This is a genomic window from Nocardia sp. NPDC004860, from assembly GCF_040609015.1.
Classification (GTDB): domain Bacteria; phylum Actinomycetota; class Actinomycetes; order Mycobacteriales; family Mycobacteriaceae; genus Nocardia.
Window position 1 is genome coordinate 339,083 of sequence record NZ_JBEXJI010000003.1, and the last position, 230,686, is coordinate 569,768.

Annotated in this window: 199 protein-coding genes, 3 pseudogenes and 1 riboswitch (2 of these 203 cut by a window edge); of the genes and pseudogenes, 105 read left to right on the forward strand and 97 right to left on the reverse strand. The window is 68.7% G+C overall.

What is annotated here, in order from left to right:
• A protein-coding gene (locus tag ABZV44_RS09245) for a hypothetical protein (RefSeq protein ID WP_354833703.1) crosses the window boundary here: on the reverse strand, positions 1 to 494 show its 5' portion. It extends 349 nt beyond the left edge of the window; the window shows 494 of its 843 coding nt (coding positions 1–494); its start codon is at positions 492 to 494; the stop codon falls past the left edge of the window.
• A gap of 297 nt (positions 495 to 791) precedes the next feature.
• Between ABZV44_RS09245 and ABZV44_RS09250 the strand changes: the two genes are divergently transcribed.
• Positions 792 to 1,250, forward strand: coding sequence for a PaaI family thioesterase (locus ABZV44_RS09250; protein ID WP_354833704.1), 459 nt, complete (start codon positions 792 to 794; stop codon positions 1,248 to 1,250).
• A 306-nt stretch (positions 1,251 to 1,556) separates the two neighbouring features.
• Here ABZV44_RS09250 and mraY read toward each other — a convergent pair whose 3' ends face one another.
• On the reverse strand, positions 1,557 to 2,633 hold the full coding sequence (mraY, locus tag ABZV44_RS09255) for a phospho-N-acetylmuramoyl-pentapeptide-transferase (protein ID WP_354833706.1): 1,077 nt from the start codon (positions 2,631 to 2,633) through the stop codon (positions 1,557 to 1,559).
• A 337-nt stretch (positions 2,634 to 2,970) separates the two neighbouring features.
• Here mraY and ABZV44_RS09260 point away from each other — a divergent pair, with 337 nt between their 5' ends.
• The gene (locus tag ABZV44_RS09260; protein ID WP_354833708.1) at positions 2,971 to 3,588 is read left to right on the forward strand and encodes a hypothetical protein; all 618 of its coding nucleotides are present in this window, start codon (positions 2,971 to 2,973) and stop codon (positions 3,586 to 3,588) included.
• Positions 3,589 to 3,663: 75 nt separating this feature from the next.
• Here the strand turns inward: ABZV44_RS09260 and ABZV44_RS09265 are convergent, their stop codons facing one another.
• From ABZV44_RS09265 to ABZV44_RS09295, 7 genes are all read right to left on the reverse strand, one after another.
• Entirely contained in the window at positions 3,664 to 5,109 is a 1,446-nt protein-coding gene (locus ABZV44_RS09265) for an amino acid permease (RefSeq protein ID WP_354833710.1), read from the reverse strand.
• 64 nt (positions 5,110 to 5,173) lie between these two features.
• On the reverse strand, positions 5,174 to 6,175 hold the full coding sequence (locus ABZV44_RS09270; protein WP_354833712.1) for a proline racemase family protein: 1,002 nt from the start codon (positions 6,173 to 6,175) through the stop codon (positions 5,174 to 5,176).
• Complete coding sequence (locus ABZV44_RS09275; protein ID WP_354833714.1) at positions 6,175 to 7,647, reverse strand: FAD-dependent oxidoreductase; 1,473 nt, start codon at positions 7,645 to 7,647, stop codon at positions 6,175 to 6,177. Before ABZV44_RS09275 ends, ABZV44_RS09270 begins: the two co-directional genes overlap by 1 nt.
• A complete protein-coding gene (locus ABZV44_RS09280; RefSeq protein WP_354833716.1) occupies positions 7,644 to 7,958 on the reverse strand; it encodes a (2Fe-2S)-binding protein in 315 nt (104 codons plus the stop codon). The genes ABZV44_RS09275 and ABZV44_RS09280 overlap by 4 nt, the downstream gene beginning before the upstream one ends.
• Entirely contained in the window at positions 7,955 to 9,145 is a 1,191-nt protein-coding gene (locus ABZV44_RS09285; protein WP_354833718.1) for an FAD-binding oxidoreductase, read from the reverse strand. Before ABZV44_RS09285 ends, ABZV44_RS09280 begins: the two co-directional genes overlap by 4 nt.
• A gap of 26 nt (positions 9,146 to 9,171) precedes the next feature.
• Positions 9,172 to 10,635 (reverse strand): aldehyde dehydrogenase family protein, encoded by a 1,464-nt coding sequence (locus ABZV44_RS09290; RefSeq protein ID WP_354833720.1) that lies wholly within the window; start codon positions 10,633 to 10,635, stop codon positions 9,172 to 9,174.
• A 42-nt stretch (positions 10,636 to 10,677) separates the two neighbouring features.
• On the reverse strand, positions 10,678 to 11,589 hold the full coding sequence (locus ABZV44_RS09295) for a dihydrodipicolinate synthase family protein (RefSeq protein WP_354833722.1): 912 nt from the start codon (positions 11,587 to 11,589) through the stop codon (positions 10,678 to 10,680).
• A 171-nt stretch (positions 11,590 to 11,760) separates the two neighbouring features.
• On the opposite strand from ABZV44_RS09295, the gene ABZV44_RS09300 reads away from it, so the two are divergent.
• Together ABZV44_RS09300 and ABZV44_RS09305 are read left to right on the forward strand one after the other, a co-directional pair.
• Entirely contained in the window at positions 11,761 to 13,176 is a 1,416-nt protein-coding gene (locus ABZV44_RS09300) for an MFS transporter (RefSeq protein ID WP_354833724.1), read from the forward strand.
• Between the two features lie 51 nt (positions 13,177 to 13,227).
• Positions 13,228 to 13,890, forward strand: coding sequence for a GntR family transcriptional regulator (locus ABZV44_RS09305; protein WP_354833726.1), 663 nt, complete (start codon positions 13,228 to 13,230; stop codon positions 13,888 to 13,890).
• Positions 13,891 to 13,920: 30 nt separating this feature from the next.
• On the opposite strand, the gene rox is transcribed toward ABZV44_RS09305, so the two are convergent.
• Positions 13,921 to 15,348, reverse strand: coding sequence for a rifampin monooxygenase (gene rox / locus ABZV44_RS09310; RefSeq protein WP_354833728.1), 1,428 nt, complete (start codon positions 15,346 to 15,348; stop codon positions 13,921 to 13,923).
• 143 nt (positions 15,349 to 15,491) lie between these two features.
• Complete coding sequence (locus ABZV44_RS09315; RefSeq protein WP_354833730.1) at positions 15,492 to 16,529, reverse strand: alpha/beta hydrolase; 1,038 nt, start codon at positions 16,527 to 16,529, stop codon at positions 15,492 to 15,494.
• Positions 16,530 to 16,617: 88 nt separating this feature from the next.
• Between ABZV44_RS09315 and ABZV44_RS09320 the strand changes: the two genes are divergently transcribed.
• A complete protein-coding gene (locus ABZV44_RS09320) occupies positions 16,618 to 17,205 on the forward strand; it encodes an XRE family transcriptional regulator (RefSeq protein ID WP_354833732.1) in 588 nt (195 codons plus the stop codon).
• Between the two features lie 319 nt (positions 17,206 to 17,524).
• Complete coding sequence (locus ABZV44_RS09325) at positions 17,525 to 19,921, forward strand: LuxR C-terminal-related transcriptional regulator (protein WP_354833734.1); 2,397 nt, start codon at positions 17,525 to 17,527, stop codon at positions 19,919 to 19,921.
• A gap of 853 nt (positions 19,922 to 20,774) precedes the next feature.
• On the opposite strand, the gene ABZV44_RS09330 is transcribed toward ABZV44_RS09325, so the two are convergent.
• Positions 20,775 to 21,578, reverse strand: a complete 804-nt coding sequence (locus ABZV44_RS09330) for a DUF5984 family protein (RefSeq protein ID WP_354833736.1) — start codon at positions 21,576 to 21,578, stop codon at positions 20,775 to 20,777.
• Between the two features lie 368 nt (positions 21,579 to 21,946).
• On the opposite strand from ABZV44_RS09330, the gene ABZV44_RS09335 reads away from it, so the two are divergent.
• Positions 21,947 to 22,129, forward strand: coding sequence for a TipAS antibiotic-recognition domain-containing protein (locus ABZV44_RS09335; protein WP_354834099.1), 183 nt, complete (start codon positions 21,947 to 21,949; stop codon positions 22,127 to 22,129).
• 704 nt (positions 22,130 to 22,833) lie between these two features.
• On the opposite strand, the gene ABZV44_RS09340 is transcribed toward ABZV44_RS09335, so the two are convergent.
• Positions 22,834 to 23,808, reverse strand: coding sequence for a hypothetical protein (locus ABZV44_RS09340; RefSeq protein ID WP_354833738.1), 975 nt, complete (start codon positions 23,806 to 23,808; stop codon positions 22,834 to 22,836).
• Positions 23,809 to 24,391: 583 nt separating this feature from the next.
• Here ABZV44_RS09340 and ABZV44_RS09345 point away from each other — a divergent pair.
• The gene (locus ABZV44_RS09345) at positions 24,392 to 26,641 is read left to right on the forward strand and encodes a serine/threonine-protein kinase (protein ID WP_354833740.1); all 2,250 of its coding nucleotides are present in this window, start codon (positions 24,392 to 24,394) and stop codon (positions 26,639 to 26,641) included.
• Positions 26,642 to 26,801: 160 nt separating this feature from the next.
• On the opposite strand, the gene ABZV44_RS09350 is transcribed toward ABZV44_RS09345, so the two are convergent.
• Both ABZV44_RS09350 and ABZV44_RS09355 read right to left on the reverse strand, forming a co-directional pair.
• Entirely contained in the window at positions 26,802 to 27,938 is a 1,137-nt protein-coding gene (locus ABZV44_RS09350; RefSeq protein WP_354833742.1) for an FAD-dependent oxidoreductase, read from the reverse strand.
• Between the two features lie 482 nt (positions 27,939 to 28,420).
• A complete protein-coding gene (locus tag ABZV44_RS09355) occupies positions 28,421 to 28,897 on the reverse strand; it encodes a hypothetical protein (protein WP_354833744.1) in 477 nt (158 codons plus the stop codon).
• A 376-nt stretch (positions 28,898 to 29,273) separates the two neighbouring features.
• Here ABZV44_RS09355 and ABZV44_RS09360 point away from each other — a divergent pair, with 376 nt between their 5' ends.
• Positions 29,274 to 30,152: a helix-turn-helix transcriptional regulator gene (locus ABZV44_RS09360; protein WP_354833746.1), complete on the forward strand. Its 879-nt coding sequence runs from the start codon at positions 29,274 to 29,276 to the stop codon at positions 30,150 to 30,152.
• Positions 30,149 to 30,361 carry a DUF397 domain-containing protein gene (locus ABZV44_RS09365; protein WP_354833748.1) on the forward strand — a complete coding sequence of 71 codons (213 nt, stop codon included), beginning with the start codon at positions 30,149 to 30,151 and terminating at the stop codon, positions 30,359 to 30,361. The genes ABZV44_RS09360 and ABZV44_RS09365 overlap by 4 nt, the downstream gene beginning before the upstream one ends.
• A 70-nt stretch (positions 30,362 to 30,431) precedes the next feature.
• Here the strand turns inward: ABZV44_RS09365 and ABZV44_RS09370 are convergent, their stop codons facing one another.
• The 8 genes from ABZV44_RS09370 to ABZV44_RS09405 all read right to left on the reverse strand — a co-directional run bounded on the left by ABZV44_RS09370 (position 30,432) and on the right by ABZV44_RS09405 (position 36,858).
• A complete protein-coding gene (locus tag ABZV44_RS09370; protein ID WP_354833750.1) occupies positions 30,432 to 30,764 on the reverse strand; it encodes a hemophore-related protein in 333 nt (110 codons plus the stop codon).
• A gap of 128 nt (positions 30,765 to 30,892) precedes the next feature.
• On the reverse strand, positions 30,893 to 32,254 hold the full coding sequence (locus tag ABZV44_RS09375; protein ID WP_354833752.1) for a HAMP domain-containing sensor histidine kinase: 1,362 nt from the start codon (positions 32,252 to 32,254) through the stop codon (positions 30,893 to 30,895).
• Positions 32,251 to 32,922: a response regulator transcription factor gene (locus ABZV44_RS09380; RefSeq protein WP_354833754.1), complete on the reverse strand. Its 672-nt coding sequence runs from the start codon at positions 32,920 to 32,922 to the stop codon at positions 32,251 to 32,253. The genes ABZV44_RS09375 and ABZV44_RS09380 overlap by 4 nt, the downstream gene beginning before the upstream one ends.
• 60 nt (positions 32,923 to 32,982) lie before the next feature.
• Entirely contained in the window at positions 32,983 to 33,405 is a 423-nt protein-coding gene (locus ABZV44_RS09385; RefSeq protein WP_354833756.1) for a CBS domain-containing protein, read from the reverse strand.
• A 50-nt stretch (positions 33,406 to 33,455) separates the two neighbouring features.
• Positions 33,456 to 34,166, reverse strand: coding sequence for an ABC transporter permease (locus ABZV44_RS09390; RefSeq protein ID WP_354833758.1), 711 nt, complete (start codon positions 34,164 to 34,166; stop codon positions 33,456 to 33,458).
• Positions 34,163 to 34,804, reverse strand: a complete 642-nt coding sequence (locus tag ABZV44_RS09395) for an ABC transporter permease (protein WP_354833760.1) — start codon at positions 34,802 to 34,804, stop codon at positions 34,163 to 34,165. Before ABZV44_RS09395 ends, ABZV44_RS09390 begins: the two co-directional genes overlap by 4 nt.
• The gene (locus ABZV44_RS09400) at positions 34,801 to 35,946 is read right to left on the reverse strand and encodes an ATP-binding cassette domain-containing protein (RefSeq protein WP_354833761.1); all 1,146 of its coding nucleotides are present in this window, start codon (positions 35,944 to 35,946) and stop codon (positions 34,801 to 34,803) included. Before ABZV44_RS09400 ends, ABZV44_RS09395 begins: the two co-directional genes overlap by 4 nt.
• 15 nt (positions 35,947 to 35,961) lie before the next feature.
• A complete protein-coding gene (locus tag ABZV44_RS09405; RefSeq protein WP_354834102.1) occupies positions 35,962 to 36,858 on the reverse strand; it encodes an ABC transporter substrate-binding protein in 897 nt (298 codons plus the stop codon).
• A 357-nt stretch (positions 36,859 to 37,215) separates the two neighbouring features.
• On the opposite strand from ABZV44_RS09405, the gene ABZV44_RS09410 reads away from it, so the two are divergent.
• The 3 genes from ABZV44_RS09410 (at position 37,216) to ABZV44_RS09420 (ending at position 39,314) form a co-directional block, all read left to right on the forward strand.
• Complete coding sequence (locus ABZV44_RS09410; RefSeq protein WP_354833763.1) at positions 37,216 to 38,190, forward strand: glycine betaine ABC transporter substrate-binding protein; 975 nt, start codon at positions 37,216 to 37,218, stop codon at positions 38,188 to 38,190.
• Positions 38,191 to 38,366: 176 nt separating this feature from the next.
• Positions 38,367 to 39,029 carry a Crp/Fnr family transcriptional regulator gene (locus tag ABZV44_RS09415; RefSeq protein WP_354833765.1) on the forward strand — a complete coding sequence of 221 codons (663 nt, stop codon included), beginning with the start codon at positions 38,367 to 38,369 and terminating at the stop codon, positions 39,027 to 39,029.
• A gap of 117 nt (positions 39,030 to 39,146) precedes the next feature.
• Positions 39,147 to 39,314, forward strand: coding sequence for a hypothetical protein (locus tag ABZV44_RS09420; protein ID WP_354833767.1), 168 nt, complete (start codon positions 39,147 to 39,149; stop codon positions 39,312 to 39,314).
• A gap of 9 nt (positions 39,315 to 39,323) precedes the next feature.
• On the opposite strand, the gene ABZV44_RS09425 is transcribed toward ABZV44_RS09420, so the two are convergent.
• Entirely contained in the window at positions 39,324 to 39,950 is a 627-nt protein-coding gene (locus tag ABZV44_RS09425; RefSeq protein WP_354833769.1) for a TetR/AcrR family transcriptional regulator, read from the reverse strand.
• Between the two features lie 114 nt (positions 39,951 to 40,064).
• On the opposite strand from ABZV44_RS09425, the gene ABZV44_RS09430 reads away from it, so the two are divergent.
• The 5 genes from ABZV44_RS09430 (at position 40,065) to ABZV44_RS09450 (ending at position 47,068) form a co-directional block, all read left to right on the forward strand.
• Positions 40,065 to 41,585, forward strand: a complete 1,521-nt coding sequence (locus ABZV44_RS09430; protein ID WP_354833771.1) for an NAD(P)/FAD-dependent oxidoreductase — start codon at positions 40,065 to 40,067, stop codon at positions 41,583 to 41,585.
• Positions 41,586 to 41,617: 32 nt separating this feature from the next.
• Positions 41,618 to 42,448, forward strand: coding sequence for an SDR family NAD(P)-dependent oxidoreductase (locus ABZV44_RS09435; protein ID WP_354833773.1), 831 nt, complete (start codon positions 41,618 to 41,620; stop codon positions 42,446 to 42,448).
• Between the two features lie 28 nt (positions 42,449 to 42,476).
• The gene (locus ABZV44_RS09440; protein ID WP_354833775.1) at positions 42,477 to 43,391 is read left to right on the forward strand and encodes an alpha/beta hydrolase; all 915 of its coding nucleotides are present in this window, start codon (positions 42,477 to 42,479) and stop codon (positions 43,389 to 43,391) included.
• A 112-nt stretch (positions 43,392 to 43,503) separates the two neighbouring features.
• Positions 43,504 to 45,300 (forward strand): long-chain fatty acid--CoA ligase, encoded by a 1,797-nt coding sequence (locus ABZV44_RS09445; protein ID WP_354833777.1) that lies wholly within the window; start codon positions 43,504 to 43,506, stop codon positions 45,298 to 45,300.
• A gap of 301 nt (positions 45,301 to 45,601) precedes the next feature.
• Positions 45,602 to 47,068 (forward strand): MFS transporter, encoded by a 1,467-nt coding sequence (locus ABZV44_RS09450; RefSeq protein ID WP_354833779.1) that lies wholly within the window; start codon positions 45,602 to 45,604, stop codon positions 47,066 to 47,068.
• A gap of 75 nt (positions 47,069 to 47,143) precedes the next feature.
• On the opposite strand, the gene ABZV44_RS09455 is transcribed toward ABZV44_RS09450, so the two are convergent.
• Complete coding sequence (locus ABZV44_RS09455; RefSeq protein WP_354833781.1) at positions 47,144 to 48,043, reverse strand: alpha/beta hydrolase; 900 nt, start codon at positions 48,041 to 48,043, stop codon at positions 47,144 to 47,146.
• 88 nt (positions 48,044 to 48,131) lie between these two features.
• On the opposite strand from ABZV44_RS09455, the gene ABZV44_RS09460 reads away from it, so the two are divergent.
• From ABZV44_RS09460 to ABZV44_RS09470, 3 genes are all read left to right on the forward strand, one after another.
• Entirely contained in the window at positions 48,132 to 48,692 is a 561-nt protein-coding gene (locus ABZV44_RS09460) for a CGNR zinc finger domain-containing protein (protein WP_354833783.1), read from the forward strand.
• A 124-nt stretch (positions 48,693 to 48,816) separates the two neighbouring features.
• A complete protein-coding gene (locus ABZV44_RS09465) occupies positions 48,817 to 49,245 on the forward strand; it encodes a VOC family protein (RefSeq protein ID WP_354833785.1) in 429 nt (142 codons plus the stop codon).
• Between the two features lie 183 nt (positions 49,246 to 49,428).
• On the forward strand, positions 49,429 to 51,003 hold the full coding sequence (locus ABZV44_RS09470) for a molybdopterin-dependent oxidoreductase (RefSeq protein WP_354833787.1): 1,575 nt from the start codon (positions 49,429 to 49,431) through the stop codon (positions 51,001 to 51,003).
• Between the two features lie 99 nt (positions 51,004 to 51,102).
• Here the strand turns inward: ABZV44_RS09470 and ABZV44_RS09475 are convergent, their stop codons facing one another.
• The gene (locus tag ABZV44_RS09475) at positions 51,103 to 52,599 is read right to left on the reverse strand and encodes a DHA2 family efflux MFS transporter permease subunit (RefSeq protein WP_354833789.1); all 1,497 of its coding nucleotides are present in this window, start codon (positions 52,597 to 52,599) and stop codon (positions 51,103 to 51,105) included.
• Positions 52,600 to 52,613: 14 nt separating this feature from the next.
• Positions 52,614 to 53,342, reverse strand: a complete 729-nt coding sequence (locus tag ABZV44_RS09480) for a PadR family transcriptional regulator (protein WP_354833791.1) — start codon at positions 53,340 to 53,342, stop codon at positions 52,614 to 52,616.
• 209 nt (positions 53,343 to 53,551) lie between these two features.
• Here ABZV44_RS09480 and ABZV44_RS09485 point away from each other — a divergent pair, with 209 nt between their 5' ends.
• Positions 53,552 to 53,677, forward strand: coding sequence for a hypothetical protein (locus tag ABZV44_RS09485; protein ID WP_354833793.1), 126 nt, complete (start codon positions 53,552 to 53,554; stop codon positions 53,675 to 53,677).
• A gap of 176 nt (positions 53,678 to 53,853) precedes the next feature.
• Here the strand turns inward: ABZV44_RS09485 and ABZV44_RS09490 are convergent, their stop codons facing one another.
• Both ABZV44_RS09490 and ABZV44_RS09495 read right to left on the reverse strand, forming a co-directional pair.
• Complete coding sequence (locus ABZV44_RS09490; RefSeq protein WP_354833795.1) at positions 53,854 to 57,660, reverse strand: multifunctional oxoglutarate decarboxylase/oxoglutarate dehydrogenase thiamine pyrophosphate-binding subunit/dihydrolipoyllysine-residue succinyltransferase subunit; 3,807 nt, start codon at positions 57,658 to 57,660, stop codon at positions 53,854 to 53,856.
• Positions 57,661 to 57,772: 112 nt separating this feature from the next.
• The gene (locus ABZV44_RS09495) at positions 57,773 to 61,519 is read right to left on the reverse strand and encodes an ABC transporter ATP-binding protein (RefSeq protein ID WP_354833797.1); all 3,747 of its coding nucleotides are present in this window, start codon (positions 61,517 to 61,519) and stop codon (positions 57,773 to 57,775) included.
• Between the two features lie 142 nt (positions 61,520 to 61,661).
• Here ABZV44_RS09495 and ABZV44_RS09500 point away from each other — a divergent pair, with 142 nt between their 5' ends.
• On the forward strand, positions 61,662 to 62,195 hold the full coding sequence (locus ABZV44_RS09500; protein ID WP_354833799.1) for a VOC family protein: 534 nt from the start codon (positions 61,662 to 61,664) through the stop codon (positions 62,193 to 62,195).
• Here the strand turns inward: ABZV44_RS09500 and ABZV44_RS09505 are convergent, their stop codons facing one another.
• The 3 genes from ABZV44_RS09505 to ABZV44_RS09515 all read right to left on the reverse strand — a co-directional run bounded on the left by ABZV44_RS09505 (position 62,196) and on the right by ABZV44_RS09515 (position 64,868).
• On the reverse strand, positions 62,196 to 62,984 hold the full coding sequence (locus ABZV44_RS09505) for a hypothetical protein (protein WP_354833801.1): 789 nt from the start codon (positions 62,982 to 62,984) through the stop codon (positions 62,196 to 62,198).
• 223 nt (positions 62,985 to 63,207) lie between these two features.
• A complete protein-coding gene (locus ABZV44_RS09510) occupies positions 63,208 to 64,155 on the reverse strand; it encodes an ABC transporter ATP-binding protein (RefSeq protein WP_354833803.1) in 948 nt (315 codons plus the stop codon).
• A complete protein-coding gene (locus ABZV44_RS09515) occupies positions 64,152 to 64,868 on the reverse strand; it encodes a hypothetical protein (RefSeq protein WP_354833804.1) in 717 nt (238 codons plus the stop codon). The genes ABZV44_RS09510 and ABZV44_RS09515 overlap by 4 nt, the downstream gene beginning before the upstream one ends.
• Before the next feature lie 128 nt (positions 64,869 to 64,996).
• On the opposite strand from ABZV44_RS09515, the gene ABZV44_RS09520 reads away from it, so the two are divergent.
• Together ABZV44_RS09520 and ABZV44_RS09525 are read left to right on the forward strand one after the other, a co-directional pair.
• Positions 64,997 to 65,836: a helix-turn-helix transcriptional regulator gene (locus ABZV44_RS09520; RefSeq protein WP_354833806.1), complete on the forward strand. Its 840-nt coding sequence runs from the start codon at positions 64,997 to 64,999 to the stop codon at positions 65,834 to 65,836.
• A 4-nt stretch (positions 65,837 to 65,840) separates the two neighbouring features.
• Positions 65,841 to 66,260 carry a VOC family protein gene (locus tag ABZV44_RS09525; RefSeq protein ID WP_354833808.1) on the forward strand — a complete coding sequence of 140 codons (420 nt, stop codon included), beginning with the start codon at positions 65,841 to 65,843 and terminating at the stop codon, positions 66,258 to 66,260.
• 5 nt (positions 66,261 to 66,265) lie between these two features.
• On the opposite strand, the gene ABZV44_RS09530 is transcribed toward ABZV44_RS09525, so the two are convergent.
• Positions 66,266 to 67,297 carry a glutathione S-transferase C-terminal domain-containing protein gene (locus ABZV44_RS09530; RefSeq protein ID WP_354833810.1) on the reverse strand — a complete coding sequence of 344 codons (1,032 nt, stop codon included), beginning with the start codon at positions 67,295 to 67,297 and terminating at the stop codon, positions 66,266 to 66,268.
• Between the two features lie 205 nt (positions 67,298 to 67,502).
• Between ABZV44_RS09530 and ABZV44_RS09535 the strand changes: the two genes are divergently transcribed.
• Both ABZV44_RS09535 and ABZV44_RS09540 read left to right on the forward strand, forming a co-directional pair.
• Positions 67,503 to 68,297, forward strand: coding sequence for an enoyl-CoA hydratase/isomerase family protein (locus ABZV44_RS09535; RefSeq protein ID WP_354833811.1), 795 nt, complete (start codon positions 67,503 to 67,505; stop codon positions 68,295 to 68,297).
• A gap of 332 nt (positions 68,298 to 68,629) precedes the next feature.
• Positions 68,630 to 69,868, forward strand: coding sequence for an AMP-binding protein (locus ABZV44_RS09540; RefSeq protein ID WP_354833813.1), 1,239 nt, complete (start codon positions 68,630 to 68,632; stop codon positions 69,866 to 69,868).
• Between the two features lie 32 nt (positions 69,869 to 69,900).
• Here the strand turns inward: ABZV44_RS09540 and ABZV44_RS09545 are convergent, their stop codons facing one another.
• Complete coding sequence (locus ABZV44_RS09545) at positions 69,901 to 70,635, reverse strand: tyrosine-protein phosphatase (RefSeq protein WP_354833814.1); 735 nt, start codon at positions 70,633 to 70,635, stop codon at positions 69,901 to 69,903.
• Between the two features lie 376 nt (positions 70,636 to 71,011).
• Here ABZV44_RS09545 and ABZV44_RS09550 point away from each other — a divergent pair, with 376 nt between their 5' ends.
• Positions 71,012 to 71,494 (forward strand): TetR family transcriptional regulator, encoded by a 483-nt coding sequence (locus ABZV44_RS09550; RefSeq protein WP_354833816.1) that lies wholly within the window; start codon positions 71,012 to 71,014, stop codon positions 71,492 to 71,494.
• 64 nt (positions 71,495 to 71,558) lie between these two features.
• Positions 71,559 to 72,737, forward strand: coding sequence for an amino acid deaminase/aldolase (locus tag ABZV44_RS09555; RefSeq protein WP_354833818.1), 1,179 nt, complete (start codon positions 71,559 to 71,561; stop codon positions 72,735 to 72,737).
• A gap of 20 nt (positions 72,738 to 72,757) precedes the next feature.
• Here the strand turns inward: ABZV44_RS09555 and ABZV44_RS09560 are convergent, their stop codons facing one another.
• A complete protein-coding gene (locus ABZV44_RS09560) occupies positions 72,758 to 76,342 on the reverse strand; it encodes an AAA domain-containing protein (RefSeq protein ID WP_354833819.1) in 3,585 nt (1,194 codons plus the stop codon).
• A gap of 391 nt (positions 76,343 to 76,733) precedes the next feature.
• On the opposite strand from ABZV44_RS09560, the gene ABZV44_RS09565 reads away from it, so the two are divergent.
• Together ABZV44_RS09565 and ABZV44_RS09570 are read left to right on the forward strand one after the other, a co-directional pair.
• Entirely contained in the window at positions 76,734 to 77,456 is a 723-nt protein-coding gene (locus tag ABZV44_RS09565) for an alpha/beta fold hydrolase (protein WP_354833821.1), read from the forward strand.
• Between the two features lie 17 nt (positions 77,457 to 77,473).
• On the forward strand, positions 77,474 to 78,001 hold the full coding sequence (locus ABZV44_RS09570; RefSeq protein WP_354833823.1) for a gamma carbonic anhydrase family protein: 528 nt from the start codon (positions 77,474 to 77,476) through the stop codon (positions 77,999 to 78,001).
• Here ABZV44_RS09570 and ABZV44_RS09575 read toward each other — a convergent pair.
• Both ABZV44_RS09575 and ABZV44_RS09580 read right to left on the reverse strand, forming a co-directional pair.
• Positions 77,995 to 78,642 carry a phosphoribosyltransferase family protein gene (locus ABZV44_RS09575; RefSeq protein WP_354834105.1) on the reverse strand — a complete coding sequence of 216 codons (648 nt, stop codon included), beginning with the start codon at positions 78,640 to 78,642 and terminating at the stop codon, positions 77,995 to 77,997. The two genes, ABZV44_RS09570 and ABZV44_RS09575, sit on opposite strands and share 7 nt — an antisense overlap.
• Before the next feature lie 54 nt (positions 78,643 to 78,696).
• Positions 78,697 to 79,521: a carbon-nitrogen hydrolase family protein gene (locus ABZV44_RS09580; protein ID WP_354834108.1), complete on the reverse strand. Its 825-nt coding sequence runs from the start codon at positions 79,519 to 79,521 to the stop codon at positions 78,697 to 78,699.
• A 251-nt stretch (positions 79,522 to 79,772) separates the two neighbouring features.
• On the opposite strand from ABZV44_RS09580, the gene ABZV44_RS09585 reads away from it, so the two are divergent.
• A complete protein-coding gene (locus ABZV44_RS09585) occupies positions 79,773 to 81,569 on the forward strand; it encodes a DEAD/DEAH box helicase (protein WP_354833824.1) in 1,797 nt (598 codons plus the stop codon).
• An 81-nt stretch (positions 81,570 to 81,650) separates the two neighbouring features.
• Here the strand turns inward: ABZV44_RS09585 and ABZV44_RS09590 are convergent, their stop codons facing one another.
• Positions 81,651 to 82,403 (reverse strand): hypothetical protein, encoded by a 753-nt coding sequence (locus ABZV44_RS09590; protein WP_354833825.1) that lies wholly within the window; start codon positions 82,401 to 82,403, stop codon positions 81,651 to 81,653.
• A gap of 230 nt (positions 82,404 to 82,633) precedes the next feature.
• Here ABZV44_RS09590 and ABZV44_RS09595 point away from each other — a divergent pair, with 230 nt between their 5' ends.
• On the forward strand, positions 82,634 to 83,803 hold the full coding sequence (locus ABZV44_RS09595; protein WP_354833826.1) for an acyl-CoA dehydrogenase family protein: 1,170 nt from the start codon (positions 82,634 to 82,636) through the stop codon (positions 83,801 to 83,803).
• Positions 83,804 to 83,812: 9 nt separating this feature from the next.
• Complete coding sequence (locus tag ABZV44_RS09600) at positions 83,813 to 84,940, forward strand: acyl-CoA dehydrogenase family protein (protein ID WP_354833828.1); 1,128 nt, start codon at positions 83,813 to 83,815, stop codon at positions 84,938 to 84,940.
• Between the two features lie 197 nt (positions 84,941 to 85,137).
• On the opposite strand, the gene ABZV44_RS09605 is transcribed toward ABZV44_RS09600, so the two are convergent.
• Complete coding sequence (locus tag ABZV44_RS09605; RefSeq protein ID WP_354833830.1) at positions 85,138 to 85,635, reverse strand: hypothetical protein; 498 nt, start codon at positions 85,633 to 85,635, stop codon at positions 85,138 to 85,140.
• Between the two features lie 303 nt (positions 85,636 to 85,938).
• On the opposite strand from ABZV44_RS09605, the gene ABZV44_RS09610 reads away from it, so the two are divergent.
• A complete protein-coding gene (locus ABZV44_RS09610; protein ID WP_354833831.1) occupies positions 85,939 to 86,184 on the forward strand; it encodes a hypothetical protein in 246 nt (81 codons plus the stop codon).
• Between the two features lie 11 nt (positions 86,185 to 86,195).
• Here ABZV44_RS09610 and ABZV44_RS09615 read toward each other — a convergent pair whose 3' ends face one another.
• The 4 genes from ABZV44_RS09615 to ABZV44_RS09630 all read right to left on the reverse strand — a co-directional run bounded on the left by ABZV44_RS09615 (position 86,196) and on the right by ABZV44_RS09630 (position 90,469).
• Entirely contained in the window at positions 86,196 to 87,122 is a 927-nt protein-coding gene (locus tag ABZV44_RS09615; protein ID WP_354833833.1) for a hydroxymethylglutaryl-CoA lyase, read from the reverse strand.
• Positions 87,119 to 88,330: a CaiB/BaiF CoA-transferase family protein gene (locus ABZV44_RS09620; protein WP_354833835.1), complete on the reverse strand. Its 1,212-nt coding sequence runs from the start codon at positions 88,328 to 88,330 to the stop codon at positions 87,119 to 87,121. Before ABZV44_RS09620 ends, ABZV44_RS09615 begins: the two co-directional genes overlap by 4 nt.
• A 270-nt stretch (positions 88,331 to 88,600) precedes the next feature.
• Positions 88,601 to 89,551: a TauD/TfdA family dioxygenase gene (locus ABZV44_RS09625; RefSeq protein WP_354833837.1), complete on the reverse strand. Its 951-nt coding sequence runs from the start codon at positions 89,549 to 89,551 to the stop codon at positions 88,601 to 88,603.
• Positions 89,552 to 89,698: 147 nt separating this feature from the next.
• Positions 89,699 to 90,469: a deoxyribonuclease IV gene (locus ABZV44_RS09630; RefSeq protein WP_354833838.1), complete on the reverse strand. Its 771-nt coding sequence runs from the start codon at positions 90,467 to 90,469 to the stop codon at positions 89,699 to 89,701.
• A gap of 224 nt (positions 90,470 to 90,693) precedes the next feature.
• Here ABZV44_RS09630 and ABZV44_RS09635 point away from each other — a divergent pair, with 224 nt between their 5' ends.
• The 8 genes from ABZV44_RS09635 (at position 90,694) to ABZV44_RS09670 (ending at position 102,822) form a co-directional block, all read left to right on the forward strand.
• Complete coding sequence (locus tag ABZV44_RS09635; protein WP_354833840.1) at positions 90,694 to 92,589, forward strand: protein kinase; 1,896 nt, start codon at positions 90,694 to 90,696, stop codon at positions 92,587 to 92,589.
• A gap of 224 nt (positions 92,590 to 92,813) precedes the next feature.
• On the forward strand, positions 92,814 to 94,535 hold the full coding sequence (locus tag ABZV44_RS09640) for a serine/threonine-protein kinase (RefSeq protein ID WP_354833842.1): 1,722 nt from the start codon (positions 92,814 to 92,816) through the stop codon (positions 94,533 to 94,535).
• Between the two features lie 100 nt (positions 94,536 to 94,635).
• On the forward strand, positions 94,636 to 95,427 hold the full coding sequence (locus ABZV44_RS09645) for an ABC transporter ATP-binding protein (protein WP_354833844.1): 792 nt from the start codon (positions 94,636 to 94,638) through the stop codon (positions 95,425 to 95,427).
• A complete protein-coding gene (locus ABZV44_RS09650; protein ID WP_354833846.1) occupies positions 95,427 to 97,955 on the forward strand; it encodes an FtsX-like permease family protein in 2,529 nt (842 codons plus the stop codon). Before ABZV44_RS09645 ends, ABZV44_RS09650 begins: the two co-directional genes overlap by 1 nt.
• Before the next feature lie 158 nt (positions 97,956 to 98,113).
• Positions 98,114 to 99,124 carry an ABC transporter ATP-binding protein gene (locus tag ABZV44_RS09655; RefSeq protein WP_354833848.1) on the forward strand — a complete coding sequence of 337 codons (1,011 nt, stop codon included), beginning with the start codon at positions 98,114 to 98,116 and terminating at the stop codon, positions 99,122 to 99,124.
• A gap of 40 nt (positions 99,125 to 99,164) precedes the next feature.
• Entirely contained in the window at positions 99,165 to 100,217 is a 1,053-nt protein-coding gene (locus tag ABZV44_RS09660) for an extracellular solute-binding protein (protein ID WP_354833850.1), read from the forward strand.
• Positions 100,214 to 101,929 carry an ABC transporter permease subunit gene (locus ABZV44_RS09665; protein ID WP_354833852.1) on the forward strand — a complete coding sequence of 572 codons (1,716 nt, stop codon included), beginning with the start codon at positions 100,214 to 100,216 and terminating at the stop codon, positions 101,927 to 101,929. Before ABZV44_RS09660 ends, ABZV44_RS09665 begins: the two co-directional genes overlap by 4 nt.
• A complete protein-coding gene (locus ABZV44_RS09670; RefSeq protein WP_354833854.1) occupies positions 101,926 to 102,822 on the forward strand; it encodes a DNA repair exonuclease in 897 nt (298 codons plus the stop codon). Before ABZV44_RS09665 ends, ABZV44_RS09670 begins: the two co-directional genes overlap by 4 nt.
• Before the next feature lie 29 nt (positions 102,823 to 102,851).
• Here the strand turns inward: ABZV44_RS09670 and ABZV44_RS09675 are convergent, their stop codons facing one another.
• From ABZV44_RS09675 to ABZV44_RS09685, 3 genes are all read right to left on the reverse strand, one after another.
• The gene (locus tag ABZV44_RS09675; protein ID WP_354833856.1) at positions 102,852 to 103,724 is read right to left on the reverse strand and encodes an NAD(P)H-binding protein; all 873 of its coding nucleotides are present in this window, start codon (positions 103,722 to 103,724) and stop codon (positions 102,852 to 102,854) included.
• A 168-nt stretch (positions 103,725 to 103,892) separates the two neighbouring features.
• Positions 103,893 to 104,858, reverse strand: coding sequence for an EamA family transporter (locus tag ABZV44_RS09680; protein ID WP_354833858.1), 966 nt, complete (start codon positions 104,856 to 104,858; stop codon positions 103,893 to 103,895).
• 172 nt (positions 104,859 to 105,030) lie between these two features.
• The gene (locus ABZV44_RS09685) at positions 105,031 to 106,488 is read right to left on the reverse strand and encodes a protein kinase (RefSeq protein ID WP_354833860.1); all 1,458 of its coding nucleotides are present in this window, start codon (positions 106,486 to 106,488) and stop codon (positions 105,031 to 105,033) included.
• A gap of 367 nt (positions 106,489 to 106,855) precedes the next feature.
• Here ABZV44_RS09685 and ABZV44_RS09690 point away from each other — a divergent pair, with 367 nt between their 5' ends.
• The 10 genes and pseudogenes from ABZV44_RS09690 to ABZV44_RS09735 all read left to right on the forward strand — a co-directional run bounded on the left by ABZV44_RS09690 (position 106,856) and on the right by ABZV44_RS09735 (position 115,151).
• Complete coding sequence (locus ABZV44_RS09690) at positions 106,856 to 107,458, forward strand: TetR family transcriptional regulator (protein ID WP_354833862.1); 603 nt, start codon at positions 106,856 to 106,858, stop codon at positions 107,456 to 107,458.
• A gap of 125 nt (positions 107,459 to 107,583) precedes the next feature.
• A complete protein-coding gene (locus ABZV44_RS09695; RefSeq protein WP_354833864.1) occupies positions 107,584 to 108,465 on the forward strand; it encodes an LLM class F420-dependent oxidoreductase in 882 nt (293 codons plus the stop codon).
• On the forward strand, positions 108,462 to 108,938 hold the full coding sequence (locus tag ABZV44_RS09700; protein ID WP_354833866.1) for a nuclear transport factor 2 family protein: 477 nt from the start codon (positions 108,462 to 108,464) through the stop codon (positions 108,936 to 108,938). Before ABZV44_RS09695 ends, ABZV44_RS09700 begins: the two co-directional genes overlap by 4 nt.
• Before the next feature lie 120 nt (positions 108,939 to 109,058).
• Positions 109,059 to 109,880: an SDR family oxidoreductase gene (locus ABZV44_RS09705; RefSeq protein WP_354833868.1), complete on the forward strand. Its 822-nt coding sequence runs from the start codon at positions 109,059 to 109,061 to the stop codon at positions 109,878 to 109,880.
• 207 nt (positions 109,881 to 110,087) lie between these two features.
• A complete protein-coding gene (locus ABZV44_RS09710; protein WP_354833870.1) occupies positions 110,088 to 111,248 on the forward strand; it encodes an acyl-CoA dehydrogenase family protein in 1,161 nt (386 codons plus the stop codon).
• A gap of 35 nt (positions 111,249 to 111,283) precedes the next feature.
• Positions 111,284 to 111,694: pseudogene (locus ABZV44_RS09715) on the forward strand (OB-fold domain-containing protein); the annotation flags it as partial.
• Positions 111,694 to 112,746, forward strand: coding sequence for an acyl-CoA dehydrogenase family protein (locus ABZV44_RS09720; protein ID WP_354833872.1), 1,053 nt, complete (start codon positions 111,694 to 111,696; stop codon positions 112,744 to 112,746). The pseudogene ABZV44_RS09715 and the gene ABZV44_RS09720, both read left to right, overlap by 1 nt.
• Positions 112,743 to 113,924 carry a lipid-transfer protein gene (locus tag ABZV44_RS09725; protein WP_354833874.1) on the forward strand — a complete coding sequence of 394 codons (1,182 nt, stop codon included), beginning with the start codon at positions 112,743 to 112,745 and terminating at the stop codon, positions 113,922 to 113,924. The genes ABZV44_RS09720 and ABZV44_RS09725 overlap by 4 nt, the downstream gene beginning before the upstream one ends.
• Before the next feature lie 54 nt (positions 113,925 to 113,978).
• Complete coding sequence (locus ABZV44_RS09730) at positions 113,979 to 114,719, forward strand: SDR family oxidoreductase (RefSeq protein ID WP_354833876.1); 741 nt, start codon at positions 113,979 to 113,981, stop codon at positions 114,717 to 114,719.
• 162 nt (positions 114,720 to 114,881) lie between these two features.
• A complete protein-coding gene (locus tag ABZV44_RS09735; RefSeq protein WP_354833878.1) occupies positions 114,882 to 115,151 on the forward strand; it encodes a hypothetical protein in 270 nt (89 codons plus the stop codon).
• Between the two features lie 898 nt (positions 115,152 to 116,049).
• Here ABZV44_RS09735 and ABZV44_RS09740 read toward each other — a convergent pair.
• Positions 116,050 to 116,760 carry an IclR family transcriptional regulator gene (locus tag ABZV44_RS09740; RefSeq protein ID WP_354833880.1) on the reverse strand — a complete coding sequence of 237 codons (711 nt, stop codon included), beginning with the start codon at positions 116,758 to 116,760 and terminating at the stop codon, positions 116,050 to 116,052.
• A gap of 357 nt (positions 116,761 to 117,117) precedes the next feature.
• Here ABZV44_RS09740 and ABZV44_RS09745 point away from each other — a divergent pair, with 357 nt between their 5' ends.
• On the forward strand, positions 117,118 to 117,732 hold the full coding sequence (locus ABZV44_RS09745; protein ID WP_354833882.1) for a hypothetical protein: 615 nt from the start codon (positions 117,118 to 117,120) through the stop codon (positions 117,730 to 117,732).
• Positions 117,733 to 117,976: 244 nt separating this feature from the next.
• Here the strand turns inward: ABZV44_RS09745 and ABZV44_RS09750 are convergent, their stop codons facing one another.
• From ABZV44_RS09750 to ABZV44_RS09765, 4 genes are read right to left on the reverse strand one after another with little or no spacing between them, the layout of a single operon-like run.
• Positions 117,977 to 119,137, reverse strand: a complete 1,161-nt coding sequence (locus ABZV44_RS09750) for a VWA domain-containing protein (RefSeq protein WP_354833884.1) — start codon at positions 119,135 to 119,137, stop codon at positions 117,977 to 117,979.
• Positions 119,138 to 119,183: 46 nt separating this feature from the next.
• On the reverse strand, positions 119,184 to 121,526 hold the full coding sequence (locus ABZV44_RS09755) for a DUF5682 family protein (RefSeq protein ID WP_354833886.1): 2,343 nt from the start codon (positions 121,524 to 121,526) through the stop codon (positions 119,184 to 119,186).
• The gene (locus ABZV44_RS09760) at positions 121,523 to 122,617 is read right to left on the reverse strand and encodes an AAA family ATPase (RefSeq protein ID WP_354834111.1); all 1,095 of its coding nucleotides are present in this window, start codon (positions 122,615 to 122,617) and stop codon (positions 121,523 to 121,525) included. Before ABZV44_RS09760 ends, ABZV44_RS09755 begins: the two co-directional genes overlap by 4 nt.
• 2 nt (positions 122,618 to 122,619) lie before the next feature.
• A complete protein-coding gene (locus ABZV44_RS09765) occupies positions 122,620 to 125,508 on the reverse strand; it encodes an SWIM zinc finger family protein (RefSeq protein WP_354833888.1) in 2,889 nt (962 codons plus the stop codon).
• A gap of 137 nt (positions 125,509 to 125,645) precedes the next feature.
• Between ABZV44_RS09765 and ABZV44_RS09770 the strand changes: the two genes are divergently transcribed.
• Entirely contained in the window at positions 125,646 to 125,936 is a 291-nt protein-coding gene (locus ABZV44_RS09770) for a SelT/SelW/SelH family protein (RefSeq protein WP_354833890.1), read from the forward strand.
• Here ABZV44_RS09770 and ABZV44_RS09775 read toward each other — a convergent pair.
• From ABZV44_RS09775 to ABZV44_RS09785, 3 genes are all read right to left on the reverse strand, one after another.
• The gene (locus ABZV44_RS09775) at positions 125,933 to 127,147 is read right to left on the reverse strand and encodes an FAD-dependent monooxygenase (RefSeq protein WP_354833891.1); all 1,215 of its coding nucleotides are present in this window, start codon (positions 127,145 to 127,147) and stop codon (positions 125,933 to 125,935) included. The genes ABZV44_RS09770 and ABZV44_RS09775 overlap by 4 nt on opposite strands.
• 105 nt (positions 127,148 to 127,252) lie before the next feature.
• Positions 127,253 to 127,636: a hypothetical protein gene (locus ABZV44_RS09780; protein WP_354833893.1), complete on the reverse strand. Its 384-nt coding sequence runs from the start codon at positions 127,634 to 127,636 to the stop codon at positions 127,253 to 127,255.
• A 117-nt stretch (positions 127,637 to 127,753) separates the two neighbouring features.
• Positions 127,754 to 127,975, reverse strand: a complete 222-nt coding sequence (locus tag ABZV44_RS09785; protein ID WP_354833894.1) for a zinc ribbon domain-containing protein — start codon at positions 127,973 to 127,975, stop codon at positions 127,754 to 127,756.
• 135 nt (positions 127,976 to 128,110) lie between these two features.
• Here ABZV44_RS09785 and ABZV44_RS09790 point away from each other — a divergent pair, with 135 nt between their 5' ends.
• A complete protein-coding gene (locus tag ABZV44_RS09790; RefSeq protein ID WP_354834114.1) occupies positions 128,111 to 129,646 on the forward strand; it encodes a carboxylesterase/lipase family protein in 1,536 nt (511 codons plus the stop codon).
• Between the two features lie 32 nt (positions 129,647 to 129,678).
• On the opposite strand, the gene ABZV44_RS09795 is transcribed toward ABZV44_RS09790, so the two are convergent.
• The 3 genes from ABZV44_RS09795 to ABZV44_RS09805 form a co-directional block, all read right to left on the reverse strand.
• Positions 129,679 to 130,974, reverse strand: coding sequence for a cytochrome P450 (locus tag ABZV44_RS09795; protein WP_354834117.1), 1,296 nt, complete (start codon positions 130,972 to 130,974; stop codon positions 129,679 to 129,681).
• A 125-nt stretch (positions 130,975 to 131,099) separates the two neighbouring features.
• Positions 131,100 to 131,816, reverse strand: a complete 717-nt coding sequence (locus ABZV44_RS09800; protein WP_354833896.1) for a TIGR03089 family protein — start codon at positions 131,814 to 131,816, stop codon at positions 131,100 to 131,102.
• Positions 131,804 to 133,225, reverse strand: a complete 1,422-nt coding sequence (locus ABZV44_RS09805) for an LCP family protein (protein ID WP_354834120.1) — start codon at positions 133,223 to 133,225, stop codon at positions 131,804 to 131,806. Before ABZV44_RS09805 ends, ABZV44_RS09800 begins: the two co-directional genes overlap by 13 nt.
• A gap of 242 nt (positions 133,226 to 133,467) precedes the next feature.
• On the opposite strand from ABZV44_RS09805, the gene rfbD reads away from it, so the two are divergent.
• The 3 genes from rfbD to ABZV44_RS09820 are packed head-to-tail and all read left to right on the forward strand — an operon-like array spanning position 133,468 to position 136,429.
• Positions 133,468 to 134,376 (forward strand): dTDP-4-dehydrorhamnose reductase, encoded by a 909-nt coding sequence (gene rfbD / locus ABZV44_RS09810; protein WP_354833898.1) that lies wholly within the window; start codon positions 133,468 to 133,470, stop codon positions 134,374 to 134,376.
• Entirely contained in the window at positions 134,373 to 135,293 is a 921-nt protein-coding gene (locus ABZV44_RS09815; RefSeq protein ID WP_354833900.1) for a glycosyltransferase family 2 protein, read from the forward strand. The genes rfbD and ABZV44_RS09815 overlap by 4 nt, the downstream gene beginning before the upstream one ends.
• 44 nt (positions 135,294 to 135,337) lie before the next feature.
• Positions 135,338 to 136,429, forward strand: coding sequence for an NDP-sugar synthase (locus ABZV44_RS09820; RefSeq protein ID WP_354833902.1), 1,092 nt, complete (start codon positions 135,338 to 135,340; stop codon positions 136,427 to 136,429).
• Positions 136,430 to 136,566: 137 nt separating this feature from the next.
• On the opposite strand, the gene ABZV44_RS09825 is transcribed toward ABZV44_RS09820, so the two are convergent.
• Positions 136,567 to 137,547 (reverse strand): winged helix-turn-helix domain-containing protein, encoded by a 981-nt coding sequence (locus ABZV44_RS09825; RefSeq protein WP_354833904.1) that lies wholly within the window; start codon positions 137,545 to 137,547, stop codon positions 136,567 to 136,569.
• Positions 137,548 to 137,605: 58 nt separating this feature from the next.
• On the opposite strand from ABZV44_RS09825, the gene ABZV44_RS09830 reads away from it, so the two are divergent.
• Entirely contained in the window at positions 137,606 to 138,808 is a 1,203-nt protein-coding gene (locus tag ABZV44_RS09830; RefSeq protein ID WP_354833906.1) for an MFS transporter, read from the forward strand.
• Positions 138,809 to 138,814: 6 nt separating this feature from the next.
• Here ABZV44_RS09830 and ABZV44_RS09835 read toward each other — a convergent pair whose 3' ends face one another.
• Positions 138,815 to 139,033 carry a DUF4287 domain-containing protein gene (locus tag ABZV44_RS09835; protein WP_354833907.1) on the reverse strand — a complete coding sequence of 73 codons (219 nt, stop codon included), beginning with the start codon at positions 139,031 to 139,033 and terminating at the stop codon, positions 138,815 to 138,817.
• 75 nt (positions 139,034 to 139,108) lie between these two features.
• On the reverse strand, positions 139,109 to 139,531 hold the full coding sequence (locus tag ABZV44_RS09840) for a DUF4267 domain-containing protein (protein WP_354833909.1): 423 nt from the start codon (positions 139,529 to 139,531) through the stop codon (positions 139,109 to 139,111).
• A 90-nt stretch (positions 139,532 to 139,621) separates the two neighbouring features.
• Between ABZV44_RS09840 and ABZV44_RS09845 the strand changes: the two genes are divergently transcribed.
• From ABZV44_RS09845 to ABZV44_RS09855, 3 genes are read left to right on the forward strand one after another with little or no spacing between them, the layout of a single operon-like run.
• On the forward strand, positions 139,622 to 140,200 hold the full coding sequence (locus ABZV44_RS09845; protein ID WP_354833911.1) for a TetR/AcrR family transcriptional regulator: 579 nt from the start codon (positions 139,622 to 139,624) through the stop codon (positions 140,198 to 140,200).
• 47 nt (positions 140,201 to 140,247) lie between these two features.
• Positions 140,248 to 141,729, forward strand: a complete 1,482-nt coding sequence (locus ABZV44_RS09850) for an NAD(P)/FAD-dependent oxidoreductase (protein ID WP_354833913.1) — start codon at positions 140,248 to 140,250, stop codon at positions 141,727 to 141,729.
• A 17-nt stretch (positions 141,730 to 141,746) separates the two neighbouring features.
• Positions 141,747 to 142,148: a DUF3052 domain-containing protein gene (locus ABZV44_RS09855; protein ID WP_354833914.1), complete on the forward strand. Its 402-nt coding sequence runs from the start codon at positions 141,747 to 141,749 to the stop codon at positions 142,146 to 142,148.
• Between the two features lie 112 nt (positions 142,149 to 142,260).
• Here ABZV44_RS09855 and ABZV44_RS09860 read toward each other — a convergent pair whose 3' ends face one another.
• From ABZV44_RS09860 to ABZV44_RS09880, 5 genes are all read right to left on the reverse strand, one after another.
• A complete protein-coding gene (locus ABZV44_RS09860) occupies positions 142,261 to 143,196 on the reverse strand; it encodes a cation diffusion facilitator family transporter (protein WP_354833915.1) in 936 nt (311 codons plus the stop codon).
• A gap of 77 nt (positions 143,197 to 143,273) precedes the next feature.
• Positions 143,274 to 144,533 (reverse strand): mannose-6-phosphate isomerase, class I, encoded by a 1,260-nt coding sequence (gene manA, locus ABZV44_RS09865; protein WP_354833917.1) that lies wholly within the window; start codon positions 144,531 to 144,533, stop codon positions 143,274 to 143,276.
• Complete coding sequence (locus tag ABZV44_RS09870) at positions 144,533 to 145,720, reverse strand: tobH protein (RefSeq protein ID WP_354833919.1); 1,188 nt, start codon at positions 145,718 to 145,720, stop codon at positions 144,533 to 144,535. Before ABZV44_RS09870 ends, manA begins: the two co-directional genes overlap by 1 nt.
• A gap of 70 nt (positions 145,721 to 145,790) precedes the next feature.
• Positions 145,791 to 147,167 (reverse strand): phosphomannomutase/phosphoglucomutase, encoded by a 1,377-nt coding sequence (locus tag ABZV44_RS09875; protein WP_354833921.1) that lies wholly within the window; start codon positions 147,165 to 147,167, stop codon positions 145,791 to 145,793.
• 173 nt (positions 147,168 to 147,340) lie between these two features.
• Positions 147,341 to 147,754, reverse strand: coding sequence for a DUF3499 domain-containing protein (locus ABZV44_RS09880; RefSeq protein ID WP_354833923.1), 414 nt, complete (start codon positions 147,752 to 147,754; stop codon positions 147,341 to 147,343).
• Between the two features lie 242 nt (positions 147,755 to 147,996).
• Between ABZV44_RS09880 and ABZV44_RS09885 the strand changes: the two genes are divergently transcribed.
• Positions 147,997 to 148,476, forward strand: a complete 480-nt coding sequence (locus tag ABZV44_RS09885; RefSeq protein WP_354833925.1) for a metallopeptidase family protein — start codon at positions 147,997 to 147,999, stop codon at positions 148,474 to 148,476.
• Positions 148,477 to 148,653: 177 nt separating this feature from the next.
• On the opposite strand, the gene ABZV44_RS09890 is transcribed toward ABZV44_RS09885, so the two are convergent.
• Positions 148,654 to 148,914 (reverse strand): WhiB family transcriptional regulator, encoded by a 261-nt coding sequence (locus tag ABZV44_RS09890; protein ID WP_354834123.1) that lies wholly within the window; start codon positions 148,912 to 148,914, stop codon positions 148,654 to 148,656.
• Positions 148,915 to 149,513: 599 nt separating this feature from the next.
• On the opposite strand from ABZV44_RS09890, the gene cofD reads away from it, so the two are divergent.
• The 4 genes from cofD (at position 149,514) to ABZV44_RS09910 (ending at position 153,119) form a co-directional block, all read left to right on the forward strand.
• Positions 149,514 to 150,473 carry a 2-phospho-L-lactate transferase gene (gene cofD, locus ABZV44_RS09895; RefSeq protein ID WP_354834126.1) on the forward strand — a complete coding sequence of 320 codons (960 nt, stop codon included), beginning with the start codon at positions 149,514 to 149,516 and terminating at the stop codon, positions 150,471 to 150,473.
• Complete coding sequence (locus tag ABZV44_RS09900) at positions 150,470 to 151,834, forward strand: coenzyme F420-0:L-glutamate ligase (protein ID WP_354833927.1); 1,365 nt, start codon at positions 150,470 to 150,472, stop codon at positions 151,832 to 151,834. Before cofD ends, ABZV44_RS09900 begins: the two co-directional genes overlap by 4 nt.
• Positions 151,831 to 152,349 (forward strand): NUDIX domain-containing protein, encoded by a 519-nt coding sequence (locus ABZV44_RS09905; RefSeq protein ID WP_354833929.1) that lies wholly within the window; start codon positions 151,831 to 151,833, stop codon positions 152,347 to 152,349. The genes ABZV44_RS09900 and ABZV44_RS09905 overlap by 4 nt, the downstream gene beginning before the upstream one ends.
• A 76-nt stretch (positions 152,350 to 152,425) precedes the next feature.
• Positions 152,426 to 152,596, forward strand: a riboswitch (FMN riboswitch).
• Between the two features lie 76 nt (positions 152,597 to 152,672).
• The gene (locus ABZV44_RS09910) at positions 152,673 to 153,119 is read left to right on the forward strand and encodes a 6,7-dimethyl-8-ribityllumazine synthase (protein WP_354833930.1); all 447 of its coding nucleotides are present in this window, start codon (positions 152,673 to 152,675) and stop codon (positions 153,117 to 153,119) included.
• Positions 153,120 to 153,264: 145 nt separating this feature from the next.
• On the opposite strand, the gene ABZV44_RS09915 is transcribed toward ABZV44_RS09910, so the two are convergent.
• Positions 153,265 to 154,629 (reverse strand): cation:dicarboxylase symporter family transporter, encoded by a 1,365-nt coding sequence (locus tag ABZV44_RS09915; RefSeq protein ID WP_354833932.1) that lies wholly within the window; start codon positions 154,627 to 154,629, stop codon positions 153,265 to 153,267.
• Between the two features lie 130 nt (positions 154,630 to 154,759).
• On the opposite strand from ABZV44_RS09915, the gene ABZV44_RS09920 reads away from it, so the two are divergent.
• The 4 genes from ABZV44_RS09920 to ahcY all read left to right on the forward strand — a co-directional run bounded on the left by ABZV44_RS09920 (position 154,760) and on the right by ahcY (position 159,885).
• Positions 154,760 to 156,316 carry an ATP-binding protein gene (locus ABZV44_RS09920; RefSeq protein ID WP_354833934.1) on the forward strand — a complete coding sequence of 519 codons (1,557 nt, stop codon included), beginning with the start codon at positions 154,760 to 154,762 and terminating at the stop codon, positions 156,314 to 156,316.
• Positions 156,313 to 157,026 (forward strand): response regulator, encoded by a 714-nt coding sequence (locus tag ABZV44_RS09925; protein WP_354833936.1) that lies wholly within the window; start codon positions 156,313 to 156,315, stop codon positions 157,024 to 157,026. The genes ABZV44_RS09920 and ABZV44_RS09925 overlap by 4 nt, the downstream gene beginning before the upstream one ends.
• Before the next feature lie 192 nt (positions 157,027 to 157,218).
• The gene (locus tag ABZV44_RS09930; RefSeq protein ID WP_354833938.1) at positions 157,219 to 158,376 is read left to right on the forward strand and encodes an alkane 1-monooxygenase; all 1,158 of its coding nucleotides are present in this window, start codon (positions 157,219 to 157,221) and stop codon (positions 158,374 to 158,376) included.
• A 33-nt stretch (positions 158,377 to 158,409) separates the two neighbouring features.
• A complete protein-coding gene (gene ahcY, locus ABZV44_RS09935) occupies positions 158,410 to 159,885 on the forward strand; it encodes an adenosylhomocysteinase (protein ID WP_354833940.1) in 1,476 nt (491 codons plus the stop codon).
• Between the two features lie 80 nt (positions 159,886 to 159,965).
• On the opposite strand, the gene ABZV44_RS09940 is transcribed toward ahcY, so the two are convergent.
• Both ABZV44_RS09940 and ABZV44_RS09945 read right to left on the reverse strand, forming a co-directional pair.
• Positions 159,966 to 160,262, reverse strand: a complete 297-nt coding sequence (locus ABZV44_RS09940; protein WP_354833941.1) for a hypothetical protein — start codon at positions 160,260 to 160,262, stop codon at positions 159,966 to 159,968.
• A gap of 80 nt (positions 160,263 to 160,342) precedes the next feature.
• Positions 160,343 to 161,431, reverse strand: coding sequence for a glycerophosphodiester phosphodiesterase (locus ABZV44_RS09945; protein ID WP_354833942.1), 1,089 nt, complete (start codon positions 161,429 to 161,431; stop codon positions 160,343 to 160,345).
• Between the two features lie 99 nt (positions 161,432 to 161,530).
• Here ABZV44_RS09945 and ABZV44_RS09950 point away from each other — a divergent pair, with 99 nt between their 5' ends.
• The 9 genes and pseudogenes from ABZV44_RS09950 (at position 161,531) to ABZV44_RS09990 (ending at position 171,762) form a co-directional block, all read left to right on the forward strand.
• On the forward strand, positions 161,531 to 162,178 hold the full coding sequence (locus ABZV44_RS09950) for a dTMP kinase (RefSeq protein ID WP_354833944.1): 648 nt from the start codon (positions 161,531 to 161,533) through the stop codon (positions 162,176 to 162,178).
• Between the two features lie 78 nt (positions 162,179 to 162,256).
• Positions 162,257 to 162,934, forward strand: coding sequence for an MtrAB system response regulator MtrA (mtrA, locus tag ABZV44_RS09955; protein ID WP_033090495.1), 678 nt, complete (start codon positions 162,257 to 162,259; stop codon positions 162,932 to 162,934).
• Positions 162,935 to 162,978: 44 nt separating this feature from the next.
• Positions 162,979 to 164,523, forward strand: a pseudogene (gene mtrB, locus ABZV44_RS09960) (MtrAB system histidine kinase MtrB); the annotation flags it as partial.
• Between the two features lie 518 nt (positions 164,524 to 165,041).
• Positions 165,042 to 166,838 (forward strand): MtrAB system accessory lipoprotein LpqB, encoded by a 1,797-nt coding sequence (lpqB, locus tag ABZV44_RS09965; protein ID WP_354833947.1) that lies wholly within the window; start codon positions 165,042 to 165,044, stop codon positions 166,836 to 166,838.
• 25 nt (positions 166,839 to 166,863) lie between these two features.
• Positions 166,864 to 167,499 (forward strand): ComF family protein, encoded by a 636-nt coding sequence (locus tag ABZV44_RS09970; RefSeq protein WP_354834129.1) that lies wholly within the window; start codon positions 166,864 to 166,866, stop codon positions 167,497 to 167,499.
• A 228-nt stretch (positions 167,500 to 167,727) separates the two neighbouring features.
• Positions 167,728 to 168,399, forward strand: a complete 672-nt coding sequence (raiA, locus tag ABZV44_RS09975) for a ribosome-associated translation inhibitor RaiA (protein WP_354834132.1) — start codon at positions 167,728 to 167,730, stop codon at positions 168,397 to 168,399.
• 112 nt (positions 168,400 to 168,511) lie between these two features.
• The gene (locus ABZV44_RS09980) at positions 168,512 to 169,804 is read left to right on the forward strand and encodes an acetyl-CoA C-acyltransferase (RefSeq protein WP_354833949.1); all 1,293 of its coding nucleotides are present in this window, start codon (positions 168,512 to 168,514) and stop codon (positions 169,802 to 169,804) included.
• A 510-nt stretch (positions 169,805 to 170,314) separates the two neighbouring features.
• Positions 170,315 to 170,767, forward strand: coding sequence for a hypothetical protein (locus ABZV44_RS09985; RefSeq protein WP_354833951.1), 453 nt, complete (start codon positions 170,315 to 170,317; stop codon positions 170,765 to 170,767).
• A 293-nt stretch (positions 170,768 to 171,060) separates the two neighbouring features.
• The gene (locus ABZV44_RS09990) at positions 171,061 to 171,762 is read left to right on the forward strand and encodes a hypothetical protein (protein ID WP_354833953.1); all 702 of its coding nucleotides are present in this window, start codon (positions 171,061 to 171,063) and stop codon (positions 171,760 to 171,762) included.
• Positions 171,763 to 171,846: 84 nt separating this feature from the next.
• Here the strand turns inward: ABZV44_RS09990 and ABZV44_RS09995 are convergent, their stop codons facing one another.
• The 7 genes from ABZV44_RS09995 to ABZV44_RS10025 form a co-directional block, all read right to left on the reverse strand.
• Entirely contained in the window at positions 171,847 to 172,383 is a 537-nt protein-coding gene (locus ABZV44_RS09995) for a YceI family protein (RefSeq protein WP_354833955.1), read from the reverse strand.
• 69 nt (positions 172,384 to 172,452) lie between these two features.
• Complete coding sequence (gene bluB / locus ABZV44_RS10000; protein ID WP_354833957.1) at positions 172,453 to 173,121, reverse strand: 5,6-dimethylbenzimidazole synthase; 669 nt, start codon at positions 173,119 to 173,121, stop codon at positions 172,453 to 172,455.
• Between the two features lie 107 nt (positions 173,122 to 173,228).
• On the reverse strand, positions 173,229 to 174,479 hold the full coding sequence (locus tag ABZV44_RS10005) for an acyl-CoA desaturase (protein WP_354833959.1): 1,251 nt from the start codon (positions 174,477 to 174,479) through the stop codon (positions 173,229 to 173,231).
• Between the two features lie 95 nt (positions 174,480 to 174,574).
• Positions 174,575 to 176,029 (reverse strand): fatty acid desaturase, encoded by a 1,455-nt coding sequence (locus tag ABZV44_RS10010; RefSeq protein WP_354833961.1) that lies wholly within the window; start codon positions 176,027 to 176,029, stop codon positions 174,575 to 174,577.
• Between the two features lie 131 nt (positions 176,030 to 176,160).
• On the reverse strand, positions 176,161 to 177,324 hold the full coding sequence (locus ABZV44_RS10015; protein ID WP_354833963.1) for a ferredoxin reductase: 1,164 nt from the start codon (positions 177,322 to 177,324) through the stop codon (positions 176,161 to 176,163).
• A gap of 283 nt (positions 177,325 to 177,607) precedes the next feature.
• A complete protein-coding gene (locus ABZV44_RS10020; protein ID WP_354834135.1) occupies positions 177,608 to 178,144 on the reverse strand; it encodes a hypothetical protein in 537 nt (178 codons plus the stop codon).
• A gap of 46 nt (positions 178,145 to 178,190) precedes the next feature.
• Positions 178,191 to 179,612 (reverse strand): wax ester/triacylglycerol synthase family O-acyltransferase, encoded by a 1,422-nt coding sequence (locus tag ABZV44_RS10025; RefSeq protein ID WP_354833965.1) that lies wholly within the window; start codon positions 179,610 to 179,612, stop codon positions 178,191 to 178,193.
• A gap of 483 nt (positions 179,613 to 180,095) precedes the next feature.
• Between ABZV44_RS10025 and secA the strand changes: the two genes are divergently transcribed.
• From secA to ABZV44_RS10040, 3 genes are all read left to right on the forward strand, one after another.
• The gene (gene secA, locus ABZV44_RS10030) at positions 180,096 to 182,930 is read left to right on the forward strand and encodes a preprotein translocase subunit SecA (RefSeq protein ID WP_354833967.1); all 2,835 of its coding nucleotides are present in this window, start codon (positions 180,096 to 180,098) and stop codon (positions 182,928 to 182,930) included.
• 164 nt (positions 182,931 to 183,094) lie between these two features.
• The gene (locus ABZV44_RS10035; RefSeq protein WP_354833969.1) at positions 183,095 to 183,334 is read left to right on the forward strand and encodes a hypothetical protein; all 240 of its coding nucleotides are present in this window, start codon (positions 183,095 to 183,097) and stop codon (positions 183,332 to 183,334) included.
• Between the two features lie 421 nt (positions 183,335 to 183,755).
• Entirely contained in the window at positions 183,756 to 186,377 is a 2,622-nt protein-coding gene (locus tag ABZV44_RS10040) for an AAA family ATPase (RefSeq protein ID WP_354833971.1), read from the forward strand.
• Positions 186,378 to 186,408: 31 nt separating this feature from the next.
• On the opposite strand, the gene ABZV44_RS10045 is transcribed toward ABZV44_RS10040, so the two are convergent.
• Both ABZV44_RS10045 and ABZV44_RS10050 read right to left on the reverse strand, forming a co-directional pair.
• On the reverse strand, positions 186,409 to 186,726 hold the full coding sequence (locus tag ABZV44_RS10045) for a hypothetical protein (RefSeq protein ID WP_354833973.1): 318 nt from the start codon (positions 186,724 to 186,726) through the stop codon (positions 186,409 to 186,411).
• Positions 186,727 to 186,825: 99 nt separating this feature from the next.
• Positions 186,826 to 187,029 (reverse strand): chaplin, encoded by a 204-nt coding sequence (locus tag ABZV44_RS10050; RefSeq protein ID WP_354833975.1) that lies wholly within the window; start codon positions 187,027 to 187,029, stop codon positions 186,826 to 186,828.
• A gap of 308 nt (positions 187,030 to 187,337) precedes the next feature.
• On the opposite strand from ABZV44_RS10050, the gene ABZV44_RS10055 reads away from it, so the two are divergent.
• Positions 187,338 to 190,010: an AAA family ATPase gene (locus ABZV44_RS10055; RefSeq protein ID WP_354833976.1), complete on the forward strand. Its 2,673-nt coding sequence runs from the start codon at positions 187,338 to 187,340 to the stop codon at positions 190,008 to 190,010.
• A 57-nt stretch (positions 190,011 to 190,067) separates the two neighbouring features.
• Here ABZV44_RS10055 and ABZV44_RS10060 read toward each other — a convergent pair whose 3' ends face one another.
• The 4 genes from ABZV44_RS10060 to aroA form a co-directional block, all read right to left on the reverse strand.
• The gene (locus ABZV44_RS10060) at positions 190,068 to 190,592 is read right to left on the reverse strand and encodes a nitroreductase family deazaflavin-dependent oxidoreductase (protein ID WP_354833978.1); all 525 of its coding nucleotides are present in this window, start codon (positions 190,590 to 190,592) and stop codon (positions 190,068 to 190,070) included.
• Between the two features lie 15 nt (positions 190,593 to 190,607).
• Positions 190,608 to 190,826, reverse strand: a complete 219-nt coding sequence (locus ABZV44_RS10065; protein ID WP_354833980.1) for a hypothetical protein — start codon at positions 190,824 to 190,826, stop codon at positions 190,608 to 190,610.
• A 72-nt stretch (positions 190,827 to 190,898) separates the two neighbouring features.
• Positions 190,899 to 191,942 (reverse strand): ribosome small subunit-dependent GTPase A, encoded by a 1,044-nt coding sequence (gene rsgA / locus ABZV44_RS10070; RefSeq protein WP_354834138.1) that lies wholly within the window; start codon positions 191,940 to 191,942, stop codon positions 190,899 to 190,901.
• Entirely contained in the window at positions 191,903 to 193,186 is a 1,284-nt protein-coding gene (gene aroA, locus ABZV44_RS10075; protein WP_354833982.1) for a 3-phosphoshikimate 1-carboxyvinyltransferase, read from the reverse strand. The genes rsgA and aroA overlap by 40 nt, the downstream gene beginning before the upstream one ends.
• A gap of 202 nt (positions 193,187 to 193,388) precedes the next feature.
• Here aroA and ABZV44_RS10080 point away from each other — a divergent pair, with 202 nt between their 5' ends.
• A complete protein-coding gene (locus ABZV44_RS10080) occupies positions 193,389 to 193,682 on the forward strand; it encodes a hypothetical protein (protein ID WP_354833984.1) in 294 nt (97 codons plus the stop codon).
• A gap of 78 nt (positions 193,683 to 193,760) precedes the next feature.
• On the opposite strand, the gene ABZV44_RS10085 is transcribed toward ABZV44_RS10080, so the two are convergent.
• Entirely contained in the window at positions 193,761 to 195,269 is a 1,509-nt protein-coding gene (locus tag ABZV44_RS10085) for an aldehyde dehydrogenase family protein (protein WP_354833986.1), read from the reverse strand.
• Between the two features lie 131 nt (positions 195,270 to 195,400).
• On the opposite strand from ABZV44_RS10085, the gene ABZV44_RS10090 reads away from it, so the two are divergent.
• On the forward strand, positions 195,401 to 196,168 hold the full coding sequence (locus ABZV44_RS10090) for an SOS response-associated peptidase (RefSeq protein WP_354834141.1): 768 nt from the start codon (positions 195,401 to 195,403) through the stop codon (positions 196,166 to 196,168).
• A gap of 74 nt (positions 196,169 to 196,242) precedes the next feature.
• On the opposite strand, the gene ABZV44_RS10095 is transcribed toward ABZV44_RS10090, so the two are convergent.
• The 4 genes from ABZV44_RS10095 to ybaK form a co-directional block, all read right to left on the reverse strand.
• Positions 196,243 to 196,539, reverse strand: a complete 297-nt coding sequence (locus ABZV44_RS10095) for a hypothetical protein (RefSeq protein ID WP_354833988.1) — start codon at positions 196,537 to 196,539, stop codon at positions 196,243 to 196,245.
• 172 nt (positions 196,540 to 196,711) lie between these two features.
• On the reverse strand, positions 196,712 to 198,409 hold the full coding sequence (locus tag ABZV44_RS10100; protein ID WP_354833990.1) for an MDR family MFS transporter: 1,698 nt from the start codon (positions 198,407 to 198,409) through the stop codon (positions 196,712 to 196,714).
• Positions 198,406 to 198,954 carry a MarR family winged helix-turn-helix transcriptional regulator gene (locus ABZV44_RS10105; protein ID WP_354833992.1) on the reverse strand — a complete coding sequence of 183 codons (549 nt, stop codon included), beginning with the start codon at positions 198,952 to 198,954 and terminating at the stop codon, positions 198,406 to 198,408. The genes ABZV44_RS10100 and ABZV44_RS10105 overlap by 4 nt, the downstream gene beginning before the upstream one ends.
• 154 nt (positions 198,955 to 199,108) lie before the next feature.
• Positions 199,109 to 199,603 (reverse strand): Cys-tRNA(Pro) deacylase, encoded by a 495-nt coding sequence (ybaK, locus tag ABZV44_RS10110; protein ID WP_354833994.1) that lies wholly within the window; start codon positions 199,601 to 199,603, stop codon positions 199,109 to 199,111.
• Between the two features lie 290 nt (positions 199,604 to 199,893).
• Here ybaK and ABZV44_RS10115 point away from each other — a divergent pair, with 290 nt between their 5' ends.
• From ABZV44_RS10115 to ABZV44_RS10130, 4 genes are all read left to right on the forward strand, one after another.
• A complete protein-coding gene (locus ABZV44_RS10115; RefSeq protein ID WP_354834144.1) occupies positions 199,894 to 200,625 on the forward strand; it encodes a sigma-70 family RNA polymerase sigma factor in 732 nt (243 codons plus the stop codon).
• 8 nt (positions 200,626 to 200,633) lie between these two features.
• Positions 200,634 to 200,909: a mycothiol system anti-sigma-R factor gene (rsrA, locus tag ABZV44_RS10120; RefSeq protein ID WP_354834147.1), complete on the forward strand. Its 276-nt coding sequence runs from the start codon at positions 200,634 to 200,636 to the stop codon at positions 200,907 to 200,909.
• A gap of 352 nt (positions 200,910 to 201,261) precedes the next feature.
• The gene (locus ABZV44_RS10125; protein ID WP_354833996.1) at positions 201,262 to 201,477 is read left to right on the forward strand and encodes a biotin/lipoyl-binding carrier protein; all 216 of its coding nucleotides are present in this window, start codon (positions 201,262 to 201,264) and stop codon (positions 201,475 to 201,477) included.
• An 88-nt stretch (positions 201,478 to 201,565) separates the two neighbouring features.
• Positions 201,566 to 203,080 carry a histidine kinase N-terminal domain-containing protein gene (locus ABZV44_RS10130; protein WP_354833998.1) on the forward strand — a complete coding sequence of 505 codons (1,515 nt, stop codon included), beginning with the start codon at positions 201,566 to 201,568 and terminating at the stop codon, positions 203,078 to 203,080.
• A gap of 215 nt (positions 203,081 to 203,295) precedes the next feature.
• Here ABZV44_RS10130 and ABZV44_RS10135 read toward each other — a convergent pair whose 3' ends face one another.
• Both ABZV44_RS10135 and ABZV44_RS10140 read right to left on the reverse strand, forming a co-directional pair.
• The gene (locus ABZV44_RS10135; protein ID WP_011211115.1) at positions 203,296 to 203,550 is read right to left on the reverse strand and encodes a WhiB family transcriptional regulator; all 255 of its coding nucleotides are present in this window, start codon (positions 203,548 to 203,550) and stop codon (positions 203,296 to 203,298) included.
• A gap of 255 nt (positions 203,551 to 203,805) precedes the next feature.
• Positions 203,806 to 204,744, reverse strand: coding sequence for a diacylglycerol kinase family protein (locus ABZV44_RS10140; RefSeq protein WP_354834002.1), 939 nt, complete (start codon positions 204,742 to 204,744; stop codon positions 203,806 to 203,808).
• Between the two features lie 198 nt (positions 204,745 to 204,942).
• Between ABZV44_RS10140 and ABZV44_RS10145 the strand changes: the two genes are divergently transcribed.
• On the forward strand, positions 204,943 to 205,380 hold the full coding sequence (locus ABZV44_RS10145; RefSeq protein WP_354834004.1) for a hypothetical protein: 438 nt from the start codon (positions 204,943 to 204,945) through the stop codon (positions 205,378 to 205,380).
• Positions 205,381 to 205,517: 137 nt separating this feature from the next.
• Here the strand turns inward: ABZV44_RS10145 and ABZV44_RS10150 are convergent, their stop codons facing one another.
• From ABZV44_RS10150 to ABZV44_RS10165, 4 genes and pseudogenes are all read right to left on the reverse strand, one after another.
• A complete protein-coding gene (locus ABZV44_RS10150) occupies positions 205,518 to 205,997 on the reverse strand; it encodes a GNAT family N-acetyltransferase (RefSeq protein ID WP_354834006.1) in 480 nt (159 codons plus the stop codon).
• 14 nt (positions 205,998 to 206,011) lie between these two features.
• Complete coding sequence (locus ABZV44_RS10155) at positions 206,012 to 206,623, reverse strand: acid phosphatase (protein ID WP_354834008.1); 612 nt, start codon at positions 206,621 to 206,623, stop codon at positions 206,012 to 206,014.
• A 72-nt stretch (positions 206,624 to 206,695) separates the two neighbouring features.
• Positions 206,696 to 207,919: a hypothetical protein gene (locus ABZV44_RS10160; RefSeq protein ID WP_354834010.1), complete on the reverse strand. Its 1,224-nt coding sequence runs from the start codon at positions 207,917 to 207,919 to the stop codon at positions 206,696 to 206,698.
• Positions 207,920 to 209,131: 1,212 nt separating this feature from the next.
• A pseudogene (locus ABZV44_RS10165) lies at positions 209,132 to 210,493 on the reverse strand (DEAD/DEAH box helicase); the annotation flags it as partial.
• Positions 210,494 to 210,976: 483 nt separating this feature from the next.
• Here ABZV44_RS10165 and ABZV44_RS10170 point away from each other — a divergent pair.
• The 3 genes from ABZV44_RS10170 (at position 210,977) to ABZV44_RS10180 (ending at position 213,243) form a co-directional block, all read left to right on the forward strand.
• Complete coding sequence (locus ABZV44_RS10170; RefSeq protein WP_354834012.1) at positions 210,977 to 212,011, forward strand: alpha/beta fold hydrolase; 1,035 nt, start codon at positions 210,977 to 210,979, stop codon at positions 212,009 to 212,011.
• A gap of 161 nt (positions 212,012 to 212,172) precedes the next feature.
• Positions 212,173 to 212,841: a ferritin-like fold-containing protein gene (locus tag ABZV44_RS10175; protein ID WP_354834013.1), complete on the forward strand. Its 669-nt coding sequence runs from the start codon at positions 212,173 to 212,175 to the stop codon at positions 212,839 to 212,841.
• Between the two features lie 174 nt (positions 212,842 to 213,015).
• Positions 213,016 to 213,243, forward strand: coding sequence for a DUF3107 domain-containing protein (locus ABZV44_RS10180; RefSeq protein WP_354834015.1), 228 nt, complete (start codon positions 213,016 to 213,018; stop codon positions 213,241 to 213,243).
• A 102-nt stretch (positions 213,244 to 213,345) separates the two neighbouring features.
• Here ABZV44_RS10180 and ABZV44_RS10185 read toward each other — a convergent pair whose 3' ends face one another.
• Positions 213,346 to 214,011, reverse strand: a complete 666-nt coding sequence (locus ABZV44_RS10185) for a TetR/AcrR family transcriptional regulator (RefSeq protein WP_354834016.1) — start codon at positions 214,009 to 214,011, stop codon at positions 213,346 to 213,348.
• 531 nt (positions 214,012 to 214,542) lie between these two features.
• Here ABZV44_RS10185 and ABZV44_RS10190 point away from each other — a divergent pair.
• Positions 214,543 to 215,502, forward strand: a complete 960-nt coding sequence (locus ABZV44_RS10190) for a DUF3152 domain-containing protein (RefSeq protein WP_354834150.1) — start codon at positions 214,543 to 214,545, stop codon at positions 215,500 to 215,502.
• Here ABZV44_RS10190 and ABZV44_RS10195 read toward each other — a convergent pair.
• Positions 215,487 to 216,905 (reverse strand): DHA2 family efflux MFS transporter permease subunit, encoded by a 1,419-nt coding sequence (locus tag ABZV44_RS10195; RefSeq protein ID WP_354834018.1) that lies wholly within the window; start codon positions 216,903 to 216,905, stop codon positions 215,487 to 215,489. The two genes, ABZV44_RS10190 and ABZV44_RS10195, sit on opposite strands and share 16 nt — an antisense overlap.
• Before the next feature lie 127 nt (positions 216,906 to 217,032).
• On the opposite strand from ABZV44_RS10195, the gene ABZV44_RS10200 reads away from it, so the two are divergent.
• The 3 genes from ABZV44_RS10200 to ABZV44_RS10210 all read left to right on the forward strand — a co-directional run bounded on the left by ABZV44_RS10200 (position 217,033) and on the right by ABZV44_RS10210 (position 220,324).
• Positions 217,033 to 217,983, forward strand: coding sequence for a sigma-70 family RNA polymerase sigma factor (locus tag ABZV44_RS10200; protein WP_354834020.1), 951 nt, complete (start codon positions 217,033 to 217,035; stop codon positions 217,981 to 217,983).
• A gap of 96 nt (positions 217,984 to 218,079) precedes the next feature.
• Positions 218,080 to 219,264, forward strand: coding sequence for an adenylyltransferase/sulfurtransferase MoeZ (gene moeZ, locus ABZV44_RS10205; RefSeq protein WP_354834022.1), 1,185 nt, complete (start codon positions 218,080 to 218,082; stop codon positions 219,262 to 219,264).
• 208 nt (positions 219,265 to 219,472) lie between these two features.
• On the forward strand, positions 219,473 to 220,324 hold the full coding sequence (locus ABZV44_RS10210; protein WP_354834152.1) for a TIGR02569 family protein: 852 nt from the start codon (positions 219,473 to 219,475) through the stop codon (positions 220,322 to 220,324).
• Positions 220,325 to 220,448: 124 nt separating this feature from the next.
• On the opposite strand, the gene ABZV44_RS10215 is transcribed toward ABZV44_RS10210, so the two are convergent.
• Both ABZV44_RS10215 and ABZV44_RS10220 read right to left on the reverse strand, forming a co-directional pair.
• Complete coding sequence (locus tag ABZV44_RS10215) at positions 220,449 to 221,909, reverse strand: nitrate/nitrite transporter (RefSeq protein ID WP_354834024.1); 1,461 nt, start codon at positions 221,907 to 221,909, stop codon at positions 220,449 to 220,451.
• A 173-nt stretch (positions 221,910 to 222,082) separates the two neighbouring features.
• A complete protein-coding gene (locus ABZV44_RS10220; RefSeq protein WP_354834026.1) occupies positions 222,083 to 222,766 on the reverse strand; it encodes a FadR/GntR family transcriptional regulator in 684 nt (227 codons plus the stop codon).
• A gap of 149 nt (positions 222,767 to 222,915) precedes the next feature.
• Between ABZV44_RS10220 and ABZV44_RS10225 the strand changes: the two genes are divergently transcribed.
• The 6 genes from ABZV44_RS10225 to ABZV44_RS10250 form a co-directional block, all read left to right on the forward strand.
• Complete coding sequence (locus ABZV44_RS10225; RefSeq protein ID WP_354834155.1) at positions 222,916 to 224,139, forward strand: MFS transporter; 1,224 nt, start codon at positions 222,916 to 222,918, stop codon at positions 224,137 to 224,139.
• 272 nt (positions 224,140 to 224,411) lie between these two features.
• Positions 224,412 to 225,899 (forward strand): nitrate/nitrite transporter, encoded by a 1,488-nt coding sequence (locus ABZV44_RS10230; RefSeq protein WP_354834158.1) that lies wholly within the window; start codon positions 224,412 to 224,414, stop codon positions 225,897 to 225,899.
• A 24-nt stretch (positions 225,900 to 225,923) separates the two neighbouring features.
• On the forward strand, positions 225,924 to 228,488 hold the full coding sequence (gene nirB, locus ABZV44_RS10235; protein ID WP_354834028.1) for a nitrite reductase large subunit NirB: 2,565 nt from the start codon (positions 225,924 to 225,926) through the stop codon (positions 228,486 to 228,488).
• 64 nt (positions 228,489 to 228,552) lie between these two features.
• Complete coding sequence (nirD, locus tag ABZV44_RS10240; RefSeq protein WP_354834030.1) at positions 228,553 to 228,948, forward strand: nitrite reductase small subunit NirD; 396 nt, start codon at positions 228,553 to 228,555, stop codon at positions 228,946 to 228,948.
• Positions 228,945 to 230,351 (forward strand): uroporphyrinogen-III synthase, encoded by a 1,407-nt coding sequence (locus ABZV44_RS10245; RefSeq protein WP_354834032.1) that lies wholly within the window; start codon positions 228,945 to 228,947, stop codon positions 230,349 to 230,351. The genes nirD and ABZV44_RS10245 overlap by 4 nt, the downstream gene beginning before the upstream one ends.
• Positions 230,348 to 230,686, forward strand: the start of a protein-coding gene (locus ABZV44_RS10250; protein WP_354834034.1) for a CbiX/SirB N-terminal domain-containing protein. 474 nt of this gene lie beyond the right edge of the window; the window shows 339 of its 813 coding nt (coding positions 1–339); its start codon is at positions 230,348 to 230,350; its stop codon lies beyond the right edge, outside the window. Before ABZV44_RS10245 ends, ABZV44_RS10250 begins: the two co-directional genes overlap by 4 nt.

Here is a 230,686-nt window from a genome sequence, read left to right on the forward strand (position 1 = left end):
GCGTCCTGCGCGGCCAAGTCCTTCCCCAGTGCCACACACTCGCGCGGGGACGCGTCAAACGAAACCGATTGATAGGCTAATCGTTTGATGAACATCCCGTGCGGACCGTGGGCGGTAGCGAGCCATAGTCCGACCGACAAGGACAGCGGTAGCGGCAGCGCGCCCTGCTCGCCCCGGCACCATGCGATATCCCAGTCCCAGTCGATGCCGTAACGCCGAAGGCTGCCAAATGTGTTGTCAGACTCGTATGCAGTTGTCGTGTCGTCGCATCCAACGATCACCAACAGGTCGGGCAAAGTCGGATCGGAAAGGAACTCCTCGGACCTGCCGATGGCCCATCCGTCAGTCTCGTCGCCGAACTTGGGTATCCGCAGCCGACGGATCGATTCGATACACGCTGCACGTAAGCCATCCAGTTCAGCGGCCGCAGCACCTGCCACCGCAGGTATCAACGCAGGCGGGTGCGGGCAGACAGCGGCTGAGATCAGCGGCACCGGTCCTCCTGAAGATCCTGGTCGCAATCACTTTGGCACAATGGCCGACATGAAGCTCGCGTCCTTACGCGCCTTGGCCAAACCGTACCGTGCAATCCAGTGCGACAAGCCATCCGGAACTCGACAGTAGCGGACGTTCCGTCGGCGTCGGATTAGTGCGTTCGGTTGACTCCCACGAGTGGGAAGCGATTGACGGTGATATGCTCAACGAATCGATGACTTCCGTTGGGCAGCGCGGGATTCCGGCTAGGGTTGAGGCTCGGGGCGAGCGTCTCGAAGATCAATCTCGGGGGATCCATGATCAGTGATAAGAGCATTCAGGAACGTCATTTCCCGACCACCACGTGTTTCGGATGCGGACCGGCCAACCCCTCCGGTATGCATGTTCGCAGCTATCGGGCAGACGACGACACTGTGGTGGGATCGTTCACCCCGGGACCGGACCATGGCAACGGACTCGGCTTGGTCCACGGCGGCGTCATCTCCACTGTCCTGGACTGCCATTCGGGTGCGGTCGTGTTCCAAGCCGCCATCGATCGCGGGTGGTTCAGCGAACACAGCATGGTGGCCCCGTTCGTTACCGCCGGGTTCGACGTCAGCTTCCTGCGCCCCACTCCGCTGGGCCCCAGCCTCGATCTGTGGGCGCACATCGAACAGCTGACCGAGCAGCAAGTCATCACCAATGCTGAACTGCGTTTCGACGGTAAGACGAGAGTCTCGATGCGCTCCATCTGGAAACGGCTCAACCTTCGCTGAGAATCATCCGCGCGTTCTTTCACTACATCGATCACCCACCATCACCGCGCCGGACAGTCCGAGTGCAATGCTCCTGCTCCACCGGCGGGTCGGCAGGTTGTCAAAGGTGATGTTTCGGGATCCGACCAGGGCGGAGGATCGTCCTCTACAGGCATGGGCACGTGCGAGGACACGGCACACTGCATTCGTCAATTCAGTGCGTTCGGTCGGTGCGCGGTCGCCCGAGATGATCTCCGCCGGTGGATTTCAGGTGTGCCGGGTGGGCGGTCCGAACTGCGCGCAGTGCGGCGGTCGTGGATATTTTCACTATCGGGTTGCGGCGAGGTGTTCTCCGTAGAACAGCATCAGGCCGGTGGCTGCGGAAATTGCTGTGAGCAACCAGAATCGGATGGATACCGTGGTCTCGGGCCAGCTGCTGAGTTCGAAGTGGTGGTGCATCGGGGCTATGCGGAACAGGCGGCGGCGAGTTGTTTGGAAGACGACGATCTGCAACAGAACCGAGAGGATCTCGGCGCAGAACAATGCACCGATCACGACCATGAGCAGTTCGGTGCGGGTCGTGATGGACAGCCCGGCCAGCAGCCCACCCAACGCCAGCGATCCGGTATCGCCCATGAAGATCTTCGCCGGTGCCGCGTTCCACCAGAGGAACCCGACGCAGGCCCCGCCCGCCGCAGCGCTGACCAGGGCCAGATCGAGCGGGTCGCGAACCGTGTAGCACCCCACCCCGGGACGGGTCGTGCACGCGTTGGTGAACTGCCAGAACGTGATCAGCACATAGGCACCCAGAGTCAGGCCCATCGATCCCGCGGCCAGACCGTCGAGCCCGTCGGTGATGTTCACCGCGTTCGACCACGCGACCACCATGATGCACACCGCCAGCAGGAACAACGCCGGGACGAACGACAGCCAGCCGACATCGCGCAGGATCGACAAATGCCTGCTGGCCGGGGTCAGGCCGGTGCTATCGGGGAAACGCAGTGCCAGCACGCCGAAAATGATCGCGGCGCCGAATTGGCCGACGTACTTGCCGCGGGCGGTCAGCCCGAGATTGCGCCGCTTGTAGAGTTTGATGAAATCGTCGAGAAATCCGACCACACCCAGCGCGGTGGCCAGACCCAGAACCAGCAGTCCGGAGGCTGTGACTCCGGATGCGTTATAGCGCAAGCCGATCAGATGCGAGCCCAGGTAGCCCGCCCACATGCCGGTCACGATCGCGATCCCGCCCATGGTGGGCGTTCCGCGTTTGGCTTGGTGGCTGCTGGGTCCTTCGGCGCGGATCTCCTGACCGAGCTTCTTCCGGGTGAACAACCGGATCAACAGCGGCGTCAACGTGATCGACACTGCCAGCGCGATCATCGCCGCGAACAAGATCTGCCTCATCTGCCCCCCTGCGAGCCTTCCTACCGCGGCCTGCCGCATCGACACAACTCGAGTGGTCAGATGTTAGCCAAGCACACGACCGAGAGCGACCGCTGTCTGCGTGGCGCACGGCATTCGGCCGAAAGAGGATGTCGTGGGGCGCATGTGGTCTCGCTGTCGGTCGCGCCCGCTCTGTCCGATTCGGACCGCGCGGAATGCGGCTTTTCGGTCAGTCGCGTGAGAAACGGGAGTGCAGCGACTTCGAACTGCGTGTGGCGTACCACACACTATTGAATTCGACGTCTAAGGTTCTGACTCGGTCCGCCCATCAGGGGTAGCTGAGTGGAGGGTTCGACGAATGACGTTCGGGAAAATCACCGCTGCCGTTTTCATGGCAATCTCGGCCGTGGGTATCAGTGCGGCAACCGCCCATGCAGAACCGGTCGTGATGGAGCAGCCGACTGCGGTGACTGCGGAGGGCACGACTTCCGGTGTGGATCATGGAATCAATTACCAGATCACCGTTTCGCCGGTCGACAGGGCAGTTGTCGCCACCGTCGAGAATGGCAAGTTCGAGGTCGCGCAGAACGGTGCGGTGGTGCTCGAGTCCGGCGATGGAGCGGCGGTGACCGAAATCCCGCAATGGCTCGCCATCGACGGGCGTTCAATCGCGCTTGCACAGCGCATCGGTGCGGACGGCCGCACCCTGACGCTGACGCCGACTCCGACGGCAGAAGATATCGCGCAACTGAAGGACATCAACTCCTACGACCGGCTCAAGGAGCAGGTCGACAAGAACCTGCCCGGCATCGTCATCGGCGCCATCGCGGGCGGCATCCTCGGGGCGATGATTCCCCTGGTATGGGGTCTCAGCATTCCGGTGGGTGCGCTGATCGGTGCAACCGTCGGCGGATACGTCTCGGGCGGTCCGGACTTCATCAACGCCGTACAGGGGTGGGTCACCAACCAGCCGTGATCACGGGGGAATGGGCGGATCCACGAGTCGCCCACGGGCAGTTGTCCCGTGGGCGACGCTGTGCTGTGGCGGGGCTCAGTCCTCGATCGGCACAGAGGCGGTGTCGATCCCGGTCCGGTTCAGCGTCGAGTTGCGATAACCGAAGGTGGCGTAGAGGGCGAGACCGAGGAGCAGCCAGACGACGAAGCGGATCCAGGTGACGATGTCGAGGTGGCTGATGAGCCAGATCGAGAAGCCGATGCCGATGAGGGGGACGACCGGCACCCAGGGGGTGCGGAAGGTGCGGTCGGCGTCGGGGCGGGTGTGGCGCAGGCGCATGACGCCGATCGCCACCACGATGAAGGCCATGAGGATGCCGACGTTGGTGAGTTCGGCGGCCTCGCGGATCGGGAGGAAGCCGGCGATGAGCGCGGAGACGATGCCGACCGGCCAGATGACGCGGGTGGGCACCTTGCGTTCGCCGGTCTTGCCGAAGTAGTCGGGCAGCAGTCCGTCTCGGCTCATGGTGAAGCCGACGCGGGTAACGGCGAGCATATTGGCGAATGCGGAAGTGGTGACTCCGACGACCGCGCCGACCGCGATGACCAGGCCCAGGATGCCCATGCCCACGGTGTCGAAGGCGCTGGAGAACGGCGCGGCCACATCGATATCGGTGTAGTTGACCATACCGACGATGACCAGGCACACGAGCAGGTAGACGACCGAGGCGATGCCGAGACTGATCAGGATGGCCTTGGGCAGCAGCTTCTTGCCGTCCTTGGATTCCTCGGCGGCCGCGCTCATGGCGTCGTAACCGTAGACCGCGAAGAACGCCAGCGCCGCACCGGAAACCGCGCCGCCGACCCCGAACGGGAAGAACGGCGTGTAGTTGCCCGCCTTGATGTGGAATGCTCCGGCGACGACGACAATGGCCACGATCAACACCTTCACCGCGACCAATCCCGTTTGCACACGGGCAGATTCCCGGGTGCCACGCGAGAGCAGATAGGCCAGCAGCAGGCAGAGAACGACCGCGAACAGGTCGATCTTGCGGCCCTCGCCGGTGCCGGGCGCGCCGAGCGCCCAGGTCGGCAGATCGAATCCGATGTAATGGGTGATGTAGTTCAGGTAGCCCGAGACCGCGATCGCCACCACCGACACGATGGCGGTGTATTCGAGCAGCAGATCCCAGCCGATCATGAATCCGATGATCTCGCCCAGCGCCACATACGAATACGTATAGGCCGAACCGGCTTTCGGCACCATGCCAGCGAATTCGGCGTAGCAGAGTCCCGCCGCGCCGGAGGCCACGACCGCGATGGCGAAGGAGATCAGCACGGCCGGACCCGCCACCTGGTTGGCCACGACACCGGCCAGAGAGAACACTCCCGCGCCGACCAGGCCGCCCAGACTCAGCGCGACCAGTTGCCACAGGCCCATGCTCTTGGTGAAATCGCCGGAATCGGCATCGGTGACGGGCATTCGCCGCATGACTCCGGCGAGGGTGATGGGCGGGCGTGGGCGGCGGGTGACGACAGACATTGTCGCGCCTTTCAGGTGGTGATTCTTCAACTAGGGGTGGTGGACGGCGGGGGAGTCGAGAGCCTCAGAAGACGAAACCCTCGGGGAACGGATCGGCCGGGTCGAGCAGGTAATTGGCCGTGCCGGTCAACCACGCGCGACCGGTGATCTCCGGCACCACGGCGGGATGTCCGGCGACGCTGACGGTCTCGACCGCGCGGGCGTGGAAGGTGGTGCCGATGAACGAGTCATTGCGCAGCACCTGTCCATAGGAGAGCAGACCGCGGGCGTGCTGGCGGGCCAGCAGCGCGGAGGTGCCGGTGCCGCAGGGCGAGCGGTCGAACCAGCCCGGGTGGATGGCCATGGCGTTGCGGGTGTGCGCGGGTTCGGAGGCCGGATCCAGGAACAGGACGTGCTTGCATCCGCCGATCCGCTCGTCCTCCAGATGCACCGGACGCCGGAATTCATTGATGGCGGCCATTATTCGCAGGCCGGCGTCGAGGATCCGATCCTGTTGGACGCGGTCGAACGGTATCCCGAGCTTGCCGAGATCGACGATGGCGTAGAAGTTTCCACCGTAGGCCATGTCGTAGCGGACGGTGCCGATCCCGGGCACCTCCACCTCGTTGTCGAGGCTGTCGCAGTAGGCCGGGACATTGCGCAGCGCGACCGAATCGGCATGGCCCGCAGTGATGTTCACGGTCGCTACGACGCGCCCGGCGGGAGTGTCCAGGCGGATCTCGGTGACCGGTTCGGTCACCGGCACCATGCCCGCCTCCACCAGCGCGGTAGCCACGCCGATGGTCCCGTGCCCGCACATCGGCAGCAGCCCGCTCACCTCGATGAACAGCACCCCGTAGTGCCCGTCGGCGGTGGTGGCCGGTTGCAGGATGGCCCCGCTCATCGACGCGTGCCCGCGCGGCTCGTTGACCAGGAATTTCCGCAGGCCGTCCAGATTCTCGAGGAAGTAGTCGCGCCGATCGGCCATGGTGTCACCCGGAATCGGACCGATCCCGCCGGTGACCACCCGGGTGGGCATCCCCTCGGTGTGAGTGTCGATGGCGGAGATGATTCTGCTGCTGTGCATCAGGATTGCCCTTCGGTGTCGAGTTCGGCGAGTTCGCGCAATCGCACGACGGCGGCCAGCGGACGCCGGGCGGGAGTGGCGGCGGCCAGGCCGGTGGGTGCGAGATCCGCTGTGCCGTAGTGGCATTGGCTGTCAGAGGCCGCATCCCCGGTACCGGCGGACTGTGCGGCGCGCAGGGCGGCGACGGCGGTCCCGCAGATGCGGCCCTGGCACGGCCCGAGCCCGGCGCGGGTGGCCAGTTTGGTGGCCCGGTAGCTCTCGCCCGCAGCGCCCGCCCAGGCCGTGGTCAGCTCCTCCCGGGTGGTGTTCTCGCACCGGCAGATCACGGTTTCGGGGCGGGACCAGGCCACCACCTCGGTGCCGATCGGGTGCGCTGCGGCGAGCCGGGCGATGAACCGCCGGGCGGTGCGGTGGCGGGTGCGCAGGCCGCGCTCGGCGCTCGGATCGCCACCCGCGGCCGCGATCCCGGCGACGACGCCCTCGACCGCCGCGACCTGCGCCCCACCGATTCCGGTGAGTTCACCTGCCGCCCAGACCATGTCGGCGCTCGTCCGCTGATCCCGGTCGACGCTGACGAACCCGTCGGCGGTCAGGCGCGCGCCCGCGGCCACCGCCAGCTCGTGCTGCGGGGTGAAGCCGTGCGAGACCGCGACCGCGTCCACCGGGATGGTCGTATGGCTACTCGGCACCGGTGCCCAGTGTTCGTCGAGCCGGGCGAGGGTCGCCTCTTCGACCCGGCCGTCGCCCGCGACCGCGACCACCGCGGTCGAGGTGCGCACCGGAATGCGATGGCGCAGACCGGAACCCGCGTACTGGATCAGTTCGGCCGCCTTGCCGGCACTGTGCCGCAGCTCCCACGGCCGGGCGACCCAGTGCCGCAGGATCGCCCGGGCCGGATTGGCCTCGAGCACCGCCCGGACCCGCGCGCCGCCATCGGCCAGGGAGTGGGCGACCGGGAGCAGGAACGGCCCGGTGCCCGACACCAGCACGGACCGCCCGATGAGCAGCCGCTGGGTTTTCGCGAGGGTCTGCGCGGCCCCGCCGGTGTAGACGCCGGGCAGATCCCAGCCGGGGAACGGGCACACGCGGTCGTAGGCTCCGGTCGCGATGATCAGCGCGTCCCCGCGCACCGCTCGATGCGTACGGCGATCACCCTCGAGGCCGATGAGCAATCGCACTGTGGGACAACCGCCCTCGGGGTGGGGTTCGAGGTGGTACACCGCCGCCCGGGGCAGATACTCGCAGCGCGGATGCCCGGCCAGGAGCCGGGCCCGGCGCGCGGCGGCCGCGTACCCGTGCCCCATGGCCAGTGGCCGGCGGACTCCGTAGGCCGCCGGTATGCGGCGGTTGTACTGGCCGCCGAGCGCCTCGTTGGAGTCGATCAGTGTCACCGACGCGCCATGCCGCAGCGCCGCTTCCGCGGCCGCCGTGCCCGCCGGACCACCACCGATGACCACCACATGCCGGTTCATCGCTCGCTCCCGCCCGCTCGGCTCTGACCGGTGACGGTGTCGCCGTCGCGCGCCGGGCGGCGACACAGGCGCACGTCCGGCACGCCGTTGACGGTCGCCACGCAGTCGAAGCACACGCCGATACCGCAGAACACGCCGCGGCCACCGCCGTCGCGCGCGGTGCGCCAGTGCGTGTGCCCGGCGGCGAGCAGCACCGTGGCCAGGGTCTGACCGTGCACACCCGCCACCTCGACGCCGTCGGCGCGGATGGTCAGCGGCCGGTCCGCACGGCCCAGGCGGTCGCGGTCCGGGGGAATCAGATTGGGGCTCATGGTGAGACGTACTCCGTGCTCCAGGTGATGACCGCCGGTCGGTCGACGGTGAAGGCCGCGATGTCGATCTCGTCGGGCCGGCTGGTCAGGGCGGAGGCGACCAGCTGCGCGGTGCCGAGGGCGAGCCCGATGCCCGCGCCCTCGTGGCCGGTCGCGTGCCACAGTCCGGGCAGGCGCGGATCCGGGCCGATCACCGGGAGGTGGTCGTCGACGTAGGGGCGGAAACCGCCGTAGGCGCGCATGATCGCGACGTCCGCGAGCATCGGGAACAGGCGCAGCGCCTTGCGCGCGATCGCGGCGAGGCTGTCGGGGCGGATCCGGTCGTCGAATCCGGCCTGCCGCCGCGAGGATCCGATCAGCAGCGGGCCACCCCGGGTGGACTCCACCACGGCCGAGGATTGCAGCGCGGTATCCGAACTGCCCACCGCGCCGACGTAATCCGCGTCGTAGACCTTGTGGAAGACGGTCGGCGGCAGCGGAGCGGTGATCAGCACATCGCCGCGGCGTGGTTTGACCGCGATCGGCGCGCCCAGCACCGCCGACACCGGACCCGACCACGGCCCGGCGGCATTGATCACCACATCGGCGAACCGGTCGCCGCGCGTGGTCCGCACGCCCAGCAGCCGATCGCCGCTGACGATCGAACCGGTGACAGTGCACCGGGTTTCGACGATCGCCCCGCCCGCGGTCGCGGCGGCGAGCAGTGCCGAGGCCGCGCCGACCGGCTGGACCTGCGCGTCGTCGGGGTAGTGGACCGCGCCGCTCACCTCGGTGGTGAGCGCCGGCTCGGCCGCCGCGAGTGCGGCCGCGTCGAGATCGGCGCAGTGCACACCGACCGCGCGCTGGTCGTCGGCGAAGGCGGCGAGTGCGGACGCACCCGCGTCGGTGGTCGCTACGACGATGCCACCCTTGGGTTCCCACTCGACGGCCGCGACCGCCCGGGGCAGCCGTTCGGCGATGCGCGCGAGCGTCTCGGGCCACAGCCGCCGCGACAGTCGCGCCAGCTCCAGCTCCGGACCGGGGGCCTTGTCCGAGACCAGCACGTTGCCCTCGCCGTGCGCCGTGGTCCCGGACGCCACCTCACCCGCCTCACAGATCCGCACCGACAGGCCCGCCACGGCGAGCCGGTCGGCGAGCGCGCAGCCGATCATGCCGCCGCCGATGATCAGCACATCGGTCCCCCTCACGGACGATGTGCCTGACGTGCCGAATGTCATTGCGCCCGTGCCCCGTTCACCGATCGAGGCACACCCAGCGGATTGTCGTCGCGCAATTCCGGCGGCAACAGCTCCGGCGGCACGGACTGGAACACCACCGGACGCAGGAACCGGGCGATCGACGCGGTGCCCACCGAGGTCGACGCGGGCGCGGTGGTCGCCGGATACGGACCGCCATGCTGCTGCGCGTAGGTCACCGACAAACCGGTGGGCCAGCTGTTCCACAACACCCGGCCCGCCGCGCCCGCCGCCTCGGTGAGCAGGGCGTGAGCGGTACCGTCGGTCGGGTCGCCGAAGACCGAGACCGTCAGCTGCCCGCTCACAGCACGGGCCAGCTCGAGCAGTTCGGCGGTCTCCCGATAGGTCACCACCAGTGCTGCGGGGCCGAACATCTCGTGTGTCAGCGTTTCCGGATCTGCGAGCACGTCCTGGGCGGTGGTGGTCAGCAGCAGGGTGCGCCCCGCCACGCCGCCGCTCAGGATCCGCACCCGCGGGTGCGCGCGCAATTGCTCGACGGCCCCGACGAATCCGGCCTCGATCGCGGCATTGAGCATGTCACCGGTCGGCTCGGGTGCCGACCGGGCCAGTTCGGCGAGCAGCGGCGACCCGTCCGGGACCGCGATGATCCCCGGCTTGGTGCACAGCTGCCCGGCACTGGCCGACAGCGTGCCGAGCAACCCGGCGGCGATCTCGGCGGCCCGTGATCTCGCGGCCGCGGAGGTGACGAAAACCGGGTTGACGGAACCCAATTCACCGTAGAAGGGAATCGGCACCGGTCGCGCGGCGGCGATGTCGAACAGTGCGCGCCCGCCCCGGGTGGAGCCGGTGAACGCGGCCGCGGTGATGGCGGGATGGGTCAGCACCCGCACGCCCGCGCCGACACCGAACACCAGGCCGAAAGTTCCGCTCGGAGCCTGGTTTTCGGTCAGCGCCTCGGCGACGATCGCGCCGACCGCCCGGGACAGCAATGGATGGCCGGGGTTGGCCTTGACGATGACCGGGCACCCGGCGGCCAGCGCGGCGGCCGTATCGCCACCGGCGACGGAGAAGGCGAAGGGGAAATTGCTCGCCGCGAAATTGACGACCGGGCCGAGCGGAATGTTCATCCGGCGCAGATCCGGGCGCGGCGCGCCCATCGGCCACTCGGCGTCGGCGGTGTCGATGCGCACGTCGAGATAGCCGCCGTCGCGGACGGTCTCGGCGAACAGGCGCAGCTGAAACGTGGTGCGCCGCAGCTCGCCGGTCAGCCGTGCCTCGGTCAACCGGGTTTCATTCCGCGCCATGGCGATCAGCTCCGCGGCGCGAGCGTCGAGCCGGTCGGCGAGGTCGGTCAGCGCCCGAGCGCGACCGGCCGCACCCAGCGCCGCCCATGCCGGGGCGGCCCCGGCCGCGGCGGCGACCGTGGCGTCGACCTCGGCCGCCGTGGTGTCGGCGATCGATCCGGCTGTGGTGTCGATCATCGTGTTGTCCTCGTTTCCCGTATTCGCCTGCTCGCCTGTGGATTACCGGTAACCCTTGGCCAGCACCGCCGTGGTGTCGGCGGTGATCTGGGCGGTCAGCCCGGGGGCGAGCGGAATCCGCGGCGGCCGGCACGCGCCGCCGGGCCGCCCGGCCAGGTCCATCGACAGCTTGATGGCGTGGACGAATTCGGTTTTGGAGTCCCAGCGCAGCAACGGATGCAGTTCCCGGTACAGCGGCAGGGCCTTGTCCAGGTCGCGGTTGACCGCCGCGTTGTACAGCTCCACGGTCACCTGCGGAATGGCGTTGGGGTAGCCCGCCACCCAGCCGACCGCGCCCGCGATGCCCAGTTCCAGCACCACGTCGTCGGAACCGATCAGCACGTCGAGTTCCGGTGCCAGTTCCTTGATTTCGTAGAATCGCCGGACATCGCCGGTGAACTCCTTGACGCCGACGATCAGCCCCTCGGCGTGCAGTTCGGCCAGCAGGTCCGGGGTGAGGTCGATGCGGGTGTCGATCGGATTGTTGTAGGCGACGATCGGCAGACCGACCGCGGCCACCGTCCGATAGTGATCGAGGACGACCTCGCGATTGCCCCGATAGATGTTGGGCGGCAACAGCATGACGCACTGGGCGCCGGCCTCGGCGGCCTGCTCGGCCCATTTACGCGCTTGCAGCGCGCCGTAGGCGGCGATGCCGGGCATGACCGTGAAGCCTGGCGGCGCGGCCTCGATGGCGGTGGTCACCACCCGGGCGCGTTCGGTGTCATCGAGGGTCTGGTACTCCCCGAGCGAGCCGTTGGGGCTCACGCCGTGGCAGCCGTTGGCCGCCAGCCACCGTACGTGCTCGGCGTAGGCGTCGTAGTCGACCGAGAGATCCTCGGTGAACGGCAGGGTGGTCGCGACGATCACCCCGTGCCAGGGCTTGTTCGCCGGCGACGTGGTGGTTTCGGACATGTGAGCCTCCATCGGGTGAGAGTCCGGGGAGAGCGTCCCGGCCGCCTGTCACCATGTGACGTGTGACATTGCACTGACGGTAAGTGATGGAGTCATGCCCGGTCAACCACTTGCGTGATCCGGGTCACCACCCTATGGTGCAATGTCACACATCACAGATGAGGGTGGCGCATGACTGCAGTTGACGACTCCGCGACAGCACGGCAATCCGATCCGAGCCCGACAACCCCGCCGACCGGACTGCGCCGGATCGTGGCCGCGGCCATGGTCGGCGCGGTCGCCGAGTGGTACGAATTCTTCCTCTACGGCACGGCATCCGCGCTGGTCTTCGGGGAGGTGTTCTTCCGCTCCAACGGCAATGCCGTCGACGGGATCATCGCCGCCTTCGCGCTCTACGCCGTCGGGTTCCTGGCCCGGCCCTTCGGTGGAATCCTGTTCGGGCACTTCGGAGATCGCGTCGGACGCAAGGCGCTGTTGCAGCTGAGCCTGGTCGTGGTGGGCATCACCACGTTCCTGATGGGCTGCCTGCCCACCTTCGCCACGGTCGGCTACTGGGCCCCGGTGCTGCTGGTGACGCTGCGCCTGATCCAGGGCTTCGCGTTCGGCGGCGAATGGGGCGGGGCGGTGCTATTGGTCAGCGAGCACAGCCCCGACCACCGGCGTGGGTTCTGGGCGAGCTGGCCGCAGTCGGGCGTGCCGCTGGGCAATGTCCTGGCGACCGTGGTCATGCTGGTGCTGTCGGCGAATCTGTCCGACGCGCAGTTTCTTTCGTGGGGCTGGCGGATCGGCTTCTGGCTGTCGGCCGTCGTCGTGCTGATCGGCTACTGGGTGCGCTCCAGCGTCGATGACGCACCGATCTTCCGCGAGGCGCAGCAGCGGTTGGACGCCGACCGGCGCCACGCGCTCGGCATCGTCGAAGTACTGCGCCATCACTGGCGACAGGTGCTGATCGGCATCGGCGCGCGCTTCGCCGAGAACATCCTCTACTACCTGGTGGTGACCTTCTCGATCACCTATCTCAAACTCGCCGTGCACGTGGACACCGCGCCGATCCTGGCGCTCATGCTGGTGGCGCACCTGTTGCATTTCTTCATGATTCCGGCGGCGGGCCTGCTGTCGGATGTGATCGGGCGCCGGCCGGTCTATCTCACCGGCGCCGTGCTCACCGCCGGCTGGGGCTTCCTGGCCTTCCCGATGATCGACACCGGGAACTACGCCGTCATCATCGTGGCCATCACCCTCGGTCTGGCCGTCGAATCCCTCACCTACGCACCGTATTCCGCGCTCATGACCGAGATGTTCCCGACGCATGTGCGATATACGGCCCTGTCGTTCTGCTATCAGGTCGCGCCGATTCTGGCCGGATCGCTGGCCCCGCTGATCGCCATCAGTCTGTTCGACCGCTTCCACAGCTCGGTGCCGATCTCGCTGTATCTGATTGTGGCCGCGGCGATCTCGGTGCTGGCGGTCGGGCGGGCCAAGGAGACCGCGGGCAAGTCGCTGCGGACGGTCGATGCCGAGGCCGCATGTGCCGACTCCGGGCCGGCTGTCGAGGGGGCGACGGCTATGCCACGTGACATGGCATAGAATGTCGTGAACCGATCGAATCCATCGATCACGGGCAGGGGAGCCGACCACGTGAGTATCGACCAGTTCACCCAGGTGGAGAAGGTCAGCCTGCGCGAGAAGGTCTCGCGGGCACTGCGCGCGGCCATCATCGCCGGTGAAATGGAGCCCGGCGTGGTGTATTCCGCACCCACGCTCGGCGCGCGGTTCGGAGTGTCGGCCACCCCGGTCCGTGAGGCGATGCAGGATCTGGCCCGGGAGAACCTCATCTCGATTGTGCCCAACAAGGGATTCCGGGTCACCGAGGTGGCCGAGAAGGACCTCGACGACATCACCCGCATCCGGCTGCTGCTGGAACCGCCGGTAGTCCGCGAGGTCACCCCGCTGATTCCCGAATCGGATATACCGCACCTGCGCGCCCTCGCTGAGAAGATCGTCGAAGGTGCCGAAAGCGGAGACCTGGTGGAATACACGGCGGCCGACCAGATCTTCCATCTGACCCTGCTCGGCTACGCCGACAACCCGCGGCTCAACGCCCTGGTCTCCGACCTGCGCGACCACACCCGCCTGTTCGGCCTCGCCTCACTGGCCCAGAAAGGCGAACTGGTCGACGTCGCCCGCGAGCATCTCACCATCGTCGACCTGCTCGAATCCCGCGATCAGGACGCCGTCGAACACTTCCTGCGCGACCACATCCAGCAGGCCCGCGGCCGCTGGGCCAAGCCCCAGGAGTAGCCGGCCGGGCTTTCGGCTGCTCGGTCGAAATCAGTTGGCGGGCTTGCCGAACCAGCGGGCGAGGTGGTTGTTCAGGTCCTGCTGGTTCTCGCCGATCCAGGCGACGTGGCCGTCGGGGCGGAGCAGGATGGCCGGAACATCCAGTGCCGCAGTGGGATCCGCGATGAGGTCGACTCGGTCCGGCCAGCCCTCGACGGTCAGGCGTTCGGTGCGGTCGAGTACCAGGCCGCGGCCCCGATGTAGTCGGTCGTAGAGGCGGCCCTGTTTCAGGTCGATATCGCGCAGCCGGCGGCCGAGCAGGTCGGTGCCCTCGCCGAAGTCGTAGCGGATGTCGATCGCGGTGATCTTCTCGGTCAGATGGCGGTTCACCTCGTCGAAGTCCATCAGTTCGGTGAGCAGCCTGCGCACGGCCTGCGGGCCCGGTTCGGTGGACAGCAGTTCCATCTGGGCGCGGGTGTTGTCCAGTACGTCTTCGGCGACCGGATGACGTTCGGTCTGGTAGGTGTCCAGCAGTGCTTCCGGCGCCCAGCCGCGGATCTCTGCGGCCAGTTTCCAGCCGAGGTTGAACGCGTCCTGAACGCCCAGATTGAGGCCCTGACCGCCGGTGGGCGGATGGATGTGCGCCGCATCGCCGGCCAGCAGCACCCGCCCGACCCGATAGCGCTCGGCCAGCCGGGTGGCATCCCCGAAGCGGGACAACCAGCGCGGGGAGTGCACGCCGAAATCGGTTCCGGCGATGTCACGCAACCCTTGTTTGAAATCCTCGAGGGTGGGTGGTTCCGCGCGATCCTCGCTGACTCCCTTGGTCGGGACGACGACGCGATAGACCCCTTCGCCGAAGGTCCCGAGGCTGAATACCTTATTGGTCTCGCGGATCTCGGCGACCGTGGCGGCGATTTCCTCTTGCGGCACACCCACTTCCATCTCGCCCATCAGCGTCTCGGTCCGTGCGGGCTCGCCGGGGAAGCCGACGCCGAGCAGTTTGCGCACCGTGCTGCGCGCGCCGTCACAGCCGACGAGGTAACGCGAGCGCAGCCGCTCCCCGCCGGCCAGCTCGACGGTCACACCCTCGTCGTCCTGCTCGAAATCGGCCACCGCACAACCGCTCCGGACCTGCGCACCCAGTGCGATCGCATGTTCTTCGAGTAGATGATTGACGACCGGCTGCGGGATGCCCAGCAGATAGGCGTGCGCGGAATCCAGTCCCTCGGGAGCGGGTTTGGGGATGGCGGCGAAGATACCGCCGACCGGGCGCGGTCTGCCACGTTCGAGAATGCGATCCAGCAGTCCGCGCATCGCCATCAGCTCGATACTGCGAATATGCAGACCGACCAGGCGCACGAACGATACGGGCTCGAGTTCCTTCTCCAGCACGAGTACCCGCACATCGTGCAGTCGCAGTTCGGCGGCCAGCATCGCACCGGTCGGCCCGCACCCGGCAATGATCACATCGAACATGAACCACCCATTCGCCCGGTTTTCTCCCGCCCAGTCGCCGCGGATTCAGCATTCCCGCAGGTCCTGGCATCGGCCGCCAATTGTGCGGCACCCCCGGATCTTGCCGCAAGGGATATATGCCGAAAGGGGGCGGGGTGGGGTTGTCAGGAGAGGAAGCGCCGTAGTTCCGCCGCGACGAACTGGGGGTTCTCCTCGACGAGCCAGTGCCCTGCGTGGGGCACGTCGACCGCGCGCACGATGTTGGTCATGCGCGGTGCGACGGTCGCTCGGATCGCGTCGAGTTGGCCCTGAGCGGTCATGAGGAGGGCCGGGACGGGAGTTGGTGTTGCCGCCACGGTGTCGCTGACGTCTTCGTCCAGGGCGCGGTAGAGGTCGAAGCCGCCTGCCAGTTTCTCGGGCCGGCTGTATGTTCTCGCGTACTCGTCGATTTCGGCGTCGGTGAAGGGTGATCGGTCCGAGGTGCCGCCGAATGCCGTGCCGCCGAAGGAGACCTGCGGGTAGAACAGGGCCAGGTACTCGCGGACGTGGTCGCCGACGACCGTTTCGGGGACTCGCCGCTGGGAGTGAAAGGCGATGTGCCAGCTCAATGTGCGGTAGGTCGGCGCGTCGATCGACGGCCCGGGTAGCGGTAGGTCGAGGTAGCCGAGGCGCGCGGTGTCGGCGGGGTACTGGGCGGCGTACTCGAAGGCCACCGCGGCGCCGAAGTCGTGCCCGACAACGCGGGCATCCCGCACTCCGAGCCGATCGGCGATGAGGGCGTGCACATACCGGGCCAGGGTGGCCTTGTCGTAGCCGGTCGGTGAGCCGGTGCTGTCGCCCAGTCCCGGGAGGTCGACGGCGTAGACGGTGTGGCCCTCGGCGAGTGCAGGCATGATCGGCCACCAGCCGTACCAGGTCTGCGGCCAACCGTGGATCAGCACCACCGGCGAGCCGCTGCCACCGGTCACATAGTGCATACGGACACCATCGACGTCGGCGAACTCGTGCCGGAAGGTGCTCTCGAACGCGGGGTCGCCCTGGGTGGCGGCAGCGTAGGGGGCGACAGCGGGTGCGGCCGGAGAGCAGGCCGCCGCGCACATCGCGATCAGCAGGGCGAGCGCGGCGACCGCCACCGCGCGGGCCGATCGGAGGAAGCCGTGCGTCGGCGTCCGGCTCGTGGTGATCATGTTTCTGGCGTTCATCGGGGACTCCTTCGGTGGGGAGGCGCCCAGTCTCGCTACGGCCACCCGGATCTGGCACGCAATCTTGCGGTTCCGGCAAGATGGCCTCGTGGACCGCGAAATCGACGATGTGCTCGACGCAGTGGGACCGAGACTGCGTGCGCTGCGCCGCGCCCGCGGGATCACCCTCGCCGATCTCGCGACGCGGACCGGGGTGTCGGAGAGCACGCTGTCCCGGCTGGAGAGCGGGCAGCGCCGCGCCACCCTGGAATTGCTGTTGCCGCTGGCCCGCACCTACGACGTTCCGCTGGACGACCTCGTCGGCGCCCCGCGCACCGGTGATCCGCGGATCCACCTCAAGCCGATCCGGCGGTCCGGGATGACCTTCGTGCCGTTGTCCCGGCGACCGGGTGGCATACAGGCGTTCAAAATGGTCATCCCCGCCCAGCCCGAACCGCTCGACCCGACACCGCAGACGCACGACGGCTTCGAATGGCTGTACGTGCTCAACGGTCGCCTCCGGCTGGTGGTCGGCGAACGCGACCTGACACTGCCGCCCGGCGAAGCCGCGGAGTTCGACACCTCGCTGCCGCACTGGCTGGGCAGCGCCGACGGCGGAACGGTCGAACTGCTCATCCTGTTCGGCCTCCAGGGAATGCGCGCGCATGTGCGTCCCGACCAGCACGAGAACCGTTGACCGCCAACGGATCTTCTCGGGTCAATAGCGGACGTTCAGGGCCGTTGTGCGGAACACGGCCATGCCGGCGTCGGTGGCCACCGCGCCGTCTGCCGGTCGTGGTCGCGATGTACCGCGGCGTGGTGCGGACTCGGATATCGACGCCATGGGATTGCGTCCCGGTGTTCGCGGTCGGCGCGGAGGCACCCGTGGATAGCCGTGCCGCAACCGTCGAATAGCTGGATGTCCGCTCGTCACGGGCGATAGGCTGGGCACCGTCGAAAGGTGAGTTGATCATGTCCGGTGCTCACAGCGATAACGCGAGGATTGCGCGCGGCTGATGATCGACGACGCCGCGAACCGTACCCGCCGTGACGTGAGCATGTCGGTAGCGGAGGAGTTGCCTGCGGTCGGAACCTCGTCGCGAACCATAGGACGCAGCGGCAACGTGCTGCCCGAGTTGACCAGCTTCGTCAACAGGCGCGCCGAGCTGACCGAGCTCAAGCACCTGCTGACCGTGTCGAGGCTGGTGACGCTGGCCGGGATGGGCGGCGTGGGTAAGACGCGGCTGGCGCTGCAGGCGGCCGCGGCTGTTCAATGCGATTTCGCCGATGGGGTGTGGGCGATCGATCTGGCCGACGTGCGTGATCCGTCGCTGGTGGCTCCCATCGCCGCTGCCACGCTGGGCGTGCGGGTCGATTCGGCCCGGCCGGTCCACGACACCCTGGTCGAGTTTCTGCGATCCCGTGAAATCCTGCTCCTCGTCGACAATTGCGAGCAGGTTGCCGAGTCGATGGCAAGCCTGGCCCAGACGTTGTTGTCGGAGTGTCGGGGATTGCGGATCCTGGTCACCAGCCGCGAGCCGCTGGATATCGGAGGAGAAGCGGTGCGGCGGCTGTCGCCGCTGAGCGTTCCTGCCGCCGGCCGCGAGCCGACGCTGCGAGAGCTGCGCAAATACGATGCGGTGATGCTGTTCGGCGATCGCGCCGCGGCGGTCGTGCCCGGATTCGCGCTGACCGAGGAGAACAAGGCCGCGGTGGTCGGGATCTGTTCGCGGCTGGACGGGTTGCCACTGGCGATCGAACTCGCGGCGGCTCGGATGCGCACCATGTCGCCGGACCAGATTCTGCAGCGGCTCACCGACCGGTTCGCGCTGCTCACCCGGGGCCACCGCACCGCGCCGACACGGCAGCAGACCCTGCGGTGGTGCATCGACTGGAGCTATCAACTGTGCACCCCGGCCGAGCAGCGGTTGTGGGCCCGGTTGTCGGTGTTCGCCGGTGGTTTCGAACTCGACGCCGTCGAGGCGGTGTGTGGTGCCGATACCGAGACGGCAGAGCTGCTCGATGTGCTGTCCTGGCTGGTGGACAAATCGGTTGTGATCAGGGAAGAACCCGTGGGTGCGGTCCGCTTCCGGATGCTCGACACCGTACGGGCCTACGGGCAGGACAAGCTGCGGGAGGCCGGCGCGGACGAGGATCTGCGGCGTCGGCACCGGGACTGGTACCGCCAGCTGGTGCTCGATGCCGAGGCCAACCTGATCAGCGACCGGCAACTCGACTGGATGGCCCGGCTCGACCGCGACCAGGGGAACATCCGTGCGGTGCTCGAATTCTGCATGTCCGACCAGACCGAGCAGTCAGCCGAAGCGGGGCTGCGCATCACCGCCGCCTCGTTCGTGTTCTGGAGTTTCCGTGGCTTGTTCGGTGAAGGCCGCCGCTGGCTCGACCGCGCCCTGGCCCATCCTTGCGCGGATTCGACAACCGACCAGGTCCGGGCGCTGCACGCCAGCGTCTTCATGGCCACGCGGCAATGGGACCTCCAGACGGCAACCACCCTGCTCGAGCAGGGGCGCGTGCTCGCCGAGCGCGATCCCACGCCCATGAATCAGGCGCTGATCGCCTCTGCAGAGGGTGATCTGGCTCTCTATCGCAATGAGCCCGCGCGCGCGGTGTCGTGTATCGATCGAGCCATCGAGGTGCTGAGCTCCGACCCGCGAGGGTGTCTGCACATTACCGCCCTGCTGTTGCTCGGTGTGGCGTACGCGCAGCAGGGCGACTCCGCACGGGCGGCCGAGTGCCATCAGCGGATCCTGTCCATCACCGAGGCGTGCGGCGAGTCGTTGTTCCGGTCGACCGCGCTGGGGATGACCGGGATCGCGGCGTGGCAGCAGGGTGAGAACTCCCGCGCACAGGATTTGCTGCGGGAATCGCTGCGGCTCAACCAGTGCATGCGCAGCCTTCTCGTCGCGGCGCTCGATCTCGAAGTGCTGGCGTGGCTCGCGGCCGGCACCGACGACCAGCGATCCGCCGCGCTGATGGGCGCTGCGGCAAACATGATGCAGACCGCCCCCGGCGCGGCGATCTACTTCCCGCAGATGGTCGAGGCCCACCTCGACTGCGAGCGTGTCGTGCGCCGCGCGCTCGGTGAAGCGCGCTTCGATGCCGCGTGGCGACGCGGCCAGGCCATGAGAATCAACGCCGTGGTCGCCTACGCGCTGAACGAAGAACAACCGGCCGTCACCCCGTCCGCCGGCGGGACGACATTGACCAAACGTGAACGCCAAGTGGCGGACCTGGTCGCCGAAGGACTCACCAACAAGCAGATAGCATCCCGGCTGGTGATCTCCCAGCGCACCGCGGATGCCCACGTCGAGCACATCCTGACCAAACTCGGGTTCACCTCTCGCGCCCAGATCGCGGCGTGGTCCGTGGACGCGGCCCGACACGAGGGCTGATCGCGTCCCACTGCTGAGGCGCGCTTGGTCCAACAGATCATCGAGACGCGCCGGCAGTCGACATTCCCGTGCACTGCCCAGGCCGCCCGCTACCCGAGATGATCTCTGCCCCTTGGTCTTCGAGATCATCGCGTGGCCGATTAGCCCCGCGCGCCACGCGGCAAGAGCGGACGTTCCGCATCCCGCTCAGGCGGGACCACGTTGGTTCCGCAATATCGATCACCGTCGTGCGACGAACAGTGCTCACTCGCGGGTAAGCCACCGAAATCGGTGTATGGCGGCCGTGTTCGAGCCGACACAGAATGATACTCGAGGTGCGCGGGGGCGGATGGCAACAATCGCTTGTCTCAGCACAAGATTCCGTCGTAGAGGAACGACCCATGTTCAGGAAATCCGGTATCAAGACCGATCCATCGGTCGAACTGACTGCCGCCCAGATGCGCTCAGCGCTCGCAGCAGCCCGCCGAGCCGCGCGCGAATCCCGCCGATCACTGCGAACAGCAGGCGGCCAATACCGGCGCTACCGAAGGAACGCGGGTGCAGCCTACCTGGATTGGCCTCGCTGGCACGCGGAGTACCTGCGCGAGTACCGCCGGGGATCGGATTGGGTCAGGCCCGACAACCCCGGCGGCATGGGAAACGCGGGCTCCCTCAGCGGAGCGCTATAGCTCTGGTTTTGGTGTGTCATGAATCTCAGCGCATCCATCGTTCGCGACCGATCGTGTTCAGAACGGGCGCATGGCATTCGGCAGTAGCGGAGGTTCAGCCGGCCTCGGATCGGCGCGGCCAGTTGATCTTCCGATGCCCGGCGCCGGCCGATTCGATCAGCGCGGTATGCGGCATTTTCGCGTGTTCACGCCAGATGTGGAGCCAGGATCGCCGCACCCGCACGTACGGCGGCCCAGTCGGTATCGTCGTGTCGCGCCAACGCCCGCGGCAACCAAGTCCGGCGCTGCGCCTGTTCCCGAATCAGCCCGGGGATATCGAGCTCGATCCCCGGGGCGCCGCCGGCCGCGGCCAGGTGGTCCACCCGCTCCTGCATGGCTTGCAGCAGTCGGTAGTCGAAATCGGTTACAGCAGCGACGAATTCCTGGGTGCTGACTGTCCGGCGGCCCGACAGCGGCGCGGAGAATGTGATCTCACCGTCGGGATCGGGTGTGAACCGCCACGCCACGGTGACCGTGTCCTCAGGGGAGAGAGTGCGCCACCACCGAAACCCGGGCCCGAATCGAAGGTACGAGGTGTCGGTCCACCGCAGGTTGTAAGCCTCCGAGGCGGCGGCGACCGCGGAATCGTCGAGGATGTCCGGATCACTGGCATCGACGACCCATCCTTCGGCTTCAGCGGCAAAGAACTTCGCCAAATCATCCGGTACCGGGTCGAGAGCCGAAGGCAAGACATCGAGCAGGTCTTCCCATAGCCGGACCACGTAATAGTCCACCCAGGGCGGCTCCGCCGCGGGGTTCTCGCGTGTCCAGGCCAGGGTCTGCTCGGTATACCGGAGCAGCTCGACACCACCGACTTCCAAGCCGTACCAGCCCTGAGTGAGTCCGAACCAGTGCAGCGCCGAACGCTCCCCCCATGGGACGACCTCGTCCAGGGACACCAGCTCGAATGGGATCCGCATCATGCCCTGATTCAACTGCTCGATCCACATCCCGTCGACCCTATTCGGATCCCGGTCAGGCCCCGGAGAGGAGCGGCCACTGCCACCTCATCGGCATGAGCGTGCACTGCCGGCGGTCGTACGGCGCTCTGCCCGTTGATCTTCCGATGCCCGCGCTGGCCGGTTCGGTCAGCGCGGCATGCGGCAGAATAGTGCGTTCGACAGATCAGGCTTCGGATCGCCGCGGGCCTGGATGTGTCCCTGGCTATTCGGTGGAAGACCACTGGCGCGACATCCCGCCATCAGCCCACAGGTGCACTTCTTTCCCAGCGCGATCAGGATCTACCAGACGGTGAGTCCGGCTCGCCCGCCGCCTTCCGTGCCTGTTGTGCGAGTGCGGTGAGGGCGTTCAAGTGTTCGTGGTAGGCCGTGCGGCCGCGGTCGGTCAATGCGAGCCACCGGACGCGCAGATGTTCGAGCAACTTGCCCAGACCTACCTCGACGACCCCACCGCCACCGCCAGTTTCGATCAGATCGCTCCGGGACTGGCCACCTGCTACCGCGACGCGATGGTGGCCTTCGCTGATACCAGGCTCACGTAACCGACAGCCGCCCATGCCATCCGGATTGCCCTGCGCTGGCCGGTTCGGTCCGTCAGCGCGGTATGCGGCAGATGCGGACGTTCAGATGCGGGACCTAGTGGCTCGGCCAGGGACGTTGGAGTGGGAATTCGGGCTCGATACCCCCGCGTGTCCGGATTGGGACCCGGTGTCTGTGAGGGCTACTGAAGGGCGAGTGTTCGTGCGGGTGTCGTGAATTGGTGAAAGCTGTTGACGAAGTCCTTCAAAGCGTGGCGATCTTCGTCAGTGGGCGGGCGATGACCGCGTTCGGCGGTAGCTACGACGAGGTCACCGACTCGTATCTGTAGGACCTCCCAGCACACCGGCAGCACCAGAGCCTGGACCGTACGTCCATGGCAGCTGATCGTGAGATAGGAGCTGTATCGGCTCGCGACGGCTGCGAGGTCCTCGGCGATGTCCTCGGTGAGCGCTCCGAACGCCCGGAACTCCTCAAAGTGCATGTCGCTTCCCCCGTGCCCTCCTGCTCGTGTAACTCCCTCTCCAGCCTATGCACCGGTAGGTACTCAACGCACCAAACTCGGCATTACCGTGCACTGCCGAAGGCCGAGCGGCGTTCAGCCCGTTCATCTTTCGGGGGTACCGGGCTGGCCGGTTCGGTCAGCGCGCCATGCGGCATGTGCGGACATCCAGATCAGCGACGGCTATCAAACTCCCTTGCCGGCGCGTTAGTTGCTACGAGATACCGTGCCCTGAATCCGAGACGTGTTCATTCGGCCGTAATCCGTATAGTGATAGGTCGCCGAAACCACCTGGCTACTCCCGGCCTCACACTTCGGAGCGCGCAGCTGAGTAAACGCGAACCCGTTGCCTGTATCAGGCTGATACAGCAGCACTTCGGTTCCCGGCGGACCCGACCGAAATGGCAGCTCGTCTCGGAACGAGATCGCGGTCGGCGGGGTGGTTTCGACCCTGGCTGTGCTGTTGCGCAGTGTGACCACGACGCGGAAACCGTTGTCGGGCGCATCCTTCGGCGGATATGACTGTGTCGCGCCGCCGGTGTAGACGGTCGCCTGTCCCTCATCGGTCCAGTCCGACAAGTTCCTGCCGCAATGGGGATCGGTGACGAGCCCGGCCAGGACACCGGACGGGGTTCCGCTGCCCGCGATCAGCGGCGGAATCGTAACCACCGCACCGACGATAATGGCAACCACCAGCACTGCTCCGCCTCGCATCGAGGCGGAGCGCGTCCGACCGGATCGGTTGCTGTACAAGTGCAAGAAGGCTGCCACAAACGCTGCGGCAAGTGCGAAGCACGCCGCGACGACGCTGGTGTCGAGGTGTCCGGGTAACTCCGGCTTGTAGTCGGACAAGTACAGCTCGGTTCCCACCCACTGGGCGAACAAACTGGCAACTATCCCACCCACGATGGTGCCGCCAGGCGCGAACCGGTATGGCATCAGCCCGAAAAGGGCAGTGACGGCCAACAGCGGGCTGATCACAAGCAGGAACGGCCAATAGACCGTCAGGTTGGCCGCGAAATGGCCGCCCGCTTCGAGCTCGAACCGTGGATCCGCTCCCGACTCCGAGTACAGTCCGAACGCGATCGCCGCCCACGCCACAGCCAACGCGCCGACGGCAACGAACTGCACTATGTACGCGAGGCGGTTCAAGCGATTCCACGGTGTATCACGAGCAAACACGTGGTCACTGTACCGACCAGTTGTGTCCGATCCGGTTGCCAAGTGTGGAGAAATCGTGCGGGTCCGGTAGAGACTCCGAAGTCGCGGCCGCGAGCGCAGCAGGATCGGCGGCCTTCAGGGCCGACCGCCTCGTCAATGGTGTTCGCCTCATGTCATGGGCGGCACAGCGAATGCAGGTTGTTCGAGTCGTAGCGCTCGCACCCGTGCCCCTAGCTCATCGAACATCCTCAACTCGGCAATGGCGGACGTTCTGCACCGCAACAGGTTCCGGGTGCCGGCGCCTCGCGCTGGCCGGTTCTGTCGACGCGAAATGTGCCAATGTAGGACGTTGGGTGCCGAGTGGTCGGCCGCCGGGCGACTGATTCCCGTGCGCTGATGGACGCGCACCATTCGGCGGTCCGCCGCCCTACTGTCGGTGCTGGTGCCGCCTCAGGTGTTGGTGTGTGCTCGATGGTTGCGCGATAGGCTTTGGAGGTGCCGGTCAGGGCGGATGGCACCGAAGCTGTGTCGAATATTCAGGTGTGGTTGTCGAACATCGCGTGGGGCCACACCTCGGGGATCCGCGTCTCGGGGTATCGATGTGGTGCATGAGTCCCTCGAGGATCTGATCGTCGATCCGGCCGAACGGAGCCGTACGGCGCTCGCCGGGGCGGTGGCCCGGTTCGAGCAGGCGTGGGCGGCGTCGGGGTGTCCTCCCGACCTGTCGGCGTATCTGCCCGACGCCGATGCCGAGCGGCGTGCGGTGCTGGTGGAGCTGATCAAGGTCGACCTCGAGAACCGCTGGGTGCGGCATCACTTTCCCAAGCGCCTGGCCGAGTATTGCGAGCAGTACGCCGAACTGCGCAGCGGCCCACTGCCTGCGGACCTGGTCTACGAGGAATACCATGCCCTGCGTCGCGGCTCGCAGCCGGTCGCGGGGGAAGAGCCGACGGAGCCCGGGGCCACGGAGATCGGTCGGCCTCCGGTCCAGTTGGACACCACCGCTTATCGCAGCACGATGGTTGCTCGCCCGAGTGCGCAGGTTGCCCTGGGGGCCATCAATCCGGGGGACCGGGTGGGGGATTTCGATCTGCTGACGATGATCGGGGAGGGCACGTTCGCGCGCGTGTATCTGGCGCGGCAGCGCTCGATGCAGCGGCTGGTCGCGGTCAAGATCTCGCACAACCACGGGACCGAGCCGGAGACCCTCGCCCAGCTCGACCACGAGTACATCGTGCGGATCTTCGACCAGCGACTGATCGCCGACGGTGAACTCAAGCTGCTCTACATGCAGTACCTGCCGGGCGGCACGCTGCTCGACGTGCTGAATCGGCTGCGGTCGACCCCGGTGCGGGCCCGCAGTGGGCAGGTGCTGCTCGATGCCGTCGACGGGGTACTCGAGGTCAAGGGCGAGGTTCGTGCCACCGATTCGGCGGTACGGGCCCGGATCGCCGCGATGACGTGGCCGGAAACGGTTGCCTGGCTGGGCCGTCGGCTTGCCGATGCGCTGGGGCATGCCGCCGGACGCGGGGTGCTGCATCGCGATATCAAACCGGCGAACGTGCTGCTGAGTGCCGACGGTATACCCAAGCTCGCCGACTTCAATGTCAGCTTCAGTCGACAGATCCGGGGCACCAGCCCGCTGGCGTACTTCGGTGGATCGCTGGCCTACATGTCGCCCGAACAGCTCGAGGCGTGTCATCCGGAGCTGCCGGGGACCGCCGGTGACCTCGACACGCGCAGCGACATCTACGCGCTGGCCGTGATGCTGTGGGCGCTGCTCACCGGACGGATCCCGTTCGCGGACGAGGAATTCGCCGGTATGTCGGAGACGTCGCTGGGTCGCATGCTCGAGCTGCGCCGTCGGCCCATCGATCCGCGGTATCTGTCCGAGGTTCCCGCCGATTGCCCCGCGGCGCTGCGGCAGGTGCTGCTGACCTGCCTGTCACCGGACCGCGAGCACCGGTACGGCAGTGGATCGGAATTGGCTCTGCAGTTCGATCTGTGCCTCGACGCGCGGGCCCGAGACCTCGTCTACCCACCGGAGAACAGTTGGCGCGCACGGCTTTCGCGCCATCCCGTCCCGATCCTGTGGCTCATCGCATTGGTCGGCGTCGGACCGGCGTTGCTCTACCTGTACGGGCAGAGCTTGCAGTTCGGCAGAGGGCGCCCGTCAGGGGCCGTCCACTCGGAGCTCATCCAGGCCTCGAACACTTTTCATCTGATCGCCTGGCCGCTGGCCATCGTGAGCTGGGTCTACCTGTGCCGACATCTGATCGCGGTGCCCCGCGGCCTGCGCAAGGGCAGACGCTACGACGAGGCGACGCTGGCCCGCGTCCGATCACGCACCCTGTTCTGGGCCGACTTCGACGTGATGTTCACCCTGGTGTTCTGGATGATCGGCGCGGGGGTATGGGTGGCCCTGCTCGGCGCGATAGCCGCTCGTCCGCCGCGGCTGTTGGCCCATGCGGCGATGCTGGTGCTGGTGTGCGGCGCGATCGCGGTCTCCTACATGTTCTTCCTGCAGGCGTTCTACATCGTCCGCTGCGTCTACCCGATCTACCTGCGCCATGGGCACACGACCGTTCGCGATGCCGCCCGCCTCCGGGCATTGCACCGACGAAGCACGGTCTACCTCGGCATCGCCGCATCGGTGCCCCTGGTCGCCGTGCTGACCGGATTCCTCTACCTCGAGCCTGACGAGCGCGTCCGCATCATGAATTCGGTGCTGTGGTTGTGCGGGATCACCGGGCTCGCGTTCGTGGCCACCTATTGGCTGTTCCGGAAACTGGACGCGGACCTGCGAGCCCTCGAATGGGTCGTCGAGAAGCGATCGGGTGTCGAGATCGCATGAGCACTCCCAGCCGATGCCAGGAGGCCAGTCGTTGTGATTCGTTTGCCGCATGTCGGATTCTGTTGCGCGGCATGATGTCCGGCCCTGGTCGATGAGTTGTGGCGCCGGCAGAGCTGCTGATGGCGACAGGCTGGTGGGACGGCAGGACCGGCCGTTCGTCTCAGGACCCGAACCAGCGCCGGCGACGGTCTGCTGCGAACTCCGCTTTCTCCCTGGCGAATTCGGCGGACGGTCCGAGGAACGGAGCCACCGGGGCCGGGCCGGACAGGAAGTCCGCTTCCACCTTCCCGACGAGGCCGCCGCCGAACTCGATGTGGCACGTGCCCTGTCCCAGGTATCTGCCCTCGTGCGGGTTGTCGTGCAGGCCGGCGATGATGTCCGCCGCGACGGTCCGTGCCGCCGTCTCGGCGAAGACGCCCGCCCGGGGCACGGGGGCGTCCGCACAGTCGCCCAGCGCGTACACCCCCGGGTACGGGGTCGCAAGGGTGGCCGCGTCGACATGGATCCAGCCGTCCACCCCGCCCTCCGTCAGGCCGGAGGACTGCACGACATCCGGAACCCGGTGGCGGGGGACCCCGACGAACAGGTCATAGGCGAGGTCGCCGCCGCGCGTCGACGCGGTGTGCGTGGCCGGGTCCAGGGCGCGCACCCGCGTTCCGGTCGTGTACTCGATGTCGCGGTCCGCGAGTGCGCCGACGATCGCGGTGTTGGAGCTGGGGGACACCGGGATGGGGGAGTCCATCGGGGTGAGCATTCGCATGCGGGTCGCACCGCGCAGGTTGCGTCGCACGAGTTCCTCGTGGAGCAGCAGCGCACCTTCGTACGGTGCCGGTGGGCACTTGAACGGGACGCTGAGGATCGACAGCAGGACGGTGCCGCCGGTGAAGGCGTCGAGGCGTTCACGCAGCCGGTGGACTCCCTCGAGCGAGTAGTACTCGTGACCGTCCTCGACGAATCCGGGGGTGGCACCGCAGTCGTACTCCGCACCCAGCGCGACGACGAGCGTGTCCGGCGCGTACCCGCCACGGTCGGTGGTGACCTTGCGGTTGGTGGGGTCGATCGCGGTGACCGTTTCGCGCCGGAACTCCACGGCAGGAAGGTCGAGAGTGTCGTACGGAATCCGGACGTCGTCGACAGTGCGGTCCCGGAACAGCACGTCCAACTTGGAGAAACCGAATACGAATCCGTCGGCGCGGTCGAGGAGTGTCACCCGGACCTCGTCCGGTACGGACCGGGACAGGCTGGCGGCGAGTTCGAGCCCACCGAATCCCGCACCCAGGATCAGAACGGTGTGCATCGTTCGAGTATGCGCCTGAGGGTGCACGATGGACAGGACCTGCCGAGGGGACATCGATCGGTGAGCGCGGCGTATTGTGCCGGCTCGGGTGAAGCCTGCCCGCCTGCGCTGGGCTTCCGCCATCCAGGACCTGATGGTCACGGCCCGGCCGATGCTCGAGCCGCCCATCTAGGACGTCGTCATTCGTGCACCAGGCTCGCTTGTGCCAGTAGCCGACGGCACCGTGGTAGTCGAGTGCCTGTCGGGCTGGGTTGTCATGTTGTGGTCGCGAGCTGGGTCGCCAAGCGGGCGGCCTCGCGTCTCGAGGCTGCGGCCACGCGCTTTTCGCCTTCGATGCGGGCTCGGATTGCGGCGACGGAGCGGTGGTCGGGGATGCGTGGGCTGGGGAGGTATCGTCGGCCGGTCTGCGCGAGATGCCACGAGAGGAACATGAAAGTACTTGCGGTGGTGAGGATTTCGGTGAGCATGATGTCCTCTCGTGGCTAGCCGGGGTAGGTGCGGGGGATGTCGCGGAGGACAATGCGGATCGCGCGTAGGACCGCGGTGAGGGGCTGGAGGCTCTCCGACTGCGGGTATCTGAACCAGTGGGGCTCGGGTCCGCTGGGCGGGAGCGTGGAGGGGAGGATGATTTGCCTTCCCGGCGGCAGGAACTCGCACTGCGCGCGACGGCGGAGATCGGCGGCGCAGCCGGTCATGTCGAGTGGGCTCGGGGCGGCCAGGAGGATCAGGTCGCCGCTCCCGGTGCCCTCGTCCAGGATCGGCGTGACCTTCTTGCTCCAGAACAGCTCATCGTCGATCAGCGCCGCCAGGCCGCTCGGCGCATTGATCGCGCTGATATCGCTGGTGGACAGCGTGATTCGGGTGCCCGATACCCGACAGGGCAGACCGTAGAGCTCCCGGTACAGCCACACCCGCCGTTCGATCGGAGTTTCACCGGTCATGCCTGCGCATGTGGGCATCGGCTCGCACCTTCCTCGAGATACTTGCGGGCACTCTCCGAGCGCGGGCACGGCGGTTCGCAGGTGGCGTGGATTGCCAGAATCCCTTCGGCGCGTTGGCGACTGACCGGCCAGATGCGCCTGTTGTGACAACCATCGGCGACCCATCCTTCGACCGTTCGCGGGTAGGTGACCATCTGAAGTCCTCTCGGCGGCGTCGTGGTCTGCCTCGAAGCTCACTCCTGGTCCGGTGGCATGAAAACTGAAAACTGGAAATCCAGATCGAGTTTCCTGTTTCCCCAGCGCGTGTCCCGAAGTCGGTGGGACGATTTTCTCGATCCTGAAATCAAGGCCCGCGAAATCTGGGAACTGCGACGGCATCAGAACGGGAAAACCCATGCCCGAGAACACGAGTACCCTCACGCGCCGCCAGTTGGGGCGGTACCTGCGCGAAGCGCGGGAGGCAGCGAAGTTGACTCTGAGTCAGGCGGCGAAGGTCATGGAGTGGGGCACAAGCACTCTCCAGCGGATCGAGGTCGGCGAGACGGCCAAGATTCGCATACACGACCTGGACAAGCTGATCAGTCTGTACGAGGTCGACGACCACTGGGCGGTCACCCTGCGTGCCATGGCACAGCAGGCGGCGGTCAAGAGTTGGTATCACGAGTTCGGTTCGGTTATCCCCGAAGACTTCCGGCTGTATGTCGACATGGAATACAACGCCCGGATAGTGACGTCGTTCCAGCCGGATCTGGTACCTGGCCTGCTCCAGACTCGCCCCTATGCGCGGGTCCTGACCAGCGACGCCTATCCCGATGACGACGAAGCCAAGCTCGGCGGCAGACTCGAGTTGAAGGCCCGGCGACAACGCGCCATCACCCGTGATGTCAACCCGATCCAGTTCAACGTCATCCTCGGAGAAACTGTGTTGCGCAGAGTCATCGGAGGGCCGAAGGTAATGGCAAACCAGCTCGAGTACCTCGCCACAGCCAGCACCCGGCCCAACGTCTCCCTCCGGGTCCTTCCGTTCTCCGCGGGAATGCCAACGGGTCGTCAGACCGGTCCGTTCGTGATCCTCGAATCGAAGCTCGACAGCCGAGGCGATCCGGCCGAGCCGCCGACTGTGTACGGAGAGGGATTCTCGACGGACATGTACACGGAGAAGTCGGACATCGTCGAAAGCTACGCATCCGCCTTCAGGATTCTCCAGCGAGCAACGTTGGACGAGATGCGCAGCAGGCAACTGGTGCGTGATGCAGTAAGGGAGTATCTGTGAACGACGAACTACGCGAAGCGCTTTGGTTCAAGAGCAGTAAGAGCGGCGGCGGCAAGGAGTGCGTCGAGGCCGCGTTCCTGGTCGGGGGCCGGGTCGGTGTCCGTGACTCCAAGCATCCCGCCGGGCCGGCGCATGTCTTCACCGCCGGTCAGTGGGATGCGTTCGTGGGCGCGGTCATGGCGGGGAAGTTCGACCTGTCCCGCGTTTGATCGATCGAAAAGGCGGCGAAATGCGCACGGGGCCCGGTCATTTCGACCGGGCCCCGTACGTGGTGACCGCTTACCTGTGGCGTCCGCAGGCCTTGTGGTAGTCGATCACGGCCTGGCGGGCGGCCTTCAGGTCCTGTGCCTCCTGCGGGTTGGCCTGCCGCCACGCCTGCCGTTCGGCGCGGCGCTGGTCCTTGGGCAGGCTCTTCACCTTGGCGATCTCGGCGGCCACATCCGGGTGCTGCGCCAGGTAGGCGGCGACCTTGGGGGCGGCGTCCGCGCGGGCCGCGGCGGCGGCCTGCGGGCTGCACTGCGGCGTGTCCGCGGAGGCGGTGCCCGGCACGGCCAGGGCGATGGCGGCCGCTCCGGCGGCGCCGACCAGGGCCGCGGCAAGGGTGCGTTTCATTCTCACTCCAGGTTCGTGGGTTGTGGTCCCCACCGAATCTGCCCGCGAAAGCTGAAGGCGGCCTGAATCGGCCGGCCATCTTCAGGTGATCTTCAGCCACACCTCGGCAACACCGGCAAGCCCGGTGATCACGGGCGAGCCGACGGTGCGCTGCGGGGCAGGCGGAGGACGAAGACGGCTCCGGTCGTGCCTGGGGCGGGGTCGGCGCAGGTCAGGTCGCCGCCGTGTGCGCGGGCCAGGCCGCGCGCGATGGCCAGGCCCAGACCCGAACCGTCCGGGCGATGGTGGCGGGCATGGTCGAGACGCACCAGGCGGTCGAAGATACGCTCGCGATCCCCGGCCGGAATGCCGGGGCCGCTGTCGGAGACGACGACGTCGACGGCATCGGCATACGCGCGCAGCTCGACGGTGACGCTGCCGTCGTCCTTCATGGCCTGGCAGGCATTGCTGCACAGGTTGGTGAGGATCTGGGTGATGCGTTCGGGATCGGCGGGCACGGTGGCCGCCTCGCCGGTGAGCCGGAATTCGGTGTGCGGGTGCAGCATTCGCATGCGGTCGAGGTGCGTGGCGGTCAGCTCGTACAGGTCCACCGGTTCGAGCCGGAGCTGCAGGCCGGCGTCGATGCGGGCCAGGTCCAGCAGGTCGTCGACCAGGCGGCCCGCGCGCTGGGTCTCGCGGACCAGGAGCAGCAGCATGCGCTGGCGGTCCTCGGGATCGGTGTCCGCGGGCTGCTGGAACACCGCTTCGGCCAGCGAGCGCACGCCGGTGATGGGGGTGCGCAGTTCGTGGGCGGCGTCGCCGACGAACACCCGGATGCGCTGTTCGGAGGCGCGGGCGCGGGCCTCGGCGGCGGCGGTGTCGCGCAGCGCGCCCTCCAGGGCATCGAGCATCTCGTCGAAAGCGGCTGCGGTGCGGCCCAATTCGGTATCGGTGCGGGATGGTTCGAGGCGGCGGCCGAGGTGGCCGTGCGCGATATCGCGGGCCAGCCGGGTCATGGTGTCGAGGGGCGCGAGCGCACGGCGTACCCCGAGCCAGAGTCCGAGCGAGATCACCGCGATGGCCCCGGTGGTGGCCAGGGCCAGCAGCAGTCCCAGCCGCGACTGCACCCGGGCGATCAGCGGCGTGTCCACCTGCAGGGTGAGCCGGCTGTCGTTCAGCGTTCCGGGCCCGGTGAGTTTGATGAGGCGGGTCTTGGTGGTGCTGTCCTCGGCCAGCCGGTGGTCGAGGCTGCCGAAGGTGCGTCCGTCGGGCAGCACCAGCCGGACCCGCACCGAATGCGTGTCCACCCGGGTGATCAGGTTCTCCGGCGAAACCCCTTCCTGCGCGAGCTGTCTGGCCAGCTGGGCGCGGTCGGTGAGCACGGTGTTCTCGCTGCGGGTCACCACCACCCCGAACAGCGCGTGCACGCTCAGCGCGACCAGCACCAGGACGATGCCGGAAACCAGTGCGGCCGTGAGGGTTACGCGACCGCGCAGCGAGACGGTCCTCACCGCGGCACCCGCAGCGTGTAGCCGAGGCCGCGCACGGTGTGCACCACCCGCTCACCGTGTTCCTCGAGCTTGCGGCGCAGTGCGCTCACGTGCACCTCGACCAGGTTGGGGTCGTAGTCCTCGTATCCCCAGACGGCCGTGAGGATCTGGGTCTTGGTGAGCACCCGGTCCCGCTGCGCGGCCAGGTAGGCCAGCAGCTTGAATTCGGTGGCGGTCAGGGTGAGCTCGTGTCCGGCCCGCCGTGCGCCGCCGGCGTCCACGTCCACCTCGAGGTCGCCGATCACGATGCGGCTCTGGAGTTTTCCCATCCGCCGCAGCAGCGCGTCCACCCGCGCCACCAGCTCGACGAGGTCGAAGGGTTTCACCACGTAGTCGTCGGACCCGGCGCGCAGTCCGCGCACCCGGTCCTCGACGCCGTCGCGGGCGGTGAGCATGACCACGCCGGCCGCCGAGCGGGCCCGCACCGATTCCAGCAGGGCGAAGCCGTCGCGGCCGGGCAGCATCACATCGAGGACCACGACATCGGGCCGGAACTGGGCCAGGTCCTGTTCCAGCAGGCCGCCGTCCGCACGCGCGAGCACCTCGTGCCCGGCGGCGGACAGTCCGGCTCCTACCGCGGCCCGAATGGCCTCGGCGTCTTCGATGACAAGAATGCGTCCCGGTTGCACCCGGCAATTCTCAGGCCTGTGCCTGTGAATCCGCTGCGAACCGGGACGCCTCGCGGGCTTTTAGTGCGGGACCGCGACGGCGGTAATGAATTCCGCCAGCTTCCTGTCGTCGATGTTCTTGGCAAGGTCGGATTCACAGATCATGCCGGCCAGTTGGTTGCCCTTACGCATATCGAGAACTGGCATGCGCTTGATCTGGTTCCGTTCCATGACGTCGAGGACGGTACTCATATCCGTGTCGACATCGACCGACCACACGCGGCCCTGGGCCAGATCGCCGGCTCGGACCCGGCTGGGGTCGTGTCCCATGGCGACGCAGTGCACGACGATGTCACGGTCGGTGAGCATGCCGATCAGCGTGTCGCCCTCACAGATGGGGAGCGCGCCGACGTCCATGTTGCGCATCAGCTGAGCGGCGCGATCCAGGGTTTCATCAGCGGGGATGCATTCCGCACTCCGGTGCATGATGTCGCGAGCCTTCACTGCAACCTCCTGTCTCGGGATGGGTGTGCCAGGAGACATCGTGACCCCGATCACACCGGAAGGTCAATGCGCATGTTTCGGAAGCGACCCGTGACCCGGCGCAACCGGCCGGTTCCCGGCACGCTCAGCCACACCACGAACGCCAGCAGACCGTCCAGGATCAGCGCCAGCGCGGCCACCAGGATCGCGCCCACGAGCACCTTGTCGTAGCGGTAGAGGCTGATGCCGTCGAAGATGTAGCGGCCCAGCCCACCCAGGTTCACGTAGGCGGCGATGGTCGCGGTCGCCACCACCTGCAGGGTGGCCGCGCGCAGGCCGCTGAGCAGCACCGGCATGGCATTGGGCAGCTCGACCCGCAGCAGCACCCGGGGTTCGCTCATGCCCACGGCCCGCGAGGCGTCGACCACGATCGGGTCCACATTCGCGATGCCCGCGTACGCGCCCGCCAGCAGAGGCGGAATGCCGACGGTGAGCAGGGCCAGCAGCGGCGGGGTCAGGCCCAGACCCATGAGCAGCACCACGAAGGTCAGCACGCCCAGGGTCGGCAGCGCGCGCATGGAGTTGGCGAAGCCGACGATGAGGGCCGACCCGCGGCGGGTGTGCCCGATCAGCAGGCCGATCGGCACCGCGATCACCGCTGACAGGCCCACGGCCAGCAGGCTGTACCAGAGGTGCTCGAGAATGCGGCGCCCGATGCCGGCCGGGCCGGACCAGTTCGCGCCGTCGGTCAGGAAGTGCCAGGCATCCAGGAAGAGGTTCATGCCGCACGCCCCTTCAGCCACGGCGTCGCCACCCGGCCGAGCAAGTACAGCAGGCGGTCCACGATCAGGGCCAGCACCAGCACCACGATGATGCCCGCGACGATCTCGTCCGGGTAGTCGCGCTGATAGCCCTGGGTGAACAGCTTGCCGAGCCCGCCGACGCCGATCAGCGCGCCGACGGTCACCATCGAGATATTGGTGACGGCCACGACCCGCAGGTTGGCCATGAAAACCGGTAGGGCGAGCGGGAAGTCGACGGTGAGCACCCGTCGCCAGCGCGGGTAGCCGATGGCGTCGGCGGCGTCGAGGGTGTCGGCGGGCACCGAATCCAGGGCGGTGGGAACCGCCGTGATGAGCAGCGCCACCGAGTAGATGGTCAGCGCGATAACCACATTCAGCGGATCGATGACGCCGAGGCCCAGCAGCGGCGGCAGAATGACGAACAGCGCCAGCGACGGAATCGTGTACGCGACACTGGCCGCCGTGGTGGTGACCCGCCGCAGCCAGCGCGCCCGATGCGCCAGCGCGCCCGCCGGGATCGCGATCACCAGGCCCAGTAGCAGCGGCAGCAGGGCCAGATACAGATGGGTGCGGGCGTATCCGGCGATCTCGTCGAAATTGTCGAGAAGGTACCTCACCGGGGCTCCTCGAAGAAGACCCGATTGCGTTCGGCCTCCTCGGCGGTGCGCTGCCGGTGCAGCTGCTCCAGCACGTCGCGCGCGTAGATCGCACCCACCGCCGCCCCGGAATCATCCACCGCCACACCGATTTCCGACGGCGAGGAGATGGCGGAGTCGAGCGCCTGGCGCAGATCGCCGTCCTGCGGGAAGAGCGAGCCGCCCGCGGCCATGCTGTCGGTCAGCGCGTGCCCGGCGCGGACGCCCTCCACGCCGGTGGTGTCGATCCAGCCCATGGGCCGCTTGGCCCGGTCGATGACCAGCCGCCATTCGCCCAGCGCCAGCCGGACGCCGGGCACCTCCTCCGGCGTGACCGTCGAGAGTTCGTGCAGCGGAACGGTATCGGCGGTGCGGAAGGACAGCTCCCGGTAGCCGCGGTCGCGGCCCACGAAGCCGGCCACGAAATCGGTGGCGGGCTGGGCGAGTACGGTCCGCGGCACATCGTGCTGCTGGAGGTAGCCGCCGGGGCCGAAGACGGCGATGTGGTCGCCGAGCTTGATGGCCTCGTCGATGTCGTGGGTGACGAAGACGATGGTCTTGTGCAGTTCGGACTGCAGCCGCAGCATCTCGTTCTGAAGTTCGGTGCGCACCACCGGGTCGACGGCGCTGAACGGTTCGTCCATCAGCAGGATCGGCGGGTCCGCGGCCAGCGCCCGGGCCACGCCCACGCGCTGCTGCTGGCCACCCGACAGCTGCGCCGGATAGCGTTGCGCCAGGCCGCGATCCAGCCCGACCCGGTCCATCACCTCGAGCGCCGCCCGGCGGGCCGCACGACGGGACTGCCCGCGCAGCACCGGCACGGTGGCCACATTGTCGACCACGGTGCGGTGCGGCAGCAGGCCCGCGTTCTGGATCACGTAGCCGATGCCGAGCCGCAGCTCGACCGGATTGCTGCGCGAGATATCCTGTCCGCCAACGGTGATGGTGCCCGTGGTAGGGCTGATCATGCGGTTGATCATGCGCATGGAGGTGGTCTTGCCGCAGCCGGACGGCCCGACGAACACGGTGAACGACCCGGATTCGATGCGCAGGTCGAGGTCGTGGACGGCGGTGGTGCCGTCCGGATACGTCTTGCTGACGCCGGTGAATTCGATGGCGGACACCGTGTTCGGCCCTCCCTAGGCGATCGGCTTGTCGAGCCCCTGCGCGGCCACCCACTGCTTGGCGGCGGCGGCCGGTTCGGTCTTGCTGCTGCCGGAGACGGCGGTATTGAGCGAGATGAGTTCGGCGGTGGTCAGTTTCGCCGAGACCGCGTCGAGCACCTTCGTCAGCTTGTCGCTCTTCTTGGCGGTGTTGTAGAGCGGCGCCACGTTCTGCGGCGGGAAGTTGTGCTTCGGGTCGGTCAGCACCACCAGGTTGTTGGCGGCGATGGCGGGGGAGGTGGTGAAGATGTCGGCCGCGGTGACCTGACCCTCGGTCAGGGCCTTCACGGTGGCGGGGCCGCCGCCGTCGGCGATCGGCACGAAGTTCGCCGCCGCGATGTCCAGGCCGTAGTTCTTCTTCAGGCCGGGCAGCCCGCCGGGCCGCTCGGAGAACTCCGCGGGCGCGGCCAGTTTCACCTCGGCCGAGTGCGCGGCCAGATCGGCGATGCTCGTCAGGTTCCACTTGTCGGCGGTGGCCTTGGTGACCACGACGGCGTCGGAGTCCTCACCGGGCGCGGGGGTGCCGATGGCGAGCTGATCGCCGAGCGCCTTGGTCAGTGCCGCGTTCACCTCGTCCGGGGTGGTGGCGGTGCTCGACTTGTCCAGGTACTGAAGCAGATTGCCGGTGTAGTCCGGGATGAGGGTGATGGCGCACTGCTTCAGCGCGGGGACGTAGGCTTCGCGGCTGCCGATATTGAGCTTGGTATCGATACTGAAACCGTTGGTGCGCAAGGCTTCCGCGTAGATATCGGCCACCGTCTCGGATTCCGGGAAATTGGCCGAGCCGACAGTCACCCGGTTGGCGTCGCTGCCGCAGTCGCCGCCACCGCCGAGCGGATTGGACTTGGAGCCGCCACAGGCGGACAGCGCCATGGCCGCGGCCAGCGCCACCGACGCGGCCAGAATTCGGAGTACGGTCCGGGCGGTGCGCCTGCCGTCGGCGCGGGTGGTGATGAGCGAGTGCACTGTCGTCCTTCCGAGCGGGGTGCCTGCGCGGGCGGGGCGGATTCCACCCCTGAAACAGACTCAACTGTCCATATTGCCCGGCTGTTCCTGCGAACGTTGCCTACCTGTGGTCGGTTTCGTGCATTTGGCGGATACGGTCGAGCCATCCTGCCGGGGCGTTTCCAGCGGGAGAACCTCTCGGCTCGAGCTGCGCGGAACTCCGCGGTGCGCTCATGCGCGGGTCGGTTTCGCACGGGGGAGGGGTGGGGCGGCAGACTGTTGCGCGTGTCCGGCACAGACTCCTCCGCACCGCGCGCCCTCGGCCGTCGCGCCCGCTCGCTCCGCCGCGCACGGCGGCCCCGCCTCGGGTCGGCGCTGCTGGTCGTCGCGGTCGCCGCGGCCGCGGTGGCCTGCGGCAGCTCGGGCACCGGACCGGTATTGACGGTGGGAGCGGGCAATTCGGCGGAATCGATGATGATCGCCGAGATCTACGCGGGCGCGCTGGCCCGCGCCGGACTGCGCACCCGGGTCGAGGATCGGATCGGACAGCGCACGGATCTGCTCGCGGCCCTCGACACCGATCGGATCGCGCTGTTCGGCGATGTCAGCGGAGATCTGCTGACCGCCCTGGACTCCACCGCGAACGCCACCAAACCGGACGAGGTGAATGCGGCTCTGTCCAAGGCGCTTCCGGAGGGCGTCGTCGACTCCGATGCCGCCGACGGCACCGACCTTCGCCCCACCGTGGTCGCCGCCGCCGCCCGCCCCGACGGCCTGCCGTCCTCGCTGAAGGACCTGGGCACGCGCTGCGCCGAGATCACCATCGGCATCGACACCGGCGCGCCGCTGGACGCCCTGCGCGCCCCGCTCGACCCGCAACGCGACGTCCTGGACCCGCTGCGCACCGTCTACCACTGTGCGATCAGCCACCCGGTCACCTTCGACACCGACATCGACCTGCGAAAAGCCCTCTCCGACGGGGAAATCCAGCTGGCCGTCCTGCCCGGCCCGCCCGCCTTCCTCCCCGACGGCGGCGCCGACCTCGCCCCACTCGCCGACCCCGACTACGCCTTCCGCGCCGCCATGGTCCTCCCGGTCATCCGCAAATCCGCGTTGACCGACCAGCAACTCCGCAAACTCAACTCTGTCGCCGGCGAACTCACCACCACCGACCTGGCCGACATGATCCACCAGGTCCGCGACCAGGGCGCCGTCCCCGCCGCCGTCGCCCGGGTCTGGCTCGACGCGCACGCCCTGTGACCCCGGTCCGGTCGTGAATCCGTAACACCTCGGCGTCCCCTGCGTCGCAACCGGTTTCGCTCGCCTACCGTGGATGGATCGGGGCAGCTTCTCACGGCGGTACGGAACCGGATACGACTGTGAACCCATCAGGCGGCGGGCATCTGGGCGATTGGCCCTGGCCTACGGGGACTTTCATGGAACGGCTGTGCGCCCGCAGCCGCCAGGACCTGCTCCAGCTCGGCGTGCAGACCTACTGCCCGCCGGGCACCGTGCTCATGCGCCAGGGCGAACCCGGCACCACGGTGTACCTGCTGCGCTCGCGGGATCGCACGCTGTCGGCGTGCGTGAAGATCACCGCGGCCGACGGCAAGCTCTTCGCCATCCGGGTCAGTGGTGACGTGATCGGCGAACTGGGTGCGCTGGTACCGGATTCGCCACGATCCAATACCGCGACGGTGTGCACCGCCACCATCGCGCACCGCATTCCGGGATCGGTGTTCATGGCGTTCCTGGAATCCCATCCGGACGGTTCGCTGGTGCTGTGCCGCTCGCTGGCGGACCGGCTGGCCTGGTCCGATCAGCGGCGCCTGGACTTCGGCGGCTGCCACGTGCAGATCCGGCTGGCCCGCCTGCTGGTCGAATTCGTCGAATCCTGCGGGCGGCGTGCGGAAGCGGGGTGGGAGATCACCGTGCGACTGTCCTACGAGGAGCTCGGCAATCTCGTCGGCGCGGGTGTGGACGCGGTGGGGCTGGCCATGCGCGAGATGCGGGAGGCCGACCTGGTGGGCCTGTACAACCGGCACGTCCACGTCCGGGACCTCGAAAAACTGCGTCGGTTCGCGGAATTGGATGAGTGATTTCCGAAATCCTGCTGAGGGACCTGATTTTTCAGGCGTTCGTACACCCGCACCGTGTCACCCTCGAGGAGTCTCCCCATCATGGATCTGGGGCAAAACCCTCGGGAGGTGTGACCGATGCCGGCACCCGAAATACCGTCCGGATGTACAGCGGTCGACGAGCTCTATCGCGCACTGACAATTGTCCACAGCTCGCTGGCGGCCGCGCTCATCGTCGCCGCCGTGACGGGGCGGTGGCCGGACCGGGACGAGCCGGCCATCGCGTTCGCGGTCAGAGTTCGGTAGTTCCCCGCGTCACTGCCGCAGGGCCGCAGCGAGATCCGCGTTGAGGGCCAGCGCCGGAAGGGAGGCGACGAGCATGTCGACCAGGGACTCCCGGGTGATGGGTTCCTCGCGGAGCCAGGTCAGGGTGGTTTCCTCGACGAAGGCGATCCAGCCGCGGACGGCCAGGCCCAGGCGTGGGCGGTCGGGGTCGTCGGCGGGGATGGGGGCCTCGGCGATGATGCGGTCCACCAGGGCCATGCGGGTGGCGTCGACCAGGGCGACCAGTTCGGGGCTGGCGCTGGCCGGGCCGCGGAGCAGGGCCAGGTAGGACGTGCGGTTCTCGGTGACGTAGTCGATGTAGCGCTCGACCGAGTCACGGAGCATGTCGAACAGCGCCAGCGTCGGGTCGGGCGAGGTGCGTTCCAGCAGTTCGGCATTGGCGTGCTGGATGATCGCCAGGTGGAAGTCCTGCTTGGTGGGGAAGTAGTGGAACAGCAGGCCGCGCGAGATGCCGGCCTGCTCGGCGATCTCGCCGATGGAGATGTCGTCCAGGGCACGCTCACCCAGCATGCGGGCGCCGAGTGTGATCAACTGCTCGCGACGTTCGGCGGGGCTCAGGCGCACGCGTTTGCCCCGGCTGTCCGGTCTGCTGCTCACGGCGCGCTCCTTGGTCATCGGTCCAACGTCAGGCCATCTTGTCATGTCCCAGGTCTTACTGAACGTGAGTCAATACTGTTGACTCCCGCTCAATAAGACCTTACGCTCGGATACATGAGTCGCAAGGTTACAGACAAAGCTGTCGGCAACCGGCCGGTCCGGCACTCCCGCGTGATCATCGTCGGCAGCGGGTTCTCGGGCCTGGGCCTGGCCATCCGGCTGAGCCAGCAGGGGCGCACCGATTACCTCGTGCTGGAGCGTGGCAGCGATGTCGGCGGCACCTGGCGCGACAACACCTACCCGGGCGCGGCCTGCGACGTGCCCTCCCAGCTGTACTCCTACTCGTTCGCGCTCAACCCGGAGTGGTCGCGCTCGTTCTCCAAGCAGCCCGAGATCCAGCGCTACATCCAGGGCGTCGCCGACAAGTACGGCGTGCGCGACCGGCACATCTTCGACTGCGAGATGACCGGCGCCCGGTGGAACGCCCAGGACGCCCGCTGGGAGCTCCAGACCAGCCAGGGCCCCTTCACCGCCGACATCCTGGTCTCCGCCGTGGGCGCGCTCTGCGAGCCCAACCTGCCGGATATCAAGGGCATCAACGACTTCCAGGGCGAGATCTTCCACTCCGCCCGCTGGAACCACGACTCCGATCTGACCGGCAAGCGCGTCGCCGTCATCGGCACGGGCGCCTCCGCCATCCAGATCGTCCCCAGCATCGCCGGCCAGGTCGCGCACCTGGACGTGTACCAGCGCACCGCGCCCTGGCTGCTGCCCCGGGTGGACCGCGAGTACCTGGCCCCGGAGAAGTTCGCGCTCAAGCGCATTCCCGCGCTGCGCAGCCTCTACCGCGCCGGGATCTACGCCGCCCGCGAGACCCAGGTGGTCGGGCTGGCCAAGTTCCCGCCCGCCATGCTCGGCCTCGAGGCCATCGCCCGCGCCAAGCTGTTCGCCGAGGTGCGCGATCCGGAACTGCGCCGCAAGGTCACCCCGAACTTCCGCATCGGCTGCAAGCGCATGCTGATCTCCAACGAGTACTACCCGGCGCTGAGCCGCGACAATGTCGACGTGGTGACCGACGGGATCAAGGAGATCCGTCCGGGCTCCATCGTCACCAAGGACGGCGCCGAGCGCGAGGTCGACGCCATCGTCGTGGCCACCGGCTTCCACGTCACCGACTCGCCGGTCTACGACACCGTCACCGGCCGCGACGGCCGCACGCTCTCCGAGGTCTTCGACGCCATCGGGCAACAGGGCTACAAGGGCTCGGCCATCAACAACTACCCCAACATGTTCTTCATGCTGGGCCCGAACGTGGGCCTGGGGCACACCTCGATGGTGTTCATGCTGGAGTCGCAGATCAACTACATCTCCGACGCCATCGCGCAGTTCGACAAGCTGGGCCTGCGTACCGTCGAGGTCCGCAAGGACGTGCAGGACGACTACAACGCCGGCCTGCAGCGCAAACTGGAAGGTGCGGTGTGGAGCACCGGCGGCTGCGCCTCCTGGTATCTCGACAAGCACGGCAACAACACCACACTGTGGCCGGATTTCACCTTCCGGTTCCGCACTCTGCTCGAGCACTTCGATGTCTCGGCGTACGACACGACCACCGAGCCTGTCACACAGGCCGACTAGTCACCCAACCCAGACAACCGAAGGCGGTAACCGTGAGCAATGACGCTTACTTCAAGGACAAGGTCTGCGTGATCACCGGTGCGGGTTCCGGCATCGGCCGCGCCCTGGCGGAGAACCTGGCCCGGCGCGGCGCGCACCTGGCGCTGTCCGACATCGACGCCGAGGGCCTCGCCGAAACCGTGCGACGCTGCGAGAAATATGGCGTCAAGGTCAAATCCGACCGGCTCAATGTGGCCGAGCGCGAGGCCGTGCTGCTCTACGCCGATGACGTGCAGAAGTACTTCGGCAAGGTCAACCAGATCTACAACAATGCCGGTATCGCCCACCACGGCGATGTGCTCGACACCGCCTTCAAGGACATCGAGCGCATCATGGACGTCGACTTCTGGGGCGTCGTCAACGGCACCAAGGCGTTCCTGCCGTACCTCATCGAATCCGGCGACGGCCACGTGGTGAACGTGTCCAGCCTCTTCGGCCTGATCGCGGTCCCCGGCCAGAGTGCCTACAACTCGGCCAAATTCGCGGTCCGCGGCTTCACCGAGGCGCTGCGCCAGGAAATGCTCATGAGCGGCACCCCGGTCAAGGTGACCTGCGTGCACCCCGGCGGCATCCAGACCGCCGTCGCCCGCAATGCCACCGTCTCCGAGGGCCTCAACCAGAAGAACCTGGCCGCCCTCTTCGACAGCAAGCTGGCCCTGCACACCCCGGAAATGGCCGCGCAGACCATTACCGAGGCCGTCCGCAAGGGGCACGGCCGGGTGCTCATCGGCTGGGAGGCCAAGGCCCTCGACCTGTTCGTGCGCACCACCGCTTCGTACTACCAGCGCATCTCCGCCGTGGTACAGAAGCGCTTCCTGCCGTAAGCCAGAGACGAATAGAGGACGCTCGGTCATGCCCGATGTGACACTGCCGTTGCCCATCGTCCGCGCCGCGTTGAATCCGCTCTTCCGGATCGTGCTCAACCACCGGCTGCCGTTCAGTGTCCAACGGGCGCTGATGGATTGGGGCTCGGTGGCGCAGCGCGCTCCGCGGGGCACCCACGTGGAGCACGTCGAACTCGGTGGCCGCCCGGCCGAACGCGTGACGGTCGGGCCGGTCTCGGACGACGCCACCGTGCTGTACCTGCACGGCGGCGGCTACACCGTCTGCTCGCCGGCCACGCACCGGTCGCTGGCCGCCTATCTGGCGCGGGAAACCGGTTGCGCCGTCCAGGTTCTGGACTACCGGTTGGCTCCCGAGCACCCGTTCCCGGCGGCGCTCGACGATGCCGAGGCGGCCTTCCTGGACCTCGTGGCCGCCGGCTACCGGCCGGAACGCATTGCGGTGGCCGGTGATTCGGCCGGCGGCGGGCTCTCGCTGGCACTGGCGCTGCGGCTGCGCGACCGGCACCGGCTGGTGCCGGCCGCACTCGGCCTGATCGCGCCCTGGGCCGACCCGAACGAGCTACCGATCCGGAACCGCGATCTGGTCATCAACAAGCCGTGGTCGCGGGCCTGTGCCGCCGCCTATCTGGGTGCGGGCGACCGCACCGACACCGGGTACGCGCCGCTGCTCGCCGACCTGTCCGGGCTGCCGCCCACCTATGTCCAGGCCGACGTGGACGAACTGCTGCACGCCCAGTGCACGCGGCTGGTCGCCCAGCTGCGGGCGGCCGGGGTGCCGGCCGAGTTCACCGAGACCCGCGGACTGTGGCACGTCGCCCAGTTGCAGGCGAGTCTGGTGGCCCCCGCCGCGACCGTGACCGCCGAGCTCGGACAGTTCCTCCGGCATGCCCTTCGACCAGCGCAGAGCCGGTCAATAGGATAGGGAAAAGACATAACGCGGGACCGTCCGACAACAGGTTCGGGCGGTCCGCCGGGAGTTACCCCTGAGCGTGGCGTAGATTACCCGCCAGTAAACCCACTGTGGAAGGGCAGCGATGCGAGAGTTCGAAGTCCCGGCTACCTACACCATTCCGGAGAACGCCAACATGTCGGACGGCGCGTTCCGGCATGCGGAGAAGACCCCCAACCTGGTCGTCTTCAACACCCCGGATGGCAAGGGCGGCTGGAACGACGTCACGGCGGCGACGTTCGCGAAGACCGTGACCGAGGTGGCCAAGGGCCTGGTGGCCTCCGGCGTCGAGCTCGGTGACCGCGTCGCCATCATGGCCCAGACCAGCTACGAGTGGGTCGTGCTCGACTTCGCCATCTGGGCGGCCGGCGGCTGCACCGTCGCCATCTACGACTCCTCCTCCGCCGAGCAGGCGCGCTGGATCCTCGAGGACTCGGCCACCAAGCTCACCGTCGTCCAGAACGACAAGCACCGCGCCACCATCGCGGAAATCGAAGGCGGACTGGGCAATCTGAAGGAAGTCCTGCAGATCGACAAGGGCGCCATCGCCGACCTCGTCGCCCGCGGCGCCGACCTCGACGACGCCGTCGTGCACGAGCGCCGCGCCCAGGTGAAGGCCGCCTCCCCGGCGACCCTCATCTACACCTCCGGCACCACCGGCCGGCCCAAGGGTGTCATGCTCTCGCACGCCAACCTGTACGCCGAGTCGGCCGCCGACCGCTCCGCCATGAGCGAGTTCCTGCTGCCGGGCCGCAAGTCGCTGCTGTTCCTGCCGCTGGCCCACGTCTTCGCCCGCGCGGTCGCGCTGGCCGCCTTCGACGCCGGTGTCACCGTGGCCCACACCGCCGACTGGTCCACCCTGGTCGAGCAGTTCGGGCAGTACAAGCCGAACTTCATTCTCTCGGTGCCGCGCGTCTTCGAGAAGGTGTTCAACGGCGCCAAGCAGAAGGCGCACGACGGCGGCAAGGGCAAGATCTTCGACTACGCCACCGAGATCGCCATCCAGTACAGCCAGTCGCTGGAGAACGGCGGCCCGAACATCGTGCTCAAGCTGCAGCACATGGTGTTGGACAAGCTGGTGTTCTCCAAGTTGCGCGAGGCCATGGGCGGTCAGTGCGAGTCCGCCGTCTCCGGCGGCGGACCGCTGGGCGCGCGCCTGGGCCATTACTTCCGCGGTGCCGGCGTCACCATCTATGAGGGCTACGGCCTCACCGAGTCCACCGCCGCCGTCAGCGTGAACACCCCCAAGTTCATCAAGGTCGGTTCGGTCGGCCGCCCGCTGCCCGGCCACGGCGCCAAAGTCGCCGAGGACGGCGAGCTGCTCATCCGCGGTCCGGTCGTGTTCGGCGGCTACTGGAACAACCCCGAGGCCAGCGCCGACGCCTTCGACGCCGACGGCTGGTTCAAGACCGGCGACCTCGGCGCCATCGACGAGCAGGGCTTCGTCGCGATCACCGGGCGCAAGAAGGAAATCCTGGTCACCGCCGGCGGCAAGAACGTCTCCCCGGCCATGCTCGAGGACTCACTGCGCCAGAACGCGCTGATCAGCCAGGTCATGGTGGTCGGCGACGGTCAGCCCTTCATCGGCGCGCTCGTCACCCTCGACCCGGAGGCCCTGCCGGCGTGGAAGGCGCGCAACGGGATTCCCGCCGACACCCCGATCGAGCACGTCATCGAGAACCCGGCCCTGGTCGGCGAGATCAATGACGCGGTCGCGGCCACCAACAAGCTGGTGTCGCACGCCGAGGCGATCAAGAAGGTCCGCATCCTGTCGGTCGACTGGACCCAGGAGGGCGGCGAGCTCACTCCCAAGCTCTCGCTCAAGCGTGCCGTCGTCATGAAGCAGTACGCGGCCGACGTGGACGCGATCTACAACTCCTGATCGGCTCCGGAGACATCCGGAAAGGCAAGGGGCCCGCGGACTTCCGCGGGCCCCTTCGCGTTCCCGGGTAATGGCCCCGGGTGCACCGATGAATAACGAATCCTCGTGATGTAGAAGCCCGGTGTTTACCGGAAGCATTGATGCCATGAGCGACAACGGGATAGGCCACACCGCCTCGTGATCCCGGCTCGCGGGTCCGGCGTCCTCCTGCCGGTCCCGGGCGCGCTTCGGTATATTCTCAAAACTAGTTGCTTAGAAACTAGTGTTGTGGATACTATTGCTCCATCGGAAGGAGCCCGCAATGTCCACCGCCACCGCCCTCACACCGCCCGTCGCGGCCGTATCCACACCAGTCGCCGCGCCCGCCCGCCGGTGGCTGGGGCTGTCCGCGATCATCGGCGCGACGCTGATGAACATGCTCGACACCAATGTCGTGAACGTCGCGCTGCCGATGATCCGGCGCGATCTGGGCGGCAGCTACGCCACGATGCAGTGGACCGCCGCGGCCTACACGCTGGTGCTGGCGGTCGGGCTGCTGACCGGTGGACGGCTCGGCGACCTGTTCGGGCGCCGGCGGATGTTCCTCGGCGGCACAGTCGGATTCGTGCTCGCCTCGGTGGCCTGCTCGCTGGCCGCGTCGCCGGAGGCGCTGATCGGTGGGCGGGTCGCGCAGGCCGCGGCGGCCGCGGTGATGGTGCCGCAGTGTCTGGGGATGATCCGGGATCTGTTCCCGGACACCGCGGATCAGCCCCGGGCGTGGGCGGCCTTCGGCGCCACCCTCGGCATCGCGAGCATTCTCGGGCCGATCGTCGCCGGGCTGCTCATCACGGTGGATCTGCTCGGCACCGGCTGGCGGTCGATCTTCTGGATCAATGTGCCGCTCGGGCTCTTCGCTCTGATCGGGGGTATCGCGGCGCTGCCCCGGCGCGGCGGGGACCGCACCGGTGGGCTCGATCTGCTCAGTGTCGTCCTGGCCGGTGCGGGTGTCGGGCTGCTGATCTATCCGCTCATGCAGGGGCGAGAGCACGGCTGGCCGGCCTGGAGCCTGATCATGCCGGTGATCGGTATCGCGGTGCTCGGGATCTTCGTTGCGCAGCAGCGGCTCCGGACCGCGGCCGGCCGGACCCCGCTGGTGCGGCTGGGCGTGTTCGGGCGCCGGTCCTACAGTGCCGGAGTGCTTTTCGAGACGGTGTTCTTCATCGGCATCATCGGCTTCTCGCTCGGCCTCGGTCTGATGCTGCAGCTCGGGTTCGGCTACAGCCCGATCGGCGCGAGCATCGCCATGGCGGCCTGGGCCCTCGGCTCCTTCTTTGGTTCCGCTCTCGGAGCGGAGGCACCGAAGCTGGGCCGCAAGGTGCTGCACCTGGGCGTCGGCATCATGACCGCCGGACTGTCCGGCCTCTACGCGGTGCTGCACCTGGCCGGCACCGGCCTGAACGCCTGGGAGCTGGCCGGTCCGCTGCTGGTCGTCGGATTCGGTATGGGCATGGTGTTCGTCCCGATGTTCAGCATCATCATCGGCGAGATCGAGGACGACGAGGTCGGCTCGGCCTCGGGCCTGCTGGAATCGGTACAGCAGCTGGCCGGCGCGCTCGGCGTCGCGGTGCTGGGCACCGTGTTCTTCAACCGTTTCACCCACCTCGGCGGCACCCTGCGCGGCAATGCTCTGATCGGCATGGAGCACGTCACGCTCGTCGGCATCGGGCTCGGCATCACGGCCTTCTGCCTGGCCTTCCTGCTCCCGCACGCGCCCCGCGAGGCCCACTGATCCACGCCGCCAACATCATTCGACAGGCCCCGCCCGCGCGGGGCCTGTCGTCGTGGCGGGGCGAGATTCCTCGCCTCACCGTGCCGGTGTGGGTAGGCGGTCGAGGAAATCGGCGATGAGCCCGGCGATTTCGGAGACATGGGTTTCCAGGGCGAAGTGCCCCGTATCGAACAGGTGGAGTTCGGCATCGGGGAGGTCGGCCAGGTAGGCGTGCGCGCCCGGGGCGGGGAAGAAGGGGTCGTTCGCGCCCCACGTGATGAGGGTGGGGGGCGTGTAGGTGCGGAGCCAGGACTGCCACTCGGGGTAGCGGGCCACGTTCGACTTGTAGTCGAAGGCCAGGGCCACCTGGGCTTCCTTGCGGCCGGGGAGATCGAGATAGTGCTGGTCCAGGGTCCAGGCATCGGGGTCGAGCAGGGCCGGGTCGGGGACGCCGGTTTCGTATTGGCCGCGGGTGCCCTCGAGGGTGAGCAGGCCACGGATGACCTCCTCGTCGCCCGCATGGTCGGGATGCAGGGCCACGAAACCCTGTGCGGCCTCGGACAAACCGGCTTCGTAGGCATTGCCGTTCTGGACGATGAGGCCGGTGATCCACTCCGGATGCCGGGTGGCCAGGCGCAGGCCGATGGGCGCCCCGAAGTCGAAGATGTACATGGCGAAGCTGGTCAGGCCCAGCCGCTGGACGAAACCCTCGGTGATGTCGGCCAGGTGGTCGAAGCTGTAGTCGAAATCCGCGGGGGCGATGGTGTTTCCGAAACCGGGATAGTCGGGAGCGATGAGGCGGTAGCGGTCGCCCAGGGCGTCGATGAGGCGGCGGAACTGGTGGGACGCGGTGGGAAAACCGTGCAGTAGCAACAGGACCGGGGCGTCCGCGCGGGCGGGCGCCGATTCCCGGTAGAAGACCTCGACGCCATCGACCTCGAGGCGGCCGTGCCGGACGGTGGAGAGCGGGTGCAGGACCTGGGTGGGTGCGTTCACGGCTTCACATGCTTTCTGTCGGCGATGTTGCATTAGTTCTACGCCGATTCCGGCTAATGTGTCAACGGCTCGAGGTAGCATTAGCGACGTGGCTGATCTCGAACCGTTGATCGGTGAACCCCTCGCACTGGACCTGGTGAACACCCGGCCCACCGGTGCCGACCTGCTGGAAACCCCCGAGCAGCTGGCGGATTGGCTGCGCCTGGAGGCCGATCGCCTACCCGAGCCGCCGCCGCAGCGCCTCACCGGGGCCGACCTGGCCGCCGTCCACGCGGTGCGCGACCACACCGCCGCAGCGCTGGACGCGATGCTGCACGGCCGCCGCCCGCCGTCCGCCGCACTGCGCGGCCTCGCCGAGGCGCAATCGGCCGCGCCCGCCATTCGCCGCCTGGACTGGAACGGCGATGCCGTCACCGAAACCGTCGCGCGCCTAGGCGATCCGGGCGCCCGGCTGGCCGCGCACCTGGCCGATGCCGCCGCGACCCTGCTCACCGATCCGGCCATCGATCGGCTGCGGCAGTGCGGTGCGGAGGACTGCGTCATGCTCTTCCTGCCCGCGCATCCGCGCCGCCAGTGGTGCTCGCCCGAGCGGTGCGGCAACCGCGTCCGGGTCGCCCGCTACTACCAGCGCCACCGGGCCACCGACTGATCCACCGAATTCCTCGCCGGTTCACCCGAATTTCCCGGGCGAGGGCCGATGATTTCCGCGTGGCCCCCGAGTCCTACCTTCCGGGTGCCGCCGCACCTGCCCGAAAACCATCGAGGAGGAACCCATGCCCGCGCTGAACCCGTACCTGCTCTTCAATGGCAATGCCGAAGAGGCAATCACCTTTTACCAGTCCGTCTTCGGCGGCGAGGCGACCATCGTCCGTTTCCGCGACATGGGTGAGACCCCGCCGGAGATGCCCGAGGACGTGCTGAACCGGGTCGCCAATGCCCAGCTGCCGCTGAGCGAGACCAATATCCTCATGGTCTCCGACTGCCCGCCCGGCAGCGAGATCGACAACTCCAAGCCGGGTTTCACCGTGCAGGTCGAGGTCGAGTCGGCCGCCGAGGCCGAGCGGCTGTTCAACGAGCTCGCGCCGGGCGGATCCGTGTCCATGCCGCTGGGCCAGGTGGAGTGGGCCGAGGCGTTCGCCATGGTCACCGACAAGTTCTCGGTGCCGTGGATGATCAACTACACCGGCAGCGCGCAGATGTGATTCACCCCGGCCCGCCGGGCCGGCACTCAGCGTGACCGGCCCGCACCACGCCGTCGCGGTGGCGGGTGGCAGTCTGCTGGTCATGGCCGTGATCGCCGCCGTGGCGCTGCGGACCACGGGCGTCACGCTTCCGTAATCCTTCGAGCCGTTCCACGAGCCGACCCGCGCAGTAGGGTCGGTTTCGTGGCGGATCGCGGATTACGGACGGCCGGCGGAATTGTTGCCGGCGGCGTCACCCTGGGTGTGGCGGAGCTGGTGTCCGTGCTGGTCAGCCCCGACAGCACGCCCCTGCAGGCGGTCGGAGCGTGGATCGTCGACCACACACCGGACGGGTTCCGGGAGTGGATCATCGGCCTGGTCGGCACCAATGACAAAGTGCTGCTGTTCGTGTGCATGGGTGTGGTCGCGGTGGTGCTGGCCGCGGTCGCCGGGATCGTGGAGCGGGAGCGGCGGCCGCTCGGATCGATCCTGTTCGCGATCTTCGGGCTGCTGTCCACCATCGCCGCGCTCGGTCGCCCCAATGCGACCTGGACCTGGGCCTTCCCTTCGATTCTCGGCATGGTCGCCGGAATCCTGGTGCTGCGCAGCCTGATCGGCCGGATCACCCGGTTCGGCGAATTCGCCGCGACCGCCGCGGACGCGGAAACGGCCGAGCCGCAGCGCCTTTCGCCCGCCGAGCTGGCGGTGGAGCGGCGGCTGGTGGTGCGCGGGATCGTGATCGCGGGCGCGGCCGCGGCGGTCGGCGGAATCGCGGGACGGATCATCGGGCTGCGGTCGCGGGATGTGTCGGCCGAGCGCGCGGACGTGCAGCTGCCGACGCCCACCGGCGCGGAGCCGTCGATCGAGCCCGGCGCGGATCTGCGGATTCCGGGCCTGACGCCGTATCTCACCTCGAACGCCGACTTCTATCGCATCGACACCGCACTCACTGTGCCGCAGGTCAGCAAGGACGACTGGTCACTGCGCATCCACGGCATGGTCGATCGCGAGATCCGTTTGAGCTACGCCGATCTCGCCGCAAAGACCCCCATCGAACGGCTGGTCACGCTGGCCTGCGTGTCCAATCCGGTCGGCGGCGATCTGATCGGCAATGCCCGCTGGCTCGGCTATCGGCTCGACGAGCTGATCACCGCTGCCGGACCGCACCCCGACGCCGACATGGTGCTGTCGCACAGCATCGACGGCTTCACCGCGGGCAGCCCGCTCGCCGTGCTGATGGACGGTCGCGACGCCATGCTGGCCGTCGGCATGAACGGCGAACCGCTGCCCACCGCGCACGGCTATCCCGCGCGGCTGGTGGTGCCCGGGCTGTACGGCTACGTGTCGGCCACCAAATGGGTGACCGAGCTGGAGATCACCAGATTCGATCGCGCCGAGGCGTTCTGGACCAAGCGCGGCTGGTCGGCCAAGGGCCCGATCAAGACCGAATGCCGTATCGACACCCCCCGCGGCCGCGGCACCATCGCCCCGGGCAAGGTCACCATCGCGGGTGTGGCATGGGCGCAGCATCGCGGCATTCGCGGCGTGGAAGTCCGCATCGATCAAGGGGATTGGCGGCCCGCCCGGCTGGCGGTGGCGCCGTCCATCGACACCTGGGTGCAGTGGGCCTACGACTGGGACGCCACCGGCAGCACCGGCGTGCACACGGTCTGGGCGCGAGCGACCGACGGCACCGGGGAGACCCAGACCGACCGGGAACAGGACGTCGTGCCCGACGGCGCGACCGGATATCCCTCGCTCACCGTGCGAATCGGCTGAGGGCACAGCGGACTCCAGCGAGCCTGCCGCTCCGACCGCACGGACAGCGCTGCCCGCCGGGAAAGCCCCGGCGGGCAGCGCTTTTCGAATATCAGCGGATCAGTGCACCCCGATATCGGCCTTCGCCATATCGTCGCGCTGATCGCCCTCCGCCTTGCCGTGCCCGATGAACAGCGCCGAGGCGGCGACGCCGATCAACAGGATCAGGGCGGGCAGGTAGATGGACTGGCTCAGCGCGGTGCTGAGCTTCTCCAGGATGGGACCTCGGACCTCGGCCGGCAGGCTGCTCAGGCTCTTGCCGCCGCCGCCCTCGCCGATCGGGCCGCTGGGCAGGCCCTGCGCCGAGATGCGAGCCGAGAGCAGTGCGCTGATCGTGGCCGAACCGAGTACCGAACCGATCTGACGGGTGGTGTTGTAGACGCCCGCGCCCGCACCGGCCTGCTGCACCGGCAGGTTGTGGGTGGCGGTGGTGGCCAGCGGCGCCCAGATGCAGGCATTGGCGATACCGGAGATGCCGCCGACGATCATGAACAGCGGGATCGAGCCGTCCGGCTTCATCAGGACGCCGAACCCGAACAGGGTCGCCGCGAAGAGCGCGAAACCGATGGTCGGAATGACGCGCGGCGCGACCTTGTCCGAGATCTTGCCGATGATCGGCGCGAACACACCGGTCAGAATCGCCATGGGCGCGAACACCAGTGCCGAGCGCGTCGGCGTCATGTCGTGTACCTGCTGTAGATAGAAGTAGGCGGGCACGAATACGCTGGTCACCGCCGCGCCCATGGCCGCGATGGCCAGGTTGGACAGCGCGAAGTTGCGATCCTTGAACAGGCTCAGCGGCACCAGCGGCTCACCGGTGTTGCGAGCCTGGTTGACGATGAACAGCGCCAGCACCGCCACGCCGGCGATGATCATGGCCCAGATCCAGGCGTCCCAGTGGTGGCTGTTGCCCTCCTGGATGCCGAACACCAGCAGGAACATGCCGACGCCCGAGAGCACCACGCCGACCAGGTCGAACTTGTGCTCGTTGGTGGGCAGCGACGGCACCAGCCAGACGGCCAGGGCGAAGGCGATGATGCCGATCGGCACGTTCACGTAGAAGATCCACTGCCAGCCCTGCCAGTCCACCAGCACGCCGCCCAGGATCGGGCCGACCAGGGTGGCCAGACCGGCCACGCCGCCCCACAGGCCCATGGCCGCGCCGCGCTTGTCCGGCGGGAAGGTGCGGGTGATGACCGCCATGGTCTGCGGCGTCATGAGCGCCGCGCCCAGGCCCTGCACGGCGCGGGCCGCGATCAGCATGTTGATGCTCGTCGACTCGGCACACCACAGCGAGGCCAGGGTGAACACGGCCAGGCCGCCGAGATAGATGTTCTTGGGGCCGAAGCGATCTCCGAGCCGGCCGGTGACCAGCAGCGGCACCGCGTAGGCCAGCAGGTAGGCGGAGGTGACCCAGATGACCTGGGAGACATCGGCCTGCAGGTCCTTCATGATCGCCGGATTGGCCACCGCGACGATGGTCATGTCCAACAGGATCATGAAGAACCCGACGACCAGCGCGTACAGCGCCAGCCACGGATTGCGTTGAGTGGACATGGAATTCGGGTTTCCTATCTCGGGTGGTGGGTGCGGACGGCGGCCAGGTCCTCGGCGGTGAGGCCCGCGCCCCAGTCATGGCCCTTGTTTTCCTCGGGGATGGCGCAGCGTTCGCCTTCGGCATCGAAGGGCTCCCACTCCAGTGCGCCGCTGTCCAGGTCGTCGATGAAGCCGCGCAGCCAGCGGGCCTCGGTCACGGACAGGTCGTGGACGTAGTCGATGGCCACCCAGTAACGCCGGGGGACCTGGCGGTTGCTCGCCCACTCGCGCAGCGCCTCGAGTTCGGTGATCCGGCTCTCGATCCAGGCGATCCGTTCGCGTAGCACGGCGGCGACTTCGCCCGCGGGCAAATTGTGTGCCTCGGCCAGCGCGACCGGAAAGATCGGATACTCCTTCACCGGCTGCCGCAGTAATTCCGAGATGCGGGCCCGCAGTGCCGCGCGGCCGGCCGTGCGGATCCGGTAGGTGGTGCGTTCGGGCCGGTTGCCGGCGCGATCGGTGCCCTCGGCCAGGACCAGTTCCTGCTCGGCCAGCCGGGCCACGGTGTGGTAGAGCGAGCCGGGCTTGATCTTCACCAGCTCGTCCTCATGGCGGCTGATCAGGAGCTGATACATCTCGTACGGGTGCATGGGCCGTTCTTCGAGCAGCGCGAGCACCGCGATCGCCAAGGGCGTCAACGCTGGTATCGCCTGCCGTTTCGTCACCGGTCCTCCGTTCTCGTCACCGACGCTAGCGTCGGTCACCGACATCCTCCGTATCAAATATTCCACGTGGAATATACGACGCGGAACATGCTGAGAGCAACCCCGCCCCCACCACCCGCCCCTCTCTGTGATGACCATCACGGCTTCGGTGAAATGCCTTGTCGCAGACCATTTCCCGACAGGCCGCAAGTAATTCCGGCCGGTAGCATCAACTTTCGTTACGGAAGTAGCAGAAAGAGGTACACGCAATGTCCGATCAGGAATCGACCCAGGACACCGCCGCCACCGAGGGCATCGCAGCCATGATGGCGGTCTGGGACCTCAAGGGCGCCAACGATTCCGCCAAGGATGAAGCGGACGCGCAGGACAAGTAAGCGCTCTGGCAACGGAAAGCAGCGAGCCCCGGCGCTGAAAGCGCCGGGGCTCGTGTTTATTCATACGTAACAACTGATTTCGGGAGGCGAGGGTAACTCCCCGGGCACCCCTGAAATCGGCTGGGCACGTGACCGCCGGCACGCATGCACGGCGGTCAACGGCTCCTAGCCGGGCGCTAAAGTCCCGGGGAGGCGGTAAAAGCCTCGTCGAGGATCTCCTGCTGCTCGACCGCGTGCACCTTGGACGAACCCGAGGACGGGGCCGACATGGCGCGGCGCGAGATACGGCGCAGCTTGCCGAAGCGGGCGGGCAGGATCTCCGGCAGGTTCAGGCCGAAGAACGGCCACGCACCCTGGTTGGCCGGCTCCTCCTGGACCCACGCCAGATCGGCGGCGTTGGGGTACTGCTCCAGCGCCTCGTTCAGGCGGAACTTCGGAATCGGGTACAGCTGCTCGACGCGCACGATGGCCACGTCGTCGCGGTTGTTCTTCTTCTTCTCGGCCACCAGCTCGTAGTAGATCTTGCCGGAGGTGAGCAGCACGCGCTTGACCTTGGCGCGGTCGCCGTCGCCCGACTCGTAGGTGGGCTCCTCGAGCACGGTGCGGAACTTGTTGTCCGTGAAGTCCTCGACCTCGGAGATCACGGCCTTGTTGCGCAGCATGGACTTCGGGGTGAAGACCACCAGCGGGCGGCGGATGCCGTCCAGGGCATGGCGGCGCAGCAGGTGGAAGTAATTCGACGGGGTGGACGGGACCGCCACCGTCATCGAACCCTCGGCACACAGCTGCAGGAAGCGCTCGATACGACCCGAGGTGTGGTCCGGGCCCTGGCCCTCGTGACCGTGCGGCAGCAGCAGCACGACCTCGGAGAGCTGACCCCACTTGGCCTCACCGGAGGAGATGAACTCGTCGATGATCGACTGCGCGCCGTTGACGAAGTCACCGAACTGCGCCTCCCACAGGACGAGTGCGTCCGGGTTGCCCAGCGAGTAGCCGTACTCGAAACCGACAGCGGCGTACTCGGACAGCGCCGAGTCGTGCACCGCGAACCAGCCCGGGTTCTTCGACCCGATGTTGTGCAGCGGGGTGTACTCGTCACCGCTCTTGCGGTCGATGATCACCGAGTGCCGCTGCGAGAAGGTGCCGCGGCGGGAGTCCTGACCGGTCAGGCGGACGGCCTTGCCCTCGTCGATGAGCGTGCCGAAGGCCAGCAGCTCGGCCATGGCCCAGTCGACCTTGCCCTCGTAGGCCATCTCGCGGCGCTTCTCCATCACCGGCTTGACGCGCGGGTGCACGCTGAAACCCTCGGGCACGTTCACGAACGCGTCGCCGATGCGCTGCAGCACCGTCTTGTCCACGGAGGTCACCAGGTTCGGCGGCAGCTGCTGCTCGTCTTCGACCGACTCCGACGGCCCCGGCGGGAACTTCTCCAGCTCACGCACCTCGTTGAAGATCCGCTCCAGCTGACCCTGGTAGTCACGCAGGGCGTCTTCGGCTTCCTTCATGGAGATGTCGCCACGGCCGATCAGGCTCTCGGTGTACGCCTTGCGGACCGAGCGCTTGGTGTCGATCACGTCGTACATGCCCGGCTGGGTCATCGACGGGTCGTCGCCCTCGTTGTGGCCGCGACGGCGGTAGCAGATCATGTCGATCACCACGTCGCGGTTGAACTTCTGCCGGTAGTCGACGGCCAGCTTGGCCACCCACACACAGGCTTCCGGGTCGTCGCCGTTCACGTGGAAGATCGGGGCGCCGATGAACTTCGCGATGTCGGTGGAGTATTCGGTGGAACGCGAGTACTCGGGCGCGGTGGTGAAGCCGATCTGGTTGTTCACCACGATGTGCACGGTGCCACCGGTGCGGTAGCCGCGCAGACCCGACAGGTTCAGGGTCTCGGCCACCACGCCCTGGCCGGCGAAGGCCGCGTCACCGTGCAGCATCAGCGGCACGACCGAGAACGACCGCGCCTCTTCACCCTTGGTGACGATGTCTTCCTTGGTGAGCAGGTCCTGCTTGGCGCGGACCAGACCCTCCAGCACCGGGTCGACGGCCTCGAGGTGCGAGGGGTTGGCGGTCAGCGAGACCTCGATCTCGTTGTCGCCGAACATCTGCAGGTAGGTGCCGCGCGCGCCGAGGTGGTACTTCACGTCGCCGGAGCCGTGGGTGGCGGCCGGGTTCATGTTGCCCTCGAACTCGGTGAAGATCTTCGAGTAGGGCTTGCCGACGATATTGGCCAGCACGTTCAGGCGGCCGCGGTGCGGCATACCGATGATGACCTCGTCGAGGGCGTACTCGGCGCACTGGTCGATCACGGCGTCCATCATCGGGATGACCGACTCGGCGCCTTCCAGCGAGAAGCGCTTCTGGCCCACGTACTTGGTCTGCAGGAAGGTCTCGAACGCCTCGGCCGCATTGAGCCGGGACATGATGTACTTCTGCTCGGCCACAGTGGGTTTCGCGTGCTTCTGCTCCACGCGTTCCTGAATCCACTTGAGCTGCTCGGGATCCAGGATGTGGGTGTACTCCACACCCACGTGGCGGGCGTAGGCGTCGCGCAGGATGGACAGCACGTCGCGCAGCTTCATGCGCTCCTGGCCGTGGAAGCCCGCGACATTGAATTCGCGGTCCAGGTCCCACAGGGTCAGCCCGTGCTGGGTGACATCCAGGTCGGGGTGCGAGCGGAACTTGTCCTTCACCAGCCGCAGCGGGTCGGTGTCGGCCATCAGGTGGCCGCGGCTGCGGTAGGCGTTGATCATCTCCTGCACGCGGGTCGACTTGTCGATGCCGCGTTCCTGAATGTCCTTGCGCCAGCGCACCGGCTCGTAGGGGACACCCATGCCGTGGAAGATCTCGTCGTAGAACTCGTCGGAGATCAGCAGGTTGTGGACCGTCCGCAGGAAGTCGCCGGACTCCGCGCCCTGGATGATGCGGTGGTCGTAGGTGGAGGTAAGGGTCATCAGCTTGCCGATACCCATCTCCGCGAGCTGCTGGTCGCTCATGCCCTGGAACTCGGCCGGGTACTCCATGGCGCCCGCGCCGATGATCGCGCCCTGGCCCAGCATGAGGCGCGGTACCGAGTGGTTGGTGCCGATGGTGCCGGGGTTGGTCAGCGAGATGGTGACACCGGTCATGTCGTCGTTGGTCAGCTTGCCGTCACGGGCGCGGCGCACGACGTCCTCGTACGCGCTGTGGAACTGCGCGAAGGTCATGCCCTCGGCGTTCTTGATGGCCGCGACCGCCAGCGCACGGCTGCCGTCCTTGCCCGGAAGGTCGATGGCCAGACCGAGATTGGTGTGCGCGGGGGTGACCGCGTTCGGCTTCCCGTCGACCTCGGCGAAGTGCCGGTTCATGTTCGGGAAGGCCTTGATGGCCTGCACGATGGCGTAACCCAGCAGGTGGGTGAAGGAGATCTTGCCACCGCGGGTACGGGCCAGGTGGTTGTTGATGACCAGGCGGTTGTCGATCATCAGCTTGGCCGGGATGGCACGCACCGAGGTCGCGGTGGGGACGGCCAGCGACGCCGACATGTTCTTGACGACGGCCGCGGCGGGACCGCGCAGCACCTTGGTCTCGTCCTCGGCGGTGGGCTTGGGGCCGCCCGAGGTCGGGGCCGCGTTGGAGCTGGGGGCGGGGGTGGTCTGGGGAGTGCGCACCTGGGCGGGGGCCGGAGCCGGGGCGGGGGCGGCCGGGGCGGGGGCGGCCGGGGCGGGGGTGGCGACGGGGGTGGAATTCACGGCGGGGGCGCTCTGGGCGGGTCCGGGGGCAGTAGGCACTGCGGCGGGTGCCGGAGCGACGGCGGCGGCCGCCTGGCTGTTGTTACCAATCTCGGCAGTGTTCTCCGGCGTGTAGTCCGCCAGGAACTCGTGCCAGCTCTCATCGACGGACGAGGGGTCTTGCTTGTACTTCTGGTACATCTCGTCGACAAGCCACTGGTTCTGTCCGAACTGGTCTGTTGAGCTGCTCACAGCAGGTGTTCGCCTCATTTCGTTCTTCGCGCTGCGACGTTTGTGACGTGCCCGGCACGGGTAATCGGCGGATGCGCGCCGATGCGCCCCCACTGAGGATATGCCCACCCCTGTTCGCCGTCGGGCATGGCTACCACCGAGCGGACACATTCTCTGATGACGACTCGTCTTCGCCCGAGAATATTCCTTCCGTCGCCTGCGCCGCAGCCCACAAGCGCGAGTACGGGCCCTGTGCCGCGAGGAGTTCGTCGTGGCCGCCGATTTCGCTGATCCGGCCGTGCTGCACGACGGCGATCCGATCGGCCTGGGCGGCGGTCGCCAGCCGGTGCGCGACGATGACCGAGGTGCGGCCGCGCGTCACCGATTCGTTCGCGACCAGCACCGATGCCTCGGCGGCCGGATCCAGCACGGCCGTGGCCTCGTCGAGCAGCAGCAGATCGGGGCGGACCAGTTCGGCGCGGGCCAGGGCGATGAGCTGCCGCTGACCGGCGGAGAGCCCGCGTCCGCGTTCGCCGACCGGCTGCCGCATGCCCTGAGGCAGGGCGGTGATGGTGTCCAGCGCCCCGACTGCCGCGGCGGCCGCCTCGATTTCCCCGGGACTCGCAAAAGGTTTGCCAAATGCAATGTTGCTGGCGATGTCGCCGGTGAACAGGTGAGCTTCCTGAGGGACCACGCCGAGCCGCGAGCGGAACTCGGCGAGCCGATAGTCGCGAATATCCACGCCGTCCACGCGAATTGCGCCGGCGCCTTCCGGATCATGGCCGATGTCATGCATATCCGCTATGGAGAACGGCGTAACACTGCCGGAAAGTTCGTGATTCCCGTCACCCGCTGTCCGGGCTGTGTGGTCACCCGGTGTCAGGGGCATGTCATAGAGCCGGGCGAGCAGCTTCACGATGGTCGACTTGCCCGCGCCGGTCTCGCCGACCAGCGCCAGGCTGCCGCCCGCCGGGATGGTCAAGCTGACGCCCTCGAGCGCGGGCCGCACCGCGCCCGGGTACTGGAAGCGGACATTGTCGAAGACGACCTCCCCGCGCAGCCGCCCGTCGATGGGCGCCGCGTCCGCGGGATCCGGCGCGATGGAGGACCGGGTCCGCAGCAGTTCCCCGATGCGCCGCAACCCGACTCGTGCCTGCTGATACCCGTCGAACAGCTGCGAGAGCTGCATGATCGGCCCGAACAGCAGCTGCAGGTAGAGCACGAACGCCACCAGCGTGCCCGGCGTGGTGGACCCGTGCGCGACCGCCCACGCCCCGGTGAAGACCACCGACGCCAGCGCCAGATCCGCCCACATGCCGACGAAGGCGAAGAAGGTGGCGATGGCCCGCTGGGCCCGCATGCGGCTGACCCGGAAATTGTCGGAGTACCCCGCGAACCGGCGCGCGGAGATGGCCTCGTGCCGATTGGCCTGCACCACCCGCAGACCCGCGACATTCTCGGCGAAGTCGGCGTTCACGGTGGCCGAATGTTCGCGCGCCGCACTGTAGGCGGAATCGGAGACCTTGCGGAACCACCAGGTGGCCAGGAGCAGCGGCGGCAGCGTCACGAACACGACCAGCGCCAGCTGGAAGTCGATCACCAGCAGTGCCACCGCGATGCCGGCCACCGTCAGCAGCGCGACGAGCGCGTCCGGCAGTCCGGTCTGCATGAAGGTGGACAGGGCGTCGATGTCGGTCGTCATCCGGGTCATGATGCGGCCGGACAGTTCTCGCTCGTAGAAGTCGAGCCCGAGCCGCTGCAGGTGGGCATAGCTGCGGACCCGCAGCCCGAAGAGCACGCGCTCGCCGGCCCGGTTGCTCCACAGCAGTGAGGTCGAGGCGACCAGCCAGCCGAGCGCGACCAGCACGGCTCCGATCACGGTGGCCTGCACCAGCGCCCAGCCGTCGTGCTTGCCGACGCCCGAGTCCACCGCGTACCGCACCACGGATGGGAAGCCCACGCCCACCACCGCGTTCAGCGCGAGCAGCACCATGGTGCCGGCGACCAGCCACTTCACCAGCCGCAGCGCATGACTCAGCCGGAAGCCCGGGTCGGGCCGGCGCAGCTCGGCCGCGTCCAGCCCCGGCCGCTCGGTGGCCGGGGGCAGCTTCCCCAGCACCCGCCGCACCTCCGCCGGGGTGTCCGGATCGACCGAGTGCCGGCCTCCGGCAGCCGTTTCCGCGATCACGTCCCGTGCGTCCGCAATCACCGATACCTGCTCGTCGCCGGATTCCGGTGCGGGCAGCCGGATCACGCGGTCGGCGTGGGCGAGGGTGGATTCGCGGTGGGCCAGGATGAGGGTGGTGCGTGCGGAATCGGCGGGGAGGGAGGCGAAGATGGCGGCCTCGGTGACGGCGTCCACCGCGGAGGTGGCGTCGTCGAGGACCAGGATGCGCGGGTCGGCGAGCAGGGCGCGGGCCAGCGCGATGCGCTGGCGCTGACCGCCTGAGAGGGTCAGGCCGCGTTCGCCGACCACGGTCTCGTAGCCGTCGGGCAGGGCGTTGATGAAGTCGTCGGCCGCGGCCTGTTTGGCGGCGGCCTGGATCTCCGCCTCGGTGGATTCGGGCCGGCCCAGGGCGATATTGGCGGCGATGGTGTCCGAGAGCAGGAAAGCCTCGTCGAAGACCACGCCGACCGCCGAGCGCAGGTCGGCGGCGCGCAGGTCGGCGATGTCGGCGCGGGAGTCCTTGCCGTACAGGGTGATCCGGCCGGAGCCGGGGGAGTAGAAGCGGGGCAGCAGCAGGCTCAGGGTGGATTTGCCCGAGCCCGCCGGGCCGATGACGGCCACCGTCTCGCCGGGTGCGATGTTCAGTGTGAAGTCGCGCAGCACGGGCCGGCCGGGCTCGAAACCGAAGGTGAGATCGTCGATTTCGATGCCGAGCGGTCCCTCGGGCACCTCCACCGGGTGTTCCGGATCGATGCGTTCGGGGGCGCTGTCGATGACCTGGTTCACGCGTTCGGCCGCCGCGCGCGTCAGCTGCGCCATGACCACCACGTACGACACGATCCGGGTGGAGTTGGTCATCGTCGACACGTAAGCGACGAAGGCCAGGAAGGTGCCGAGCCCGATGCTGCCGTGGAAGGCGAGCAGCCCGCCCGCCGCGATCACCGCGACCAGACCGGCCTGCGGAATCGATCCCAGGGTGGGGCTGAAGCGGGCATCGATATGGGCGGCGCGCATGCGCTCCGAGTACAGCGTGCGGCCGTGCTGCTCGAGCACGTCGACCATGCGGGCCTCCTGCCCGAAGCCCTTCACCACGCGCACGCCGGTGACGGTCTCCTCGACGTGCTGGGCCAGGTCGGCGGCGCGCTGCTGCGCGGACCAGGTGGCCGCGTACAACCGCGGCCGCACCCGGTAGACCACCAGCGCCAGCACCGGCACCACCAGCAGCGCGGCCAGGGCCAGTGGCGGCGAGAGCCACAGCATGACGCCCGCGGCCAGCACGAATTGCAGTGCCGCCACCGCGGACCAGGGGCCCATGGCCAGCAGGCCCTGCACCAGGGTCAGGTCGCTGATCGAGCGCGAGATGACCTGCCCCGTGCGCAGCCCGTCTTGTCCGGGCCCGTCCAGCCGTTGCAGCGCGGACAGCAGATCCACGCGCAGTTCGTGCTGGACGTCGAGGGCGAGCCGCCCAGCTAGCATGCGCCGCCCGAAGGAGGCGAGGAAGCGGCCGACCGCGAGCACGCCCAGCGCCACGGCCATGGCCGCGATGATGCCGGTGTTCCCGGCGGTCGCGCCGTCGAGGGCACGCTTGGCCAGCAGCGGGCCGGTCACCTCCACGATCGCGCCGAGCACGATGGCCAGCCCCAGCCCGGACAGCATCCACGGGTGCCCGGCGCACCGTTCCCACAACCTGCGCAGCCAGCCGCGCACCCTGTCCACATCCTTCGAAGTCATCCCGGAGAACAACCGTCTCCCCACCCCCACTTTGTTCCCGTCGTCGTGCCGCCCAGTCCAGTGTGCCGGGACGGTGGCTTGTGCGGCGCGGCACGCCGTGGTCGGCTGGATGGTCACGGTCCTTCGAAACGGAGTCGCCCCCATGCCGATTCAGCGTCTCAATCACGCCGTCCTGTTCGTCTCCGACCTGGAGCGCTCGGTCGCCTTCTACAGCGAGGTGCTGGGCTTTCGTCGCCTGCCCGGCGGATTTCCGGGCGGGGCGTTCCTGCAGGCGGCCGGGTCTGCCAACGACCACGACCTGGGCCTGTTCCAGTCGCCGGACCCGTCGGTCCCGCACCGTACCGGCCGGGTCGGCCTCTATCACCTGGCCTGGGAGGTGGACACGCTGAACGAACTGCAGCGGGTGCGTGACGCCCTGGTCGCGGCGGGCGCGCTCACCGGGGCTTCCGACCACGCCTCCACCAAGGCCCTCTACGCCGCCGACCCCGACGGCATCGAATTCGAGGTCTGCTGGCTGGTTCCCGACGCCGCGGTGGGAGCGGAGCTGGCCGCCATGACCGCGCCGAGCCTCCCGCTGGATCTGCCGGGCCTCATCGCGAAGTACGGTGCGGACACTCCCGGCGGTCCGCGCACCGATCACGAGGTGTGGCGGCGGTTGTTCTCCGGCCGCGCCTGATCAGAGGTCGCGGCGGGTGAGCATCCACCAGGCGCCCGCACCCGCCGCGGCGCTCCACAGCACCAGCAGCGCCATGGCGGCCGGGGTCGGTGCGATGAGCGCGCTCTTGGCGTAACGGCCGCCGCTGATCGCCCCGACCGTCGAGGACACCGGCAGGATGGCCGCCAGCCCGCCGAATCCGATGGCGCGCGCGGTGATCCAGATCAGCGGCTCCAGCACGGCCCAGCCCAGCACGGCGGCCAGCGCCCGGGTGGGCGAGCGCAGCAGGGCGCCGATCGCGGTGCCGATCACCGCCCAGCACACCGCGGCCAGCGCCACCCCGATCAGCACGCCGAAGAAGCCGCCGTCCATGGGCACCCGGGAGCCGCCGGCCAGCCGCATGGCGGCCCCGCCGAGCACCTCCATCAGCAGCACGGTGCCGAGCGAGAACGCCCCCGCCACCGCGAGTTTCGCGCCGAGCAGCAGGGTGCGGTCGGGGGTGTACAGCGAGCTCATCGCCAGCGATCCGGACTGGAAATCCGTGCCGGCGCCCAGCGCCCCGAAGGTGGCCGCCGCCGCGACCGTGAGGACCAGCACCCAGGTGGTCAGCAGCGCCGCCCAGCCGGATCCGGAACTGAAGCCCTGCGCATGCTGGTCGCCGGGCTGGAATCCGGTGCCCAGCCCCACGAACGCGATCACGCCCGCCACGACGACCCCGCCGCCGATCAGCCAGTTCGACCGCACCGAAGTCACCTTCCGCACTTCGGAATTCGCGGCCCTGACCACCACCGGCGGCACAGTGAGGATCATCGAATGTCCTTTCGTGGGAGGTCGTCGACCCCGCGCAGGTGGGTGGCCGCGATGAGGCGGGCGCGGCCTGGTCGCCGATGGCCGGAATCCACAGCGGTGGCGGGAAACCCGGCCGGGGCTGTACCGGGCCGGCGGGCATGGCGTCCGCCGTTGGGTCGACGCCCGTGATGCTCGCCCGTCCGGTGTGCCGACCGGCGGCGGATTTCGTTGTGGCGCAATGACTTCACCGGTAGGTCCGGTGGGCGGCCGGGCTCGGGTACACGGGGGACGGGGGTCCGCTGTGGGTGAGGGCGGCCAGGACCTGGTCAGGATGAATGTGTTCGGGGGTGATCTCGGTGAGCTGGACGCGGGCCGTGGAGGCGGCCGATTCCAGTTGCGAGAGCGAGGCTTCCGCGATGGCGAGGCGGCCGTCGGGCCGCATGACCGCGTCGGTGAAGCCCTGCGCGGCCAGGGTGGTGGCCAGCGCGATCGGGCTGGAGGCCTTCACCAGCAGCCGGTCCGGGTGGCTGCGGCGCAGCCGGGCCGGGCTGCCCTGGTAGGCGATGCGGCCGCGGTCCAGCACGAGGAGCTCGTCGGCGATGGGCAGCACGGTGCTGAGCATGCGGGAGGTGAGCAGCACGGTGCCGCCGCGGCGGGCGTGGCCGCGCAGATAGTCGTTGAGCCAAGCGGTCTCCCCGATATCGAGCCCGGCGGCCGGATCGTCGAGCACCAGCAGCGGCGGATCGCCGAGCAGCGCGACGGCCAGCGCCAGCCGGGTCCGCATGCCCTCCGGCAGGCCGCCGATGCGCTGGTCGGCGGCCTCGGTGAGCCGCACCAGCGCCAGCAGTTCCTCCGCCCGGGCATCGGAAACGCCTGCGGCGGAGGCGTAGACGCGCAGCTGGGCGAACACCCGGCGGGCCGGGTGCAGGCCGCGCGGATTCAGCATGGCGCCCACCACCTGTCGTCCGGCCCGCACGCCGGAGCCGGGTCCGCCCACGCTCGCGGTGCCGGAGGTGGGGGTGAGCAGTCCGAGCAGCATCCGCAGCACCGTGGACTTGCCCGCGCCGTGCGGGCCCACCAGGGCGGCCACCTTGCCGGCGGGCACCACGAAGCTCACGTCCTCGACCGCGGTGACGCTCTCGAAGGTCTTGGTCAGGCCCCCGGCGGCGAAGGCGAGCGGCCGGGCGCTCACGGCTGCCAGGTCCGGGTCGGCGCCTCCACCGCGGGCAGCGGATCGGCGTCGATGACCAGGGGCTGGGGCCAGGTCAGCGGCGGCGCGCCGAACGCCCTGCGGGCATTGTCGACCACGCCGCGCCCGATCGCCCGGTTGCCGAATCCGCCGATGGCCGCGCCGATTCCGGCCGGAATCACCTTGCCGACCATGAGCGCGCCGCGTTTGGCGATGAACTGGATCACGAACCGTTTGAGCAGCGAATCGTTCATGGCGCTCAGGCCCGGGATCTTGCCCGCCAGCAGCCCGCCCCAGTTCGCGGCGGAGTGCCCGACGCTCTTCTGCACGATCTCCATGCCGCTCTCGCCGAGCACCACGGCCAGCACCAGGGCGCGGCGGCGCTCCTTGTCCTCGGGCGCGACTCCGTGCACGGCCGCCACCGCCAGGGTGAACACCGCGGACGCCTCCAGGAAGAAGGCGGTCTCCGCGCTCATGGCCGCCAGCGACGCCACCGTCCCGACGCCCGGCACCGCCGCGGTCGCGCCGACCGCCGTGCCGGAGGTGGTCACGGTATTGAGGTAGAGCTTCTCGATGCGGGCGATGATCTGCCCGGGCGTCTCACCCGGATGCGCATCCCGCAGCTTGCCCACGTATTTCGTGACAGCCGGGGCCTGTACCTGGGACCCGTTGTCGAGCAGCGAGACGACCGCTTTTTCGAGCCCGGTCTTGAACATCGACGACAACCCCTTCTTCGTGCGGTCCTCCAGACCGAAACTCTATGGCACCTCGACAACGATTCGCGAGATAGTCCGGTTCCGGGCGGGAGTCCCGAGCCGGAGACCATCGGCCTAGGGTGGACGGCGTGGCAGGCGTGTCCGAAGGCGCGTCGGGAGTGCCCGACCCGCGATTACGCGCGTACGTCCTCGGGTACGAGGGCTATCTGCTGCACGGCTTCGCGCCGGGTACGCATGTCGGGATGCCCGGGGCGGCGCTGACCGTGATCATCACCATCGACGAGCCCATTCACGTGCCGGTGTCCTCGCATCCGGAGCAGGCGGGCGGTCACTGGGACATGCTGGCCAGCGGGCTCACGGTGCGGCCGGCGGTGATCGCGCACAACGGGTTCCAGCACGGGGTACAGCTGAACCTGACGCCGCTGGGCTGCCGGGCACTGTTCGGGATGCCCGCGGCGGCGCTCGGATCGTGGATCGTGGATCTGGCCGACGTGCTCGGGCCGCGCGCGACGGAGTTGCGGGAGCGGCTGTCGTCGGTGCGCTCATGGCCGCGGCGCTTCGCCGTCATCGATGAAATCCTGCTGCGCCAGGTGGATCCGGTGCGCTGGGCTGCCGAGCTGACCCACGCCTGGACGCTGCTGTCGGGCCCCGACCCGGCGGTGCGGGTGGCCGCCGTGGCCGACGAGATCGGCTGGAGCCGAAGACATCTCGGCAGTCGCTTCAGCGCCGAATTCGGCATCACCCCCAAGGACGCCGTCCGGGTGGCGCGCTTCGAGCGCTCGCACCGCCTGCTGCGGGACCCGATCCTGCCCCCGCTCGCCGAGGTGGCGGCCGCCGCCGGGTACTACGACCAGGCGCACATGGCCCGCGAATGGCGGGAACTCGCGGGCATGCCGCCGTCCGTGTGGCGGGAACGGGAGGAGTTCCCATTCGTCCAAGACCAGCAGGCCGCCGAGATCGGAGGCTAGTCCCATGAGCGAAACGACAACCCCCATCGAGACCGGCACCGTCGTCTGGCCGACCCTGGTCTACCGCGACGCCCCGGCCGCCATCGCATTCCTGGAGCGGGCCTTCGGCTTCGAGACCACCGCCCGCTACGACGAGGGCGACACCGTCGCGCACGCCGAACTCGCCTGGCCCGGCGGCGGCGCCATCATGCTCGGCGGCGTCCGCGAGGGCATGGCGCTGGACTGCCAGCCGCCCGGCGTCGGCTCGGTGTACATCGCCGTCGACGACGCGGACGCCCTGTACGCCCGGGCGCGGGCCGCGGGCGCCACCGTCACCCGCGAGCTGCGCGATGAAACCGATTACGAGTCACGGGGTTTCACCTGCCGCGACCCCGAAGGCGTCTACTGGAGCTTCGGCACCTACCGGGGCGCGGCCGGCGAGTAGCCGGGTCAGGCCGGGGCGTGTCCCGCGGGCACGCGCTCGGCCTCGACCGGCGGGGGCGGCGGGGTACCGTCGCCGAAGGGCCTGCCGCCCAAAGCTTCCCGGCCGTGCGGGGTCAGCCAGTTGCCGAGCTCGGGCCCCTTGGGCACCACCCGGGTCGGGTTGATGTCGGTGTGCACGATGTAGTAGTGCTGCTTGATCTGCACGAAGTCGATCGTGTCGCCGAACCCGGGGGTCTGGTAGAGGTCGCGGGCGTAGGCCCACAGCACCGGCATCTCGGTGAGTTTCTGCCGATTGCACTTGAAGTGGCCGTGATAGACCGGATCGAACCGGGCCAGTGTCGTGAACAGCCGCACGTCGGCCTCGGTGATGGTGTCGCCCACCAGGTACCGCTGCGTCGCCAGTCGCTCGGACAGCCAGTCCAGTGCGGTGAAGAGCCGGTCGTAGGCGGCGTCGTAGGCGTCCTGCCCGCCCGCGAACCCGCACCGGTACACGCCGTTGTTGACCTCGGTGTAGACGCGGCGGTTCACCGAATCTATCTCCGCGCGAAGGTCTTCCGGATACAGCCGCGGCGCGCCGGGCCGATGGTACCGCGCCCACTCGGTGGAGAAGTCGAGGGTCATCTGCGCGTAGTCGTTGGTGACGACCGCGCCGGTGCGCTCGTCCACGATGGCGGGCACGGTGATGCCGCGCGGATAGTCGGGGAACCGCTTGAAGTAGGCGTCCTGCAGGAAGTGGACGCCCAGCACCGGATCCACCCCACCCGGATCCAGGTCGAAGGTCCAGCTGCGCTTGTCGTGGGTGGGCCCGCACAGTCCCAGCGACAGCACCGATTCCAGTCCGAGCAGCCGCCGCACGATGAGCGTGCGATTGGCCCATGGACAAGCCCGCGCCGCCACCAGCCGATACCGGCCGGGCTCGACCGGATACCCGTCTCGGCCGTCGGCGGTGATCCGCGTGTCGATGTAGTTCGTATCGCGCTTGAATTCGCCCGGTTCGACGTAGGTCCCCGGCTCGGATTTCGAGGTCACTGTGTTCATTTTGCCCCTCCGCTTCGCTCCGGGGCGGGTTCGCGGCCCCGAGGTCTCGATTCTTCCCTCCTCCGCTCCTCCGCTTCGCTCCCCCGCTCCGTCAGTCCAGAATCGAGACGGCCGCGAACCATTGGCTGATCTACTACTCGGTCGGCATCGCCGATTTCGTGCTCGACCCTTTTGCAGAAGTAAGCGTCCGCATACATTCAGGGTCATGACTGACTCGAAGCCCACCCGCCTGGAGCGCATCGTCACCGACGGCGGCGCGGACGCGGCGATCCTCACCATCGACAATCCGCCGCTGAACCTCTTCGACAAGGCCCTGATGGACACGCTGGCCGCGGATCTCGACGAGCTGTCGGCCAATCCGCCCCGCGCGCTGCTGATCCGCGCCGACGGCAAGCTGGTCTCCGGTGGCGTCGACGTGCACGTCTTCGACGGCCTGTCGGAGGAGGAGGGCGCGCAGCTGTGGCGGACCCTGTTCGCGCGCATCATCCACCCGCTCGAGGCGCTGCCCTGTCCGGTCATCTTCGCCGCGCACTCGCTGACCCTGACCGCGGCCTTCGAGATGTCGCTGGCCTGCGACATCATCCTGGCCGCGCCCAAGGCCAAGTTCGGCCTGGTGGAGACCGTGGTCGGCCTGACCCCGTCGATGGGCGGCCCGCAGCGGCTGGCCGAGCGCGCCGGTTCCGGCCGCGCCCGCGAGTTCGTCATGACCGGTGACACCTACTCCGCCGCCACCATGGCCGAGTGGGGCGTGGTCAATGCGGTGCACGAGGATGTCGACACCGCGGCCCGGGCGCTGCTGGCCCGGCTCGCCGAGGGCCCGACCCGCGCGCACGCCGCCACCAAGGCGATCATCGAGGCCTGGCGCTCGGGTGGTGTGGCGCACGCGGATTCGGTGACTCCGGAGGTGTCCGGGCAACTTTTCGGCACCGCGGATCTGCGGGGCGCGGTGCGCAGCTTCCTCGAAGTCGGCCCCGGAAAGGCCACCTACACAGGCCAGTAGGCGCTGATCGGCCGTGCCGCGGCCGATCAGCTGCGCACGTCCGGGCGTGTCGGCTGCCGCCCGGGCGTGTCAAGCCCGCTACCTGCACTGGTATGGGATCGGGGGTGGCACGAGACCGGCCGGCGGGGAATCCCGGTGCGACTGTTGCGAAGCCACCGCAAAATCGATGTTTCCGCAGGCTCGATCGGGGGAATGGGGGGTCGACCGGGCGGCGATCTGTTTCCGTGGTGTGAAAGCCTGACATCCGTTTGCCGACAATCCGCCCATCGATGTGATCTGCATCATATAGTCACTCTTGCCTGCAGGGCTTCGAGGTACCCGGAGGGACGACGATGTCGCAGTTACTCGTGGAATATCCGCAGACGCGAAACGGCTGGTGCGACAACCCGCTTGCCCGCGCCGCAGACGGCATCCTGCGCTATGGCAACCTCACGCCCGCGCTCACCGAACTCCTCGACGTCCAGGTCCACACCTTCGCCGCCCGCGAGGCCGTGGTCGAGATCGGCGGCCCCCGGCTCACCTACCGCGAACTCTGGTACTCGGCCTCCCGCATCGCCGGCGGCCTGCAGGAACACGGCATCGGCTACGGCGACCGGGTGGCGGTCCGCATGCCGGTCGGCGCCCGCTGGGTGCAGGCGTTCCTGGGCGCGCTGCTCTCCGGGGCGGTGCCGGTGCTGGTCCACGACGGGCTGCCGGATGCCGTGGCGGACCGTGTGATCCACGACGCCTGCGCCGACTTCGTGCTCGACGGTGGCGGCCGCGCGGCGGGCTTCCGCGACGCGCTCCCCGACGGTGCGGCCTTCATCGACGACGGCGCGTCCCTCGGCGAACTGGCACTGCTCAGCTACACCAGCCCCTGCTCCGGGGCGGGCCCGCGCGGGGTGGAGCTGACCAACGAGAACCTGCTCTCCGCGGTCCGTTCCGTGGTCGGCGCGCTGGATCTGCCGACCGACGGCCTGCGCAATCTGGTGCTGTTGCCGCTCGCGCACGCCAGCGGCTGCGTCGACCAGTTGCTGCCCACCTTCGCGGTCGGCGGCACCGTGGTGCTCACCCCCGACCGGTCCGCGGTGCCGGAAGCCCTTGTCGCCGAACGCATCGACATGGTCGCCGCGACCCCGCGCATCTTCGCCGGCCTGCTGCCCGGCCTGGCCGGGCTGCGGGTGGAGCGGGTGCGGCAGATCTGCAGTGCCGGGCACCGCGCCGAACTGGCCGCGGCGGACCCGGCCACCTCCGAATCCGTCGCCAACTCCCTGCGTGCGGTCTTCCCGGAGGCCCGGCAGTGGTCGGTGTGGGGCGCGACCGAGACCTCCGGCATCGGGCTGGCCCGTGACGACACCGCCCCGGGCCGGGACGCGCTCGGATTCGCCTTCGGCGGAACCGAACTCGCGCTGTGGGGCCCGCTCGCGGCGGTCGGCCACGGCGAGCTGCTGTGCCGCGGGCCGAATGTCAGCCCCCGCTACTGGAACGACCCGCAGACCACCCGGTCCCGCTTCACCGGTTCCTGGTTCCACACCGGAAACCAGGTCAGCATCGACCGCAACGGCCTGGTCCGCCGGTCGAACGCGGACTGATCGCCCGCTGCCACGGAGAACAACCGCAGCGGTCAGACGAGCAGCCGGGCGCGCAGCGCGTCGCGCAGCTCCTGGGTGATGCCGATCTCGGCGAGATAGCCGTCCAGGCCGCCGTACATGGCGTTCATGGAGTTGGTGCCCGACTCCAGGTATTCGGGGCGGACACCGAGCAGATCGTCGGAGAGTTCCTCGTCGGTGCCCGCGGTCATCAACGCGCGCAGGTGGGGGACAGCGTCATTGCTGAGCAGGTAGTCGGCGTAGATGTCCTCTTCGGTGACATCGACCGCCCGCAGCAGTGTGGCCACGGCCCACCCGGTGCGGTCCTTGCCCGCGGCGCAGTGCACCAGCGCGGTGCCGCTCAGTACGGAGTCGGCGAGCGACCGGATGGCGACGTGCGCCTCGGGCAGGGCGGGGAAGAGCCGGTAGACCTCGAGCATGTGGCCGGAGGCGCTGCTGTGGCGGCGCGCCTCGTGCGGCGGGGTCTCGCCCATGCGGGGGTCGAAGGGGGTGACCTTCAAGCGCACGCCGTCCGGGACGACGTCGTGGCCGATGTGGTCGATCTCGGCGAACCCGCGCAGGTCGTGGACGTCGGTGACGCCCAGCTTCCCGAGGGTGGTGAGGCCCGTCTCGTCGAGCCGGCTGAGCTGGGCGGACCGCAGCAGCACTCCGTCCCGCACGGTGGAACCGCCCGCGGTGCGGGCGCCGCCGAGATCGCGGAAATTGAAGGTGCCGGAGATCAGGAATTGGTCGTGGCGCGCAGAAGTCACCCGCTCAGGCTAACGGTGGGCGGGTAACGCCAGAGTGTCGAACAGTGGAGCGTTGTGGGTTCGCGCACACCCGCTATGTTTCATCGCACACCCGCCGATAAAATACCGTGCGGTCCAAACAACTGCTTTACCGGGCGATCGTTCAATTTGATCATTCCCATCCGGTCGCGGGCCTGTTCCAATTAGGTAACAAAACATTCTTGAGGTATGGAATCGGCTATCAAAGCTGGTTGCCGGGCCAGAAAAAGACGTAACATCAATACCCGTTGAACGGGTACGTAGGCGTACAAGCCGGAGATCACTGCCGATCTGCAACACCCGTTGAGCGAGCCGCGCAGGCGAGGTGCGCGAGTTCTTTCGCCAAAGGGAGTCGTCGTTGAGCGCAAGTGGAGAAATCACCCAGGTCGGACTTCGTCCGGCCATGACCGAGGCCATCGAGACCGCGGCTGTGTCGCTTGATTTCAGGGGTAATCGTGCCCTGCGCATCCTGCTGCACGCGGGACTCAGCACGCTGTGGCCGATCCTGAAATCCTCCCCGGACCGGCAGATCCGTGCCTACGAGTCCACCCTGGCGGTGCTGCGGCGGCGTTGGGAGAACCAGGCCACCTGTGTCCCGGACCCGGTCGCCACGGCCATGTTCCGGGAGCTGGACGCCGACGTGACGTCCTTCCTGGACCACTGCGCCAGCCGCTCGGGCACCCAGTGGCTGGAGCCGGTGGATGCCATCGCCGCCTATCTGCTGGCCGTCATCCAGGGCATGGTGCTGCGCTGGCTGGCCGACTGTGATGACGAGATCTCGCTGGTGGTGCTGGACGACCTGGTCTCGTACCTGTCGACCAAGGCCGTCGACCTGCCCTGACACACCCGGCCTGCCCCGAAACTTAATGCTGGACGCATGACCAGGTTCATGGTCGAATGATCTGGTGACCGATTCGTCGCCGATCAGCGGGCTGCACGCGGCCACCGCCGACCTCGAACCTCCGCTCGCCGCGGTCGATATGACCGCCCTGCGCGCCAATGCCGACGATCTGGTGCGCCGCGCCCGCGGCGTCCCGATCCGGGTGGCCAGTAAATCCGTGCGCTGCCGCGCCGTTCTCGAGGAAGTCCTCGGGCCCAAGCTCACCGCCTCCGGCGGCTTCGCGGGCATCATGGGTTACTCACTGCGCGAAGCCATCTGGCTGGTCCGGGAGGGCGCGCGCGATGTACTGCTCGGCTATCCCACCGCCGACCGGCACGCCCTGGCGGAACTCGCCTCCGACCAGTTGCTGCTCGACTCCATCACCCTCATGGTCGACGACACCGCCCAGCTGGACCTGATTCGCGAGGCCGTCGGCAGCGAAAAGGTCGCTCCCCGTGTGTGCCTGGATGTCGACGCCTCCCTGCGCCTCGGCCCGCTGCACCTCGGGGTGCGCCGTTCGCCCATCCGCACCCCCGAGCAGGCCGCCCGGCTGGCCACCGAAACCCGTTCCCGCGGTTTCCGGGTCGTCGGCGTGATGACCTACGAGGCTCAGATCGCTGGTCTGCCGGACACCAATCCCGCTGTGCGCCTGGTGAAGTGGGCGTCCGCGGCCGAGATCGGGAAGCGCCGCCGCCAGGTGCTGGAGGCGGTGCGGTCGACAGCCGGTGAACTCGAGCTGGTCAACTCCGGCGGCACCGGGTCCATCGAGGTCAGCATTACCGACCCGGGCGTCACCGAGGTGACCGCGGGTTCGGGCCTGTACCTGCCGACCCTGTTCGACGGCTACCGCAATCTGGCGCCACGGCCGTCGATGTACTTCGCCACGCCGGTGCTGCGCCGGCCGGCGCCGGGCATCGCCACCGTCTTCTCCGGCGGCTACATCGCCTCCGGGCCCACCGGGGCCTCGCGGGTGCCGAAACCGGTGTGGCCCTTGGGCTTGAAACTGATCGGGACCGAGGGCGCGGGCGAGGTGCAGACCCCGCTGACGGGCGCCGACGGCCTGGAGATCGGCGACCGGGTCTGGTTCCGGCACGCCAAGGCGGGCGAGCTGTGCGAGCGCTTCAACGAGGTGCATCTGATCGACGGGGACGGCAGCCGCACCACGGTGCCCACCTATCGCGGTGAAGGGCACTGCTTCGGCTGAGCCGAGGGACGGGGCCCGGGCTAGACCCGGTCGAGCTGCAGTACCGCGGCCAGGTCGGACAGCTCGGCGGTGGTGGCCGGGAGGTATTCGGTCAGCAGCGGCGAGCGCACGATGATCGCCGACCACATGGCCCGCGAGATCGCGCTGGTCAGCCAGTGCCGCGACAGCAGCGCGCCGATCCCGTGCGGGGCGTCCTCGGGCGCGGAGGTGGTCATGGAGACCAGCACCACCGCGGCCTCGCGGCCCTGGAAGTGGTCGGGCGTGCCGACCAGGACGTCCTCGATGCGGGCGCGCGACAGCAGGGTCCGGATGCGCGCCACCTGGGCGTGGTAGGGGGCCACCACCAGGATGTCGTGCGGATGCAGGCGGCGGGTGAGTGCGCCGGTGTGCCAGGGCAATCCGAGCAGCGTGCGCACCTGGCGCACGATTTCCCGTGCCTCCTCGGCGGATTCGGTGCTGTTGCCGTGATGCTCCACCGGCACGGTGCGCACGCCGGGCGGGATGCCGTCGAGTTCCCGTGCGAGGGTGACGGTTTCATTGGAGCGCAGCCGATTGTCGTAGCGCAGCCGCGACACCGGGCCACACATGCGCGGGTGCATGCGCCAGGTGCGGTCCAGGAAGTAGCCGTAGGCGGCGGGCAGGGTGCGGTGCGCGCCGAGCAGCCGGCCCAGCACGGATTCGGCGATCGGCTCGGGATGCGCGCCGTGTCCGGTCGGCGGCGCGGGGTCGCCGACCAGCAGCAGGTTCCGGGCGCACACGGCCACGGCCACCGCCTCGGCCAGCGGGAACTTCCCGGCGTCCACGATGACCAGCAGGTCCAGGCTGTCGCGCGCGATGCGCTCGAGGTCGGTGAAGTCGCTCGAAAGTCCGCCCACCACACAGCCGTTCACGGCATTGTCGAGGAAGCGCGGATAGCGCGAGGCCTCGATGGGCAGCCATTCCGGCGCCACCGCCTGGGTGTCGGCCTTGGCGACCAGCTCCGGCAGCACGCCCATCTGCACCACGGCGTCGAGCACGTGCTCGACCACCTGGTGCGAGCGCGCCACCACGCCGACCCGCCACCGGTAGCGGGTGACGAGCCGTTCCACGGCGCGCGCGGTGGTGTCGGTCTTGCCGGTGCCGGGCGGGCCCTGCACGGCCACATACGAATTGTCGAGATCCAGGACCGCGGCGGTGACGGCGGCGGCGTGATCGCCGAACACCTCGGGCAGAGCCGCGCCCGCGCGCAGGCGCGGCGGGCGGCGGCACAGAATGTCGAAGACGGCGGTCTCGGGCACCTGGGGGAGGGTCACCAGCAGCTGATGTGCGGTGTCCTCCAAGGCTTCCGCGAGATGGATGTCGTGGCCCGGCGGGCAGGGCGCGATGGCCGAGGGCAGCTCGTCGTAGGGTTCGCAGCCCACGGGGAGTATCTCCACCACCCGCACCACGTCCTCGAAATTGGTGTCCAGTGCGCAGCCGAGGACGGTGGCGTGTGCCGTCGCGCGCTGGCCCGGGGTGACCGTCATGCCGGGCGCGGGGCGATCGTAGAGGGTGAGCACCGCCGTGCCCGGCGGCGGTGCGTTGCCGGTGCCCAACCGGCCGGTGAGGGTCAGATAGCGCCGCATGGGCTGCTGTCCGGTGCCGTGCCAGTCGGTGTCGACCGAACCGGAGTCGGCGACGAGAACCCCTGCGGTGTCGGCCCATTCGGCTACCGGATGGTCGAGCCGGTCGTCGTGCGCCCAGCGCAGCGGCCGCCGCTCGCGCCGGTGATAGCCCAGCGCCGCCGCCGCGAGCCCGGCCGCCTCCTGCGCCGGGCCGCGCTCCTCGCCGTCGGTCTCCGCGAATTCCCGCAGGGCCGCCTCGATTTCGTCGGGCCCGGTCTCGGCGTAGTCGTAGGACCACCGCCGGCTGGGCCGGACCTCGTGCCCGGCGGCCAGGTCGAGCAGCCAATCCCGCAGCCGCAGTACGGCTTCCGCGCCACCGCCGCTCTCCTCCTGATTGGGCGGCAGCTGGTGGAGGTCGTAGGAGCGCTCGCCGACCACCAGCGCCGCCCGCACCACCGGGTAGAGGTCGGCCAGCGCGGGTAGCAGCTCCGCCACCACATCCTCACCCTCGGAATCGCGTTCGCCGATGGTGTGCAGCAGACCGCGCAGATCGCCGCGATAGTGGTGGATCCGCAGATCCGGGCATTCGCGCTGGCGCTCGATCAGGAACTCCAGCAGCGCGTCCGCGTCGTCGCGGCGGCGGGAACGGCTCCCGTGACCGAGGCCGTCCGGGCCGTCGGCTCGAATGACGAAGGTGCGCTCCGGTTTCGGCACGGCGGGCGCGGGCACGAATCCCAGCGCGACCGTGCTCACCCCGGGACCCTGCTCGAAGGTCGCGACCGCGGCGCTGCCGCGCTGTTCGGCGAACTGCTCGCCGTCGGCCGATTCCACCGGGTCCTGGACGAATATCGCCGGCGCGGAGGAGGTTTCGGCTACGCGGAGGGCCGGCGCGGCCGGGTAGTCCGCCGGCGTCCGGTCGGCCGGCTCGAGCGCGCTGATCTGCACGATCACATCGCCTGCGGCGCGGGCGATTCCGGAGCCCGCGCGCGGGAGGTCGGCGGTGTCGGGGGGATTGACCGGGGTGACGCTGACGAACAGGTCGCCACGGGTCGGCGCGGGCAGGGCGGCCAGCGCGGCCGGATCGATGAGGGCGTGCACCGGGCGGCCGGTGCGCTCGCGCAGGATCTGGACCTCGGCCTGGCGGCGCAGGGTGGTGAGGGTGGCGGACGGGATGCCGGTGACGGCGGCGTCGGCGACGGCCAGGCGGTCCACGCTGGCGATCCCCGCGTCGCGCAGGTGGGCGCGGGTGGCCGGGCGCATTCCCGCCACCAGCAGCAGATCCCGGCGGGTCTCGAGTTCGGTCGTACAGGTGGGGCAGTGGCCGCAGGCCAGGAAGCGCCGGTCACCCCACTGGACGGGGAGCAGCTCGCCGAGCTTGGTGTCGACGATGAGGTTCAGCCGCGCCCGCCGCGCCTCGTAGACGACCGCCATGTCGGCGAGCGTGTACGTGACCGGGACGCCGTCCTCCCACACCCTTACCTGCGGTGCGGATCGGAAGCCGTTGCGCCGCAGGGCCTCCGCGGCGGCGGCCAGGCCCAGCAGGGTCGCGATCCCGCCGCGCCGGCCCGCCACCCCGGCCACGATGTAGTCGTGTCCCTCGGGGGCGTGATCGCGCACCAGGAATTCGCAGCGCGCCACGAAGTCCCCGTCGAAGACCACACCGGCCGCGACCGCCTCGGCCTCCGCCCGCAGTGCCGTCAGCGTCCGGTCGTGCGCGTCCCGCAGTCCGGCCAGTGCGCGCTCGCGCAGGTCCTCGGAGACGAGCGCGGTCGTGGCGAGGGCGTCGGCCGCGGGCTCGGATACGCGGATGCGGGTGACGCCCGGCCCGTATCGGTCGCGTAGGTCGGCGAGGCGGTGTTCGACGGCCGGGTCGGGGGTGCGCGTGAGCGTGCCGGGCGACGGGAACTCGACCGGCGTCACCAGTCCCAGTTCGGCGTCGAGCGCGCGCAGCAGCGCGAACTCACAACGCGCCGCCGCCACCAGGTCTCCGGTGCTGCACACGACACGATCACCGAACAGCATCAATCGCGGCCCTCCTGTGCCTCTCCTCCGCCGACACCCGCACCCGGCCGGGGTCTCGTCGTCACATGGCCGAGTCGGGCCATAGCGTAATGACTACGGGCGGTGTGATGTGCTGCCAGGTGCGGCCCGCGCACCGGTCCGGACCCGCCATGACTCGGCCACGTCAGCACGCGTTTGCGGGCGATGTTGGGAGACAACGCGACTCGCGCGCCCCGCAGCCGCCGACAGCGGCTCGAGGCCCGGTCGGACACCAGAAATCGGATCGCCATTCCGGCGTGTCGCCCCGCGGACCGCCGGGCGGCGCGTCGCTGTCCGGCAGGTTCGCTCGTTACTCGCCAGTCGCTTGTTTCGAGCGGCCCCGCAACCCGTGCGGGTCTGTCACAATCTGCCGATGCTCTACCTAGCGGGCGCTCGCGGCCGCCTTCACTACCGCCGATGGCAGCTCGATGACGCACAGGCCGTCCTGGCGTTCTTACCCGGAATCGGCCAGCACAGCGCGCACTACCACCGATTCGCGCGGGCGCTGGCCGCCCGCGGCATCGAACTCTGGGCCCTGGACACCTCCGGGCACGGACTCAGCGAAGGAGATCCCGAAAGGCCGGGCACGATCCACGAGCTGGCCGCCGACGCCCGGCTGTTCCTGGACCAGGTGCACGCGCACGCGACTTCGACCCCGTTCCTGATGGGTCACTCCCTGGGCGCGGCCACCACGCTGGCCGTGCTGCGCGACGCGCAGCCGGGCGACTTCGCCGGACTGGTGCTGTGCGGGACGCCCAAGGCGGTGCTGGAGGGCAGGTCCCCGAAGTCCGCCCGCGGTGCCGAATCCGCGAATCATGCTCGCGCCCAGGGCGGTTCCCGCTCGCGTGCCGCACTGGCGACCGAGCAGGAGTCGGACTGGCCGGGACCGCGGCTGCCCGCGGGCCTGCCGGTGCTGATCGTGCACGGCGCGGACGATCGCCGGGCGCCGGTGGAACCGGTGCGGGAGTGGTCGGCCCAGGTCGGCGCGCGTTTCCACACCTACCCCGATGCCGGTCACGACCTGCTGCACGAGCCCGCGCACGCCGAGGTCACCGCGGAGATCGTCGAATTCGTGCACGCCCGCTCGCTGGTCTGAAGGATTACGGTGAGGGCGTGCCCCTCTACGAATTCGAAGGCAAGCGCCCGACGGTCGATCCGACCGCGTTCATCGCGCCCACCGCGACCCTGATCGGCGATGTGCGCGTCGAGGCGGGCGCCTCGGTCTGGTACGGCGCGGTGCTGCGTGCGGACCTGGCGCCCATCATCATTCGGGAACGCGCGAATGTGCAGGACAACGCCGTGATCCACGTGCCGCAGGACGTCACAGTGGAGATCGGCGCGGGTTCGACGATCGCGCACTCGGTGGTGTTCCACGGCGCGACGCTGGGCGCGGAATCGATTGTGGGCAACGGCAGTACGGTCCTGGACATGGCCAAGATCGGCAGCGGCGTCATGATCGCCGCGCACTCGCTGGTCGGCCCGGGGCAGGAGATTCCCGACGGCGTGCTGGCCGCCGGCTCACCCGCCCAGGTCAAGAAGCCGCTCGCGGGCACCCCGGCCGAACTGTGGGTCAAGACCAATCCGAGCTTCTACGCCGACCTCGCGCAGCGACACCGCACGGGCATCACCGAGGTTCACTGATCCGCATCCCGGGAAGCGGTGGGGCGCAACAGCTTCACCACTTCCGCATCGGTGAGCTGATGGAAGTCCCGGTAGGCCCCGCCCACCCCGCCGAGGGCCCGCGGCACCAGCGGGCACACCACCTCGTCGGCGATCTCCTGGATCCGGTGCAGCGCTTCGACCGAGGACACCGGCACCGCCACCACCACCCGGCGCGGCTCGTGCAGCCCGGCGATCTCACAGGCGGCGGCAACGGTCGCGCCGGTCGCCATGCCGTCGTCCACGATCACCACGGTCCGGTCCTTCAGATCGATCGGCGGCCCGGCCCGCAGTATCCCGCGGCGGCGCTCCAGCTCGGCCCGCTCGACGCTCTCGATGTCCGCCAGCTGATCGGGCGTCACCCCGGTATGCCGCACCACGTCGTAGTTCAGCACCCGGACGTCGTCCTCCCCGATGGCCCCCATGGCCAGTTCCGGCTGCCACGGCACCCCGAGCTTGCGCACCAGCAGCACATCGAGGTCGCCGCCGATCACGTCGCGCACCGCCACGGCCACCGGCACCCCACCCCGGGGCAGCCCCAGCACCAGCGGATCCGCCGCGCGCAGGTGCCCCAGCACCCCACCCAGCGCGCGTCCGGCGGCCGCCCGATCCGGATAGATCATCGCTCTGTCCATTTTGCCCCTCCGCTCCGCTCCGGGGCAGGGTTCTGGGTGGCTCTACTCTCCGCGGATCGTGTAGCGGCGTAATGCCAGGCTCGGATTCGTGGTGCGGACCTCGGTGAGGTGGCGCAGGTCGATGTGGGCGGTGGCGATGCCCGGCTGGTCGCCGAGTTCGGCCAGCACCGCGCCGGTGGGGGAGACGATCATGGAGGCCCCGGATCCGCGCGGGGCGGCCTGGTCGGCGGCGGCGACGTACATGGTGTTCTCGATGGCCCGGGCGCGCAGCAGCGTGGTCCACTGGTCGACCTTGCCGGGACCGGGAATCCACTGGGCGGGCAGCAGCAGCACGTGCGCCCCGGCGGCGGCCAACCGGCGAATGCCTTCGGGGAAGCGCAGATCGAAGCAGGTCTGCAGCCCGAACACCACGCCGTCCACGGTGAAGGTCGGGGACTGGTCCAAGGGCCCGGGGATGAGCAGATCGGATTCGCGCGATCCGAAAGCGTCGTACAGATGCACCTTCCGGTAGACGGCCGCGAATTCGGCGTCGGGCGAGGCGGCGACCAGGGTGTTGTAGACGTGCCCGGCGGGCTGGTCCGGGCCCCCGGACTCGACCACGCCGGCGACCACGTGCACCCCGAATTCGGCTGCGATACCGCGCAATCCGGTGACGAACGGTCCGGTGAGCGGTTCCGCGGCGGCCAGCACCCGATCGTCGAGGCGCTTGGTGGCGAACATCGAATACTCGGGCGCCACCACCACCTTCGCTCCGAGTTCGCTGGCGGCCTTGACCTCCGCGCGCAGGGCGGTGAGATTGGCCACGGTGTCGGTGTAGGGATCGAACTGCACCACCGCCACATCCACCGACCCGGCCGGTTCGGTCACGGCGGGCCGCTCCGCCGCGGCGGCCGTTTCGTGCACGGCCGTCACCACTGCTCCCGAGCTGCCCGCATCGGCGGTGGCCAGGGTTCCGGTGACGTAGTTGCGAGCGGGAGCGGGTTCGGGATTTCCGAGTCCGGACACGGAACTCGAGGGCGTCGGGGCGGCGGGCGCGGGCGGGTTGTCCGGTTGCACGACTCCCAGGGTATTCACCCGATGGTCAAGCCCGCAGCTAGCAGGCAGTAAAATCCGTGGCAATGAGTACCTCACCGGCCGACAGCGTTCCCACTGACGACGAGAGGGACGTTTCCGGCCCGTCCTTCGCTGATTTGGGTATCGATGACCGCATCCTGCGGGCCATCGCCGATGTCGGCTACGAATCGCCGTCGCCCATCCAGGCGGCGACGATTCCGCCGTTGCTCGACGGCGCGGACGTGGTGGGCCTGGCCCAGACCGGTACCGGCAAGACCGCGGCCTTCGCCATCCCGATCCTCATGGGCATCGAGATGACCGGCAAGGCCCCGAAGGCGCTGGTGCTGGCCCCGACCCGGGAGCTGGCCATCCAGGTCGCCGAGGCGTTCGGCCGCTACGCGGTGCACATGCCCGGCCTGCACGTGCTGCCCATCTACGGCGGTCAGAACTACGCGGTGCAGCTGTCCGGTCTGAAGCGCGGTGCGCAGGTGGTCGTCGGCACGCCGGGCCGCGTCATCGATCACCTCGAGCGCGGCACCCTGGACCTGTCGCAGCTGCAGTACCTGGTGCTCGACGAGGCCGACGAGATGCTCAAGATGGGCTTCCAGGACGATGTCGAGCGCATCCTCGCCGACACGCCCGACGAGAAGCAGGTCGCGCTGTTCTCCGCGACCATGCCGTCGGCCATCCGCAAGATCTCCAAGCAGTACCTGAAGAACCCGACCGAGATCACGGTCAAGACCAAGACGTCGACGAACACCAACATCACCCAGCGCTGGGTGCTGGTGTCGTATCAGCGCAAGCTGGACGCGCTGACCCGCATCCTCGAGGTCGAGTCCTTCGAGGCCATGATCATCTTCGTGCGCACCAAGCAGGCCACCGAGGAGCTGGCCGAAAAGCTGCGCGCGCGTGGGTATTCCGCGGCCGCCATCAACGGCGACATCGCGCAGGCACAGCGTGAGCGCACCATCGGCCAGCTCAAGTCGGGTGTGCTCGACATCCTGGTCGCCACCGACGTGGCCGCGCGCGGCCTGGACGTGGAACGCATCTCGCACGTCGTCAACTACGACATCCCGCACGACACCGAGTCCTACGTGCACCGCATCGGCCGCACCGGCCGCGCGGGCCGCTCCGGTGACGCGCTGCTGTTCGTGGCCCCGCGCGAGCGCCGGCTGCTCGACGCCATCGAGCGCGCCACCCGCCAGCAGGTCACCGAGATGCAGCTGCCCAGCGTCGAGGACGTCAACGCCCAGCGTGTGCAGAAGTTCGGCGACACCATCACCGAGAATCTGGCCTCGGTCAATCTGCCGTTGTTCCGCAAGCTGATCGAGGACTACGAGCGCGAGCACAATATCCCGCTGGTGGATATCGCCGCGGCGCTGGCGGTGGGCGGCCACGACGGCGACAACTTCTTCATGGAGCCCGATCCGGAGCCGACGGCGCGCGAGCGCCGCGAACGCGCCCCGCGTTCCTTCGACGAGCGTGACCGCGGTCCCCGCGAGCGTCGCGAGCCGAGTGGCCCGTCCCGGCATCGCCAGACCGGCGCGGAGCTTGTCACCTACCGCATCTCGGTCGGCAAGCGCCACAAGGTCGCCCCCGGCGCGATCGTGGGCGCCATCGCCAATGAGGGTGGCCTGCGCCGCAGCGACTTCGGCCACATCAGCATCCGTCCGGACCACTCGCTGGTGGAGCTGCCGGCCGACCTGTCCAAGGAAACTCTGAATGCATTGAGCCGTACCCGGATCAGCGGTCAGCTCATCGATCTCCAGCTGGACCAGGGCCCGCCCGGAGGGCGCTCCATGAGCCGCGCCCCGCGCCGCGAGGGCAAGCGCCCGGACGCCCGGCGCAAGCCGCGGTTCTGAGCCCGCCGCTCGAAACGATCAACGCCCGCATCCGGAAGGGATGCGGGCGTTGCGTTTTCGAGGGTGCGGCGTTGCCGTAGGTCAGTTCGTTCCGGGTGCGCCCGCGCCGGGGGCGGCGTCGGGAGCCTGTGCCGGAGCCGCCGGGGTCGCCGGGGCGGCCGAGGTGGTCGGGGCCGACGCGTCCGGGGTGGCGGGGGCGGCAGGCTGGGCGGGCGGGGTGTCGGACACGGTGAACAGGCCGACGGTCGGCAGCACCACGCAGCGCGCGCCCGGGTAGTCGATGGTGCCCCACAGTGAGGCGACGACGGTGCCCGCGCCGGCGTCGACGGTCTTCGACAGCGAGGGCAGGTTGTACTCGGTCTGGTCGTCCAGGGCGGTGATGCCGCTGCGGCCGTTGTTCACATTGAGCCAGGCCACGCTCAGGCCGGAGGCGGTCGGAAAACCGTTCTGCTGCGCCATGACCTGGAAGCTGACATTGCCCGGCGGCAGCGACACCGAGGTGTTGGGACCGGTGACGCCGGTGACGGCCATCGCCGAGGTCAGGCTGAACGGCATGTTGAAGCCGCAGCCGAGGGTGGGCGCCAGGTACGAGAACGGCGTGAACTGAACGTTTTCCAGCTTCGCGGCGGCGATCAGCTGGGCCGATCGGGCGATGTCGGCGACCGCCGCCCGGCCGCCGGCATCGTCGCCGACGGCCTGGGTGAGCTGGTCGATGCCGGTTTCGACGGGCGTCTTCGGCTGGTCGGCGGTGGCCGCGCTGGTCGCGCCGACGGTGGCCGCGGCCGTGAGGGCGGCGACCGCCAGGGCGCGCCGGGACAGAGTCCAACCGTTCACTCGTGCTGCTCCTGCGTCGATATTCTCGCCGAGCCACAACAGCCCGACGTCCCGGAATTCGGGTATCGGATTCCTGGGCAACCTACCAGCTCGGCTCGAGAGCCGGGATGCCGAGTCGCTGCGAGCCGAGCGCCCGGGCCGTCCGGTCGGTGTGATCCGGGTGACAATCAGACCATTACCGGGGGGTAAGTTTGATGGCGACATCACAGCGACGCTCCTCGGGAGAAGCAATGAAGCTGGCCCTATCACCCGATGAGGTGAAATTCCGGGACGACCTGCGCGAGGTCTACCGGACCAAGATCCCGGCGGAGATCCGTGACCGCATGAAATACGGTCTCGAGCTCTCTCGCGATGACATTGTCACCAGCCACCGCATCCTCAACGAGAACGGCCTGGCTGTGCCCAAGTGGCCGGTGCAGTGGGGCGGCCGCGACTGGTCGCCCATGCAGCTGCACATCTGGGAGGACGAGATGCAGCTGGCCTCGGTGCCGGAGCCGCTCACCTTCAACGCCCAGATGATCGGCCCGGTCATCGCCCAGTTCGGGTCCGAGGAGCTCAAGCAGCGCTTCCTGCCGGCCACCGCCAATCTCGACATCTGGTGGTGCCAGGGCTTTTCCGAGCCCGACGCGGGCTCGGACCTGGCGGCGGTGCGCACTACCGCGGTGCGCGACGGCGACTCCTACATCGTCAACGGCCAGAAGATCTGGACCACCCTGGCCCAGTACGCCGACTGGATCTTCTGCCTGGTGCGTACCGACCCGACCGTCAAGAAGCAGGCCGGCATCTCGATGCTGCTCTTCGACGTCAAGACCCCCGGCGTGACCATCCGGCCGATCAAGCTCATCGACGGCCACCACGAGGTCAACGAGGTCTTCTTCGAGAACGTCCGGGTGCCCGCCGATCAGCTGGTCGGCGAGGAGAACATGGGCTGGACCTACGCCAAGTTCCTGCTCGGCAACGAGCGCACCGGCATCACCGGTGTGGGCCGCACCAAGGTGAAGCTGGGCGTCGCGAAAGAGTATGCGGCGCAGATCCGTTCGGGCAGCGGCACGCTGCTCGAGGACCCGGCGTTCGCCGCGCGCGTGGCCGAGATCGAGAACGAGCTGCTGGCGCTGGAGCTCACGCTCATGCGCGTGGTCTCCAATTCCAATGACGGCAAGCCGAATCCGGCCTCCTCGGTGCTGAAGCTGCGCGGTTCGGAGCTGCAGCAGGCCGCCACCGAGCTGCTGCTGGACGTCGCCGGGCCGGACGCGCTGCCGGTGAACGCCGGGGACATCGCCTCGCCCGGCTGGGCACAGCGCAGCGGTCCCGGCTATCTCAACTTCCGCAAGACCACCATCTATGGAGGCTCCAGCGAGGTGCAGCGCACCATCATCGCCTCCACCATTCTCGGATTGTGAGCCGCCGCCATGGATTTCGAACTCACCGATGAACAGGTCATGCTGCGGGACACGGTCCGGGATCTGCTGGGCCGCGCCTACGACCCGGAGACCCGCCTGAAGGTCACCGACACCGACCTCGGCTGGAACCGTGACGTCTGGCGGCAGCTCGCCGAATTGGGCGTCCTCGGACTGGCTTTCGACGAGGAGGACGGCGGCGTGGGCGCCGGGCCGGTGGAGACCATGGTGGTCATGGAGGAGATCGGCCGCCGCAATGCGCCCGAACCCTTCCTCGACGCCGTGCTCGTACCCGGCGGGCTGGTGGCCCGCGCCGGCACCGCCGACCAGCGGCAGCGCGTGCTGCCCGCGCTCGCCGGCGGCGAGACCCTGCTGGCCTTCGCGCACCAGGAGCCCGGCACCCGGTGGCCCGCAACCGAACTGGCCACCACCGCGGTCCGCGACGGTGACGGCTATCGGATCACCGGCGTCAAGAACCCCGTCCCGCACGGTGACTGCGCCGATCAGCTGGTGGTCAGCGCCGCCCTTCCCGGCGGCGGCATCGGCCTGTTCCTGATCGCGGCCGACGCCGAGGGCGTCACCAGCACCCCCTACCGCACCTTCGACGAGCGCCGCGGTGCGCAGCTCGAATTCGCTTCCGCCGCAGCCGAGCTCCTCGGCGACGGCGGTGACGCGCAGCCGGTGGTGGACGCGGTGGAGGTGGCGGCGCAGGCGAGCCTGTGCGCCGAATCCCTCGGCGCGATGGAGGAGGCCCTGCGGCTGACCGCCGAATACCTGAGGACGCGTAAGCAGTTCGGCGTCACGTTGTCCAAGTTCCAGACCCTGACCCAGCGGGCCGCCAATATGTATGTGTCCCTGGAACTCGCGCGCAGCATGAGCCTGTACGCCACGGCCGCCGTCGCCGACGGTTCCGCCGACCGGGTGGCGGTGTCGCGCGCCCGGCTGCAGGTCGGTCGCTCCGCCCGCCACATCGGGCAGGAGTCCATCCAGATGCACGGCGGTATCGGCATCACGACCGAATACCCGGTCAGTCACTACGTTGCCCGTCTCACCGCCATCGCCCGCACCCTGGGCGGCGACCTGGAACACCTGCGCGTTCTCGCCGATCGCGTGGGCGACTACTCCCTCGTGGAGTTCTGACCCGCACCACCGAGGCCGCCGCGCCCCGCTCCAGCCGGAGCGGGTGCGTTGGCCGACGCGGAATTCACTGGTGCACAGTGGATCTCGGCATGCTCCTGCTCTCGGTGGTGCCGAGGGCCGGGTACACCAGCTCGGTGGCCGGAAGGGCGCTCCGGTCGAAGACGGCGACCGGTGAGCTCGGTGGGGGACCGGCCGCGCTACCCGTCGGAGTTGTCCGAGGCCGGGTGATCCGTCGTCGGGAGGGCGGTCGGCGGCACCGTGGTGACCGGAAGTTCGGTTGTGGCGCGCGGGCTTTCGGTGGTGGCCGGGCGCGTGGTGGTGGCGCGCGACGGCGTGGAGCGGATGCTCGCACTCGGGTCCGCGGCCGGATCGTCGGGGGTTCCGGTGATGGTGGAGATCGGCGCGCGCCGGGAGGGCTGGTCGGCGGCCACCCGCCAGGTGGGGGACGGCGGGATGACGACGGCGGGCGTGGTGCTCGCGCTGTTGTTCGTCGAAGTCACCGGCGCCGCTTGCAGATCGGCGTTCAGCGGCGGCGGCGCGACGTAGGTGTCGTTGTGCCCGAGGCCGCAGGCGCCCAGGAGAATGAGCCCGGCCGACACCGCGCCGACCGCCGCGGCGGCACCCGCCACGGGCTTGGGCAGGTGACGCAGCGGGGTGAGGCCGCGCTCGTCCGCGCCGGCGTTGCTGCCGTCCATTGGTGGCACTCCTGATTCGTGTCGAGTGGGCTCACCCTAACGGAGGCCGCAGGGCGGGGCCAGGCGGGTGGTCGCTTCGATAACCGGACGGCGCAAGCGATTCCGTAGGCCTCGGAAATATCTCAAACAGCCATGATTCAGATATCGAATTAGTAAACTCGCCGCGTTTTGGGCACGTGTCGTATGGACTTTCCGTTGCAGAGCCGTAATGTGTGTCCAAAGTTACACGTGAGACGCTCGAAATTTGCCGAGGGGCGCGCCGAAGAATCGCGAGACCCGGCGGGCGTCATCGAGGAGTGGATGATGGGTGCATTCTCGGCATCTCCGCTGCGCGCATCGGCGCGTGCAGGAGAACCTGCGGCCCCCGGGCTGCGGATGTCGGCAATCCTGGCCCGCGCCGTCGCCTGGCTGATCTTCCTGGGTGGGCTTACCGGCGCGGTACTCGGCATTGCCGGGCTACGCGTCGAAATCACCGTCGCCGGACTGATTCTCGCCTGCACCGCGGGTTTGGTGTTGCTCAAACTTCGGGCCGACGCGCACGCTGGCTAATCTTCCGCGAATTAGGCATTTGCGGCAATTACCCATTCGAATGCTTCGGCTTCGGATCGTGCGCCCTCAATCGTCCGAGACCGGTTGGGCTCACCGAGTTCCGTCAGCAACTCCTCGGAAATCCCCACCAGATCCGACAATACGGACGGGGTGAACCATTCCGGACGGGTAGCGAACAGCAGATCCTCGCTCGAGGTGTTGCCGGAGGCGCCCGGCGCGAACGGGCACCCGCCCAGCCCACCCAGTGAACCGTCCACCACGGCCGCGCCGGCGCCCAGGGCCGCCAGGGAATTCGCGACGCCCATGCCCCAGGTGTCGTGACCGTGAAAAACGATGCGGTGCTGCGGCGTTCCCCAGTGCCCGGTCGCCGCCACCGCGCCGATGAGCGCGCCGACCTGACCCGGATGCGCCTGGCCGAGAGTATCGGCCACCACGATGTCCGCCGACCCCTCGGTGCGCGGATCCGTGGCGATGGCCAAGACCCGCGCGGGATCCACCGGCCCGTCGAACGGGCAGGTGAAAGCCGTTGCGAGGCAGAGCTGAATGCGCCCGCCCGCCTCCGCGGCGAGCCGCACCGCCTCCGGCATGGCGGCCAGGCTGTCCTCGGTGGTGCGGCCGATATTGGCCTTGTTGTGCGCATCCGACACCGAGAAGCAGTACTGGAAATTGCGCACGCCGGCCTCCGCGGCCCGCGCCACGTGCCGGGGTGTGGCCACCCAGACCCAGCAGCGTTCCAGTTCCGCGGGCGTGAGCTGGGCGACCAGCTCGAGGGTATTGGCCATGGGCGGCACCAGATCCGGGCGCGCCATGGATCCGATCTCCAGCTCGGGCACGCCCAGCGCCAGCAGCTGCCGCGCGATCTGGACCTTGCGCTCGGTGGGCAGCACTTTCCCGGTGAGCTGCAGGCCGTCGCGCAGCGTGACATCGCGCAGGGTCATGAGTTCGCCTCCAGGGCATCGATATCGGCGTCGGTCAGGCCGAGCAGGCCGGTGAGCACCTCACGGGTGTGCTCGCCGAGGTCCGGGCCGACATTGCGGATGGGCAGCGATCGGCCGCCGATCACCGGGACGATGCCCGGGAAGCCGACCTCCTTGGGCTCGGGCTCGCCCACGTCCACCCGGAAGGGCTGGATCATATTGCGCGCCCGGTACTGCTCGTCGGAGACGATGTCGGCGGCGGTGTAGATGGGCCCGCACGGAATCGCGGCCGCCTCCAGCACCCGCAGCGCCTCCTCGCGGGTGCGCACCCGCGTCCACTCGGCGATCGAGGCGTCGAGCCGCTCGCGGTGGCGCCAGCGTCCGGCATTGTCCTGCAGCTCCGGATCGGCGGCGAGGTCCGGACGGTCGATGACCTGCATGTACCGCTGGAAGATGGCGTCGCCATTGCCGCCGATGATGATGCTGGTGCCGTCGCTGCACGGATAGGCATTGCTGGGCGCGATGCCCTCCATGCGCCCGCCGACGCGTTCGCGATTGATGCCGTAGGCCAGGTAGTCGGGCACCAGGGATTCCATGACCGACAGAATGGATTCGTTGAGCGCCACGTCGATCACGCGCTGCTCCAAGGGAACCCGCTGCACCCGCTCGCGCTGGAACAGCGCCATCACGGTGCCGAACGCGGCGTAGATCCCGGCAATGGAATCGCCGATGGACACGCCGACCCGCACCGGCGGCCGGTCCGGATCGCCCACGAGTTCGCGCAACCCGCCGACTGCCTCGGCCACCGCCGCGAAGCCCGGCCGCTGCGCGAGCGGACCGGTCTGGCCGTACGCGGAGATGCGGGTGATGACCAGATTCGGATTGGCCTCGTTGAGCGCCTCGGGCCCGAGCCCCCACTTCTTGAGCATCCCGGGCCGGAAGTTCTCCAGCAGCACATCGCACTGCTCGATCAGATCCAGCACGATCCTGCGTCCGGCCTCGGTGCGCAGATCCAGCGTGATGGACTTCTTGTTCCGGTTGACCGTCCGGTACAGCATCGAGGTATCGCCGCCGTAGAGTCGCCAATTCCGCAGCTCATCACCGGTTTTCGGCCGCTCCACCTTGATCACCTCGGCCCCGAAGTCCCCGAGGATCCGCCCGGCCGTCGGCGCGGCCACGTAGTTGCCCAGTTCCAGAACCCGAACGCCGTCGAGCGGCCGAATATCCATGCTCACAGTCTGCACGATGGGCGGTCCCCGAAAACGGCGAAGCCGGTGCGACGGTCGAGAGGACAGTTGCATCGGCGTGCCGATCGCGGAACCTACAACGACTCCACGAAAGTTCGGACCACCCTGTCGGTTCGCGGCCCGTCTCGTTCTGGACTGCGGCTTGATAGACCTCCGCCTCGGAGCGGGGGAGCGAAGCGGAGGAGGGAAGAACGAGACCTTCAGGGCCGCGAACCCGCCCGGAGCGAAGCGGAGGGCAAATCAAACACAGCTTCAGGCGGCGCGGGGTGCGACCTCCTCGATGATCGAGTAGTGCTCGGCATTACCGGTGATGATGGTGCTGGTTTCTCCGTTCACGCCGATCGGGACGTCGCCCGCCAGGGTGATGCGGGTGAGGCGGCGGGGCTGGCCGTCGTAGTCGTCGATGGCGTAGTGCTGGGTGGCGCGGTTGTCCCAGATCGCCACATCGCCGAGCTGCCAGTTCCAGCGGGTGGTGTTCTCCAACCGGGTGACGCGGTTCTGCAGCAGCTGGAACAGGGCCTGCGATTCGGCGGCGGAGAAGCCGACGAAGTTCTTCACGAAATGCCCGAGCAGCAGCGCGCTTTCGCCGGTGACGGGGTGCACGCGCACCACCGGGTGCTCGGTCTCGTAGTAGGTGGACTCGAATTCCTCGCGGTAGGCCTTGATATTGGCCGTCACCTGCGCGTTCTCGCCGCGCGCGACCTCGGTGCGGTCGGCGGCGTAGTCGTAGGCATTGGTATGACGGGCGCGCAGGTTCTCGACGAGGGCCCGCAGTGGCGCGGGCAGCGAGTCGTAGGCCGCCACGGTCGACGCCCAGGTGGTGGAGCCGCCGTAGGGAGGCAGGTGCACCGCGCGCAGGATGGACGCCTTCGGAATCCGGTCCACGAAGGTGACGTCGGTGTGCCAGCTGTTGGCGCGGCCGTACTCGGAGTCGATGGGCAGCGTCTTGACGCCCTTGGAGGTGACGGTCGGGTGCGGGGTGGTCGGCGCGCCCAGCAGCTGCGCGAACTCGTACTGCCCGTCCTCGGTCAGGTGCTCCTGCCCGCGGAAGAAGATGACCTTGTGCTTGTGCAGCGCGTCCTGGATGGCCTGCACGGTCACCGAATCCAGATCGCCGCCCAGTCGCACGCCGTCGATGCGCGCGCCGATCTTGCTGCCCAGCTGCACGACAGTGAGGTTGGATGTTGCGTAATCGACGGACATGCAATGCCTTTCGCCCGATGGAGTCCGGCCCGGATTCGAGCCGTGACCAGCACACCATCGGGGCGTCCGGTGAAACAGGTTCAGGATCAGCCGGATCGAAAGGCTCGTGAGCGAACGCCCGGCGCTACCCGAGGTGTTCGGGCAGAACTACCCGAGGTGTTCGCGGAGATAGGCCAGATCGTCGGCGACACCGTCGGCCGGGGTCTCCAGGATCACCGGCGCTCCGGCCGTGCGGCACACCTCGGCCAGCAACTGCGGGTCGATGGTCCCGTCGGCGAAGTTGGCGTGCCGGTCCGCGCCCGAATCGAAGGCGTCCCGCGAGGAGTTCAGGTGCACCAGGTCGATGCGCCCGGTGATCCCCTTGATCCGCTCCACGATCCCGACCAGTTCCTCACCGCCCGCCCAAGCGTGGCAGGTGTCGAGACAGAACCCGGCCCCGAAGTCGCCGACCGCGTCCCACAGCCGCCCGATATCGTCGAAATACCGTGCCATGGCGTGATTTCCGCCGGCCGTGTTCTCGATGAGGATGGGCACCGCGAATCCGCCCTTGTCCTGCTGCCGCTCGAACAGCTTGCGCCAGTTGACGAATCCCTCGGCCATCTCCTCGTCGGAGCGCACGTGGCCGCCGTGCACGACCAACCCGAAGGCGCCCAGCTCGGCGGCGGCCTTGGCCTGCTGCGCCACCGCGTTGCGCGAGGGCATGCGCAGCCGGTTGTTCAGGCTGGCCACGTTGATCTGATAGGAGGAGTGCACCACCAGGTCGATATCGCTGGCCTTGATCTCCTCGGCCCGCGGGTGGGGTTGGGGCTTGTCCCAGCTCTGCGGATCCACCACGAACATCTGGATGACGTCGGCCCCGAGCTTCTCGCCGAAGCCGATCGGGTCGCTGTCCATTCGGACGTGAGCTCCAATGCGCATGCGGCCAGCGTATCCCCGACCCCCGACAGCGCAGACGGGGTCACCAGCGGCGATAAGCAAACGTTGAGTGTTGCGTTAGCGGACTGCGCGTAGATAGTTCGGTAGGCCGCGAATCGGCTACAGTTTCGGTGTTTTCGGATCGGCCCGAACGATCACGCCGATCGTCTGTGGTACCTCGCGCGCTGGTGGGTCCCGGCACGTGGAATGGGAAGTGGGAGATCGTCATGCTGTCCAACGGTGACGTTTTTGCTGGGTATGTCATCGAACGGCAGCTCGGCCGGGGTGGCATGGGTTCGGTGTACCTGGCCAAGCATCCGCGGCTGCCGCGAATGACGGCGCTCAAGCTGCTGAATCGGGAGATGGTCTTCGACAAGGAGGTCCGCGCCCGCTTCGAGCGTGAGGCCGACCTGGTCGCGCAACTGGACCACCACAATATTGTCACCGTCTACGACCGCGGGCTCGAGGACGGCCAGCTGTGGATCTCCATGCAGTACATCGACGGCATCGACGCCGCCAGCGTGAATCCGCAGACGCTGCCGCCCGAGCGGGCCGTGCAGATCGTCGCCGAGATGGCCGACGCCCTGGATTACGCGCACCGCAACGAGGTGCTGCACCGGGATGTGAAGCCCGCCAATATCCTGCTGGCCCGCTCCACCGGCGGTAAGGGCGAGCGGGTGTACCTGACCGACTTCGGCATCGCGCGGCTGCGCGACGACAGCGGTCACCTGACCCAGACCGGGACGTTCACCGCGACCCTGGCCTACGCCTCGCCCGAGCAGCTGACCGGCTCCGCGCTGGACGGCCGCTCCGACCAGTACTCGCTGGCCTGCACGCTGTTCTGGCTGTTCACCGGGTCCGGTCCGTTCTCGGCGACCAATCCGGCGGCCGTCATCCAGGGGCATCTGCAGAATCCGCCGCCGCCGCTGGGCAGTGCGCGCGCCGGACTGCCGCCGAGCCTGGACATGGTGATCGCCAAGGCCATGGCCAAGCGTCCTGAGGATCGTTTCCCCAGCTGCAGCGACTTCGCGGCGGCCGCCCGTCGCGCCCTGGCCAATCCGAGCGCGCCGGCCATTCCGCTGGTGCAGCGCACGTCGCCGCCGATGCCGGTCATGCCGTACACCGGCGGGCCGAGCCCGGTGGCGCCGTCCCCGACCGGGGGCGCCATGCCGACCGGTATGCCCATGTATACGGGTGGTGCCATGCCGACCGGCAATCCGATGACCGGAGGCTCGTACTCGACCGGGGTGCCGATGACCGGTGCGCCCATGCCGACCGCGGGCCCGCGCCCGCAGACCGCGCCGCCGTCCGCGGCGGTGCCGTATCCGGCTCCGACACAGGTCAATCCGGCTCCGCCCAAGCCGGTCGCCGGTAACTACACCGGGCGCGGGACCAATCAGTACACCCAGCCGCCGTCCTACACCTATCCGAGCCCGGGGCAGCCGCAGCGTCCGCCGGTCGCGCCGGTGGGGGCGCATCGGCCGGCGGCGCCGGCGAAGTCGAACACCGGGCTCATCATCGGCATCGTGCTGGCGGTGGTGGTGCTGCTCATCGTGGTGGTCGCGGTGATCGCGGCGGCGGGCAGCAAGGCCGGTGGCACCAAGGCCGGTGGCGGGCCGGGCAGTGTGGTGAACACCTCGGCGGGCGCGGCGCCCGGGGGCGCCCAGCAGATCGACTGGTCGGTCGCGGCCAAGCAGTTCCCGAAGCTGCTGCCCGCCGTCAAGACCGGCGGCAAGGGTTACAACGGCGCGACCTGCTGGGTGGCCGACTCGCCGGTCTCCTCCGACGCCACCGACGGCACCCCGGACTTCGGCGACTGGAAGGTGCAGTGGCGCTGCTACGGCGGCAGCAACAACAACGACCCCTTCTACCGCATCTTCGCCTACGACTCGGCCGCCACCGTGCAGACCGTTCTGAGCGGTCTGACCCCGGACACCAAGTCGCAGGACGCGAACGGCGGCAAGACCTACACCAACTACCAGCTCACCGACGACAGCCACCCGCGCCTGGTGACCGCCTTCACCGGCGACAACAACCGCGCCCAGTACCTCATGTACACCGACGGCCTCACCGGCAGCCTCGATCCGGTCCTGAAGTGGTGGAAGAACGCCCCCATCAACTGACCGCTCGCTGACCTCGCATATTCGAATCCCGAAGCTGATCAGGCTAGGGTCGGCGCAGTATCTGGTTCGCGGCCCGTCTCGTTCTGGACTGCGGCTCCATAGGCCAGCGCCTTGGAGCGAGACGGGGAGCGAAGCGGAGGAGCGGAGGAGGGACGAACGAGACCCCCAGGGCCGCGAACCCGCCGGAGCGAAGCGGAGGCAAATAGATACAGAAAGGGAAGTTTGTGCTGCGCGCTGGGGAAGTGTTCGCGGGTTACGAGATCGAACGCGAACTCGGCCGTGGCGGCATGGGGTCGGTGTATCTGGCCCGGCACCCCCGTCTTCCTCGGCTGATCGCGTTGAAGCTGCTGAGCCGGGACGTGTTCGGCGATATCGAGATCCGGCGGCGGTTCGAGCGGGAGGGTGATCTCGTCGCGCGGCTGGATCACCCCAATATCGTGCCGGTCTACGACCGCGGCATCGACGACGCGCAGCCGTGGATCGCCATGCGCTACATCGACGGTCCCGACGCGTCCCAGCTGGAGGCCGCGAATCTGCCACCGCGCCAGGCGATCCGGATCATCGCCGAGACCGCGCGTGCCCTGGATTTCGCGCATCGCCGCGGCGTGCTGCACCGGGATGTGAAGCCCGCCAACATCCTGCTCGAACGGCTGGACGGCGAGGAGCGAGTGTTCCTGGCGGACTTCGGCATTGCCCGCCTGCGCGATGACGCCACCAAGCTGACCCAGACCGGCTCGTTCACCGCGACGCTGACCTATGCCTCCCCGGAGCAGCTCTCGGGTCAGCCGCTGGATCCGCGCTCGGATCAGTATTCGCTGGCCTGCACGCTGTTCCGGTTGCTGACCGGGGATGTGCCGTTCGCCGCCGAGCATCCGGTGGGCATCATCCACGGTCACCTCAATCAGGCGCCGCCGCCGGTCAGCGCGCTGCGGGCCGGACTGCCGCAGGCGCTCGACGCCGTGCTGGCCCGCGCGCTCGCCAAACACCCTGAGGGACGGTTCGATTCGTGCGGCGAGTTCGCCGCGGCGGCCCAGCAGGCGCTGGAGAATCCGGCCGGGGCCACCGTGGTGGCGCACTCGCCGTTCGCTGCGCAGTCCGGCGGATCACCGGCGGCGCCAGGGCAATTCGGTCCCGCGCCGACGACCCCGTACGGTGTCGATCCGAATCCCGTTCCCGGACAGCAGCCGCCCGCGACCATGCGCTACACCGCCCAGGCGCCGGCGCCCGCACCGCCCGCGCCGCGTCCGGCGCCGCCGCGGAAGAAGCGGTCGAAACTGCGGGGCTGCCTGCTGGGTGCGGCGGCCGTCGTGGTGCTGCCGCTGGTGGCGGTCGGCGGGTGTCTGGCCGCGCTGGATCGGAGTGGGACCTCGCACACCCCGGCGACCACTTCCGCGGCGCCCACGCCGACCACCGACGACGAGCCGGCCCCGACCGAGACCACCGATCCCGCCGCCGGTATCCCGGAGCATTCCGGCACCGACGCGCAGGTGCTCAGCCAGCGCTTCCCGCAGATGCTGCCGCAGTCCGACCCGAACGCCGACTCGAACTCCGGCACCGGCTACCAGGGCGCGGCCTGCGCGACCTACCAGCATTCCGCGCCCCCGCCCGACACCGGATCCGGCGATCCCGACCTGGGCAGCTGGGCGGTGGCCTGGAACTGTGCGGGCGGCGTCGGCCACCCGAGCTACCGCTTCGTCATGTACCGGTCGGCCGCCGACGCCGAGGACGCCCTGAACACGCTGTCCGGGTTCTCCCGGTCCGACGTCAAGGTGCGCGGCAACCTGTACACGAACTACCAGCTCAGCGACAGCGCCCTGCTGCGTCCGCGCCTGGTGACGGAGTTCCACTCCCAGGACGGCAAGCACGCTTTCCTGATGTACAGCACCGGTTTCCTCGCCACCGACGACCAGCTGCTGGATTGGTGGCGGTCCGCCCCCATCAATTGAGGGCTGTTCGACGCGGGTGTTCGTGTGGAGTCTGTGAGGACATCGGCATCGGGGACATCCCGGATGGCGTCCATCCCACAACCTAGACACACTGGACAGCATGACTTCGAACGTCTCGGAATCCGCCACGCTCGCGCAGAGCACGGCCGCGGTCGCCGCCCGAGCGACCGATCTTGTGAAGATCTACGGATCGGGCGACACACAGGTACGTGCACTGGACGGGGTGACGGCCGAGTTCGCGAAGGGCGAGTTCACCGCCATCATGGGGCCCTCGGGCTCGGGCAAGTCGACCCTCATGCACTGCCTGGCCGGTCTCGACGCCGCCACCGCCGGCACGGTCCACATCGGTGACACCGATCTGACCAAGCTCTCGGACAAGCAGATGACCACGCTGCGCCGCGACCGCATCGGCTTCGTCTTCCAGGCGTTCAACCTGGTCCCCACGCTGACCGCGCTGGAGAACATCACGCTGCCGCTGGACATCGCGAACCGCAAGACCGACGAGGAGTGGCTGGCGACGGTGATCAAGCGGCTGGGCCTGGGCGATCGGCTCACCCACCGGCCCGCCGAGCTGTCGGGCGGTCAGCAGCAGCGCGTGGCCTGTGCTCGCGCGCTGGCGGGCAAGCCGGACATCATCTTCGGTGACGAGCCGACCGGCAATCTGGACTCGCACTCCTCCGGGGAGGTGCTCAACATCCTGCGGGCGGCGGTCAACGAGTTCGGGCAGACGGTGGTGATCGTGACCCACGAACCACACGCGGCCTCGTACGCCGACCGGGTCGTCTTCCTCGCCGACGGCCAGATCGTGGACGAATTGCGGGAGCCCACCGCCGATTCCGTGCTCGACAAGATGAAGTCGCTGGACACGAAGCGCGAGGAGGCGGAGCGCTGATGGCTGCCTCCCCGATGCGCAAGGTCGCCTTGCGCAATCTCGCCGCGCACAAGGTGCGCCTGGTGCTGACCGTGCTGTCGGTGGTGCTCGGAACCGCCTTCATCTCAGGGTCTTTCATCTTCACCGACACGCTGTCGAGCACCTTCGACAGCATCTTCGCCGCCCAGGCCAAGGGCGTGGACGTGCGGGTGCAGCCCAAGGAGCAGCAGTCGCTCGGTGTGCCGAACGACGTGGTGGACAAGCTCTCCCACCTGGACGGCGTCAAGACCGTCGCGCCCAGCGTCAACGGCCCGGTGGTGCTGCTGAAGGACGGGCACGCCGTACAGACCGGTGGCGCACCGAGTTTCGGGCAGTCGTATCTGCCGCCGGGCCGGTCGGTGGCCGAGCCGGACAAGTTCATCGACGGCGTGCCGCCCGCCCAGCCGGGTCAGGTCGCCATCAACAGGGGCGGTGCGGAGCGGGCCGGGCTGAAGGTCGGCGACCACACCACGGTGCTGGTGCCGTCCAAGGGCAATATCGACGTCACCATCTCCGGCATCTACGACATCGACGCCTCCAATACCGGCGGGTTCGTCGCGCTGCAGTTCGAGGACGCGCAGGCTCGCCAGCTGTTCACCGACGGCCTGCACGTGGCGTACGTGGACATCGCGGCCCAGCCCGGGTTGAAGGCCGATGATCTGCGCGATCGGATCAAGGCGGCGCTGCCCGACTACAAGGTGCAGGACGCCCAGCAGGTGCGTGACGACTTCAAGGCGCAGCTCGGCAATGCGCTGAAGTTCATCAACTACTTCCTGCTGGCGTTCGGGTCCATCGCATTGCTGGTGGGCACGTTCATCATCTACAACACCTTCTCCATGCTGGTGGCGCAGCGGCTGCGCGAGCTGGCGCTGCTGCGCGCCGTCGGCGCGAGCCGCGGGCAGATCTCGCGGTCGGTGGTGGGGGAGTCGCTGATCGTCGGATTGATCGGCAGCACACTGGGTCTGGCGGCGGGCGTCGGCCTGGCGTTCGGCCTGTCCGGGCTGCTGAATGCCTTCAAACTGGGGCTGCCCACCGGCACCATGTCGCTGGAGTCGCGCACCGTGTTCGTTGCCCTCGGCGTCGGCACCGTGGTCACGGTGCTCAGTGCGTACGCGCCGGCGCGGCGGGCGGCCAAGGTGCCGCCGGTGGAGGCGATGCGCTCGGAGTCCAACTCGGCCGGAGAGTCGTTGCGGCTGCGCACCATTATCGGCGCGGTGCTGGCGGTGGCCGGCGCGGTGCTGGTGGTGCTGGGTGCGCGCGGCACCGGCGGCAGCGCGGCGACGGTGGTCGGAATCGGCGCTGCCGCACTGATTTTCGCGGTGCTGTTCGCCTCCCCCGCGTTGTCTCGACCGGTGGTGACCGGGTTGGGTGTGCTGGTGCGGCCGTTCGGTCCGGTCGGAAGGATGGCGCGCAACAACGCGATTCGCAATCCGCGCCGGACCGCCGCGACGGCTTTCGCGCTGACCCTGGGCCTGATGCTGGTGTCCGCCATCGGCATGCTCGGCTCCTCGGCCAAGGCCAGCGTGAGCGACCTGGTCGACAAGGGCGTGAAGGCCGACTACATCCTGGCCGGGCCGCCCGGCGGCATCATCGGCGTCCCGCTGGCCGCCACCGCCACCGTCGCGCAGCTGCCGCAGGTCAAGGACGTGGTGGCCTTCCACGGTGTCGCCCTGCGGGTCGACGGCAAGCAGGTGATCGGCACCGCGCCCGAGGGGCCGATGGCCAAGGTGCTCAACTACACCGTGGAGCAGGGCACCGACCAGCTCGGCGACGACGACATCATGGTGTCGGAAACCTATGCCTCCGACCATGATTGGAAGCTCGGCGAGAGCGTCGAGATCTCCAGCATGGACTACAAGAAGTTCAAGGTCACCGTCGCGGGCATCTACAAGGACACCCAGCTGCTGCAGAACATGGTCACCCCCATGGCCCTGTACCAGAAGACGGTCCCGGTCAGCTACCAGTCCAGCTTCCTGGTCCTGGTCGCCGCCCAGCCCGGCGCCGACCTCCCCGCCATGCGCAAGAACCTGGAGAAGGCCACCGAGCAGTACGTCATCGTCCAGGTCCTGGACCGCAACGACTTCAAGGGCGCCCAGGGCAAACAGATCGACACCCTGCTGGCCATCCTCTACGGCCTGCTGGCGCTGGCGGTGGTCATCGCCATCCTCGGCATCGTCAACACGCTGGCCCTGTCGGTGGTGGAGCGCCGCCGCGAAATCGGCATGCTCCGCGCGGTGGGCATGCAGCGGGCCCAGGTCCGCCGCAGCATCTACCTCGAATCCATGCTCATCGCCATCTTCGGCGCGGTGGTAGGCGTCTTCCTCGGCCTCGCGCTCGGGGTAGGCTTCCTCAAAACCCTTGCCGACCTGGGCATTGCCACCATCGCCGTGCCCTGGGCCCAAATCGTGTTCATGCTCCTCGCCTCCGGCGTGGTCGGCGTCCTCGCCGCCCTCTGGCCCGCCGTGCGAGCCGCCCGCACACCCCCACTGGCCGCCATCGCCGACCTGTAAGCACTCCGGACCGATCTGGGCCCCTCGGGATTTCGATCCCGAGGGGCCCATTTCGTCTCCGCCGCCGCGGCCTCGCAGCCGGGGCTGAGACGAGTTGTCATCGGGCGTTCACCCCGCGCGCCCGCAGAAGTCAGATTTGCTGCCTACTGTCAGCCGCCATGTTTGCTGTGGCCGGGGAGGGACTCGGGACGCGGGTCGTCCTGGAGGAACTGAGCCGTACCTATTCGGACGGGACCGGTTTGCTGCCCACCGATCTGGTGATCGAACCCGGGGAGTTCGTGTCGGTGCTGGGGCCGTCCGGGTGTGGGAAGTCCACGCTGTTGCGGCTGCTGGCGGGGTTGGATCGGCCGCAGCAGGGGCGGATTCGGCTCGGCGACGAGGTGGTCTGCGACGTCGGGCGGGGGGATTTCGTGCCGCCGCGGCGCAGGCGTCTGGGGATGGTGTTCCAGGATCTGGCGCTGTGGCCGCATCTGACTGTCGCGGCGAATGTCGCGTTCCCGCTGCGGGTTACCGGCGTCGCGCGCGCCGAGGCGGGGCAGCGGGTGGCCGAGGCGCTGGCGCGGGTCGAGCTGGCCGCGGCGGCGGAGAAGATGCCGCATCAGTTGTCCGGCGGGCAGCAGCAGCGGGTCGCCATCGCCCGGGCGCTGGTGGCGCGGCCGAGCCTGCTGCTGATGGACGAGCCGCTGTCGGCGCTGGACGCGGCGCTGCGGGAGCAGCTGCGCACCGAGATTCGCTCGCTGACCACGGAATTGGGTCTCACCACGGTATTCGTCACCCACGATCAGGCGGAGGCGTTGAGCATGTCCGACCGCATCGTGGTGATGCGGGCCGGGCGCGTGCTGCAGCACGGTAGTCCGGAGGAGCTGTATCACCGGCCCGCCGATCTGTTCGTGGCCGAGTTCGTCGGCACCTTCAATCCGCTGCCGTCCGGTGGCGGTGTGCGTGCCGAGGCCGTGCGGGTCCTCGGCGACATGCTCGCCGCGCCCGACGAAGTGACCGTGTCGGGGACGGTCCGGTCGTCCGTCTTCACCGGTGGCGCATACCAGTTGCGCTGCGCGGTCGACGGCGTCGATCGGCTCTGGACGGTTCCGGACCGGCGCGCGCACGCGGCCGGGACCGAACTGCGGCTGGCGGTGCGGGCGGACGACGTCGTCACCCCCGCCGCCTGAAACCGTTCTCCACCAGGCTTTTTCGAAAGGAATCCTCGAAATGTCGATGTCCCGTCGCGCTTTCGCCGCGGCCACGCTCGCGTCGGCGCTCGTGCTCGCCGGTTGCGGTTCGGCCGCCGACGACACCGCGAAGACCGCGGTCACCAGCACCTGGACCGCCCCGGCGGGCCTGTCGGGCGAACTCACCCTGTACTCGGCCAACCCGCAGGAACTCACCGACGACCTGGTCGCAGCGTTCACCAAGGCGTCCGGCGTGAAGGTGAACGTCTTCGCCGGTGAGACCGGCAAGATCACCGCGAAACTCGATGCCGAATGGGCGAATCCGCAGGCCGATATCGCCTACCTGGCCTCCTGGACCCCGGCCGCGAAGTACGCCGCCGACGGCCGCACCCTGCCCTACCGTCCGGCCGGATCCGACCAGATCCGCGCCGGCTGGGCCGGCAAGGACGACGCCTTCGTCGGCCGCGACGGTTCGGCGCTGACGCTGGTGGTCAATACCAAGGCCACCACCGCCCGCCCGCAGGACTGGGCCGATCTGGCCGGGCCGGACTACAAGGGCAAGGTGATCATGCCCGACCCACGCGAATCCGGCACCGCCCGTGACCTGATCGCCGCCATGGTCGCGGCCTGGGGCAAGGACAAGACCTGGGAGCTGTTCGACAAGCTCTTCGCCAACGGCATGGTGGTGTACGGGGCGAACGGCCCGGCCCTCGACGATGTCACCGCCGGATCGCACGCCGTGATCCTGGGCGGTGTCGACTACTCCGCCTACGACGCCATCGCCAAGGGCGAACCGCTGCAGGTGATCTCGCCCTCCTCGGGCACCACCATCACCCCGCGCCCGGTGCTCGTGCTGAAGACCGCCAAGAACCCGGCCGCGGCGAAGGCGTTCCTGGACTTCATGTTCGCCCAGCAGGGTCAGCAGATCTCGGCCGCGCACAAGATGATTCCGGCGCGGCCCGAGGTGTCCGTCGCCGACGGCACCCGCAAATACGAGGACGTCAAGCAGCTTTCGTTCACCTGGGACCAGGTGAAGAGCAGTGGCAGCGACGTACTCGCCGAATTCACCAAGCGCTATCTGGGCGCGGCGTGACCGCACGCCTCGACGAGGCCCCACCCGGTCGCGCGGCCACCCGCCCGCGCAGCGGCGGTGGGGTCTACGCCCTGCTGGCGCTGCTGCTGGTCGGTGTGGCCGCGCCGCTGGTGGCGGTGCTCATCCAGGCGGTGACCGGCTACGACGGGCGGCCGTCCGCGCTCGGGCAGCTCACCGAATCGGCGAATCTGCGGATCGTCGGCAATACGGTGCTGCTGGGTGTGCTGGTCGTGGTCATCGCCACCGTGATGGCCGCGCCGCTCGCCTTCCTCATGTCGTGGACGCCGCTGCGGCGGCACCGGTGGATCGACATCGCCGTCATGGTCCCGTTCCTCACCCCGCCGTACGTGGCGGCCATGGCGTGGCTGGACTTCGCCCGCGTCAACGGTCTCGCCGAACGGTGGTTCGGGCCGTTCGGCGCGGGGTTGCGCGCGGTGGTGGAAACCCCGGTCGGCATGGCGGCCATCATGGCGTGCGAAATCTTCACCTTCCTGTACCTGCTGCTGCGCAACCGGCTCGACACCATCCCCGCCAGCGCGGATGAAATGGCCGCGGTGGCAGGGGCATCCGCCGGACAGCGGCTGCGGCTGGTGCTGGCCCCGCTGCTGACACCCGCCTATGCGCTGGGCGCGCTGATCGTGTTCATCCGCGCCGCGGGCGAATTCGGCACGCCGGTCACGCTCGGCAATCAGATCGGCTTCCCGGTGCTGGTGTCGGAGATCTACGGGAACGTCACCATCGACCCGCTGAATTTCCCACGGGCCGCCGCATTGTCGAGCCTGCTGCTGGCGATGGGCATGACCGTGTGGGGGTTGCAGCAGTGGGTGAGCCGCCGCGATATCGGGTTCGGCGGCCGCGCCGCGCGCCGCGCCACCGTCGGGACCGGTCGCTGGACCGCGGCCGCGCTGCTGTGGCCGGGCCTGGTGCTGCTGGTGTCGGTGGTGGTGCCGTATATCGCGATCCTGCTGGGCGCCATGACCATTCTGCGGTCCAAGCCGCCGACGCCGGACAATCTCACCTTCGATTACTTCGCGCGGGTACTGCGTCCGGGCCGGGGGCTGGAGGCGCTGCAGAACAGCGTGGTGCTGGCCTTCATCGCGGCCACCGTGACGACCGTGCTGGCCGTCGCCTGCGCCCTGGTGATCGTCCGGCGCGGCCGGGATGCCGTGCCGCGGGCGCGATCCGCGGCCCGCCGGGGCGTCGACCTGCTCGGTATCGCGCCCGACACCGTGCCCACCATCGTGCTGGTCATCGGCTTCATCTTCTTCTGGAACGCACCCTGGCTGCCGGTCACGCCGTACAACACGCGCGCGATGGTGGTGCTCGCCTATGTGGTCATCACCCTGCCCATGGCGTTGCAGCAGGTGAAGACCGCCTATGCCGCCATCGACGACACCCTGCTGGAGGCCGCGGCCGCCGCGGGCGCGGACACCTGGCAGATCCTGCGCCGCATCACGATTCCGCTGCTCGTCCCCGGCATCGTCGCGGGCTGGCTGTTGGCGTTCCTGCTCGGTGTGCGCGAGGTTGTCGCGTCCTCGATGGTGCGGCCGTCCTCGCTGCCGCTGCTGTCGCCGTGGATTCTCGGCCAATTCGATCAGGGCCACCGTGCCGAGGCCATGGCCATGACGGTGATCGGCGTGCTCAGCTCGACCGTTGTCCTGGTGGTCCTGGAGTGGTGGCGGCGCCGCCTCACCGACCGGTCCACCCGATGATCCGGCTGGCACACGTCTCCGACGTCCACCTGGGCGCCCGCCTGCGGGCGGTCCCGGACTATCCCGGATGCCCCGCCATCGATCCGGTCGAGGACGCCTACGCCGCGTTCGACGCTCTCCTGCAACGGATTCGCGACGAGCACTACGACGGCGTCCTCCTCGCCGGCGACCTCTTCGACCGGCACGAGGCCACCCCTCGCGCCCTCGCCACCGCCGAACAGGCGCTGGCCGACCTGCACGATGCGGGCATCCCCGTGGCCCTCATCTGGGGCAACCACGACGCCGAATCTCCGCTCCCGCAACGGCTCCGGCTACCACCCACGACCTGGCTCGCCCCCGCCGACTACCCTGCCACCCACTACTGGCCCGACCTCGGCGTCGCCCTGCACGCCCAATCCATCGCCGCCCGCGACGACCTCCGCGACCTCGCCGCCGGCTACCCCACGCCCCTCGCCGCCGCGACCAACATCGCCCTTCTCCATACCAGCCTCACCGGTCGACACAGCCGCCGCGCCTGCGCCCCGACCACTCTCGCCAGCCTGGCCGCGCATGGCTACGACCACTGGGCGCTGGGCCACGTCCACCAGCGCACCCATCTCGGCCCGGCCTCGTACGCGGGAAGCCCCCATCCCGCCCGCAAGTCCGAGACGGGCCCGCGTGGTTTCCTCGAACTGCGCCTGTCCGGCACCCTCACCACCCACCCCGTCGACACCTCACCGGTCATCCGCGAACCTCTCACCGCCACAACAGAAGGCGACATCTGGAAGCAGTTCGACAACTATCCGACGGCCGCCCGTCTCGTGATCTGGACCCTGGACGCCCCCGCGCACCTCCTCGCCCCCGCCCGCGCCGCAGCCCGCAACTACCCCAACTTCGCAGTGGCACTTCCATGATCAGCCGGGCTACACGGTCGGTGGAGTTGTCAGGCGCCGAAGTCGGCGCGGTGGTCTTCGGCCCACTCGGCGAGGGTGCGTCCGGGCTTGCCGGTCACCTCGGTGGCGGGACGTACCCGGTCGGGGGTGGTGAGGGTGTCGCTCCAGTAGTCGAGCAGCATCTTCATGATCGGCTCGGGGATGAATTGCGCTGTCTCGGAGCGGAATTCGTCGGCGGTGATCTCGATCAGCGGGATCTCCCGGCCGAGTACGGCGCTGAGCGTGGCGACCTGCTCGGTGCGGGTGAGCGCCTGCGGGCCGGTGATCGGGATGATCCGGCCGATGTGCTCGTCGGACAGCAGCGTCTCGGCCGCGGCCTCGGCGACGTCGAATTCGTGGATCGGGGCCTGAGCGGACGCCAGGTACGGTGCCCGGATCGGCGCACCCGAGCTGATCTGCCACCGCCATTCGAGCAGGTTGTTGGCAAAGGTGCCGGGGCGCAGGATCGCCCACCCGTCGGTGCGCTCGGTGACGGCGGCTTCCACGGCACTGTGGTGCAGCCGGCTCGCCGAGCCGTGGTCGCGGGGGAATTCCATCGCCGCGGCCAGCGAGGACAGGACCGTGAAGCGTTGCACGCCGGCGGCGACAGCCGCGTCCATGAAAACGTCGACACCCCGCGCCGGGAACACGAAGGCGCGATCAACACCTTCGAACACCTGCGAGCCGAGGGTCGACGCCTCAGCCAGATCACCGGCGACGGCCTCGACCCCCTCGGGCAGGTTCGCGTCCTCGGGCTTACGGGTCAGCGCGCGGACCGCGACGCCGCGAGCGAGGAGGGTGGCCACGAGGTGGCGGCCGACGGCGCCGGTCGCTCCGGTGACGAGGACGGTCGGGCGGGAGTTGCGAATCTCTGTGCTGCTCATGACATGAATATTTCCGATAAAGCCCACCCCGCCACATCACGAGAATTCGTTATTTACCGCGGCATTCACTCGGTGGGTTGCCGTTGCGTCAGGCCAGGATCATCGGGCAGATCCAGCGGGTGGCGAACGCGTGGAGCTCGTGCTCGGTGGCCAGGTGCGGCGGCGAGATCAATTGTCCTGCATTCGATCAGGAAATGCGGGAGCGGTTTCGGGCATGGTCGTCTGCGCGAGCACGGCGCCGATCAGCATGATCACCGCCCCGACTATCTGTGCCGGTCCGAGCGATTGGCCGAGCAGCAGCCAGGCCAGGACGGCGGCGACCAGCGGTTCCACCACGGCCAGCACGCTGGCCGGAGCCGAGGGCAGGTCGCGGAGGGCTCGGAGTCCGGCCAGATAGGGCAGCACGGTGCCGGCGACGGCCAGGGTCAGCACGAGCAGCCACACCGGAGCCTGCAGGCCGCCCAATACAGCAGGGGCTGTGAGTAAGTGGGTGGGTAGCGTCCACGGCGGAGTGAACATTGCCACCACTACCGCGCCGATGGTCAATCCGAGGGCAGTCAGCCCGGCCGGGTCGTGCCTGCCGGCACCGTGCTCGCCGAGCAGGAAGTATCCGGCCGAGCAGATCGCCGAGCCCACACCGGCGGCGATACCGAGCATGGTCAGGTGGGCGCTCTGCCAGAGCTGTGCGACCAGGGCCAAGCCGGTCAGCGCCAATCCGACGCCCAGCCAAACCGGCGCGGGCAGCCGAGTGTGCCGTGCCGTCTGCATCCACAGCGCGACCAGCACGGGCGCGAGATTGACCAGCACCATCGCTACTGCGACTGGAATCCGGGCCACCGCAACGAAGAACAACAGTTGCACCCCGGCGACGCCGATCGCCCCATAGCCGAGCAGTAACCACAGGTCGGCACGGCGGAACCGCAGCGCCCGCGGCCGCAATACGGCAACGACCGGGACGAGGAGTATCGCGGCCAACGTGATCCGAACCGAAGTCACCGCCGCCGGGGACCAGCCCGTCGCCATCACCGCCTTGGCCACCGGCCCGGAACTCGCGAACAGTGCCCATGAGGTCAGAGCCCACCCGGTCGCCTGGACTCGGATCGGAGGCCGCCCAACCCTTTCCGTCGTCGCCATCGCTGCAGTCTGACCGCGTGATCGCCCACCTGACCACAGAATTTCCGGCGTGCGTCATCGAAGCCGGCCGCTGCGACGCCTACCGGCGTGGTCGTTGCTCGGCCGATGGCACATCGCCGTCGGGCGGGCGGTGCCTGGCTGTGGTGGAACCCGGTTGACCGCCAGGGCTGGTTCAGAGGGTGATGTGGAAGGGCTTGTCGCCCAGGACGTTGTCGGGGGTCAAGGCGTCGGCGAAGGCGAGGGTGACGACTGTGTCCGGGTGTTGCGGGGCGTCGGCCTTGGACTTACTGCTCTTGATGATCACCGCGATCACGATGATGACGATGACCAGCACCGTCACGATGGCGGCGATCAGCCAGGCCGTCGTGTTCGAATTGCGTTGCGGGGGAGCGTAGGTCGGGGGTGGATTGGTGCGCGGGGCGTAGGCCTGCGGTTGGTTGTACGACGAGGCCGGGGCCACCGCCGGATTCGAAAAGGTTTGCGGCGCGGGCTGATTCGGGTACGCCGGGGTCGATACCTGCTGATTCGGAATCGGCTGGTTGGGGAAGGACGGGTTCGACGTGGGCGGGACCGGGTACGCGGGGCCCGGGCTGGGGTAGGACGGGGCCTGGTTCGGATAGGACGGGCCCGGGCCCACGAGCGGGCGCGGCGTCGACGGTGTCGGATTGGGCGGCTGCTGGATCACCGGCTGTGGCCGGACAGGAGTCGGCGGGCGCGGGGCGACGACGGGCTGCGGACGCGCGGGGGTCGGCGGGCGCGGGGGCGCGGCGGTGCGGGGCGCCTGGAGGGCGCGTTCGGCGGCGGCGGCGAATTCGACGCAGGAGCGGTATCGGTCGGCCGGCCGCTTGGAGAGCGCCTTGGTGAGGACCGCGTCGATGGTGCGCGGCAGCGCCTGGCGGAGCGGGCTCGCCGGCGGCGGGGGCTGCTGGAGATGGCCGCGAATGACCGCGGCGGGGCTGGTGCCCTCGAACGGGACTGTGCCGGTGAGGAGTTGGAAGAGCGTGCAGGCCAGGGAGTACTGGTCGGAGCGGCCGTCGAGGGACGCGCCGGTCAACTGTTCGGGCGAGGCGTAGGCGAGCGTGGCGGTGACCGTGCCGGTCTGGGTGAGGTGGCCGGTGTCGTCGCGCAGGCGGGCGATGCCGAAGTCGGTCAGGTAGACGCGTTCGCCGGAGCCGGTCTTGGACGACGAGCGGGCCAGCAGGATATTGGCCGGCTTCACATCGCGGTGCAGGACACCCAGGCCGTGCGCGTAGTCGAGCGCCTTGGCGGTCTCGCCGATGATCTGGGCCGCGCGCAGCGGCGGCAGCGTGCCGGGGGTGATCGAGGAGGCGTTGATCCCGTCGATGTACTGCATGGAGATCCACAGCTGCTCGCCCTCGTCACCGCGGTCGTACACGGTGACGATATTCGGGTGGTCCAGCCGGGCGACCAGATCCGCCTCGCGGATGAAGCGGGCGCGAATCTCGTCGTCGGCGAACATTTCCTGATTCAGCAGCTTCAGCGCCGTCATGCGTGGCAGCCGCGGATGCTTGGCCAGATACACCGAGCCCATACCGCCGCGACCGAGCTCGCGTTCGATGACGTAACCGGCGAACACATCACCAGAGCGCAATTCAGCCCCCGTTTCCACGAGTCAAATCCGCAGGGCAGCCTATCAGTGTCCGATGCTGCCCCATTGTCGCCGACGTAACACCCGAGACAGCGTGACCGGGGACGACGAGCGCTCAGGTGCGGAGAGCGGCAACGGGTTGCCTTGGCACAGTGTGGCTTCCGGTTCGACACGCGCCCGCAGGAAATACTCGGCGGGTTTCCCGGGCGCTGATGCGGGGCCTGCGAAGGGGAAGGCGCCGCGGTTTTCTCTGCGCTTCCGCTGACCGGAATCGCCACCTGGGCAGGTGAGAGGTAGGAGTCACGATGGCACAGTCGGTCGGGTTCAGCGGCGGGTAATTTTGGCGGAGACGACAACGACAGCCAGACATCACACACGGAGGGACGCTGTGCCACGCATCGCGGAGGATCGGCTTCCGGCCCAGCCGAGTTCACCCGAACAGGAGTCGCGTCGTCAGCGGATCCTGCGTGCCGCGGCGCACCACGGGGCCGAAAAGGGCTTGGAACGGGTTCAGATGCACGATGTCGCCAAGGATGCCGGGGTGGCAATTGCCACGCTGTACCGCTATTTCCCGTCTAAGACACACCTGTTCAACGCACTGTTGTCCGACCGCGTGAAGCATCTCGCCGAGACAACCCCACTGACTCGCCCCGGCGTCGACCGGGTGCAAGCGGTCAGCGATCTGCTCGTCGAGGGCGGCCGCGAGCTGCTGTCGCGACCGTTGCTCGCGCATGCGATGCTGCAGTCGAATCTCGCTGCCGTCGCCCAGGCCGGCGGTGTGGTGACCAACCGCTTCAGCGACTTGATCACCCAGCTGCTGGGGGTCGAAAACGCCAGCGACGCCCAAGTCCGCCTGGTGCGCATCACCGAGGCGGCCTGGTACGGGGTGCTCAATGCGGCGCTCAACCACCACATCACCGCCGAGCAGGCCGAGGAGGACACCCGGGTAGCGTGCCGGAAGCTGCTCAGCGGTATCGAGGAACTGGCGTGATGATCGAACTGGCGTAATGATCGCGCCACGGGCGGCCCGGTGCCGGCTGTCGCCCTGGCGGCGATGTCTCGCTCACCGAAAACCTCCCAGCTGCGGTGCCGCGCAGCTCCGTAGCATCGCCGTCCATGAAATACGCGATCATCGCCCCTGTGGCCGCGGGCACCAGCGCCGATCCGGCTTGGATATCCGGCTTCGCCAAGCATGTGGAAGCGTGTGGCTTCGAATCTCTGGTCGCCATCGAGCACGCCGTCGTGATGAGCCGCTACGCCAGCGTCTACCCCTATGCATCGTCGGGAAAGATGGAGCTCCCCGACGACTGCGATATTCCCGATCCCCTCGAACTTCTGTCGTTTCTGGCCGGCCAGACCACGCGGCTCGGCTTGGCGACCGGCGTACTCGTGCTGCCCAATCACCATCCCGTGGTGCTGGCCAAGCGGCTGGCCACCCTCGATCGGTTGTCGAACGGGCGGCTGCGGGTCGGCATCGGTATGGGGTGGATGAAGGAAGAGATCGAGGCATGCGGAGCCCCCTTCGAGGCCCGCGGGCGAAGGGCCGACGAGCAACTGGAAGTGCTCGCCACATTGTGGGCCGATACAGGCGAGACCGGCGTCGACCACAAGGGCGAGTTCTTCAGCTTCCAATCAGCGATGTGCTACCCGAAGCCGGTCCGGGCCGGCGGTGTGCCGATTCACGTAGGCGGCCACACCAAGGCCGCGGCGCGCCGCGCGGGACGATACGGTGCCGGGCTGCAACCACTGGGAGTCACCGGTGACCAGTTGGCCGCGTTGGTCGCGCTGATGCACGAAGAAGCGACCCGAGCAGGCCGCGACCCTGCGGAGCTGGAGCTGTCGCTGGGCCACCTGGTCTCCCGTATCGACCTCGACCGCGCCGGCCGCCTGGCCGAACAGGGCGCCGATCGGCTCTTGCTGGCCCCGACCGCGACAGCGGATCTGCAACAGGCGATGGACGAGCTGTCGGCCTGCGCGCAACGGCTGGGCCTGTCATGACCGGGCTGACCATTCACGACCGAATCGCCCTACAGGACCTCGTCCACCGCTACGCGGAAGCGGTCGACGAGCGCGATTTTCCCAGAGCCGCCGCACTTTTCACCGGTGACGGGGTGCTGGAGCTGCCGAATCCGCCGGCCACTCTCGACCCGGTCGTCTCCCACACCGGGATCGATGCGGTGACCGCGGCACTGGGCGCCGTGGCCGCCGTGCCGGTGACATTCCACGCGATCGTGGGCGCTGTCTTCGATCCCGGGCCCACCGCGGCAACGGCCACCGGGAGGGTCACGTGCATCGCACATCACCTCACCCGACGCCACGACCGCGACGCCGACCTGGTCTGGCACATCATCTACCGCGACCACTACCGCAGCACCCATACGGGCTGGTTGCTCGCACGCCGCAGCCTGCATGTGGCGTTCATCGAGTCCCGGCCGGTGGCGGCGATGCGAGCACCAGGCCCGACAGGGTAGACGTCGTCTCCACCCCGATTCCCTGTTCATCTCCGCGGTCCGCAGGCCCGTCCACCGCGCCCAGGGACCATCTGTCTCGAGGAGCTTCACACAATGTCTTCGTCTCGTCCCACAGCACTCGTGACCGGCGCCAGCCGAGGTATCGGCCGCGCCACAGCGCTGGTGCTGGCAGGCTCCGGATTCGACGTCGCATTCACCGCGCGCACCGTGGTGGAAGGCGAAGGGACCGTGCCGGCGCGCACTACGCGGGAAGGGGAAATCAGCTTCGGAGTGCCGGGCAGTCTGGCCACGACCCGCGCTGAGATCGAAAGACTCGAAGCGCATGCGTTACCGCTGCGGATGGACCTGGCAGATCCGGCCTCGGTGACCACGGCAGCAGCGGAGTTGCTTGACCGCTGGGGAGCCCCGAACCTGTTGGTCAACAACGCCATCCTGCACAAGCCGCACGCACGGTTCCTCGAATTGGATCTCGATGACCTGCGAGAATCGCTGGAAGCCAATCTCATCGAGCAGATCCGCCTGACCCAGGCACTTCTGCCGGCGATGATCGATTCCGGCGGCGGCACGATCGTCAACCTGTGTTCGGGCTCAGCCGTCGTCGATCCCCCGGCCCCGCCCGGCGAAGGAGGCTGGGGGCTGGGCTATTCGGCGGCGAAGGCAGCTTTCGGGCGCCTGGCCGGCGCCATCAATGCCGAACACCGCGGTGACGGGATCCGCGCATTCAATATCGAGCCGGGATTCGTCATCACCGAGTCGGGCGCCGCCCGAGGAGGCACCGCCGACATCAAGGCCAGCGGCTTCACCGGGGCACCCCCGGACGCGTCGGGCCGAGTGATCGCATGGCTGGCCTCGGCACCGCATACCGAAACCGACCCACTCCTGGGAGTTCTGATCAACGCTCCCCGCGTCGCCAGATCCCTGGCCACGTACACGCAACGGTAGGTTCCCCGCCGACAAATTCTCGCAACAAACCGCCTTGGGTGGCGCCGTCGATCGACCATCGACGACGCCGCCCCGTCTGGCATTCGCTGATGGTCCACGACCGCCCATCGACGGCTCTGTTCGCGCAAATGCCGCCCCCAAATGCCTTGTCCCGGTGAGCAGAAGGGCCGGTTGCAGGTTCTCGCCTCGACAGCAGAATGACGACCCATGGATCTGCGAGAGACAACCCAGCAACGGGCCCTGCGCAGAGAGCTGCGCGAGTACTTCGCCCGACTCCTGCCCCCGGCGCAACGTCGAGAGGTGGCCGAGGCCGGCGCCGGCGGGCCGCGATTCCGCGAGGTGACCCGCATGCTCGGCCGGGGCGGATGGCTCGGCGTCGGGTGGCCGCCGGAGTACGGAGGCCGCGGGTTGACCGCCGAGGAGCAGTTCATCTTCTACGACGAAATTCAGCGCGCGGGAGTGCCGTTCCCCCTGGTCACCATCAATACCGTCGGCCCGGCACTCATGCAGTACGGCACCGAGGAACAAAAGGCCAGGTTTCTTCCGGGCATGCTCAGCGGCGAGATCGTGTTCGCGATCGGCTACACCGAACCCGAGGCGGGAACAGACCTCGCGTCCCTGCGGACTCGCGCTGTCGCTGACGGTGACGGGTTCATCGTCGACGGAACCAAGATCTTCACCACCGGCGGCAACACCGCCGACTACGTGTGGCTGGCCTGCCGCACCGACCCCGAGGCCCCCAAGCATCAGGGCATCTCGATCCTGATCGTGCCCTGCGATGACCCCGGCTACTCCTGGACCCCGATCTCCACCGTCGGCGGCATGACCGTGACCGCCACCTATTACTCCGGCATCCGTATCCCCGCGACCGACGTCGTCGGTGAGGTCAATGGCGGCTGGCGGCTGATCACCACCCAGCTCAACCACGAACGGGTGGCGCTGGCCGCCCTCGGCGGCCGGATGATCCAGCTGTGGGAGGAGACGCTCGCCTGGGCCCAGGACACCGGAGCCGCCGAACAACCCTGGGTGCGGCGCGAATTCGCGCGCACACACGCGCGGCTGGAAGCGATGCGGCTGATGAACCACCGGCTCGCAGCCGAGGTCGGTAACGGAACCCTGAGCCCCGAGAAGGCCGCCGCCGCAAAGGTTTACGGCACCGAAACCCATATCGACCTGCAGCGGTCGATGAGCTTCGTGCTCGGCGCCGGTGGACGGCTCCGCCCCGAGGCGGCCCGGGCCGCGTTGCACGGACAGGTCGAGCAGCTGTCCCGGCAGGGCATCGTCAACACCTTCGGCGGCGGAGTCAACGATGTACTGCGCGACATGGTCGCCACCAGCGCCCTGGGGCTGCCCCGAGGTGCGCGATGAACCACGAATCCTCCGACGGCACCGGAGCAGAAACCCGCGAGCTCCGCCCGCGGCCGGCGATCAACCTCGACAACCGGTTCTGGTTCGAAGCCGCACGCCGGCATCAGCTCCTGGTGCAACGCTGTGCAACGTGTCGAACACTTCGGCACCCACCCGGTCCCCAATGCCCGCGGTGTCAGTCCTTCGACTGGGACGCCGTGCAGGCAACCGGTCGGGCCACCCTCTACTCCTGGGTCGTGGCCCACCATCCCCGCCACCCCGCCTTCGACTACCCGCTGATCGTGGGGCTCGTCGAGCTCGAAGAAGGAACCCGGCTGATCACCAATCTCACCGACGTCGCCATCGCCGACCTCGAAATCGGCATGCCACTGATCCTCGGCTGGTTCGACGCCGACTCCGAGCTGAGCCTGCCGGTCTTCGCACCGGCCACTATCGAGGAACGCTGATGGACTTCCGACTCACCAATGAACTGCTCGAGGTCCAAGCGCTGGCCGCCCGCCTGTTCTCGGCGCTCGGCGATTCCGACACCCTGTGGACCGAACTCGGCCGTACCGGACTGCTCGGGCTGGCCCTCCCCGACGAGCACGGCGGCGCGGGACTCGGCATGGACGCTGCCTGCGTGCTGCTCGAAGAACAGGGCCGGACCGTCTCGGCCGCCCCGGTCTGGCCACACATCGTCGCCGCCACGGCGCTGGCCCGCCACGCCTGCGGCGACGTGCTCACCGGCGTAGCCGGCGGCGCCGTCCGACTGACGGTGGCGCTCGAGGAATACGGGAGTGCCACCGCGGCCGCACCGACGTGCCGAGCCACCCCCACCGAGTGCGGAAGTGGCTCGGGCACATGGCGACTGTCGGGTGTCAAGGCTGCGGTCCCGACACCCGAGGGCGCTGATTTCGTGCTCGTCTCCGCCGCCGCCGATGACGGGCCGGGCCTGTATCTGGTGACGAACCACGATCTGGCCTGGGAACCCGCGCCGACGACCGATCTCGACCGCGCGCAGGATCTGGTGCTCGAGTCGACACCGGCTCTGCGGGTGGGTGGTAGGCAGACGTTGACCGAGGTAGTGCGCTGTTCGCGGCTGGCGGTGGCCGCACTGCAGGTGGGCGTTGCCGACGGGGCGCTGCGCCTGGCCGCCGACTATGTCCGCGACCGCCGCCAGTTCGGCCGCTCCATCGGCTCGTTTCAATCCGTCCAGCACCAGCTGGCCGACTGCTGGACCGACGTCGACGCCATGCGCCTGACCCTGTGGCAGGCCCTCACCTGTGATACCGACGAAAACCACGCGGACAGAGCGGCATTGGTCGCCGCATGGTGGTGCGGGCAGGCCGGACTCGATGTCGTGCACCGCGTCCAGCATGTCCACGGCGGCATCGGAGTCGACACCGATTACCCCGTCCATCGCCACTTCCTCTGGGGCAAACAACTCGCCGCCACCTTCGGCGGACCCGAAGCCGTTCTGCAGGAACTCGGCGAACTCCTCGCAGGGAACGAACGATGAGCCCATCCATCACCGGTGCGGCGGCGATCGCCGGCATCGGGGCCACCGAATTCTCCAAGGCATCCGGGCGAAGTGAGCTGCAGCTGGCCTGCGAGGCGGTCACGGCCGCCATCGCCGACGCGGGACTGACCCCGGGCGATGTCGACGGCATGGTGACATTTACCGCCGAATCCTCGTCCGAGAATCACGTCGCACGCAATGTCGGTATCGGCGAACTGTCGTTCTTCTCCCGAGTCGGGCACGGCGGTGGCGCGGCCTGCGGCACCGTCGCCCATGCGGTCGCGGCGATCGTCGCCGGGCTGGCGGAGGTCGTCGTGTGCTGGCGTGCATTCAACGAACGCTCCGGCGAGCGTTACGGCCTGGGTCAGGCCGACAGACCCACGGACACCAGCGCCGACCGCGCAAGTTATTCGTGGATGACTCCCTACGGTCTGTCCACCCCAGCGCAGTGGGTGGCGATGTTCGTTCGCCGATACATGCACCAGTACGGCGCAACGAGCGAGGACTTCGGTCGCGTCGCGGTCATCGATCGCGCACACGCGGCAACGAACCCACAGGCATGGTTTCACGGTCGCCCGATCACGCTCGAGGAACACCAGAACTCCCGGTGGATCGCCGAACCTCTGCACTTGCTGGACTGCTGTCAGGAAACCGACGGCGCACAGGCCGTGGTTGTGGTGTCAGCAGAACGAGCACGTGACCTGCGGCATCCGCCGGCCTACGTGCTCGGTGCAGCCCAAGGTGCCGGCGAGGACCAGCTCATGATGACCTCCTACTATCGGCCCTCGATCTCCGGCATTCCCGAGATGGGAGTGGTCGGGCGGCAGCTGTGGAAACAAAGCGGGCTCAGGCCGCGCGACATGGGAGCGGTCATTCTCTACGACCACTTCACTCCCCTGGTGCTACCGCAACTCGAGGAACTCGGCTTCTGCGCCCGCGGCGAAGCACGCCATCTCCTCCTCGACGGCCACTTCGACCCCGGCGGCCCACAGCCTTTGAACACCCACGGCGGCCAGCTGGGCGAGGCATATCTGCATGGAATGAACGGCATCGCAGAGGCGGTACGCCTGGTCCGGGGAACGGCGGTGAACCAGCCGCCCGACCTCGCCAACGTCCTGGTCACCGCGGGCACGGGCGTGCCGACCAGCGGTCTCGTCCTCGGCAATATCTGCCCATGACCCATCGCATAACTCCGGAAATACACGGCGTCATCGAGAAATGAGAAAACAAGTATGCAAACACTGAAAGACAAAGTCGCAATCGTCACCGGTGCAGCCGGGGGAGTGGGTCGCGGTATCGCCCTCGCCCTCGCACATGCGGGAGCCCGGGTGGCAATACCCGATATCAAACCGGCCGACGATCTCGTCGCCGAGCTCGGCGACGACACCGCACTCGCCAAGATCTGCGACATCCGCGACAGTTCCCAGGTCAACGCGTTCGTCGACGAGGTTGTAACCAGGTTCGGGACCGTCGACATTCTCGTCAACAATGCCATGGCATCCGCACTGTTGCCGCTGACCGAAACCAGCGACAGGGATATCGAACTGGCGATGAGTACCGGCCCGATGGCCGCCCTGTATTTCATGCGCGCCTGCTATCCGCACCTTGTCGACGGAGGCAGAATCATCAACCTCCGATCCGGCTCGGAAGTGACCGCGATTCCCAACTTCGTCACCTACATCGCGGCCAAATCCGCGATCGCGGGGATCACTCGCGCCGCCGCGCGCGAGTGGGGCCGATCCGGCATCACCGTGAACGCCATCTGCCCGTTCGTCCTGTCCGACGCCGCTGCAGTCGAATTCGAAAAGCACCCGGGACAGCTCGACAACATCCTCGCCAACCTGTCGATCCCTCGCCTCGGCCATGCCGAGAACGACATCGGGCGAGCCGTGGTCTACCTGGCCGGACCGGATGCGAGCTACGTCACCGGAACCACCATCAGCGTGGACGGCGGCGCCGCCTTCATGGCGTAGCGGTCGCATCGCCTCGACCTCGCACCCGCTATTGCCAAGCGCCCCAAGGACACCCGATGGCCCCAGCCACCTCGATCGACGCCGGCCCTCCGCCGTCCCAGGTTCCCTCGGCTGCGGGGCGCCCGATCGCCGACCCCGATATGGGCTCCGACCGTGGGCGGGTTGATCGGATCCACTGTGGTGCTGACGATCGGATTCGGCACCTTCCTCGCCGTCGATCAAGCATTGGTCACCCGAGTACTCCCCGACGCCGACAGTGCCGCAAAGGATCTCGGCATCATCAATATCGCATCCACCCTGCCGAGTACCTTCGCGCCAATGGCGGCCGCGGCGATCGTCACAGCGTCCCACGGATACGGCACGCTGTACCCGGTTGTGGCATTGGTCGCCGGCCTCGGCGCTCTCGCTATCGTCCCAGTCGAAACCCGATGACCCCGGCACCAACACCTGCTGCCAACCGGAGATACAGCGCCGGCCGACATCATTCGACTGACCCCTGCACAGGGTCGAGCGCAGCGGGAACGGCGACACCGGTTCCGCATCGCCCGCGGGCGGCGCCTCAGGGATGAGCGGCCGACATCATCATCGGGAGCCGGAACGCCAGCAAGGGCCTTGATGCTTTGGGGACGAGCCAGCGCAATTTTCATCGACCACGCGAGTTCTCCATTCAGATCTCCGCGCGCCGCTACCTCGGCCGCAACAGACATGATGCGCACTGCGAGCCGGATCCATGAAGAGTGAAATCTCTTGCTGCGGAAGGATTTACAATACTGCGTAACGCAGCTCGTGCAGACCCGGCTTCTCCTCACTGCCAGCCACGGCATTCAGCGTGCGCGGCCCAATGCAGCCACTATCAGGAGATAGCCCAGGCCTCGATGGGGAGGTTCTCGACGCGGCGCAACTGGACAGTGAGCATGATCAAGTAGTCGAGGGAGTCAGCCGGCAGCTCGGTGGCCGTGCTCAATAGCTGAGGATGAGAGCGATGACCGCGACGGAGTTGGGACAGAGACGGTTCGGATACCGAGAAGCCACGACCGAGCTCGGCAACCAATCGATGATCGGTCGCTGAAAGATCTGAGCGGCTGTCAGCTCGAAAGGCGCGAAACACGCCTGGCGCTGGAAGGGGACGTCGACGCACTCGACTCGGCAGCGGGTTGCGTCGCAGTATTCGGCGGTGGCGCAGACGTCGTTGATTCGACCGCCCGGCACGCAGGCGGGTACCGGATGACCCAACTGCCGGGGCACACCAAACGCTCGAAGTCCCGCGTGGCGCAGCAACGGGCGGTGGTGTCGAGTTCGAACTACTCCTGCAGTTCGGAAGGTGGGCGAATCAAGGCTGGGGAAAAATCGCGGCGGTCACCTGTCGGGCAGCGTCGAGCACCAGCGGCGCGACTCGCTTCAGCTGTGCGTCGCTTTTACCGGTCAACGAGATTGCACCGATCGTGCTGTCGAGGGGGGTGCGGATAGCGACAGCGGTGCAAGCGATGTCATCGAAGCATTCTCCGCGGGCGAACGCGATGCCGTTTCGGTCGCGTATGGCGCCGAGTTGCTTGTGAAGCAGGTTGATATCGGTGATGGTGGTCGCAGTCGACCGGGTCATCGCGCCGGCGACGCGTCGGTCCACCTCTTCGGGTGTGAGCCGAGCCAGCATTGCTTTCCCCAGCGCCGTCGCGTGCGCGGGTGCTGATGCACCGACACGTGACGGCACGCTTGCGGCGAAGTGGCCACCCATCTTGTCGAGGAAACACACCTGCCCTTTGTCGAGGGTTGCCAGGTGCACTGTCATACCCGTGCGCAGCATCAATGCGTGCAGCAACGGTGCCGCTGCCGATCTGAGGGCGTTGGCGTCGTCGTTGCTGCCGACCTGCAGCGCCCGCGGTCCCAGGCTGTAGCCCAAGCTGGTGCGATCGAGCCACCGGACTCTGATCATCTGTTCGATGATCCGGTGGGCGGTGGAGCGGGGCAGCCGGGTAGCTCGGGCGACATCGTCGAGTGTCAGGCGGCTGGTGCGGTAGGGAAACGTGTCGAGGATCAGGCTCATCCGCTCGATCATCGAGGGCGGGAGCTGTGGACTCTGGGGGTGTGAAGCTGCGACGACTGAGGCAGTCACGGGACCTCCGGAAACGGAACTGAAATGAATTCTAGTGACGGGTCCACGTTAGCAGCGCCCTGACCTCACAGGAAGGAAAAAACTGAAATTCATTCTGCCGAGTGGTCGGCTGGGTACCTCTCCCGCATGCCTGAAATCGAAAGCGCCGCGACGCCGAGCAGTTCGAGGGTCGCCGCCCAGATCTGTGCGCCGGGCGACCCACTGCGGGGCATCGAGCCGCCTGCCTATCGAGCGCTCGGAAACGAGGTGCCCAGCGCGAAGCCAGCCGTCGTCGGGTAGCGAATCGAGGTGACCGACGAGCAGGTCATCACCACGATCGACGCAGGCACCTTCACGTCGGCTGCCGATGGCGGATCCATCGTCGTTTCCGACGATGCCGGGCAGGTCGTCGGCCAGGTGCCACTTGCCTTTGCCCTCAACGGAATCCGATACGACATCCGGCACAACATCTCCGCGGGCGGTCGAACTCTGGACCTCGCCCCTGATCTGGCGAGCGCGCAGCCGATCGCATCTCCGCTGGAGAATCAGCTCGCTGCCAACGACAGTCTGGGTCAGTTCGGCATGGCGCTGGCGCTGGGGCCGCTCGCAGGCGCGGCCGCCGGAGCCATCGTCGGTGCGGTACTTGCGGTGGCGACGTGCGCGGTTCTTGCGGTGGGCTGCCTGGTGACCGGATTGCCGATTATCGGGGTATTCGCGGGTGCTGGTGGACTCGCGGGCACGATCCTGGCCGGACTGGTCGGAGGCGGGTACAGCGGATGGAATTACCTCAATACCCTGACCGCCGCACCGGGACAGCGCAGTTACGCCAAGGACGGCGCGGGCACCGACGGCGCCGGAATCCCCGACTCCCCATTGCGATTCCCGCGGCTGCCCAGCGGTTCCTCTTCAGGCAGCAGTAAGTAGCGGACGTCAGCGGGCATCAGCTTCTTCCGCCCGGCTCGGCGCTGCGGCTCAGGGGCCGCTGCCGCCACGGCACAGCACGGCCTGTCTCGACTTTCTGGTAGACCACCGGAAAGTCGAGACAAACGGTATCGGGCACATCGGAAAATGCACTACCACATCGTGTGGCGGTGGCCGGGCGCAGGCTCGCCAGGTCCGGGGCGAGGGTCACCGTCCGTGCGTCGCTTCCTCATTCACGAATTCGGCGTCAGCCCGCGTTGAGATGCGCCCAAGCCTGCACGTCACCGCGATCGAGGGCCACCGCGAGCAGGTCGGGGAAGCGGTCCGGAGTGCAGGCGAAAGCGGGCACACCCAGCGCGGTCAGCGCCGCCGCATTGTCGCGGTCGTAGGCCGGCGCGCCCTCGTCCGAGAGCGCCAGCAGCACCACCACCTGCACCCCGGCCTCCTTCATGGCGCGAATGCGCCGCAGCATCTCCGCGCGGACGCCGCCCTCGTACAGGTCGGAGATCAGCACGAACAGCGTGTCCGCCGGCCGGGTGATGAGCGACTGCGAGTAGGCGATGGCGCGATTGATATCGGTGCCGCCGCCCAGCTGCGTGCCGAACAGCACCTCCACCGGATCCGCCAGCTTCTCGGTGAGATCCACGACGGCCGTGTCGAAGACCACCAGCGAGGTGCGCAGCGACCGCATGGACGCCAGCACCGCGCCGAACACCGAGGCGTACACCACGCTCGACGCCATCGATCCCGACTGATCGATGGCCAGCACCACATCCCGTTTGACCGCCTGCGCCTTGCGCCCGTACCCGACCAGCCGCTCGGGTACCACGGTCCGATGCTCGGGCAGATAGTTCGCCAGGTTCTTGCGAATGGTCCGGTCCCAGTCGATGTCTCGCAGCTTCGGCCGCGACACCCGCGCCGCCCGGTTCAGCGCCCCGCCCACGGCGGCCACGGTCGCTGCCGCGATCCGCCGCTCGATCTCCCGTACCACCTTCTCCACCACCGTGCGGGCGGTGGCCTTGGTGGTCTCCGGCATCACCCGGTTCAGGCTCAGCAGCGTCCCCACCAGATGCACATCCGGCTCGACCGCCTCCAAAAGCTCGGGCTCGAGCAGCAATTCGGTGAGGTCGAGCCGATCCACCGCGTCCCGCTGCATCACATCCACCACCGTCGACGGGAAGTACCGGCGGATATCGCCGAGCCACCGCGACACCTGCGGCGCGGAACCCCCGAGCCCGCCCGAGCGCCGCCCGCTCCCGCCCTGCCCGCCGGAATCGTAGAGCGCCCCCAGTGCCCGATCCATCGCCTGATCGTCGGCATTGCCCAGCCCGCCCCCGAGCCCGGCCTCACCGGCGCTGCCGAGCACCAGCCGCCACCGCCGCCCCTGTGTCTCGTCGATCTCGTTCATGACAATCCCCTCGAAAGTTCGGCAACGCCCCGGTTTCGATGTGCAGTCATCCCGCCACTCCGAGGATCTCGGCCGCCCCGCGCATGGCGAGCTCGCCGCGGCCGGTGTCGTAGTCGGTGCGGCGGGCGCCCGAAGCCGTTGGCGCGCCGTGCCGTACGGCCTGGCCGATGGCCTGCCGCTCGCCGGATTCGAACGCTCCGAAGGTCCGGCGCAGCAGCGGCAGGGTGGCGACGAATTGCGCCTCGTCGAGTCCGCACAGCCAATCGTCGATGAGCGACAACAGGTTTCGGTCGTGGACCAGGAGCAGTCCGCGCCCGCCCAGGAAGCCGTCGATCCAGGCAGCTTTGTCGGGAGCGGTGCGCCCGACCGACAGTGCCGCGGATAGTCGGCGTGCGGATTCCGCGCCGTCGATGCGCTCGGCATCGCAGAGCAGGCGGACCGCGCGCCCGACGATCCCGCCGTTGACGTCACCACGATCGGCGAGCGTCTCCAGCGTGGACAGCCAAGTCCCGGTGGCCCATTCGTCGTCACGCGCCGACAGCGCCAGATGGACCGCATCGATCTGAGCCCGCAGCGCGGCGGACGCGTCGGCATCCAGCCCGGTCACCGCGCCCGGCAGACCCGCGCAACTGCGAACCAGCAGACTGTCCGCCACCCGGGTCAGCGCCGCGCTGTCCGTGCCGCGCACATCGCCGTAGCGCACGATCCGCAGCAATCCGGGCAGCGCGGACATCAGATGGGTGACGTCGTGATCCAGTGCCGCAACCGATTCCAGCCGCACGATGAGCCCGTCGGTGGCCCCGCCGAGATCGGCCAGCAGCGCCTCCTCCAGCGCGGACGCCACCTTCCCGACCGTCGCGTCCGGATCCTGCGCCGTATCGAGGATTTTCGCCTCGGCCGCCGACCGCAGCGTGGTGCCCCAGCGCGACGCCTCGACGATCGAGATCGCCAGCTCCGGCCGCCATCGCAGCGTCCAGGTTTCCCGGAAGGTGCCGGTATTGCGCACCTGGCTGTCGGTCAGCCTGCCCCACCCGATGCCCAGCAGCCGGAGCCGGTGCAGCAGTCGCGATCTCGCCAGCCCGCCATCGGTGCGCAGATCCAGATCCACCGTCCGTTCCAGGGCCTGCTGCTTCAGCCGCAGCGTCCTGATCTGGGCCCGCAGATCCGCCTCCAGCGGCACCGTCGGCGTCCCGTCCGGGACTGTCCCCAGCGCCTCGCCCACCACCAGTTCGGTGCTGACCAGCCGCAACAGCGTCTCGTCGCCGTCGCACAGCACCGACCGGGTGGCCTCGGTGACCTCCGACAGTCCGGCCAGCGGCCGCCCCCGCAGGGTCGCGAGAGTGTCGGCCAGCCGGACGGATTCGATGATGTGCGCGCTGGACACCGGCAGATCGTGGGCCCGCAGCGTGCCCGCCACCTTGGTCAGCCACCGCGCGATGGGCTGCTCGGTCTCGGTGAAAAGGTGGTGGTACCAGCCCGGCGAGGTGATGCCCGCGCCGTAGCCGGACGAGCTCGCCAGCCGCGAATGCGTCCACGGCACCCAGGTCAGCGTGGCCTTGCTCTTCGGTATGCCCTTGAGGATCCGGGCATCGGCCGCGGCCGGTCCCAGCTTGCCCTCCAGTGCCGGTGCGTGCCACGCGCCGCACACCACGGCGAGCCGCCGTGCGCCGTCCTTCAAGGCCTTTCGCATGATCTGCCGCATGTGCGCCTCACGCCGCAACGTGTGCGCGTCCACCGTGATCCGCACCGATTCGATGGAGACCGGTCCATCCTCCGGGAACGGTTCGCCCTCCTCTGCTGTCCCGGACTCCTCGAACGGGACAACGGAATTGGATTCCCGGCCGGCGGTCGCACCGTCCAGATGCTCGGCGTGCTCCCGCAAGGCGCCCATGGCCTCGTTGACGGCAGCGAAGATATCGGCATCCGAGGCGGATTCGACGATGGCGTCCCACCAGCGTTCGGCGTCGTCGTACCCGGCGGCGGCCGCCAGGATGGCCAGCGGATCGGTCCGGTCGCCGGGCTCGTCCGCCACCGCGAGCGCGACACTCGCGGGCAGATCGCAGAAGCCCACGGCCACACCGTTGTCCACCGCGTACCGCAGTGCCACCCACTCGGGCGAGAAGGTCGCGAAGGGCCAGAACGCGGCCTTGGCCGGGCTGTCGGGCTGATAGGCGAGCAGCGCCACCGGCGGCGACATCCCCTCGGCCGCAAGGTAACCGATGAGCGGATCGGCGTCGGAAGGCCCCTCGATAAGAATGGCGTCCGGCCGGAACCGAGCCAGCGCCAACGCGAGCGAGCGCGCCGAACCCGGCCCGTGGTGGCGGATGCCGAACACCCGCGTCTCGGTCGACACTCCGGCCTCGGTCGACACCGCGACGGCAGTGGTCATTCGTGGACCTCGCGGCAGGCCCGGTAGAAGTCGGCCCAGTCGGGGCGCTGTCGCACCACGGCCTCCAGGTATTCCGTCCACACCACCTGGTCGGCGACCGGATCCTTGACCACCGCGCCCAGCACCGCGCCCGCGATGTCGGCGGGCCGCAGCACGCCGTCGCCGAAGTGCGCGGCCAGCGCCATGCCATTGGTGATCACCGAGATCGCCTCGGCCGTCGACAGCGTGCCCGTCGGCGACTTGAGTTTGGTGCGCCCGTCCTCGGTCATGCCCGAGCGCAGTTCGCGGAAGACCCGCACCACGCGCCGGATCTCCTCGGCCGCCGCCGGGACGGCGGGCAATTCCAGTGCGGCGCCGAGCTGTTCGACGCGGCGGGTGACGATGGAGACCTCCTTGTCCTCGCCGGCCGGCAGCGGCAGCACCACGGTATTGAACCGGCGGCGCAGCGCGGAGGAGAGCTCGTTGACGCCGCGGTCGCGGTCATTGGCGGTGGCGATCACATTGAAGCCTTTGGCCGCCTGCACCTCCAAGCCCAGTTCCGGCACCGGCAGCGTCTTCTCCGACAGCACCGTGATCAGCGCGTCCTGTACATCCGAGGGGATGCGGGTGAGCTCCTCGAGCCGAGCGATGGAGCCGGCGCGCATGGCGGTCATGATGGGCGAGGGCACCAGTGCGGCCTCGCTCGGACCCTCGGCCAGCAGCCGGGCGTAGTTCCAGCCGTAGCGGATGGCCTCCTCGGCGGTGCCGGAGGTGCCCTGCACCAGCAGTGTGGAATGCCCGGCGATGGCGGCCGAAAGGTGTTCCGACACCCACGTTTTCGCAGTGCCGGGCACGCCGATCAACAGCAGGGCGCGATCGGTGGCGAGGGTGGCGACCGCGACCTCCATGAGCCGGCGCGGGCCCACGTACTTGGGGGTGATCACGGTGCCGTCGGCCAGCGTGCCGCCCAGCAGGTAGGTGACCACCGCCCACGGCGACAGCTTCCAGGAGGGCGGACGCGGGCGATCGTCGATGGCGGCCAGGGCCTTCAGTTCGTCCGCGAAGGCCTGTTCGGCGTGCGGGCGCAGCAGGGCGTCCTGTTCCTGAGTCATGGTCACTGCAGCTCCTCGAGCATCGTCTTGCGGTCGATGAGGTCATGGGCGAGCTGGTCGAAGGCCTGCTCCCAGTACGGATCCGCGCACCGGCGGGCGATACCGGACACCATGCCCGCCACCGCCACCGGGAAGTGAGCGGACGCCGCGCGGAACAGCGTCCGATAGGAGCCTGGCACCAGGCTGGGCGCACCCGGCCGGTCGGCACACAGCTGGGCGCGCTCGGTGAGCAGCCGCAGCACGTGCTCGGCCATCGGGCCGGGCCACGGATGCGGCATGGCGCGCAACATGGATTCGATCTCGGCCAGCCAGCTGGAATCCAGGCCACGCAGGTAGCGCACCTGATCGGCCTCCGGCTGGAGCGCGAACAGCTCGCGCAGCTTGTCGGTGTCGGCGTCGCGGGCGTCCGCGCCGGAGACTGCCCCGAACAGCGCCCGGGCCCACTCCGGATTCCGTTGTGCCAGCGCGGCATCCGACCAGCCCGCGATCATGGGGCCGCGCATGCCCTCGGCCATGGGCACCCGCACCGCCTCCGCGGCCGGGCCGAGCAGCCGCTCCCAGTGCCGCAGCGGCGTGGCGGCCACCACCCGGTGCAGCCATTCGGTGGACAGATCGGGGGCGCCGTCGGCGCGATAGGCGGTGTAGCCGAAGGAGTCTCCGACACCGTCGCGCCGGGCCGCCTCGTCGAGGACGCCCGGACCGGTGGTGACCAGCTGCGGCCGCACCGGACGGGAACCGAAACTCAGCCAGGCCGCGGCCCGGCCGGCCATCCGCCGCGCGAAGGCCGAATCCGGCAGCCGCCCCAGCAGATCCGCGGCCAGCCGGCGCACCTCAGCGCGCCGGTCGTCGAGGGCGGTCTCCAGCAGCGCCTCGTCATCGAGTGAGAGGCCGTCCGCCAGCACCGCCAGCAGTTCGGCCTTGCCCGGCCCGGACTCGGTGCCCCAGGACGCCGCCAGCGCCGCCCGAGCGGCCGCCGCATCCCGCTGTCGCAGCTGCGACAGCCAGCTGCGCCGCTCCGCGGCCCGGCCGTGCGACCACACGCTCTCGTCCTCGGCGGCGGCCCGCACCAGCGACTTCCAGCCGGGATGCTGCGCGGCCAGCCAGCGACCCCGCGCACCCGCCAGCCGCAGCAGCGGTTCCCGATGCGACGCCAGCGCCTTGGCCCGATCCAGCAGGCCGCTGACCATTCCGTCCGGAGCGCGGAAGTCTCGCGGCCCGGCCAGCGCGAACCACTCGTCGAGGAACGGCGAATTGTCGGCCAGCAGGTGGGTCAGCCGCGCACCCGCCGCGACCGGCAGCAACCGCCGTTCGTCATCGGCCGCGGCCGCGCTGCGCTCCGCCGAGGTGGCCGAGACACCGCCGCGTGCGAAACAGTCCTGCAGCGCAATCGATTCCAGCAGGACCGCGGCCCGATCCCCGGTCAACGCGGTCGTCGCGGCGGCAACCGGCGACGCCAATCCCGACAGGTCGGCCTGACGTCGCGCCGTGCCGACGAGCGCCGCCGAAACCAGCTCGGCACTCGCGGTATCCTCGACGCCACCTCGGATCGGCATCGGATTTCCCTGTGCCACACCGACATCCACCATGGTCCCGGCGGCGAGTGCCGCAACCGGCACCAACCCGTCCACCGTCCACTCGCCGATCACCGTGACCGGATGCCCACCGGAGAGCCCGAGCAGTCGCCACGGCTCACCTTCGGCGGTCGACACCGGCAGTGCGTCGCCACCGGATTCCGCTATGTACCAGCCCTTTTCACCACGAACGGGCACGACCTCGGCCAGCAGCACCGGCCACGACCGCAGAAACGGATCGGCCCCCAACGCCCGCGCCTGCTCGGCGAGAGCGGCGGCAATGGTGCCGTTCCGGTCCGGGGAACCGGCCATGTGCAGCGGGATGGTGGTGAAGGGTTCGGGGATGTCTTCGTGGCGGTCGCCCCAGAGGGCGCGCAGGGGTGCGGCGCTCGGGTAGAAGTAGAGGTTCGCGTCCACCTGGAAGCCGGGGGCCGGGGTGTCGTTCGGGAAGGCGGGGCTGCCGTAGTGGTGGTCGACGAGCAGGGCCCAGCGACCGGATGCGCGGCCGCGCAACCAGACTCGGCGGGTGTAGAGGCCGTCTTCGGTGGTGATCCGGATGCCCAGGACCAGCCAGCGGTCACGAACCGCCGGTTCGGCGCGGACCGTGTCGGCCGGCGTGGGATACCCGATGTGGGTGCGCACGCTGGCGCGCAGGCCGGGGGAAAGGGCGTCGAGACGGGCGTGCGCGGCGGTCAGCAAGTGCAGGCGGGCGTATTCGCGCAGCAGCAGCCGAGGCCATTCGGAATGGGTGGTGGCGAGCGGCAACTGGCGCAGGGTCGCGGCGATGCCGGGAGCCTGCGCGTCGACCATGCGGGCCGCCACCGTCTCGAAGGCCCGGATCGACCGATCCGACTGCGCGAGGCCGGTGCGCACCTGGTCGGTGAGCCAGATGTCCAGATCGGCCAGACCCGCGGTAACCCGGACGCGGCGCTGATCGGCGGCAGCCCCGGCGCCGCGGGCGGGCTTGGCCTCGGGCGCGGCCTGCTTCTCAGCGCGGGCGGCCCGGCCGGCCAGCCAGTCGGCGGCGAAATCGGCCGCGGTGTCCGCGGCGGGCACGTCACCCGCACTCCACGACAACAAAAGGGACAGTGCGTGTTTGCACGGAAACTTGCGACTCGGGCAGGTGCATTTGTACGCGGGCCCCGACAAATCCACGATGGTCTGATACGGTCGGCTGCCGCTGCCCTGGCACAGTCCCCACAGCGCGGTGTCGTGAATGCCGGTGCCGCTCCATTTGCCACGCAACGTGCGCGCGGCGGTCAGCGCTGCGGCGTCCGGTGCGAGCGATCCGACGTAATCGGCGGTCCAAGCGGTGGTCATCCATCCCCCCTTCCTCGGTTGAGCAAAGTTGTATCCGAGGGCACCGACAGATCCGGGCCATGATCGGGCCCGCTCCAACAACCACGAGCGGGCCCGCTCCAACGGCCGCGCGGGGCCGGCCCGGTAAGGTCGCGGACATGCCCCGCGTCGCGATCGAATACTGCACGCAGTGCCGCTGGCTGCTCCGCGCGAGCTGGATGGCTCAGGAGTTGCTCACCACCTTCGCCACCGACCTGTCCGAGGTTGCCCTCATTCCCGGCGAGGGCGGCGTCTTCCGCATCACCGTCGACGGTGACCAGATCTGGGAACGCAAGGCCGACGGCGGTTTTCCCGATATCGCCATCCTCAAGCAGCGTGTCCGCGACCGGGTGGCGCCCGGCCGCTCGCTCGGCCACGCGGACAAGAAGGACACCGAACCGGCGAGCTAGCGGCTCGAGCGGGGCGCCATCGCGAGCTCCCCACGGCGGGCAGCCCGCCGCCACCGCTGTCCGGAGTCGATGGCACGCCTGATCTTGCGCACACTGGGTACCTGCGTGAGCAAGTGCAGCTGATACCGCCACGGCATTTGCCGCCCGTGCCGGACCGACATCGCATAGGCGAACTGCACGGCGCCGCGATCGAGATACCGGTCGGCGTGTTCGAACCAGACCATGCTGGTACGGGCGGCGGCCTGTATCGGGCGCAGTGCAGCGCGCCGCTGCGCATCGTAATTCTTCAGTGCGTCGGCGACCTCGGCATGCTCGTACAGGTTCTGTGCGAGCACGACAGCGTCGACGATTGCCAACCGGGTGCCCGAGCCGATGGTGAAGTGCGTCGTGTGCGCCGCATCGCCGAGCAGCACCACGTTGTCGTGATACCAGGTCTTGTTGGTCACCTCGGGAAATCGGCTCCACCTTGCGAATTCGCCTCGTGTCTTGCTGATCAACGAGTGACCGTCGAGAGGGCGGCCGAATATGTTCTCCAGAACCCGCACGTTCTCCAGATTGTCCAGGGAATCGAATCCCAGTCCATGCCAAGTCCGCGGTTGGCATTCGACGATGCAGGTGCTGATTCTCCCCGCAATCGACGGGTAGGCGTGAAACCAGATCCAACCGGCCGAGGTGTGTTCGAAGGCGAAGGTGAATCGGGTGAAGACCTTGTCCGTGCCGAGCCAGATATATCGATTCTCGCCGAGTGTGACCGACGTGCCGAAACGATGATCACCCAGCTGTCGTATCCGGCTGTTCGCGCCGTCGGAGGCGACGATGAGATCGAAATCGTCGAAGCCGGACAGATCATCCACGTTTCGCCCGTGCTGGACATCGACGCCCAGGTCCCTCGCCCGTCGCGAAAGCACGTCGAGCAAGGCCGCGCGCCCCATGCTGAACCCGTAGCCCCCGAAATGCGCGGTCTCGTTGTCGCACACATGGATTGCCTGTTCACGCCATACGACCGACCCGGCACGCACCGCCTGGGCGCTGTCGGGGTCATTCCGATACAGAATGTCGAGCAGGTCGTCCCAATACACGACGCCCCAGCCATAGGTGGACCCGGGAGGATCGCGGTCGATCACCGTGATGTCATGGGCCGGGTCGCGGCGCTTCATCGAAATAGCGAAGTACAACCCGGCCGGCCCGCCACCGACACACACGATCTTCATCTCGTCACCGGCTCCAGCCGAGTTGGTCGAACCTGGCTTCACATGGGTGGTACTCGATGCGACCGAGCCCGGCACGCTGTGCGTGTCCGGGCTCGATCACCAGCGCTAGAAGCTGCCCCAGCCACCGGGTAGCCACCAGCCGGGATTCCATCCCCAGCCGTTGCCGCCACCCCAACCCCAGCCACCGCCACCCCAACCCCAGCCGCCGCCACCCCAACCCCAGCCGCCACCGCCCCAGCCGTGGCCGCCGCCCCAGCCGTGGCCGCCACCCCAGCCGGGGCCGTTTCCCCAGCCGTGGCCGCCGCCCCAGCCATGGCCGCCGCCCCAACCAGGGCTGTCGACTTGCTGGGTTACAGACGTTGGCGTGGTTGCTTGCGCGGTAGGCGCTTTTGCCGCGGCTGCGGCGACCGGAATCGCGGCGAGTGCGGCTATACCGGCGGCAGCCGCCAGCCGGGTGAACCTTGTGCGTGAACTCTTTCTCTCGGTCATGATAGGGCTCCAGAAATGCTGTCCCGACCTGCTGGAAGTCTACGCGGTTTCGCCGAACTCCAGAAGACATAGCATTGGCCCATATATAATGCCCGCCGCGTCCCGCCAGCCGCCGGCTCAGCTACAGCAGCCGCCCCCACAGCAGCCGCCACCGCTCGACGGGGCCGGCGCGGGTGCGGGTGCGGTGCCGCCGCGAGTCACGGTCCCGAAGGTGGTCAGGAGTTTGACGGTGTCGTCATGGCCCTCCGGGCAGGTCGCAGGGGCGGACGCCTCGGCCATGGGACGGGTCAGCTCGAAGGTGTCGCCGCAGCTGCGGCATCGATACGCATAGCTCGGCACCCGCCCAGCGTAAACGACGCCCGGGCGTACCGGCGGCGCGCTGACGTCGATCCCGCGGTGCACCCGGGACCACCCAGTACCCTCGATTTACGGAGTACGAGGAGGTGTGGTGTGAGCACTCGATTCTTCGACAGGCTGTCGGAACGTGATGGCGCGCCGGTTGCGCGGACCGCGAACGGCGAGGTGTCCGGTGTGCTGGACGGTGCGGTGGCGCTGTGGCGCGGCATTCCCTACGGCGCCAGCACGGCCGGGCCCAATCGCTTCCGATTGCCCCAGCCCCCGCAATCCTGGACCGGCGTCCGCGAATGCGTGCGTGTCGGTGACGTCGCACCGCAGACCCCGGGCTTCGTGCCCGTCGACGCCAACCTGCGCATGGGCGAGAACTGTCTCTGGCTCAATCTCTGGGCCCCGGTCGCCGACGCGGACGAACTCCGCCCGGTCCTGGTGTGGCTGCACGGCGGGGCCTTCTGCTTGGGCACCGCCGCCCAGGCCATCTACGACGGGCGGCGGCTGGCCGAGACCGGTGACGTGATCGTGGTCGCGGTCAACTACCGGCTCGGCGCACTGGGTTTCCTCGACCTGTCCTCGCTCGGCGAGGAATTCGTCCCGAATCTGGGCCTGCACGACCAGATCGCCGCCCTGCAGTGGGTGCGCGACAATGCCGCGGCCTTCGGCGGCGATCCGGGCAATGTCACCATCTTCGGCGAATCCTCCGGCGCGGGCTGTGTCACCGCGCTGCTCACCTCACCGCTGTCGGCGGGCCTGTTCCATCGCGCCATCGCCCAATCCCCGCCCGCCACCACGGTTTTCGGGCCCGAACGCGCCGCCGTGGTGGCCAAGCGCTATCTGGAACTGCTGGAGCTGACCCCCGACCATTCGGCCGAGCTGCTCACCATGCCCATCGAACGCATCGTGACCGCGGCCGGCGCCCTGCTAGACGAGGTGCCGCTGCGCGAACCCGGCCGGCTGGCCGCCGCGCCCGTGGTGGACGGCAACCTGCTGCCCGCGTACCCGAGCGAGCGCTTCCAGCAGGGCCGTTCGCACCGGGTGCCGCTGATCATCGGCACCAACAAGGACGAGGCCTCGCTGTTCCGGCTGTTCCGCTCGCCCATCATGCCGGTCACCCCGGACGCGGTGAACGCCATGCTGCGCGGGGTGGCCGCCGAACACCCCGGCCTGTCACCGGAGCGGCTGGCCGAGATCGCCTCCGCCTATGAATCCAGCACCCCGCGCGGCGCGCTCACCATGTCCACCGACGCCGCCTTCCGCATGCCCTCGCACTGGGTGGCCGACGCGCATTCGGCGCACTCGCCGACCTGGATGTACCGCTTCGACCACGCCACCCCGATGCTCAAGGCCGCCCGGGTCGGCGCCGGCCACGCCACCGAATTGCCCTATGTCTTCGGCAATTTCGGCTCCTTCGACTACGACCCCACCTTCTGGCTGGGCGGACGCAAAGCGGCACAGGAGGTTTCGGGCCGCATGATGCGCCGCTGGCTGGCCTTCGCCGAATACGGCGTGCCCGCCGCCATCGACGGCTCCAAGCACTGGCCGCCCTACAGCGCCGCGACCCGCACCACCCTGGTCATCGACAATATGGACCGGGTCATCGACGACCCCGACCGCGATCGCAATACCGTGTGGGGCGACGACGTGGTCGGGTTCTACTGAGCCACAACGGATCACACGGTGGGCACAATCGATCACACGGTGGCGGTGGCGCGCCGGCCCAGCCGGGCGGGCATGTGCGCGTAGCCGTGCAGGGTGTAGAGCCGGCGGCGTTCGGGCGTGCTCGCCAGGGTGAGATCGGGGAAGTTGTCGAACAGCGCGCGTAGCGCGTACGCGCCCTCCATCCGGGCCAGGCTCGCGCCCAGACAGGTGTGGATGCCGCTGGAGAACGTCAGGTGTTCGCGGGCATCGGCGCGGGTGATGTCGAAGCGGTTGGGGTCCTCGAACTTCTCCGGATCCCGGTTCGCGCCCGCCAGCGACATCACGAGCACCGTGCCCGCCGCGAGCCGGAAATCACCGACCTCGGCGTCGCACAGGGCGATTCGCGCGGTCATGGTGACCGGCGGGTCGAAGCGCAGGATCTCGTCCACGGCCTGCGGCCACAGGTCCGGGTCCGCGCGCAGCATGGCCAATTGCTCGGGATGCGAGAGCAATTGGACGATGCCGTTGCCGATCAGGTTGACGGTGGTCTCGAACCCCGCGCCCATCAGCAGGCTCGCCGTCGCCTTGAGCTCGCGCTCATTCAGTTCCCCGGCCGTCACCAGGCTGGAGAGGATGTCCTCGCCGGGCGCGCGTCGCAGCTCGGCCAGGTGTTCGTTCAGATAGCTGTCCATGACACCCATGGCCGTGTAGGCATCGCGCCACGACCGCCAGGAGATGCCGATGTCCAGTAGCGGGCTGGCCGCGTCACCCCAGCTGAGGAACTCGTCGCGGGAGGCCTGCGGGAAGCCCAGCATCTCGGTGATGATGGCGATCGGTACCTGCTGGGCGAAATCCGCGATGAGGTCGGCGGAGCCGTTCGGCGGCAGCGCGTCCAGCAGCTCGGCGGTCACCGACTCCACCCGGTCGCGCAGCCGGCCGACGGCGCGCGGGGTGAAGGCCGCCGACACCGACTTGCGGATGCGGGTGTGATCCGGCGGATCGATCATCAGCATCGACGGCGGTTCGACCGGATTGGGCGGGGTCTGCGCCCGCTTCAGCCGATCGCGCAGCCACGCCGGCATATCCACGCCATCGGGCCCGAATGCGCCGAAGCGATTGTCACGCAGGATGGCCCGGGTCAGCTCGTAGTCGGCGCTGGCCCAGGTGTACGGGTTGTGCACCAGGCGGCCGCGGCGGCGAATCTCCTCGATCTGCGGATACGGGTCGTGCAGCGCGTCCGAGGTGGTGATCAGTTTCGCGAACGGGTTGTCCTGCCGCGCCTGCAGTCGCAGTGCCCACCGCGGGGCGCCGTGCTCGACCAGCCACCGGGTCCAATATCGCGGACTCATCATCGCGGGACTCCCTCGTCGTCGGATGATTCCACCGTACGGAAACCGCCGCGGACGAGAAACATCCCGAGGAGGGAAAAGGCCCTCCTACTGCGGTAGGAGGGCCTTTTCTCGGAAAGGCGTGCTCAGCGGCGCTGGGCGGTCACCCGCTCCGACGTCAGGCGGCGTTCCTGCGCGGCCGGGTCGGGATTGGCGACCTGGACCAGCGAGGCGCCCGCGGCCAGCACCGCCACGAACCCGTCGACGAGTTCGGCCGGGGTGTCCCAGGACGCGGTCGACAGCACCCGGTCCTCGGCGGTGAAGCCCTGGCGGGCAGCGGATTTGCGGGCCTCGTCGAGGACGGCGGAGACCGAGGTGCCGTCGAGCGCGCAGCCGATGCCGCGCGGATGGAACTGGTCGCCGTGCACGCGCACCGCGGTGGCGTAGTCGGTGACGCCGATCGGCAGATCGCGCACCGGCATGCCCATCGGATCCAGGGAGAGGGCGGCGACCTCCGCGATCCCGTCGGCCTCGTCGATGCGGTCGGCGGTGACCAGCGCCAGCTCGGCGTCGGGATCGGCGTGCAGCACCACCTCCACACCCGCCCACCAGCAGCCCAGCAGCACGGCCGCGGTCTGCCAGTGCGCCGGGAGCAGCACCGCGACCCGGGCGCCGGAGGACAGCCCGAATTCGTCGCGAATCATATTGGCGGTCTTGGCCGCCCAGTTGGCCAGCGTCAGCGCGGACAGCTCGATCCGCGCGCCGGTGGCGTCGTCGTAGTAGGTGATGCGCGGGCCCGCGGGGTCGCGGGCCAGGATGGGGTCGAGTACCGCTTCGGTGAGGGTCTCGTTCAGTTCACGCATTTCGGTCCGTTCGTACCGGCGTCGATGGGTGGGGCGGGCGGCACCGGCGTCGCGGTCGTACTGCTTCCGGAGAAGTCGAAGGAGGCGCTGCCGGTCGCCGAACCCGGACCAGCGTAGTCAGTCGCCAGCACCACGCGAACCGCCCCCTCGGGCAATCCCGACTCCGCCATCACCGGCAGCCCGCCCAGCGCCTGCGCCACCGCCCGCGCCTTGGCGTCGCCGCCCGAGGCCGCGAGTACCCGGCTGCTCTGGATCGGGCCGCCGATCCAGTTGTCCACCGTCCCGGTGCGGAAACCCTTGGCCGCCAATGCCTGCGCCGCCTGCGCGGCCAGGCCGGCGGTGCCCGAGGCGTTGTAGACGTCAACGGTCACCGTGAACGGGTCCACCCCGCCCTCGTTCGGGGCGTCGTCGCCGACAGCCCTGGCCACGTACTTGCGCACCGCCGCCGGATCCACCCGGACCACGGATTCGCCGTTCTCGGTCCAGCCGTTGAGGTCCTTGACCGGGATGGTCTCGAACTTCACCTGGCCGCCGGACAGGTCCTGCAGCTCGTGCAGGAAGCCGAGCACATCCCAGCCGTCGTCGAGCACGACGGTGCGGCCGACGGCATCGCTGAGATCCTCGAGCCGGCTGGGACTGGTGAGCGTCTTGGCGCTGAGCACCTGGTGCACGAGCTGCGCCATGTACACCTGCTGGCGCACGATCCGGTCCACGTCGCCACGTGGCAGCTGGTGGCGCTGGCGCACGAAGCTCAAAGCGTGTGCGCCATCGAGCTTCTGCTCCCCGGCGGGGAAGTCCGCGCCCGAAAGCGGTTCGTCCACCGGATTGTTCAGGCACACCTCGACGCCGCCGACGGCATCGGTGAGCAGCACGAACCCCAGCAGCCCGACCTCGGCGTAGTGGTCGACGGTGATGCCGGTGAGGTTGGCCACCGTCTTGACCAGCGCCTGCCGCCCGGCCTCCGTCGACTGCCGATCGGCCTCGGCCGGATCGGTGCCCTTGTCGATCAGCTTCTGCTCCGTGGTCGCCTTGGTGATGCCGTAGGCGGAGTTGATCTTTCCCATGCCCACCCCGGGGATGTCGACGTAGGAGTCGCGGGGGATGGAGATGGCGGTCGCGGAGCTGCCGTCGTTGGGCACCCGGATGAGCACGATGGTGTCGGTGTTGAGCCCGCCCTCGCCGTCGTCGCCGGCGTGCAGCATGGCCAATTCAGCGGCGGTGAGCGAGTTTCCGTGGGCGTCGGTGCGGGAGTCGATGCCGACCATCAGGATGTCGGTCGCGCCGTCGGCCTTGTCGCCGCCGAGCCCCAGATTGCCGATCCGCTCGATGCTCGCCACCAGCTGATCCACGCTGTGCCAGCCCAATCCGGTCACCGTCAGCACCAGCGCCGAGAGCACGGCGGCCAGCACGCGGCCCGGACCGCCGCCCCATAGCTCGCGCGATCCCGTACCGGAGCGCGGCGATAACGGCGCGGATGCCCAGGTGCGGTCCGGCAACCCGATCTCCCTTTCGCGTCTTCGGCCGAGCGGACCCCGATGAGCGAGGTCGCGTCGATGGGAAGCCCCCGTCAGTCAGGCTAGTGGCGGTAGCGGCGATGTTGCCGTATCGCCGGCTCCGTGAGTCGTGCGGGGTCCGTGCCAGACTGACAGCCGTGACCGCCCATGACGTGAGCCCGACCACCGGCCGACCGCGCCCGGATTTCGCGCGACTGCTGGTGACGGGGGCGCGCGGTCAGCTCGGGCGCGCAGTGATGAGGCTCGCACCCGGCGCGCGTGGCGTGGCCCACACCGATCTCGACATCACCGACGCCGATGCCGCGCGCAAGCTGGTGAGTCCCGGTGACGTGCTGATCAACTGCGCCGCCTACACCGCCGTCGACCGGGCCGAGACCGACGTGGACGCCGCCTTCGCGGTGAATGCCACCGGGCCGGGCGTGCTGGCCCGGGTGTGCGCCGAGAACGGCGCGCGGCTGATCCACGTCTCCACCGACTACGTCTTCCCCGGCACCGGCACGCACCCGTACGAACCGGACGATCCCACCGGGCCGGCCACCGTCTACGGACGGTCGAAACTGGCTGGGGAGCAAGCGGTTCTGGAGTTCGCGCCCGAGGCGGACATCGTGCGCACCGCGTGGGTCTACACCGGCGCGGGTGCCGACTTCGTGGCCACCATGCGACGGCTGGAAAGTGAGCGCGACACCATCACCGTGGTGCGCGACCAGATCGGGTCGCCCACCTACGCGCGTGATCTCGCGGCCGGCCTGCTGGAACTGGCGAGCCGGCCCGGCAATCCCACTACACCCCGAATCCTGCACGCCACCAATGCCGGACAGGCCAGTTGGTTCGAGCTCGCCCGGGCCGTCTTCGCCGGCCTCGGCGCGGACCCGGAACGTGTACTGCCCTGCGGCACCGAGGATTTCCCGAGACCCGCTCCGCGCCCGGCATATTCGGTCCTTTCGGGCAATTCGTGGGCCGCCGCGGGCCTGGCGCCGCTGCGTCACTGGAAGCAGGCACTGAACGACGCACTGACCGCCATCTCCGACTATCCTGGGCCCCCGTGAGCCCCTCGGATTCTGTCGGACAACCCCCCGCCGCGGAGAAAAAACCGCAGCTGGCCGTCGTCACGGTGACCTACTCGCCCGGCGAGCACCTGGAACACTTCATCAGCACGCTGGCCACCGCCACCGGTGAGAAGCCGCACGTCATCCTGGCCGACAACGGCTCGGTGGACGGCACCCCGGAAATGGCCGCCGAGGCCAACGCCCACGTGCGCCTGCTGCGCACCGGCGGCAATATCGGCTACGGCGGCGCCATCAACCGCGCGGTCGCCGAGATCGACCCGGACATCGAATTCATCGTCATCGCCAACCCGGACGTACGCTGGGGCACCGACTCCATCGACGAGCTGCTGGCCGCGGCCCGCCGCTGGCCGCGCGCCGGGGCCCTGGGCCCGATGGTGCTCGAGCCGGACGGCAGCACCTACCCGTCCGCGCGCTCGGTGCCCGGCATCGCCGACGGCGCCGGCCACGCCATCCTGGGCAGCATCTGGCCCAAGAACCCGTGGACCCTGCGCTATCGCCAGGACAACGAGGAGATCTCCGAGCGTTCGGTCGGCTGGCTGTCGGGCTCGTGCCTGCTGGTGCGCCGGGCCGCCTTCGACTCCATCGACGGTTTCGACTCCCGCTACTTCATGTACATGGAGGACGTCGACTTCGGTGATCGGATGGGCAAGGCCGGCTGGCACAATGTCTTCGTGCCGTCCGCGGAGGTCACGCACGCCAAGGGGCATGCCGCGGGTCGTCATCCGGAGACCATGCTGCCCGCGCACCACGCCAGCGCCTATCGTTTCCAGGCCGACCGGCATCCGCACTGGTGGCAGGCTCCGCTGCGCATCGCGCTGAAGGCTGGACTTGCGATCCGATGCCGGCTTGCGGTTCGATCCGCACTGCGCGAACGTGATCGAAACGAGAGTGTTTAACATCGCGGGCGCGCATTCCTGACAACCTGACAACAGGGGAGAAGATGGCGAACAGCGGTAGTACCGCCGGGTCGACGGACGCGGTGATCCTGGTCGGAGGCCAGGGCACCCGCCTGCGTCCGCTGACCTTGTCCGCCCCCAAGCCGATGCTGCCCACGGCCGGACTGCCGTTCCTGCAGCATCTGCTGGCCCGCATCGCCGATGCCGGCATCACCCACGTGGTGCTCGGCACCTCCTACAAGGCGGAGGTGTTCGAGGAGCACTTCGGTGACGGCTCCGACCTCGGCCTCGAGCTCGAATACGTCACCGAGACCGAACCGCTGGGCACCGGCGGCGGCATCCGCAATGTGCTGCCCAAGCTGCGCGCCGACACCGTCCTGGTGTTCAACGGCGACGTGCTCGGCGGCACCGACCTCGGCAGCGTTCTCGAGACCCACCACACCTCCGGCGCGGATGTCACCTTGCACCTGGTGCGGGTGAGCGACCCCCGCGCCTTCGGCTGCGTCCCCACCGACGAGAACGGCCGGGTCACCGCGTTCCTGGAGAAGACCCAGGATCCGCCGACCGATCAGATCAACGCGGGCTGCTACGTCTTCCGCCGCGAGTACATCGAGAAGATCCCCGCCGGCCGTCCGGTCTCGGTCGAGCGGGAGACCTTCCCGTCCCTGCTCGCCGAGGGCGCGCACATCCAGGGTCACGTGGACATCTCCTACTGGCGTGACATGGGCACCCCCGAGGACTTCGTCCGCGGCTCGGCCGACCTGGTCCGCGGCATCGCCCCGTCCCCGGCCCTGCCGGGCCAGCGCGGCGAATCCCTGGTCCACCCTGGCGCGGGTATCGCCCCCGGCGCCCTCCTCATCGGCGGCACCGTCGTCGGCCGCGGCGCCGAGGTCGGCGCGGGCGCCCGCCTCGACGGCGCGATCCTCTTCGACGGCGCGCGCGTGGAAGCCGGTGCCACCGTGGAGCGTTCGATCATCGGCTTCGGCGCCCGCATCGGCCCGCGCGCCCTGGTCCGCGACGCCGTCATCGGCGACGGCGCCAACGTCGGCGCCCGCTGCGAACTCCTCCGCGGCGCCCGCATCTGGCCCGGCGTCGACATCCCCGACGGCGGCATCCGCTTCTCCACCGACGTCTGACCCCGCGAACCCTCGACCGGCCGTTCACCTCCCGAGGTGGACGGCCGATCACGTTCCGGCAGTTCGACATTCGCCACGTAGCGGTCGCCACACACTGTCCATCGCGGGCGACGACAACGTCCGATCGCGGACGGCAATCACTCCGAAGCGAGTGCGGCCAGCAGGGATTCGCCGCGCGGCGTGAGGTGGTAGACGACGTTTCGGCCCGTGCGGGCGCCGGCGATGATGCCCGCGTCGCGCAGTACGGCGAGGTGGGCGCCGACAGTGCCGAGGGAGATGTCGAGCAGGGCGGCCAGCTGGGTGCTGGTGGCGGGGGCCGTCAGTTCGCGGGTGACGCGGGCGCGGCCTGGGCCGAGCAGGGTGGCGAGCGGGTCGGAATCGGGGGCAGGCATGGGGGCGGCGGTGCCGCGGGCCTGGTAGACCAGGGCGTAGGCGGGTGGGTTGTCGCAGGTCCACCAGCCGCCCGGAGTAGTGCGGGGGACGAAGATCAGGCCTTCTCCGGTGATGTCGAGGTCGGGATAGTCCTGGTTGCTGAAGCGGATGGCGGTTTCGGCGGCGGACCAGATGGGTTTGGCGCGCAGTGAGGCGATGGCCTCGTGCCAGCCGTGGTCGGCGACCAGTCCGGCGCGAAAGGTGATGTCGCGGTCCAGGATCGCGCGCCGGCGCGCCCAGTCCGGGGCGACCAGTGCGGTCCACGCGTGCTCGAAAACGGCGGCGATGCGCGGTCCCAGATTGTCCAGCGTCAGCCAGCCGGTGTCCGGTTCTGCCCAGCACGCCGTCAGTGAATCGCGGATCTCGGCCCGCACCAGATCATCGGAATAGGCTGCGACCGAGGCCAATTCGTCGGCCAGGCGGGTGTTCATCCCACCGGTGGGCGGGATGGCGACGAAGGACGGGAACCATTTGGTGGCGGCGACCAGCGGCACCAGCCCGGCGGCCACCGGATCGCGATCCAGCCATTCCGAAAGAGTGGGCCGGAGGCGGGCATGCCGGTCCGAGTAGGCCGGATCGGTGTTCGGCCGGTGCAGGGCGATGAGCGTGCCGAGCGTTTCGGCCAGGGGTGACAGGGCGAAGCGGCACCGGGTCAGCGCGACCGCATTCAATCTGAGCAAGGTCATGTTTCGCCTTTCTCCGAAGCGTTAGCCTAGCGAGCCCCCGCCTGATGAATATCGGAGCGTGGTCTCGCTTTCCGTTCAGCCCCGTCTGTCGCCGCCGTTCCGGCGGTTCCTGCTGATCCGTGCGATCTCGCTGGCGGGGAGTGCGATGACGCCGGTGGCGTTGGCGCTCGCGGTGCTGGGGGTGTCGGGGCGGGCAGGGGATCTGGGGATTGTGCTTGCGGCGCAGGTGATTCCGCAGATCGGGTTGCTGTTGGTCGGCGGGGTGGTCGCCGATCGGTGGTCCAGGCGGGCGGTGTTGGTGGGGGCCAATCTGTGTGCGGGAGTGACGCAGGCCGGGGTGGCGGCGGTGCTGATCGGCGGGCACTACAGCCTGCCGGTGATCGCGGGATTGGAGTTGCTCAATGGGGCCGCCAGTGCGTTCGCCGCGCCCGCGTTGCGCGGGATCGTGCCAGAACTGGTGGCGGATGGTGCTCTGCAACGGGCGAATTCGCTGTTGGCGGGGACCCGCAATGCCACCAAGATCCTCGGGCCGACGGTGGCGGGGGTGCTGGTGGCCACGGTCGGCGGGGGCTGGGCGATCGCGGTCGACGCGGCGAGCTTCCTCGTCGCCACCACGCTGCTGACCCGGCTGCGGCTCGCCCCGGCCACCACCCCGCCGGGTGCCGGGCTGTGGCGGGAGCTGCGGGCCGGGTGGCGGACCTTCCGGGGCATCCGCTGGGTGTGGGTGATCACGGTGTCGTTCTGCCTGATCAACCTGCTGTATGCCGGTGTCTGGCAGATACTCGGCCCGGCGCTGACCCAGCAGCGGGCCGGGGACGCGGCCTGGGGACTGGTGCTCGGCGTACGGGCGCTCGGACTGCTCGCCATGAGTGCGCTCATGTATCGGCTCACGTTCCGATATCTGTTGCGCGCCGGGCAGTTGCTCGGGGTATTCGGCGGATTCGGGCTGCTGGCACTGGGTTTCGGGGCCGGTCTGCCGATGCTGCTGGGGTGTGCCCTCCTGGCGGGGGTGGGGTTCACCGCCCTCGATATCGCTTCGGAAGTCTCACTGCAGCAGCATGTTCCGCGTGACATGCTCTCGCGGGTCACCGCCTACGGCGATCTGCTGTCCTATGCGGCGATCCCGGTCGGGCAGCTGATGGTGGGGCCGCTGGCCGCCCGGTTCGGTGCGTCGCCGGTGACGCTGGTGGGGGGATTCGCCTTCGCCGCGGTGTCGCTCGGGCCGCTGCTGGTGGCCGAGGTGCGTGACCTTCCCGGGTAGGGCGGGTCAGCGCTCCCACTTGCCGGGGTTGAGGTGGAACTGGACCAGGGCGGTGGCGTGGCCGTGACCCAGCTCGTGTTCGGTCTTCAGCCAGCTGACCAGGTCCTTGTGGCCGGTGCGGCCCGAGGTGGTCAGTGCGGCGAACCATTCGTCCACGGGGCGGCCGTATTTGGCCTCGATGGAGGGGAAGTACGAGGCCGGGCCGTGGGGTTTGGTGGTCGCCATGATCATCTCCTTGCGCTGTGGTGTCGAAGGGATCGACGGTGCGGCGCGGGCGAATTCATCGCGGTGTGACGCGGGTCATGCTGTGATGGCGCGGCCTTCGGTGGCGGTGCGCTCGTTGACCAGGAGCAGGCCGGTGGCGGCGACCAGGGCGGCGGTCACGCCGTGGACGCCGAAGGCCGTGGCCGTCGAGCCGTCGTGGCGCAGGATGGTGAGCATGTCGCCGGTGGGGATGGTGGCCATGACCAGCATGACGATGCCGAGTGCGTACCGCTGGCGGGCGGCGAGCAGGGCCACGATGAGCAGCGCGCAGGCCGCGTCGCGGACGCCCTTCACGTTCAGGAAGTCGGCGGCTTCGCCGGTGGGGGAGACCCGCATGCCGAAGGTGGGCGCCATGGCCTGCGGATCGGTCAGATAGCGGAACCCGATGTAGGCGATGAACCCTGCTCCGGCGACGGCGAGGGTGGTGGCGATGCGGGAGGTGAGGCGCGAGGTGATCATGTCCGGTGCTCCAAGTTCTAGCGATGCTAACTGATGAAGCAACGCTAAATCATTCGTCGGTAGTTTGTCTAGCGATGCTAGAGTTTTCCTATGAGCGTCATCCAGACCCGTAAGGAACGTGAGCGCGCCGAGCGCCGGCAGCGCATCGTCGACACCGCACGTGAGATCGCCGAGACCGACGGCTGGGACGCGGTCACCGTGCGCAAGCTCGCCGAGCGCATCGAATACAGCCAGCCCGTGCTGTACAGCCATTTCGCGGGGAAGGACGCCATCGTGTCGGCCGTCGCCGAGGCGGGCTGTACCGAATTCGCCGCGGTCGTCAAGCAACTGCGCGCCTCCGCCGCCACCCCGGAAGAGGCGTTGCGCGCGGTCGCCCAGGGCTTCCTCGACTTCGCCCGCGACAGCGCCGCCCTCTACGACGCCATGTTCCTGCTGCACACCGACCTGAAATTCGGTCCCGAGGCGCCGCAGGCGTTGAAGGACGCCTTCGGCGAGCTGCTGGAGACCTTCGCCCCCTTCGCCCCGCCCCACGACCCCGAGACCTTCACCGAGGTCGGCTGGAGCAGCCTGCACGGGCTGGCCACCCTGGATCGCAGTGGCCGCCTGCGGCCCGGCTTCCGGGACCAGCGGCTGGAAATCCTGGTCGCGCAATGGGTTCGCGGTGACTGACCCCATGGTTGCGCCACTACCGGCCGTGCCCGGCCTACGCTGAATCCATGGCTGACGCGGTGGTGGTCGGATCCGGGCCCAACGGGCTGGTGGCGGCGGTGATCCTGGCCCGGGCCGGGCTCGAGGTGGAGGTGTACGAGGCCTCCGACCACATCGGCGGGGGCTGCCGCACCGGCGAGGTGACCCTGCCGGGCTTCCACCACGACCTGTGCGCGGGCGCGCATCCCATGGCGGTGGCGTCCCCGGTCTTCCGGGCTTTCGATCTGAAGACGCAGGGTGTCGAACTGCTCACCCCGCAGGTTTCCTACGCGCATCCGCTCGACGGCGGGCATGCCGGTCTGGCCTGGCTCGATCTCGACCGCACGGCCGACGGCCTGGGGCGCGACGGTGGTTCCTGGCGGCGGCTGTTCGGCCCGCTGGTGCGCAAGTGGGAAGACCTGGTCGGGCTGGCCATGTCGGACCTGCGGCATCCGCCGATCGACCCGGCCGGCCTGCTGCACCTGGATCCGGGCATCGAACTGCGCTTCGTCAGGCGGCTGCTCGAACAGTCGACGCCGTTGTGGAACATGCGTTTTCGCGAGGACATCGCACCCGCCCTGCTGACCGGCGTGGCCGCGCATGCCATCCGGCCCCCGCGCGGTGTGCCGGGCGCGGGCGTCGCGATGCTGCTCGGCACCCTCGCCCATGTGAGTGGCTGGCCGGTCCCGCGCGGCGGCAGCCAGGCCATCGTGGACGCGCTCGCCGATGATCTGAAAACCCATAGCGGCCGCATCTTCACCGGCCACCGCGTGGATTCCCTCGACGAATTCGACGAGGTCCGGGCCGTGTTGCTGGATGTCGCGCCCGCCGAACTCCAGCGCATCGCGACCCTGCCCGCCCGATACAACTTCGCGCTCAACAGGTTCCGCTACGGCGGCGCGGCCTGCAAGGTGGACTTCGCGCTCGCCGGACCCGTCCCGTGGCAGGCCACCGGCTGTGATCGCGCCGGCACCCTGCACCTGGTCGGCACCCGCGCCGAGGCCGTCGCCGCCGAAAAGGCCGTGGCCGCAGGGCGGCACGCCGATCGCCCCTACGTGCTGGCCATCCAGCCCGGCGTCGTCGATCCGACCCGGGCCCCGGAGGGCAAGCACACCCTCTACACCTACGCCCACGTCCCCCACGGTTCCGCCGAGGATCTCACCGAGGCCGTCACCGCCCAGGTCGAACGCTTCGCCCCCGGCTTCCGCGACCTCGTTCTCGCCACCCATGTCCGCACGGCCGCCACCATGCCCGCCCACAACCCGAACTACATCGGCGGCGACATCTCGGCGGGCGCGATGACCTTGCGCCAGACCGTCTTCCGCCCCGCGCCCCGCTGGAATCCGTACTCGACCCCGCTACCCGGGGTCTACCTGTGTTCGTCGGCCACCCCGCCCGGCCCGGGCGTGCACGGCATGAACGGCTACTTCGCCGCCCGCCACGCCCTGCGCACCGAATTCGACGTCCGCACCGACCCCCTCGAACTACTCACCGACCACTGGCGCATCTGATTGCTACGCTCCGGGGCATGGCCGGATATTCGGGCACACCCCTGCCACGCAAGCTCGGCATCAAGGCCGAGAGCCGGGTGCTGCTGGCCGGTGCGCCGGCGGGTTTCGAGCTGGGTGAGCTGCCCGGCGGGGTCGAGGTGCATCGCCGTGCGGCCGCCGGGCCCTACGACGTGATCCTCGGGTTCTGTCCGGACCGCGCCACCCTGACGCGCCGGTTCCCCGGCTGGCGGCAGCGGCTGGCGGTCGACGGCGGCCTGTGGCTGGCCTGGCCCAAGAAGGCGAGCGGCGTGCCCACCGATCTCGGTGAGAACGCCGCTCGGGAATACGGTTTGGCTCAGGGGCTGGTCGACAACAAGGTCGCCGCCATCGACGACACCTGGTCGGGATTGCGGTTCGTCATCCGCCTCGCCGACCGGTAAGTGACAACTGATTTCGTGCCGGTTGGGGTAACTCGTCGGGTACCTCCGAAATCGGTTGGGCTGCCATCCTCCGGCTCGGGTTCCCAACTGTCAACGGCACCTGAGCCGTCCGCTAAAGGCTCGGGGAGGCGGGGGAGTGTGTCCGGTATAGATCCGGCTCCAGGTAGATGACCCGGGCGGCCGGGACCTCGGCGCGCACCCGCGCCTCGGCGTCGTCGATCGCGGTCGCGATATCGGCGATCGTCAGGCCGGGCACGATGGAAACCTTTGCGGCCACCAGCATTTCCTCCGGACCCAGGTACTGGGTGCGCAGGTGGATGACCCGGTCGATGTGCCGGTCGTCGACCAGCGCGGTGCGGATCGCGGCGTCCTCCTCGGGCGTCGCGCCCTCGCCGATGAGCAGGCTCTGCATCTCGATGATGAGGATGACGGCGATGGCGCCGAGCAGCAGCCCGATGGCCAGGGTGCCCACGCCGTCCCACACCGGATCGCCGGTGATCATGGTCAGGCTGATGGCCGCGAAGGCGAAGATCAGGCCGATCAGCGCGCCCGAGTCCTCCAGCAGCACCACCGGCAGCTCCGGATTGCGCGAGTTGCGGATGAACCGCCACCAGCTCGAATTGCCCTTGAGCGGCTTGGATTCCCGCATGGCCGTGATGAAGCTGAAGCCCTCCAGGCAGATGGCGAGGCCGAGGATGACGATCGCGACGATCGGATTGGACAGTTCCTCGGGATGCTGGATCTTGTGGATGCCCTCCCAGATCGCGTACAGCGAGCCGAGCGCGAAGATGACCAGCGCGACCACGAACGAATAGAAGTACCGGTTGCGCCCGTAGCCGAACGGGTGCAGCTGGTCGGCCTCCTGTTCCGCGCGGCGCTGGCCGAGCAGCAGCAGCCCCTGGTTGGAGGTGTCGGCCACCGAGTGCACGGCCTCGGCCAGCATGGACGCCGATCCGGTGATCGCCGCGCCCACGAATTTGGCCGCCGCGATACCGGCGTTCGCGCTCAGCGCCGCCAGGATGGCCTTCTTACCGCCGCCCGCAGACAATGAACCGCCCCTTCCCGAATCTATGTCCGTTTTGTCCTAAACGCCTGTGACCGGGAGAGCCTACTAGAGCCCGGGCGTCACTCCTCGCCGACGGCCGCGCAGAACAGCTGCGCCGAGCCGTCCGCGTCCCCGTCGCCATCCTCGTCCACCGCGATCGCCTGCGCGCGAATCCCGCCGTCGGCAGCCGAGATCCACGCCGCGCGCCCGCGTTCCACGATCAGCTCGTGATTGCCCTGGGACAGCTTCACCCGCCCGTGCGTGACCAGCGCGATCCCCGGCCCCGACCGCAGCACCGGCACCGGCTCGGCCCCCGCGGGCAGTTCGAAACGGCTGAGCGCGAATTCGGGCGCGGGCGTGTGATAGCGGAACACGCTGTCCGACACCCGCTCCGCCGTCACGACCGGCAGGTCCAGCGGCTCGAAGTCCAGCACCCGCAGCAGCTCCGGCACATCCACGTGCTTGGGCGTGAGCCCGCCGCGCAGCACATTGTCGGAGTTGGCCATGATCTCCACGCCGACCCCGCGCAGGTACGCGTGCAGGTTCCCGGCGTCCAGGAACAGGCCCTCGCCCGGCTCCAGGGTGATGCGGTTGAGCAGCAGCGCCGCCAGCACCCCGGCGTCGCCGGGATACGCCTCGGCGAGCTCGAGCGCCGTGCGCACCTCGGCCACGAATTCCTTGCCGGCGCCGCCGCTTCGGGCCTCCGACAGATACCGCACGCAGCCGTCGAGGACCTTGGGCAGCAGCATGCTCAGACTGCCCTGCGGCAGCGCGATCCAGGTGGTGAACAGCGTGCGCAGCCCCGCCGAGTCGGGCTGGGCGGCAAGCAGTTCGGCGTACTGGCTCAGTTCGGGCACGTCCAGGGCATTGAGCAGCCGCACGGTCTGGCGCGGATCGCGGAATCCGGCCAGCGCCTCGAAACGGTGCAGCGCCACCACGAGTTCGGGCTTGTGGTTCTCGTCGCGGTAGTTGCGCATGGGGGAGTCGATGGCGACCCCGTTGTGGTTCTCCCGCGCGAACCCGGCCCGGGCCTGTTCGACGCTGGGGTGCGCCTGCAGCGAGAGCGGCTCCTCGGCGGCCAGGACCTTCAGCAGGAACGGCAGCTTTCCGCCGAATTCGCCCGACACCGGCCCGAGTTCGCGCTGCGGGTCGGCGCTGACCAGCTCCAGCAGAGATTCGCTGTGCCCGTTGATCTGCACCCGCGCCGGATCGGCGGGATGCGCGCCGAACCAGAGTTCGGCCTCCGGGTGCGCGGAGGGGACCGGTCGTCCGCACAGCTGAGCGAGCGCGGTGCGCGAACCCCAAGCGTAGGAACGCAGCGCACCAACGAGTTCGTGCACTAGTAGTTGCCCCCGTCGTAGCGTCCCGGTCCGGTGGCCGGGCGGGAACCGAGTAGTCGGAGATAGGCGGCCGCCATCTCCAGCCGAAGTGCGAGTACCGCAAGCTTTTCCAGCTCACCACCCTGGACGGCGGGTGCGGACTGCCCCGCCGCCTCGGCGGCAACGGCGGCTGCGGCGGCCACCTCGGTGTCCACGGTGATCAGGTCGGTGTCGACCAGCCCGGCGGCGGAACCGAACACGGCCAGTCGCCGGCGCACCGTCACCTCGTCCGGATCGGCGCTCACCACGAACACCCGCACCTGCTCCACCGGCGCCGGTCCGTCCAGCTGCTCGTCGTGGAACAGCGGATCGAATCCGGGGGCGGCCACCCCGGCGGTGTCGACCAACCGGCCGTGCGCCGCAACGGCTTCCGAGAGCGTGACCGCGGCAGCGGTCTGCCCGGCCGTGACCAGCAGCACCTCGGCGCCGTGCTCGGCGAGCACGGTGGCGGCGCCGGAATCACCGGCCAGCACCAGGCGCTTGCGCTGCTGCATGCGGGTGGCCAGGGTCTTGGCGGGATTGTGGAAGGCCTCGTGCTGCGGTCCGTCGCGCAGCGCCTCCTCGTCGAGCAGGTCTGCGAGAGCGTTCAATTCGGGCACCAGCGGCCCGATGCGGTGCGGGTCGATGGTGGTCAGCACGGCCAGGCCCGCGGCCAGATAGCGCAGCATGCGGTTGTGGTCGAGGACCCGCACCCGCGGCGCGAGAATGGTGGCGCGCCCGGCGGCGGCCGCCCGGATGGGTCCCTCGTCCGGCGCGGCCACGACCACTTCGGCACCCCGTCGAAGTGCTCGGTCCACCGCTTCGGACAGCCGCGGATCACCCGCGTCGTCGCCCGCCACCAGCACCACGTCCAGCGGCCCGACCCACGGCGGGATCGAAGTCGCCGGTACCAGAGGCATACTCGTGCGGTCACCGAGGGCTGCGATCAACAGCGCCGCCGCGCGTGCGGCGCGCCCGCTGCCCGACACCAGGACCAGACTGCGGGGCCGCAGATCGGTCAGCCGGGTCAGCGCATCTTCGGAAAGTGCCGCGGCGGTTGCCCTTACCTGGGCTCCCCCCGACGCGGCGGAGCGGAGTACACCCCCGGCGTCCGCCGCCTCCAGCGAGGCGACGTCATCGAGGTCGATTACCGGTGTCCCAGCGATCATCGGGCGTTGCCACCTCCCCTCATCGGGTCACCAGACGGTGAATCCAAGCTCTGTGATTCCACTATTCCAGTCAGGCGCGGACGATGCTCAGGATCTCGGTTACGAGTGCGTCTACTTCATCCTGCGATCGCGCCTCGACGTTGAGTCGCAGCAGCGGTTCGGTATTGGAGGCGCGCAGGTTGAACCACGCGCCGTCGGCCAGCTGCACGGTCACGCCGTCCAGCCGATCGACCGATTTCGCCCGCTTGCCGAACGCCTCGAGTACGGCCAGGGTCCGCTCCTGCGCATCCGCCACCGTCGAGTTGATCTCCCCGGAGGCCGCGTACGTCGCGTAGGCGGAGGCCAGTTCCGACATGGGCCGGTCCTTCTCGCCCAGCGCGGCCAGCACGTGCAGGGCCGCGAGCATGCCGGAGTCGGCGCCCCAGAAGTCGCGGAAGTAGTAGTGCGCCGAGTGCTCGCCGCCGAAGATCGCGCCGGTGGCCGCCATCTGCTGCTTGATGAACGAGTGGCCGACCCGGGTGCGCACCGGGGTGCCGCCGAGTTCGGTCACCAGCTCCGGCACCGCCCGGGAGGTGATCAGGTTGTGGATGACGGTCGCGCCCGGTTCCTTGGTCAGCTCGCGCTCGGCCACCAGGCCGGTGATGGCCGACGGCGAGACCGGGTCGCCCTTCTCGTCCACCACGAAGCAGCGGTCGGCGTCGCCGTCGAAGGCCAGGCCGAGGTCGGCGCCGGTCTTGCGGACGTGGTCCTGCAGATCCACCAGGTTCTTCGGATCCAGCGGATTGGCTTCGTGATTGGGGAAGCTGCCGTCGAGTTCGAAGAACAGCGGCTCGACCGTGTACTGCGGCAGCGTGCCCAGCACGGCGGGCACCGTGTAGCCGCCCATGCCGTTGCCGGCGTCCACCGCGATGCGCAGCGGACGCGAACCGCTCAGGTCGACCAGCTTGTGCAGGAAGTCGGCGTATGCCGAGAGCAGGTCCTCCCGGGTCTCGGTGCCGCGCGGCCCGTCGAAGGCCGGGACGCCCGCGACGACCTCCTCGGTGATGATGGCCAGCCCGGTGTCCTGACCGACCGGCAGCGCCTTGGCGCGGCACAGCTTGATGCCGTTGTATTTGGCGGGATTGTGGCTGGCGGTGAACATGGCCCCGGGGCAGTCCAGGTGGCCGGAGGCGAAGTAGAGCTCGTCGGTGGAGGCCAGGCCGATGTGCACCACATCGAGTCCCTGGGCGAGTACGCCGTCGGCGAAGGCGGCGGCCAATTCCGGTGAGGAGTCGCGCATATCGTGACCGATGACGATGCGCCGGGCGCCCTCGCCGCGCATCAGCCGGGCGAAGGAACCGGCAACATCCCGGACGAAGTCCGCGTCGATCTGTTCGCCGACAACTCCGCGAACGTCGTATGCCTTGATGACTGCTTGAACGGACTCGGCGGACCGGGCGACTGTCATGCGCACCACCCTAGTAGCTGACCGCGACAATGAGAGACTTCCCCCGACCCTTGCCAACCGGACAAATGATTTCGCGAGGCGCGGGTAACTCGCCGGGTACGTCCAGAATTGCTGGAGGCGGCACCCTACCGCCGGCACGGAATGTCAATGGATCACGGCTCATAGCCGCCCGCTTAAGTCTCGGAGAGGCGGTCCGGCGGGTCCGGCAGGACGCGTAGATGGCCGCGTCTGCCGGTACGACCCGTGCGGGTCGGGCGCTGCGGGGCGGGAGCGTAGTCGCTGTAGCCGCGCGGATCGGGTTCCGGTGTGCGGCGGCGCAATCCGGCCTCGCGGACGGCTTCGGCGAGCGCGGTGAGATCGTCGTCGTCCGGGGTCGAGGAGGAAAACCCGCCCTCGTGGCGGACCAACTCCCATCCCTTGGGCGCGGTGATCCGGGAAGCATGCGTTTCACACAGGTCCCAGGAATGTGGCTCCGCCACCGTGACCAGCGGACCCACGACTGCCATCGAGTCGGAGTACACATAGGTCAGCGTCGCGACGGCCGGGTTCTTGCAGCCTGGACGGCAGCAACGACGCATGGGGATCACGCCATGCAGGGTAACCCCCCTCACGCCCTCGTGGACACAGACACGCTCAATGAAGCCCGTCTCACTCGCGCCACGAGGGCCTCGGGTAGCTGTGCGCTTTCGTGCCGCGGGCGCGTCGCGACGGCCCCCGGAACGCGGTCGCCGGGTCTCCGGAATGCCGTCGCGGCGGGCCGCCGCACCGGCCGGGCGGCCCGGCGAGGCGGGTGCTCACACCCGCCCGGGGTAGGGGTTAGATTCAAGGTATGACCCGTTCACGTAAGAGGCGACCGCCCACCGCGCGGTCGGTCATCCGCCGCGGGCGGGGTGTGCGCGGGCCGATGTTGCCACCGACCGTGCCCGCCCGGCGCACCCGGGGCCAGGAGTTCGACCGTCTGGTGCTGGAGGCCTTCGCGCCGCTGGAGACCCGCTGGCACGAGCAGCTCACCAAGCTCGACATCGCCGTCGACGACGTGCCGAAAATCCGTCCGCTGCACCCGGATTCGGTCACCTGGCCGGAAGAGGTGGTGGCCGACGGCCCGGTGCCGCTGTCCCGCCTGATCCCGGCCGGTGTGGACCGCTACGGCATGGCCACCCGCGCCCGCGTCGTCTTGTTCCGCAAGCCGTTGGAGCTCCGTGCCGGCGACCCCGACGACCTGGTCGACCTGTTGCGCGAGGTCCTCGTACAACAGATCGCCACCTACTTGGGTGTGGAACCCGACATCATCGATCCCGACCCGGAGTAGCCGGATGCAACCGCATACCCCGAACTACGTTTCGCAACAACTGATTTCGTAAGTTCGGGGTAACTCGCCGGGTACCTCCACGGTGGTCTCGGCACCCAACCGCCGGCACGGGCTGCCAGCGCTCAACGGCTCCCAAGCCCCCCGCTGAAGGCTCGGAGAGGCGGGGGAGCGGGAGCGTCAGCTGATGCCCCGCTTCAAGCGGCGGCGCTCCCGCTCGGAGAGTCCGCCCCAGATGCCGAAGCGCTCGTCGTTGGCCAGGGCGTATTCGAGGCACTCGTCGCGGACCTCGCAGCCCATGCAGATGCGCTTGGCCTCGCGGGTGGAGCCGCCCTTCTCCGGGAAGAACGCCTCCGGGTCGGTCTGGGCGCACAGCGCCCGTTCCTGCCACTGTTCGGCCTCGGTCATCATGCGACCGCCGCGCGAGAAAGTGTCGTACATATCCTCGGCACCGGTGACGATCAGGCTCAGCCGCGGCGGTTCGGGCTGGTAGGCGGCTCGCGCCCACTGTCCGCCCCCCGGTCGCGCAGTCGTCATCGGTTCACCCCCCTCGTATCCGTTCCGATCGTCGGCGCAGAAGTCAGGTGCTGCGCCAGTCGTGGAATCGGTTTGCGATACACCGCCCGGAATGCCCGACGGGGCCAGCTCTTCGGCCATCGCTCCGCCTCCTCACTGTGTGTTAGCGCAGAATGATTAATCCGTCGGAGCCGATCCCACCGACGGCCCAACACCGCGGCGTAGTCCCGCGGCCATCCCCGAGCTTGGCGTCACTCCGGTGCGAACGCTTGTTCGAAAACCCGTCCGCGCCTTGCACTCTCACGCGGACCCGGAATGACATGCCTGTGATTAGACACGCCGGGAGCGGCGATGGTCAAGCTGCCGAAGCGATTCCGTTACCATCTGCGACCCCGTCGGGACGCGTTCCCGCAGTTCAAATAGCAAATTCGCAGCAAATGAGCTGCGGAACGACTTTCCGCTTCGAACGCATAGGCTGTGCGGATGTGACTCGAGAACAAGCGGACACCGCGCCCGGCACCGGCCTGCGGATCGCCGTCCTGGTCGGCGGAGTCGGCGGCGCGCGGTTCCTGACGGGGGTGCGCGAACTGCTGCCCGGAGCCGACACCACGGCCATCGTCAATGTCGGCGACGACGTGTGGATGCACGGGCTGCGCATCTGTCCTGACCTGGACACCTGCATGTACACCCTGGGTGGCGGCATCGACCCCGAACGGGGCTGGGGGCACGCGAACGAGACCTGGAGCGCCAAGGAGGAGCTGGCGAAATACAAGGCTCAGCCCGATTGGTTCGGGCTGGGCGACCGGGATATCGCCACGCATCTCATTCGCACCGAAATGCTGCGTCAGGGATACCCGCTCTCGGCGGTCACCGAGGCGCTCTGCAATCGGTGGCAACCGGGTGTGAAACTGCTTCCGGCAACCGACGACCGATGCGAAACACATGTCGTAATCGGTGACCCGGAGAACCCTGGCGAACGCCGCGCGATCCATTTCCAGGAGTGGTGGGTTCGATACCGGGCGAACGTAGAGACCCATGGATTCGTGACTATTGGGGCAGATGCTGCGAAACCAGCCCCGGGTGTGATCGAAATCATAGATTCAGCGGATGTGATCCTGCTCGCTCCGTCGAACCCCGTCGTGAGCGTGGGCGCCATCCTCTCGGTTCCCGGCATTCGCGGCGCACTGCGCACCACCGATGCCAAGGTGATCGGACTGTCCCCGGTGATCGGCGGAAAACCGTTGCGCGGCATGGCCGATGAGTGCCTGTCGGTGATCGGCGTCGAAACCTCCGCCGAGGCCGTCGGCAACTACTACGGCGCGCGCTCGAGTACCGGCATTCTCGACGGCTGGCTCGTGCACACCGGCGACACCGCCGACATTCCGGGCGTCGAAGTCCGGAGCGTGCCACTGCTCATGACCGACCCGGCCGCGACCGCCGAGATGGTTCGCGAAGCCCTCGACATCGCGGGAGTCAAACCGTGACAACGGATTCCATCGAAGCGCTGGGCGATCACGCGTCCGGCGGCGAACTGCGCATCCTGCCCGTTCCGGGCCTGCCGGAATTCCGCCCGGGCGACGATGTCGCCGACGCCATCGCGGTGCGGGCGCCCTGGCTCCAGGACGGTGACGTGCTGGTGGTGACCAGCAAGATCGTCGCCAAGGCCGAGGGCCGCATCGTGACCGTGCCCAGCGATCCCGAGGAACGCGACGCGGCACGCCGGCAACTGGTGCTCGACGAGTCGGTGCGAGTGCTGGCGCGCAAGAACCGCACCCTCATCACCGAGAACCGGCTCGGCATCGTGCAGGCCGCCTCCGGAGTCGACGGCTCCAATGTGGAACAGGGCGAACTGGTCCTGCTGCCGGAGGATCCGGACGCCAGCGCCAAGGCGCTGCGCACCGCGCTGGCCGACCGCCTGGGCGTGCAGGTGGCCGTGGTCATCACCGACACCATGGGCCGGGCCTGGCGCAACGGCCAGGTCGACGCCGCCATAGGGTCGGCGGGCATCCGGGTGCTGCACGACTACGACGGCGCGGTGGACGGGCAGGGCAATGAACTGCACGTCACCCTGGTCGCGGTGGCCGACGAGCTGGCCGCGGCCGCGGACCTGGTGAAGGGCAAGCTGGGCGGGGTCCCGGTCGCGGTGGTGCGCGGGCTCGACTACACCGACGACGGATCCACCGCCGGGGATCTGCTGCGGCGCGGCGAGGACGATCTGTTCTGGCTGGGCACCGACGAATCCGTCGAGCTCGGCCGCAGACAGGCGGTGCCGCTGCGGCGTTCGGTGCGCCGGTTCGCCGAGACGCCGGTGCCGCCGGGGCTCATTCGCGAGGCGGTCGCCGCCGGGCTCACCGCGCCCGCGCCGCACCACACCCGTCCGGTCCGCTTCGTCTGGGTCCGCAAGCGTGGCCTGCGCGAGCAGCTGCTCGAGGCCATGGCCGAGAAGTGGCGCACCGACCTGACCGGTGACGGCCGCACCCCGGAGAGCGTGGCGAAGCGGGTCGCGCGCGGGCGCATCCTCTTCGAAGCCCCCGAGATGATCATCCCGTTCTGCGTGCCCGACGGCGCGCACGATTATCCGGACGAGCGCCGCCGCGCCGCCGAGCAGACCATGTTCACCGTCGCGGTGGGCGCGGCCGTGCAGGGCCTGCTGGTCTCGCTGGCCGTGCGGGGTGTGGGCAGCTGCTGGATCGGGTCGACCATCTTCGCGCCCGAGGTCACCCGCGATGTGCTGGGCCTGGAGGCGGACTGGAATCCGCTGGGCGCCATCGCCATCGGGTACCCGCTCGACGGGATCGCACCGCGCGAGGCGCGCGAGCCCGGCCTCGGGCTGGTCGAGCTGTGAGCGCGGAGTCGCTGCACAAATCGGCGACCGAGCTGCTGGAGACCTGGTCCCCGGCAACGGGTCCGGAGTGCTCCATCCGGGAGGCCATGCTGGCCTTCCTGGGTTCCGCGCCGCGCGGCTGCCTGCGCGAGCATGCGGCCGGGCACATCACCGCCTCGGCCATCGTGTTCTCCCACGACGAGCGCGAGGTGCTGCTGACCCTGCACCCGCGGGTGGGCCGCTGGATCCAATTGGGCGGGCACTGTGAGGAATCCGACGATTCGGTCGCGGCGGCCGCCTTCCGTGAGGCGACCGAGGAGTCCGGTATCGACGGGCTGGTGCTCGAGCCCGGCCTCTACGGCGCTCAGGCGCACCCCATCACCTGCTCGCTGGGCGTGCCGACCCGGCACCTGGACCTGCTGTTCAAGATCAAGGCGCCGGAAGGCGCTGTGCCGGTGCGCAGTTCGGAGTCGACCGACCTGCGCTGGTGGCCGGTGGACGGGCTGCCCGCCGATTCCGACGTGCTGGTGCGCTGAGACCCGGCCGTGCTGTCGTGTTGTGCGGTACACGGGGTTCCGGATGCCGGAATCCCCGTGTTACTGTCCGCTACGTACACGTTCTCAGGGCGGGGTGGAATTCCCCACCGGCGGTAATGGCATCCGGACCGATCCGGAGTGCACGAGCCCGCGAGCGCCACAGTGTCTCTCATCGGCAGTGTGGGTCGAGCAGATTCCGGTGTGATCCCGGAGCCGACGGTCACAGTCCGGATGAAAGAGAACGCGGCACCGGCACGTCCGCACCGCTGGACGGGCCTGTTCGCGTCTTGCCCTGGGTGACATCGCGAACAGGAGGAATCCCCATGTCACCCACTTCCACTCGCATCGCCCTCGTCGCCGCGCGCTGGCACAGTGACATCGTCGACAAGGCCGTCGCATCCTGCCGGGCCGGGCTGCTCGAGCGCGGCTACACCGAGGTCGACGTGATCGAGGTGCCCGGTGCGTTCGAAATCCCGTTGCAGGTCAAGCGTTTGGCCACCCGCGGCTCCTACGCCGCGGTCGCGGGCTGCGCGCTCGTCGTGGACGGCGGCATCTACCGGCACGACTTCGTGGCCTCGACGGTCGTCGACGCGCTCATGCGGGTGCAGCTCGAGACCGATGTGCCGGTCTTCTCGGCCGTGCTGACCCCGCACCACTTCCACGAGCACGGCGAGCACCTGACCTATTTCGCGCGGCATTTCGAGGTGAAGGGCGCGGAGCTGGCCAATGCCATCGCCGCGACCCTGGCCCTGGACGCGGTCGGGGCGTAGACAACGCGGTCGCCGCCTGGACACAAAAGGGAAACCCTGCCCGCACGAGCCGGAGGCGGCTGGTCGTGCGGGCAGGGTGCGGGTTCCGCCGGCGCGTACGGGGGGAGAACGCGCCGACGGTCCGGGTTCGGCCTGGGGGTTGGGTTCAGGCCGGAACCAGGTCTTTCTCTTGCGGGCCCGGTGCTTCCGGGGCGGCGGGGGCCGGGTGGTCCTCCACCATGGCCTGCTCGTCGAAGGGGATCTCGCGATCCAGCACCGCGCGGACGCGGGCCGGGTCGATGGTCTTGGTCCAGGTGCCGATCAGCAGCGTGGCGACGGCATTGCCCGAGAAGTTGGTCAGCGCACGGGCTTCCGACATGAACCGGTCGATGCCGACGATCAGGCCGACGCCGTCCAGTAGTTCCGGGCGATGGCTCTGCAGGCCGCCGGCCAGCGTGGCCAGGCCCGCGCCGGTGACACCCGCCGCGCCCTTGGAGGCCACGATCATGAACAGCAGCAGGCCGATCTGCTCGTGCCAGGCCAGCGGCTTGCCCATGGCGTCGGCCACGAACAGGGTGGCCATGGTCAGGTAGATGGCGGTGCCGTCCAGGTTGAACGAATACCCGGTCGGGACAACCACACCCACGGTGGTGCGGTCCACGCCGACGTGCTCCATCTTGGCGATGAGCCGCGGCAGCGCCGACTCCGAGGACGAGGTGGCGAAGATCAGCAGGTACTCCCGCGCCAGGTAGCGCACCAGCTTGAAGATGGAGTTCCCGGCCACCAGCCGCAGCAGCAGGCCCAGCACGCCGAAGATGAACACGACGCAGGTGAGATAGAAGGCCACCATCAGCAGCGCCAGCTGCTTGACCGCGTCGAGTCCGGTGCGCGCCACCACATTCGCCATGGCGCCGAACGCGCCGATGGGGGCCAGCCACAGGATCATGGTCAGAATCCGGAACACCAGCTTCTGCACCGACGCGACCCCGCGCAGGATCGGCTCGCCCGCGGTGCCCATGGCCTGGATGCCGAAGCCCACCAACAGCGCCACGAACAGCGCCTGCAGCACCTTGCCCGAGGTCAGCGACGACAGCAGGGTGGTCGGCACGATGTCCTCGAGGAACTGCCAGGTGCCGCCCGCCGCCTTGGCGTCGGTGGCGTACTTGCTGATCTCCTTCGCGTGGGCGGCCACGTTCAGCCCCGAACCCGGGTGCAGCAGATTGCCGACCAGCAGGCCGATGGCCAGCGCCACCGTGGACATGATCAGGAAGTAGCCGATGGCCAGGCCGCCGACCTTGCCGACCTTGGCGGCCGCCCGCACCGAGCCGATGCCGAGCACGATGGTGCAGAAGATGACCGGGGCGATCATCATCTTGATGAGGTTCACGAAGATCGTGCCGAGCTCGCCGACGCTCTTGCCGACGCCCGGGGCCAGCCAGCCGACCAGGACGCCCGCGACGACGGCCACGATGACGGCCAGATAGAGCCAGTGGGTACGGTCTCGGCGCTGCCGGGTTGTCGTGTCGCTCATCTCGCTGGTGCCTCCGGGTCAGTGCCCGCATGACGTTTGCTCCACGCGGGTGTTCGGAGAGAATCATGATCCGGGTAGTGACCTGGGTCACTGTTTCGTAAATTATGTTCATGAAGTACCCGGAGGAATCGTGAGAGGTCGAAGAACCCGGGCCCGCCGTACGCTGGCCGGGCAGGTGTTCGTGGTGCAGGTGCTGGTACTGGCGGTGGTGATCACCGCCGCGTCGATGCTGGCGTTCCTGCAGACCCGCCGGGTGCAGGATGACGCCACCCGTGCGGAGGTCATCGATACCTCGATCGCGGTGGCGCAGTCGCCCTCGACGCTGGCCGGGGTGCGGAGCCCGAATCCGACCGCCGCACTGCAGCCGGTGACCGAGGCCATCCGCAAGGCGACGGGTATGGACTTCATCGTGGTGATGGCCCCCGATCGGACCCGCTACACCCACACCGAGACCGACCGGATCGGAAAACCCTTCAGCGGCAACATCGATCGCGCCCTCGCGGGGGAGACCTTCACCGAGACCTTCACCGGCACGCTGGGCCCGTCGATTCGCGCGGTCACCCCGGTGCGCGATGCCGACGGCCGCATCGTCGCGCTGGTGTCGGCGGGCGTCACCCGCACCCACATCGGTGAACAGGTGCGCGCCCAGCTACCGCTCATCCTGGCCGCCGCGGCCGGCGGCCTGGCGCTGGCCATGATGAGTTCGCTGTTGTTGCGGCGCAGGCTGTTACGGCAGACGCACGGCCTCGGGCCCGCCGAGCTGCGGGCCATGTACGAGCATCACGACGCGGTGCTGCACTCCATCCACGAGGGCCTGCTGGTGTTCGACAGATCCGATGAGCGCGCCGAGGTGGTCAACGATCAGGCGCGGCTGCTGCTCGATCTGCCGGACGGGCCGATCACGCGCGCGGATCTGCCGGTGTCGTTGCAGCGCTTGGGAACCGGTGTGGTCCGTGACGAGATGCACGTGACCCCGGACCGGGTGCTGGTCGTCAACCAGGACGTGGTGGAGCACGCCGGGCGCCGCATCGGCACCGTGCTCACCCTGCGCGATCACACCGAATTGCGGGATGTGCTGGGCGAATTGGATTCGGTGCGCGGCTTCGCCGAATCGCTGCGCGCCCAGGCGCACGAATCCGCCAACCGGCTGCACACCGTGGTCACCATGGTGGAGCTGGGCCGCCCGCGCGAAGCGGTGAACTTCGCGACCGCGGAACTCGAACTGTCCCAGGCCCTCATCGACCGGCTCACCGGTGCGGTGGCCGAACCCGCGGTGGTGGCGCTGCTGCTGGGCAAGGTGGAGCAGGCCGCGGAGAACGGGGTGGAGCTGACCGTCACCGGCGACACGCTGCTCGACACCACCGACCCGCTGACGCCGCACGAGATGGTCACGCTGCTGGGCAATCTCATCGACAACGCCCTGGACGCGGTCGGGCACGACGAGGACGCGTGGGTGGAGGTGACGGTGCGGCGGGACGAGCCGGAGCTGTACGTCCGGGTGGCCGACAGCGGCCCGGGCATGTCGGAGGAGTTGTTCACCCGTGCCACCGAACGCGGCTATTCCACCAAGACCGACCACCACGGGCTGGGCCTGGCGCTGGTACGCCGATTGGTCGCCAGGCATGCCGGCGAGTTGCGGGCCCAGCGGGAACCGGAATCCGCGGTGATCGTGAGGTTTCCGCGATGAATGCCGCGCCGGCATCGGCGATCCGCGTGCTGATCGTCGAGGACGAGCCGAAAATCGCTGCGGCACATCGCTCTTACGTGGAGCGGGTGCCGGGTTTCACGGTGGTCGCGGTGGCGCACACCGGTCGCGACGCCATCTCGATCGCGAAAAGGTCACAATCTTCCGGTGTCCCCATTGATCTGGTGCTGATGGATATCGGATTGCCGGATATGAGCGGGCTCGCCGTCGCCGCCGCGCTGGCGGGACTGCGGCCGCGGCCCGACGTCATCGCCGTCACCTCGGCGCGCGATCTGGCCATGGTGCGCTCGGCCGTCTCGCACGGCGTGGTGCTGTATCTGTTGAAGCCCTTCACCTTTGCGGCCTTCCGCGAGAAGCTGGACCGCTACGTCGAATACCGGGCGGCGCTGCCCGCCGGGGAGACGGCGGTGTCGCAGCAGGACATCGATCGCGCCTTCGGTGTGCTGCGCACTCCGGATCAGCGACCCACCTCGCCGAAAGGCATTGCGCCGCAGACGATGGACGAGGTGTCGCGGGCGGTGCGGGCCGCGCCGGACGGGCTGTCCGCGGGCGAGGCGGGGCGTGCGGTGGGGGTGTCCCGGGTGACGGCGTGGCGGTACCTGGAGCGGATGGCCGAAGACGGCGTGGTGGAGCGGCGGACCGACTACGGTCGGACCGGGCGCCCGCAGGTTCGATATGTGTGGTTTCGCTGAGCCCGGTTTCGCTCCTGGTTTGCGTTCGAGGCCCAATGACGGGAACCACGCGGTCGGTTGCGGCGGAACCGACTGCTCATGATGTAACGGTGGCCACCTTTCGGTCCGGCCGGGTGCTGTAACAGGGACTAGGTTCCAAGATATGTAGCTGCGAAGTTCTTCGAGGTATTGATTAGCGGGGCAAACGTGCAAATGGTCGGCAAACGGTTGGGTTCGCCGGATCCGAAACGACACCTGTGGGTGCTGGGGTTGATCGCGCCCGGGTGTGCGTTACTGCCCTCGCAGCTGGTGTTGCACACCAAGCTGGAGGTGTTCTGGTGGATCGGACCGATCATCATTCTGATCGCCATTCCGGTCCTGGACTGGCTCGTCGGGGAAGACGGCACCAATCCGCGCGACGAGGATTACGAGTTACTCTCCAATGACCGGTACTACCGGTGGTGCACCTACATGTTCCTGCCGATCCAGGTGGTCGGCCTGATCATCGCCGCCTACATGTGGGCCGGCGACGATCTGTCCGTCGTCGACAAGCTCGGGCTGGCGGCCACTCTCGGGTTCGTCAGCGGCATCGGCATCAACGCTGCCCACGAACTCGGCCACCGGGTCGAGCGATTGGAGCGCTGGCTGTCGAAAATGGCGCTGGCGCAGTCGGCCTACGGGCACTTCTTCGTCGAGCACAACAAGGGCCACCATGCCCGGGTCGCGACGCCCGACGATCCGGCCAGCGCCCGCATGGGTGAGTCGCTGTGGGAGTTCCTGCCCCGCAGTGTGGTCGGTGGCTTCCGGTCGGCAATCCATCTCGAACGAGAACGGCTGCGCCGCAAGGGACACCGCTGGTTCAGTGTCCACAACCACATCCTGCAGGCCTGGGCTATGACCATCGTGCTGTTCGGTGGGTTGCTGGCGGTCTACGGCTGGCGGGTGCTGCCGTATCTGCTGCTGCAGGCGGTGATCGGCGCGGGCCTGCTCGAAACCGTCAACTACGTAGAGCATTACGGCCTGCTGCGACGCAAGCGGCCCAATGGCGGCTGGGCCCGCTGCTCGCCGAGCGACAGCTGGAACAGTGACCGGCTGGTCACCAATATCTTCATGTTCCACCTGCAGCGGCACAGCGACCACCATGCCAATCCGGGGCGGCGGTATCAGACGCTGCGCACCTCCGAGGAGGCGCCGCAGCTTCCAGCGGGGTACGCCACCATGATTCTGCTGGCATTGTTCCCGCCGCTGTGGCGCTACGTCATGGATCCGCGCCTGCTCGCCCACTACGCGGGCGACGTGAGCCGGGCCAATATCCAACCCCGTAAGCGGGAGCGCATCCTCGCCGAGTACGAGTACCAGGCCGCCGCGTAGGGTTTGGGGGAACCAGCCGACCAGGAGAGGCAGATGACGACAGCAGTGTCCCGCAACATGACCCCTGACGTCCGCAATGGCATCGACTACAAGGTGGCGGACCTGTCACTGGCCGACTTCGGCCGCAAGGAGATTCGCCTGGCCGAGCACGAGATGCCGGGCCTGATGGCGCTGCGTCGCGAGTACCACGACGTGCAGCCGCTCAAGGGCGCCCGCATCTCCGGCTCGCTGCACATGACCGTGCAGACCGCGGTGCTGATCGAGACCCTGGTCGCCCTCGGCGCCGAGGTCCGGTGGGCCTCCTGCAACATCTTCTCCACCCAGGACCACGCGGCCGCCGCGGTCGTGGTCGGCCCGCACGGCACCGTCGACGAGCCCAAGGGCACTCCCGTCTTCGCCTGGAAGGGCGAGACCCTGGAGGAGTACTGGTGGGCCGCCGAGCAGATGCTGACCTGGCCGGGCGAGCCCGCCAACATGATCCTCGACGACGGTGGTGACGCCACCATGCTCGTGCTGCGCGGCGCGCAGTTCGAGAAGGCCGGCGTGGTCCCGCCCGAGGACGAGACCCACTCCGCCGAGTACAAGGTCTTCCTGAACCTGCTGCGCGCCGGCATCGAGACCGACAAGGGCAAGTGGGGCAAGATCGCCGAGAGCGTGCAGGGTGTCACCGAGGAGACCACCACCGGTGTGCTGCGGCTGTACCAGTTCGCGGCCGCGGGTGAGCTGGTGTTCCCGGCGATCAATGTCAACGACTCGGTCACCAAGTCGAAGTTCGACAACAAGTACGGCACCCGTCACTCCCTCATCGACGGCATCAACCGCGGCACCGACGTGCTGATCGGTGGCAAGAAGGTGCTGATCTGCGGCTACGGCGATGTCGGCAAGGGCTGCGCGGAGTCGATGGCCGGGCAGGGCGCGCGGGTGCAGGTCACCGAGATCGACCCGATCAACGCGCTGCAGGCGCTGATGGACGGCTTCGACGTCGTCACCGTGGAACAGGCCATCGGTGAGGCCGACATCGTCATCACCTCCACGGGCAACAAGGACATCATCCTGCTCGACCACATGAAGGCGATGAAGGACCAGGCCATCCTGGGCAACATCGGCCACTTCGACAACGAGATCGACATGGCCGCTCTGGAGCGTTCGGGCGCCGACCGACTGAACATCAAGCCGCAGGTCGACCTGTGGACGTTCAAGGAGTCCGGCAAGTCGATCATCGTGCTCTCCGAGGGCCGTCTGCTGAACCTGGGCAACGCGACCGGGCACCCGTCGTTCGTGATGTCGAACAGCTTCTCCAACCAGGTCATCGCGCAGATCGAGCTGTGGACCAAGCCCGACGAGTACGACAACGAGGTCTACCGCCTGCCCAAGCACCTCGACGAGAAGGTCGCCCGCATCCACGTCGAGGCTCTCGGCGGCACGCTGACCAAGCTCACCAAGGACCAGGCCGAATACATCGGCGTGGACGTGGAGGGCCCGTACAAGCCGGACCACTACCGCTACTGAGCGGAAACCGCCTGTAGCGCACGAAGATCCGGCCGGTCACCCGAGAGGGTGACCGGCCGGATCTCGTTGGCGTGCGTCCGCTACTTGAGGCAGATGTCGATCAGGGGTACCCATTTGCCGCCCTGGATGGTGCAGATGGCGGCGCTGAGGAGTTCACTGGCGCTGGAGCCGGTGCCGGCCACATTGCTGGAGCCGGAGCTGCTCGACAGGGAGGACGCCGAGCCGGAGTCGGCCACGGGGGCCGCCTGGTCGGCGCCGGCGGGTTCGAGGGTGACGGGGGCGGCGGTGGCGGTACCGGCCGTGGAAAGAGCGGCGGCGGTGATCGCTACGGCGGCCAGGGCGGCACGCGGACCGTGGTGTGCGAGATGGGACTTCATCAGGGTTGCGCTCCTTGCAGGGGGAGTGTTGCCCGGGACCCTACAAGAGTTGAAGGGCGCGCGTTTCTGATTTGTGCGGCTTATTTGTGGAAGGACCTCGGGAGGGGGTAGCCCTTCTCCTGCATGACGTCGCGCGCGCGGTTCGGATAGTCGGTGATCAGGCCGTCCACGCCCTGGTCGAGCGCCAGTCCGATGGTGGCCTTGTCGTTCACGGTCCAGGGGATCACCCGGATGCCGAAACCGTGCGCTTCGCGGACGTACTCGGCGGTCGTGGTGAGCTTGAAATACTTGTCGCCGACCTTCGCGTCGATGTTCCAGGGGTCGACGTAAGCGGGGGAGGAAATGTCCGCGCCCAGGGCCTTGATCGCGTCCAGCGGGTCCCCGGCGTGTTCCTCGTACCGAATCGGGCCCAGCCACGGGCTGTTCGGTGCGAAGGTGGTCTCGTCGTACAGCGCGACCGTGGGGATGTTCGCGTTCTGGGCCTTCACCAGCGGCAGGCTGCTCCAGTCGAAGCTCTGGATCTCGACCTTGCCGATGGCCCCGGCGCGTTCGACGGCGCCCAGGATGGCGTCGACGAATTCCCTGGGAGTGGCGGACTGTTCGGGGTGGGCGGCCTCGATTTTGGTCTCCACGTTGTAGCGCACGGTGCCGAACGCGCCCGGGTGGCTCTTCACCAGATCGAACAGTTCCGGCAGCGTCGCGATCCTGTTGCCCGGAAGCTCCTGTGCCACTGGGAATTCCGCGAGCTTCCTGCCGCAGTCGAGGGTGTGGACCTGGTCGTAGGTCAGGTCGTGGACCAGCTTGCCGACGTAGGGGAACCGCGGATCGCCGGGGAAGGCCGGGGCGGTGTCGGCGCACTTCTCGGCCTGGATGACGGGGTCGTGCCAGATGAGCGGCGTCCTGTCGGCGGTGAGCACGATGTCGAGTTCCAGGGTGGTGACACCCAGTTCGATGGCCTTGGCGAAGCCGGGCAGCGACTCCTCGATGGTCATGCCGCGGCCGCCGCGGTGGGCCTGCAGATCGAAGGGGCGGTGGGGATCGGCCACGGCGGCCGGGTTCGTGTGGCTGGAGTTGCTGCCGCAGGCCGTTGGGCCGATGACGGCAATCACTACCGCGAGGATCGAAAAAGCTCTCTCGAGCTGCGTTGACCTGGCGTATCCAGCAGTCATGGCCGGACTATAGCAATCGAATGGCTACAAAAATCTGGGCCTTTCGAACAAACGGGATCCCGCCGGGGCGGACGGCGGCCGATTCGGTACTCTCGCGGCATGGGTGCACTGGTTCCGGTGGAAGGGCTCGACGGCGCGGGCAAACGCACGCTCACCGATGCCGTTGTCACCGGTCTGCGCGCCCGCGGGCTGCGGGTCGCCACCCTGGCCTTCCCGCGCTACGGCGTCTCCGTGCATGCCGACCTCGCCGCCGAGGCGCTGCGCGGCGGTCATGGAGATACCGCTCGGTCTGTGAATGCCATGGCGCTGCTGTTCGCGCTCGACCGCGCCGACGCGCGCGACGAGCTCTCGAAACTGCTGGCGGACAACGACATCGTGCTACTGGACCGCTATGTCGCCTCCAATGCCGCGTACTCCGCGGCCCGCCTGGAGCAGGACGCGCACGGCGAAATCGTGGCCTGGATCGAGGAATTGGAGTTCGAGCGCTTCGGATTGCCCGCCCCGGATGTCCAGATTCTGCTGGATGTTCCGGTCGATGTGGCCGAGGAACGCGCGCGCCTGCGCGGCGAAGCCGATGCCGCACGGGCTTTGGACGCTTACGAGAAAGACGGGGGACTGCAGCGTCGCACCGGTACTGTCTACCGTGAACTGGCCGAAATCAACTGGCACGGACCGTGGTGGGTGCATCGGACCGGTGACGATCCGGCAACACTGGCCGCGCGCCTCGCGGAAATTATTGCTGGATAGGGTTGGATGTGCGCCGACAGGTCACGAGTGTTGGCGTGGCGGCCGAATCAGAGCCGGAGAGGTGACAAACTAGACGTTATGAAGCCGAAGATTCTGGTCGTCGACGACGATATGGCTCTCGCGGAGATGCTCACGATCGTCTTGCGGGGTGAGGGTTTCGACCCCCACGTCGTCGGTGACGGCACGCAGGCGCTGACCGCGGTCCGGGAGCTGCGTCCGGATCTCGTGTTGCTCGATCTCATGCTGCCCGGCATGAACGGCATCGACGTATGCCGGGTGCTGCGAGCCGATTCGGGAGTGCCCATCGTGATGCTGACGGCGAAGACCGACACGGTCGACGTCGTCCTGGGTTTGGAAAGTGGCGCGGACGACTACATCGTCAAGCCGTTCAAGCCGAAGGAACTCGTGGCCCGGGTGCGGGCCCGCCTGCGCCGCACCGAGGAGGAGCCGCAGGAGCTGCTGTCCATCGCCGACATCGTCATCGACGTGCCCGCGCACAAGGTGACTCGCGGCGGGGCACAGATCTCGCTGACTCCACTGGAGTTCGATCTGCTGGTGGCGCTGGCCCGCAAGCCGCGCCAGGTGTTCACCCGTGAGGTGCTGCTGGAACAGGTCTGGGGCTATCGGCACGCCGCCGACACCCGCCTGGTCAACGTGCACGTCCAGCGGTTGCGCGCCAAGGTGGAGAAGGATCCGGAGAACCCCGAGATCGTGCTGACCGTCCGAGGTGTGGGCTACAAGGCCGGACCGCCGTGATCGCTGGCTCCAGAAACCGCGTTCAGCGGTGGCTGGCGGTAGCGGTGGCCTGGTTCCGCAATCTGGGCGAGCAACTGGGCCACGTCTGGCGGCGTTCGCTGCAGTTGCGTGTTGTCGTGTCCACGCTCACCCTGTCGCTGATCGTCATCACGATTCTGGGCGTCGTGCTCACGAGTCAGATCACCGACCGGTTGTTGGACGCGAAGATCAACGCGGCCGTCGAGGAAATGGGTCGCGCCCGCAACACCGTTCAGAATCAACTGACCGGTGTGCACGATTCGGGTACTCAGCAGAGTCGCCTGGACGACGCCCGCCGCGCGCTGTTCAGCAGCGCCGGCGGGACCCAGACCGGCGGCGCCGCAGGCAGTTACGAGGCGGCCCTGGCCATGACGGGCGACAGCGGGCAGGAGATCACCTCGGGCGCCATCCAGGAGATCCCCGCCGAGCTGCGCCAATTCGTCAAACAGCGGCAGGTCTCCTATCAGTTCGCCACGGTCTCCAGCCCGGACGGGTACAAGGGCTCGGCGCTGATCATCGGCAGCCCCTCGGCCGATATCGACTCGCTGGAGATCTATCTGATCTTCCCGCTCACCAATGAGCAACGGAGTCTGTCGCTCATGCGCGGGACCATGCTCATCGGTGGCATCGTGCTGCTGGTGCTGCTGGCCGCCATCACGGCGCTGGTGACGCGGCAGGTGGTGCTGCCCATCAGATCCGCGGCGCGGATCGCGAGCCGGTTCGCCGACGGACGGCTCAAGGAGCGCATGCTGGTGCGCGGTGAGGACGACATGGCGCGGCTCGCCATGTCGTTCAACGAGATGGCCGAGAGCCTGTCCAACCAGATCACCCAACTCGAGGAGTTCGGAAATCTGCAGCGCCGCTTCACCTCCGACGTCAGCCACGAACTGCGCACGCCATTGACCACGGTGCGCATGGCGGCCGACCTCATCCACGGATCCAGCGACGACCTGGACCCGGCGCTGGCGCGCTCGGCCGAACTGCTCGTCAACGAACTCGACCGCTTCGAGGGACTGCTCAACGACCTGCTCGAGATCAGCCGCCACGACGCGGGCGTGGCCGAGTTGCAGGTGGAATCGCTGGACGTGCGCATGTGCGCGCGGGCCGCGGTCTCCACGGTGCGGCACCTGGCCAAGGAGTCCGGCGTCGAACTGGTGGTGGACCTGCCCGAGGAACCGCTGGTGGCCGAAGTGGATCCGCGCCGCGTCGAACGCGTGCTGCGCAACCTGCTCGCCAACGCCATCGACCACAGCGAGGGCAAGCCCGTGCTGATGCGCATGCGCGGCGACGCGGACGCCAATGCCGTCGCCATCGTGGTGCGCGACCAGGGCGTGGGCCTGCGGCCGGGCGAGGAGAAGCTGGTGTTCAACCGCTTCTGGCGCTCGGACCCCTCACGCATGCGCCGCTCCGGCGGCACCGGCCTCGGCCTGTCCATCAGCGTCGAGGACGCCAACCTGCACGAGGGCAAGCTCGAGGCGTGGGGCGAGATCGGTGTGGGCGCGAGCTTCCGGCTCACCCTGCCACTGGTGCGCGGCCGCAAGCTCGGCACCAGCCCACTCTCGTTGGAGCCGCCCAAGATTCGCGGCGCGGTCTCGCCCGAGCAGCTGGCCCTCGACATCGCGGGCTCGGACGCCGGCCCGGCGGCCGTCACCTCCGTCGCGTCGGTGCTCGAATCCGCGCCCGGCGCAGTGGAACCGGGTGCCACGGGCCCGGACGACCTCGGGGCCGAACCCGGCCCCGAAGCGCCGACCGGGGAAACCGGGGACGAGGAACCGGGATTCGAGGCCATCGCCCCGGAATTCCCCTCCACCACCGGGGCTGGTGACGGAACCACCGCCGGGACCGAAAACGGCACTGCCGCAGGGGCCGAGAACGGCACCGCTGCTGGGCCCGAAAACAGCACCGCTGCTGGGCCGGAAAACGGCACCGCTGCTGGGTCCGACAACGGCACTGTCGGTGGACCCGACAACGGCACCGCCGCCGCGGCCGGCGCCAACGGGGAAAACCATGCCGCCGACAGTGATTCCGCCGGTTCCGGCCGAAACACTTCCGGCGGCTCGGTTCCGGCCGCCCAGGGGGACGGCCAATCATGAGGCCGTCCGCGGGCCTGCGCCGGGCCCTGGTGGTGCTCGGCTGCCTGCTCAGCGTCAGCGCGTGCGCGAGCCTGCCGGACTCCTCGGCGCCGCAGGCGCTGGGCAGCCTGGACCACCAGCCCACCAGCGCCTCGCCGCTGCCACCCGTCGCCGGGCGGGAACCCGAGCAGCTGCTGCTGGACTTCATGGCCGCCACGGCTGATCCGTCCGACCGGCATCAGGCGGCCCGGCAGTTCCTCTCGCCCGCGGCGAATGCGCAGTGGGACGACGCGGCGTCCACCAGCATCGTGGACTCGCAGCCCAATACGCTGCGGGAGTCCCGCAACGGCGACTCCGCCACCTATGTGATCCGGGCGCGCAAGATCGGCGAGCTGGCGGCCGACGGCTCCTACCGGCCCGGTGACGGCACCCTGGAGACCAAGGTCGACATGGAGAAGATCGACGGCGAGTGGCGGATCAAGGATCTGCCGCCCGGCGTGATCGTCGAACAGGCCGCCTTCGCCAAGTCCTACCACCGGTATTCGCTGTTCTTCCCGAACCTGGCCGGGCAGGCCATGGTGCCCGACCTGCGCTGGATCTCCGCCCGCAAGGACCAGCTGGCGCAGCGGCTGCTCGGCCTGCTCGCCCAGGGACCCCAGTCCGCGCTCGCACCCGCCGTGCGCAATCCCATGGGCGCGCCGCTCACCCTGCGCGGGCCGATCACCAGGGCCAATGGCGATGTCGACAATGTCGGCGTCGGCGGCGGCGGGCTGAGCGCCGACTTCTCCGGCGCCACCGCCCTCGACCCGCCCACCCGCGACGTGATGGCCGCCCAGATCGTGCTCACCCTCTCCGGCGCCGACGTGCCCGGGCCCTACCTGCTCAACGCCGACGGCAAACCGCTCGACGACAGGCACGCCGGCGGCTGGCAGCGCGCCGACGTGGATGCCCGCAGCCCCGACACCATCGCCCGCAACCGGGCCGGCATGCACGCCGTGCGCGACGGGTCGCTGGTGGCGATCACCGACAGCGGAATCACCGCTGCCCCGGGCTTCTTCGGCGCCACCCACACCCTGCAGTCGGTGGGGCTGTCGCCGGACGGGCAGCTGGTCGCCGCCGTCGCCAAGTCCGGCCGCCCGGACCCCGAGCCCGAGCGCACGCTGATCATCGGAACCTATGACGGCCAGGGCTTCCCGGTCGCCACCGGCGGCACCTTCACCCGGCCCACCTGGCCCGCCGACGGCAGCTCGGCCTGGTCGGTGGTGGACGGCGACCGGGTGATCCGGGCCGTGCACGACCGCACCACCGGCAATGTCTCGGTGCAGGACGTCGACATCGCGGAACTGACCGCTGCGGCGGCCAATTCGACCTCGCCGCGCCCGCCCATCACCGAGTTGCGCATCTCGCCGTCCGGGGCGCGGGCGGCCCTCATCGCCAACGGAAAGGTGTACGTGGCAGTGGTGGTGCCGCAGCCGAACGGGAAGTTCTCGCTGTCCTCGCCGCTGCCGCTGGCCGTCGGGCTGAGCACGCCCGCGGTGTCCATCGACTGGCTCAGCGACGAGAAGGTCGTGGTGGGCCGCGACGGCAATGTGGACCCGGTGGCCGGGGTGCTGGTGGACGGCTCCGAGTTCCGCGCCCAGACCTCCCAGAACCTCACCCCGCCGGTGCGCGTGCTGAGCGCCTCACCGGACCAGGAGTACGTGGCCGACTCCCGCGCGGTGCTGGAGCTGACCCGCAATCCCGAAGGGCGCGAGGACTACTGGCGCGAAGTTCCGGGCCTGGGGGCCAACGCGGTTCCGGTGCTGCCCGGCTAGGCGCACACTGAGGAGCATGGGGGAACTGCTGGATCTGATCCTGCCGCGCGTCTGCGGCGGGTGCGGGCGGGCCGGGACGGGGTGGTGCGCGGACTGCGCCGCCGCGCTGTCGGGTCCGCCCATCCGGATTCGTCCGCGCGCCGATCCCGGGGTGCCGTGCTGGGCGCTGGCCGGTTACGCGGGCGCGCCGCGGCGGGCCGTGCTGGCGATCAAGGAGCAGTGCCGCCGGGACCTGGCGCGGCCGCTCGGCGCCGGATTGGCCAGGGGGCTGGATCATTTGCGGGACACCGCCCGCCCGCTGGTGCTGGTGCCGGCGCCCAGCCGCGGGTCCGCCGCCCGGCGGCGCGGGGGAGATCCGGTGGTGCGTGCCGCGAACGTCGCGGCGAGTTCGCTACCTGGTTGCCGACTGGTCCGTCTGTTACGCATGCGGCCAGGTGTGCGCGACTCGGTGGGCCTGGGACACCGCGATCGCCAGCACAATCTGCACGGGCGGATCATAGTAGCCACCACCCGCCCGCCGAGTACCCTGTTTCCGGCAAATGCCGAGGTAGTGGTGATCGATGACGTGTTGACCACGGGCGTCACGGTGCGGGAATCGGTACGTGCGCTGGCTGCTGCGCAGGTGGCGGTTCGTGCCGTGCTGGTTACTTGCGCGGCTTGATTCTCCGAAATTTGCGTGAACACTGGCGGACGGGTCGCTGGCGCACTAGGTTGGCGATCAGACACCCGAACCGCAAGTTTGGAGGTGGCGCCTCGGACATTTGTGCCGAGCGAGTTCATCGATCGGCACACGTTTCAATCCCGCCGCACGAGCGGCTTGTGCGGCCAGATCCGGGAGGTACGCGTGACGACTACTTCACGACTCTCAGCGAAGAACGCAGACACCACGGTGCTGCTCGATGACGAGGTCATCTCAGACGATTCATCCACTCGGGCCACCATCGCGGATGTCGTGGTCAAGGGCAGGACCCTCGGTGAGGGCGGAGTGCCCGACCATTTCCGAATTCACGTGGCGGACAAGCTCTCTCGGCTCGAGCGGTTCGACCCCACCATCTACCTCTTCGACGTGGAACTCACCCACGAACGCAACCGTCGTCAACGCAAGAACTGCCAGCGGATAGAGATCACCGCCCGCGGCAAAGGCCCGGTCGTCCGCGCCGAAGCGCGCGCGGACAGCTTCTACGCGGCCCTCGAGTTCGCGGTCGAGAAGCTGGAGAGCCGACTGCGCCGGCTCAAGGACCGCCGTCGCGTCCACCACGGGGACAAGACACCGATCTCGGTGTCCGAGGCGACCGCCGATCTCATCGACGAATCCCTGTTCTCTGCCAATGGATCCATCGCGCACGAGCACGCGGCCGACGAGATGGACGAAGCCGCCGGCCCCGGCCATGTGGTGCGCACCAAGCAGCACTCCGCGATCCCCATGACGGTTGACGACGCCCTCTACCAGATGGAGCTGGTAGGCCACGATTTCTTCCTGTTCCAGGACAAGGAGACCGACCGACCGTCGGTCGTCTACCGCCGCCACGCCTTCGACTACGGGCTCATCAGGCTCGCGTAACCAGCGGCTGGGGAACATCCACCTTTCGACCGGGGTCACGAACAGGACCCCGGTCGCCTGCTGTGTCCGGGGGACTCTTGCTGTTACGGCGTGTATCAGTTAAAACTGTGCCATGGCTACCAAGGGCGCTCGCCGTGCTGTCATCGTCGCCGGGGCTCGGACCCCGTTCGTGCGGGCATTCAGCGAATTCACGCGGATGGACTCCATCGACCTCGCCGATAGCGCTGTGCGCGGGCTGCTGGAACGGACCGGGCTGGCCGAGCAGGACGTCCAGGCCATCGTGTGGGGCGGGGTGATCCTGCCCAGCGGCGCACCGAACATCGCGCGGGAGATCGCGCTCGACCTGGAACTGGATCCGGGCTGCGAGGGCTACACGGTGACGCGCGCCTGCGCGTCCGGGCTGCAGGCGGTGGTGTCGGCGGCGGCCGCCATCGAACGCGGCGATTACGACATCATGGTCGCCGGCGGCAGCGACTCCACCAGCAATGCCGAGATCAAGCTGCCGCAGAAGCTGGTGCACGCCGCCGCGCCGCTGGCACTGGGCAAGCCCAAGGCCAAGGACTATCTCACCGCCGCAACCCAATTGGCCCCGTTCTTCGACCTGATGCCGCGCCGGCCCCAGATCGCCGAGCGCACCACCGGTGAGGTCATGGGCGAGTCGGCCGAGAAAATGGCGCGCATCCACGGGATTTCGCGCGGCGCACAGGACCACTTCGCCGCCACCTCGCATCACCGGGCCGCCGCGGCCATCGCCTCCGGCCGCTTCGACCGCGAGGTGGTGCCGGTCCACACGCCCGACGGGACCGCGGTGTCGCGGGACGGACTGGTGCGGCCGGACACCAGCCTGGCCAAACTCTCCAAGCTGGCACCGGTTTTCGCCGAGAACGGCACCGTCACCGCCGGCAATTCCAGCCCGCTCACCGACGGCGCCGCGGCGGTGCTGCTGATGAGCGAGGAGAAGGCGCGCGCGCTCGGCTACGAGCCCCTCGCCGCCTTCCGCTCCTGGAGTTTCGTCAGCGTCGACCCGCGCGACCAGGTGCTGATCGGCCCGGCCGTCTCCATGCCGCGAGCCCTGGACCGGGCCGGAATGTCGCTCGCGGACATCGATTTCGTCGATATCCACGAGGCCTTCGCCGCCCAGACCCTGTCCGTGGTCTCGGCGCTGGCCAGCGACGAATGGGCCAAGACCCGCCTCGACCGCGACGCCGCGGTGGGCGCGATCGACCCGGCCAAGCTCAATGTGCACGGCGGCTCGGTCTCTCTCGGCCACCCCTTCGGCGCGACCGGCGCGCGCATGGTCACCACCATGGCCAACGAACTCGCCCTGACCGGCAAGTCCACCGCCCTGCTCGGCATCTGCGCCGCCGGCGGCATCGGGGCCTCGGCGGTACTGGAGCGGGTCTAGCCGACACGCTTCTGTGCCAACGGGTTTCGGCAGCCGTCGCCCAGCCGGTTCCCGCAGGCCAGGAGGATTCGGACCGGCTCGATCGGGGTCGGCGGGTATGCCAGCGGTTTCGATCCGCGGCCCGGCTCGCCGCGGCCACCAGCGCTGGCCCGGGTCATCCGGGCCGCGCTCGCCGACGCCCGTGCCGCGCCGGGGAGATCGGGATGGTGTTCGCCGACGCGGCCGGAGTCGCGCCGCGACCGGTTGACCGGCATTCCGATCGACATCCCGAACGGCGCGGGTGGAGATTTCCGGGGCAGTGCGCTGGCCGGCGCGGGTGTGGGCGGTGCCATCGGCGGTTACCCGAATGCGCCGCCGCAGTGAGGATCGGCGCGAACACGACTTCGTTCAGGTGAGACCCCGGCTCGCGGATGCGGGCCGGGGTCTTTTGCGTGCTGTGCGGAAATGGTTGGTGGTGAGGTGATGTCGAGTGGGTATTCCCGGGGTGACCGAGATGAGCGGAGGTAGGTCATGGTCGCGAGGACGATGGTCGGCGCCGCGGCACTCGTGGTCGCGGCGGGCGGCTGTGGCGTGGGCAGCGCTGCGGTCGGCATGGGAAGCGCTGGGGCGCTGCCACTTCCGGTGACCGGGTCCGAGGGCGGGCAACCGGTGGCCGACCACGACCTGTATCCGCGACTGCGCAACGCCGAACAGCACGCGGGGGAGCGGTATCCCGTGTACGGGCTGGTGTATTCGGATGCGGCGGTGTGGACTCTGGCGTTCGTGAGCGGCGGGCCGACCGACTACTACACCATCGACGGTGCCCGGGTGGAGCTCGCCGCACCGGCGGGCCGCACTGTGGTGCAGGGCGACGTGTTCACCGGGACCATCACGATCACCGGCAAGCGCGACTCCGGGGATCCGGTGGTGACCCTCGACGATGTCGCGGTCATCGGCCATCGCCCGGCCGAGGCGCTGCGCTGACACCCGGACGGACCGTAGCGGTGTGCGGGTATCCCGTCATCTGAGCAGCGACTCGCCGATCGCGGAAACGGGTCATCGCCGTCAGCCGCACCTATGGTGTGAGTCCGATCGACGGTTTGATCGCGGCCCGATTTCCGGACCCGCCGGATGTGCAGCGCGCCGCCGTGCCGAAGGCGGCCCGGCGGCCGGCCCCCGCGCCGAGCAGCGATACGAATACCAATCCAAGACAACACGATGCGAACGGCTCGGGCGTGGATTGCTGGACGAATCGCGCGCGGCCGCCGGAGGAGCGGATGGAGAGTGTCTTCGCGATCGCCCTCGCGATCACGGCCGCCGTGGCACTGGCCCGGCTCGCCCTGTGGTGTGACGCGCCGCGGACCCGCCCCATCACCGTGGCGCTGTCGCTGCTGGCGATCGGCGCGATCTTCATCGCACCGCAGTGGCGGGACGGCGTCGATTCCGTCTTCGTCACCCGTGGTCTGGCGGGCCTCGTCTCGGATGTGATGCTGCTGGTCGCGGTCTGCCTGCTGTGCGCGCACGTCGCGCGGGTGTGGGACAACGAGTGGCTCCACCGGGCGGCGCTGGTGATCGCGGTCGCCGGCGGTCTCGCGCTCGTCATCGTCCATGCGATCGCCGAGCACGCGGGCGCGCGCCGCGGATACACCGGTCAATTGAGCGGTCCCGCAATGGTCTACGGGATCGTGCTGTCGGTCCTGCTGATCGCGGTGAACGTCGCTCCGCTGATCACGGTGGCGCTGGCGCGCCCGGTCACCCGCGGCCAATTCTGGTTCGCCGCCTCGGCTCTGACCTGGATCGGGCTCGCGGGGCTGCGCGGGGCGGCGACCGCCGACCCGGATGGGTTCGCGGACACGTTCTGGCAGCTGCGGCTGTCGTTGAACACGCTCGTGCTGCTGGCCGGGGCGGGTCTGGGGTTGTCGGATCTGCGGCGCAAGCGCGGGGTCGGGGCGGTAGCGACGGGGCAGCCCGGGCTGTGATGCTCTGCCGGTCACAGGTGACCGGCAGAGCGCTTTCGCACGATCACATCCCGGTGACCGGCAGGTTCGCCGATTCGCCGGCGGTCAGGCCGGTGCGTTCAACTGGATGCCGAGGTCAACGGTGAGGATGCGGCCGATCATGCCGCCGAAGGACGGGCCGACACCGAAGTCGCCGCGGTCCAGGCTGCCGGTGGCGGTGAAGCCGATGGACGGGCGGCCGGTCACGGGATGCGGCCGCAGTCCGTTCCAGGACACGGTCAGGGGCAGCGGCCGGGTCAGCTCGCCGAAGGTGACTTCGCCGTTCACGTCGAAGGATTCGCCGATCCGGATCGGGCCGGGCGTCCGGAAGGTCATGGTCGGCCGGCGCTCCACATCCAGGAAGTCGGCGTGGCGGACGTGGTCGTCGCGTTTGGCATTGCCGGTGTGGAAGGAATCCAGGTGGATGGTGGCCTCGATGGCCGCCGCCCCGGCGTCGTCCACCACGAATCCGGTGTCGAAGCGCCGGAATTCACCGCGCACGCGCAGCAGTCCGAAGTTGCGCAGCGAGAAGCCGACGGTGGAGTTCGCGGCGTCCAGGGTCCAGAGGCCGGGGGTGAGGGCGATACCGGTCGAAGTCGTCATGGCCACGACTGTCGTCCGGTCGCGGGAGCGTAACCAGACCGGCTTGGTCCAGGGACTGCCGGTCCGTGGCTAATCGTCCGTGCGTGGCGTGAATCGTTCCCAGTGCACGGCCGATTCGAGGGGCCGCCGATGGCGCCAGCCGAAGCGCTCGAGGTCCGGGACCTGCTGGAACTCGTCGACCGGGCCGACACAGAGCCAGGCGACCGGTTTCACGCCCGGCGGCAGCGAGAGCAGGTCGGTGAGGAACGGCTCGTCGTAGAAGCTCACCCAGCCCACGCCCACGCCCTCGGCGGTGGCGGCCAGCCACAGGTTCTGGATGGCCAGGATGGTGGAGTAGATGCCGGTCTCCGGCACGGTCGCGCGACCCAGCACGTGGGTGCCGCCGCGCGCCTGATTGTGGGTCACCACGATGCCGGTGCCGCTCTCCACAATTCCTTCGATCTTGATCGGATTGAAGGTCTGGGCGCGATCGGACGGCAGCGAGTCGTGGAACTGCTGCCGCTTCTCGGCCACATGATCGGCGAACGTGGTCAGCGTGGCCGGATCTCGCAGCACCACGAAATCCCACGGCATCGAATTGCCGACGCTGGGCGCCCGATGCGCCGCCTCGAGAATCCGGAGCAGCGTGGTGTCGTCGACCACCTCGCCGGTGAATTCGGCGCGGACATCACGACGCAGTTTGATGGCGTCGTAGACGCTCAGACATTCGGTGGCGCTGACAGGACCTTCGGAACACACGGCGTCCAGTGAACCAGGCCGGAGGTCGACGGGGGTCATCGGCCCATTCCCGCGAAAACGCCCCCTGCCGGAAACTCGGCGGGGGGCGTTTCGGGATGCCGGGTGGCTCAGCCGACCAGGGCCGGTTCGCGCCGGGACAGCTTGCGGCGGCCCTCCCGCAGCGCGGTGCGCAGGCCGCGGCGGCGTCCGGTCATCGGGTCGATGGTGGACTCGCCGCCGAAGATCTTCTCCGACTTGGTTTCCGGAGCGTCGTCGGTGGAGCGGCGCAGGTACTTGTTGGGCAGCGACAGCTTCATGATGGTGCGCCACGACTTGGCGTACTGCACCGGCAGCGAACCCGTGGTGTAGGGCAGGTCGTACTTCTCGCACAGCGCCCGCACCCGCACCGCGATGGCCGACAGATGGTTGGACGGGATGTCCGGGTACAGGTGGTGCTCGATCTGGTGCGAGAGGTTGCCGGTCATGAAATGCATGAGCGGGCCACCGGAGATGTTGGCCGAACCCAGCATCTGCCGCAGGTACCACTCGCCCTGCGTCTCGTTGTCGCAGTCGAACCTGGTGAACTTCTCGGCGCCGTCGGGGAAATGGCCGCAGAAGATGACCGCATTGGTCCACACGTTCCGGACGACGTTCGCGGCCAGATTCGCGGTCAGCGTGCCCAGGAAGGCCGGGCCGGTGAGCAGCGGGAAGATCAGGTAGTCCTTGGCGGCCTGCTTGCCGATCTTCTTCAGAACGGTCTTGCGGTCCTCCTCGAACTGGATGCGCTCGGGCGAACCGGGGGCCCACTTCTTCTTGGCGACCTTGCCCAGTTCCAGATGCTGGATGGCGACACCGTATTCGAAGAACATCTGCAGCAGCAGGTTGTAGACCGGCTGTCCGAGATAGAACGGCGACCAGCGCTGATCGCGGGTGACGCGCAGCAGGCCGTAGCCGATGTCGTCATCCATGCCCAGCACATTGGTGTACTTGTGGTGCAGGAAGTTGTGGGTGATCTTCCAGTGTTCGGACGGGCCCGCGTTGTCCCATTCCCATTTGGTGGAGTGGATTTCCGGATCGTTCATCCAGTCCCACTGCCCGTGCATCACATTGTGGCCGATCTCCATGTTCTCGATGATCTTGGCGGTACCCAGCAGGGCCACGCCGGCCAGCCACGCAGGCGGGAAGAGACTCGCGAAAAGCACTGCGCGGCCACTGATTTCGAGGCCGCGCTGGAGACGGATCACATTGCGGATGTAACGGGCATCCTGCTCGCCCAGGGACGATTCGACCTCACGGCGGATGGCGTCCAGCTCCGCCCCGATCGCTTCGACGTCCTCCGGGGTGAGGTGCGCGTATTCCTTGACATCCGAGATCGCCATGGCGGTTACACTACCGTAGGTTACGGTCCCGTAGGTTGGCGAAGATCGAATCTCTAACGTGTCGAATACCGCATTGTTTTCGTGACTCGACTCTGCTAACGATTGCGTCGGAGTTTACGCGAGAACCAACCTCCGCGTTGTGCTTTGTCGGCGAACGCGGCCTTTTCCGTCCGGGCCTTTTCCTGCAGTGCGGCCTTGGCCTCGCGCAACACCTGCTTCTCGTGCGCGGCCTTCTCCTTGAGCGCCACCTTGGCCTCCTGCATGGCCGACCGCAGCCCGCGCCGCTCACCGGTCTCGGGGTCCAGGCCCCAGCGCGGCTGGTGCTCGGCCAGCCACTCGCTCGCGCTGTGCTCGGCCAGCCATTCGCTGCCGTTCCAGGTCGGCATGGACGGCAGCGAGATGCCCGCGAACTTGCGCTCCGAGGAGGTCTCCGGCGCGTCGTCGGAGGTCCGCTTGAGCCACTGGTCCGGCAGCGCCAGCTTGTGAATCGTGCGGAATGCCAACAGGTATTGCTTGCCCAGCGAGCCGGTGGTGTACGGCAGGTCGTACTTGTCGCACAGCTCCTGCACCTTCACCGAGACCTCGGGATACCGATTGCTCGGAACATCCGGGAACAGGTGGTGCTCGATCTGGTAGCTGAGATTGCCGCTCATGAACGCCATCACCGGGCCGGCATCGAAATTGGCGCTGCCCAGCATCTGGCGCAGGTACCACTCGCCCCGCGTCTCGTTCTCGAACTGCTCCTCGGTGAACTTCTCCGCGCCGTCCGGGAAATGGCCGCAGAAGATGACCGCGTACGCCCACAGATTGCGAATCAGGTTCGCGGTGGCATTCGCCTTCAGCGTCGACTTCCAGGCGCGGCCGGTGAGCGCCGGATAGATCACGAAATCCTTGGCGACCTGCTTGCCGGCCTTGCGCCAGAACGCCTTGTTCGGTTCGTTGACGATGTGGCGCGGGGGGAAGAGCCGGCTCGGGGGCACACCCATCTGCTCCTTGGTGGCCGCCAGATCGTGCAGCGCGATGCCCCACTCGAACAGCGCGGCCAGAAACAGATTCGCCACCGGTTGCGCCAGATTGATCGGCTTCCATTCCTCGTCGCGCGTCATGCGCAGGATGCCGAAGCCCAGATCGTCATCCATGTCGAGGATGTTGGTGTACATGTGGTGCGAATAGTTGTGCGCGGCCTTCCACTGCGCCGAGGTGCCCGTCATATCCCACTCCCAGGTGGTGGAGTGGATCTCCGGGTCGTTCATCCAATCCCATTGCCCGTGGCTGATGTTGTGCCCGAGCTCCATGTTCTCGATGATCTTGGCGACCGACAGCAGTGCGGTGCCGGTCAGCCACGCCCAGCGCTTCTTCGACGCGAAGAGCGTGGCGCGGCCGGCGGCCTCCAGAATCCGTTGCGCCGCAATGGTGCGCCGGATGTAGCGGGCATCGCGTTCACCGAGCGAGTGCTCGATATCGCGCCGAACGGTGTCGAGCTCCTGACCCAGGGTCTCGATATCGGCCGCCGTCAGATGAGCGAATGCCTTGATGTCGGTGATGGCCACCGGCGGTCCTTCCGTGGTTGATCTGCCTCGCACCGCTGCGCGGGTGGTCGGTCCCGATGGGACCGTGTTCAGGCTCGATTGCTATCGAGGGTAGCCGTTCTCGGGCGGGGTCGTCTCACACGGTGTGCGCGTCATACTTCGAGGGTGCAGTCTCCCGCCGCGGCCGAGATGCAGGTCTGGATCTTGTCCCCGGCGCGGTGCTCCTTGCCGTTGCGCAGATCGCGCACATGGCCCTCGGTGACCGTGACGACGCAGGTCTGGCAGATGCCCATGCGGCAGCCGAACGGCATCTGCACGCCCGCGCCCTCACCGGCCTGCAGCAGCGTGGTCGCGCCGTCCACCTCGGCCGAGCGGCCGGCCTTGGCGAAGGTGACGGTGCCGCCCTCAGCGGTGGCGTTGCGCTCGATCTCGAAGCGCTCCACGTGCAGCTTGGACTCCAGACCGGCGGCGGCCCAATGCTTCTCGATCTCGTCCAGCATGGGCAGCGGGCCGCAGGCCCAGACCTCGCGCTCGCGCCAGTCCGGCACCACCTCGTCCAGATCGGCGAGCGCGAACTTGCCCTGCTCGCCGGTGAGGTGCAGGTGCGCGGTGAAACCCGGGTGCCGGTCGTGCATGTCGCGCAGCTCGTCACCGAACATCACGTCGTCGGGGGTGCGGGCGGAGTGGATGTGCATGACATCGGGGACCGCATTGCGGCGATCCAGGGTGCGCAGCATGGCCATGACGGGCGTGATGCCCGAGCCCGCGGTCAGGAACAGCACCTTGGACGGCGCCGGATCCGGCAGCACGAACCCGCCCTGCGGCGCGGCCAGCCGCACGATGGTCCCGGCCGGCACCCCGGAGACGATATGGCTGGACAGGAAGCCCTCCGGCATCGCCTTCACCGCGATGGAGATGAGCCGCCTGCCCTTGTGCGCGCTGTCGCCGGTCCAATCCGGCGGGCAGGTCAGCGAATACGAGCGCCAGTGCCAGCGGCCGTCCACCAGCACGCCGATGCCGATGTACTGGCCCGGCTCGAATTTGAAGTCGAAACCCCAGCCCGGCTTGATCACCAGGGTGGCCGAATCCGCGGTCTCCTTGCGCACCTCCACGATGCGGCCGCGCAGCTCGCGCGCCGACCACAGCGGGTTCACCAGGTGCAGGTAGTCGTCGGGCAGCAGGGGAGTGGTGATGCGGGCCGCGGCGCCGCGCAGCGCGTCGAGGGGAGTCCGTCCGCCGGTGCCGCCTTCGGCCACGGGGGCTTCCAGCCAGTCCCGCAGTCCTCGCACGGAGAACCCACCACTCTTCGATGCCATATCCCGGAACGCTTCCTGTCGTCGTGCGCGCTGGTCAGCGCGTCGTCGTACGCCTGTCGCCCATGTGATGAGCAACCATCACAGCCAGGTTACGGCATCGTAGGTTACGGGGGCTGTGTTGGATTGCCCCTCCGCTTCGCACCGGGGCGGGTTCGCGGCCCTGAGGTCTCGATTCTTCCGTCCTCCGCTTCGCTCCCCCGCTCCAAGGCGGAGGTCGATTCCAGCCGCAGTCCAGAATCGAGACGGCCGCGAACCTGTGGGTTACGCGAACCTGCCTGTGGGATTACAGGAGATCGAGCAAGAAGGGGAGTTCTTGCGCTGCGTACCAGGCGAGCTGGTGGTCCTCGGCGTCGCCGAGCACGAATTCGGCGTCGGCGTCGCCCATGTCGGCGGCGTCGATGACCTCGACGGCCTTGGCGACCTCGGATTCGGCTTCGGCCAGGTCCACGTGGATGGACGCGATGCGGTCGTAGGCGATCGGGCCGGACAGCCGCACCACGGCGTCGTCCAGATCCGGGCGCAGGGTCGCGCCGTCCACATCGGCGGCGATGACGGCGCGACGGAAGACCGGTCCGGCCGGGGCCGGATCCGATTCGTCGCCGGATTCGTCGCCCGCGCGATCGCCGCGGACCTCCGCGGCGGCCTGTTCCTCGGCGAGCAGTCGCAGCGAGGCGCGTGCGGCCTCGGCCATGGCGACCTCGGCCAGCTCCTCGTCGTCGCCGGAGGCATAGGCCTCGCGCAGCGCCGGCGTCACCGCGAAGGCGGTGTCGTTGAGGGCGCGAATCTCGCGGTCGGCGACCAGTTCCCGCAGCATCGGCATCGTGGCCGGGACGTAGACCCGTAGTTTCTTCGAGACGCGGGACGACTCACTGGACGCAGGCACCGAGCATCTCCTCCATCGACTCGTGCACCGAAGCGGTCAGCACCGCGATGTCCGCCATGGCGTCGCGATCGGCGGTGAGTCCGTAGAACACCCGTCCGTCGTAGGACGTGAGCCCGATGCTCAGAGCCTGAAAGCGCAGCAGCGGCGACACCGGGTACATCTCCAGCATCCGCGCGCCGCCGATGTACATGGGCTGCTGCGGACCCGGCGCGTTGGTGATCACCAGATTGAACGTGTGCTCTGCAAAAGTACTCGCCGACCGCACGCTCATGGCATGCAGGCTCGCCGGAGCGAATCCGGCCATGTGCATCAGCGTGCGGGCGCGGACCCCGAGCTGATGCCGGGAATGGGGTTCGGTCGCGTGCTTGATGTGCTCCATGCGGATCACCGGATTCGGTTCGCCCACCGGCAGATCCACCAGCAGCGAGGTGACCTCGCCCGCGGGTTTGAGCTCACCGTTCGGTCCGTCGGCATAGACCGACATGGGGACGACCGCCCGCAGCGCGTCGGCCTCGGTCAGCACCTGCCCGCGTGAGAGCAGCCAATTGCGCAGCGCCCCCGTCACCACCGCGAGGATCACGTCGTTGATGGAGCAGTCGAACCGCTTGCGGATCTTGCGGTAGTCCTCGAGATCCGTGCGCACCACCTCGAACCGGCGATTGCGCGAGGTGCGGGTGTTCAGGGGGCTGTCGGGCGCGCCGATGGCCGCGGTCCGGACCATGGACACCAGCTTCTGCACCGCCTTGCCGGTGGCGTCGACCATGGCGAAGGCCTCGGCCACGTGGTGGCGGGCCACCTCCAGGCCCTCACGCGGCTGGGTGGCCAGGTGCAGCACCGCGCCGAGCAGCAGTTCGAGGTCGGCGGGCTCGCGATGGGCGATCCAGGCGTCGTCGGCGACCTCGCGGGGCGCGGTCGAGGTGTCCAGGATCACATGCCCGATCTCGAGCGCGCTGTCCCCGTCGACCAGGGCGGAATGGGTCTTGGTGAAGATGGCGCAGCGGCCCTCGGACAGGCCCTCGACCAGGTACATCTCCCACAGCGGCCGGGAGGGGTCGAGGGGGCGTGACGCCAGCCGCGCCACCAGGTCGAGCAGCTGCTCGTCGGTACCCGGCTCGGGCAGGGCGGAGCGGCGGATGTGATAGGTGATGTCGAAGTGGCTGTCGTCCACCCACACCGGGCGGCCCAGCGTGAACGGGATCTCCCGCACCTTGCGGCGGTACAGCGGCACCAGCGGCAGCCGCGACTCGACCAGGGTTGCCAGCCGGTCATAATCCAGCGGCCCGTGCCCCGAGTTTCCGGCCGGCGCGGGATTGCGCAGGATGGCCAGGGAACCGATGTGCATGGGGTTGCTGCTGGATTCCAGCCGGTAGAACGACGCGTCCTGGGGCGTCAGTCTGGTGATCACGCTGCCCGCTACTCCCTAGTCCCTGCCTGCGCCCGCAGTGTCCCCCTGCCTAGGCGCCGGCGGTTCTTCCATCAAATGTTGCCGTGGCATTCTTCGAAGGCAAGCTATCGCAATCCGATCACCTGGGGGGATGGATGGGCGGCACTGCCCGAGATCACACACCGTCAGCGGTGTCCCCAGCTCCGGGTGCGCGGGCGCAGGCCTCCGCACGCCGGACCCCCTACATCCTACGTCAGGGGTAACGAATCAGCCTCGGACGCAAGATCATTCGCTGAACGGTCGCCGGCGGCCCCGATCGGCTCCCGGGCAACCGTGCGGGCGGCCCGGTTTCACAGCTTTCCCTCAGCACGCACGCCCTCGCCCGCGCAGTTCAGCACCTACGATGGGCTCCGGATTACCATGGCTAGTGATTGCGCGCCCGCGCGCAGGCTTCCCGCCATGGTGGGGGCTACCGACAACACCGACCAGAGGACTACAAGACCCGTGCCTGCGCTGAGTTTTTCAAGGTTGCTACGGATTGGTGAAGGTCGCACGGTCAAGCGGCTGGCAAGTCTGGCGGACGAGGTCATCGCCCTCGACGAGGAGTACACGGCCCTCACCGACGCCGAGCTGCAGGCCAAGACCGCGGAGTTCCAGCAGCGCTACGCCGACGGCGAGAGCCTCGACGAGCTGCTGCTGGAAGCCTTCGCGACCGCGCGGGAAGCGTCCTGGCGAGTCCTGAACCAGAAGCACTACAAGGTGCAGATCATGGGCGGCGGCGCCCTGCACATCGGCAATGTGGCGGAGATGAAGACCGGTGAGGGCAAGACCCTGACCTGTGTGCTGCCCGCCTACCTCAACGCCATCTCCGGCGAGGGCGTGCACGTCGTCACCGTCAACGACTACCTGGCCAAGCGCGACGCCGAGTGGATGGGCCGCGTGCACCGCTTCCTCGGTCTCGAAGTCGGCGTGATCCTGGGCGGCATGAGCCCGGCCGAGCGTCGCGAGGCGTACGCCGCGGACATCACCTACGGCACCAACAACGAGTTCGGCTTCGACTACCTGCGCGACAACATGACCCACTCGCTGGACGATCTGGTCCAGCGCGGGCACAACTTCGCCATCGTCGACGAGGTCGACTCCATCCTCATCGACGAGGCCCGCACCCCGCTGATCATCTCGGGCCCGGCCGACGCCTCCTCGAAGTGGTACGCGGAGTTCGCGCGCATCGCGCCGCTGCTGAAGAAGGACCTGCACTACGAGGTCGACATCAAGAAGCGCACCATCGGTGTGCACGAGGCGGGCGTCGAATTCGTCGAGGACCAGCTGGGCATCGACAACCTGTACGAGGCGGCCAACTCGCCGCTGGTGAGCTACCTGAACAACGCCATCAAGGCGAAGGAGCTCTACACCAAGGACAAGGACTACATCGTCCGCAGCGGCGAGGTCATCATCGTCGACGAGTTCACCGGCCGAATCCTGGTGGGCCGCCGCTACAACGAGGGCATGCACCAGGCCATCGAGGCCAAGGAGGGCGTGGAGATCCAGCCGGAGAACCAGACGCTGGCCACCATCACGCTGCAGAACTACTTCCGTCTCTACGACAAGCTCTCGGGCATGACCGGTACCGCCGAGACCGAGGCGGCCGAGCTGCACCAGACCTACGGCCTGGGTGTGGTGCCGATCCCCACCAACAAGCCGATGGTCCGTCAGGATCAGTCCGATCTGATCTACAAGACCGAAGAGGCCAAGTTCGCCGCGGTCGCCGACGACATCCAGGAGAAGCACGAGCTGGGTCAGCCGGTCCTGGTCGGCACCACCTCGGTCGAGCGCTCGGAGTACCTGTCCAAGCTGCTGACCAAGCGCGGTATCCCGCACAACGTGCTGAACGCCAAGTTCCACGAGCAGGAAGCGCAGATCGTCGCCGAGGCGGGTCGCCCGGGCGCGGTCACCGTCGCCACCAATATGGCCGGCCGTGGTACCGACATCGTGCTGGGCGGCAACCCGGACATCATCGCCGACATCCTGCTGCGCCGGCAGGGCCTGGACCCGGTGGAGACCCCGGACCAGTACGAGGCCCACTGGCACCCGACCCTCGAGCGGGTCAAGGAGCAGGTGGACGAGGACGCCGAGGCGGTCCGCGACGCGGGTGGCCTCTACGTGCTGGGCACCGAGCGGCACGAGTCGCGGCGCATCGACAACCAGCTGCGCGGTCGTTCCGGCCGTCAGGGCGACCCGGGCGAGTCCCGGTTCTATCTGTCGCTGGGCGACGAGCTGATGCGGCGCTTCAACGGCGCCGCGCTCGAGTCGATCATGACCCGGCTCAACCTGCCCGACGATGTGCCGATCGAGGCCAAGATGGTCTCGCGTGCCATCAAGTCCGCGCAGACCCAGGTCGAGCAGCAGAACTTCGAGATCCGCAAGAACGTCCTCAAGTACGACGAGGTCATGAACCAGCAGCGCATGGTGATCTACGCCGAGCGCGCCCGCATCCTCGAGGGCGAGGACATGGAGGGCCAGGTGCAGGAGATGATCACCGACGTGATCACCGCCTACGTCAATGGCGCCACGGCCGAGGGCTATGTCGAGGACTGGGATCTGGAGAAGCTGTGGGGCGCGCTGAAGACGCTGTACCCCATCGGCATCGACTACAAGGACCTCACCGGGGAGAGCGACGGCGGCGAGGTGGGCGAGCTGACCCGCGAGGAGCTGCTGGACGCGGTGCTCGAGGACGCGCACGCCGCCTACGACAACCGCGAGTCGGAGATCGACGGCCTCGCGGGCGAGGGCAGCATGCGCAATCTGGAGCGCCAGATCCTGCTGAGCGTCCTGGACCGCAAGTGGCGTGAGCACCTCTACGAGATGGACTACCTCAAGGAGGGCATCGGCCTGCGCGCCATGGCGCAGCGCGACCCGCTGGTCGAGTACCAGCGCGAGGGCTTCGACATGTTCGCGGCCATGCTCGACGGCCTCAAGGAGGAGTCGGTCGGCTTCCTGTTCAACCTCCAGGTCGAGGTGCAGCAGCCGCAGCCGGTCGGCGTGAACGTGGCCGCGGGCCTGCAGTCGCCGGTCGGCAACCGCCCGCTCCCCACCGAGGAGGACGCGGCCGCCAACGGCAATGGCGCTCCGGCGGCCCTGCGCGCCAAGGGCATCGACGAGTCCGGTCCGCGCGGCCTGTCCTACTCCGGTCCGGACGAGGGCGGTCATGCCGCCATCCGCAGCGACCGTGACGAGTACGGCCTCGAGGACGGTCAGGGCGGCACCCGCCGCGAGCGCCGGGAGGCGGCCCGCGCCCAGGGCAAGGCCGACCGCGCCCCGCGCTCCAAGCGCCGCCACTGAGCGAAGCGAAACCCACTGCGCCCCGGGTGTTCGCACCCGGGGCGCAGTGTTTTCCGCTCTGGACCAGCGGTTTTCGCGTGGTCATGAAACAGTCACGATCGGTTCGCTGAAATGGGTTCCAGTCCGGTCGCCGTGGGGCGGCCGAGCAGGAAGGAATCACGATCATGCGCAAGACTTTTGCCCTCACCGCCATGGCCCTGGGCATCGCCGGGCTGGGCGCCGCGACCGCGCACGCGGAGACCCTGACGGTCGACGGTAACTACGCCACCGTCGACGCCTGCGCCGCCGACGGCAATGGCGGCCAGTTCCAGGCGGGCGGCGTGCAGCTGCGCGGCGAGGACGGCTGGCAGTGGCGGTGCGATCAGGGCGCCGACGGCCTGTGGTACATGACCATCTTCCGTTGATCGAACGCCGGTCTCCGGCTCGAACGGAAACCGTGCCCTCGGCGAAATCGCCGGGGGCACTGTCGTTTTCGGGAACGAATCAGAGGGCCGATTCCGAAGGAAGCGGACAATTCGGGCGACGGCAGGGTTGCTCGGGTCGGCGTTCGGTGAAATTTCCTGCCGCTCAGGTGTTTCGGCGGCCCGGCAACGGGTATTCGGTCTCTGGGTGCGGTCGTTGCGGCCTGTCGCCGATCCGAATCCCATTCGTACCCTTTTAGCTTCGCCGGGATCGCAATCAAGGGCATTTTTATCGCGCGAACCGGGCTGCGCGTTAATTGAATTACCCCCCTCAAATTTGTGATGTGCGTCATTCGAGACATTTTGTGCCATTTACTCGGCGGTAGCTTGGTTGCGCTCTATTAGCTGGGCTAAATTCCCGGATGTGTGGGAGGACCTGAAGTTTTACGGGCGGGAACCTGAACGGAGCCAGTTGGATCGCGCTCTCGCGGCGGCCCGTTCGGGGCGGGGATCGGCGCTGGTGCTGTATGGCGATCCGGCCATCGGCAAGACCGCGCTGCTGCGCACCGCCATCGATCGCGCCGCCGATTTCCGGGTGCTGCGCTGTCAGGGCATGAGCACCGAATCCGAACTGAATTTCGCTGCCCTGCACGAACTTCTGCTGCCGGTGGCCGACCGGCTGCCGACGCTGCCCACCGCCCAGTCCCGGGCTCTGGGCGTGGTGCTCGGCTTGGACGCCGGTGCGGCCGACGCCTTCCTGGTCGGCGCCGCCCTGGTGCGGCTGCTGTCGGCGCTCGCGGCCGAGGGCCCCCTGCTGCTGGTCGTGGACCAGGCCCGGCTGGTGGATCCGGAGTCGGCGCAGGCGCTCGTGTTCGCCATCCGCCGGCTGACCGCGGCGCCGGTGACGCTGCTGGTGGCGCTGCGCGACGATCCGGCCGACACGCTCTGGCGGGAACTGCCCGCGCTGCCGGTCACCGGCCTGCCCGATGCCGACGCCCGCCGTCTCGTCGCCGAGCGGCACGGCCCGCTGGGCGCGTTGCGGCTGGCCCGGATCCTCGACGTAGCCGGTGGCAATCCGCTGGCGCTGCACGAATTGCCGGATATCGTCGGTGATCTCGCGGGCACCGCGCCCGAGCCGATGGCGCTGGGGCCCGGACTGCGCGCGGCCTTCCGCGATCGCGTCGCCGCGCTGCCCGCCGGGGTGCGCGTGCTGCTGACCGTCGCCGCCACCGAGACCCGCGGCGTGCTGGGTATCGTGACCACCGCCGCGGCGGCCCTCGGCGTCGATGACGCCGCGTGGGAATTCGCCACGGCCGCAGGCCTGCTCACGGTCGGCGACGGCCGGGTGGAACGCACCCACGCCCTGCTGTGCGCCGCCGTTCACGATGCCGCCTCGGCCGCCGAGCGCCGCGCCGCGCAGCTGGCCGTGGCGGACGCGCTGACCGGACCGGGCACGGCGGATCTGCGCATCTGGCACCGGGCCATGGCCGCCGAGTGCCCGGACGAGGAGCTGGCCGCGGCCTTGACCGCTGTTGCCGCCGGCTCGGATCACGGGCACATGACCGCCGCTGCCATGCTGCGGCAGGCCGCCGCCATCACGCCGGATCCGGAGCGGGCGGGGGAGCGGCTGGCCGCGGCCGGTCGATCCGCCTGGGCGGGCGGCGATATCGCCTCCGCGCGCGGCCTGCTCGATCGCGCCACCGCCCGGCTCGGGCCGGAGCGGGCCGCGGTGGCCGGGCGCGGGCTGGCCGGGCTGCTGGAATTCGTTGCGGGAGAACCGGAGCGGGCGAGCCGGCTGCTGCTGCGCGATGCCGAGCTGGTGGATCCCGAGACGGCCGTGCTCCTGCGGATCGACGCCGAACGCGCGCGCTGGGTGGCCGGGCACGGCATCCTCGATCTGGATCCCGCGGAAATAACTGTGCGGGAGGGTATTTCGCGCTTCCACACCATGATCCGGCCGCTGCCGCCGGCGCCGCTGGTGCTGCTGTGGGGAATGGCGGACGCGGCCCTGGAGCCGTACACCCAGGCGGCGGCGTACCTGCGGGGCAGTTCGGCGCCCGCCGCGGTGTCGCTACTACCGCAGCTGGCGATCATCCAGTTCGCCAATGGCCGGTTCGCGGCCGCCGAGCAGACCTTGGCCGAGGCGTTCGAACTGGCCACTGCGGGCGGGGTGGAGAACGTGCTCGCCCAGTGCTGGGCCCTGCGCGCGAAGATCGCCGCGCTGCACGGTGATTCGGACACCGTGCTGGACAGCGCGGACCGGGTGCTGGCGCTGGCGCGGCCGCGCCGGTCGCACGCGCTCATCGCGTCGGCGCACTGGCATCTGGGCTTCCACGCGCTGAGCCTCGGCGATCCGGAGACCGCGTACCTGCGGTTGCGGACCCTGGCCCAGCCGGGGCACGACGCCCGGCATCCGACCTACGCGCGGCTGGCCGCGGTGGAGCTGGTGGAGGCCGCCACCCGGGTCGGCCGGCAGGCCGACGCGCTCGAATACTACGGGGAGATCCGGGATTGGGCGGTGCGGTCCCGCGCGGATTGGGCGCTCTCGGCCGCCTACACCTGCCGGGCCCTGCTGTGCTCCGGCGATCGGGCCGGCCACTACTTCCGGCGTGCGCTGGCCGTCCGGCGCACCCGCCACGATCTGAATCATGTCCGCACCCAGCTGCTCTACGGCAAGTGGCTGCGCCGGGCGCGGCGGCGCGCCGACGCGGCCGAGCAATTGCGCACGGCCGCCGAGGCGTTCGAGGGCATGGGCGCTGCCCAGTGGGTGATGCGCGCCCGGCAGGAACTCGAGCTGACCGGCCGCCGGGCCGCGCCGGTCACCGCGCACGGCGAGACCTCGGTGCTGACGGCGCAGGAGCTGCGGGTCGCGCGGCTGGCGGCGCAGGGCCTGACCAACCGGGAGATCGGGACCGACCTGTTCCTGAGTCCGCGCACGGTGGGCCATCACCTGTCTCGGGTGTTCGGCAAGCTCGGGCTCAGCGGCCGGACCGATCTGGTCGACGTGGATTTCGACAATGGCATGCGAATTGTGCGGCCGCGCTGACGTTCTCGTATCGGAGTGACGCTCCCGGGCGTTATTCCAGGTGGACCGACTCGCCCCAGTAGCGCGGGTCCCAGTTGATGAGGATCATCCCGGCCACGCTGCCCGCGCAGCCACCGCAGGCGTGTACCTGGATCAGGTTGTCCACATCGGTGTCTCCGGCGAGCACGGCGCGGGTGGAAAGCCACACCGCCCGCAGGTGTAGGGCGGCGGGCTTTCCACAGCGCACGCATTCCGGCAGCACGCCGTCCGGATCATTACGCCCTATCCGGACTTCCGGGGTGACGGGCGCGCCGGGTCCGAGGGCGTCATCGAGGAGCGGCGAAAATTCCTTGCGCTCACGGTCTTCCACCTCGGCAGGCTAACTATTTCCGGCGGTGTCCGCACCCTGGGCCGCCAGGATCGGCGACCCCTCCGGCGTCGATCCGGGACGGCGTGGGAACCGGTCGGATCAGTTTCCGGTGGTGGCGGGCGGCGTAGTGCCCGGGGTGGAGGCGCTACCGGTGATCAGCGCCTTGATGACGTTGGTGAGGATCTCGGCCGATCCGGTGGTCGGCGTGGTGGGGGCGGCGCCGTCGGCGGAAGCCAGGCCCGCACCGGCGAACAGCAGACCGGTGGCAGCGGCGGCCACACCCAGAACACGGATCTTGCGCATGAAATCTCCTTGGAATCAATCGAATCAGCGGAAATTGAGCTGATGGCGAATGTTTAGCACGCAATCTTCTGGGAATGCAATGGATATCGAATTGGGCGAGTCGCCCGATTTCGGATCGAATCCGTGCAGCATTTTAGCCGACAGTATACGAATCAAAATCGGTCGCTGTATCGGTCATCGTATCGGTCATCGATGAAAGACTCGGAATCGCATATCTCCCAGTTGATCTCAGCCGATGGGACGGCGGCGACTTCGAGTTTGTCCGGCTCTCGGCCGTCGAGGTAGCTTGCAATGTGCGCGATATCCGGATGCTCCAGGGGAGGGAGCGAGAACAGGCCGAACTGTCTCGTGTATTGAGCGAGGCGCGCGCCGGTCGCGGCGGGGGATTGCTCTTGTGGGGTGAACCGGGAATCGGAAAAACCGCCCTGTTACGCGACGCCGAGCTACGTGCCACCGATTTTCGAGTGGTGACCTGCCGTGGATTTCCCGCCGAATCGGAGCTGGATTTCGGCGCGCTGCACGAACTGCTGCTCTCGCTGATCGATCGGGTCGCCGCGCTGCCCGTCCCGCAGGCGCGGGCCCTGGCCGCGGCTCTCGGCCGGGGCGCCGGGCCGGCCGATCGCTTCCTGGTGGGCGCGGCCCTGGTGACACTGCTGGCGACGGTCGCCCGGGAACGGCCGTTGCTGCTCATCGTCGACGACGCCCAGTGGGTGGACGCCGCGACCGGGCAGGCGCTCACCTTCGCGCTGCGCCGCCTGGGCGCCGGCCGGGTGGCGCTGCTGGCCGCCATGCGTGAATGCCCGGCCACCACGGTGTGGCAGGCGCTGCCCGTGCTGCCCGTCGCACCGCTGACCGAGGAGCACGCGCGACGGCTGCTGGCCCTGCGCTCCGGCGGCATCGGCGAGCCGCGCGCAACGCGCATGCTGCGACTGGCCGACGGCAATCCGCTGGCGCTGCGGGAATTTCCGATCGACTCCGAGGACGGCGCCGGAATCGGTTGCGGACCGGCGCCTTTCGGTCCGCGGCTGCGTGCCGCCTTCGCCGATCGGCTGGCCGCCCTGGAGCCGCGGGTGCGGATCCTGCTGACCGTGGTGGCCGCGGCGGATGCGGGCACGCTGTGCCCGGTCGCGACGGCCGCGACCGAACTCGGTGTCACCGCGGCGGATTGGGAGTCGGCGGTGGCGGCCGGGCTGCTCACGGTTACCGACGGGCGCGTCGAAATGCGGCATCGTCTGCTCTGCGGCGCGGCCTACGACGCCGCGTCCACGGCCGAGCGCCGCACCGTCCACCTGGCCCTGGCCGATGCCCTGCCCGGCCCCGAGAACGCCGACCTGCGCACCTGGCAGCTGGCCGCCGTCCTCGATGGCCCGAATCCCACGCTGGCACAGTCGCTCGCCGACGGTGTCGAGCGGGTGCGGGCCAGCGCCGGAACGCTGGCCGCGGCCGCGGTGCTGCGCCGCGCCGCGGCCATCACCCCGGACCCGGACACCGCCGGAGTGCGGCTGGCCGGAGCGGCCCGATTCGCCTGGGAGGGCGGTGATATCGAGTCGGCGCAGCGTCTGCTCGTTCTCGCCGAGACCCGCACCACGCCCGCCGCCATCGCCGCGGCCAGCGGCGGCCTGTCCGGCCTGCTGGAATTCGTCACCGGCGACCCGGCCCAGGCGCACATCCTGCTGCTGCGTGATGCCGAGGCCGTCCGCGCATCCGCCGCGAGGCCGGAAACCGCTGCCGTGAACCCGGATTCGCGATGGCAGGGCGGCGGCACCGGCCTCGCGGCCGGCCTGCGGCTGCTCGCCGACCGGGCGGCCTGGTCGGTGGGCCGCGCCGCGGACCTGCCGCTGGACGGTCAGCTCGAAGCGGCCGGGGCCACGTCCTCGCCCATCGCGGCCGCGCGTCTGCTGCCGCCGGCCGGGCAATTGCTCGAGTGGGGTCTGGCCGAGCGGGCGCTGGAGCCGTACCTCAGAGTGGCCGGGGGCCTGCGCGATTCGGCCGGCCGGCCGGCCACGCTCGGCGTGCTGCCGCAACTGGCCGTGGTGCAGTTCGCCACCGGTCACTGGGAAGCGGGGGAGAGCACCCTGGCCGAGGCGTTCGACCTGGCCGCGGGCGCGGGCGCGGGCAATATCCTGGCCCAGTGCTGGAACCTGCGGGCCCGGCTGGCCGCCCAGCGCGGCGACGCGGACACGGTGGCCGAGAGCGTGGATCGCGCGCTGGCCCTGGCCCGCCCGCACGCGGTGTCGGCGCTGATCGGCGGCGCGTACTGGCATCACGGCTTCCACTCGCTGACCGCCGGGGATGCCGAGTCGGCCTATCGCCGCCTGCGCGCGCTCTACCTGCCCGGCCACGAGGCCGCGCATCCCACGCTGGCCCGGCTGGCCACCCTCGACACGGTCGAGGCCGCCTGCCGCGTGGGCCGTTTCGACGAGGCGGCCGAGTACGCGGAGCTGATCGCGGCCTGGACGCGGCGCACGCGAGCTCGCTGGGCACTGACGACCGCCTACGCCTGCCGGGCGCTGCTGGCCGACGAAGACCGCGCCGAGCACTACTACCGCCGTGCCCTGGCGGTCGGCGACACCCGGCATACCAGCTTCGGCCGCGCCCGTACCCAGCTGCTCTACGGCAAGTGGCTGCGCCGGGTCCGCCGCCGCCGCGACGCCGCCGAGCAATTGCGCGCCGCCGCCGACGCTTTCGACCTCATCGGCGCCACCGCCTGGGCCACCCGCACCCGCTCCGAGCTGGAGCTCACCGGCACCGGCGTCAAGCCCGGCGCCGGCTCTACACCGCTCACCGCGCAGGAGTCCCAGGTGGCCCGGCTGGCCGCCCAGGGGCTCACCAATCGGGAGATCGGCGCGGAACTGTTCGTCAGCCCGCGCACGGTCGGGCACCACATGTCCCGGATTCTCGAGAAGCTCGGTCTCACCAGCCGTTCCGAGCTGCGGGGCATCGACTTCGACAATGGCATGCGCCTGACGCGCCCGCACTGAGGCGTGGTTCCGGCCGCCGCGAACGCTGACAGCTAATGTCCAGCAGCAATTTTCGGATCAGGTCCGGGTGAGCTCGAACAGCCGGAAACGGCGAGTGCCCGCGAGTCGCTGCTCCATGGCGTAACCCGGCCAGAACTCCAGCGCCCGCCGCCACGCGCGATCCCGTTCGGCGCCCGTCAGCTGCCGCACCTCGACCGGGAACCGTTCCCCGCGGACCAGCAGTTCGGCCCGTTCGGCGCCGCGCAGATTGGCCGACCAGGACGGCTGTTCGGGTAGGCCCCAGTTCGACGAGACGATCAGGAAGCGCTTCTCGTCGTACGGGTCCGGGACGTAGAGCAGGCTGACCGTGCGCGGCAGGCCGGTGCGGCGCCCGGCCACCGTGAGCTGCAGCGCGGGCAGGCCCGCGACATCGAGTATTCCCTTGCGGCCGTGTGTTGCTCGCCGCGTGAAGCGTTCGAGCGCGAACACCCCCGGTGCGATGCGCATGATGGTCCGGTGGCGGGCCAGGCCGCGGCCCAGCCGCGGGAGCGGGTTCCAGCGGGCGGGCGCCTCGGGCCGGCGCCGCCATTCAGCGAATGCCATGCCCCGATTATGTTGCTAGGGCGCCCAGCGCGCCCGATCCCAGTCGTCCTGCCAATCGTGCGCGCCGGCCGGGGACCGGTCGTCCCGATGCACGGGCGGCAGGGTCTCGTCCTGGTCCCGCGGCCCGGAATCGTCCTGTTCCCGCCCCGATCGATCGGCCTCGTCGGGTGCGGGCCGGACATCGCTGTGCCGCCGCCCGTTGGCGTGCCGCAACTCGGGAAGTTCTTCGCTCATGACCATCCCTTCGTGCCGGTTATGCACAAAAGGTATCGAATGGGCGATTTCTCAGCTAACTCAGGGCTAGCTTCAGGTGTCGCTGCTGCCCCGGAACCACGGATCGTTCGAATTGAGCGCGGTGAGCAGGCGGCGGATGGCAGCGACCCGGAGCTCCTTGCCGGGCAGTTCGTCGAGCGCGCACTCCGGGTCGGCGGGCGGGCCCAGGTGGGTGCAGCCGCGCGGGCAGTTCTCGATGGCGTCGGCCAGATCGGAGAACGCCTGGATGACGTCGTCGGGGGTGATGTGCGCCAGGCCGAACGAGCGCACACCGGGCGTGTCGACGACCCAGCCGCCGTCGGGCAGCGGCAGCGCCACCGACTGGGTCGAGGTGTGCCGGCCCTTGCCGACCCCGGACACCTCGCCGACAGCGCGCTCCGCCTCCGGAACCAGCCGGTTCACCAGGGTCGACTTGCCCACCCCGGAGTGCCCGATGAACGCGGTCAGCCTGTCGTCCAGCAGGTCCAGCACCGGCTCCAGCGGATCCTCGATGCCGCCGTAGACGATGGTCAGATCCAAATCCTCGAAGGCCGACGCGAATTCGGAGTCGGCGGCCAGATCGTGCTTGGTCAGGCACAGAATCGGTTGCAGCCCACCGACATACGCCGCCACCATGGCCCGCTCCACGAATCCGGTACGCGGTGGCGGATCGGCCAGCGCCACCACGATGAACAGCTGCTCGGCATTGGCCACCACCACGCGCTCGAACGGATCGGTGTCATCGGCGGTGCGGCGCAACACCGTTCGCCGATCGACCACCCGCACGATGCGGGCCAGGGTGTCGGGCTTGCCGGACAGGTCGCCGACCACGTCCACCTGATCGCCGACCACGATCGGCGTGCGGCCGAGCTCGCGCGCCCGCATGGCCGTCAGCGGCCGGTCCGGATCCCCGTCCAGCACGCACCCCCAGCGTCCGCGGTCCACCGAAACCACCATGGCCGCTTCGGCATCCAGGTGCTGCGGCCGGGTCTTGGTGCGCGGACGCGAGCCCTTGCCCGGGCGTACCCGGACATCGGACTCGTCGTACTCGCGCCGCCTCAGTGGTCTGCTCCCGACGAGCCGAGCATGCTGTCCCAGAGGTCGACGAAGTTCGGCAGCGTCTTGGCGGTGGTGCCGATGTCCTCGATCTCCACACCCGGCGTCACCAGGCCGATGATCGCGCCGGCGGTGGCCATCCGGTGGTCGGCGTAGGAGCGCCACTGCCCGCCGGTGAGCGGATTGGGCACGATGGCCAGCCCGTCCTCGGTCTCGGTGACCTTGCCGCCCAGCCGGTTGATCTCGGTGGCGAGCGCGGCCAGCCGGTCGGTCTCGTGCCCGCGCAGGTGCGCGATGCCGCGCAGCCGGGATGGCGAATCCGCGAGTGCCGCAAGGGCGGCCACGGTCGGGGTCAGCTCGCCCACGTCGTGCAGGTCGATGTCGATGCCGGCCAGGCGCTCGGGCCCGCGCACGGTGAGCACGCTGTCGAAGAAGCGCGCCTCGGCGCCCATGCGCACCAGGATCTCCCGGATCACGTCGCCCGGCTGGGTGGTGAGCCGCGGCCAGTGCGGAATGCTCACCTCGCCGCCGGTGACGGCCGCCGCCGCCAGGAACGGGGTGGCATTGGACAGGTCCGGCTCGACCTCCCAGTCCACCGCCCGGATCGGGCCGGGGGCCACGGTCCAGGTCTGCGCCTTGCGCGGATCGTTGGGCGCGTCGACGCGAACGTCGGCCCGCCGCAGCATCTCCACGGTCATCTCGATGTGCGGCATGGACGGCAGCGCCGCGCCGTCGTGGTTCACGGTGACGCCCTGCTCGAACCGCGCCGCCGACAGCAGCAGCCCGGACACGAACTGCGAGGAGCCCGAGGCGTCGATGGTGACCGGACCGCCGCGCAGCGCGCCCATGCCGTGCACCACGAAGGGCAGCTGGTTGCCGTCGATGTCGAGGCCCAGTGCGCGCAGCGCGTCCAGGATCGTGCCGAGTGGCCGCACCCGCGCCTGCTCGTCGCCGTCGAAGGCGACATCGCCGCGCGCCAGCGCCGCCACCGGCGGCAGGAAGCGCATGACGGTGCCCGCGAGCCCGCAATCGACCATGGCGCTGGTGAATTCGGCGGGCGGAGTGACGGTGAGCGTCTCGCCCTCGCCCTCGATGCCGGTGCCCATGGCCCGCAACCCCGCGATCATGAGGTCGGTGTCCCGGCTGCGCAGCGCGCCGGTGATGGTGGACGGCCGATCCGCCAGCGCGGCGAGGATCAGCGCCCGATTGGTAATGGATTTGGACCCGGGCAGGGTCACGGTCGCGTGCACGGGAACTCGGACATGGGGCGCGGGCCAGAAAGTCACATGGCCATCTTCGCACTCCCGGCTCCCCGAGCCTTTTCGCCGACCGATAATTCTCACGGGACTTGCGTTGCGGCCCGGCGGTCGGGTGCCGTGTCCGACCGAGTCCGTACCCGATGAGTTACCCCGGACTCGCCAGATCGGTTGTTCCGTCGGGCATGGAAAAGCCTGGGCGTATACGTATATGAGTACGTATACTGGTCGGGTGATCGATCCCATCAGCCTCGTAATCGGTGGCGCGCTCGTCGGCGGCGGCTGGCTCGCGGGCCGATTCGGCTCCCGCCGCAGCAAACCCGGCACCGCGGCCGGCCCGGCCGTCTGCGGCTGCGGCCACGACCTCGCCCTGCACGACCGCGAAGCGGGTCATTGCCACGCCGAGACCTTCCGTAAGACCGGCGTCGGTATCAAAGCCTGGGCGCGCTGCAACTGTCAGCGCTACACCGGTCCCACCCCGCTCGAAGAGTTCTTCACCCCCACGCCCTTGCCACCGGCTCAGTGAACGCGCGATGCCGGTCTCCGTGGTGGAGACCGGCATCAACTGCCTGTGGCGCCCGGCATTTCAGGCTGAGCGCTCTCCCTACTTGGCGCGCCCGTGAATCAGCGGCACGATCTTGCGCAGCAGCTTCATGGTCCGGTCGGTACGGGTGTAGGACAGCAGCGCCATGCCGGGAATCGCGAAGCGCTGCACCGCGATCGAGTGTGGACGCGAGAATTCCAGCAGGCCCGGCGCACCGTGGATGCGGCCGATGCCGGAGTCGCGCACGCCGCCGAACGGCAGCCCCGAGATCGCCGCGTAGGACAGCACCGAGTTCACCGAGGTGCAGCCGACCTGGAGGCGCCGGGCGATCTCCATGCCCTGGTTCTTCGAGTACACCGCGGACCCGAGCCCGTACTTGCTCTTGTTGGTCAACTCCACGGCCTCGTCCACGCCGTTGACGGTGCGAATGGTGACGGTCGGCCCGAAGGTCTCCTCGCACACCGCATCCGAGGACTCGTCCACGTCGACCAGCACGACCGGTTCGATGAAGGGCCCCTTGACCGATTCGGGCCCGCCCAGTACGGCCTTGCCGCCGTTCTTCAGCGCGTCGTCGATGTGCCGGCGCACGATGTCGACCTGGCTGGGCATGGTCATCGGACCGTAGGAGGCCTTGGCGTCCGAACCCGGCTTGATGTCGGTGAGGATGCGCTTGACCTCGGCGACGAACTCGTCGGCGACCGACTTGTCCACGTACACCCGCTCCACGCCCGCGCAGGTCTGGCCGGAATTGGCGGTGGCGCCCCAGGCGACCGCGTCGGCGGCGGCCTTGATGTCGGCGTCGGCGGCCACGATCACCGCGTCCTTGCCGCCGCACTCCAGCAGCACCGGGGTGAGGGTCTCGGCGGCGGAGGCCATGATCTTCTTGCCGGTCGCGGTGGATCCGGTGAAGGCCAGCTTGTCGACGCCCGACTTGACCAGCGCCGCACCGGTCGCGCCGTAGCCGTTGATGGTGATGAAGACGCCGTCCGGCAGTTCCGGATTCGCCTCGGCGAACGCCTTGGCCACGAAATTGCCGATGCCGGTGGAGAATTCGCTCGGCTTGAAGACCACGCAGTTGCCGGCGGCCAGCGCGTAGGCGATGGAGCCGTTCGGGGTGTAGATCGGATAGTTCCACGGCCCGATCACGCCGACCACGCCGAGCGGGCGGTACTCCAGGTGGGCGGCGAAATTGGCCATGAACGCGCCGGGCGCGACCTTCTTGGGCTCGAGCACCTTCTTGGCATTGGACGCGGCCCACTTGATGTGCTCGAGGGCCAGCATGAGCTCGAGGAAGGCGTCGTCGAGGGGCTTGCCGTTCTCGGCGTGGATGAGCTCACTGAGCTCGTCGGACTTCTCGACCAGCTTGCTGCCCCAGCGCAGAATGTGCTTCTTGCGCTCGGCGTAGGTCAGCGCGCCCCAGGTGGCGGCGGCGGTCCGGGCCTTGGCGACGGCCGCGCGCACCGCCGCCTCATCATCGATCTTGTAGGTGGCGAGGGCCTCGCCGGTGGCAGGGTTGACCGAAGTCAGCGTGTCGGCCTGATCGAGCGGGGCGGTTTCGGTTGCAGTCATGATTGGCGGCGTCCCTTGATGAGAGTGTGATGAGACGAACGTCTCATACCGTCCATGTGATGTCAATTGCCATCACATCGTGGGCGATTCACTTCTGGAGACTGTCGGCACCCGATGGCAGCATGGTCGTCATGTGCGGTAGATACGCGACCACGACGAATCCCGCGAAGCTGGCCGTCGAGCTCGACGCTATCGACGAGACCGGCGACAAGGGCTTCGATCCGAATTACAACGTGGCCCCCACCAATCAGGTGCTCACGGTCGTCGAACGCCACGACCGCGACCACCCGGAGGACCCGGCCACCCTGCGCATCCGGGCCATGCGCTGGGGCCTGATCCCGCCCTGGACCAAGGCCGCCGAGCCCGGGATCCCGGTCAAGGGCAAACCGCTGTTCAATGCCCGCGCCGACAAGGCCGCCACCACCGCCTCCTTCCGCGATGCGGTGAAGAAGCGTCGCTGCCTGGTGCCCATGGACGGCTGGTACGAGTGGGTCACCGAGGCCGATGCGCTCGGAAAGGCCGTCAAGCGGCCGTATTTCATGTCCCGCGCCGACGGGGGACGCCTCTATATGGCGGGTCTCTGGTCGGTCTGGCGTGACCGCGCCCAGGGCGACGAGGCGCAGCCCCTGCTGTCCTGCACGATCCTGACCACCGATGCGGTCGGCGATCTGACCAAGGTCCACGACCGCATGCCCCTGCCGATGCCGCGCGAGCACTGGGACGCGTGGCTGGACCCGGACCACCCCGCTCCCGAATCGCTGCTGGAAACGCCTTACCCCGCAGCGGTTTCGGACATTCTGGTGCGCGAAGTGCCGTCGCTGGTCAACAGCGTCAAGAACAACGGCCCCGAACTGCTGGCGCAGGTGGACGAACAGGCCGGTCAGATCAGCCTGATCTGAACGCCTTCCTTCCCGTTCCAACACCGTGCCCCGCCGCGGAATGCGGCGGGGCACGGGAGCTTCGAGAGTTCGTCTCAACCGCACTTCACGGTCGGCAGCCCGATATTGAGCGTGCACTTCAGGGTGTCGGCCATCGAGTCGATCATCCTGGTGATGATGTTGCCGCCGAGCTTCTCCGCCTTGTCGATGCGCTCGTCCTTCTTCGGCTGCTGCCCGCCGCCCGGGGCGCCCGGGTCGGGGAAGCTCGGATTGACCGGAGCGGCGTGCACCGGCGCGGCCGTCGCGAGCGCCATCGTCAGCGGGGCGGATCCCAGTGCCAGTACCAGCGCTCCGGCGGCGACGGCCGTGCGAATTCGCCGATGGTGAGACATAGACCGCATCACATCCTCGGGTTCGTATCGGGCCTTGCGGACAAAAGGTTCACAACAAGCTCACTGCGCGCTCCCAAGTAACTCACAGAAATTCGGCCGAATTGTGAAAGGGCAATGCCCCCGCCGCGTCTTCGCGTCGGGGGCATTGCCGATTCGATGGTCGTCCGGCCGGTCAGACCGCGGCGGCGTCCGCCGTCTCGATGGCTTCCTTTCTGGCCTGGATGCCACCTGCGCTGCGCAGCGGCACCTCTTTCCAGAACAGCACCAGGATGAATCCGAGCAGCGCCACGAAGGTGGCCGACAGGAACACCCGGTCCATGGACTTGGCGAAGCCCTCCTTGAAGGGGTGCGCCAGCGTCGGGTTCAGCTGCTGGATCACCGAGCTGTCGTTGAGCACCTGGCCCACGACCGCCGGCGCGGTCTCCGGGTTCGACAGGCCGAGGACGACCTTCTTGTCGACCGAGTCGGGGCCCTTCACCGCGTCCCCGGCGGCCTGCGTGTAGGCCTGGTCGGTGCGGACGCTCTCCAGCGAGGTGGTGATGTTCGGAGCCAGCTGGGTGAACAGCACCGACAGGAACACCGCCACACCCAGGGTGCCGCCGATCTGCCGGAAGAAGGTCGCGGCCGCGGTGGACACGCCCATGTCCTTGGGCGGCAGCGCGTTCTGCAGCGCCAGGGTCAGCGGCTGCATCAGGTTGCCGAGGCCGAAGCCGGTGATGGCCATGAAGATCATGACGACCCACAGCTCGGTGTCGGCCGACACCAGGTGCAGCAGGAACAGGCCCGAGGTCAGCAGCGCCGCACCCACCGGCGGGAAGTACTTGTACCGGCCGGTCCGGGCGATCAGCTGACCGGCCAGGATCGAGTCGGTCATCATGCCCGCCACCAGCGGCAGCATCAGCAGACCCGCCTTGGTCGGGCTCGCGCCCTGCACCACCTGCAGGTACTGCGGCAGCAGGGTGATGCCGCCGAACATGGCCGCACCGACCACCACCGAAATGACCACGCCGAGGGCGAAGGTGGAGTTCTTGAACATGCGCAGCGGGATCAGCGCGGCGTCGCCCTGCCTGGCCTCGACCGCGATGAAGGACAGCACGCCGATCGCGCCCAGTGCGTAGCAGAGGATGGAATGGCTGCTGGTCCAGCCCCATTCGCGGCCCTGCTCGGCGACCACCAGCAGCGGCACCAGGCCGACGATCAGTGCCGAGATGCCCATCCAGTCGATCGGCACCTTGGTGACGGGGCGCTTGGGCAGCTTGAGCACGCGGGTCACCACGGCCAGCGCGATGATGCCGACCGGCACGTTCACCAGGAACACCCAGCGCCAGCCGGTGACGCCGAGGATCTGGTCGGTGCCCGACAGGATGCCGCCGACGACCGGGCCGACCACGCTGGAGGTGCCGAACACGGCCAGGAAGTAGCCCTGGTAGCGGGCGCGCTCCCGCGGGGACACGATGTCGCCCATGATGGTCAGCGCCAGCGACATCAGACCACCCGCGCCCAGGCCCTGGAAGGCCCGGAAGGCGGCCAGCTCGTACATGGAGGTCGCCATGGAACAGGCCAGTGAGCCGACCACGAAGATGGAGATGGCGGCCAGGTAGAACGGCTTGCGGCCGTACATGTCCGAGAGCTTGCCGTAGAGCGGCGTCGCCAGGGTCGAGGTGATCAGGTAGGCGGTGGTCACCCACGCCTGCGCCGAATAGCCGTGCAGCTCATCGGCGATGGTGCGGATGGAGGTCGACACGATGGTCTGATCCAGGGCCGCCAGCAGCATGCCCATGATCAGGCCGCTCATGATGACCAGGATCTGCTTGTGGGTGAAGCCGGCCGAATTGATTTCCGGCTCCGCCACTTCCGTTTGTGTTGTCACGAATTGCTCTCCGCGGGTGCGTAATAGGACTGAAGGTCTTTGTGGGCCGCGATATCGGCCAGCATGCGCTGCCGGGTCTCCTCGTAGCCGTCGACGAAGCGCCGTAGCAGGGCGGCGAAGGTCTCCCGTTCATCGAGATCCCAGCCGACCAGCATGTGGCGCAGCGAGTCGTTGCGGCGGGCCCGGATCTGGGCGGCCACGGTGCGGCCGGTGTCGGTCACGTCGAGGACGCTGACCCGGCCGTCGGCCGGATCCGCGCGGCGCTCGATGAGTCCGCGCTTGACCAGGCTCGCGACCTGCCGGCTGATGGTGGAGGCGTCGGAATAGAGGGCCTCGGCCAGCGCGCCCGAGCGTTTCGGGCCGTCGTGGATCAGCTGGAACAGGATGCTGAACGCGGCCGGTTCGATTTCGCCCTGGGTCATGGACGCGATCTGCGCATTGGTGCGGTCGCGCAGTTTGGTGAGCCGGGCGATCTCGTAGGCGATGGCGTCGACAAGGCCGTCGTCGATGTCGGTGGGGGTAGTCGCCGGGTCATCGTCGGTCACGGTCGGTCTCACCTCCTTGCGTCGGTCAACTGCTTGTATGCGTCAACTAGTTGTACGGCGCAAGTATTCCGACATAGTTGTCCCTTGGCAAGTTTTTTCCGGAGGTTGTGTCTCCGCTCACGGGAGAATCGGACAATTCGCCCCTCGGGGCGGGTCAGGCCACCGCGACCGCGGCCGTCACCGCTCCCGTGAGCCGGACCAGATCCGCCGGGGCGAGCTCGATCTCCAGCCCGCGCCTACCCGCGCTGCACAGCACCCGATCCCACTCCAGCGCCGACTCGTCGATGACGGTCGGCAGCCGCTTCTTCTGCCCCAGCGGCGAAATCCCGCCCAGCACATACCCGGTCGTCCGCTCCGCCTTGGCCTTGTCGGCCATGGCGGCCTTGCCGCCGCCCAGCGCCGCGGCCGCCGCCTTCAGCGACAGCGTGGTCGGCACCGGCAATACCGCCACCGCCAGCCCGCCCGACCCCAGCTCGATCACCAGCGTCTTGAAGATCTGCCCGGCGGTAACCCCGAGCTCGCCGGCGAGCGCCTCCACCGCCTCCGCCCCGTACGAATCACTGCGCGGGTCATGGGGATACGAGTGCACCCGGTGGTCCACCTTCGCCTGCATCAGAGCCTTGATCGCCGGGGTCGGAGCTGCAGCCATGGGCTCACCCTATCGAGCCGGCGCAACCGGATTTCCGGTGCTGGGAACAGGGTGAGCGCCACGCCTGTTGCACGCGATACGCGCTTCGCAGCAACCGCAGGGCCCACGGTTCGCGGGCGCACGCATCCCATTCATCCAAGGAGGAGTCGGTGACCGTTCTGGTCGAAGAGCCCCCGGTGCGGACCGGGCCGCTGCTGTTCCGCAGGGGAGCCGCCGACGTCGCGCCCCCGGCCGGTTTCCTGGCCGAATCCCTGTTCGCGGTAGATTCAATTGCTACGGCGATCGAAGGGATTAGCGTGACGAGCGACGACGACATGGTCGATCGCCAGCGTGATGACGACGCGGACAGCGAGCGCATCGACGCCGGCGACGATCAAGCGGTCGACTATGACGAGGTGAGCGAATCCGGTGCCAGGAGTACCGAATCCGCGGCGGAACTGGCCGCGCGATTCGAGCGTGACGCGCTCCCGCTGCTGGACCAGCTCTACGGGGCGGCGTTGCGCATGACGCGCAACCCGGCCGATGCCGAGGATCTGGTGCAGGAGACCTTCGCCAAGGCCTACCAGGGGTTCCGCTCGTTCCGCGAGGGCACCAACCTGCGGGCGTGGCTGTACCGCATCCTCACCAATACCTACATCAACTCGTATCGGAAGAAGCAGCGCCAGCCCGCGCAGTATCCGACCGACGAGATCACCGACTGGCAGCTGGCCTCCACCGCCGAGCACACCTCCACCGGTCTGCGCTCCGCGGAGATGGAGGCCCTCGAGGCGCTGCCGGACGACGACATCAAGGCCGCTCTGCAGTCGCTTCCCGAGGAGTTCCGGATGGCGGTGTACTACGCCGACGTGGAGGGCTTCCCTTACAAGGAAATCGCCGAGATCATGGGAACTCCCATCGGTACGGTCATGTCCCGTCTGCACCGTGGCCGTAAGCAGCTCAAGGGCCTGCTCGCCGACGTGGCGCGGGAACGTGGATTCAATCGGTCGGGCAGCGATGCGGCGCGTGAGGAGGTAACCCAGTGAGCGACGAGATGGAAGAACTGGACTGCTCGGCGGTGCTCGCCGATGTCTGGCTGCTCCTGGACAACGAGTGCGACGACACCGTGAAGGCACGGTTGCGTGAGCACATCGACCGTTGCTCGCCGTGCATCGAGGCCTACGGCCTGGAGGAGAAGCTGAAGTCGCTGCTGAATCGCAAATGCGGCGGCGACCGCGCGCCGGATTCCCTGCGCCAGCGCCTGACGATGGAGATCCGGACCAGCTACACGCATGTTGAAACGCGTGTCGTTACGGAGCCGGAGAACTGATTTGGTGGCGACCCGGGTAACTCACCGGGTACGTCCAAAATAGGTTCGGCACTTGACCGCCGGCACGGGTGTGAGAGTCGGAACGGCAACCGGCTGTCCGCTGAAGTCCCGGAGAGCGGAACTGAGCGGCACCCTTCCCGATGGGAAGTGGTGCCGCTCAGCAGTTTTCGAGCTTTTCGCTACGGCTCAGGCGTTCGGCCGCTTGCCGTGGTTGGCGGCACTCTTCTTGCGGCCACGCTTCTTACGTCCACGCTTACCCATAGGTAATCTCCCTTCAGTCGGCCGCCATTCTTTCATGTGTGGTTGGCTGTACCGTCAGGGGCTACGGGTCACGCGAACGCGAGAGGTGTACATGGCTGAGGAAGTGAAGGCCGAGATGGTGTCGACTGTGCTGAACATCGAGGTCGCTGTCGGCGAGAAGGTCAGCGTCGACCAGACCCTGGTTCTGCTGGAGTCGATGAAGATGGAGATCCCGGTCATCTCCGAGATCGAGGGCACCGTCGCCTCCATCCACGTCAGCCCCGGCCAGGTGCTGCAGCAGGGTGACCTGATCGCCGTCATCTCCTGAGCGACGAGCCCCCGACCTGCTCCTGACGCGCCCTTGCCGTGTCGCGTGGGAACATACACGCGACGTGGGAACAGAGGAGCGTGGGTGAATGTCGACACTGAGTGAGCTACTGGCCGAGCACACCGATCTACCGGGTGCGGCCGTCGACCATTTGCAGCGGGTGGTGGGGGACTGGCAGTTGCTGGCGGATCTGTCCTTCGCGGATCTGCTGCTCTGGGTGGGCACGGGCCCGGTCAGCGCGGGCGCGGAGGTGGTGTGTGTCGCCCAGTGCCGCCCCACCACCGCGCCCACCGTGCACCTCGAGGATCTGGTCGGCACCCTCGCCACCAAGGAGGCGAATCCGCAGGTGTTCGAGGCCCTGATGACCGCCGATATCGCTCGCACCGAAACCGATACCGCCCTCACCGGCGTCTATCACCCGCATCCCGTGCATGCCATGCGCGAGGCGATTCCGGTGCGGGTCGGTGACGACATCATCGCCGTGCTCGGCCGCGACACCGATACCCAGCGCCGCAAGATGCGCTCCAGCCTCGAGATCGCCTACATGTCCTGCGCGGACGACCTGTGCCAGATGGTCGCCGACGGCACCTGGCCCGCGCTCGAGGACCGCACCGGCGCGCACTCCAGCCCCCGCGCGGGCGACGGTTTCATCCGCCTCGACACCGAGGGCACCGTCGTCTACGCCAGCCCCAATGCCCTGTCGGCCTATCACCGCATGGGTCTGCAGAACGACCTGGTCGGCCAGGATCTGGCGCTGACCACCCGCTCGCTGATCACCGATCCGTTCGACGCGCAGGAGGTCGTCGGCGACATCCAGGCCGCCCTGGCCGGAAAGGCCGGGCGCCGAATGGAAGTCGAGGCGCGCGGGGCGACCGTGCTGCTGCGCACCCTGGTGCTGCGCCCGCACGGGGAACTCGCCGGGGCCGCGGTGCTGGTCCGCGATGTCACCGAGGTGAAGCGGCGCGACCGCGCGCTGCTGTCCAAGGACGCGACGATTCGCGAGATCCACCACCGGGTGAAGAACAACCTCCAGACGGTGGCCGCGCTGTTGCGACTGCAGGCCCGCCGCACCGAGAACGAGGAGGCTCGCCTGGCCCTGACCGAATCGGTCCGCCGGGTCACCTCGATCGCCTCGGTGCACGAAATGCTGTCCATGTCGGTTGACGAAGAGGTCGATCTGGACGAGGTGGTGGACCGCCTGCTGCCGATCATGGCCGATGTGGCGACCGTGCACACCGCCCGCATCAAGGTGCGCCGCGCCGGATCGCTCGGCGTCTTCTCCGCCGAACGGGCGACGCCGCTGGTCATGGTGCTGACCGAGCTGGTGCAGAACGCCATCGAGCACGCCTTCGACGCCGGCGAGAACGGTACTGTCACAATCCGTTCCGAGCGTTCGGCGCGCTGGCTCGATGTCATCATCAGCGACGATGGCCGCGGCCTGCCCGACGGATTCAGCCTGGAAGCTTCCGACCGGTTGGGCCTGCAAATCGTCCGTACTCTGGTGACGGCGGAATTGGGCGGGTCCATCGGACTTCATCCCGGCGCCGATGTCGGCACCGACGCGGTCCTGCGAGTTCCCCTCGGCCGTCGCTCCGCCCGCTGAAACATATTGCGCGGCACACGAGTTCGGGCGTAGTGAAAAATCTGCGCCCGAACTTTCGTTCGAAGAGTCAATCCCGTTGAACGGGAATTACTCTCGTGATCGGACTTGGTCCGGCCCCTTTACACACTGAAGCCCGGCACCTGAATTCGGTGCCGGGCCGAATTGCGTTGCGGCCGCGAGGCTGGGGTCGGCCGTAACGCCTGTCGCCTAGCTGGTTAGACGACGGTGCGGGTACGCGTACGCGCGTTGCGGCGCTTCAGCGCGCGACGCTCGTCTTCGCTCATACCACCCCACACGCCGGCATCCTGGCCCGACTTCAGGGCCCAGGAAAGGCAGTCAGCGGTGACGGGGCAGCGAGCGCAGACCAGCTTGGCATCGGCAATCTGCGCGAGCGCCGGACCACTGTTTCCCACCGGGAAGAACAGCTCGGGGTCCTCGTCGCGACAGATGGCCTTGTGGCGCCAGTCCATTCCTCTGCTCCTTTGCTAGGGCGCGCACGGCGCTGCCCCTCGGGTTTGTGGTCCGTTCACTTGTGCGACTCGAATGTTTCCGCACGGTTGCTTGTGAATGCTTTCACGAACACCGTAGATGTCAATAGATACCCGGTGCACCGTGGGGAAGCTCACGCTGTAAGACCCCTACATGGGGATCCGCCGTGTCATTTGTACTCGGTTGAGCCAGTTTTCGCAGCGCAACCGCGATGTTTCTAGGGCGTGTCGAACCGGCTAGGGCTTCGGCGCGACCACATCGAGGATATCCGGGACTGCTGTGAAATTCACCATGTTGCGGCGTCCGATGAAGTCGCCGTCGATTTGCAAGCCGATCGGTTCGGCTGCGGTGACGGTCACGGCCGGCACGTCGTCATCGCGAAACAAGGTGCGGCTCTTGGGATCTCCATGGGCTGACAGCAACTGCCGGGCGACCATGAGGGTGGGCAGAACGCCCATGGTGCGCATCGCAAACACTCCGAGACCCGATTCGAATGCGGTCCCCGGGTTGGTGACCACGGGCGTGTTGTCGAGAAAAGTCCAGGGACTGGCATTCGTCACGAATGCGTAATGCACGTCTGTTACCGGTTCGTGACCTGGAATGTCGAGACGCACTTGCGGGGCATGCCGTTTGGCGCGAAAGAACTGCCGGACCGTAGTGCGCAGATAGCGAGCGGGCGTCGCGGTTTTGCCATCCGCGCGCTTGGCGTCGATGGCCTCGCACACATCCGCGTCGAGCCCGACGCCGGCGCTGAAGAGGAACCAGCGATCGTCGGCGACGCCGAGCCCGATACGGCGGTCCGCGTCGTCGGCCACCAGATCGATGAGCTGATTGGTGGCGGTCACCGGATCCGGCTCGATGCCCAGCGAGCGCGCGAACACATTCGCCGAGCCGCCCGGGATCACACCGAGCCGCGGCAGCCACTCCCGCTGCGGCTCACCCGGCAGCGGGAGGAAACCGTTGACGGTCTCGTTCACCGTGCCGTCCCCGCCGTGCACCACGATCAGGTCCATCCGGGTGTCGGCGGCCCAGCGCGCCAGCTCGGCGGCGTGCCCCCGGTGCTCGGTGTGGCGAACGGTCAGCTGGGTGCGGCTTTCCAGTGCGTGAGCGAGCAGATCGCGAGTGGACCGAGTGGTCGAAGTGGCATTCGGGTTCACGATAAGCAAGGTCCGCACGGTGCCTATTTTGCCTCCGCTCCGCTCCGGCGGGTTCGCGGCCCCGAAGTCTCGTTCTTCCCTCCTCCGCTCCTCCGCTTCGCTCCCCCGCTCCGTCAGTCCAGAACGAGACGGCCGCGAACCTTGAAGTGCCAGTTCCGAACTGATTTCGGCCGGACGGGTGCACTGCGCAACGACGCCCGGTCGTAGGCTGGGCGGGTGGCTGAGCAGAACAACGGCGAGAACAAGCCCGCGGGCGAGAGCGACGTAGTGCCCGCGACGGTGCGCGTGGCGGGCGCGCTGGTCGCCCTGGAGGGCGCGCTGGGCCTGGTCGCGATGGTCGTGCTGATCATCGTCGGCGCGAACGGGTCGGCGCAGAGCCCCAAGAACAGCTATCTCACCGCCGGGTACGCGGCCATCCTGGGCGGCGCGGTGCTCGCCGCGGGGATCGGGCTGATGCGCGGGAAGCGGTGGGGGCGGGCCATCGCCACCTTGACCCAGCTGCTGCTGCTGGGTGTCGCGTACTACATGTTCACCTCGGACCGGCCGGAGTTCGGGGCGCCGCTGGGATTGCTGGCGCTGGGTGCGCTGGGTGCGCTGTTCGCCCCGGCCTCGAATCGGTGGATGGCCGCGGGCTACGGCTCCGTCGAGGAGTAGCCGCAGCGGCGGTGTGCGCAGAGTCGCCGTAATCGTTGCTCAGTGACCCGTGAGCGAGTTTTCGGGCGCTCGCCCACCACTCGGGTGAGCGAGCGCTTTCCAGCGATGCTGCGGCGAATTCGGATGCCGCGGCGAATTCAGTCGTCGGCGTGCGTCGCCAGGCGGGCCAGGGCCGCGCCGCGCAGGCGGTAGCCGGTCCACTCGTGCTGGTGCTCGGCCCCGATGGATTCGTAGAAGTCGATGCTCGGGGTGTTCCAGGTGAGCACCGACCAGTCGACGCGGGCGTACCCCTGCTCGACGGCCTCGCGGGCCAGCGTCGCGAGCAGGCTCTTGCCCAGCCCACGGCCGCGGACCTCCGGCTTGACGTAGAGATCCTCCAGATAGACCCCGTGCACGCCCTTCCAGGTGGAGTAGTTCAGGAACCAGATGGCGCAGCCCACCACGCCGTGATCGGTCTCGGCCACATGGGCGTACAGCGCGGGCTGCGGCCCGAACAGGGCCGTCTCGAGCTGGGCCGCGGTGAGGGTGCACTCGTCGGCGGCCTTCTCGTACTCGGCCAGATCGTGGACGAGCTGGACGAGCGCCGGGATGTCGGCGGGGGTGGCGCGGCGAATCATTCGGCGGCCCCTTCCTACGGGTTGAGCGGCGGAACCAGATTGTGCGCGAGCACGGTTCGAGCCTGGTGATCGTGTCCCAGCACCGTAACCGCGGCGGTGGACAGGAAGAATCGGCGGCCTTCGATCACCTCGAACTCGGCCCAGCGGGCGATGAGCGCGCGCGAGAAGTGGCCGTGGCCGACCAGCACCACATCGCGGGTGGCCAGCTCGGGGATGACGGTGGCCAGCACGTGGTCGGCGCGCTTGCGGACGTGCTCGGCGGTCTCGCCCTCGGGGGTCTCGCCGGTCCAGATGGTCCAGCCGGGGGACATCTGCTGGATCTCGGGCGTGGTGAGGCCCTCGTAGTCGCCGTAGTCCCACTCCACCAGGTCGTCGTCGACGACGACGCCGGGGAGCCCGGCCAGCGCCGCGGTGCGCAGCGCGCGCTGCCGGGGGCTGCACAGCACCAGCGGATTCCGCAATTCCATGTCGTACAGCAGTTTTCCGGCGGCCCGGGCCTGCGCCTCGCCGATCTCGGTGAGGGGCACATCGGTGCGGCCGGTGTGGCGGCGCGCGGCCGACCAGGCCGTCTCCCCGTGTCGCAGCACTACCAACCGGAATTCGCCACCACTCATGAATTCGATCATGCTCCACCGCCTCCCCGAATACCTAGCGGGCGGCAGCGACCCGTCGGAATCGGGCACCCGTGAGCGACCGGGTCAAGCGGCCGCGCCGACGCCGTACACCTGGGTGCCCCGGCGCTCCAGGAAGACGCTGCCCGAGACGTTCAGCCCGATGGGCTCGTTGTGATAGTCGCTGCGCTGCAGCGGGATTCGCGAGACCTGCGCGCCGGTGCCGGGATCCAGGACGGCCAGGCCGTCCGGGACCGGAGCCACCAGCTGGCCGGCCATCAGCGCCGGGGTGCCGAGCACGTGCTGGGCGCCCCACTGCGGGTCGAGGGTGGTGGGGTTGAGGGCGATCAGGCTGTCGCCGGTGAAGACGAAGAAACCGGTGGACAGGCGCGCCACCATGGCGGTGTCCGTGAAGGCCGGAACCTGGTGGGTGGCAAGCAGATTGCCGCTGACGTCATAGATGGTCAGCACCGGCGGGGTGGTCGGGCCGGCGGGGAGGTAGAGCGCGGTCCGGGTGTCGGACACCGCGATCACGCGCGCCCCGTCCACCGCGCCGCCGGGCTCGTTGAGCACGTGCGTGCTGTACTCCTCCGGCACCGTGCCGTCCTTGGGCGCGGGATTGAGGATGGACAGCCGGTCGGCGGAGTCCTCGGGGCAGCGTTCCAGCACCGCCACCCGGCTGGGCGCCGAGCCCGCCGAGAGCAGCCGGCAGTCGGTGCGCGGCTGGGTGTGCGGATTCACCGGGGCGTCCACATAGCCGTATTCGAGGGTGCGGACCAGATCCGAGCGCCACATCTCCAGGCGGTCGTCGCCCAGCGCGAGCACATAGGTGCCGTCCGGGGCCAGGGTGATCCGCTTGTCCATGTAGCTGGACCGCGCCGCCACCCGGGTCCCGGTCTCGGCGTTGAGCAGGGTGGTCTGACTGCAGCCGCGCTGATCCCGGTAGGTGGCGATGACCGTCCCGAACTGGACCTCCACCGCGCACAACGGCATGTCCCGCTGGTACTTCCAGACCTCGTCCCCGGTGCGGGCATCCCGCCCGGTGACGGTGCCGTCGTCGGCGGTGACGGCCACCGCGCCCACTGTCAGCGAGCGCATGGCCGCGCCGTCCGGTGCGTGCCACAGCTCCTTGACCTGCGCAGGCACCGAGTCGGCCGCCGGCGGCGGGGCGAGGGTGTGGTTCGCGGACTGCGCGTGGGTGCCGCGCACATCGCTGGTCAGCGCCACGACCGCTGCCGCGATCGCCACCAGAGCGGCGATCGCGACAGCGGTGAGAATATCGGCGCGTGTCCGCCGCTCGGGTGCGAGCACGACAGCGAGAGTAACCGATCCGCGCGGCTAGGCCGAGGCCGCGACCGCGGTATCGGTCACCACCACGGCGGTCTCGGCGTCCACGTCGGCCTTCTTCCGCCGCGTCCGCCGCACCGGAGCCGCCGCCGCGGGCTCGTCGGAACCGCTTGCCGCAGTACCCGACTCGACCGCTTCGACCTCCGCCTTGACGGCCTTGCGGGCCCGCTTGCGCGGCGCGGCCTTCGGCGCCTCCGCGACCACCTCGGCACCGTCCGCCGCCTCCGCGACCACCTCGGTCGCGCCGTTGGCGTCCACGGTCGCCGCGGCCGCCTTACGAGTCCGCTTGCGGGGCGCGGCCTTCGGCGCTTCCGCACCGTCCGCCGCTCCGGCGGTGGCCTCGGCGGCGCCGCCGGCCTCGACGGTCGCAGCCGCGGCCTTGCGAGTCCGCTTGCGCGGCGCGCTCTTCGGAGCCTCCGCGGCGACCTGGGCGTCGCCGTCGGTGGCGGTCTCGTCGGCGGTCGCCGTGGTGCTCGCGGCGCGGCTGGTGCGCTTGCGCGGCGCCCGCAGGGCGGGCTCGGCCGAGTCACCATCGGTGGCGGAGGATTCCACCGCGACGGCGGAACCCTCTGCGCCGGTGCCGGATTCGGCCACGGCGGCCTTGGTGCGGCGAGTGCGCTTGCGGGGCGCGTCCGCTTCGGCGGTCACGGGAGCCGCTGTCGCGACGTCGGTCTCGGCGACGACCGTCGGCTCCGTGGCCACCGGGGCCTCGGCGGCAGTGACCGTGGCCTCGGCGGCTGCCTTGGTCCGGCGGGTGCGCTTGCGGGGCGCATCGGCCACGACCGCGTCGGCGACCGGCTCGACCGTCGTGGTGGCCACGCTCGCCTCGACCGGCGCGGGCGGCTCGGCGACCGCGGCCTCCGAGACGACGTCGGCGGCGGCCTCGGTCACGCCGGTGCCCTCGGCGGAACCCTTGCCCCCGCGGCGGGTGCGCTTGCGTCCCCGGCGGGCGCCGTCCCCGGCATCCGCTGAGACGACGTCGGCAACCTCGGCGGGTCCGTCGGTGTCGGGTTCGGTCTCGACCGTGGTCGCGACGACGGCGTCGGCCGGGGTGTTGCCGCCCTTGCCACGGCGGCGACGGCGGCGACGGCGGCCGGACTTCTCCGGATCGCCGGCGGCCGAATCGGCCTCGGCGGCAGGGGTTTCGGTGGTCACCACGGCCGTATCGCCCTCGACCGGCCGGCCGCCGCGGGTACGACGGCGGTTGCGGCTGCGGGTGCTGCCGCGTTCGCGCTCCACCACGACGGCGTCCTCGTCGCGCTCGGGCTTGCGCTTGCGGATGACGCCGGTGACGCCCTCCGGGATGCCGAGCTCCTCGTACAGGTGGGGGGAGCGGGAATACGTTTCGACCGGTTCCGGGATGCCGAGGTCGAGGGCCTTGTCGATGAGGCTCCAGCGGTTCAGCTCGTCCCAGTCCACCAGGGTGACCGCGACACCGGTCTTGCCCGCGCGGCCGGTGCGGCCGATGCGGTGCACGTAGGTCTTCTCGTCCTCCGGGCACTGGTAGTTGACGACGTGGGTGACGTCGTCGATATCGATGCCGCGGGCGGCCACATCGGTGGCGACCAGCACGTCGATCTTGCCCTCGCGGAACTTCTTGAGCGCCTTCTCGCGGGCGATCTGCCCCAGGTCGCCGTGCACCGCGCCGACGGCGAAGCCGCGCTCGGCCAGATCGTCGGCGACCTTCTGCGCGGTCCGCTTGGTGCGCGCGAAAATCATTGTCGCGCCGCGGGTTTCGGCCTGCAGGATGCGAGCCACCAGCTCGCTCTTGTCCAGCGCGTGGGCACGATAGACCAGCTGGGTGATCCGGTCGTGCACCGCGGACTCGTGGTGCTCCTCGGCGCGGATGTGCGTCGGCCGGTTCAGGAAGGTGCGGGCCAGGGTGATGATCGGACCCGGCATGGTGGCCGAGAACAGCATGGTCTGGCGCTGCTCGGGAACCATATTGAGAATGCGCTCGATATCGGGCAGGAAGCCCAGGTCGAGCATTTCGTCGGCCTCGTCGAGGACCAGCACCTGCACCTTGCCGAGGATCAGATGCTGCTGCTCGGCCAGATCCAGCAGGCGGCCCGGGGTGCCGACGACCACGTCGACACCGGCGCGCAGCGCCTCGATCTGCGACTCGTAGGGGCGGCCGCCGTAGATCGACGTGATGCGCACCTTGGTTCCGGTGCTGTCGTCGAGATATTTGGCGGCGTTCTCCAGATCCTGGGTGACCTGGATGCACAGCTCGCGGGTCGGCACGATGACCAGCGCACGCGGCGTGCCGTCGAGGGCCTTGGTGCCGGAGTCGCCGGTGGCGATGCGGTGCAGCAGCGGCACGCCGAAGCCGAAGGTCTTACCCATACCGGTGCGGGCCTGGCCGATGAGATCCTCACCGGCCAGCGCGAGCGGCAGGGTGAGTTCCTGAATGGCGAAAGTGCGTTCGATGCCGATCTCGGCGAGGGCCCGGACGATTTCCGGCCGCACGCCCAATTCGGCGAAAGTGGGAGCGAGGTGGGTGTCGTCGAGTTCCGCGGTCAGCAGCGTGTCCGCCACACCCGGTTCCTGCTCTACGGTGATCTTGCTCAGGTTCTTGCCTTTCCTCGTTTATCGCGTCTCGCGCGCACGAGGCGTGGGGCGGACCCGGTCGGTCCGCGACGACCACTTGATCCGTGTTTCTCGCCGCTGCGGGATGCCTCTCCGGTGGATGGGCGTCGACCTGGCGCGGCGGTGCAGTGCTGCGGATCGGAGTGCGCGCACATTTTCCATGGACTACGGGCATGAATTCCGCCGTCCGCGGAGATTGTAGCGTGATACGGCCTTCGCCCTGATTTCCGCCACCGCTAATGTGTGGCGTTATTGCGCTGGTCGGCGTGCTTATCGGTAGCGAAAGACGGTCTGATCCGGGGTTTCGCATTGCCGTTAATGATTGTGGCGCACCATAATTCGTCCGGGGACAACCGTGTCGGCCACCGCGCGGACAGTTGAGTTGCTCACATAGGTGATACACCATGTAGCACTATCTGCGAAGGTATTGCCGTGAGCTTGGCAGACACCGTGACCACCGCCGCCCGCAACATGTGGTCGCTGACCTTCGGCGCTGGCATCGAGGCCCCCGAATCCACCCCGTCGACGGTGCTGTCCGACGCGCCGCATCGCGAACTGCGCCGCTACGACGGCGCGGGCCCCGACGATCCGGCCGTGCTGCTGGTACCGCCGCTGGCCGCGCCCGCCTTCTGCTTCGACCTGCGCCCCGATCAGAGTCTGGCCCGGTTCCTGCTGGAGACCGGCCGCGCGCCCTACCTGGTCGACTACGGCGACATCACCTTCGAGGACCGGCGCATGGGCTTCGAGACCTGGATCGACGACATACTGCCCGAGGCCATCCGCGAGGTCTCGGCCGATCGCGGCGGCCGTCCGGTGGATCTGGTGGGCTGGTCCATCGGCGGCGTCCTGGCCCTGCTGACCGCCGCGGCCGATCAGGCGCTGCCCATCCGTTCCATCACGGCCGTCGGCGCGCCGCTGAGCTACGACCACATGATCGGTGCGCGCGAACTTCGCACCCTGGCCCGCATCGACGGCGGCCACACCGCCACCGCGGCCATTCGCGCCGCCGGCGGGGTCTCGGCGCAGCTGACCCGGATCGCCTACCGCGCCACCGCCTGGGATCGGGAACTCAAGCGGCCGTTCTTCATCGCGAGCAATCTCGCGGACACCGCGACCCTGGCCCGGATGGAGACCATCGACCGGTTCCAGAATTCGCTGCCCGGCTATCCGGGGCGTTTCTACAACCAGCTGTGGGGCCGCTTCATCCTCAACAACGACATCGGCAAGGGCGTGGTGCACCTGGGCGAGCAGCGGATCGCGCTGGCCGACATCACCCAGCCGGTGCTGCTCGTCGGCGGACCGAACGACGTGATCACCCCGGCCGCCGCCGTGGAGCACGGGACGACGACGCTGACCGGCTCGCCGGAGGTGCGATACGAGACCGCACCCGGCTCTCACCTCGGCATTCTCATCGCCCGCGACACCACGTGGACCCATCTGGACAAGTTCCTGCGCGACCAGCCCTGAATTACGTTGTGTCGCAAGGCCTTACGAACGTATTGAGGGTACGCTCCGAGTGTCGTCGCCGATGGGTGAATGCGCGTCGTTTCCGGCCGCTAGGGTGGGGTCCCATGGGAGCAAACTCGTCCACTGCGCTCGGCGCTGCCTCGGAGTCCTCTGGCGACCGTATGTCAGTGTCTTCCGACGGCCGTATCTCCGCCGAACATCCTGGAGCCACCGACCTCTTCGCGGTCCTCGCCTACGGTGAGATCTCCGCCTTCTACCGTCTCGCCGAAGAGGCCAAGCTGTCGCCCACGCTGCGCGGCCGGGTGGCCGTCGCCAAGATGGCCGGCAACGAGATGGAGCACTTCAAGACCCTGGAGCGGGCGCTGGCCGATCGCGGCGTCGACATCTTCGACGCCATGGCCCCGTTCGTGCGCGCCCTGGACGCCTATCACGCCTCCACCGACCCCTCCACCTGGCTGGAGTCGATGGTCAAGTTCTACGTCGGCGACGGCATCGCCGCCGACTTCTACACCGAGATCGCCGGCGCCCTGGCTCCCGAGGTCGCCGACGTGGTGCGCGACGTGCTGGCCGAGACCAGCCACTCCGAATTCGTCATCGAGGAGGTGCGCACCGCGGTCGCCCAGAACCGGTCCGAGCGGGACCGGCTGGCGCTGTGGGGCCGCCGCCTGCTGGGCGAGGCCATCACCCAGGCGCAGTACGTGATGGCGCAGCGCGACGGGCTCACCGAGCTGGTGCTCACCGCCACCGGCGATCTGAACGGCGTCGCCACGCTGTTCGAGCACATGCAGAACAGTCACGCCGAGCGCATGCGCGTCCTCGGCCTGAGCTGACGCTCCCGTTCTTCCCGCCGTCTGCGCTGTTCCCCGGCAGCGCCGTGGGTGGCTGTTCCCCGACAGTGCCGTGGGTGCTGTTCGCTGACAGCGCAGGCGGTCGCGGCCGGACGCTGTCCCGGCTGCGCTAGCGTGATCAGGACAGCACAAGGACTCTAGGTTCGGAGGTTGGCCGTGGAGGTCAAGATCGGCATTTCGGATAGCCCGCGTGAGCTCGTCATCAACAGCTCGCAGACCCCCGCCGAGGTCGAGGCGGCCGTCACCGGCGCGCTCCAGGGTGAGGGCGGCGTCGTCACGCTGACCGACGAGAAGGGCCGCAAGTTCCTGATCCAGGCCGCGAAGGTCGCCTATGTCGAGATCGGCACCCCCTCCTCGGGTCGCGTCGGCTTCGCGGCCGTCTAGCCGAACTCTCGGGGCTTCCTGAAACCCCCAGTGACATAAAAGAATTGCCCCGCCGAGCCGCTCGGCGGGGCAATTCTTTTATTGTTTCCGGGGATTCAGATCTCAATCCATCGGGTGCAGCGGCACGTGCTTCAGGCCGCCCCAGCACAATGCGACGGTGGTGTCGACCGCGTCGTCCTTGCTGATCGGCCGGTCCGCCTCGAGCCAGTAGCGCGCGCTCAGCTGGCTGGCGCCGACCAGGCCGACGGCGAGCACCCGAGCGCGGTAGGGCTCCAGGCCGGAGTCGTGGGCGACCAGGTCGAAGACCGCGTCCACGCAGGCCTCGGTGGCCTGCTCGACCCGGCGCTGCACCTGCGGCTCATTGGTCAGATCGGATTCGAAAACCAGTCGGAAGCCCTGGGTTTCGTGATCGACGAAGTCGAAGTAGGCCTGCACGGCGGCGCGCACCCGCTGCTTGTTGTCGGTGGTGGAGCGCAGCGCCTGGCGCACGCTCGACACGAGGGCGTCGACGTAGTTCTGCAGGACCGCCAGATACAGTTCGAGCTTGCTCGAGAAGTGCTGGTAGAGCACCGGTTTGCTGACGCCGGCGCACTGCGAGATCTCATCCATGCCCGAGGCGTGATAGCCGCGTAGCACGAAGACCTCGCTGGCGGCCGCGAGTAGCTGCGCCCGGCGCGCCTCACGGGGCAGGCGGGTTCCGCGCTTGCTCGCCGCCATGGCCTCGGATGACATGCGGTGCGACGTCATCCGGTCCACGAGGTCAGTCATTGCCTTTTCTCCCAGTTGATTCCCGGTGGGAAGGATGTCACCGGTATCCCACGAACGATACTCGCTCATGGGCCCCGTGCCGATCCAGGTTCCGAATTTTGGTGTGCTGGTTGTTGTCGATCAGCACTGTGATGGTCGAGTGGGACTCGCATCGATTATGCGAGGCCGATCACAACTGTGTAGCACATGTTCTGATTTGTGAGCTCTGCCGCTTTGGCGTGAGATATCTCGCAGCAATAGCACCGCGCGGCGACGGCCCTTCCGTGCGTGGGGGCGGGCTATGAGAGTCTGTCAGTCGTGACCGACCATGGGGGCAGTAGTTCCGGCGGGCCTGATTCGGGCCGCCCCGTGGGGGCAGGTGCGCCGAAGACCGCCGGTAACAAGCGCCGAGGAAGACCCAGCGGGCCGATCTACGATCCGCTCGGTTTGTACACCGGCGCCAGCGCATCGCAGACCGGCCCCTCGGTATCTTCCGGGCTCATCACACCGCCCGGACCCGCACCCGATCCAGGTCAGCCCGCCGGTGATCACCTGCCGCTGCCGCACCAGCCGCTGCGCGCCCGCTGGGATCCCACCGCCCCGCCCGCCGACGCCCGCAACCGGCAGCGCCCCGATCGCGAGACCAAGAAGCAGAGTCCGCTGGGCCGCTTCGTGAGCACCTACGGCTGGCGCGCCTACGCCCTGCCCGTGCTGCTGGTCATTACCGTCCTGGTCGCCGTGGACGCCCTGCGCCACACCGGCGACGCCAGCACCGGACTCCCCGGCTTCGGCCGTCTCAGCGAGCACACCGACAAGCCCAGCGGCATCATCGGCGGCGCCCCCAAGGGCGACGGCAAGTACGCGGCCGATCTGCCCACCGGCGCGGTCCCGCCCGGCGGGCCCTACACCGACACCGGCACCGGCAACTGGCACGTGGTGCCCGGCAATACCGCGCAGGTCGGCACCGGCTCCCAGCACGTGTTCACCTACACGGTGGAGATCGAGGACGGCGTGGACACCGCCAGCCTCGGCGGTGATCCGGCCATCGGCCAGATGGTCGACGCCACGCTCGCGAATCCCAAGTCCTGGACCCACGATCCGCGTTTCGGCTTCCGGCGCGTGGACACCGGCACTCCGGATTTCCGCATCTCGCTGACCTCCCGCGACACCACCCGCAAGTCCTGCGGTTTCGAGATCCCGGTCGACTCCTCCTGCTACAACGCCGATCTGGGCCGTGTGGTGCTCTCCGAGGTGCGCTGGGTGCGCGGGGCGCTGGCCTTCGAGGGCGACGTCGGCTCCTACCGGCAGTACCAGATCAATCACGAAGTGGGACATGCCATCGGCTACCACGAGCACCAGCCGTGCGAGGTCGACGGCGGGCTGGCGCCGGTCATGATGCAGCAGACCTTCGGGACCAGGAACAACGACATCGCGAAGCTCGATCCCGAAGGCGTGGTGCCGATGGACGGCAAGACCTGCCGCTTCAACCCGTGGCCCTACCCGCGGGCCTGAGCGCCCTCCACCACGACGGCGGGCACGGATTCCGTTGCGGCCGAAGGCCGGTGCCGGGCGACGCCCAGACCCGCCAGGGCGCCCAGAGTCGCCGCCGCGGCCGCGGTGAGCAGCGCCGCGCGGAAGCCGTGCTGAACGGCCGTCGTCGAGGTGTAGCCGCCGGTGACGGTGAAAACCGCTGAGGTGACCGCGATTCCGAAGCTGCCGCCGAGCTGGCGCAGGGCGTTGTAGATCCCTGACGCGGTGCCGATGGACTCCGGTCCGACCGAACTGATCGCGGCGTTCTGCACCGCGGGCATGGCGGCCGAGATGCCGATGCCGGTCAGCAGCATCGGCCCGATCAGCGCCGGGTATCCGGCCCCGGCCCCGGCGGCCAGGGCGATCCAGAGCAGGCCGATCCCGGCCAGCAGCAGTCCGGCCACGATCAACCGGCGCTCGCCGATCCGGCTCATGCGCGCGCCGGCCAGCGGCGCGACCACGAAAAGCGTTGCGGTCCAGGGCAGCAGGCGCAGCCCGGAGCCGAGCGGGGTGTTGTGCAGCCCGGCCTGCAGGTACTGGGCGAAGAAGAACGCGGTGCCGAAGATCGCGGCGGTCATCAGGAGCCCCGCCAGATTGGCGGCGCCGAAGCCGGGGCGGGTGAACAGCCGCATGGGCACCATGGGCTGCGGGGTGCGCAGCTCCCAGCCGACGAAGGCCGCCAGCAGCGCACCGCCGCCGAGCAGCGCGCCCAGGATCTCGGCGCTGGTCCAGCCGATCGCATTGCCGCGCACCAGTCCGAGCACCAGCCCGAGCACGCCGAGCCCGGACAGCAGGACGCCGACGGTGTCGACCTGGGCGGCGGGCCCGGTGCTCTCCGTGACCCAGCGGCGGACGGCCGGAATCAGGGCCGCGCCGATGGGCACATTGAGCCAGAAGATCCACTGCCAGGTCAGGCCCTGCACCACGGCCCCGCCGACGACGGGTCCGCCCAGGATGGCCAGCCCGGTGACCCCGGCGAAGATGCCCATGGCGCGTCCGCGCTGGGCGGGCGGGAACGCCACGCCGAGCAGGGCGAAGGCGGCCGGCATGATCATGGCCGCACCGATGCCCTGCACCGCGCGGGCGGCGATCAGCGCGCCGATGCCGGTGGCCAGCGCGCAGGCGGCGGAGGAGACGGTGAACAGCGTGAGCCCGGCGATGAGCAGGCGGCGGCGGCCGATGCGGTCGCCGATCACCGCGGCGGTCAGCAGGAATACCGCGAGTGCGAGCGTGTAGGAGTTGAAGGTCCAGCCGAGCGCCTCGAGCGACGCGCCGAGTTGGACCCGGATGGTGTTGAGCGCGGTGGTGACGACGAGTGCGTCGAGCCCCACCATGAGTGACGCCACCGAGGTGAGGGCGAGCGTCCAGCGCTGGTGAGTGGTCATGGGGGAGTGACCTTTCGGGTCGGTTCGGGTGTCACGGGTACGTACTCACCGGCTCGCGAAAACTCATCGGCCGCTGGTCGGCGGCCCATGGCTCGACGGCTCGGCGACGCCGTGCTAGCAAGGTGGGATGACCGCCACCGTCGACGACGTGGTCGCCGTCGCCGATTCGCACCGCCCCGAACTACTCGCCTACTGCTACCGGATGACCGGCTCGCTGCATGATGCCGAGGATCTGGTGCAGGAGATCCTGGTGCGTGCCTGGCGGTCGGCGGATTCCTATGACCCGCAACGGGCTTCGCTGCGCACCTGGCTGTATCGGATCGCCACCAATGTCTGCCTGACCGCGTTGAAGAGCGCGCAGCGGCGAGCGCTGCCGGTCGATCTGGCACAGCCGAATCCGGTGGTGGGGGCGGAGCGTCTCGATCCTTCGCCCGAACTGCCGTGGCTGGAGCCGTTCCCGGACGCGCTGCTCGGGGACGGCGATCCGGCGGCGGTGGTGGCGGCCCGGGAGAGTGTGCGCCTGGCGTTCGTGGCCGCGCTGCAACACCTTCCGCCGTTGCAGCGCGCGGTGCTGATCCTGCGGGATGTGCTGGCGCTGCGGGCCGCCGAGGTGGCCGGGCTGCTCGGCACCAGCACCGCCGCCGTCAACAGCGCCCTGCAGCGGGCGCACGCGCAGCTGTCCGGCGTCCGGGCGGGTCCCGCCGAACTGGGGGACGACGAGCAACGCGAGCTGCTGAAGCGCTACGTCGAGGCGTTCGAGGCCATGGACATCGACGCCCTCAAACGCATCCTGCGCGACGACGCCATGCTCCAGATGCCGCCGTTCCTGGCCTGGTTCCAGGGCCGCGACGCCGTCACCGCCTTCCTGGGCCGGGTCTTCGCCCGCGGCGAGGCCTTCCGCCTGCTACCCACCCGCGCCAACAATCGCCCGGCCCTGGCCGCCTACGTCGAACGCGGCGATGTCTTCGAGGCCGCCAACCTCCACGTCCTCACCCTCGACCGCGACGGCTTCGCCCGCCTGGACCTGTTCCACTCCCCGGACCTCTTCCGTCTGTTCGACCTCCCCGCCCGGCTGTGACGTGACATCCGTAGGCTTGGGGAAGAACGCCCCGCCCTGCGGTGTTGCAGCAATGGCCGCGAGTTTCCGGCGAATTCGATTGAGGAGTCCGAAGACGTGTCATCGCATCCCTCCCTGCCGCCCCTGGTGGAGCCGGCGACGGAGCTGACCCGGGACGAGGTCGCCCGCTACAGCCGCCATCTGATCATCCCGGACCTCGGGGTGGACGGTCAGAAACGCTTGAAGAACGCCAAGGTGCTGGTGATCGGCGCCGGCGGGCTGGGCTCCCCGGCGCTGCTGTACCTGGCTGCCGCCGGTGTCGGCACGCTCGGCATCGTGGAATTCGACGAGGTCGATGCCTCCAACCTGCAGCGTCAGATCATCCACGGCGAGTCCGATATCGGCCGTTCCAAGGCGGACAGCGCCCGCGATTCGATTCTGGAGATCAACTCCGGAATCACCGTGGAGCTGCACAAGATTCGCCTCGAACCCGACAATGCGGTCGAGCTGTTCAGCCGTTACGACCTGATCGTCGACGGCACCGACAACTTCGCCACCCGCTACCTCGTCAACGACGCCGCGGTGCTGGCCGGCAAGCCCTACGTATGGGGTTCGATCTACCGGTTCGAGGGCCAGGTCTCGGTGTTCTGGGAGGACGCCCCCGACGGCCGCGGCATCAACTACCGCGACCTCTACCCGGAGGCTCCGCCGCCGGGCATGGTCCCGTCCTGCGCCGAGGGCGGCGTACTGGGCGTGCTGTGCGCCTCCATCGGCTCGATCATGGTGACCGAGGCGATCAAGCTGATCACCGGTATCGGCGACCCGCTGCTGGGCCGGCTCATGGTGTACGACGCACTGGACATGAGCTACCGCACCATCAAGCTGCGCCGCGATCCGGAGCGTCAGCCCATCACCGAGCTCATCGACTACGACGCGTTCTGCGGCGTGGTGTCGGAGGAGGGCCAGGCCGCGGCCATCGGCTCCACCATCACCGCCCGGGACCTCAAGGAGCTGCTCGATGCCGGCAAGGACGTCGCCATCATCGACGTGCGCGAGCCTGTCGAATGGGACATCGTCCGCATCGAGGGCGCGACCCTGATCCCCAAGGACCGCATCCTCTCCGGCGAGGCCCTGTCCGAACTGCCCCAGAACACCCCGATCGTCCTGCACTGCAAGACCGGAATCCGCTCCGCCGAGGCGCTCGCGGCGCTCAAGAACGCCGGTTTCTCGGACGCCACCCACCTCCAGGGCGGAATCATCGCCTGGGCCAACCAGGTCGACCCGTCGCTGCCGGTCTACTGACCGAGAGCGTCGATCGATCGGGAGGCGACAACTGATTTCGGGAGGATCCGGATAACTCCCCGGGCATGTCCGAAATCGGTCGCGTACTCGACCGGCGGTCGCGTACGGGATGCCGACGGCACCCGAGTCCGGCCTCGGGCCGCGGGGAGGCGGGACAGCGTGGCGTCCGATTTACGCCTCTTCACAGCGGTACCGTACGCGCGTGACCATGACTGCTGTGGAACCTCCCGAGCATGTGCGCTCGACCTTCGGGTTGCGCGAGGAAGTGCCGGTTCCGCTGGGGAACTGGGACGGCGGCTGGCGTTGTGGCGATGTGGTCCTGAGCCCGGTGACCGATCACGCGCGAGCGGCGTGGTCGGCGAAGGTGCGCGAGACCCTGCGGGTGGACGGGCTGCGCCTGGCGCGGCCGGTGCGGGCCACCGATGGACGGTATGTCGTATCCGGTTGGCGCGCCGACACCTTCCTCGAGGGCATGCCGGAGCCGCGGCACGACGAAGTGGTGTCGCTGTCCTTGCGCCTGCACCAGGTGACCGCGCGGCTGGAGCGTCCGCGTTTCCTGGCCGCGCAGCCGGTCGCGCCGTGGGTGGATGTGGATGTCTTCGCGGCCGCGGATCGCGCTGCGTGGGAAGCGGTTCCGCTGCGCAGTCTCAAGCTGGGCGGCATGTTGCAGGCCACCTCCCCGGACGGCGACCGCAGCCAGATCCTGATCACCCAGCTGTCCACCCTGCGCAAACCGGTGACCACTCCCGCACAGCTGGTGCACGGCGATCTGTTCGGAACCGTCCTGTTCTCGGGCGGTTTCGCGCCCGGTCTCACCGACATCACCCCGTACTGGCGACCGGCGCCCTGGGCGGCGGCGGTCATCGTGGTCGATGCCCTGTCCTGGGGCGGCGCCGACGACGGCCTGCTGGAACGCTGGGGCGATCTCCCCGAATGGCCGCAGATGCTGGTGCGCGCGGTCATGTTCCGCCTCGCCGTGCACGCCCTGCACCCGCGATCCACCCCCGAGGCGTTCCCGGGCCTGGCCCGCACCGCCGACATGATCCGCCTGCTGCTCTAGGGGGATGAACAGAACGGAAAGGCCGCGCCGGGCGACGAATCCGGCGCGGCCTTTCTGTACCCCTGAGGATGGGGATCTCTGGAAGGGCGCGCTTCCAAAGTCATTGCCTGAGTGCTGGGTCCGCTCAGACGTTGGCGTGGGCCAGGGAGGGTGCGCGTCCGACCGCGAAGGACGAGCGCAGGTAGAACCACCAGCAGACCGCGCCCATGGCGAGGTAGGCCACCACGTAGCCCCAGAAGGCCGGATTCATGCTGTGGTAGTGGGTGTTCGACAGTCGCAGGGCCTGCTGCAGGATCCAGCCGCCCGCCGCGCCGATCGCGCCGATGACGCCGATGGCCGCACCCGCCTGCCGTTTCGCGGAGATCAGGGCCGCCCCGATGTCCTGACCGGTCTCCGAGGCATGCCGCCGCGCTTCAGCGGTGAAGATCATCGGGATCATCCGGTAGGTCGACCCGTTGCCGATGCCGCTGAACACGAACAGCAGCAGGAACGAGATCAGGTACAGCGGAAAGTTCTTGGCCGACAGCGACGCCACGATGAGCGCGGCGGCGACCGCCATGCCACCGAAGACGTACAGCGTGATCTTCGCGCCGCTGAGCTTGTCGGCGATCCAGCCGCCGAAGGGCCGGCTCATGGAACCCACGAGCGCGCCGAGGAAGGCCAGGTTGCCCAGGGTGCCCATCCAGCCGATCTTGGCCAGGCTCGGGAAGTTGGCCTTGAGCAGGGTGGGGAAGGCGAAGGAGAAGCCGATGAAGGAGCCGAAGGTGCCGATGTAGAGGATGGCCATCACCCAGGTGTGCCGGTTCTTCAGGGCCAGTTTGTAGGACTTGCCATCGGATTTCGCGCCGGACAGCGAGTCCATGTAGCGCAGCGCGCCGAACAGGGCGACGAGGATGAACGGAATCCACACCAGCACAGCGAGAGTGATGCCGAACCGGTAGCCGCCCGGGTTCTTGGCCATGATGTGGGTGCCCAGCGTGATGATGAGCGGCACGAACAATTGTGTCTGTGCCACACCGAGATTGCCGCCCGCGGCATTGATGCCCAGCGCCGCGCCCTTCTTACCCTCGGGGAAGAAGAAGTTGATATTGGCCATCGACGACGAGAAGTTGCCGCCGCCGACACCCGCGAGTGCGGCCAGCACCATGAACACCCACATGGGTGTGCTCGGCTGGTTGATGAAATACGCCAGACCCAGCGTGGGGAGCAGCAGCATGGCCGCGCTGAAGGCGGTGAAGGCGCGGCCGCCGAAGCGCGGGATGGCGAAGGTGTAGGGCACGCGCAGCGCCGCGCCGACCAGGGTCGGGGTGGAGGTGAGCAGCAGCGCGTTGTTGACCGCGTCGGGATTCTTCGCGCTCAGGAAGGCGAATCCGGCCGAGCCCATGGCGGTGACCACGCTGGCCCACAGCACCCAGACGCTGAATCCGAGGTTCTCCGCGAAAACGGAGAAGATCAGATTTTTCCGGGCGGTTTGTTTACCCCCGTTTTCCCAGAATTCACTGTTGTCCGGTTCCCAGCGGTCGATCCACCGTCCGCGTCTTTGGAAGGCGAAGGTCGTTTCCGGTGCCTCTACTACTGTTGCCATGAGCAGCTGTCCTCTCGGCTGTCGCGACCGCCCTCATCATGGGTTCCCGGTCGTCGGGGAACCGCTGCGGTCGCGTCCAACCGTAGGAAGCGCTTTTTACATCCGAGTGTTTTTCCGTGACGGAGACGGTAATTCGACCTCACCCGGCGGCGTGTCGAGTGGTGACCTTTCGGTTACTCGAATTTCGTATCAAGCGTCCGGTATTCGGCCATGAGCGAGTCGAGGAAGCAATTGGCGGTGCGGGCCGCCCGTTCCGGATCGCCGTCGATGACCGCCTGCACCAGTTCGGCGTGCTCGTCGTGGTACGTCTCGCCCTCGCGCTCGGACCGGAACCTGATCCCGGCCGCGATGACGGGCAGCAGCGAGTCGTAGAACTCCAGGTATACCGCATTGTGGCTGGCGACCACGATGGCGCGGTGCAGTTGCACGTCGGCCTCGATGGCGGCATCGAAGTCGGTGTCCCAGTAGCGGTTTCGTTCCTCCAGCACGCGTCGCAGGGTCGCGATGTCGGTGTCGTCGCGGCGCTCGGCGGCCAGCCGGGCGGCGGTGGTGTCGAGGGCCCGCCGCAGTTCCAGGACATCGCGCTGCTGGGCGTCGGCCAGGTACTCGGTGAGGGTGCCGCCGAGGGTGGAGGTGGAGATGACGTAGGTGCCCGAGCCCTGTCTGCGCTCGAGCATGCCGGCGTGCACGAGGGCCTGGACGGCCTCGCGCACGGTATTGCGGCCGGTGCCGGTGAGTTCGGTGAGCTCGGGTTCGGTGGGGATACGCGAGCCGACGGCCCAACGGCCGGAACGGATTTCGGCACGAAGCTGCTCGGTCACCTGGGCGATGAGGCTCGTGCGCCGGACTGGTTGCACGGGTGACAGCGTACCTTGCCTCACATTCGTTGCATCACATCATCGGGTCATCCTATGATTTCGGGGTGACTGCGACGATGGATGAGACGATGGCCCCGGTGCGGGGCCTTTCCAATGCCCCGAGCGAGACGGCCGGGTTCCGCCCCGAAATGTCGAAGCGCGCCCAAGCGCGGAGGGGCGGAGCGGTCGAGGGCCGCCTGCTCGTGCTCGTCGCCATCGTCATGTCCGCTCTCACCCTCCGCGTCGCCGTCACCGCGTTCACTCCGCTCGCCGCCCGCATCGGGCAGGACATCGGCTACTCCACCGCGGTGGTCGGCGTGTTCGGCATGCTGCCGACCGCCATGTTCGCCCTCGGCGGGCTGCTGACCCCGGTGCTGTCGCGTCGCCTGGGCCTGGAGACGACCGCCCTGGTGGCCATGCTCATGACCGGTGTCGGCTCGGTGATCCGCGCCCTGGTGCCCGCGACCTGGGAGCTGCTGGCCTTCTCCGCGCTGGCCCTGGCCGGCATGGGCGTCGGCAATGTGGTGATCCCGCCCCTGGTCAAGCGGTACTTCTCGGATCGGCTGGCCGCGCTCAGCTCGGTCTACATCGTGATGGTGCAGCTGGGCACCGTCTTCCCGGCCCTGATCGCGGTGCCGGTCGCGGACGCGCACGGCTGGCGGCTGTCGCTGGGCATGTGGGCCGCGCTGGCCTTCGCCGCCGCGCTGCCGTGGATCGCGGTGCTGCGGGTGCGGCGTGACCACGCCCGCGTCGACACCACCGAATTGCCTTCGGAGGCGGTCGAATCCACCGGCAAGGTGTGGCGTTCGCCGGTGGCCTGGGGCATGGCCTTCATGTTCGGCATGACCTCGCTGATCACCTACTCGCTGTTCACCTGGATGCCGACGATCTTCAGCGACGCCGGCGCCAGCGCCTCCTTCGGTGGCAGCATGGTCGGCATCTTCGCCCTCATCGGCCTGGTGGCGGCGTTGAGCGCGCCGATCGTGGTGGGCCGCATGGCCAATCCGTTCCCGGTCGTCATCGGCTGCGCGGTGTTCTTCTTCATCGGCTTCGCCGGTCTGCTGCTCGCGCCGATGAGCGCCCCGCTGCTGTGGGTGCTGGCGGTGGGCCTGGGCCCGTCGACCTTCCCGATGGCGCTGACCCTGATCAACCTGCGGACCCGCACCGGCGCCGGTTCGGCCGCGCTGTCCGGCTTCACCCAGGGTGTCGGCTACTCGGTGGCATGCGTGGGCCCGCTGCTGTTCGGCGCCCTGCACACGATGACCGGGGGTTGGCTGGCGCCGTTCGGCTTCCTGGTGGTGGCGGTCCTGATCCTGATGGCGGGCGCCTGGGTGGCGTGCAAGCCGCAGATGCTGGAAGACACCTGGAAATAAATTCACCGTTCGAGTTGCCGAGCCGTGAGGTTGGGGCCATGATTTTGTGGCAAGGCTCTCAACTTCCGGCTCGGTTACGCGTTTCTACGCGTTTCCTGGCGATTTGTGGCCGCCGGAAACCCTTGTGTCACATGGTTGAAACATAGGGTCACTTCTCACGCCGGTTGCCCGATATTCGTGAGCAACCGTTGATTTGCCGGTCATTTCGCGCAGCATCGACGCAATACCGATTTCCTACCTTGGGGCCATCCAGATTTCAGGAGGGCCTCTTGTTGACGACGCTGACCCGCAAGCGCGACATCGAGCATTGGGATGCCGAGGATGTCGTGGCCTGGGAAGCCGGTGGTAAGGACATCGCTCGCCGCAACCTGATCTGGTCGGTGTTCGCCGAGCACGTCGGGTTCTCGGTGTGGTCGATCTGGTCGGTCATGGTGCTGTTCATGCCGACCGACAAGTTCGGCATCGACCCGGCCGGCAAGTTCTTCCTGGGCGCGATGCCGACCCTGGTCGGCGGCTTCATGCGGATCCCGTACACCGTGGCCACCGCCAAGTTCGGCGGTCGTAACTGGACCATCGTGAGCGCGCTGCTGCTGCTGATCCCGACGCTGCTGACGCTGTACTTCGTCAACCAGCCGGGCACCTCCTACACGACCTTCCTGGTCGTGGCCGCCTTCGCGGGCTTCGGCGGCGGCAACTTCTCCTCGTCGATGTCCAACATCAATGTCTTCTTTCCGCAGCGGCTCAAGGGCTGGGCGCTGGGCGTCAATGCGGGCGGCGGCAATATCGGCGTGCCGGTGGTGCAGCTGGTCGGCCTGGCGGTAATCGCCACCCTGGGCAACCACTACGGCAATGCCTCGGTGGTGTGCGCGGTCTACCTGGTCCTGATCGTGGTGGCGGCGCTGGGCGCGGCCCTCTACATGGACAACGTCAAGAACCAGAAGGCCGACCTGTCCTACATGATCAAGGCGCTGAAGGTCCCGCAGTCGTGGGCCATCGCCTTCCTCTACATCGGCACCTTCGGTTCCTTCATCGGCTACAGTTTCGCCTTCGGCCAGGTGCTGCAGATCAGCTTCAAGGCCGGCGGCGCGAGCGTCGCCGCGGCCACCCTGCACGCCGCGCAGATCGCCTTCATCGGCCCGCTGCTGGGTTCGCTGGCCCGCCCCTACGGCGGCAAGTGGGCCGACCGCATCGGCGGCAGCAAGGTCACGCTGCTCACCTTCGGCGCCATGACCGTGGCGGCCCTGGTGGTCACGGTGGCCTCGACCCTGGGTGATCACGCCGGGCACCCGCAGGGCGGCGTGCTGGTGGCCATGATCGTCGGCTTCACCGCGCTGTTCGTCATCTCGGGCTTCGGCAACGGGGCGGTCACCAAGATCATCCCGTCGGTGTTCGAGGCCAAATCCCGCTCCCTGGACGGTGATTCGGCCACCCGGGCGGCCTGGGCCCGCAACACCTCCGGTGCGCTCATCGGCTTCGTCGGCGCCATCGGCGCGCTGGGCGGTGTCGGCATCAACCTGGTGCTGCGCTCCTCCTACGCCTCCACCAAGTCCGCGACCACCGCGTTCTGGGTCTTCATGGCCTTCTACGTGGTCTGCGCGGCCGTCTGCTGGGCGGTCTTCATGCGCCGCCCGAGCCTGCGCTCGCTGACCTCCGAAACCACCGACGCCGATGTCGTCGTCGAGGCCGAGGCTCTGGTCCTCGAAGCCGAAACCGGCTCCGCCGCAACCGATTCCTCGTCCACCTCGTCGGCTCGCGCCTGACGTCCATTCGCGAAAGGGACTGTCATGACCCACAGCATCGAACGCAAAACCGTTGTAGTGGTCGGCCACGGCATGGTCGGACACCGCTTCGTGGAGGCGCTGCGCTCCCGTGACGAGGCCGGAACCTGGCAGGTCATCGTCCTCAGCGAGGAGAAGCTGGCCGCCTACGACCGCGTCGGCCTGTCCTCCTACGTCGGCATCTGGGAAGCGTCCGCGCTGGCGCTGCCCGGCAACGACTACGAGGGCGACACCCTGGTCGACGTCCGGCTCGGCGTGAAGGCCGACGCCATCGACCGCATCGCCCGCAAGGTCACCACCTCCACCGGTGAGGTGATCGGTTACGACGCACTGGTTCTCGCGACCGGCTCCTACGCCTTCGTGCCGCCGGTGCCGGGCCACGACGCGGAGGGCTGCTTCGTCTACCGCACGCTCGAGGACCTGGACGGCATCCGGGCCGCGGCCGAGGCGGCCGGTCCGGGCGCGGTCGGCATCGTGGTCGGCGGCGGTCTGCTCGGCCTGGAGGCGGCCAATGCGCTGCGCCTGCTGGGCATGACCCCGCACGTGGTCGAGTTCAACAAGTGGCTGATGCCGGCCCAGATCGACGAGGGTGGCGGCGCCATCCTCGAGAAGCTGGTGACCGAGCTGGGCCTGGCCGTGCACACCGGTGTCGGCACCTCCTCGATCGAGACCGTCGAGGGCGCGCCGGTCGCCGAGCGGCTGTCGGTCAAGTTCTCCGACGAGAGCGAATTGCGCGCCGCGGTCGTGGTTTTCGCGGCCGGTGTGCGTCCCCGTGACGAAATCGCCCGTACCTCCGGGCTGGATGTCGGCGAGCGCGGCGGTGTCCTGACCGACCTGAGCCTGCGCACCTCGGACCCGAACATCTACGCGATCGGTGAGGTCGCCGCGGTGGAGGGCGTCTGCTACGGCCTGGTCGCCCCCGGCTACAACACCGCCGAGGTGGTCGCCGACCGCCTGCTCGGCGGTGCGGGCGAGTTCCCGGGCGCGGACCTGTCCACCAAGCTGAAGCTGCTGGGTGTGGACGTGGCCTCCTTCGGTGACGCGCACGCCCGGACCGAGGGCGCGCTGTCGGTGGTGCTGCACGATGCGGCCAAGGGCACCTACGCCAAGCTGGTCGTCTCCGATGACGCCCAGACCCTGCTCGGTGGTGTGCTGGTCGGTGACGCCACCCAGTACTCGGCGCTGCGCCCGCTGGTCGGCCGCCCGCTGCCGGCCGATCCGGCCGCGCTGATCTCCCCGGCGGGTGCGGAACTGGGCGCGGACGCGCTGCCCGACGACGCCCAGATCTGCTCCTGCAACAACGTGTCCAAGGGCTCGATCTGCGGCGCCATCGCCGACGGCGCCTGCGACGTGCCGGCCATCAAGAGCTGCACCAATGCCGGAACCTCTTGCGGCGGTTGCGTTCCCATGCTCAAGAAGCTGCTGGAGCAGTCGGGTGTGGAGGTCTCCAAGTCGCTGTGCGAGCACTTCACGCAGTCGCGCGCGGAGCTGTTCCACATCATCCAGTCGACCGGCATCCGCACCTTCTCGGGTCTGATCGCCAAGTACGGCACCGGAACCGGCTGCGACATCTGCAAGCCGACCGTCGCCTCCATCCTGGCGTCCACCTCGAGCGAGCACATCCTCGACGGCGAGCAGGCCTCGCTGCAGGACACCAACGACCACTTCCTGGCCAACCTGCAGAAGAACGGCACCTACTCGGTGGTGCCGCGCATGCCCGGCGGTGAGGTGACCGCCGAGCAGCTCATCACCATCGGTGAGGTGGCCAAGGAGTTCGACCTGTACGTGAAGGTCACCGGTGGTCAGCGCATCGACCTGTTCGGTGCCCGCGTCGAGCAGCTGCCGCTGATCTGGAAGCGCCTGGTGGACGCGGGCATGGAATCCGGCCACGCGTACGGGAAGTCGCTGCGCACGGTGAAGTCCTGCGTGGGTTCGACCTGGTGCCGCTACGGCCAGCAGGACTCGGTCGGCATGGCGGTGCTGCTCGAAAAGCGTTACCGCGGTTTGCGTTCCCCGCACAAGCTGAAGCTGGCGGTGTCGGGTTGCGCCCGCGAGTGCGCGGAGGCGCGCGGCAAGGACGTCGGTGTCATCGCCACCGAGCACGGCTGGAACCTGTACGTGGGCGGCAACGGCGGTCTGACTCCGAAGCACGCGGTGCTGCTGGCCGGCGAGCTCGACGACGAGACGCTGATCAAGTACATCGACCGCTACCTGATGTTCTACATCCGCACCGCCGACCGGCTGCAGCGCACCGCGCCGTGGCAGGAGGCCCTGGAGGGCGGCATCGACTACCTCAAGCAGGTCGTCTGCGAGGACAGCCTGGGCATCGCCGCGGATCTGGAAGCGGCCATGGCCAGGCACGTCGAGGGCTACAAGGACGAGTGGGCCGCGGTGCTCGAGGACGAGGGCAAGCTGTCGCGCTTCGTGTCCTTCGTGAACGCGCCGGAGGAGTCGGACCCGACCATCGGTTTCGACGAGACCGGTGAGCGCAAGGTGCCCGTCCTGCTCGGAATCCCGGACATCCCGGTCAATGCGACCCACGCCACAGAGACCGCCACGCACGGGAAATGACTGCTTAACCGCGAGGAAACAGGGCGCCGGTACCAATAGGTAGGGCGTTCGGAGGAGAGTACCGATGACCGTGATCGACACACCCGGCACCGCAGTCACGACCGTTTCGGGTTGGACACAGGCCTGCCGGCAGGACTATCTGATTCCCGGCCGCGGCGTGGCGGTCCTGTTGAAGGGCGGCCGCCAGGCGGCGCTGTTCCTCACCACCGACGGGACGCTGTTCGCCGTCGGCAATATCGATCCCTTCGGGCGCGCGGCGGTCATGTCGCGCGGCCTGGTGGGCGACCGCGGCGGTGTGCCGGTGGTGGCGTCGCCGCTGCTCAAGCAGGCCTTTTCACTGATCGACGGGCGCTGCCTGGACGATGACTCCATTTCTTTGCCGGTGTACGCGGTCCGCGTCGCGGACGGTGTGGTCTCGGTGTCCAACGACCCGGTCCAATTCATCGGCGGTACGGCATGACCGAGGTTGACAGCGGTACCCCGCTGGCCGGCTTCACGGTCGGTATCACGGCCGCCCGGCGCGCCGAGGAACTCGGCACCCTGCTGGCCCGCCGGGGCGCGAATGTCGTTTCCGCCCCGGCCATCCGGATCATTCCGCTGGCCGACGACACCGAGCTGGAGCGGGTGACGCGGCAGCTGGTCGCGGCCCCGCCGCAGATCACCGTGGCCACCACCGGCATCGGCTTCCGCGGCTGGATGGAGGCCGCGGAGGGCTGGGGCCTGGCCGAGGAGCTGCGCGCCACCCTGGGCTCGACCCGCATGCTGGCCCGCGGCCCCAAGGCCAAGGGCGCCATCCGTGCCGCCGAGCTGCGCGAAGAATGGTCTCCCGCTTCGGAATCCAGCGCCGAGGTGCTGGATCACCTGCTGGCCCAGGGGGTCGAGGGGGTCCGGATCGCGGTGCAGCTGCACGGCGCCACCACCGAATGGGAACCGGTGCCGGACTTCTGCGAGGTATTGCGCTGCGCCGGAGCCGATGTGGTTCCGGTCCCGGTCTACCGGTGGATTCCGCCGGAGGACCGTACTCCCATGGACCGCCTCATCGAGGGCATCGTCACCGCCGGACTGGATTGCGTGACCTTCACCAGCGCTCCGGCCGTGGCGTCACTTCTCATGCGCGCCAAGGAGACCGGGCTGCTGGAGGCCGTCCTGCACGCCTTCCGCACCCGGGTGCTGCCGGCCTGCGTCGGCCCCATCACGGCCGCGCCGCTGGAGGAGCTGGGCGTCACGACGTCCATGCCCGGCCGCGCCCGCCTGGGCGCGCTGGCCCGCCACGTCGCCGAGGAACTTCCCAGGCGCGCCAACCGGATTCAGGCCGCCGGGCACCTGCTCAGCGTCCGCGGCGGTTGCGTCGTCGTGGACGGCCAGGTGCGCCAGCTGGCACCCGCGCCCATGGCGCTCATGCGTTCCCTGGCCCGCCAGCCGGGCCGGGTCGTCTCCCGTGAGGACCTGCTCGCCGCCCTGCCCGGTGGTGGCGACGACACCCACGCCGTGGAGACCGCCATCGCCCGTCTCCGCGCGGGCCTCGGCACCCCCAAGGCCATCCAGACCGTCGTCAAGCGCGGCTACCGGCTGGCGCTGGACCCCGCCGAGTGCACCGACAACCCGCACCCGGAAGGTCCGAATCCGGCTGCGCGCCAGCAGGTTCCGGCACACAACCAGGGTCTGGGCGCGCGCCGCGACGTGCCGCCGCGCATCCCCGGCACCCGCGCGCCGCACGCGGAGGTCCCGCCGCCGGCCGCGGCGGCCCGCCGACCGATCGCCCCGGTGAACGGGACGGCCCGCCCGGTGGGCTTCCCGGCGCAGTCCGTCTCCCGCCCCGCGGTGGCCGCGCGCCCCGGCCGTCCGGCCGGGAGTGCGTGGTGAGCGCGCCGGCGCTGGTGCTCGTCGCGCACGGCACCCGGAGCGCCCGGGGTGTGGAGATGATCGCCGAACTGGCGGGAGCTGTTGCGCGGGAGCTGGGTGCGTCGGCGCTCGCGCACGGTGTCCGCGGCGGGATCGCCGAGACAGGTGCCGGTGCCGATTTCGGGGCCGCATCGGCATCGTTGCGTGAGATCGCGATCGCCGGTACGCCGCGGGTGCGCACCGCGTTCGTGGATGTGCTGGGACCCTCCCCGGCCGAGGTGTTGCGGGATCTGGATCCGGTTCCCGCCGTGGTGGTTCCGGCCTTCCTGGCCTCGGGCTACCACGTGTACCAGGAC

Excerpts from the sequence above, each read along its gene's own strand:
- ABZV44_RS09680 (WP_354833858.1), bottom strand. The coding sequence starts at position 104,858 with ATGGCGACGACGGAAAGGGTTGGGCGGCCTCCGATCCGAGTCCAGGCG.
- ABZV44_RS09280 (WP_354833716.1), bottom strand. The coding sequence starts at position 7,958 with ATGAGCCCCAATCTGATTCCCCCGGACCGCGACCGCCTGGGCCGTGCG.
- ABZV44_RS09820 (WP_354833902.1), top strand. The coding sequence starts at position 135,338 with ATGGCGAACAGCGGTAGTACCGCCGGGTCGACGGACGCGGTGATCCTG.
- ABZV44_RS09295 (WP_354833722.1), bottom strand. The coding sequence starts at position 11,589 with ATGTCCGAAACCACCACGTCGCCGGCGAACAAGCCCTGGCACGGGGTG.
- ABZV44_RS09855 (WP_354833914.1), top strand. The coding sequence starts at position 141,747 with ATGGCCGGATATTCGGGCACACCCCTGCCACGCAAGCTCGGCATCAAG.
- ABZV44_RS09750 (WP_354833884.1), bottom strand. The coding sequence starts at position 119,137 with ATGAACGAGATCGACGAGACACAGGGGCGGCGGTGGCGGCTGGTGCTC.
- ABZV44_RS09675 (WP_354833856.1), bottom strand. The coding sequence starts at position 103,724 with ATGAGCAGCACAGAGATTCGCAACTCCCGCCCGACCGTCCTCGTCACC.
- ABZV44_RS10150 (WP_354834006.1), bottom strand. The coding sequence starts at position 205,997 with ATGATTCGCCGCGCCACCCCCGCCGACATCCCGGCGCTCGTCCAGCTC.
- ABZV44_RS09290 (WP_354833720.1), bottom strand. The coding sequence starts at position 10,635 with ATGATCGACACCACAGCCGGATCGATCGCCGACACCACGGCGGCCGAG.
- lpqB (WP_354833947.1), top strand. The coding sequence starts at position 165,042 with ATGAGGCCGTCCGCGGGCCTGCGCCGGGCCCTGGTGGTGCTCGGCTGC.
- ABZV44_RS10130 (WP_354833998.1), top strand. The coding sequence starts at position 201,566 with ATGTCGACACTGAGTGAGCTACTGGCCGAGCACACCGATCTACCGGGT.
- ABZV44_RS09695 (WP_354833864.1), top strand. The coding sequence starts at position 107,584 with ATGAAATACGCGATCATCGCCCCTGTGGCCGCGGGCACCAGCGCCGAT.
- ABZV44_RS09540 (WP_354833813.1), top strand. The coding sequence starts at position 68,630 with ATGTCGCAGTTACTCGTGGAATATCCGCAGACGCGAAACGGCTGGTGC.
- ABZV44_RS09430 (WP_354833771.1), top strand. The coding sequence starts at position 40,065 with ATGAGTCGCAAGGTTACAGACAAAGCTGTCGGCAACCGGCCGGTCCGG.
- ABZV44_RS09465 (WP_354833785.1), top strand. The coding sequence starts at position 48,817 with ATGCCCGCGCTGAACCCGTACCTGCTCTTCAATGGCAATGCCGAAGAG.
- ABZV44_RS10225 (WP_354834155.1), top strand. The coding sequence starts at position 222,916 with ATGTCGAAGCGCGCCCAAGCGCGGAGGGGCGGAGCGGTCGAGGGCCGC.
- ABZV44_RS10060 (WP_354833978.1), bottom strand. The coding sequence starts at position 190,592 with ATGGCATTCGCTGAATGGCGGCGCCGGCCCGAGGCGCCCGCCCGCTGG.
- ABZV44_RS09620 (WP_354833835.1), bottom strand. The coding sequence starts at position 88,330 with ATGGATATTCGGCCGCTCGACGGCGTTCGGGTTCTGGAACTGGGCAAC.
- ABZV44_RS09760 (WP_354834111.1), bottom strand. The coding sequence starts at position 122,617 with ATGACTCAGGAACAGGACGCCCTGCTGCGCCCGCACGCCGAACAGGCC.
- ABZV44_RS10005 (WP_354833959.1), bottom strand. The coding sequence starts at position 174,479 with ATGGCGATCTCGGATGTCAAGGAATACGCGCACCTCACCCCGGAGGAC.
- ABZV44_RS09485 (WP_354833793.1), top strand. The coding sequence starts at position 53,552 with ATGTCCGATCAGGAATCGACCCAGGACACCGCCGCCACCGAGGGCATC.
- ABZV44_RS09530 (WP_354833810.1), bottom strand. The coding sequence starts at position 67,297 with ATGAACACAGTGACCTCGAAATCCGAGCCGGGGACCTACGTCGAACCG.
- ABZV44_RS09585 (WP_354833824.1), top strand. The coding sequence starts at position 79,773 with ATGAGTACCTCACCGGCCGACAGCGTTCCCACTGACGACGAGAGGGAC.
- ABZV44_RS09525 (WP_354833808.1), top strand. The coding sequence starts at position 65,841 with ATGAGCGAAACGACAACCCCCATCGAGACCGGCACCGTCGTCTGGCCG.
- ABZV44_RS09655 (WP_354833848.1), top strand. The coding sequence starts at position 98,114 with ATGTTTGCTGTGGCCGGGGAGGGACTCGGGACGCGGGTCGTCCTGGAG.
- ABZV44_RS09990 (WP_354833953.1), top strand. The coding sequence starts at position 171,061 with ATGGAGAGTGTCTTCGCGATCGCCCTCGCGATCACGGCCGCCGTGGCA.
- ABZV44_RS09980 (WP_354833949.1), top strand. The coding sequence starts at position 168,512 with ATGGCTACCAAGGGCGCTCGCCGTGCTGTCATCGTCGCCGGGGCTCGG.
- ABZV44_RS09500 (WP_354833799.1), top strand. The coding sequence starts at position 61,662 with ATGCCGATTCAGCGTCTCAATCACGCCGTCCTGTTCGTCTCCGACCTG.
- ABZV44_RS09825 (WP_354833904.1), bottom strand. The coding sequence starts at position 137,547 with ATGACCTTGCTCAGATTGAATGCGGTCGCGCTGACCCGGTGCCGCTTC.
- ABZV44_RS09595 (WP_354833826.1), top strand. The coding sequence starts at position 82,634 with ATGAAGCTGGCCCTATCACCCGATGAGGTGAAATTCCGGGACGACCTG.
- ABZV44_RS09250 (WP_354833704.1), top strand. The coding sequence starts at position 792 with ATGATCAGTGATAAGAGCATTCAGGAACGTCATTTCCCGACCACCACG.
- ABZV44_RS09535 (WP_354833811.1), top strand. The coding sequence starts at position 67,503 with ATGACTGACTCGAAGCCCACCCGCCTGGAGCGCATCGTCACCGACGGC.
- ABZV44_RS09720 (WP_354833872.1), top strand. The coding sequence starts at position 111,694 with ATGGACTTCCGACTCACCAATGAACTGCTCGAGGTCCAAGCGCTGGCC.
- ABZV44_RS09945 (WP_354833942.1), bottom strand. The coding sequence starts at position 161,431 with ATGACTGCTGGATACGCCAGGTCAACGCAGCTCGAGAGAGCTTTTTCG.
- ABZV44_RS10245 (WP_354834032.1), top strand. The coding sequence starts at position 228,945 with ATGACCGAGGTTGACAGCGGTACCCCGCTGGCCGGCTTCACGGTCGGT.
- ABZV44_RS09630 (WP_354833838.1), bottom strand. The coding sequence starts at position 90,469 with ATGCGCATTGGAGCTCACGTCCGAATGGACAGCGACCCGATCGGCTTC.
- ABZV44_RS10095 (WP_354833988.1), bottom strand. The coding sequence starts at position 196,539 with ATGTCTCACCATCGGCGAATTCGCACGGCCGTCGCCGCCGGAGCGCTG.
- ABZV44_RS09445 (WP_354833777.1), top strand. The coding sequence starts at position 43,504 with ATGCGAGAGTTCGAAGTCCCGGCTACCTACACCATTCCGGAGAACGCC.
- ABZV44_RS09700 (WP_354833866.1), top strand. The coding sequence starts at position 108,462 with ATGACCGGGCTGACCATTCACGACCGAATCGCCCTACAGGACCTCGTC.
- ABZV44_RS09490 (WP_354833795.1), bottom strand. The coding sequence starts at position 57,660 with ATGAGGCGAACACCTGCTGTGAGCAGCTCAACAGACCAGTTCGGACAG.
- ABZV44_RS09560 (WP_354833819.1), bottom strand. The coding sequence starts at position 76,342 with ATGCTGTTCGGTGATCGTGTCGTGTGCAGCACCGGAGACCTGGTGGCG.
- ABZV44_RS09710 (WP_354833870.1), top strand. The coding sequence starts at position 110,088 with ATGGATCTGCGAGAGACAACCCAGCAACGGGCCCTGCGCAGAGAGCTG.
- ABZV44_RS09605 (WP_354833830.1), bottom strand. The coding sequence starts at position 85,635 with ATGGACGGCAGCAACGCCGGCGCGGACGAGCGCGGCCTCACCCCGCTG.
- ABZV44_RS09275 (WP_354833714.1), bottom strand. The coding sequence starts at position 7,647 with ATGAACCGGCATGTGGTGGTCATCGGTGGTGGTCCGGCGGGCACGGCG.
- ABZV44_RS09600 (WP_354833828.1), top strand. The coding sequence starts at position 83,813 with ATGGATTTCGAACTCACCGATGAACAGGTCATGCTGCGGGACACGGTC.
- ABZV44_RS09910 (WP_354833930.1), top strand. The coding sequence starts at position 152,673 with ATGTCACCCACTTCCACTCGCATCGCCCTCGTCGCCGCGCGCTGGCAC.
- ABZV44_RS09360 (WP_354833746.1), top strand. The coding sequence starts at position 29,274 with ATGCCCGAGAACACGAGTACCCTCACGCGCCGCCAGTTGGGGCGGTAC.
- ABZV44_RS09725 (WP_354833874.1), top strand. The coding sequence starts at position 112,743 with ATGAGCCCATCCATCACCGGTGCGGCGGCGATCGCCGGCATCGGGGCC.
- ABZV44_RS09775 (WP_354833891.1), bottom strand. The coding sequence starts at position 127,147 with ATGAAGATCGTGTGTGTCGGTGGCGGGCCGGCCGGGTTGTACTTCGCT.
- ABZV44_RS09565 (WP_354833821.1), top strand. The coding sequence starts at position 76,734 with ATGCTCTACCTAGCGGGCGCTCGCGGCCGCCTTCACTACCGCCGATGG.
- ABZV44_RS09325 (WP_354833734.1), top strand. The coding sequence starts at position 17,525 with ATGATCGACGACGCCGCGAACCGTACCCGCCGTGACGTGAGCATGTCG.
- ABZV44_RS09740 (WP_354833880.1), bottom strand. The coding sequence starts at position 116,760 with ATGAGCCTGATCCTCGACACGTTTCCCTACCGCACCAGCCGCCTGACA.
- ABZV44_RS09995 (WP_354833955.1), bottom strand. The coding sequence starts at position 172,383 with ATGACGACTTCGACCGGTATCGCCCTCACCCCCGGCCTCTGGACCCTG.
- ABZV44_RS09765 (WP_354833888.1), bottom strand. The coding sequence starts at position 125,508 with ATGACCACCGCTTGGACCGCCGATTACGTCGGATCGCTCGCACCGGAC.
- nirB (WP_354834028.1), top strand. The coding sequence starts at position 225,924 with ATGACCCACAGCATCGAACGCAAAACCGTTGTAGTGGTCGGCCACGGC.
- ABZV44_RS10200 (WP_354834020.1), top strand. The coding sequence starts at position 217,033 with ATGACCGCCACCGTCGACGACGTGGTCGCCGTCGCCGATTCGCACCGC.
- ABZV44_RS09645 (WP_354833844.1), top strand. The coding sequence starts at position 94,636 with ATGACTTCGAACGTCTCGGAATCCGCCACGCTCGCGCAGAGCACGGCC.
- ABZV44_RS09450 (WP_354833779.1), top strand. The coding sequence starts at position 45,602 with ATGTCCACCGCCACCGCCCTCACACCGCCCGTCGCGGCCGTATCCACA.
- mtrA (WP_033090495.1), top strand. The coding sequence starts at position 162,257 with ATGAAGCCGAAGATTCTGGTCGTCGACGACGATATGGCTCTCGCGGAG.
- ABZV44_RS09505 (WP_354833801.1), bottom strand. The coding sequence starts at position 62,984 with ATGATCCTCACTGTGCCGCCGGTGGTGGTCAGGGCCGCGAATTCCGAA.
- ABZV44_RS10210 (WP_354834152.1), top strand. The coding sequence starts at position 219,473 with ATGACTGCTGTGGAACCTCCCGAGCATGTGCGCTCGACCTTCGGGTTG.
- ABZV44_RS09635 (WP_354833840.1), top strand. The coding sequence starts at position 90,694 with ATGCTGTCCAACGGTGACGTTTTTGCTGGGTATGTCATCGAACGGCAG.
- ABZV44_RS10155 (WP_354834008.1), bottom strand. The coding sequence starts at position 206,623 with ATGATCGAATTCATGAGTGGTGGCGAATTCCGGTTGGTAGTGCTGCGA.
- ABZV44_RS09615 (WP_354833833.1), bottom strand. The coding sequence starts at position 87,122 with ATGACCCTGCGCGATGTCACGCTGCGCGACGGCCTGCAGCTCACCGGG.
- ABZV44_RS10125 (WP_354833996.1), top strand. The coding sequence starts at position 201,262 with ATGGCTGAGGAAGTGAAGGCCGAGATGGTGTCGACTGTGCTGAACATC.
- ABZV44_RS10085 (WP_354833986.1), bottom strand. The coding sequence starts at position 195,269 with ATGACTGCAACCGAAACCGCCCCGCTCGATCAGGCCGACACGCTGACT.
- ABZV44_RS09575 (WP_354834105.1), bottom strand. The coding sequence starts at position 78,642 with ATGATCTATCCGGATCGGGCGGCCGCCGGACGCGCGCTGGGTGGGGTG.
- mraY (WP_354833706.1), bottom strand. The coding sequence starts at position 2,633 with ATGAGGCAGATCTTGTTCGCGGCGATGATCGCGCTGGCAGTGTCGATC.
- ABZV44_RS09265 (WP_354833710.1), bottom strand. The coding sequence starts at position 5,109 with ATGTCTGTCGTCACCCGCCGCCCACGCCCGCCCATCACCCTCGCCGGA.
- ABZV44_RS10015 (WP_354833963.1), bottom strand. The coding sequence starts at position 177,324 with ATGGCATCGAAGAGTGGTGGGTTCTCCGTGCGAGGACTGCGGGACTGG.
- ABZV44_RS09650 (WP_354833846.1), top strand. The coding sequence starts at position 95,427 with ATGGCTGCCTCCCCGATGCGCAAGGTCGCCTTGCGCAATCTCGCCGCG.
- ABZV44_RS09940 (WP_354833941.1), bottom strand. The coding sequence starts at position 160,262 with ATGAAGTCCCATCTCGCACACCACGGTCCGCGTGCCGCCCTGGCCGCC.
- ABZV44_RS09870 (WP_354833919.1), bottom strand. The coding sequence starts at position 145,720 with ATGATCGCTGGGACACCGGTAATCGACCTCGATGACGTCGCCTCGCTG.
- nirD (WP_354834030.1), top strand. The coding sequence starts at position 228,553 with ATGACCGTGATCGACACACCCGGCACCGCAGTCACGACCGTTTCGGGT.
- ABZV44_RS09625 (WP_354833837.1), bottom strand. The coding sequence starts at position 89,551 with ATGTCCGTCGATTACGCAACATCCAACCTCACTGTCGTGCAGCTGGGC.
- ABZV44_RS09730 (WP_354833876.1), top strand. The coding sequence starts at position 113,979 with ATGCAAACACTGAAAGACAAAGTCGCAATCGTCACCGGTGCAGCCGGG.
- ABZV44_RS09915 (WP_354833932.1), bottom strand. The coding sequence starts at position 154,629 with ATGAGCGACACGACAACCCGGCAGCGCCGAGACCGTACCCACTGGCTC.
- ABZV44_RS09495 (WP_354833797.1), bottom strand. The coding sequence starts at position 61,519 with ATGACTTCGAAGGATGTGGACAGGGTGCGCGGCTGGCTGCGCAGGTTG.
- ABZV44_RS09950 (WP_354833944.1), top strand. The coding sequence starts at position 161,531 with ATGGGTGCACTGGTTCCGGTGGAAGGGCTCGACGGCGCGGGCAAACGC.
- ybaK (WP_354833994.1), bottom strand. The coding sequence starts at position 199,603 with ATGGCTGCAGCTCCGACCCCGGCGATCAAGGCTCTGATGCAGGCGAAG.
- ABZV44_RS09415 (WP_354833765.1), top strand. The coding sequence starts at position 38,367 with ATGGAACGGCTGTGCGCCCGCAGCCGCCAGGACCTGCTCCAGCTCGGC.
- ahcY (WP_354833940.1), top strand. The coding sequence starts at position 158,410 with ATGACGACAGCAGTGTCCCGCAACATGACCCCTGACGTCCGCAATGGC.
- ABZV44_RS10050 (WP_354833975.1), bottom strand. The coding sequence starts at position 187,029 with ATGCGCAAGATCCGTGTTCTGGGTGTGGCCGCCGCTGCCACCGGTCTG.
- ABZV44_RS09875 (WP_354833921.1), bottom strand. The coding sequence starts at position 147,167 with ATGACAGTCGCCCGGTCCGCCGAGTCCGTTCAAGCAGTCATCAAGGCA.
- ABZV44_RS09370 (WP_354833750.1), bottom strand. The coding sequence starts at position 30,764 with ATGAAACGCACCCTTGCCGCGGCCCTGGTCGGCGCCGCCGGAGCGGCC.
- ABZV44_RS09610 (WP_354833831.1), top strand. The coding sequence starts at position 85,939 with ATGGGTGCATTCTCGGCATCTCCGCTGCGCGCATCGGCGCGTGCAGGA.
- ABZV44_RS09440 (WP_354833775.1), top strand. The coding sequence starts at position 42,477 with ATGCCCGATGTGACACTGCCGTTGCCCATCGTCCGCGCCGCGTTGAAT.
- ABZV44_RS10135 (WP_011211115.1), bottom strand. The coding sequence starts at position 203,550 with ATGGACTGGCGCCACAAGGCCATCTGTCGCGACGAGGACCCCGAGCTG.
- ABZV44_RS09350 (WP_354833742.1), bottom strand. The coding sequence starts at position 27,938 with ATGCACACCGTTCTGATCCTGGGTGCGGGATTCGGTGGGCTCGAACTC.
- ABZV44_RS09330 (WP_354833736.1), bottom strand. The coding sequence starts at position 21,578 with ATGTGGATCGAGCAGTTGAATCAGGGCATGATGCGGATCCCATTCGAG.
- ABZV44_RS09890 (WP_354834123.1), bottom strand. The coding sequence starts at position 148,914 with ATGTACGACACTTTCTCGCGCGGCGGTCGCATGATGACCGAGGCCGAA.
- ABZV44_RS10185 (WP_354834016.1), bottom strand. The coding sequence starts at position 214,011 with ATGACTGACCTCGTGGACCGGATGACGTCGCACCGCATGTCATCCGAG.
- ABZV44_RS09260 (WP_354833708.1), top strand. The coding sequence starts at position 2,971 with ATGACGTTCGGGAAAATCACCGCTGCCGTTTTCATGGCAATCTCGGCC.
- rsrA (WP_354834147.1), top strand. The coding sequence starts at position 200,634 with ATGGAAGAACTGGACTGCTCGGCGGTGCTCGCCGATGTCTGGCTGCTC.
- ABZV44_RS09475 (WP_354833789.1), bottom strand. The coding sequence starts at position 52,599 with ATGTCCACTCAACGCAATCCGTGGCTGGCGCTGTACGCGCTGGTCGTC.
- ABZV44_RS09770 (WP_354833890.1), top strand. The coding sequence starts at position 125,646 with ATGCCCCGCGTCGCGATCGAATACTGCACGCAGTGCCGCTGGCTGCTC.
- ABZV44_RS09315 (WP_354833730.1), bottom strand. The coding sequence starts at position 16,529 with ATGAACGCCAGAAACATGATCACCACGAGCCGGACGCCGACGCACGGC.
- ABZV44_RS09390 (WP_354833758.1), bottom strand. The coding sequence starts at position 34,166 with ATGAACCTCTTCCTGGATGCCTGGCACTTCCTGACCGACGGCGCGAAC.
- ABZV44_RS10055 (WP_354833976.1), top strand. The coding sequence starts at position 187,338 with ATGCTCCAGGGGAGGGAGCGAGAACAGGCCGAACTGTCTCGTGTATTG.
- ABZV44_RS09985 (WP_354833951.1), top strand. The coding sequence starts at position 170,315 with ATGGTCGCGAGGACGATGGTCGGCGCCGCGGCACTCGTGGTCGCGGCG.
- ABZV44_RS09670 (WP_354833854.1), top strand. The coding sequence starts at position 101,926 with ATGATCCGGCTGGCACACGTCTCCGACGTCCACCTGGGCGCCCGCCTG.
- ABZV44_RS10065 (WP_354833980.1), bottom strand. The coding sequence starts at position 190,826 with ATGAGCGAAGAACTTCCCGAGTTGCGGCACGCCAACGGGCGGCGGCAC.
- ABZV44_RS09795 (WP_354834117.1), bottom strand. The coding sequence starts at position 130,974 with ATGAGTCCGCGATATTGGACCCGGTGGCTGGTCGAGCACGGCGCCCCG.
- ABZV44_RS10215 (WP_354834024.1), bottom strand. The coding sequence starts at position 221,909 with ATGGCAACAGTAGTAGAGGCACCGGAAACGACCTTCGCCTTCCAAAGA.
- ABZV44_RS09885 (WP_354833925.1), top strand. The coding sequence starts at position 147,997 with ATGACCCGTTCACGTAAGAGGCGACCGCCCACCGCGCGGTCGGTCATC.
- ABZV44_RS10090 (WP_354834141.1), top strand. The coding sequence starts at position 195,401 with ATGTGCGGTAGATACGCGACCACGACGAATCCCGCGAAGCTGGCCGTC.
- ABZV44_RS10195 (WP_354834018.1), bottom strand. The coding sequence starts at position 216,905 with ATGACCACTCACCAGCGCTGGACGCTCGCCCTCACCTCGGTGGCGTCA.
- ABZV44_RS09270 (WP_354833712.1), bottom strand. The coding sequence starts at position 6,175 with ATGCACAGCAGCAGAATCATCTCCGCCATCGACACTCACACCGAGGGG.
- ABZV44_RS10175 (WP_354834013.1), top strand. The coding sequence starts at position 212,173 with ATGTCAGTGTCTTCCGACGGCCGTATCTCCGCCGAACATCCTGGAGCC.
- ABZV44_RS10020 (WP_354834135.1), bottom strand. The coding sequence starts at position 178,144 with ATGCCGATGCTGCGGGAACTGGTCGCCGACCGCGAGATTCGCGCCCTC.
- ABZV44_RS09355 (WP_354833744.1), bottom strand. The coding sequence starts at position 28,897 with ATGCCCACATGCGCAGGCATGACCGGTGAAACTCCGATCGAACGGCGG.
- ABZV44_RS09925 (WP_354833936.1), top strand. The coding sequence starts at position 156,313 with ATGAATGCCGCGCCGGCATCGGCGATCCGCGTGCTGATCGTCGAGGAC.
- ABZV44_RS10035 (WP_354833969.1), top strand. The coding sequence starts at position 183,095 with ATGCGCAAGACTTTTGCCCTCACCGCCATGGCCCTGGGCATCGCCGGG.
- ABZV44_RS09755 (WP_354833886.1), bottom strand. The coding sequence starts at position 121,526 with ATGACCACTGCCGTCGCGGTGTCGACCGAGGCCGGAGTGTCGACCGAG.
- ABZV44_RS09780 (WP_354833893.1), bottom strand. The coding sequence starts at position 127,636 with ATGACCGAGAGAAAGAGTTCACGCACAAGGTTCACCCGGCTGGCGGCT.
- ABZV44_RS09660 (WP_354833850.1), top strand. The coding sequence starts at position 99,165 with ATGTCGATGTCCCGTCGCGCTTTCGCCGCGGCCACGCTCGCGTCGGCG.
- ABZV44_RS09420 (WP_354833767.1), top strand. The coding sequence starts at position 39,147 with ATGCCGGCACCCGAAATACCGTCCGGATGTACAGCGGTCGACGAGCTC.
- ABZV44_RS09845 (WP_354833911.1), top strand. The coding sequence starts at position 139,622 with ATGAGCGTCATCCAGACCCGTAAGGAACGTGAGCGCGCCGAGCGCCGG.
- ABZV44_RS09800 (WP_354833896.1), bottom strand. The coding sequence starts at position 131,816 with ATGCGTGAACTGAACGAGACCCTCACCGAAGCGGTACTCGACCCCATC.
- ABZV44_RS09515 (WP_354833804.1), bottom strand. The coding sequence starts at position 64,868 with ATGTTCAAGACCGGGCTCGAAAAAGCGGTCGTCTCGCTGCTCGACAAC.
- ABZV44_RS09300 (WP_354833724.1), top strand. The coding sequence starts at position 11,761 with ATGACTGCAGTTGACGACTCCGCGACAGCACGGCAATCCGATCCGAGC.
- rox (WP_354833728.1), bottom strand. The coding sequence starts at position 15,348 with ATGTTCGATGTGATCATTGCCGGGTGCGGGCCGACCGGTGCGATGCTG.
- ABZV44_RS09850 (WP_354833913.1), top strand. The coding sequence starts at position 140,248 with ATGGCTGACGCGGTGGTGGTCGGATCCGGGCCCAACGGGCTGGTGGCG.
- ABZV44_RS09840 (WP_354833909.1), bottom strand. The coding sequence starts at position 139,531 with ATGATCACCTCGCGCCTCACCTCCCGCATCGCCACCACCCTCGCCGTC.
- ABZV44_RS09930 (WP_354833938.1), top strand. The coding sequence starts at position 157,219 with ATGGTCGGCAAACGGTTGGGTTCGCCGGATCCGAAACGACACCTGTGG.
- ABZV44_RS09405 (WP_354834102.1), bottom strand. The coding sequence starts at position 36,858 with ATGGCGCTGTCCGCCTGTGGCGGCTCCAAGTCCAATCCGCTCGGCGGT.
- ABZV44_RS09835 (WP_354833907.1), bottom strand. The coding sequence starts at position 139,033 with ATGGCGACCACCAAACCCCACGGCCCGGCCTCGTACTTCCCCTCCATC.